This window comes from Oscillospiraceae bacterium, assembly GCA_022483045.1.
Classification (GTDB): Bacteria; Bacillota; Clostridia; order Oscillospirales; family Acutalibacteraceae; genus Caproicibacterium.
Window position 1 is genome coordinate 1,513,186 of record JAKVOA010000001.1, and the last position, 230,686, is coordinate 1,743,871.

Sequence of the window (230,686 nt, forward strand, 5' to 3'; positions counted from 1 at the left end):
AGAGTCATGCCGCCGGCGTGAACAGCATTGGAAGGAGCCGCAATACGGAAGCGAAACTCGCTGTTTTTATTCAGCCCAAGGCTCTGCAGCGTAACGGGCGATATCATAATGCCATCGACAAAAGAACCCATGCGGTTTACCGTCAGCAGAATCAGCAGCCCGTACTGGTTGAGGTTTGGCGCCCACCAGTCCGGTGTATAAAGTCCGCGGATATCGCCAAAATCGCCAGGACTGGTCCAGCTGCCAAGCAGGGTATCATTTAAGTAAAAACTGATATCACTAGGCCAATTGTTGCAGTAGCCGGGCGCCTCTGAACTGATTTCCATCGACATCTGAATCTCTGTAGGGTATTGCCCGTCCTGCAGATAATTGGGCAGACGATACTCAACATACCCCGAATTGAGCCAAAGAATACTTGCCTTTACTCTTTCTGGGTCGTCGAAGTAACGCGGGTCGTCCAGTACGCCAATCATCTTTGAGGCAGTTGCAATTCCGCAGGTCGGCTGTACTTTATAAGAAGTAAACTGGCCGATCGGCATTTCTGCAAAATAAATATTGTCAGAGTCAAAGTGTTCCCCAAGCGAAATGGAAAAATTATTTTCTTTCAGGTAGCAGACTTTGCGGGCCTCTTTCTGCCCATGGACCTGCTTTACTTCTACCAAATCCGCTTTAGAGAGGATCTTCATATTCTGTGTAATCGCCGCGCGGGTTACTCCCATTGCCACGGCTAAATCATTCAGGCTGATCCCCTTGTTTTTGTAAATACACTGCAGCATATCGACCCGCAGCTCTGAACTAAGCGCTTTACAAAAGGAAACCGTGTCCTCTTTATTTAGATACTCACGCATTTTTGTCTTTCACCTTTCCTGTCAAACTAAAGAAATTGTAACATAAGCGTCTACAGGCTTCTACATGAATATCCAACAAATTTTGCTCTATAAATTTAGAGTTTTATTAATTAACCTGGAAGCAAAAAACATGGTAAGACTGCGCCGGCAGCACAGCAGAAAAGCTCTCTGCCTTTTCGCCGGAAACCGGCACGGACACCGGCTTTACCGCCTCTGGGTTTTCAAAGGTATTGACCGCGCCCAGGCTTCCCTGCATGCAGTAGTGCTGCTTCATTTCTACTTTTCCAAAGGAACGCAGATTTATATCTAGCTTAAGTTCATCAGAAGCAATATTCAGCGCAAAAACTGTGACACGCTTCTCTGCTTCCTGGTACACAACACTCTGCTGCAAAAGCGGCGTATCGCCGTACTTGCTTTCTTCACACGGAACCGACACAACCGGCTTCAGCACTGTCCCGCGGCCATATCTGGACATAAACATAAAGGGATAGAAAATGCTTTGCCGAATTGCCGCACCGCCCTTTTTCGTAAAGATTGGCGCAATGACATTGACCAACTGCGCAAGACACGCAATCTTTACACGGTCCGCATGGTTGAGCAGAGTCATGCTCAAGCCAGAAAAGACAAGTGCATCCAGCAGAGAATAGTGATCCTCCAAAATATGCGGTGCTTCCTGCCACGGATGCGGCTCCTGCTTTTTCTGGTACCAAACATTCCACTCATCAAACGAGAAACAGATGTCTTTACTGCCCCGCTTCAGTGCCCGCACATAATCGGCTGTGCCCTCCAGGGTATGAATAAATTTATCCATATCTACAAAAGACGCCAGAAAATCAAAGTCACTGCCTTCGTTTTCATAGTAGCGGTGCAGAGAAAGATAATCGACATAGTCATAGGTGTACTCCATGACTTTTCTGTCCCACTCGGGGTAGGTTTTCTGCAAAGTCGATGCACTGCCGCAGGCAACCAGCTGTAATTCCGGATCAATCCACTTCATGATTTTGGCTGCTTCTACAGCTTTTTTGCCATAGTCGTCTGCATCCAAGTGGCAAATCTGCCACTCTCCGTCCATTTCATTGCCAATGCACCACAGTTTAATATCCAGCGGATCTTTGTGTCCGTTCTGTGCGCGCAGGTCACTCCAGTAGGTTCCGCCCGGATAGTTGCAGTACTCCACCAGCTGGCCGGCGTCTTTGGGGGTACCCGTGCCCATATTGACGGCGCCCATAATCTGTGTACCGGCTTTTTTAGACCAATCGTAAAACTCATCGATTCCGAACTGGTTGCTCTCAACTGTGTGCCAGGCAAGGTCCAGTCTTCTGGGGCGGTCGCCGCGGGGGCCAATTCCGTCTTTCCAGTCATACCCCGAAAGGAAGTTGCCGCCGGGATAGCGAATATTAGAAACACCAAGCTCGCGGACCAGCTGCAGAACGTCTTTCCTAAAGCCCTGTTCGTCGGCCTCAGGGTGACCCGGCTCATAAATGCCGCCGTAAATAGCTCTGCCCAAATGCTCTAAAAAGGAACTAAACAGGCGGTCGTCTACATCTGCTATACGAAAATCTTTTTCGATGTGCAATTTTGCATTTTTCATTAAATGATACCTCCTCATTGGCAAGGAAAATTTTAATCATGCGAATTTTGGCGCCTGTCTTTTTAGCCTTTTACAGCGCCTGCTGTCATTCCCTGGATGAGGAACTTCTGGAAGATAAGGAAGATGATGAACAGCGGGATAATGGAGAAGATAGAGCCGGCGATTAGCATATCATAGTTGTTTCCGTACGGCGTAAGCAGTGTATTCAAGCCGATAGGAAGCGTGAATTTGTCGGCGCTGCGGAAAACCAGCATTGGCCACAGCACGTTGTTCCAGGAACCCATGGTGCACAGGATTGCCATAGAGGCAAATGCAGGCTTTGTAATCGGCATCATAATTTTTACGCTGATGCCGTACTCGGTGCAGCCATCAATACGGGCTGCGTCCAGCAGGTCTCGCGGCAGGCCAATCATGTACTGCCGGAAAAAGAAGATTGTCGATGCACCGCAGACACCGGGCAGGATCACACCCATTGCGTTGTCGATTAAATTCATGCCGATAATCTCTTTGTACAGTGGAAGCATCAGAATTTCAAACGGGACCATCATGGTTGCAATGACCAAAAAGAACAGCAGGTTTCTACCCTTGAAGTCATACATAGACAGACCGTAGGCAACAAAGTAGCAGATGAAAAGCGTAAGGACAACAGTGATTGCTGTCAGCATCAAGCTGTTCGTAAACCATGTGAAATAAGCACTGCCGCCGGTAAACAATTCGATGTAGTTGTTAAAAGACATGTTGGTAAAATCCGCACTGAAATTCAGGCCATAGCGCATCAGCAGCTGGCCAGGGCGGAAAGACGAAATCAGAGCGGCAATCAGCGGCCCAAGGGTAAAAACTGCCTGAATGAGGAAAACGAGGAAGATACAAACGCCGCAGACCACTCTATGTACAGGGTGCTTCTGTTTTTTAGGTGCTTCGGTTACGGGAGTCACTTTTTCTGTTTTTGCCATTGTCCTATCAGTCACTCTCCTTCTTGAAAGTACCGCTGAGCACCAGCTGTATGGTATTGATAATCAGTGCAATAACCAGCAACACCAAACCAACAGCAGAAGCATACCCGAACTGGTTCTTTTCAATACCTCTTCTGTACAAGTACCCGACGATTGTCAGGCCAATATCCTGCGGAGAACTATTGCCAGACCACAACATCATGCTTTCCATAAACATGGAGAGGCCGGCGTAAATGCTGATGGTAATAACATAAACAGTGGTCGGCTTTAAAAGCGGGAAGGTAATATAGATGAACTTCTGCCATGCGTTTGCACCGTCAATGCTTGCCGCCTCGTAAAGGGACTCATCAATGGCATTGAGGCCGGCGATAAAGTACAGCATGTTTACGCCCATCCAGCGCCAACACGCCAGCAGCAGCAGTGCAAACAGGCCCGTCGAATCATTCTTTAGCCAAGCGGTCGCCTGCCCGCCAAAGAAAGTAAGGATCTGGTTCATGCCGGCTTCTTCGTTTTCAGAAAACAGCAGGCGGAAAATGATGCCAGCAACCACGACACTGGTCAGTGCCGGCAGATACATGATGGACTTAAACACAGTTTTGCATTTTGCAAATTTGCTGTTGAGCATGACAGCGAAAATCATGGGCAGCGGAATCAGCAAGATGAGGGTCCACAGCATGTAGCGAAAGCTGTGGAAAATAGCCAGCTGGAAAGTTTTATCTGACAGCAGCTTCTGGTAGTTGTGCAGGCCAACAAAGGTTGTGCTGCCCGGCTGAATGTTTTGGAAACTCATAACGATCGTACTGCAGAAAGGATAAATCCAAAAGATACAGAAACTCAGGATAAATGGCAGTACAAAAATATACGGCGCCGTTTTTTGGCTGTATAAAAACTTTTTAACCTTCACGGTAATGCCTCCAGTCGCAACAAGGGATTTGTCATAGTTATAAAAAGGGCAGGCTGTCTAATATATGGCATCCTGACAGCCTGCTCTTTAAAAGATCATGTATGCAGGAATCAAGAAGTTACGATTCTTCCTGCTCAATCGCACTTTGGGCATCTTTCAGTGCAGAATCAATGTCCTTGTTATTGTCAAATACGCCCGGCAGAACATTGGTGTTCAGCTGCTCATTGACAGTAGGTGTAATGGAAACGGACTTGATTGCGCCGATTTCATCTTTGATTTCATTCAAAACATCAAAGGGGTTGGTCTTGAAGTATTTGATGTATTTGTTGGTCTTATCTTGTGTAATGGTCTTGTCGGTCCACAGGCTCATGTTGGTTGGGTCAAAGCCGAGGATCTTCCAGATCTGTGTGGTGCCTTCTTTGCTCAGTTTCGCCCAAGCAAGCCACTGTGCAGCAAGGTCTGCATTCTTAGAAGTTTTCATAACAACTGTGCCGGTGCCGCCGATACCTACGGAGCGGGGCTGACCCTCTTTGTAGACAGGGCACGGTGCGATAGCCCATTTACCGGACTGATCAGGCAGGTAGTTCAGGAAACGGGACATGTACCACAGTGCTTTCGGGAAAGACGCAACTTTGCCATCGCCGACAGCTGCGTAACCTTCTTCTGTATCCAGCTGGCCGCCGGGAGAGTCAGCAGCAAGTCCGTCTTTCTTCCACTGTTTCTGCATAGTCAGCATATCTTTGATTGCGGAAACATTGACGTTTGCTTTGCCGCTTGCATCTGTGTAGTCGGTCTTGTTTTCAGCAAGGCTCAAAGATAGCCAATCGGTTCCGCCGGTATCTACATCTGTCATGGTTACTTTGCCGTTAGAGCCGGCCTTTACTTTCTTAGCGGCTGCGGTGTAGTCATCCCATGTCTTAATCTTCGTGTAGTCAACACCGTACTTGCTAAGGATTTCGGTGTTGTAGTACATAACTGTTGCACCAACGTGGGTCGGAATACCGTAGTTCTTTCCATCCTTAGAATAGATGCTCAAGCGGGACTGCACAATGCTGGACTTATACTGGGCAATCACGTCGTTCATCTCGCGGAAAGGAACGGTGCCGCTCAGATAAACCGGGAACTGGCCAATTTCGATATCGCACATATCCGGTGCGCCTGTACCTGTCTGTACAGCCATCTTCAGTTTATTGTGCATATCTGCGTAAGGGTAGGTGGTAAAGGTGACATTGATCTGTTTGTCGGGATGCAGCTTGTTCCATTCGTTGACCATCTCTGCATAGAACTGACTGTGTACATCGACGAAGTCCCACATCTCAAAGTGGGTGCCGCTGGAGGGGCCAACGGTCTTGACAACCGGCGCTTTTGAAGAAGTCGCCGTCTTGGATGAAGCAGCTTTGCTGGCAGCAGAGGTGCCGCTTGCAGAGCTTGACGTACCGCAGCCGGCGCAGCTGCCGACTACCATGGCCGCTGCCAACAGCAGGCTGACCATGCGATTCCTTTTTCTCATTTTCAATACCTCCTGGTTTTAGAAAACCTGTAATTAAGATTATTCTTAATTATTTCGGTTTTCCTTTCTTATCGCTATAATAGCACAGTTATCAGCACATTGTCAACTGCATTTTAGATATTTTTATTGATTTTTTATAAAAATAGCTTATTTCCAATTTACAATTATTTCATATATTCAATGCAAAGCACTTCTCTATTCTGGGACTCATTATATAGTTAAGCATTTAGTTAATTATTTGCAATTTCCAATTTCTGCGAAATTCCTATGAAAACGGTTCCGATTCAGCAGGCCTTCAGCCCTTTTTAAATACCGTAAAAAGCAAAAAAATCCTGTACTGATGCGGCTTTGCGCCAAGTGGAGGCGGGTATATTTTGTGCATCTAGGGGGGGCTCTCTGTATGCGCACCCCCACAGTCGCTCATTAACTTATAAATGAGTTTCACTAAGAAATTCTACCTTTTTCAGTAGCAGCAACCGACTGTTTTTTACTCTTTGACATAAAAAAAGACCGAGCCATTTGCTGCAAAAAACAGCTCTTGACTCGGTTTGTTTCTATCTTTATGTTTTATGCAAAGTTTCAAATTTACTGCTGCAACGTGCAACGCACAGTTACGCGCTGCTTACCACCAATAGTACAGGTAAAAAGAGTGAGATCCCAATTTCCCGCGAGCATCTGTTGCACATTAGCCGTCGAAATTGTCTCTATTCCTGATACTTTGTAGTTGTACACATGATTACTGATATCCGCAAACGTAACGGTATCACCAATGGAAAGCTCATGAAGCCTGCCAAAATGCCGTTGATAGTTGTGTCCCGCTACAATCAGCGTACCAGCTTCTGCAGAACCAGTATAACGGCAGGGAGAAATTCGCAGAGACGGATAATTCCAACTGTTCTGCACAGGGAGAGATAAACCAAGTGATGGTATTTTTATAATGCCAATATAAGATTGGCCCTTTACTTCCATCGTCAGCAGACTACTCTCGGCAATCCCTTTCCCGGTATAATCAATCTCTCCTTGTGATGGTTCAGGAAACTGCTGGATAATAGAAGCAGCCACATCACTACTAGTCTTACCCGCCTGCTCATCCTGTATTCGATTATAGAGAAGCAAAGTTAACGAGGCAATAACCAGAACTGCTCCCAACACCATTAGGAAAGTTCCCACTTTATTTCTACGCATTACCTTTGTTCTTTCTATTGCAAACACTCCACCCAATAGCAAAGAGCACCAAACCTCCGCATGCAAGCAGTGGTACTGGCCACCAGAGCTGGCCAGTCTGCGGTAACTTGCCGCTTGGGTTTGTTGTAGCTGGTACGGTGGGAATACTGTTAGTTATGGTAAAAGCAGTGCCTGCCTGTGCAACGCTTACCTGATACGACGCCGCAATATTTGTTTCTGCAATCTGCCAGGTACTTCCGTCTTTTGGCGCAGTCCAGGAATAGGACCAATTATTTGCACTGGAAAGAGTCTGTGTCGTATATGTCTGGCCATTTTTTAAGATATCCACTGTAACGCTTTGCGGGCGATTGCTCTCTTTTCCTGTATCAGCCCAACGCTTAACCACTTTATATGCAGTACTTTCAGTAGATGGCGTAGTCGCCTCACCCTTTGGCTGTGCAGTAATCGCATCGCTACCTATAATCACCAAAAACGGAGAAAAACGATAAATCGTCTTGTCAACTGTAACCGCGTCAGAAACAATCAGATAAACACCCTGTTGCAAATCGGAAAAATTCAAATTCCCCTGTTCATCTGTTGTCTTATTGACGGTTGGCGACAGCTTTTTCGCCGCAATTTCCCCCGCCAAGGTATTGGCAGCGTTGCTCCACTCGGACTTTAGCGTCAATCCGGAAAGCTTCACTGCTGAAATATCTGAGTATTTCTGCATTTCAGGGGTATAAGTGTAGGTAGTGCCCGCAGCCGTAGCAACACGGTACGCACGCACCGGCACGCTGCCCACCGCTGCATTTTCGTACCGATAGGTAAGATTCAGCGATGTACCTGCTGCTGCAGCTGCCTGGACCGGCATCAGGCAGATGAGCAGCGCATACAGCACTCCGGTGGCTAAAATAAAGAGGCGATGTTTTCTTTTCATGAAGTTTAACGCCATCCTTTCCGTTATTTGTCTTGTTGCCGCTTGCTTTTCCGCTTAGAGCCGGTCAGCAGCAGAATGAGCAGCAGCACCAGTATGGGTGCAGCTAAAACCGGTGCTACCTGTACCGGATCTATCTGTATAGCATCTGCCGAAACGCTGAGGCTTCCTGCAGGATTTGCAATGCGCACTCCCCTCACCAGCAATCGGTGCGTGTTAATTCCATAAGGAGTACAAGTTACAAGTGTAACATAATCTTTTCCCGGAACGATCTGTAATTTGGAGGTATCATTGGGTAAAACGATCGCAATCTGATCTACTTGATAAGTAAGGGTTTCATTGAGGACCTTAATCGTAAAGGTATCTCCCTCTTCCAACTTGTCAAGGTTGGTAAACAATTTCGCAGAGGGCAGGCCCCTGTGCCCAGAAAGGACACAATGAGTGCCGGCTCCACCGACAGGCAACGATGTACCAGCGATATGCCCAATAGCAACTTGTAAAACAGTATCTGACGTACCGTGGTAAATCGGCAAGTCCACCCCGATCTTGGGAATTTCAATGCTGCCCATTACGCCGGTGCCACCAATATTGAGCAGGCTGTTATAAAGGGCCATACCTTTTGCATCCGGCGAAAAACTAGATCCTTTCTCTACAAGGGATGTATTGTAGTCTTGGGCGTTTTCCAAAAGCTTCTCATAGTCGGCTTTACTCAATTTTGCCACACTTCCTGTATAAGAAGCAATAGCGCGGGACTGATGAAATGAATTCCAGTAATTGCTGAGTGTTGGATACAGCAGCACGGAGAGGCCTACGAAAAATATAACAAGCAAAAGAATCGTAGATCTTTTTTTCTTCATAGGCCTCCCCCTGCCGCTGCCCGGCTGGGCCAAAGCCCCGCCAGAGACAGCGGTTTTTACATACTTTAGATTATTTTATTTGAAACGAAGGGGTTACAGCAACCAAAAGAAAAATCAGCCTTTGTTTGCCATACGCTTTTTGGTGATGAGCAGAATAGCTGCAACCGCCATCAGGCAGCCACCAAGTACATAGAAGATTGTGGTGCCCATGCCGCCGGTAGTCGGCAGAGTGGAACCAGAATTGTTCGCAATAGTGGCGCTGACAACACCTGTACCAACATTGCCATCAGTTGCCGCTGCTTCGTTTACAGAAATTTTCAGAGCAGTCAAAGCGCTGCTGGCGTTGCCGTCGGTCCAGTTCTGACCATTTGCAGTTGTAGCTGTAATAACCAGTTTTACATCGCTTGTCAGCTTGTTATAGCCCTCAGGAGCCTTGGTCTCGTTCAGATAATAGGTACCGTCATCCAAGCCTGCGACCTTGAACATGCCATCTGAACCAGAAGTTAAACTTGTTGCCTTTGCTGCTTCAGTCGTCCATCCAGTCACTTTACCGTCTGTAACTAGCGCGTAATTTTTAGATTCGCCAACTATTTTATATAACGTGAACGAAGCATCAGGCAGCTTTTTCTGAGTTGCGCCATCGACCTTGGTGGTATCGAGCTCATATGTAAAGACAATGACCTTATCTGTCGGAGTCTTACCCTTATTGCCATCTCCACCCTGGTTCGGGTTGTTGGAATAGGTCAGGTAAACTTCGTTAGGGTTGCCGTCAAGACCGATAACCGCATTTTTGTTCAGGGTTGCATTGTACTTGACTGTAATTTTGCTGGTAGATTTAACAGCAGTAATTTTTTTGAGGTCATCAAACGTAACTGTCAGGTCCTGGCCAGTTACTGACTTTGTGAAACCGGTGGTGATTTCTGTGTTATCCACATAAACCTTGACAGAATCAGAGTCGATTGTCAAACCTGCCGAAGCGGTATCATGGAATACATAGTTATAAGTTGTGTAAGAATCATAGTTAGTAGGCAGGGTACCAATCAGCTCAAAAGGAACGGCATCGCCAATGTTGTAGTCAGCAACATCGTTGTAACCAGCACCGTAACCGCCGTCTGTTGTATACTTAACGTTTTCTTTTACTTTCTTTTCTACACTGGGTACGCTGGACTTAGGCTGTACTTCCACATTCTTTACGACCTGCAGAATAAAGCTGGTATAGGCATCATCCTTGCCTGTCTGCGTTGTATCCTTATCCTTTACCAGGTAGTAACCTGCAGTAAGGCCAGAAATGGTGTACTTGCTATCTGCATAGGTGCTTGTGCCAGCAACTGTGCTGCTCAAATTTTTACCAACGACCTGCGCAAAAGCCTTTGCTTCTGCAGAATCATTTGTAATGCCGCTCATGGCTGCAGCGACATCTGCAGCAGATTTTGCATTGGTGAACTTTGAACCAACGGTTGTGTCGGATTTCAGAGCTGTAAGCAGTTCATCGCCTTTTACACCGGTACCCCACGTTACGTTGGAGAGGACACCGCTGGTAGACAGGTCACCTGCAAACACCTGATAGGCTTCGTAGGTATGGTCCGCAGTGGCATTGTCCACTGTTACCTTGTAAGTTGTTGTATCTGCTGCGAATGTTGGGAGGATAAACATCGCAACTGTCATCGCCGCTGCCAGTAACACACTAAGCAGTCTTTTTGCTTTTTTCATTGTTACGTTCTCCTTTTCAATTAATTATAGAATATAATGTTCAAAGCGAAAGTTAGATGAAATCAAGCCGTCCCCCTTCCCTTTTGTTTCCGCTTATGAATCAAATATGAGAAACCTGCTAAAAGGAGCAGCAGACTGCCGGCTAAGTAAACTTTACGCGTGCCGAAGCCGCCAGTCAGCGGCAAAATATAACTGGGAGTCACTGTATTAGTTGCCACAATTTCGCCGGTCTGTATTCCTTTATTATTGGAATAACTGACTGCGTAACTGTAGGGACCAACTTCTTCCACTGTATAATAATAATTACTCCCGTTGGGGTCTATATTGTCTAAGTTTGGCCATGCATACTGCCAACTATCTTTTGCATTCAGCGTAACAGGGTCACCTACTGCTGTTTTGTCGCCTGCGTCAACATAGGCAGTTGCTAAAGTGTAACCACTGCTGGTAACAGTAGGCGAGTCCCATTGGTTTGTCGTTACCGTAATTGTCGTGTCAGTTTTAATCTGGTTGAATGTGTAAGAAGCTGTACCGGATTGTGAAGAAGGACTCAGTGAGGCAACCGTGTTTCCATCTTGAAAAATTGTGAATTTTGCATTCCACTGACTTATATTTACTGTAAGGCTACTACCATCCGCAAGCACCAGTTTTGAAGTTGAAACTTCAATCTGCTGCCCATTTTGTGTTTTTTTCGTAACCAGCGTTACCGTGTTGCCATTCAGCTTTTTCGCCTGGCGGTAAAGCTGGAACTGCACATTTGTGCCATCCGTTGGCGTATAGGGTTTACCATCTGTTGTCTGCCAAACTTTACGCACTGATACTGAAGTGCAGGTATCCGAAATGTACATACCGCCACCGTTGTTGGAAAAGAAGTGAATTTGGCTGTCACTAATGCCGCCCATACCTGCTTGTGACATAGCATTCTTCGTATCGTCTGCAGTCTTTCCTTCTGCCATCCATACAAAGTAGCTGTCAACCTGGGCTATTCCATAGCCCTCAGGTGCCTTTGTCTCGTGTAGGCGGTAAAGGACATTGTTTTGCAGCTTTATCGTTTCATCTCTCAGGTCTAGTACAATTTTGCCTTCTGCATCGGTTGTAAGCCCCGTTTGAACATTTGACCAAGAGTATGTGCCATTGCTGTCCTTTGTATATTGCTGCAGTGTAAATTGTGCGCCTTGCAGCAACTTGGCATAGTCGTTACCGTCCACTTTATAAATAGTAATCTGTTTTTTCGTCGCTGTTGCGGAGGAGTCCGAATTCTTTAAATCAACTGTATTATCTGATTTTGTTGCTTTGCTGCCGGTAAGCTCTACGCTATTGCTAAGGCTGATATCGCCGGCGGCGCTGCCACGGTCAAAATTATAGTCGTAAACCAAGACACAGGGGGTACTGTCCGGCAAAGTAAAGGTCAGTATATGATTAATATCATCATACTGATAAGAATACTTAGAGCGATCTAGCTTCTCGCCACGATTATCCGGTTTTGTACTGTCATACTGGTAAAGGGCAACTTTATCTACCAGTAGTTCCGCACCGGCCGCGTTGCCAAGATTTAAGTTATCCTTCAGCCGAATGGTATCAGCACCTGTTGAAAGGTCTTTGCCCAGCGGATTCACTACTATGTTGTACTCCACAGTATTTGTGGGATTGCCGTTTGCATCCAAAAGCTGACTGCCTGTCTTTACAACATCTGAAGTTTCGCGCTTGACGGTAGTAGTCTGCGAGTCCGTATTTGTCCCCCAAGTGACTTTATTGGTATACTCCTTTTTCTCAGTTTTGTTGTCAGTCCAACTCGGGTCGTCTTTTATGGAGAGCTTGTAGGTTACAACCAGCTTCAAATCATCTGCACTATCCGAGTTATATCCCCCTGCAATATGAATCTTCAAGTTCGTGCCGCTCATAGTTGCCGTTACGTTATTAGCCGCTGTAAAATCATAGTTTCCACTTTTTGTTTTTGTATAATAATCATTCACATAAATGCCGGCTGATACAGAACCGTCTACTAAATTAGCTCCTGTAGGCAGAACATCTGTTAAATCAACGGCATCATTTGTCTTTCCTACATGCAGCAAAATACGATAATAGAGGGTATTGCCAATCTGTTTGTACTCCAGTGTTTTGTCACCACCCTGATAGGAAGTAGTCACACCATTATTTGTACTTATCTGTTTTTCCAGCGGTTTTTCCACCGTATGGCTATGGTCTGCCTTACTTGACTTTCCAGGTACCGCACCAGTGTTGCTGAACTTCCAAGTATCCCCTGCTTGCATGCCGGTATAAGTCGCGTGGGTCGCATAAGTAACAGTAAGGTCACTGGTCTGCGCAGTAAGGAGTTTTATTTGGAATCCCTGCAGATGTGCAGTATCCGTAAAGTCTGTAATTTCAGTTGTGCCGTCTGCTTTGTACAGTTTATAATCTGTACCCCTTTTCAGCGTTGTTGAGCCTGCTGTCACTTGCAGTTGCTGCAGCATAGCGGCCGTGGTAAAGTGTACACCGGTATGTCCCTCCGGGTCGGTAATCGTATCTGTATAGACGAAATTGTCTACCGGTTTCACACCGCCCTCCGGTAGGTTGATAACAGATTTCCAGTTGTAATCAGCACCACTCTCTGTGGCGTTGGTTTCTTTATCAAAAAATTTTTCAACACTAACAGCTTTGTGATTTACTGTAACATCCGTTGAAGCGTCGTAATCTTTGTTGTCTTTCGTAATCTTCGCGTCATTTGTTACTTTTGTTGTAGTTCCACCGGTTCCTGTTGGCACGTCTGTCGTATAGGTAACGGTATACGTATCTTTAGAACCCTTTGGAAAAGTATAGGGAAGCTTCACTTGCGTTTCAGTGCCGTTTGATGTTTTCATGGTCACTGTATCAGGCAGAGTAGCATGTGAACCATCGTTGGTTGTTATGGTGTCACTCAGCACAGCGCCCTCAATATCGACTTTGTCTGGATTCACCGTAATGGTCCAATGAATTTTACCGTCAGAAGAATCTTGATATCCACTCTTGCTTATTACTTTATTGGAAATGGTAACATTAAATCCTTGTTTGGAAGAGTCCTTCCCGCTTGTGGCTGTCGCACTATTGTTAACCGTTGCACCTGTACTGCTAAGCTGTGGCGTAACTGTAGCGTTATAGAAAACTACATATTTTTCGCTGGCGGCAAGCTCTGGCAAATCTTTGATTTCAAAAATCGGATTTCCACTTGAATTATTTGAAAAAGTGGGAGTTGCCGAAACAGAAACCGATTGTCCATTTGCATCGACCTTGGTAATGCTGAAGCTCTTCGCATCATACGCAAGACCGTCTGGTTTGCTTTGAAACGCATCGGAAATAGTAACGGTGCCATCTGTCCCATTCGTTGTAGAAGCAGTCAGTGTATAAGCAATTGTTTTCCCGTCAGGTTGAAGCTTGCCTGTCTTCGTCATGGAAAGGTCCGTTTTTTTATTGACGGTAATCGTGGTACCGCCTTTTCCGGCAACACCGATTGTGGCTGTTTCCGACTTTCCATCCGTTTCCATGGAAGCAGTTCCCTTATATTGAATATCTCCGGAAAATTCCTGTCCGTCTGCAACGAAATTTTCATCAAACGTAATACTGATAAAGCCGTCTGTAGTAATTTTATATGTACCAATTATTTTACCGGTTTTATCAGTAACATTTCCGTTTTGCTCTGTATCCGGCTTAATATTTGTCGGAAGCTGATAAGTAATGGTGCGATTGCCTTCCTTTATCTTTGTAGCAACATCTGCCGGCAGAGTATAGTCGATTGCTACTTTCACTTTATCGCCCTGTGTAATGGTTTGGGTGGGGGTTCCCCAGCTGCTTCCATTCTGCACCTTCACGGTAGCACTGGTAATATACTGCCCAAAGTCGGTTCCACCTGTTTCTGCTGCCACGGCTGACGTTATTGGATTGGAAGACGTTTTTTCCATACTGATGGCAGGGCGCAGTGTTGTGCCAAAAACACCCATAACAGTACAGGCCGAAAGAATCAACAACAACGCTACAAAGCGTTTCTTTTTCTTATGGTCTGCCAAGTAGCCTTGAATCTGCTGCTTTAAACCTTGTTTCACAACAATACGCTCTCCTTTTTGTTCCTGCTTACAACCCACCCGCCCGGTTGAGGGGCCAAACACGGAAAATAATCCTGCCTACGATCAATTCCTGCGGAATACAGCCGATCGACTTTGAGCGGCTATCTAAAGAGGTAGCCCGGTGGTCGCCCAATACAAAGATTTTGCCATCTGGCACTTGGTAAGGATAGGTTATTTCCGGCTGGCCATAGCTTTTCACTTTTAAGTACGGCTCTGAGAGAGCCTTTCCATTAACATAAACTGTACCGTCTTTCTTTATATCTATCTGGTCACCAGCGTTTCCAATCACGCGTTTCAGCAGCACTTTGTTATTATAGTAAAAGGCTACAATATCGCCTTGGCGAAACTTAGAACCCTTCAGTGCCACTACAATCTGCCCGGTTTCCATAGTTGGCTCCATGCTGGTTCCCGTGACTTGCAACACCGGAAAAAACAATGTTGCAAGCAATACTGTTGCTGCCGCAACCACCAGCAAAACATAAATGGTTGTACGCAGCGTTTTACCATAGTCGCCTTTATGTCGCTCACGTTTCAGTTCTTCTTGTATCTGAAGCGTAGTAGGTCTGTCCCTTTCATTCATAAACCTGCCTCAGTTCTATCTTTACCCGTGCCTGAAAGAGCAGCTCTTTTCTTTGTATCTTCTGCTTTTTTGAAAGCAAGCAGAGCTGTCTGCTGCGCGCACTGGCGTTTCGCCGTTTCATTGCTTTGGGGCAGTGGTGGTTCCGCCTGCAGCTCGATAGCACTATCTATCTGTTTTTTTGTTTCTTTTAATGTTTTCTGCACCTGTTCCTGTGTCTGTGCAGACTGCTGCTCTGCCTTCTCAAGCAGCTCTGCAGTCTGTTTCTCTCCCAAGCTGCGAATACTTTGCAGATAGCGATCAGCCGCGTCTTGGGCATCTTGAAAGATTCCACTTAACTGCATTGCCGCCTGTGCAATGGAACCAACATTCTGTAAGGAAATTGCGCGTTCATCGAGCTTGTTCTGCAACTCAGCGACCTGCTGCCGTAGCGCATCGTTTTCTTCGGAAAGGGATTCCAGCATTTCTAAAAGTTCAACCCGCTTTAACTTTTTTACTTCCTGATCGGTCATGCTGAATCCGTATCTCCTTTCCTAAATTTTCTAATTTTTCATTTTCTTTATTAATAATTAATCATTAATATTCATCTTTTGTAAATGATTTTATCTTGATTATATATTCAGTAGGTATGCTTTGTCAAGTAAGAACTTCCAAATCTGGACTTCAATAAAATCAAGGACATTGCTCTATAATCATGAACCAGTAATTTTTCATTTATCCTGAAATAAAGGCATTTCAGTATAAACATAATTTGTTTAAAATATCCGAATTTATCTATAAATACCCTAATTTTTAGAACAAAATGAAATCCATATATTCCATAAAGTTTCCGATTTTTCCTCTCTAATTTTTAGTTGCTTTTGTCTCTATATCACAGTCTCATATTTATCGGTAGTGTAAATCAAGAAACCCATTTTGCGGTTTCTATCCCACTGTATACTATAAAAAATTGTGCTTTTAATATAAAGTTTATTGCTATTTTCAGCACATTTTCTCATATTGAAAACGCAGTGACTTGCAAGCTATAGAAAAAGCATCTGCGCTTTTGGACAGGAAAGCGCAAAAAAGAGCCCGACACAAAAGCGCCGGGCTCTTTTATAACCTACTCTTTATTTTTCTGCTCTGTCGCTGTCTTTTGGCTCAGTCACCAACTCTTTAATAGAAGCGGCAAGGCCTGCAACTCCCTGCAGGTCGGACGGAATGATAATCTTGGTTGCCTTGCCGTCAGCTGCTTTCTGGAAAGCCTCCAGACTTTTCAGCGCGATAACACGGTCAGTCGGGTTCGCTTCATTCAGCATCTTCAAAGCATCTGCATAAGCATGCTGCACCTGGCGGACAGCCTCTGCCTGGCCCTGTGACTCACGAATCATTGCTTCTTTCTTTGCGTCTGCACGCAGAATTGTGCTCTCTTTTTCGCCCTCGGCGACAAGGATTGCACTCTGCTTTTGACCCTCAGCCTCCAAAATGCGGGCACGGCGCTCGCGCTCTGCCTTCATCTGCTTCTCCATGCTGTCCTGGATTTCTTTCGGTGGCAGAATGTTTTTCAGCTCTACGCGGTTGACCTTAATGCCCCAGGCATCGGTCGCCTCATCTAAAATGGTGCGAATCTTAGTGTTGATGAAGTCGCGGCTGGTAAGCGTATGGTCCAGTTCCAGGTCGCCGATAATGTTGCGCAAGGTCGTCGCGGAAAGATTTTCAATCGCAGAAAGCGGGCGCTCTACGCCATAAGCGTAAAGCTTTGGGTCGGTAATCTGAAAGTACACCACAGTATCGATCTGCATAGTAACATTGTCTTTGGTAATAACCGGCTGCGGTGGAAAATCTATAACCTGCTCTTTTAAAGAAACTTTTCTCGAAACTTTTTCGATAAATGGGATCTTAAAGTGCAGGCCGGTCCTCCAGTCGGCATGAAATGCACCCAGGCGTTCCACTACATAAGAGTGCGCCTGTGGTACGATTTTGATATTAGAAATTAAAATCCAAAGTAAAATAACAACAATTACAATTAAAGTGAGCGTTGCTGCGTTCATGATTATCGTCTCCTCTCAGGTTTTCAGCTTCGCCGAACGATTGCTTTTACGCCTTCAATACGCAGAACTGTAACATTAGCTCCTGCAGGAATATCACTGCCGTCTTCCGAGCGTGCAGTCCATACGCTACCCAGGACTTTGATGAGGCCGCGGTCAGCGCTGTTGCAGATTTCTTCCGTAACAACGCCTGTTTTGCCAATACAGCGGTCAGCATTGGTGTCTGTTTTCTGGAAGTGGGACATACGCTTGGCAAACGGCCGCGTGCACAGCAGCAGCACCGCAGAAACCACAATAAAAAGCGTAATCTGTACAGTGACATCTGCGCCGAAAAACGCCGCAACCGCTGCCACAATACCGCCAACCGCAAACCAGACACTGACCAACTGCACGGTAAGGCCCTCTACAACTGCCGCAACCACAACCACTGCCAGCCATACATACGGCATGGCCGTTGTCAGCTGCTCTCCCATACTTTCACCCCCCTGTTTGATTGCATAGTACCATACAATCTTATGCAATGCAACCAGAAAAGTCTGATGAATCGCAATGAAATTTGCATTTATGTTTTAAAAGTGGACCAAAAGCAGCAGCGTGCCGCCAGTGAGCAGAGCCAGCCCCACCGCCGCTTTGCGGCTGAGTTTTTCCTTTAAGAGAAGCCAAGAGAAAAAGACGGTTACCAAAATAGAAAGTTTATCAATCGGCGCAACCATGCTCGCTTTGCTTTCCTGCAGGGCACGGTAGTAGCACATCCATGACAAACCGGTTGCAAGGCCAGAAAGTGCCAAGAAAATCCAGCTTTTCTTATCAATCGAGGGAATGCCTTTCTGCAGCCCGCGGGCAAACACAATTCCCCAAGCCAGCGCCAGCACAACAACCGTGCGAATTGCTGTGCCAAGGTTGGACTCTACCCCCTGAATACCGACTTTGCCGAGAATCGCCGTCAGGCTTGCAAACACGGCCGAAAGCACTGCCCAGACAATCCAGCTTTTATTTTGGCCGGCAGCCGGGGCGACGCCCTCTTTTTTCTGTATCATCAGCATTGTTCCCGCAAGGATTAGAATCATACCCAGCAGCATATTTGCGGAAAATGGTTCCTGTAAAAACAAAAATGCAAGAATCATCGTCAGCACAGTGCTGGATTTATCTATCGGCGCAACTTTGTTGACATCGCCCAGCTGCAGTGCACGGAAATAGCAGATCCAGCTGGCGCCTGTCGCCAAACCGGAAAGGACAAGGAAAGTCCACGTATATGCCGACAAGCTGGATATCTGGCTGCCGGAACCTACGATTGCCACCATCAGCCACGCAAAAGCCAGCACCACAATGGTGCGCAGCGCCGTAGCCAAATGTGAGTTTACATTACGAATACCGATTTTTGCAAGCACCGCTGTGATGCCGGCGAAAAAAGCTGAACCAAAAGCATAAAGGATCCACATAACTTTCTCTTCTTTCTATAATCTTGCAAAAGAAATTTTCATAAAAAATGTCTCCGCTGCACAGAATGGCACGGGGACATTTAAATGTACATTATCTTTTGGTATGCGCTGCTCTGCCCGTATGCGTTGTTTTACCTGCATGGGCCGCAATTTCCTGAATACTCTGGCGCGCATTGCGCAGTTCAGAAAGATTCGCTGTCAGGGACTCATCTGCCCTGCCCATCAGCTCGTCCACATATTTTCCGCTTGCCCGGCGCATGTCACGGGTTTGTTTTTGTGCAACAGCGACCATCTCCGTCGCTATTTTCTGCGCCTGCCGCAACACTGTCTGCTGGCTGGTCATCACACGAGCACGTTCTTCCGCTTCCTGCACAGTCCTTTCAGCCTCTCTTTTGGCATCTCCAAGGATTTTAGAACGGTCGGCAACAATCGCGCAGGCCTGGCGCACTTCTCGCGGAATAGAGTCACGCAGTTCACCAAGCATCTGGTGCACTTCTGCTTCCTGCAAAACGACTTTTCCTCGGGCAAAGGGCAGGTGCCAGCCTTTTTCCAGCAGGCTTTCCAGTTCATCAATCAATTCCTCTGCGCTCACGGTATTTTCTTCACTCATCCTTGTTTCCTCCTGTATAGATGCGGTCCAAAATATCCGGCAGAATACACTGCGGCACACATTTTGATATATCGCCGCCAAACATGGCAATCTGTTTTACCACGCTGGAACTGAGGAACATGTTTTCCGCCTGTGTATTAAAAAAGATTGTTTCCAAGTTCGGGTTTAAGTTGCGGTTTGTCAAAGACATCTGGAACTCATACTCAAAGTCTGACAGGGCACGCAGACCGCGCACCACCGCCACTGCGTGCTTTTTACGGGCGTACTCGGCCAGCAGGCCGTGAAAGCTGTCTACCTCTACCTGTGGCAGGTCGGTGGTACAGCGGCGAATCATTTTTTCGCGCTCCTCTGCTGTAAAAGCGGTATGCTTCATCGGGTTGTCGAGCACTGCCACAATCACTTTATCAAACAGCTTGCAGGAGCGGTGAATAATATCCAAATGCCCCAGAGTCACCGGGTCAAAGCTGCCCGGGCAAATTGCAATGCGTTCATTTTTCATACTGACACGTCCTTATGCGTGAATGTAGTAACCATAATTTTGCCGTAGTGGTGCTGGCAGCACTGTACAAAGCCGCCGGCTTCCTGCGGCATTGTTTCATCTGACGGGTGCTCGCACAAAATCATGCCGCCCGGATTCATCAGCGCAGCACAAAGAGGCAGCGCCTGCTGCAGCAACCCAGTGCGGTACGGCGGGTCTAAAAAGCAAAGGTCATAGGGCAGCTCTCTGCGCTGCAGATACAGCAGGGTATCTGCCTGATGCACCTCTGCGCGGTCTGCCAAGCCCGTAGCGGCAAGGTTTTTTTGTATGACTTCTATGCTCTCACGGCTGCGGTCTACAAATACAGCGTGCGCTGCACCGCGGCTGAGTGCCTCTATACCCAGTTGACCAGAGCCCGCGAACGCATCCAATACGCGGCGGCCCTCCACCTGAAACTGAATAATACTGAAAATTGCCTCTTTTACACGCTCCGGAGTGGGGCGTGTTTCGGAGCCCTCCCGGGTAACAAGACGGCGGCCCCTGGCCGTGCCGGTAATTACGCGCATGGATTCCGAACTCCTTTCATCAAGATGGTTTTCGCCATGTTTTCTATTATCGCATTCCAAGGCGTTCCTGTCAACTTTAGAGGGGAAAAAGGTGAAAAATCAGACTTTTTGCCGCTCTATGATTCTTTTTTCTCATCTTGGAAAAATGCGTAAACTTTCTCAGCAGCGGGGCGGGTCATGTCTGGCGCACCTGCCAGCTCCTCAAGCGTCGCCTCGCGAATCGCAGTAATCGTACCGAAATGGTGCAGAAGTGCCTTTGCGCGTTTGTCGCCGATTCCCTCTATGCGGGTAAGCGAAGAGGCAAACGCATGCTTCTTCCTGCTTTGCCGGTGGTAGCCGATGGCCCAGCGGTGCACTTCATCTTGGATACTAGAAACCAGCGTAAAAGCTGCCCGATGAGAATTGATTGCAATTTCACCGCCGCCGCCAGTAATCGCGCGGGTGCGGTGGCTGTTGTCTTTGACCATGCCAAAAAGCGGAATTGTCAAACCGAAGTGCCGCAGCACCGGCTCTACCGCGCTGACCTGTCCTTTGCCGCCATCTAGCAGAATCAGGTCTGGCAGACGGCCAAAGCCCTCGTTTTCTTCTTTATGCACTTCGTATTCCTGAAAGCGGCGGGTCAGCACCTCATTCATAGAGGCGTAGTCGTCCTGCCCCTCTACCGTTTTAATTTTAAATTTCCGGTACGCCGACTTGAGCGGACGGCCATTTTCAAACACGACCATACCGGCCACGTTGTCCTGCCCGGCTAAGTTAGAAATATCATAGGACTCAATATAGGTGGGCGGCGCAGGAAGGCCCAGCAGGCGCCCTAATTCATCCAGTGCACTGGTCTCGCGGCCAGTGCGGCCGGTCGTCTGTGCTACCTGCTCAGCAGCGTTGCCGCGCACCATTTCCACCAGCTGTGCCTGCTCGCCCTTTTGCGGCACAGTAATATGCACAGCGCGGCCGGCCTTTTCTGTCAGCCAGCGTTCCAACAGGTCTGTACTTTCCGCAGGGCCGTCAAGCGTAACCCGCGGCGGAATGTGTTCACGTATCTGATAGTAGCGCTCGATAAACTCGTGCCGAGCATTCTCCGGGCTGCCAACTGAACCCATCGGGAAACTTTCGCGGTCGTAAAGGCGGGCTTCCTGAAAACGAAACACCTGAAAGCAGGCAGCTGCAGGGCCCTGCGCCAAGGCAATAACGTCCTGCTCTGGCACAGAGGCCGCAACCACTTTCTGCCTCGCCGCCATACGGCGAATCGCAAGCAGGCGGTCACGAATGCGCGCGGCGCGCTCAAACTGCAAGCTGTCGCTCGCCTCTTTCATTTTCTGTTCCAGCTGCTTTACTGAAGAAGCGCGGCCGCCTTGTACAAAATCGACTGCTTCCGCAACCAATTCGCGGTACTGCTGCTGTGTAATCTTGCCAAGGCAGGGTGCGCAGCACTGCTTGATATAGAAATTCAGACACGGGCGGCGCTTACCGATATCCTGCGGAAAGCGGCGGGTGCAGTCCGGCAGACGAAAGATTTTCAGTGCCTCGTCCACACTTTCTTTTGTGGCCCAGGAGCTGACATACGGACCAAGATAGGTGGCGCCATCGTCCAGTACCTGCTTTGCCTGCGACATGCGCGGCCATGCTTCATTGGTAATCTTTATATAATGATAGCCTTTGTCGTCCTTGAGCAGGATATTGTACTTTGGCTGGTGCTGCTTAATCAAGCTTGCCTCCAGCACCAGTGCCTCAAACTCGCTATCGGTCAAAATATACTCGAACCAATCGACATGGGCAACCATCTGGCGCACTTTTTCCTCGTGATTCTTTTCGCTGCCAAAATATTGGCTTACGCGGTTTTTCAGCGCCTTTGCCTTGCCGATATAGATAATCTGGCCGCTTTTGTCGTGCATCAGATAGACCCCGGGGTGCAGAGGCAGCTTCATCGCCCGGCTACGCAGTTCCCGGCGCTTTACTTCATCGATCATTTGGCCATCCCCTTTCCCGTATGATAGAAAAAAGCTGCCCCGCCACGGAAAACTCCATGCGCACGGGACAGCTACCTGTGACAGAATTATTCAGCAAAGCCGGATTTGACAAGATCAACCAGGCTGCTGACAGCCTCTTCTTCATCGGGACCGTCTGCAATAATGCGGATTGTGGTACCACCAACGATACCGAGGGACAAAACACCCAAAAGGCTCTTTGCGTTTACGCGGCGCTCTTCTTTCTCGACCCAGATAGAGGATTTGTACTCATTTGCTTTCTGAATGAAAAATGTAGCCGGGCGGGCATGCAATCCTACCTGATTCTGTACTAATACTTCTTTCACACACATGATTATTTAGCTCCTAACGATTAAAAATTTTCAGCCAAAATAAAATATACAAATTCTAAAAATACATGTACCATCCTGTCAAATGTATTATAGCACTTTTGAAAACGCGGTCAATCGCTGAGCCAAAAGTTTGGACTAATACCTAAGCATTACACCTTTGCACGCCAGATTCTTCGTGCATGTTGCCATGTTTGTTGAAAACTTTTAGGCTCTCTGCTACATAAAATGCTGTATCCGACAGTTTCTTTAAAAATTCTCTTTGGTTTTTCCAGTCTGCCATTCCTTCAGGAATTTTTTGTCTTCCTGCGTCAGGGGTGCCGTTTCCAGTAAATCCGGCCTTTTTTGTAAGGTGCGCAGCAGGCTTTGGTGATGACGCCAAAGGGCAATATTGGCATGGTGGCCGGTCATCAGCGGCGCGGGCACGCTTTTGCCGCGCCACACCTGCGGGCGGGTATACTGTGGGTACTCCAACAGGCCATTGTAATGGCTTTCTTCCTGAAAACATTCGTCGGAGGCAAGGACCCCGGGCTGCAGACGCGCCAAAGAATCGATCAGGCACAAAGCCGGCAGCTCACCGCCGGTCAGCACAAAGTCGCCAAGAGAGACTTCCTCGTCCACATAACTTTCCAGCACCCGCTCATCCACACCCTCGTAGTGCCCGCAAAGGATACAAATATTTTCGTAGTTGTTGAGTTCTTTCAGCAGTTTTTGGTTAAGCTGTCTGCCCTGGGGGCTCATAAACAGTATATGCGGTTTTTTCCCCAATGTCCGAATGAGGTCGTCAAAGCAGGCGGCAATCGGCTGCGCGAGCAGCAGCATTCCCTTGCCTCCGCCAAAGACCGTATCATCCACTGTGCTGTGTTTATCGTGGGCATAGCTGCGCAGCTGGTGCGGCACAATCTGCACTGCGCCGCGCTTGCGTCCACGCCCCACAATGCTCTCGGCCAACACTGCTTCACACATTTCGGGAAACAGGGTAATCAGGTCAATCCGCATCGAACATACCCTCCATCGGTACAATCTCCAGAACATTCTGTTCCAGGTCCACTTTTTTGACAACCTGCGCAATGGCAGGCATTAGTACCGTGCGGCCGGCGCTGTCCTTTACCTCGTAGACATCGTTTGCACCCGTTGTGTACACCTGTGTCAGCTTGCCGTAAACTTGTCCGTTTTGTGCGTCTCGCACTTCCATACCAATTAAATCTTCATGGAAGTAAGCGCCCGCCGGCAGCGCAGCATCTGCCCGGCGAAAACACAGCACGCGCCCACGCAGGGTATCGCCCTGTTCCACCGTTGTAATCCCCTGCAGCTTGACCAACAGCAGGCTTTTGTGCACGCGGGAAGCGAGAATTTTTACCGGAGTCTTGTCCGTTTGCCAATATAAAGTATCGAACTGCTGCAGAAACGCCGCCGAGTCACACCACGGCTCTAAGCGAAGCTCACCGCTCACACCGTGGGTGCCGACAATGCGGCCGGCCTCCAGATACTCTGTTTTCATCTGTATCCTCCATATTCTGTGATTCCGCTGCGCAAAGAAAAAGACTGCCGCAAGCAGCGCCTGCGGCAGATTTTTTGCAGCTAATCAGTCAATTTCGACAGAAACTTTTGTATCCTGCCGTGTAGCGGCTGCACGCATGACCACGCGAATTGCTTTTGCAATGCGCCCCTGCTTGCCAATAACGCGGCCCATATCCGCCTCTGCTACATGCAGATGATAGGTGACGGTACCGTCTGGTGCAGGTTCATCCACGGTCACCTGAACCGCCGTGGGGTCTTGTACAAGTCCCTGTGCAATCGCGGTCAGAAGCTCTTCCATGGAAAGGCCCTCCTTTTTTACAGTACGCCGTTCTGCTTCAGCAGACGCTTGACGGTATCTGTCGGCTGTGCGCCGTTCTTAATCCAAGTCTGCACCTTATCGGGGTCAACTTTCACCTCGGCCGGCTCTTTGAGCGGATCGTAGCTGCCGATTTCCTCAATGAAACGGCCATCGCGGGGATAGCGGGAATCTGCAACAACAATGCGGTAAAACGGTTTCTTCTTTGCGCCCATGCGGCGCAGACGAATCTTGACTGCCATAAATTTGTACCTCCAAAATTACATATCTTTCGTATTAAAATGCTATAATCAGGAAGACGCAGCTGCTGCGCCGCGGGCTTCCAAGAATTATCTGAATTAAAACGGCATTCCACCGGGCATGCCGGGCATTCCCGGCATATTCATGGGTGGCATCCGCCGGCGGCGGCCCTTCCCATTTTTGCCCTTCATCTGCTTCATCATTTTCTGCATCTGCTCCATAGAGCGCAGCAGCTTGTTGACATCTTCCACACGCATGCCGCTGCCGGCGGCTATGCGGCGCTTGCGGGAAGGATTGATCAGGGATGGTTTCTCGCGCTCCTGCGGTGTCATGGAAAGGATGATTGCTTTTTCCCGGTCAAGGATATGGTCATCCAGCTGAGAGTCGCTGAGTTTGCGGGTATCCATGCCGATTTTCTCCAGCACACCGCGGATAGGCCCCATTTTTTTAACCTGCTCTAGTTGAGACAGCAGGTCGTTGAAATCCAGCTTGCTCTCCAGCATGCGCTTTGCAGCCTTTTCGGCCTGCTTTTTGTCCAGGCTGCTCTCCGCGTCTTCAATCAGCGTCAGCACATCGCCCATGCCAAGGATACGGGAAGCCATGCGGTCTGGGTGGAAGACCTCAATGTCATCCAGTTTTTCGCCGGTGCCGGCGAACTTAATCGGTTTGCCGGTGACAGCTTTGACGGAAAGGGCCGCACCGCCGCGGGTATCGCCGTCGAGTTTGGTGAGAATCACGCCGGTGATATCCAGCTTTTCATCAAAAGATTTTGCAACATTGACAGCTTCCTGGCCGGTCATACTGTCAACAACCAGCAGAATTTCCTGCGGCTGTACGGCTTCTTTGATATTTTTCAGCTCATCCATCAGCTTGTCGTCAATCTGCAGACGGCCAGCGGTATCAATCAGCACGACATCATTGCCATAGTCTTTTGCGTGGTGCACCGCGTCCCTGCTGATTTTAATCGGGTCGCCCTGTCCTTCTTCAAAGACAGGGACACCGGCCTGTGCACCGACAATTTGCAGCTGCTTAACCGCTGCAGGGCGGTAAACATCACATGCCGCAAGCATGGGGCGGTGCCCCTGCTTTTTGAGCAGCCGGCCGAGTTTCGCCGCATGGGTGGTCTTGCCGGCGCCCTGCAGACCGCACAGCAGCACAATGCACGGACCAGAAGAGGGAAACTTCAGCCTTGCCTCGCCGCCGCCCATCAGCTGGGTAAGTTCTTCGTTTACAATTTTTACGACCATCTGGCCCGGGGTCAGGCTTTCCATGACCTCGCTGCCGACAGCACGCTCGCTCACCTTTTTGGTGAATTCTTTTGCAACTTTGTAATTGACATCGGCTTCAAGTAAAGCAAGGCGCACTTCGCGCATGGCGGTCTTTACATCATCTTCGGTAAGTTTTCCCTTGCTTTTCAGCCGCTTAAATGCGGCAGAAAGCTTATCGGAAAGGCTCTCAAATGCCATCTAGCGCTCCTCCTTTTATTCTGCCGACTCCAGTTTATCCAGTACTTTCAGCAGGTTTTCAATCTGCTCTGTAATGGAACGGTCGTAAACAAAGCGGCTGTTGTAGTCGCGGACATGCTCCGCATACTGGCGCACACGCGCGTAGGCGGCCATGCGCTCCCGTGACTTTTTCAGCAGGCCAAGGTCTTTTTCCATATCCCGCAGCTGCGCCTCGCCGCGCTTAATCGCATCGCGCACGCCCTGGCGGGTAATTCCCTCATTTTGGGCAATTTCTGACAAAGACAGGTCGTCGTTGTAGTAGCAGGCCACAACTTTGCGCTGCTTTTCTGTCAGCACAGAGCCGTAATAATCCAGTAAAAGAGAAATTTCCAAATCTTTTGCCAAATCCCGCGCCCCCGTTTCCTGTAAAGTATTTTGCTTTACAAGCAGGTTAGATTATACCGCATTTTCGGTGCTTTGTCAAGCGCCGCTTTTCACACAGCTGTCACTTGTATATCCTTTACAATTCACAGCAATTTTTTTATAATAATATAATTGTTTTATAGAATGTCCGAAGTTAAACACGCATTCGTCATTTGGAGGAATTCCTATTGAAAAAGGTTATTATTATTGGTGCTGGCCCGGCTGGTCTTACCGCGGCGCACGAGCTGCTTTCGCGCGCCGGAAATGATTTTTCGGTGACTGTTTTAGAGGAAAGCGATGCAGTGGGCGGCATCTCCCGCACCGTGCGCTGGCACGGCAACCGCATGGATATTGGCGGCCACCGCTTTTTTTCCAAAGAGGAAAAGGTCAACCGCTGGTGGGCAGAGCGTCTACCCGCACAGGGTGCGCCCGCCTACGACGACAAGATTTTGGGCCGGCCCTGCAGCCTGACTGAGGGCGGCCCGGACCCCGAAAAAGAGGACCGCGTGATGTTGACACGGCAGCGGGTGTCGCGCATCTATTACAACCGCCGCTTTTTCGATTACCCTATCTCGATGAAGCCACAGACTTTCCGCAACCTGGGTTTTGCCACCACAGCAAAAGCCGGCTGCAGCTACCTTGCTGCGCGTATGCACAAACTGCCGGAAGACAGCCTGGAAAATTTCTATATCAATCGTTTTGGTAAAACCCTTTACAGTATGTTCTTTGAGGGCTACACCGAGAAGGTCTGGGGGCGCCCGCCGTGCAAGATTTCTGCCGACTGGGGATCGCAGCGGGTGAAGGGACTTTCGGTTTCCGCTGTGCTGAAAGATATGCTGCAGCGCGCAACCGGAAAACAGAACGCCGAAACGGAAACCTCCTTGATTGAGCAGTTTCAGTACCCCAAATACGGCCCGGGTCAGCTGTGGGAAGAAACTGCTGCCGAAGTAGAAAAAATGGGCGGCAGGCTGTACAAAAACTGCCGCGTTGCCGGCATTCACAAGGAAGACCGCCGCATCACAGCGCTGACCGTGCAGACACCGGAGGGTACAAAGGAAATAGCCGGCGATGTTTTTCTCTCCTCTATGCCCATTAAGGATCTCATTGCCGGTATGGAGCAGGTGCCGCCGGAAATTGCAAAGCTTGCCGCCGGCCTACCCTACCGTGACTTTGTGACCGTGGGACTGCTGGTAAAAAAGCTGAACCTTAAAAATGAAACAAACATCAAGACGCTCGGCAGCCTGGTACCGGACTGCTGGATTTATATACAGGATACCGGCGTAAAACTGGGTCGGCTGCAGATTTTCAACAACTGGTCTCCCTATATGGTGGAAAAACCGGATGACACCGTGTGGATTGGTCTGGAATACTTCTGTACGGAAGGCGATGCTTTCTGGAACATGACCGAAGAACAGTGTGCCGTTTATGCGGCCGGCGAACTGCTGCGCATGGGCATTCTCTCCAGTGCAGATGATATTTTGGATTCCCACCGCGAGCGGGTAAAGAAAGCCTACCCCGCTTATTTTGATACCTACGTGCAGATAGACCAAATCATTGCGTACCTCAATCAATACCCAAATCTTTACTGCATTGGCCGCAATGGACAGCACCGCTACAACAACATGGATCACTCTATGATGACGGCATTTGAAGCCGCCGACAATATTATCGCCGGCAGAGAGGACAAGTCAAATGTCTGGAATGTCAATACCGACAACGATTACCAGGAAGAAAAGCAAAGCGGACCCAAAGCGTAAGGAGAGCTCTCATGTGTAGACAAAACAGAACTGCAGCAATTTTTTCGCACCCCTATCTGCTGCTGGCACTTGGCTGCCTGCTGGTTTTTCTGGCCTTTCCCTCTGGGAAAGCAGATGGCACTTTTTCTGCAGGCAGTGTTTTGCTGCTGGCCTGCTGCGCAGCAGCGGGCGGTGGACTGTTTTTCTTTTCGGCAGAGCCTGCAAACAGCGGCTTTTCGTGTACACAGCGCGTGGCCGGTGCAGCCCTGAGCGCCGGAATTCTCTGCTGTGTCAGTCTGCTTACATTACAGACCTCTTACCCACTGCCCACGCTTGCCCTGCTATGGCTGGTTGTTTTGACTTTATCTGGTATCCGTTTATACGTCTCACACAGACTGACCGCCCGAAATGTCTGTATTCTTTTGGGAATCGGAGCTTTTCTGCTGCGGGCACTTTACATTCTATATACTGCATACAATATACGGCAGCACGATGTTTTTGATATCAGCAGCAATGAGGGCCACCAGGCCTATATTCTGTATTTTGCAGAACACAATTTTCAGCTGCCGAATTTCAGCCCGACTTCTGTTTGGGAATTCTACCACCCGCCGCTGCACTATTTTCTCAGCGCCCTGTGGGTAAAGCTGCAAACGCTGCTTGGTTTTGGCACAGCCGCTGCCATAGAAAATGTACAGCTGCTAACGCTTTTTTATTCCTGTGCCACAGTAATCCTCGGCTATCGCATTTTGCGGGCGCTGCATTTTGACGGCCCGGCACTGGCGCTGCCCTTTGCAATTTTATGCTTCCACCCAACTTTGATTCTGCTTTCCGGCAGCATCAACAACGATATGCTGTGCATCACCCTGTCTTTCGCTGCTATTCTGTATGCCATTCGATGGTACCAAAACGCTTCGGTTAAAAACATTCTGCTTTTAGGGGCTTTCCTCGGCCTTGCCATGATGGCCAAAAGCTCGGGGGCGCTAGTCGCACCCGCTGTGGCAGTTCTGTTCTTAATAAAGCTCATCAAAAGCAAAGGAAAGCGCGGCAAACTATGGGGACAGTTTGGCCTGTTTTTGCTGGTGTGCGCGCCGCTTGGACTGTGGTGGACTGTATACAGCAAACTGCGCTTTGGCGTTTCGCCCGGCTCCATTTCCAGCTTAACGCCCGACAACCCGCAGTACCTCGGCGCTTACAGCACCCTGCAGCGCTTCTTCGGGATTGACTGGCAGCACCTCTCTATTTTTGAAAACTGGGGCTGGTCAAATAAAGCTTTTGAGTACAATCTCTTTACAACAATTTGGAAAAGCTCGGTCTTCGATGAATTCACATTCTTTACCAGTGGAAGCGGACTTGCCTTTGCAAATCTTCTTTTCTGGGGAAACATTCTGCTGTCGCTGGCCGCCCTTGTCTGCATGATTTATACCGCGGTTTCAGCGGCAAAGGGATCCTCACCGCTGCAAAGCGGCACCGTTTCTTACCGTTCTGCTGTCCTGTTTTTTGCCGTCTTGTACCTCACATATCTGATTTTTTACATTTGGTTCTGCTTCTCGCAGCCCTATGCCTGCACCCAAAGTTTCCGCTACATCTTTCCTACTGTGCTGGCAGGCGCTGTCGGCATGGGTACTGTGCTGCGCCCCGGCTGCAGACCAGCTGCTGAAGCCCGTTCACTCACTTTTGCCCTTTCCCTGCTTGTCACGCTTTTCTGTGTAGGCAGTGCCGGCACTTACCTGCTGCTGGGCACCGTACAATAGGATTACAAAAGGCCCGCCAGGGAAGATTTCTCCCCGGCAGGCCAGTCAAACTGAATTTTTTGTTTTCGGAAAGCGGCATGATGAAAATTGTGCCGCTTCTTTTTTAATACAGCAGCAGGATTTTGCTCTTTATATTATATTGCTCTGTGCTTTTTTAGATTTCCACGGCCGATTTTTGCCGTTCCATCCTTTTTCCTCCCAATACGAATAGTCCGGCTCCATTTTCAGAGAATGCCTGTGGGCAGACCTAACGGCAGTAAACCAAAACCGCGCTTTCAGATTTGGACTGGAGGGTTCACAATTTCTGCGAATCTTTGCTGCCAAAGAATCTGTTTTGCGGTGAATCTTCTGTAAAATCTTTTCCGGAATGTTGTCAGGGCTTGCCGCCTGCACTCCAAAGCCCAAACTGTAAATTTTCGGTACACCCCAAAACAGCAGACTGTCATACATATCTTTGCAGGTATCCTTCATACCGCCGCCCGCAGCAGTAGAGATGCAGACCCCCTGCTTGTGAAACATACATTCCTTTGGTCGGTGCACCATCCACTGCGTCCCGAAGTGGTCAAGAAAATTCATCATCTGCCCCGTAGCGTGAAACACATATACCGGGCTCGCTAAAATGATGAGGTCCGCTCGGTCCATTGCTTCTGACAGCGGGCGCAGTTTTTCGTAATGCGGACAGTGCGTCAGGTCCGTCTTGAAACAGGTCCAGCAGCCAATGCAGGGCTCATCAAAATCTTTCGGCAGAAAGAATTCTGTAATCTCCCCGCCCACTTTTTCTGCAAGTTCATGGGCAACCATACGCGTATTTCCCTTGTGGTTCTGCCCGTTGATAATCACAATATTCAAATTTTTCCTCCTGATGCACGCAGATATGCGGCGGTAGTTTTTATACCCGGCCGAAGCCGCCGAGTGCAGGCCGTTTTTGCGAGCTTTCTGGTTATATCATTTTTTTACCCGATGCAGGCGCTTTTGCCGGTTCTTTTCTTTCCGCGCCATTCGCTCCGGAAGGATTACTTGCCTTTGATAGGCCTTTGTCTCGTCTGCGGCGACCCCGCTGAGTGCCAGCAGACTGAGAAGATTTGGTAAAGCCATCAGCGCATTCATAATATCCGAAAGATTCCAAACAGTCTTCATGGCAACCGTTGCCCCAACCAAAGACATCAGCGCAAACAGCGACCGATACAGACAGGAAAAGGTCGGCTTTTTCACCAGAAACTCCAGTGCCTTTTCACCGATATATTCCCAGCCCAAAATCGTGGAAAATGCAAAGAGCGCCAGCCCAATCGTCACAATCCACGCACCGGCCTGACCAAGCGAACTTTCAAAAGCCACAATCGTCAGTTGGGCGCCGTCCAGTAAAGCACCGTCGGGGCCTTTCATTCCCAGCACCCCGGAACAGGCAATGACAAGCCCCGTAACAGAGCAGATAACAATCGTGTCGAAAAAAGTGCCAGTCATGCTGATATATCCCTGGCGGGAAGGGTGGTCTGCTGTCGCCGCACACGCGGTAATCGCTGCAGAGCCAAGCCCCGCTTCATTGGAAAAAACGCCGCGCGCACAGCCGGCCCGCATAGCGCTCATCATGGTGACAACCAAAGTGCCGCCGGCGCCGCCGGCCACGGCATGCGTGCTGAAAGCCATTTTGAAAATTTGGGCAAGGCCCGCCGGCAGATTCTGCAAGCGGCCAAAAATGCAGGCAAGAGAACCGCCTATGTAAAAGACAGCCATGGCTGGCACCAGCACAGTAGAAACTTTTGAGATGGACTGAATACCGCCGACCAAAATGATAAAAGCAAGCAGCATAATCACCATGCCAGTTATCCATGCAGGCACATGAAAAACACTTTGTACCGCAGATGAAATAGAATTAGCCTGTGTCAGGTCCCCAATGCCAAAAGAAGCAAGCACGGTAAACAGCGCAAACAGGGTTGCCAGCAGCATACCCGCCTTTTTGCTGCGAAAGCCGTTTTTCATAGTAAACATCGGCCCGCCACACATCTCGCCTTTTTGGTTACGCTCCCGAAAGCGTACTGCCAGCGTGCATTCTGTATATTTTGTTGCAAGACCAAACCACGCTGAAATCCACATCCAAACCAGTGCGCCCGGGCCGCCCATGACCATTGCTGTTGCGACACCGGCGATGTTTCCTGTACCAATCGTAGAGGCCAAGGTTGTCATCAGCGCCGAAAAAGGAGAAATGTCCCCGCTGCCGCGGCCTTTTTTATGGGAGTCCCGTCCAAAAACAGAACGAAGTGCATACCCCAAGTTGCACCACGGCAGAAAATGCAGGCGGAGCGTCAGGAAAACACCTGTGCCCACCAGCAGTGTAACCATGACCGACCCCCAGACTGCGCCATCGATTCTTTCCAACACTTCTGAAAAAGTACTCATTGATATGTTTTTCATCTGCTTTCTATCGATATGCCTGTACAATTCACCACAGGCATATCATTTAGTATATCAAAAAAATAAAAAGCTGTAAATGCAGCCTATTTTACTTCCGGCAAAACCTGCGGCGGCTCGGTACTGCCGGCAGTAAGGCAGGCCCTTTGTGCACCAATCGTCGCCAGCGTATCGCCCAGCTGACTAAAAAGGGTGGCTGCAGCCGCCAATTCTTCGTTGCTCAGCTGCTTTGACAAAGCCGCGGCTGCAGCCGATATAAAAACAGCAAATTCCTCTGCCTGCATACCGTTTTCACCCCCCGTTTTTCAGTATATGCACAGGGAGGTGCAAATTCTACCGAAAAGGCAGTCTGGAATTGTATCGCGGCAGGTGCTGTGTTATAATCATTTATGTTTACGAATTGCATTGTATTACACAAAGGAGTTTTTCCGAAATGAGAAAAAAGATTGCAGCCATTCTGTTTTCCCTGCTTCTCTGCATTGGCACAGTCGGCCTGCTTCCGGCAGCGGCAGCAGGCGGCTCCTCTGCAGGCACTGCCTCTTCCGGTAAAGTTGTAGAGCTGAAAGATTTAAACCTGAAACTGACAGTGCCGGCCGGCTTTTACAGCTTTACGCAGGACGTAACCCCCTCTGATGCAGATCTGAAAAAGGCGGGCATTACCAACTGGTACGAAACAAAAAGCAATATGCAGAAGCAAAGCACCTCCCTTTTAATCAGTGCCCCGGGCGGCGCGTATACAATTTTGATACACAAAAAAGATTCCAGTGATACACAAAAGTACTACAACATGAAAACCATGTCGAACACCGATATCCAAAAGTTGATGGACAGCTTCAGCAAGCCGCAGTCCTCTGTCACCGGAAATGATACAGCCAAGGGTACCTGCAAGCGCTATACCAGCCCCTCTGGCATGCCGTTTATTTATGTACAGCTGCAGGGTACACAGAACAGCACCAGCATACAGGACGCTGCTTACTTTACCATTGTCAACGGCAGCAGCTATACAGTTGAAACGTACCAGGAAACGGATCCGCTCACCAGCGCACAGACCGCTACCCTGAAAACCGTTGCCGACAGTATACAGATTACCAAAACACTGCCAAAATCCAGCCAGTCAACCAACACCACGGCTCTTTCGATTCTCATTCTGCTGTCCCCTGTTCTGCTGATTCTTCTGATTGTGCTTGTCGTATACCTTGTCAGCCGTATTCGCCGCAAACATGAGGCAAAGCGCAAGGCAGTACTGCTGCAGCGCATTACTGAGTACCGCGAAAAGCAGGACAAGCTGCAGGAGGAGGCCCGTATCCAGGGCATTCCGCCGGCAGAGCCGGAAGTACTGGTAGAAAATACGACTAAATGCGTAAAAAAAGCGCTGAAGCGTTTTAGCTGGGTTGACCTGCTGCTGAATCGAAAGAGCACTTGGGTTACCCTGTTTATCACCGCGGTGCTGTGCATTTTTATCGCTATTTTCGATTCTTCTGTGCCGGTGCGCGTGATTGCCATTGTTGCCGCGGTGCTGTGCGTTGTCTATGTACTGCGCATCCCGCACAAAGTATTTGTAACAGAAGATGGCTCTTACCGCAAAATGAAAACCCGCCAGGTACACTATCAGTTCCGGGAAGAGGATTTTCACGTGACGGGCGTCTCCTCCGGAATTTACCCTTATGTGCAGATTGCCCGCGTCTGCGAAACCGACCGCTATTTTTACCTTTACCTTGGTGCAAACCATGTGTATCTGGTAAATAAGCATGACTTTACAAAGGGAACTACAGAAGATCTGCAGGCAATTTTGGTAAAGCAGTGCCCGGGGTATAAGCCTCGCAAAAAATAATCCGCACAGATGAAAGGCCTTTCCCCAGCGGGAAAGGCCTTTTGTTTCTGCTCTGGCGCCAAAGACAGTGGTGGTAGGAAAAGAGGTGTTGTTTATTTGACCGAATCGGAACTCTATAAAGCGCTTGGAAAATCAACGAAAGACAAAACGAAGTGGGAGACTTCGATTGATTCTGTCGGCTCGCTGCTTTCTGCCCCTTCTGTAAAAATTAAAGCAAAGGTCCTTTGGCTGACCGGCGAAATGGGTCTGGCGTACCCACAGAATATTTCTGTATATTAAAGGTACATGCGGCCGCAGCAGTGAAAGCAGCTGAAAAGGCTCTTTCTCTTCTGTAAAACAAAAGGCGGGCAGGTTTTCCCTGCCCGCCTTTTCTGCGAAACATAAAGCTTCTGTCCGCAATATTCTTCTGAGAAGCTTTCTAAACAAAAAGCGGCAGCTGCCACAAATAACAGTTGCTGCTTTTATCATAAACTCTCTCTTAGGCAAAATCCATTAAAGGACTGCCAGTACAATAAAGTTCAGAATGAACAAGATTGCGGAAACCAGCAGAATCGGATGGATTTCTTTGAACTTTCCTTTTACAATCTTGACAATGCAGTAGAAGATAAAGCCTGCCGCAATGCCGTAGGAAATGCTGTAAGCCAGTGCCATAAAGATACCTGCGCCGAATGCAGGAATGGCTTCTTCCAGGTCAGGCCAGTTGACTTCTTTAAAGGAGCTCATCATCATAACGCCGACGATAATCAGAGCCGGTGCCGTTGCTGCGGCCGGAATGCAGCCTGCAACCGGAGCCAGGATCGTGCAGAGCAGGAACATAATCGCGGTGGTCAGGCTGGTCAAGCCGGTGCGGCCGCCTGCGCCGATACCGGAAGCGCTCTCTACAAACGTGGTGGTGTTGGAAGTACCGAAAATAGCACCAATCGAAGTTGCAATGGAGTCCGCAAACAGAGCACGGTCCATTTTGGAGTTAAAACCCTTTCCGTTTTCCAGCGCTGCTTCGTCTTCTTCGCTGAAGATGCCGGTACGGCGGCCGGTGCCGATGAAGGTGCCGATTGTATCAAACGTATCGGAAAGGCTGAATGCAAAGATCGTCATAATCACCAGCAAAAACTTGCTTGGGTCATTGAAAAGCGATCCCATTCCCTGCTGGCTGAAAGCTGCGCCAAAGGTTGTACCCAGCTTGGAAAATGATGTGCCCAAAGAGCTAATGGTGATGGAAGCGCCCGAAAAGTCGGTGACACCAAACGGAATGCCGATAACTGTTGTCGCAACAATGCCAATCAAGATAGCGCCCTTGACATTGAGCATCAGCAAAACAACAATCAAAATAATGCCAAACAGCGCAACCAAAACCGAGGGCTGGTTAAAGGTGGCAATGGACGGAACCACGCCGCCGTTGGAAGCGACTGAGGTAATGCCGCTGTAGGTTGCCGCGGCGCTGTAAGCTTTTCCGTTAATCGAAGTCATAGAAGAAGAATCTGTCGAAAACTGAATCAGATTCGCGTTTTTCAGGCCGATATAGGCGACAAAAATGCCAATGCCGCCGCTGATAGCATTCTGTATGCTTCTGGGTATGGATTTGATAATCATCTTGCGAAATTTTGTAACGGTAATGGTGATGTTGATTAAGCCGCAGATAAACACCATTGCCAGCGCCTGCTGCCAGGTGAAGTGCAGGGACATGCAGACCGTGTAGGTAAAAAAGGCATTTAAGCCCATGCCCGGTGCCTGCGCATACGGCACATTTGCAAACAGTGCCATAACCAGGGTGCCAATTGCCGCCGCAATAATTGTGGCAAGAAACACTGCCTGGCTGTCCATACCGGTTTTACTAAGCACCTGCGGGTTGACAAACAAAATGTACGACATGGTAAAGAATGTTGTCAAGCCAGCCATGATTTCCGTATGGACGTTTGTACCATTCCCTTTCAGGTCAAAGAAATCTCCCTTGGGATGGTACGGCTTTTTCTTGGTTTCCTCCATCTTTCTACCTCCATAACAAAAATTACCCGACAAACATGCTGCCGGGTGTGATTCTGTTCTAAGAAAACAGTATATCTGAAAAAAGGGCAGAAAGCAAGATGCTATTTACACAAAATTATAATTTTTGAAACAGATTATTCATATTATTTCCATTTTACTGTGCAATCTACCCTGATCTGTCTGGCAAAATGCGCATTTTCAGCAAATGCGCGGCAGACCCTCTCCGCGCAGCGGCGACAGCACCCGCCGCCCGCCGATGGCTGTCTGCAGCGTGACGCCGCTGCCGGCACAGACCGTGCCGATGACTGCGGCGTTTTCCCCATAAGGTACCGCTTTTACAGTTGCCAGTGCGTGTGCAGTATCTGCCTGCGGCACCGCAATCAGAAGTTTGCCCTCATTTCCCATCGTCAGTGGGTCAAGCCCCAAAATACCGCACAGGGCGTGCACACCCTCGGAAACAGGCAGTGCGCTTTCCTCTATTGCGAGTGCACAACCAGAGGCTTTCGCCAATTCACAGGCGACCGTTGCCAGCCCGCCGCGGGTAATGTCGCGCATTGTGTGCACAGAGACGCCTGCAGAAAAGAGTGCTTCTGTCATAGCATTCAGCGGCGCGCAGTCACTTTTTAAGCTTGTCTGCAGGCCCATGCGCGACGACAGAATCACCGCGTGGTGCTCGCCCAGTGTACCGGAAAGGATCAGCTGGTCACCGGGGCACAGGTTGGCCGCCGAAACACAGCGGCCCTGCGGGCGAATCCCTGCTCCGGCAGTATTGATGTACATACCGCCGTTTCCCTCTATTACTTTGGTATCGCCCGCAACAATAGAAACGCCGGCCTCTTTTGCGGTTGCCGCCATAGAGGCAACCATGCGCTCCAGTGTATCAGTCTCGAGGCCCTCCTCCAAAATAAAGCCGGCTGTCAAATATTTTGGCACAGCCCCCATGCAGGAAAGGTCATTTACCGTACCACAAACCGCCAGCCGCCCGATGTTCCCGCCTGAAAACTCCAGTGGCTGCACCACAAAGCTGTCTGTCGTCAACACCAATTCACCCGCCGGGCGGGGCAGCACCGCGCCGTCTTCCATTTTATCAAGCACCGCATTGTGAAAATGGCGTGCAAAAATGCTGTCAATCAAGCCTGCAGTATCTGCCCCGCCCGCTCCATGGCGCAGTTCAATTTTCATAAAGAATCTCCTCTTTCCAGGTAAGTAATGCGGCAGCTGCCCTCGGACGACACCATACAGGCGCCGACCGGGTGCTCTGGCAGACAAGCCTTGCCAAAAAGCGGACACTGCTGCGGGGTAAGCGCACCGGTCAGCACTTTTCCACAGCAGCAGCCCTCTGGTGCACGGTCATCATAAAGTGCCCCGCTGCCGGCATCCAGTGCAGCATACTTTCCGCGCAGATATAAACCAGATCCCGCCAGTACACCGAGCCCCCGCCAGCACGCAGGTCCAGTCTCAAACACCCGCGCAACGACGGCTTTTGCCTTTGAGTTGCCGTCCCGGCGTACATAGGCAGGGTATTCATTCCAGACACCGCTGTGCCGTTCTCCCGCTTCCCGCAGCAGCCGGCACAGCGCCCGCAAAAGCAGCTCTGGCGTAAAGCCGCCTACGACCATTGGCTTTTTCCACTTGTCTGCCAAAGGGCGAAAGGACTCGCTGCCTGACACCACCGCGACATGTCCGGGACACAAGAAGCCATCAATATCGCCTGTTTCACACAAAGCGTCCATAGCAAGGGGCATGGTTTTTAAAGCCGTCAGCAAGCGGACATTCTGTATGCCCTGCTGTAAAATAGTCTCTGCCAGCACCGCCCATACCGGCGCAGTGGTTTCAAAACCAACGGCAGCCAAAACAAAGCAAGTCTTTGGTTCTTTGGCCGCTATTTTCAGCGCCTGCTCCGGCGCATAAAAAAAGCCAACCCGCCCGCCGCGTGCCCGCGCGCCGGCCAGAGAAAGCTTGCTGCCCGGCACCGCCAGCATATCCCCAAAGGAAAGCACACAGACCCCCGGCGTCAGAGAAAGCTCTGTCAGACGGTCAATATAGGCTGTAGGCGTGACGCACACCGGGCACCCAGGACCGGAAAGCATAGCCACCTGTGCAGGCAGCATTCCCCTCAGCCCTGAGCGGTAAAGAACAGAGGTATGCGTTCCACAGACCTCCATCAGGCGCAGCGGCCTGCCCCGGTAATGGGTCAGATACGCTGCCATTTGCTCATTTTTCATCTGCTGCCTCGCGTACCTCTGCAAAAAGGTCCGTCAAAGACTCGGCTTCCTCTTTGCCCATGGTTTGCAGCGCCATGCCCGCATGCACCAGCACATATTCACCGACTTTAACATCGACCAAAGAGACATTGACATCTGTCAGCGAACCGGAAAAGTCTACCTTTGCGCGGCCGCCGTCTATTGAAAGCACCCTGCCCGGAAAAGCAACGCACATGTTCTGTCATCCTTTCAGTAATCCATAATAAGCCTGACCCAGACTGATGCCGCCGTCGCCCGGCGGCACCTGCCGATTTACATAGACGGCAAAGCCACGCTTTGCCAGGACTTCTTCACAGCCCTCCAGCAGAATGCGGTTGGCAAAGACGCCGCCTGTCAAAGCAATTTGTTTCACGCCGCACTGCTGCGCCATGCGCACGGTCATGCGGACAACCGCCTGATGAAATCCCAATGCGGCAGCCCCCGCATTTTCCTTTTCCGCCAAAAGCACCGGGAAGAGCGGCGCCGGATCAAAGATTCCGTTTTGCTCGGCAAAGTCCATGGGTACCGGCGTTTCCCCGCGCGCGGAGGCTGCCGCGGCGGCATTTTCACAGGTCATTGCGCAGCGCCCCTGATGCGTATTTTCCTGACACAGGCCAAGCACAGCCGCAGCTGCATCGAAAAGCCGCCCCATACTGGAATTGTGTATAACGTTGATGTTTGCACGCAGTGCAGCACAAACCACCGGGAAGCGGCTGTCACCGCTGGTAAGGCCCGCGTGTGCCAAGTGGCATATAGCCGATTTCCACCCCTGCCGCATAGAGCCATCGCCGCCAAGCATCGGGATTTCAGCCAAATGGCCGACCCGCGTGCATTCTAGGCCTTTGCACAGTAAAAATTCGCCACCCCAAACTGCGCCGTTTGTCCCATAGCCGGTGCCGTCAAAACAAACTGCCAGCACCTCGCCGGAAAGGTGGTTTTCTACCATGACCGACAGCGCATGCGCGTGGTGATGCTGCACCTGCAAAACCGGCAGCCCATATGTTTTGGCAAGTGCTGTTGTAAAATAGAGCGGGTGCAGGTCACACACAACTTTCTGCGGACGAATTTGCAGCAAACCGGAAAGGTCCTTGACTGTATCCCGAAAAAGCTGCTGCGAAGAAAGCTCTGATAAATCCCCCGGTACAGCAACTGGGCAGAGCCGCCCACTGCCAGCAAAGCACATGGCTGGCTCCATCTGTGCACCCAGCGCCAGCACGTCGCCCAAAGGAGCGTCTGTCACGACCGGTTCCGGCATGTACCCGCGGGTGCGGCGCAGCAGCTGCGGGCTTCCACCGATGATACGGGTAACCGCATCATCAGCAGGACGCAGAATCTGCCGCTGGTTGTAAAATACGCCTGCGATTTTCGTATGTTCCTGATAATACGCAGATAAATCGCTGTCGCGGTATAGAATGGGCTCCCCAGAACGATTGCAGCTGGTCACAATCAGCGGCAGTTTTTCCGCCAAGAGCGCATACAGTCCCACTGCAGGTAAAAAAATGCCGAGGCTTCCACTGGGGTCAGCTGTCTCTCTGCAGACAGCTTTTTCCCAGCCGGGCGCACGCCGCAGCAGCACAATCGGCCGTGCGGCAGACTCCAGCAGAGCGCGCTCTTGCGAGCTGATTCTGCAGATAGACGCGGCTTCGGAAAAGGACGCTGCCAGCACTGCAAAAGGCTTTGTCGGGCGGTTCTTTAATGTGCGCAACGCCGTTACAGCAGCCGTGCTGTCTGCACGACACACTAAATTATAGCCGCCCACGGCCTTGACCGCAATGATTTTTCCTTCCTGCAGCAGGGCGCGTGCCTGCTGCAGCGCCTCTTCTTTTTCAAAGCGCCGCTCGCTCCCCCGCACTGTACCCAGCAGCTGCGGGCCGCAGCTATGACAGGAAAGGGTCTCGCCATGACAGCGGCGGTCCTGCACATCGGCGTACTGCTTTTTACACAGGGAACACATAGGAAAAACATCCATAGCCGTGCGTTCCCGGTCATAGGGCAGCGACCGAATAATCGTGTAGCGCGGCCCGCACTGTGCGCAGGAAATAAACGGATACCGCCGGCGCGCGTTGCCGCGCTCCCACAGCTCTTTGAGGCATGCAGGACAAATACCGATATCGGCGGGCAAAAAGCTCACCTCAGATTTGTGGTAGCTCTCTGCCGCTGTAAAAGCGGAAAACCGCCGGGGAACGCTTTCACCGGCGGTAATATGGTCAATACGAATGGGCGGCGGGCACTGACGCAACGCTTCAAGGAACTGCCCTAGCTGAGAAGCGTCGGCATTGCACAGAATTTCTGCTTCTCCGCCGGCATTGCAAACCTCGCCCGAAAGCCCGAGCTGGTGCGCAATGCGGCAGACTGCCGGCCTGAAACCGACCCCCTGCACACGTCCTGTCACCCGCAGGCAGTAGGTCGTCATTTGCCGGACCTTTCTTTAAGCCACTTGGCCGCCTCGTCATACCCCTCGCCGGTCTTGCCACAGACTTTAAATACAGGAACATTGGGGTTTAAATGCCGCACGCCTTTCATAAAGAATTCTTCATCAAAGTCGAGATATGGCAGCAGGTCTGTTTTGCTCAGCAAAATGACATTGGCCTTTTCAAAAGCCAGCGGATATTTATACGGCTTGTCACTGCCGTCTGCTGTAGAAACCTGCAGCAGCTTAATATCCTCGCCGATTGAAAACTCAGCCGGGCACACTAAGTTGCCTACATTTTCGACAAACAGGATTCCCTGCTCGTCAAAGGTCATGGCATGCACAGCATTGTGCAGCAGCGGTGCATCCAGGTGGCAGGCGCCAAAAGTATTGATCTGGCTTGCGTTGATGCCCTCTTTGCGCAGACGCTCTGTGTCGATATCCGATTCAATATCGCCCTCTACAACATAGCACCTGACCCCCAAGCGCTTAATCAGCTGCTCCAGAGTTGTGGTCTTGCCGGCGCCGGGCGCGCCCATTACATTGACCGTATAGATACCTTTTTCAGAAAGGTATCCGTTTACATGGTCGGCGATATGATCATTTTCGGCATAAATATCTGTCATAACGTCTTTTTTAACCATATGCATTCCTAGTCTACCTCCAGTTCTACATCCTTAATATAGAATTCCTTTCCAATCTTAGTCGGGCGGCCGTCGCCGCCACAGAAAGGACAGGAAAAAGAAAACGGACGCCGCTCAAAGTACCTGCCGCAGGCCGTGCACTGCAGCTTTGGGCGCACCCGCTCAATCGAAAGGCTGGCTCCCTCGCAGGGAGTCCCTTCCGCAATCACATCAAAATACATTTGAATGGATTCCCCGATAAAGCCGGACTCGTCACCAACAACCAAATGAATGCCGGTGACCCGCCCGTTTGCTTCATTTGCCTGCTGGTTTGCTATTTCGACTATCCGCAGGGTGATCGGGTACTCGTGCATAAAATACCTCCTCCGATTTCTGCGGTGCAGGCTGTGTATACTGCTGCTGCATGGAAAGGCACTTTTTCGGGCAGGTCTCTACGCAGCAGCCACACTGTATGCAGGAAAAAGGATTGATTTCCCACTTTTTCTGTGCACGAGTCACCGTAATGGCATCTGCCGGGCACTTGCGCATACACATGCCGCAGAAAATGCAGTTTTCAATATTCATCACAATTTTTCCGCGCGTAATCTCCGGATATTTGCGCGGTACAGCTGGGTAGTTGCGGGTAGCCGGTTTTTTAAACAGACTGGATAAAATGGTTCGGGCAAAATGCAGGTAAGACATTTTTCTTCCTCCTTACCGCTCGGTGCAGCTGATGCACGGGTCAATGGTTAAAATCAGCATGGGCACATCGGCAAAGTCACAGCCCTGCAGCGTCTGCACCAGCGCCGGAATATTGATATTGGTTGGTGTACGCACACGCATGCGGTCCAGATACTTTGTACCGTTGCCTTTTACATAATACAGTGCCTCACCGCGCGGCTGCTCAATACGGGTGAAAAATTCACCGGCCGGGTTTCCTTTTACCGGAACAGAAAGGTCGCCTTCCGGTATTTTCTCTACTGCCTGCCGAATCAAATCAATAGAAGTAAACAGCTCATCTACACGCACGCGGCAGCGGGCATAGCAGTCACCGTCATTGGAAAGGCAGGGCTGAAAGTTCAAATCCTGATAAGCGCCGTCGGTATCCACCATGCGAATATCCAGCGGAATGCCGCTGGCGCGGGCCATCGGCCCTACACAGCACAGGTCCTGCGCTTTTTCGCGGCTCAAAACGCCTACGCCGCGCAGACGGCTGACCGCAGTGGGTTCTTCAAAAAACGTATCGGTGACGCGTTTGAGTTCTGCGCGCATATCCAGCAGTTTCTGCGAAATGCCCCGCAGGGTGCTGTTGTCAATATCCCGCCGCACACCACCAACTTTGCAGACGGAAAAAATGACACGCCCGCCGGTCGTTGCTTCAAAGATATCCAAAATCTGCTCGCGCAGCCGCCACGCATTCATAAATAAGCTTTCAAAACCCATGCCGTCTGCCAAAAGCCCCAGCCACAGCAGGTGGCTGTGCAGACGTGAAAGTTCATGCCAAATCGTGCGCAGATACCGCGCACGCGGCGGCACCTCAATATTCATGTTGCCCTCTACGGCCTTGCAGTAACCCCACCCGTGGCCAAAAGAACAAATGCCGCAGATGCGCTCGGCTACATAAACATATTCTGTAAACTGGCGCTTTTCCACCAGTTTTTCAAGTCCACGGTGCACATAGCCAATCGAGGGAATGGCACGAATCACCTTTTCATCTTCCAGCTCAAGGTCCAAATGCACCGGTTCGGGCAGAACCGGGTGCTGCGGCCCAAAGGGAATGACTGTATGGCTACCCATTGCTTTCTCCTCCTTTTGACTTTTCAGCGGCCGTACCCGCCTGTTTTGCCGCCGCAGGCTTGTCGGCCGGCGGTGCTTTCTGCACAATGGTGCAGCGCGGCGACAGTTCATGCCACGGTGTCTTTTCTGCCAGGCGATAAAACGTTCCACCATAATCAACATCATGGGCAATATGGCGAATCTGCACGCCAAACAGGTCGTGCATCTCATTTTCATAAACAAATGCCGGCCAATAAATGCTGGTAATGCTCATAACCGGCTCATTTTCGGCTGCTGTCAAGCGTAAGTTGTATAAAGTATAATCTTTATCAAAGGAATAAGTAAGCTCATAGCCCTCTGGCACTCTGGTACAGCAAATCTGCACCATGCGGCAGCCCTGCCTCTTCATACGCTCAACCTGGTCGAGCAGCTGCGGGACTTCAATATGAATCATCTGCTGCTTCACGGTGTTGCCTCCTTGCGCTTTGTTTTCTCCGGCATCGGCGGCAGGCTATCTTTGCTTTCGAGCTCTTCCACTTTTCCAGAGCGCAGTGCTTCGCGTTTCTTTTCCAAAATATCCAGTGCCTGCACAATGCCGTCGATAATGGCCTCTGGGCGCGCGGCACAGCCGGGCACATAGACATCTACCGGAATTGCTTTATCTACGCCGCCCATAATATTGTAGCATTCCCGAAAAACGCCGCCCGAACAGGCACAAATACCGATTGCAACCACTGCTTTCGGCTCTGGCATCTGGGAATAAATCTGCCGCACGACCGGCAAGTTTTGGGCATTGACCGCGCCCGTTACCAAAAAGATATCTGCATGCTTGGGGTTGCCGGTATTGATTACGCCAAAGCGCTCCGCGTCGTACAGCGGTGTCAGGCAGGCAAGCGTTTCAATATCGCAGCCGTTGCAGCTGGAACCATCATAGTGGATAATCCACGGAGATTTTTTCATATAAGACATTGCTGCAAAACCATCCTTTCCTCAGCGCAGTGACATAAGCACCAGCAGGTTGACAAAGCCCGCGACCAGCGAAACCAGCCACGAAGAAGTCAGCACACGCTGCCACTTTACGCGCGAACAGCAGTTGTCTATCAGAATTTCCAGTACAAAGACCACTGCGCAGGCCGCAATACCGATAAGCGGACTGTAGGGCGCCGACCAGACAAAATACAAGTACACAAAGCCGAGCAGGAAAATATTTTCGTACCAATGTGCAACCTCGACCATGGCAAGCGTTCTACCAGAAAATTCTGTTGCAATTCCTTTAATTAATTCCTGGTGCGCTTCGTGTGACATGGAAAGATCAAACGGAGATTTGCGGAATTTGATAATCAGAATGTAGCACAAGCCAAAGAACAACCCCGGCATATACAAAATTCCGATTTGCGGCCCGCTGACGATATCGGCCAGATTAAATGTACCGAATGTCAGGTAAAAACCGATGGACATCATCAGAAGCATGGGCTCGTAAGACATGGTCTGCAGCAGCTCTCGCTCTGCGCCTAATTGGCTGTAGGGCGAATTGGAAGAATACGCTGCAACGATTAAGCACACGCTGGCAAGGGTCAGTGTAAACACGACCAGCAGAATATCGCCGTGCGTAAAGAAGAAAATACCGCTGATGATAACAAACAGCAGAAATCCGCCGACGTAAAAGTCCTGCACACGGTTTACAGAAATACCCTGTTTGCTGCATAGCTTAAAGACATCATAGAAAGACTGCAGCAGCGGCGGTCCCTTGCGGCGCTGCATGTGCGCCGTGATTTTGCGGTCAATACCGGCAAGCAGCCCGCCGACAAGCGGCGCAAAAAGGATGTACGCAATTCCCGAAAGAATATTAGACATGCAACTCACCCCCAAACAGAGCTGCAAATTCAATAATGATTGCCGCAATACAGACCGCACTGCCAATCGCTGTCATTTTTTTCTCTCCAAACCAGTCGGTCATGTACCAGTTGCGCAAAGACACCGGAACCGGCACATCCATGGCACCGCGGAAAGTCAGGTCATCGCCCATATTTTCACCGCTGAGGTTGGTATTGACCAGCTTTTTATGGCTTTTACCAAAAGCAAGCAGCGGCAGCACAACCAACAGCACCACCATAAAGGACATAATCATCAGGTTGTCGTTGCTGATAACCTGCATTTCCGTATGAAATACCTCATGCAGGTAGGGCACAACCAGCTGTGCAGAAAGCACAGGGAACAGGATGCAGACAACAATCGTCAGGACTGCAAGGCCCTTAATAGCGAACCACTCTTCTTTATGTACAGAACCTTCTATATTGCGTTTGCCGGGTACAATCGCTGTAATCTTGCCCAGCCATTTTGTCCAGAAAAAGAACGTTGCAGAGGAGCCAAAAACCAGCACCAGCAGCAGCAGTGCATGGCCCGAATCGATAAAGGCTTTCATTGCGGCCCACTTGGAAATAAGCATACCAAAAGGCGCAAGGAACATGCCGCAAATGCCAACAGCCATGCAGATAGCCAGCTGCGGCATTTCACTGAACAAACCGTCAAAGCTCTCAATATTGCGGCTGCCGACGTGGTGCTCTGCCGTACCCACTGTCAGGAACATCAGGCTCTTTGCCACCGCGTGGAACATCACCAGCATAATGGCTGTCCACACAGCCTCAAAGGTACCAATGCCTGCACAGCAGACAATCAGACCCAGATTAGAAATGGTCGAGTACGCCAAAACTTTTTTGCCGTTCGACTGCGAAATAGCCGCAAAAGAGGCAAACAAAAACGTCATGCCGCCGACAAACATTGCCATAATGCCCGCCTGGTTTTCGCCCAGCACCGGGCTGATGCGAATGATGAGGAATACGCCCGCCTTGACCATTGTGGAAGAATGCAGCAGCGCGCTGGTTGGTGTAGGCGCGACCATAGCACCCAAAAGCCAGCTGGAAAACGGCATCTGCGCCGCTTTGGTCAGGCCCGCAAAAACCAGCAGACAGGCCGGCAGCACCACACTGGCGCCTGCCTTGCCTATGGAAATCATTTGGGTAATCTCTACTGTACCGTAATAGATACCCAAAATCACAATGGCCAGTGCAAACGCCGCCCCGCCCAGCAGGTTCATCCACAAAGCGCGGAAAGAGTTGTGCTGTGCCTCAGGCGTACGCGTATAGCCTATCAAAAGGAAAGACGACAGGCTGGTGATTTCCCAGCAGAAATACATATTGAGCAGGTTGTTGGAAAGCACCAAGCCAAACATGGCTGCCAAAAAAAGGTACATGACAAAGAAAAAGAACGGACGGCGATCCGGTACACTGCCCGCTTTCTTCTGAAAATCCTTCATATACCCCAGTGCATAGACCGTGATTGTGCTGCCAATAACACCGACAATGACAATCATAATAATGACAAAGCGGTCTATAACAATATCTTTTTGTACATGCAGCTTGTCCCCGGCTGTCAGCTCAAACCACACAATCAGCGCGGTCTGCACGATAGAAAGCAGACCAATGAGAATGCGCTTTGCCGAAAATGTCAGCCACAAAATGACCGCACACAAAACCACTTCTAGTACCAAAATGGTTTTAGTGAACACCTCGCTGCCAATACGAAAAGAAGTTGAGGCGCTGCCAAAAAAAGTGATTGCGGTCGCAATGGCAGTTGCTGCGGTGGCTGCCGCAGCAATTTTTACAAAAATCCCCCGCTTCCGGTCGTCACGCATCACCAGCAGGACCAGCGACGCCAAGGCCGGTATCCCAATTAAAAGACCCAGTAAAGCCACACATTTTTCCCCCTTATGGAAATGTATAATGATAAAAAGGCACATCCACAGTCAGCTGCTGCACCCATTGATTTCCGTTTCAGGACTTCATATCCAGTTCATAATTTCGTCATTTTTCACAATTTTACATCTGTTTTATCGAAAAGTCAATGTTACAGATATAAAATTTGTCATGATTCTGATACAGAATCATTTGCCGCAGCAAGCCTTCTCATTTTATGGAAAATTTAAGAAATGCGGCAGCAGCAAGGAAAAGCATTTCTTTTTATAAGACGATATGCTATAATAGATTTCGCTTCAGGTCGTCTTGCAAACGCCGAATTCACAGCAGAAAGGATACATACATGCAGCTACTGGAAATTATTAAAGCGATTATTCTGGGAATTATCCAGGGCATTACCGAATGGCTGCCCGTGAGCAGCACCGGCCACATGATCCTGTTTGATTCTTTCTGGCCGATGGACCCTACCGCTTACCGCGGCGGACAAAAATTCATTGATCTATTTTTAGTTGTCATTCAGTTTGGTTCTATTCTTGCGGTTATCGCGCTTTACCGCCACCGTCTGAATCCCTTCAGCAAGCGCAAAACACCGCAGCAGAAAAAGAGCACCTGGCAGCTGTGGCTGAAAGTCATTATCGGTACCGTGCCCGTCGGCATTTTTGGTTTGCTGCTCGATGACTTTCTGCACGAACATCTTTACAACGCGCAGGTCGTTTCGATTATGCTCATCCTTTATGGTGTTCTTTTCATCGTAATCGAAAACATGCACCACAGGCCGCGCTTTCGCACACCGGACGAAATTGACCGGAAAACTTCCTTTAAAATTGGTCTGTTTCAGTGCCTGTCGCTGATTCCTGGCACCTCTCGCTCTGGCTCCACGATTTTGGGTGCATCGCTGCTGGGCTGCGGACGCCCCGCTGCCGCTGAATTTTCTTTCTTCCTGGCAATCCCCACCATGCTGGGGGCCAGCGTGTGGGAAATCTTTAAATACTTTAAAAGCTATGGTTTTGGCTTCTCTGCCATGGAGCTGACCGTGCTGTTGGTGGGCATGGTTGTTGCATTCTTTGTCTCGCTCTTTGCCATACGCGCAATGATGCGGTTTGTAAAAAAGCACAGCTTCAAGCCCTTTGGCTGGTACCGCATTGCCTTGGGTGCATTGATGATCATCTTTTCACTGACACACGTCTTAAAAGTAACCGCATAAAACGAAAGAGACCTTCTCGGAAGGCTGAAAATGAAGGAGGTTTTATGAATTATGAAAGTACTGAAAAAAATATTTCTTCTCTTTTTATCTTTATATGGCCTGTGGAAACTGCTTACCGGTTTTGAGCACACAAAACTGATCGCAGATCTTTCGGAATTTCCGCCGATCAGGCGGGCTAAAGCAGCCTGAAAAACAAAAAAGCCCGGCCGCCGCAGACAGTCATCTGCTGGCAGGCCGGGCTTTTGCTATTTAATGGTTTTCCGCTGCACGCTTTAGCAGCAAAAGATCCGCTGTATTTAAGACCGGCGCGGCTGCGCTGTCGGCCTCCCCGCCCGGCTGCGTCATGTCCGCCGCCTGTGCTGTTAAACCGCTGAGCTGGCTGCCGCCTGCCACACTCTGCCGCAGCAGCGCGTAAGAAGCTGTATCCGGGTGGCCGCTGCCGCACAAATCCCCAGGAATAATCACGGTAAGCCGGCTGATTGTGCCATTGCGGTAATCCTGTATCTGGTCGCCTGTAGTCAGGTACCCTGTGTTGACGGGCTTGCCTTCCGCTGTAAAGACATTTATTTTTTCTTTTTCATTGCCACCGTGCAGGTTTAGCAGTTCCTGCTGCAACTGTGCTACAGTGGTTGGGCCGCCGCAGCGGTACAGGCGGCTGGCGGTCTGCCGAATGGCTGAGGGACGTTTTAAGGCACTGGAAGGAACCACGCTTTGCGTCTGTGCATCCGACGCCTGCTGTGAAACTGTTTCTACAGGGAGCTGCGCTTCTTCCGTTTTCTGCAGAGCAGAGTTGCTGCCTGGGGAAGCAGCGGCTTCTCCGCTCGATTCCGCTGCACCAGGCGCTTTTAATGCAGCGCCGCTTCCCTGCACCTTTGAAGCGGAAGAAGATGAACTTGGGCGGCTGCTCTTCTGCCCAGAAGATACGACCGGCGCCGAAGAAACGCTCTGCGCTGTTTTCACTGCCTTGACACTGTCCCAGGAACCGGCAGGCACCGAGGAAGCCGCTGTACAGACAGCTGTACTGCCTGCTTTCTGTACACTGTACTCTGCCTGCCCCGACGCCGAACTGTACCGCACAAAAAGGGCTCGTTTGCTGCAGCATGCCTGCAGCGCGGGCACCTCCGCCGCGGCAGCCAATGCGTGGCTTCCGGTATAAGCACTTCCTGCACAGTACAAATTGAGATAAGTCCCCGTACCGCTGTGCATCAGCAGCAAAACAGAATCCGTGTGCGGTTCCAGACAGGCAGCACACAGCGCACCACTGAAAGAAACCGTGTTTCCATCCATCTGCAGCGTCAGCGAAGCGGCATGCTGCAGCAATGTCACGCGGCCCCCAATTTTCCATGCCGACGCTTCCTCCCCAAAAGCCGGCTGTGATGGACAGAAAAAGGACAGAAGTCCTGTCAGGAAGGCCACACACAGAGAAAGACCAATTTTGTTTTTTCTGCGCTGCTTCATCTGTTTTCCCTCTTTTATGGAATTGACTCTCAAAATATGCGTTTATTATAAAAGAATACACAAATTTTCGACAGAATAAGTGAATTTTATTCACTAGAATCTTTTCAATAATGCAGATTTTTCAAGGCAAATCCCCGTTCTTATTCACAATGACCGCATACAAAAAAACGCGCTGGTGCACCAAACAGCAAGCACACCAGCGCGCAGAAAAAAGTAATTTCGCGTATTTTTTATCTAAAAAAATTTGTAGTGCGGCCGCTCTTCCCCAAACAACCGCCAAACCAACATGTCATAAAACAGCACTGCCAAGAGCCCGACTGCACACCAGCCCAAAGAGGCCAGCAGCGACACCTGCCCCAAAAGGTTATAAGGCTGTGCAGAGTAATCCCATACACCCATGTGTAGCCAAAGGTTGACAACGCACCCTGTCAAAAACTCCCCGGCGGTAATGGTTAGCCCCGCCAGCATTCCCCTGCCTGCCAGGGACCGTTCTCTGTCTTTCGGGCCATGCTCCAGACCAATCAGCAAAAACAGCGTGCCGCCGGCTAAAAACATGGTCCAGTGGGTCCATCCACGCCAGGCGGCTTCCAGCAGGCAGTAGCAGCCGCCGCCCAAAAGCCACATGCCAAGGTATTCGAGCATTTTATTTGGTGCGGCGGCTTTTTCCTGCGGCAAAGCCGCTTTTACGTTTTCCCCTTCCATTCTTCCAGCTCCTTTTCCAGTAAAGCGGCGTTTTTCCCCGGCGCCGTTTTTAATTTCCGCTATAGTATGGCACACAGGCGGGCGCTTATAACGGACAAACGGCAGGTTCATTCTGTCAAAAAAGCCAAAAAGTTTTGGAAGCTGACAAAGCAGATACTACCATTTTTGCTGCCGATATTATATAATATGGTTAGTCAATCATTTGTTTATGCGGAAAATGACCTGCCGCAAAAAGGAGAATACTATGGAACCAAAAAAGAAAGCCGAAAGCAAAACACAGAAAATGAAAGATTCTGTTTTTTCATGGACTGTTTTGGTCTGTGTTTCTGCGGCATATATTATCGGCGGCGCGCTGCTGCTGCTGTTTCCTCAGATTTCACTGCCAGCGCTCTGCCAAGCAATCGCCATTCTGCTGATGATTGCCGGTACAGTGCTGATTTTGATCTATTTTCTGCGCAAGCGCTACCTTGACCCGGGGCACTTTGAGTTTGCAGGTGGTGCCGCCTGCATTCTGCTAGGCGTTTTTTCATTGATGCGCACCGCGGAAATTGCTTTTGCTTTCAGTCAGCTGCTAGCCATTGCTGTTTTGGCAGACAGCTTAATTAAAATTCAGTATTCTACCGATTTACTGCGGCTGCAGATGAAAAAGTGGTGGATTGTTCTGCTGCTGGCCGGGGCAAGCATTGCGCTCGCCATGACAGCGCTGGCAAATCCGTTTGGCGACGACGCCAAGCGCTTGACGTTTACTTATGCAGTACTGATTACCGACGGCATACTGAATATTATTGTCGTATTGATTCTGCGCCATGCACACAAGACCTATCAGCAGCGGCGATCGGCCGAACTAGAGAATACCGAAGAACTGGACCCCAGCGAACTGCCGAAGCCAGAGTTGCCCAAGCCGGAAACAGAAGAAGTACCGGAAGAAAAATAAACAAAGCAATAAAGAAGCACGCCTTTCCCGGCCGCTCAAATGCAGCCGAAAAGACGTGCTTTTTTATTTTGCGGCACGCTCCATCAAGTCTAGAAGCTCATCGATTTTTTCGTCCGGGTTTCCGCTTTCCACCGCTTCTGTCACACAGCAGCGCATATGTGCATGCAGAATCTCGCGGTTTGCTTTTTTTAGAATTGCCGTAACTGCCTGCAGCTGGTTGCTGATATCGATACAGTAGCGGTCCTCTTCCACCATTTTCATGACGCCGTTCAGCTGGCCGGAGGCGGTCTTTAGCAGGCGCTCAATGGAAGTTTTGTCTGCTTTCATTTTGTTGCCACCACATTTCCCGGCTCATAGCCGGCCTCTTTGACCGCCTTCTGCAGGGCTTTGTCCGTTACTTCACCGCTGCAGGTGACTTTCGCCTGTTTTTGCTCAAGGCTTACCTCTGCTTTGGCAACGCCCGGCACACCCTGCAATGCGTTCTCGACATGCGCCTTGCAGTGTTCACACATCATACCTTCTACAGAAATTGTTTTTGTCATTGTTGGTTCCCCTTTCCGAATATCTGCTGTCTGGTGGTTTTCTGTCTGTTTGATCTTCTGTGCAGCGGTATCCTGCACAGGCTGTATGGATTTGGGCTTAAAGAAACGCAGCCGCAGGGCATTGGTAACGACAAACACACTGCTGAAACTCATCGCAGCCGCAGCAAACATAGGATTCAGCTGCCAACCCAAGAGCGGGTAAAAGACACCAGCCGCCAACGGAATGCCCAGCGTATTATAAAAGAAAGCCCAGAAAAGGTTTTCTTTGACGTTGCGGATAACCGCGCGCGAAAGTTCAATGGCAGCTGCGGCATCCTGCGGGTCGCTCTTCATCAGCACCACGTCCGCCGCCTCAATGGCAATATCCGTTCCGGCGCCAATGGCAATACCGACATCGGCGCGGGTCAGCGCGGGGGCGTCATTAATGCCGTCACCCACCATAGCCACTTTATGCCCGGCTTCCTGCAAAGAGCGCACCTGCTGCTCTTTGTCCTGCGGAAGAACCTCTGCCACAGCGTGGTCAATGCCGAGCTTTTTGCGGATTGCCTCTGCGGTCTGCTTATGGTCGCCTGTCAGCATAATAACAGAAACGCCGAGTTTTTGAAAGGCCTGTATTGCTGCACGGCTGGAGGGCTTGATAGGGTCGGCTGCCGCAGCCAGGCCCATCAGCGTACTGCCCTTTGCCAAAAAGAGCGGTGTTTTTCCCTCCTGTGCCAATTTTTCCGTCTGCTTCTGCAGCGGTGAAATATCTGCACCGCAGTCACGCATCATGCCGACATTGCCCGCTTCGTACTCGCTTTCGCCGATTTTTGCACGCACGCCGCGTCCCGGCACTGCCTGAAATTCCGTAACGGCCGCGGGCACAATACCTTTTGCTGCAGCTTCCCGCAGAACTGCCTGCGCCAGCGGATGCTCACTGGGCTGTTCCAGCGCGGCGGCAGTCTGCAGCAATTCCTTTTTGGTAAAAGGCGGCTGTGCCAGCAAGTCAGTGACCTCCGGCCGACCCGCCGTCAACGTACCGGTCTTATCCAGCACTACGGTGTCGACCGCGTGGGCGGTTTCCAGCGCTTCAGCGGATTTATACAGAATGCCAAACTGTGCGCCGCGCCCGGTGCCCACCATAATCGCCACCGGCGTGGCGAGGCCCAGTGCACAGGGGCAAGAAATTACCAGCACCGCAATACCGGCACGCAGGGCAAACTCACTGCCATACCCTAAGCAGAGCCAGACAATGGCTGTCACAGCCGCAATCGACATTACAATTGGCACAAACACGCCGGCAATCTTGTCCGCAAGTCTGGCAATAGGAGCTTTGCTGCTGCCGGCGTCCTCTACCAAGCGGATAATCTGCGCCAAAGCGGTGTCATCCCCAACCTTTGTCGCGCGAAAGACAAAGCGGCCGGTCCCATTGATGGTGGCGGCGGCGACTTCGTCGCCGGCCTGTTTTTCCACTGGCATACTCTCGCCGGTGATTGCGCTTTGGTCAACGGCAGAGTTCCCCTCGGTGACAACGCCGTCCACTGGGATTGCCTCTCCCGGGCGCACCACAACCAAATCTCCCTGCTGCACCTCTTCCGCGGGGATTTCCTGCTCGGCGCCGCCGCGCAAAACGACCGCTGTCTGCGGCTTTAAATCCAGCAGCTTTTCCACTGCCTCGGTAGTCTGACCGCGAGAGCGGCTCTCAAGGTACTTTCCTACGGTAATCAGTGTAAGAATTGTGCCGGCCGACTCAAAATACAGGTCATGATGATATTTTTCGGCGAGCGCCATATCGCCGGCGGCAAGCCCGCTGCCCATGCGGCAAATGGCAAAAATACCGTAGACGACCGCCGCTGTGGCACCGATTGCAATAAGGCTGTCCATATTGGGGGACCGCTGGAATAAAGAGCGGTAGCCATTCACAAAATAGCTGCGGTTAATGTAGATAATCGGCAGCACCAAAAGGAACTGCACCATTCCGTAAGTCACGGCGTTCTGCATACCAGAAAGGAACGGCGGCAGCGGCAGGCCTGCCATGTGCCCCATCGCAATATAGAAAAGCGGTATAAAGAAAACGATGGAAGCAATCAGCCGCTTTTTCATCGACTGCCGCTCCTTCTCAGCACGCTCGCGGGCAGAAATCTCTTCTTCCACTGCACTGTGCTGTCCCATAGGGCGTGCCCCGTACCCGCCTTTCTTTACTGCCGCACAAATTGCTTTTTCTGTGACTGATGCCGGGTCAAACTGTACGCTCATCATGCCGGAAAGCAGGCTGACATTGCACGCCTCTACTCCCGCAAGGGAATTGACCGCCTTTTCCACATGGGCCTGACAGGCCGCACAAGTCATGCCGGTCACCGTAAACTTTTCCTGTTTCATAAATTCCTCCATTCTTTTATATTCCGAAATACGACGCAACCCAAAGGCTCTGCCGGCAGTGTTTGCACCCACGGCAGAAATATGCAGGACACCCCCCATGTGGGGGGTATATTTTCAGGATAACACACCCCACCAAAAAAGTCAAGATTCCCCTTGACAAACACAGCAAGCAGCATATAATGAATATATGAACAATTATTCATATGTTCATATCTATTGTACCGAAAGGAGCTTTCTCATGCCGGACAAAAACGGAATTGAACGCTGTGACTTTTTTCATGTGCACGAGGATATTATCAAAAAGGTAGAACAGCAGATGCCAGACGAGGACGCACTATACGACTTAGCAGAGCTGTTTAAGGTCTTTGGAGACAGCACGCGCATCAAAATTCTTTATGTATTATTTGAAAGTGAAGTGTGTGTGTGCGACATTGCTCAGCTCTTAAAGATGAATCAGTCGGCTATTTCGCATCAGTTGCGCGTACTCAAGCAAAGTCAGCTGGTAAAGTGCCGACGTGATGGCAAAACTGTCTTTTATTCTTTGGCAGACGATCATGTACGCACGATTCTTGGCACCGGCATGGACCACCTGCTGGAACTAAACGGCGGCCAGTCCTTTTGAAAAACAATTCGTTACACGAATGTCTGCTTTCCAACTTTTCAAAGTTTACTGCGGAGAAATGAGGAATTTTTATGGAAAAAGAGCAAAAACAAACCCTGTGCCGTATTCTTGTCAGCGCTGCGCTGCTGATAGTGGCTCTGCTGCTGCCGGTGAAAGGCCCGTGGCGGCTGGCACTGTTCCTGGTACCCTATGTAGTCATCGGCTACGATGTTGTGTGGGAGGCCATAAAGAATATTGCCCATGGCAAAGTATTTGACGAGCACTTTTTAATGAGCGTTGCCACCATTGGCGCACTGTGCGCGGGCGAGTACGCCGAGGGCATTGCCGTTATGCTGTTTTATCAGGTTGGCGAACTGCTGGAAGACAGTGCTGTGGGGCATTCCCGCAAAAGCATCAGCGCGCTGATGGACATTCGCCCCGACAGCGCCAACCTGCAGCAAAGCGATGGCTCCCTGCAGGTGACCGCACCGGAAAAAGTACCGGTCGGAAGTACCATTGCCGTAAAGCCCGGTGAACGGATCCCGCTGGACGGTACTGTGCTGCAAGGTGAGAGCACCGTAGACACCTCTGCTCTGACAGGCGAAAGCGTTCCACGCCGCATAACGGCCGGCGACGAAGCCCTGAGTGGATGTATTAACGGCAGCGGCCTTTTGTACATTCGTGTAACAAAACCGTACGGGGAATCGACCGTTTCAAAAGTACTGGAATTGGTGGAAAATGCCAGCAGCCACAAAGCAAAGTCCGAAGCATTTATTACCAAATTTGCGCGCATTTATACGCCGATTGTCGTCTTTGCGGCCGTGATTCTAGCAGTGCTGCCGCCGCTGCTGTTTCATCTGCCGTTTCGGGACTGGGTCATGCGCGCACTAAACTTTCTGGTTGTTTCCTGCCCGTGCGCGCTGGTTATCTCCGTTCCGCTCAGCTTTTTCGGCGGCATCGGCGGCGCCTCGCGCTGCGGCATTTTGATTAAAGGCAGCAACTATATGGAAACCTTAGCGAAAACCGGCACCGTTGTCTGCGACAAGACGGGCACTCTGACAAAGGGAACTTTCCGCGTAACACAGACAGTGCCTGTGCCGCCGGCTACTAAAGAACAGCTGCTGGAAACCGCAGCCCTCGCCGAAAGCTACAGCAGCCACCCGATTGCCGCTTCTCTACGGGCAGCATGGGGACAGTCGGCTGCCGAAGGACGTGTGACAGATGTCAAAGAAATCGCCGGCCGCGGTGTGCAGGCACAGGTAGACGGCCACCGGGTACTGGCGGGCAGCAGCGCCCTGCTGCAGGAGGCAGGCCTTGCGCCCAAAATAGTCTCTGCCCCCGGCACCATTGTGTATGTTGCTTCTGATAAAACCTATTTGGGTTACCTGATTATTTCAGATGAAATCAAAGAAAACGCCGCAGAGGCGGTTGCACAGCTGAAGCAGGCGGGCGTACGCCATGTCGTCATGCTGACCGGCGACAGCAAGCAAGCTGCACAGGCCGTTGCAGAAAAGCTGGGAATTGCGGAAGTGCGTGCAGAGCTTCTGCCCGGCGGCAAGGTCGACGCTGTAGAGGAACTGCTGCAGCGAAAAGATGGCAGCTTGGTGTTTATGGGGGACGGCATCAACGATGCACCTGTGCTGGCCCGCGCGGATGTGGGTGTAGCCATGGGAGCACTGGGCAGCGACGCCGCGATTGAGGCGGCAGACGTTGTTTTAATGGACGACGACCCGGCAAAGCTGCCCGCCGCTATCCGCATTTCGCGCAAGACCCTGCGCATTGTACATGAAAACATTGTCTTTGCGCTTGTCATTAAATTGATTGTGCTGATTCTTTCCGCCCTGGGGCTTGCCACCATGTGGGCGGCGGTCTTCGCCGATGTCGGCGTAACCATTCTCGCTATTTTAAATGCCTCTCGCGCACTGCGTCTGCGCTGAAAATTCGAATTCTTTACCGCCCGTGCCGTGCTTTTGCGGCATGGGCTTTTTTGTCAGATACCGCGGCAAAAAGGGCACTTGCTTTCCCCTAAATGTTTTACTTTTAAAAGTGCGAACATATGTTTTAAATATATTGCTTTTTCCCTGCCTTTACGGTATACTAATACTACACATCTGCAGAATGCGCTTGAAAGGATTCTGCTGACAAGCGAAAACCCCGCCCGGAAATGCACCGGACTTTCAGGAGGAATACAGCCAATGGCAACTAGCAAACAGGCGGCAAACAAAGCCGCGCAGGACGCACAGAATAAAGAAGAAGCCCTGAAAACGGCCCTCTCTAAAATAGAAAAACAATTTGGCAAAGGCGCCGTAATGCGCCTTGGGCAAAACGAGGCCATGCACGTAGAAGCTATCTCAACCGGCAGCCTTGGGCTGGATATGGCCCTAGGCATTGGCGGCTTTCCGCGCGGACGCATTATTGAAATTTTTGGCCCTGAAAGTTCCGGCAAAACCACCCTTGCTCTACACTGCGTAGCAGAGGGACAAAAGAGCGGCGGCAATGCCGCCTTTATCGATGTGGAACATGCGCTCGACCCGGTCTATGCGGCTGCGCTTGGCGTAGATGTCGACAGCCTTTTGGTCAGTCAGCCAGACACCGGCGAACAGGCGCTGGAAATTACCGAAGCACTGGTGCGCTCTGGCGCAATCGATGTCATTGTTATCGACTCTGTCGCGGCGCTGGTTCCCCGCGCGGAAATTGAGGGCGAAATGGGCGACAGCCACGTGGGCCTGCAGGCACGCCTGATGAGCCAGGCCCTGCGCAAATTGGCCGGCGCCATCAGCAAAAGTAACTGTGTCGCTATCTTTATCAACCAGCTGCGCGAAAAAGTGGGCGTGATTTACGGCAACCCTGAAGTGACCCCCGGCGGGCGCGCCCTGAAGTTTTACGCTTCTGTACGTGTGGATATCCGTAAAATTGAAACTCTGAAAAACGGCACTGAGCAGGTTGGCTCACGCACCCGGGCAAAGGTTGTCAAAAATAAGATTGCGCCGCCGTTCCGTACGGCAGAATTTGATATCATGTATGGTGAGGGCATTTCCCATGTTGGCGAAATTGTGGACCTTGGCGCAAAACTGGATATCGTAGAAAAAAGCGGTGCCTGGTTCTCTTACAATGGACAGCGCCTGGGGCAGGGCCGCGAAAATGTAAAGAAGCTGCTGCTGGAAAATCAGGAACTGGCCAACGAAATTGAAGCAAAAATCCGTGCAAATTCGGATAAACTATATGCAAAGACTATTTCTCCGCGCGCTGCGGCAGCCCGGCCGCTGCAAGCAGCCGCACCCGCAAAAGCAGACAACGCGGAAAAGAAACCGGAAAATACGCCTGCTTCCCCGCATGCCCCTGCTGTAAACATCGACATCGAGGATGACGACGACTAAAGCAGACGATGACTAAAGCAAAGGAAGGACAAATCCGGTGGAACTGACAGCAATGGAGCCCCGGCGGCACAGCCGGACCGCTTTGTTTTTGGATGGTGAATATGCCGTGAGTGTAGATACAGAAACCCTGCTACAGGCGGGGTGGAAACTCGGCTGCGACGTGACCGATGAAGAGCTGCACGACCTGCTGCAGCACTCGGACGCACACCGTGCAAGCGAAAAAGCGCTGTATCTGCTGGAACACCGCAGCCACTCAAAAAAAGAGCTGACTGACAAGATTGCCCGTACTGTGCCGCGTGCCGCGGCACAGGCCGCCGCTGACAAGATGGAGAACCTTGGCCTTTTAGATGATAGCGATTTTGCACAACGCTATGCCCGCGAGCTGTACCGCAAGGGTTATGCAAAACGCCGCGTATGCTATGAACTTTCGCGCAAAGGCATTTCCCTGGCCCTGATTGAGGCCGCCGCTGCGGAAAACGAGCCGGAACCTGCACAGGCAATTGCGCAGGTCCTGCAGAAAAAGTACCGCGACTTAAGCGATGAAAAAGACAGGCGCCGCGCTACGGCGTGCCTGCAGCGGCTGGGATACGGTTTCGATGATATCCGCGCCGCATTAAAACGATATATAACAAATGAGGATGAATACTATGGCTGATTCGGTTGGAATCGTAAGCCTGGGCTGCGCCAAAAACCAGGTTGATGGAGAAATGATGCTGGCTGCGCTGGAAAATGCAGGCTGGAAAGTGATGGACGACGCGGCGCTGGCCGATGTTGCCATTGTCAACACCTGCGGCTTTATCCAAAGCGCCAAACAGGAAAGCATCAACGAAATACTGGAACTGGCACACCTAAAAAAAGAAGGGCACCCCAAAGCAATCGTTGTGACCGGCTGCCTTGCCGAGCGCTACCGCGAGCAGATTATGCAGCAGCTGCCGGAATGTGACGCTGTGTGTGGCATTGGCGCAGACGCCGATATTGATGCGGTCTGCCGCGCGGCGCTGGCGGGAAATCACCCACAGTCTTTCCCCGAAAAAGACAAGCTACCGCTGTGCGGCGAGCGCCGGCTTTTGACCCCAAGCTATTATGCCTACCTGAAAATTGCAGAGGGCTGCGACAACCGCTGCAGCTACTGTGCCATCCCCTTTATCCGTGGGCGTTACCGCAGCCGTCCTATAGAGGAAATTGTAGCAGAAGCCGAGACGTTAGTGAAAAACGGTGCCAAAGAATTAACGCTAATTGCGCAGGACACAACCAAATACGGTTGGGACCTCTATGACCACAAGCTGATGCTGCCCACCCTGCTGCGCCGCTTGTGCAAAATTGACGGCCTGCATTGGATTCGTTTTCTGTACTGCTACCCGGATTACCTGACAGATGACCTACTGGACGTTTTGGCACAAGAGCCAAAAGTGTTGCCCTATATTGACCTGCCGCTGCAGCACTGCAGCGGACCGATTTTAAAAGCTATGCACCGCTGGGGAAACCGCGAAATGCTGACAAAGCTGATTGCGCATATTCGAGAAAAAGTACCGGGCGTCACCCTGCGCACGACACTAATTACCGGTTTCCCCGGCGAAACTGAGCAGGACTTTACCGAATTATGCGAATTCGTAAAAGAAGTTTCGTTTGACCGGCTGGGCTGCTTCCCCTACTCACAGGAAGAGGGAACAGCCGCCGCCAAAATGCCGAATCAGATTCCGGAAGACGTAAAGCAGCACCGTGCTGAGCTGATTATGGAGGGCCAGATGGATCGCACACAAACCGCCGGCGAAAGGCTGGCCGGCACAATCCAAACAGTCTTGTGCGAAGGCTGGGACCGCTACGCGGAGTGCTGGTTTGGCCGTACCGCTGCACAGGCCCCGGACGACATCGACGGCAAAGTCTTTTTTACTGTACCAAAAGGAACATCAAAACCCGGTTATGGTATGTTTGTCCCGGTACTCGTAACAGACTGTATCGACGGCGACCTTGTGGGCGAGCTGCACCTGCAAGAAGGAGGTGCAGAGCATGAATCTGCCAAATAAACTGACGATTGCCCGCATGATTATGGTGCCGGTCATTGTCGCTTTTCTGTTGCTGCCGCAGGTCTGGGGGCATTATCTGTGGGCCATGCTTTTTTTCCTGCTCGCCTCTTATACAGATCATTTAGACGGGAAGATTGCCCGCACGCGGGGAATGATCACCGCTTTCGGCAAGTTTTTAGACCCACTGGCAGATAAAATATTGATTCTCTCTATTTTCATCTGTTTTGTTAAACTAGATCTGTGCAATGTTTGGCTGGTGCTGATTCTGCTTTTCCGCGAATTTGCCATTACCTTTCTACGGCTGGTCGGGGCAGAGTCTGGCAAAGTGATTGCCGCAAACAAATGGGGCAAAAGCAAAACCATTTCACAGATTATTGCCGTTTTTTTTGTACTGCTGTTTCAGATTTTAGGTGAATTCGGTATTGCTTCCGCAAGCACAATGACAACCCTCAACCTTGTCGGCAACCTGCTGATCGGCATTTCCTGCGTACTGGCAATTATCAGCGGCGTGATTTACATGCAACAAAACCGCCATGTTATCGGCGAAATGAAGTAAAGCCCCCGTCGCAGTTGACATTTTCGTCCTGTCAACATATAATAAGCATTGGTATAAAATGCTGAGAACGGAAGAAGTAACAGGGCAACCGCGACAGAGAGAAAGCAGCATTAGGCTGAAACTGCTTTTCGCAAAATCCCTGCGAAGAATGCGTCCGGGAGCAGGCAGGGGAAAATCCCTGCACGGTGGGAGCCGTTAAAAGCCGAGAGCGAGAAACCGGAGTGGAACCGCGGAAACTGACTTTTCGCCTCCGTTTGTGCAGGAACTTTGTGCACAGGCGGAGGCTTTTTTCGCGCTCTGTTTTTCGCGTGTCTATGCAAGGAGAAGTCATGTTTAAAAATCTAAAATCAGAAATCGACTCAATTATGGACCGCGACCCGGCTGCCCGCAGCCGGACTGAGGTTTATTTCCTCTACAGCGGCTTTAAGGCCGTGCGCAGCTACCGCCACGCACACTGGTGGCTTGAAAAAGGCCACCCCTTTATTGCCCGCTGGATCAGCCAGCGAGCTCGCCACAAAACCGGTATTGAGATTCACCCCGGCGCCAAAATTGGCAAAGGTCTGTTCATTGACCACGGCATGGGCGTCGTCATCGGCGAGACTACCGAAATCGGTGACAACTGTACCCTGTACCAGGGCGTCACCCTGGGTGGAACCGGCAAAGACAAAGGCAAGCGCCACCCGACTTTGGGCAACAATGTCCTGGTTGGTTCCGGCGCAAAAATTTTAGGACCTATGAAAATCGGCGACAATGCGCGCATTGCCGCCGGCGCAGTGGTGCTGGACGAAGTGCCGGCAAATGCCACTGCAGTTGGTGTACCGGCGCGGGTTGTGCGCATCAATGGGGTTCGGCCAAACAACTTGGACCAGGTACACGTAACCGACCCGGTTTCGCAGGAACTCTGCCGCATGAATGTGCTGCTGGAGCATATTGAAAAACGCATTGGTATGCAGCAGGCCGAGGACGACCGCCGTTACGAAGAAAACTATGATCTACAGACAGAAAATGCCGCAAAAAAGGCAGCCGCCAAATAATAATACTACTGCAGGGAGATTTTAATAAATGAAACTGTACAATACGCTGACGCGAAAAAAAGAAGAGTTCGTACCGATTACACCCAATGAAGCAAAAATTTATGCCTGCGGCCCCACGGTCTACAACTTCATCCATATCGGCAACGCCCGCCCAATCTGCGTGTTTGACGTTTTGCGCCGGTATCTGGAGTACCGCGGCTACAAAGTCACGTTTGTACAGAACTTTACAGATATTGACGACAAAATCATCAATAAAGCAAATGAAGAAAACAGCGACTACCTGACAGTAAGCCGCCACTATATTGAAGAATACAAAATAGACGCTGCCGGCCTGAATGTGCGCCCGGCAACCGTACACCCCAAAGCCACTGAAAATATTGACGGCATTCAGCAGATTATCTCTACGCTGATTGAAAAAGGCTATGCCTACCCCACTGCAAACGGCGATGTGTATTTCCGTACTCTGAAAGATAAAGAATACGGCAAGCTGAGTCATCAGCCGCTAGAGGACCTGCAGGCAGGCGCACGCATTGCCACCGGCGAAATTAAGGAAGACGCCATGGACTTTGCCCTGTGGAAAGGCGCAAAGCCGGGTGAGCCCTACTGGGAATCCCCCTGGGGAAAAGGCAGGCCCGGCTGGCACATTGAGTGCTCTGCCATGGTGCGTCGGTATCTGGGTAAAACCATCGATATTCACTGCGGCGGGCAGGACCTTATCTTTCCGCACCACGAAAACGAAATTGCGCAGAGCGAATGCTGCAACGGCGTGCCGTTTGCCCACTACTGGGTACACAACGGCTACATCAATGTAAACAATCAGAAAATGAGCAAGAGCCTACACAACTTCTTTACCGTGCGCGATGTAGCTGAGCAGTTTGGCTATGAGCCGATTCGGTATTTAATGGTTTCAGCACATTACCGAATGCCTATTAACTACAGCGTAGAAATGATTGGGCAGTGCAAATCTTCTCTGGACCGCCTGTATCACTGCCGCGACAATCTCGCCTTCGTGCTGCAGCATGCACCTGAAATCGCCAAAGACAGCGACAGCGCTGTGCGCGAAAAGCTAGACAACTGCCGCGCCGCCTTTGAAGCCGCCATGGACGATGACCTGAACACTGCCAATGCGATCGCCGCGCTGTTTGATATGGCAAAAGAAATCAACACTGACCTTTCCGCGGAAAAAGCGCCTGGCAAAGCCATCTGTCAATACGCTTACGACCTGTTTACAAAGCTTGCAGATGTACTTGGCCTGCTGTACAGCCGCCCGGTGCCGGGCACAGAACCCGCCGATGATGACGCCGCAGAAATTGAAAACCTGATTGCGCAACGTGCACAGGCCCGCAAAGACAAAAACTGGGCTGAGGCCGACCGCATCCGTGATGAACTGAAAGTACGCCAAGTCGTGCTGGAAGACACCCCGCAGGGCGTCAAGTGGCACAAAGCATAAAATAGAATGAACAAAGGGCAGATAGAAAAAGCAAAAAAGCTTTTCTGTCTGCCCTTTTTATTTACAGAAATTCAAGTTCATATGGACGGCTTCTCCGTTTCACCGCGCCAGCCATAGACCACGCGGTCAAACTGATTGAAGTCCTTTAATACACTGATTTTTTGCAGGCCGGCCGCCGCAAACAGAGACGAAACTGCTGCCGCCTGACTTTCGCCGATTTCCACCGCGCAGAAGCCGCCTGGCACAAGCTGCGGCAGCCAAAGCTGCGCGATTGCCCTGTAAAACTGCAGGCCGTCCGTGCCACCATCAAGTGCGGCGTGCGGCTCGTGCTGCAGCTCCCGCTGCAGGCCTGGGATTTCCCCTTCCCGCACATACGGCGGATTGCAGAGAAAACCGCCCAGTTTGCCACAAGCTGCGGCATCGGCAGCCGAAAAAGCATCCAGTCTTTTCGGCATCACCTGCAGCCGCCGGTATGTCCGGCAGTTTTCGCGCAAATACTTCAGTGCACGCTCATATTTTTCTCCGCAGAAAAGCGCAAGGTCCGCGCGCAGGCTTTTTAAGCCAAGCCCAACCGCGCCGCTGCCCGCGCAAAGATCCAACACGCGCACCCCTTTTGGCAGTAGACGCGCCGCTGTCTGTACCAGCAGCTCAGTCTCCTCCCGCGGGCAAAGGACTCCCTCGCCAACCGCAAGTTCCAAATTGAGAAACGGCCATCTGCCCAGTAGATACTGCAGTGGCTCTCCCTCTGCACGCTGCTGCGCTAAAGCCAGCAGGCGCTGCGATTTTTCGGCAGCTGCCTGCTCATGTCCATGCACAGCCAAACCGGGGCGATCCAGACCCAAAACGCTTTTGCACAGACAGATCGCATCAAAAGCGGGGCTTTCGTTGCCGGCCTCCTGCAAAATTTTTTTCGCCTGCAGGTAACTCTGCTCATTTGTCATGGAACAATCCTATCCTCTCCATTTTCCGGAATCACTTTCTGCATGGCAGCAATAGCAACCTCCATCATGCTGTCGTCCGGTTCCTTTACTGTCAGGCGCTGCATCCATAGCCCCGGCGCGGCAATGATGCGCGTCAGGCGGTTTTCGTGCCGTCCGCAGTAGCGAATCAGCTCATATCCTAAACCCATAACAATAGGAATGCACAGCAGCTTGACAAAGGTGCGCAGGAAGGGATTGGAAAATGGAATAAAAATACCGACTAATACGCCAATTAAAATCATCAGCACCATAAAGCTGGTGCCGCAGCGCGGGTGAAAGCGGCCCTGCTTCTTTACATTTTCAACGGTCAGGGGCAAGCCAGCTTCATAGCAGAAAATTGTTTTGTGCTCGGCACCATGGTAGCGGAACATCCGCTTAATATCCGGCTGAAAACCGACAAGGCCGATATATACAACAAAAATCAGCAGCCGCAGCACCCCCTCAAAGGGACTGCGCCACCCAGCAATAGAGGATCCGGTGACCCCCTCAAGCAGGTTAAACAGCACTGTCGGCACAATAAAGAAAAGCGCCACCGCCAGTAAAATTCCCAGTACACTGCCGATTACCATAACAATATTTGTCAGTTTATCGCCGAAATGTTTTTCAAGCCAGCGGTCAAATTTGCTCTCCTCTTCTTCCTCCTCAATCTCAGTCATACCGGATTTTTCACCGGAAAGATTGAGCGCCCGGCTACTCATAGAGAGGCTGTCAATAAAAGATGCCACGCCGCGCAAAATCGGCAGCTTTAAAACCGGGTAGCGATCCCACAAAGAGACATACGGCAGTTCTTCTGAGTCGATGCTACCGCTGGGGGTGCGCACCGACACCTCAATGCGGTGTGGACCACGCATCAAAATGCCCTCGATCAGTGCCTGACCGCCAATAGAAGTAATACATTTTTTAGGTTTCTGTACTGTCATCTGCATCCCTTTCTTCCTGGCTTTGTTTATTGTGCTCTTCCTGCAGGTGATCCCGCAGCTTTTGGATAGTCGGGATTGTAATGGTCACAACAGTGCCCACGCCCTCTTGACTTTCAATATCCAAGCTGCCAGAGTGAAGGCGCATAATTTCATCTGCCAGCGCCAGCCCAATGCCGGAGCCGCGCACGGTTTGATTCGCTTTATAAAATTTCTTTTTAACATTTGGCAGGTGCTTTGCTGGAATACCGCAGCCGTTGTCGCTAATAGCCACCTGAATGAACCCCTCGGCCTCGGTCGCAGCCACATTGATGGTTCCGCCGCGGTCCGTATACTTTAAAGCATTATCCAGAATATTGACAAACACCTGACGCAAACGGTTTACGTCGCCCAAAACCGGCGAAAGCATGGCCGGCTCTTCATATAAAAGGAATTTGCCCTCATTTTTGGCACGCTCGCTGAACATATAGACAGCCTCGCCCAGCTCGGCCAAAATGTCAATGCGGTCCATGGTAAGCGTCATGCGGCCGGACTGCATACGTGAAAAGTCCAACAGTTCCTCGACCATGCCGGAAAGGCGCTCGGTTTCTTTCAGGATAACGTCCATACCCTTATTAAAGCTCTCTTGATCCAGTCCGCCGGACTGCAGCGTTTCGCCCCAGCCCTTGATTGCCGTTAAGGGCGTACGCAGCTCGTGTGAAACAGAAGAGATAAAGTCGTTTTTCATACGCTCGGTGGTACCCAATTCTTTGGCCATGTCGTTGATTGTGCGGCACAAATCGCCGATTTCATCATCCTGGTAATTTTCGATGCGTGCCTGAAAGTCGCCCTGCGCAATACGCTTTGCTGTACTGCTGATTTGGCGAATCGGGCCTAAAATACTGCGGATAAAGTACCGCCCTGACAGCAGCACCAGTGCAATGACAATCAGCCCCACTAAAATCAGCAGCAACACAACAACCAAAATCTGCCGATCTGCATTGGAAAGGGAAACGACATACCGAATGGCGCCGACTGACTTGCCGCTGTCGCTACGCAGCACGCGCGTGACCGCCATAACCTTTTCTCCGCTGGAAAGATAGCCGGTCCAGGTGCCATAACCTTTTTTGTCCTGTATGGCCATAGTGTAGTCGGGCATATCTTCGCTGCCGTCCGGCGCAAAGCCCAGGCTGGTATTGATGATATCGCCGTGGGCATTGAAGACCATGAGCTCCATGCTTTCTTTATTGGGGAAATTCTCAACATACTGCCGTGCTGCCGTGCTGAAAGCACTGGAAGTACGCAGACCGTTATTGGCAAAGACATTGGTCAGCTCTTCGCTGCGAGAATCGATTGCAGTCTGGATGCTTCCGTAAGTATTGCTGCGCACCATAAGAGAAGTCGCCACAATAATGGCAACAAGGACCAAGACGGTCATACCAAGGGAATTGAGCAGCCAGCGCTGTGAAATTTTTTTCGTATTTTTGCGGCGTTCCTCTTCATTTGCTGCCACCTGTGCAGCCTCTGCTTTCAGGCTTCCCATTTATATCCCAAGCCCCAAACCGTCACAATATGCTTTGGATTGCTGGGCTCGTCCTCTACCTTCATGCGCAGTCTTCTGATATTAACATCCACTATTTTTTCCTCGCCCACATAAGACTCGCCCCATACATGCCGCAAAATTGCGCTGCGATCCAGTGCTGTACCGGGATTGCTGAAAAAATACTCCATAATCTGAAACTCCACCTGGGTCAGTTCGATATTTTTAGCACCCTTCATCAGCGTACGGCTGCGCAGATTGAGAGAAAACTCACCGGAACGAATTTCTTCCGTAAAATTGTTTTCGTCACGCATTTGTGCCAGGGCAACTCGGCGGTAAACCGCATCCACTCGGGCAACCAGCTCACTGGGAGAAAAAGGCTTTGTCACATAGTCATCGGCACCCATCATCAGGCCGCTGACCTTGTCCATTTCCTGTGTGCGTGCAGTCAGCAAAATAATGCCGATAAAGCCGCTTTGGTGGCGCAGCTCTTTGCAGACTGCAAGGCCGTCATGTTTGCCGGGCATCATAATATCCAGCACAGCAACATCGAAGTCGCCGTTTTGCTGAGCATAGATTTCCAGTGCCTGGTCGCCGTTTTCTGCCTCAGTCACGTCGTAGCCGGCACGTTTCAGGTTGATGACAATAAATTCGCGGATTGCCTGCTCATCTTCCGCTACCAGTATTCTTTTCATAACTACCTCCGTATATAAATCCGCGGCGGCCCGCAGCCGCCGGCGGCCCTTGAAAAGCAGTGCCTGTTGGCTTCAGCTTTCTGAAGTAATGAATTGAAAACACTTTTTTAGCTGTGCCGCCGGCACCGCGAGGGAATCGCCCGGTGTCGGGCAGGAAACGGCGATAATCAGGCTGCCGTCTGAAAGGACCTGCTCAAAGCCCTTGGTGTTTTTCTTTGCGCTCCATTCGCTTTGGGTAAACACCTGCGCCACCATGAGGGGTTTGCCGGCGGTCCCTTTTGAAATATCAAAGGAAGATACGGTAAGCGTGCGTGCGCTTGCATCCTGTTTTGTCGTAATGCTGTTGCTGCTCCATTTGTCTGGCAACGTTATTCGGTAGCCGTCCCGTGCATTGGAAATTGTCGCACAAACCGTGGTATAGTCGCCGCTGGCAGCGTCAAAACGAGTCCACTTGGTCTCGCTGCCGACATCGTCTGATGCAGAGCCGACATAGCCCGGCAGCCGCATAACAATGGGGAACTCTAAAATCTGGTCGCTGTTAATATCCGTACAGGGCAGCGACAAATCCCGCAGCGTCACATTCTGCTGGGGCGCCTGGGCATTGTACAGCGGTGTACTCAGCGTTTTTTTCGTTTTATTCCAATACAAAATCTCGCTGATTGTTTTGCCGTCGGTCTGGATACAGTCCAGCATGACACCGGGCTGGTTTTTGCTGACTTTTCCGCTTTTAATATCCGCAAGCTTGGAAATGCCCGCGTCTAGTTTAGCGCTGCCCATCACCTGCAGGGAGGCATCTTTCAGCTTAAAGAGCTGTGCGGTAAACTGCTGTTGACCGTCCGGTGGAATGCTGACTGTCAAAAGCTCCTTTATGCCGTCGCCGTCAAAATCCATGACTGTCATACCATTGTAGGTCTGGTCCAGTTTCATTTCATTCATTTTGCCTTTTTGGTAATAATAAATAGAGATGCTGCCGGCAGCGCCGGTGCTGCTGCCCCAACCGACAATGACTTCATCTTTGCCGTCGCCGTTGAGGTCGCCAAAACAGACGCGGTCTACCTGGGCACCCGCATTGGAAAACGAGCCGATATCTGTCCATCTGCCGTTTTTCTTTTCGGTAAACAGCAGGTTCACCGTGGTGTCGTCGTCCCCGCGCTGATAAAAGGCCATTGCTTCCTGTGTAGAGTCGCCGCACAGATTGTACTGGATAATGGCAGAGCGGTAGTCGCCCTCTGCCGGATATTTCAGGGTAAAGCTGCGCCCGGCCTTTGCCTCAAGCAATGTATAAATATTCGCTTTTTCACCGGTCGGCTTGGGCGGCCGCATTAGAGAGCGCGCGTCCAGCCCGCTAATAGAGCAGCCAGAAAGCAAAAAGCAAAGCACCATTGCCAGCGCTGCCGTCTGCCAGCCGCTGTGCCTTTTTCGCTGTTTCACACGCTCACCTCCTTTATCTGCATACTTTGCTTCTTAGTATAGCATTTTTTAAACAGAATGAACAGTATCAAATCTGTTATCAGCGCGCCCCCTGTTTTCCCGAAAAAGTGAAACAGGGCGCAAAAAGCCGCCCTGTACTGGACAATGCTGTCCGCAGGGCGGCTTTCTTAAAAATATAGAAAACAATTCGTACAAGAATTTATTCAACTGTAACAGATTTTGCTAAGTTACGTGGTTTGTCGACATCGCAGCCGCGCAGAACTGCAACATGATAGGCAAGCAGCTGCAGCGGGACAATGGTGACCATAGGTGAAAGGATGCCGCGCACCTTTGGCACCCGCAGCAGACTGGTGGTCAAGTCTTTGCTGACGTGGTCGCCCTCACAGCAGACCAAAATCACCTTGGCGCCGCGGGACTTGACTTCCTCTAGATTGCTGACCGTCTTGGGGTACAGCTCTGGCTGGGTTGCCACGCCGATTACCGGCGTTCCGTCTTCAATCAAGGAAATGGTGCCGTGCTTCAGCTCACCGGCAGCATAGGCTTCGCAGTGCATATAAGAAACCTCTTTCAGCTTCAGAGAGCTTTCTTTGCACAGCGTGTAGTCAGCACCGCGGCCGATAAAGAAGACATGCTCGTCATCCTTCAATTCTTTTGCACAAGTAAGCACCTGCGCGTCCAAATCTATCGCCTTTTGAATCTGGTCGGGCATTTCCAGCAGTTCTTTGCAGTACTGCTCTTCTTCTGCCTCGGTCAGCTGCCCCTGCAGGCGGCCCAGTTTGACCGCCAGCAGATACAGCACTGCCAGCTGAACCAAATAGGCCTTTGTACTGGCAACCGCGATTTCGGGTCCGGCCCATGTGTACAGCACGTCGTCTGCCTCGCGGGCAATGGAGGAACCCGGCACATTGACAATGGCCAGCGTACGGATTCCGCGCTTTTTTGCCAGACGCAGGGCTGCAAGGGTATCTGCCGTTTCGCCGGACTGCGAAATCAGGATAACCAAATCGTTTTTACGCAGAATCGGGTTGCGATAGCGGAACTCAGAAGCAATAGAAACCTCTACCGGAATACGGGCCAGCGCCTCTATGGCATAGCGGCCCACCAAGCCCGCGTGCATTGCTGTGCCGCAGGCGACGATATGAATCGTGCCGACTTTTGCAAGCTCCGCGTCCGGCAGATCGGGAATATTCAATTCAATTTTTCCGTTCCGAATACGGGGCGACAGGCAGCGGCGCACAGCGTCGGGCTCTTCGTGGATTTCCTTGAGCATAAAGTGCGGGTAGCCGCCCTTTTCGGCAGTGCCAACATCCCAGTCGGCAGTCAGCACAGTCTTGTGCACCGGCTTGCCGTCAAGATCAACAACCTTGACTCCGTCTTTGCGAATCACAGCAATTTCGCCCGCCTCTGGCAGGAAATAGCGCTTGGTGTGCTGCAGCAAAACGGTCATATCCGAAGCGATAAAGTTTTCGTTGGCGCTCAGGCCGACCACCAGAGGGCTATCCTGACGCACAGCATAAATGGTACCAGGCTGGTCATCAAACAGAATCCCCAGTGCATATGAACCCTCTACATCGCGCACGGTCTTTGCAATGGCCGCAATCGGGTCACCAGTGTAGTAATGGTTCAGGGTAGCGGCTACTGTTTCGGTATCGGTCTCACTTTGGAACTTGACGCCCTCTGCCAAACGGGCAGCCTTGAGATCCATAAAGTTCTCAATAATGCCGTTGTGCACCAGGGTAACACGGCCGCAGCGGTGCGGGTGAGCATTTGCATCGCTGGGCTCGCCATGGGTAGCCCAGCGGGTGTGCCCAATGCCACAGCAGCCAAACGGGCGCGCACCCGCATTGATTTTGTCCTGCAGCCGCTGCAGGCGTCCCTGTGTCTTTACAACCGACACGCCGTCTTTGCCGTACACCGCAATTCCCGCGGAGTCATAGCCGCGGTACTCCAGCTGACGCAGGCCGTCCAAAAGAATATCGACCGAGTCGTGCTCTCCTGCATAGCCAATAATTCCACACATATTTAATTTTCCTTTCCGTACATTCAACAGTAAAAAAGATAAAAGGGCAACAAAATGCCCCGCGGAAACGACAGTGTTTTTGCCGTGATTTTCTACGGGGTGCCGACACCCGCATCACACTTTGTACACTGCCTGACGACTGCCCGCTTTGTGCAGCCGGAAGTGCATCCGCCGAAATCTTCGATCACACTTCTCCTCGTCACGCCTGGGATGCTGTCACTGCCGAAAAAGGCCGCCGTGGTCTTTTTCGCATCCGTGCGTCTGGCGCTTCTTGAATATAAAAGTCCAGTTTTCTTTCACATGCCTCCTTTGCCGATAATTATTTTATTATATGCACCTGCCAAGGTTTTGTCAACTAAAGGAAAGGCTTGGTGAAAAAGGCACAGAATGCTTGCGACGCAAAGCCCGGCATGTTATAATATTTTATATGAGAAAAATAAAAATAAGAATTATTATTGGAGGCTGTACAGATGATTCCATGCATACAAAATGTGACCAAAGATATTATTTGGGTCGGTGGCAGCGACCGGCGGCTCTCTTTATTTGAAAACGTCTTTCCCCTGCCCGATGGCGTCAGCTATAACGCCTATGTAATCTTAGACGAAAAGACCGCGCTGATGGATACCGCGGACGCTTCCATTGCCGCACGCTTTTTAGCCAATGTAGAGGGCGCGCTCAGTGGGCGCAAGCTCGACTACTTAGTGGTAAACCACATGGAGCCGGACCACTGCGCCATGATTGGCGAAATTGTACGCCGCTGCCCAGAAGTAAAGCTGGTAGGCAATGCAAAGACCTTCCGCTTTATGGAGCAGTTCTTTGATTTTCCGCTGGAGGGCCGCACAATCACTGTCAAAGAGGGCGACGCCCTTTCTCTGGGCCGCCATACCCTTCACTTCATCATGGCGCCTATGGTGCATTGGCCGGAAGCCATGATGTCTTACGACAGCACTGACAAAGTTTTGTTTTCTGCGGATGCTTTCGGTACTTTTGGTGCTTTCCACGGCCCGATTTTCGCCGACCAGACCGATTTTCAGGTGCGCTATATTGACGAGGCCCGCCGCTATTATACGAATATTGTTGGTAAGTACGGCCCGCAGGTACAGGCAGTACTGAAAAAAGCTGCCGGGCTTGCCATTGCCATGATCTGCCCGCTGCACGGGCCGATTTGGCGCAAAGACCTCGGCTGGTTCCTCGGCAAATACGACAAGTGGAGCCGCTATGAGCCGGAAGACAAGGGTGTCGTGATCGCCTACGGCTCAATGTACGGCAACACTGAGTCTGCCGCAGAAGAGTTGGCAAACCTGCTCGCACAAAAAGGTGTACAGGCACTGCGCGTTTACGATGTTTCTAAAACAGATTCTTCCTACCTGATTTCAGACATGTTCCGCTTCAGCAACTTTGTACTTGCCGCCCCAACTTACAACAATGACGTTTACCTGCCAATGCACGCCCTGCTGCACGACGTTGCGGCACTCAGCCTGCAAAACCGCAGGTACTCCTTAATCAGCAACGGCAGCTGGGCACCGGTGAGCGGCAAAAAGATGCAGGAAACCCTGAGCAGCCTGAAGAACATGCAGCAGGTTGGTGAAACCCTGCAGTTCCGCTCCAGCCTGAAAGAAACACAGCTGGCACAGCTTGATGCGCTGGCACAGGCAATTTATGATTCCCTGCAGGCGTAACATACCTTTGGAGGGACCAACACCATGAAAAAAGCGCTTTTTGTCGGCGGAACCGGCACCATCAGTTCTGCCGCTGCCCATCGTGCTCTGCAGGAAGGGTGGGAGTTGACACTGCTGCACCGTAGCGCTTCCCCTGTACCAGAGGGTGCCGAAACGCTGCAGGCAGATATCAACGACATCGATACTGTCAAGCAGCTGCTACAGGGGCGTCGATTTGACGCTGTCGCGGACTTTGTCGCATTTCAGCCACAGGATATTCTGCGGGATTTTTCCCTGTTTTCTGGCTGCACCGACCAATACCTTTTTATCAGTAGCGCCTCCGCTTACCAAAAGCCAATGAACTGCTTTCGTATTACTGAAAGTACGCCGCTTGTGAATCCATACTGGAAATATGCGCGGGACAAAGCAGCTTGTGAAGCGCTGCTGATGGAGCTTTACCGTAAAAATGACTTTCCGGTCACGATTGTCCGGCCAAGCCATACTTACGGCCCCGGCAAAGTCCCGGTCGCCATTCACGGGGAAAAGGGCTGCTGGCAGGTGCTTAGCCGTATGCTTGCCGGCAGGCCTGTGCTGGTACACGGCGACGGGCTGTCCCTATGGACGGTTACCTGGAACGAAGATTTTGCGCGCGGTTTTTCTGGCCTGATGGGAAACCCGCTGGCTGTTGGTGAAGCCGTACACATCACCGCAGATGAATCGGTTACATGGAACCAAATCTACAGCTTCATCGGGAAAGTGCTGGGAAAGGAGCCGCATCTGGTACACATTTCCAGTGAAATGCTGTGTGCGCTGCGTCCCTCTTTAACTGGCACCCTTCTTGGCGACAAAGCCTACAGCGTGTCGTTTGACAACCACAAAATCAAGCGGCTGGTGCCCGGCTTTTCCGCAAAAGTACCCGCCTGGCAAGGAATTGCACGCGCTGTGCAGTCTTTGCTGGAAAACCCGCGGCTGCAGGTACCGGATGAGGCCTTTGACAGCTGGTGTGACCGCACCATACAGCGCTACTTTTCTATTCTGACAGCTTCCCCGTAAAGCAGCTGCTGTATTACTGCTTAATTAATTATACTATATTGATACTGCAAAAAACGCGCCTTGAACAGACTTTTTACAGCCCGCTCAAAGCGCGTTTTCTATTTTTTGTCTTCATTTACGGGAAGTCCCGTACTGCTCCATTATTCAATAGAAATCAGATTGGGGTTGCTCTCCGGCAGTTTCTTGGTGTCTTTGCGGGGCAGCGAAATTTTGAGAATACCGTCCTCAAACTTTGCGTTTACATCCTCTGGCTTCATGTCGTCGCCGACATAGAAGCTGCGGGCGCAGGAACCGGTATAGCGCTCTTGACGAATGTAATTGCCCTTTTGGTCTTTCTGGTCATTTTCATGGGATTTTGCTGCCTGAATCAGCAGATATCCGTCTTTCAGTTCTACCTTTACGTCGTCTTTCTTAAATCCGGGCAGATCCACGGCCAGCTCATAGCTGGAGTCGGTCTGCTTGACATCTGTTTTCATCACGTTGCGGGCGTGCTTTCCCATCGGATTTTGAGCTGCAAGTGCGCGGTTCATTTCACGGCCGAAATTGTCGACCCAATCCGGGGCAAAGAAATCATCGAAAAGACTTTCACCGAAAATACTAGGCATCATAAGTCATTCCTCCATTCCTTTGATGGCGGGCTTTTTTTGGGGCCCACTTTTGGGCCCCTGCTGCCCGTCTCATAAAGCTTAAGCTGCCTTATTTTGGGAACCCGGCGCGGGGCTTTTTGCGGTACCTGTGCTTTGTTCCTCTGTTCTTTTGAACAACTCTATTATATCTCTAATTTTAGCACTGTCAACATTTGAGTGCTAAAATTCATAAAATATTCATATTTACTATTTTTATCTCTTTATCCCAGTTAGGAGGATATTCTATGGACTACCGTGGCACCCTGATTGCTGTACAGGACATGGAGCGCTCAAAAGCCTTTTACTGCGGCCTTTTCGGCATGACCGTCACCGCTGACTTTGGGGCAAACGTCGCCCTTTCGGGCGGGCTGTATCTGCAGACAGCAGAAAGCTGGCAGGGCATTTTGCAGCTGCCGCCGGAAAAAATATACTTTGTCGGCAGCGCGAGCGAGCTCTACTTTGAGACAGACGATTTTGATAACTTTATGGATTTGCTGTATGAAATATCGGATATTTCTTTCGTACACCCGCCTAAAGAGCACCCGTGGGGGCAGCGGGCTGTACGTTTTTATGACCCAGACCGGCACATCATAGAGGTAGGCGAAAAAATGGAAACGGTGGTGCACCGCTTTTTGTCGGCAGGGCTTTCTGCAGAAGAAACCGCGCAGCGCATGGATGTACCCATATCGTACGTGGAAAAGATTGCAGAAGAAGACGATGCCGCGCTTTTGTTTTCTTTGCTTACTTAAAAAGTTTAACTTTTTTGCACTTTCCACTTGTGAATTGATAAACTACATGCTAATATAAATTAAATAAATAAACATATTGGGGTTTATTAAAGGAGAGTGCTTTTGTATGTCAATTCAGAGTCCTTATCTCAATGCAGTGTACGCCGGCCTTGCCAAGCGCAGCCCTGAGCAGAAAGAATTTTTACAGGCAGTCCGCGAAGTATTTGAATCCCTGGAGCCAGTCGTCAATGCTCACCCTGAGCTGGAAAAGAACGGCATTATGGAGCGCCTGACCGAGCCGGAGCGCACCGTGCTGTTTCGTGTACCGTGGGTGGACGACAGCGGAAAAGTACGCGTAAACCGTGGCTACCGTGTGCAGTTCAACTCTGCTATCGGCCCGTACAAGGGCGGCCTGCGCTTTCATCCCAGCGTAAACCTCTCGATTATCAAATTTCTCGGTTTTGAGCAGACCTTTAAAAACAGCCTGACCGGCCTGCCTATGGGCGGCGGCAAGGGCGGCAGCGACTTTGACCCCAAGGGCAAGTCTGACGCAGAAGTCATGCGTTTCTGCCAGAGTTTTATGACAGAGCTTTACCGCCATATCGGCCCTGACTGTGACGTACCGGCCGGCGATATCGGCGTTGGCGGCCGTGAAATTGGCTTCCTGTTTGGCCAGTACAAGCGCATTCGCAATGAATTTACCGGCGTACTGACCGGCAAGGGCATCCCCTATGGTGGTTCTTTGGCACGCACCGAGGCTACCGGCTATGGTCTGTGCTACTTTGCCAAAGAAATGCTGGCTGCTGCCGGCCTGAGCTTTGACGGCAGCAAGGTCGTTATTTCCGGTTCTGGCAACGTGGCAATTTATGCCAACCAGAAAGCAACCGAGCTCGGCGGCAAGGTCATCGCCATGAGCGACTCCAACGGCTACATTGTCGACGAAAACGGCATTGACTACAAAGTAATGAAAGAAATTAAGGAAGTCAAGCGTGCGCGCATTAAGACTTACCTCAACTACGTCCCAAGTGCAAAATATGTTGAGGGCAGCACCGGCATCTGGGGCGTCCCCTGTGACATTGCCCTGCCCTGCGCAACTCAGAATGAGCTGCCGCTTGACGGCGCAAAGGCACTGGCCGCAAACGGCTGCAAAGCTGTCGCTGAGGGTGCCAATATGCCCTCTACCCCAGACGCAATCGCTTATCTGCAGGCAAACAACATTCTGTTTGCACCGGCAAAAGCCTCTAATGCAGGCGGTGTAGCAACCAGCGGCCTTGAGATGAGCCAAAACTCTCTGCGTCTTTCCTGGACATTTGAGGAAGTTGACGAGCGCCTGCATAACATTATGAAGAACATTTATGCAAACGCTGCCGAAGCTGCTGAAACCTATGGCATGAAGGGCAACCTAGTCGCAGGCGCCAACATTGCCGGCTTCAACAAAGTTGCAACTGCAATGCTTTCCCAGGGCATTGTCTGATTTCCGTTTCCCTTATTTCAATTTAGACAAAAAGGCCGGCGCTCCTGTGAAAAGGGGCGCCGGCCTTTACTTATAAATTTGTTTTCTGCAGCTTTGCCGCTAATGCAACCCAGCCATGCTCTTCCTGCCGCTGTAAAATCTGAAACCGCGGTTTCAGCACCCGCAGCACGTCCTCCTCGCGCTCATCGATAATGCCGCTCATCAGGTAGACCGCGCCGGGCTTAAAGAAGTGCTCAACATCGGCGGTCAGCTGGATGATGACATCGGCAACAATATTAGCAACGACAACGTCATAGGTGCCGCTGACTTTTTCTGTCAGGCTGCCGCAGATGCCGGTAAAGCGGTCTCCCACATGGTTGCGGGCGGCATTTTCAGTCGCCGTTTTGACGGCCAGTTCATCAATATCCACTCCAACAGCATTTTTGGCACCCAGCAGCAGTGCCGCCACTGATAAAATGCCGCTGCCGCAGCCGACATCTAAAACAGCAGCACCCGGCTTCATGTATTCTTCCAGCATCTGCATACACAGGCGGGTGGTCTCGTGGGTACCGGTACCAAAAGCCAGGCCGGGCTCCAAATGCAGCACAATGCGGCCGCCGCTTTCCGCTGGTTCTTCCCAAGAGGGCTGAATCAACAGTTTTTTGCCCACAGGCATAGGATGAAAGTACTTTTTCCAGTTGTTAATCCAATCTTCCATACGACAGTTGGAGGTCTGTATATTGTTTTCAATTCCCGCAGCGCGAAGCCTTTCCGAAAGAAAGGCGATTGCCTCGGTGGGGCTGTCCTGCGGCTGCAGGTAAACATGAATCAGCGTATGCGTGCGGTCTTTTTTCAGCAGATCAGCATCGATAAGGTCAATATGCGCAATCTCGCGTGCGCCCTCCTCCAAATCAGAGTAGTCCTCAATATAAATACCATAAGGTACGACCATCTGTGCGATAGCCTCAGCCTGTTCACTGTCTTTTTGCGGTACGGTCACGGTCACGTCTGTCCAATCCATTGTATATCTCCCATATCATAGATTTCTGCATATCGGGCAAAAGCCTTGCTATCATCTTAGCATGAAGCCTTTTTGATTGCAATATAGATGGTAAGAAGAGATGTACAAGGAGGCAGACAGATGAACAGACGCACTTTCTTCCGCAACACCTGCTGGCTGACCCTAGAAGCCGCCGCGCTGCGCCTTTCGGGCATCTGGTTTCGCGGCTGGGTGTGCGGGGCGCTCGGTTCCGTGCAAATGGGACTGTACCAGCTCATTTTTTCGGTGTTTTCGCTGGGCGTTGTGTTGTCGGCCTCCGGGGCAAACTTTGCCGCCACCCGCCTGACCGCCGAAAGGGGCCCTAATCGGCAGACGCTGCGCCGCTGCTTGGTGCTGGGCCTTTTGGTCAGCTTTATGGCTGGCGCAGGGCTTTACTTTGGCGCACCGCTGCTTTCACCGTATCTTGGCAGCACCGCGCCGCTGCGAGTGCTGATTCCCGGCCTGCCGTGCATCGCTGTTTCTGCTGTATTAAAAGGCTGTTTTGTAGCGGAAGGACGTACCGGCCCACCCATGGCCGCTGAGCTGCTGGAGCAGGCTGCCGGCATTACACTGAGCATCTTTTTTGTAAAGAATACTGCAGCCCCCTTAGCGGCACTAATGCTTGCCTCTACTCTTTCTGAGGGCGTTTCCTGTATTTTCATGCTGCTCTCCTATGCGAAATGCTTTCTGCGGAAAAAGCAGCTGCAAAAAGAAACTGCACCTGCTCCATGGAAAGAAGCTGTGCGTATCGGTGGGCCAGTCATGGGCGGGGCGGGACTGCGCAGCCTTTTATTTTCCATTGAAAACCTGCTGATTCCGCGCGGACTTGCACTGCACGCCGGTGCTGCGGGTGCGCTGTCACAATACGGTCTGGTACAGGGCATGGTCCTGCCGATTTTGCAGTTTCCCAGTGCGCTGCTTTCGGTAGCTGTCATTTTACTGGTGCCAGAGCTTGCCCGCTGCTGTGCCGGCCGCTGTCGGCAGCGGATTCGGCTGGTGGCAGGCAGTGCATTCCGTCTGACCATGTGTTTTTCTTTTGCTGCCGCCGCATGTACGGCAATATTTGCCTTCCCGCTGTGCCGCCTGTTTTACCACAATACACAGGGTGCGCTGCTTCTGCGCGTGATGGCGCCGCTTTTGCCACTGATGTATGTCGACAGCGTGGTTGACGGCATGCTCAAAGGTCTGGACCAGCAGTCGTGGTCTCTGCTTTATAACCTGACAGATGCCAGTATGCGCGTCCTTTGGTGTGCGTTTATTTTGCCCTTCACCGGACTGCCCGGGTACATTCTGCTTCTGTTCCTAAGTGAAATTTACAACGCAGTACTCAGCATATCTCGTCTGCTGAAAGTGGCCGAGCTGGAAATTTCGCCGCTGTGGGTACTGCTGCCGGCAGGCGGCGCGGCACTGCTTTATCTTTTGTTTCACAGCTTTTTCCCATAAAAAGAGCCGCCCCGAGGGGCGGCTCTTCAAAGAATTCAATCACAAATATGGTAGCCCGCGGCGGTAAGGGCGCTGCGGATTTGGCGAATATGCTCCCAGTTGCGTGTTTCCATACGCAGCCGCAGAAAGCACCCCGAAACATCTGAGCCTGCATCCGCACGGTCGTGGAAAACGCTGACCACGTTGCCGCCCAAATCCGCAATAATTGCAGAAATCTCTTTCAGCTCGCCGGGACGGTCCATCAGGCTGATAGTAAGGTCTGTATTGCGCCCGGCTTTCAGCAGGCCGCGATTGATGACTTTGCTGAGAATCGTCACATCAATATTGCCGCCGGAAAGGATACAGGCGACCTTTTTGCCTTTCAGAGGCAGTTTGCCAGACATCACCGCCGCGACCGACACAGCGCCTGCACCCTCGGTAATCAGCTTATGCTGCTCAATCAGTGCCAGCACAGCCGCTGCAGTCTCGTCCTCAGAAACCGTTACGACATCGTCTACGTATTTTTTGCAGATCTCAAACGTCAGGTCGCCCGGGCATTTTACAGCAATGCCATCAGCAAACGTATGCACCTGTTCCAGTTCTTCCGGTTTGCCGTCCTTTAAGGAACGCACCATACTGGGCGCGCCAGCCGCCTGCACACCGTACACCTTGCAGTTTGGATTTAAGGATTTAATCGTAAAGGCAATTCCTGAAAGCAGGCCGCCGCCGCCCACCGGCACAACGACCGCGTCCATATCCGGCAGCTGCTCTAAAAGTTCCAAACCAATCGTGCCCTGACCCGCAATGACATCTGGGTCGTCAAACGGATGAATCAGCGTACGCCCGCTTTCTTTCTGCAGCTCGACTGCCTTGTTGTGGGCATCGTCGTACACGCCGGGCACCAGGCAGACCTTTGCACCATAGCGCTTGGTAGCCTCTACCTTGCTGATAGGTGCCGTAGCGGGAATGCAGATGAGCGCGTCAATGCCGTTGTGCGCAGCGGCAAGCGCCACACCCTGTGCGTGATTGCCCGCAGAGCAGGCAATTACACCTTTTTTCTTTTCTTCCTCGCTGAGCTGGCTAATCTTATAATAAGCACCGCGTACCTTAAAAGAGCCGGTCACCTGCAGGTTTTCGGTTTTTAGGTAAACTTTGCAGTCTTCTGAAAGCTTTGGCGCCGGCAGCAGATCTGTTTTGCGGGCAACCTCCTTTAAAACAAACGCTGCATGGTATACTTTGTCGAGTGTCAGCATGTTTCTGCCTTCCTTCCTATTTTTAAAGCATATTCCGTTTGACGAATGTACGAATCGGCTGAATTTCCCCTCAAGTAAAGAATTTATATTCTAAAGAATGAACCGCAGTATAAAAAGCGGGTTATTTACCCATTGCCATAGCACCCGTGCGCAAAATCTGCAGCACACCGTAGGGGTTGGCAAGCTCAATAAAGGAATTGATAGTCCCCGCGTCGCCGGTCAGCTCTAAAATCATAGAGTCCGGCTCGACATCCAAAATATTCGCGTGGAATACATTGGCAAGCTCCACCAGTTTTTCGCTGGTCTGTGCCGTACGGCTTACTTTCAGCAGCAGGTGTTCGCGAATCACTGCTTTGTCCCGCTGCAGTACGGTCACATTTTCTACATCAATGAGCTTGCTGACCTGCTTGTCGACCTGGCGGATAATGCGGTCATCGCCCGAAACGACAATGAGGATACGGGAATAATCAGTATCTTCCGTCTGGCAGGCGACAATCGAAAGGATATTGTAGCAGCGGCGGCTAAACAGCCCTGAAATGCGCAGCAGCACACCGGGATTGTTGCGTGCCAAAATAGACAGCACATACTGTTTTGTATTTTCATCTTCATGCATAGGTGTGTTTCACTCCTTTCCCGAGACGCATCACATTTCCAGCATAGGGTCCTCTGCACTGGCACCAGCCGGCACCATAGGCAGTACATTCACATCGCGGTCTACCCAGCAGTCCACCAGCACCGGGCCGTGCTCTGCAAGGGCTTTGCGCAGCACTGGCTCAATCTCTTCTTTTGTGCGGATGCGGTAGGCCTTTACCCCAAAAGCTTCGGCCAATTTGCAGAAATCTGTGTTGGTATCCAGTGTGGTCTGGGAAAAACGGCCGCCATAAAAAAGCTTCTGCCACTGACGCACCATGCCAAGAACAGAATTGTTGAGCAGCAGCTCGACAACCGGCAGCTGATAGTTAGCCACTGTGGAAAGTTCGACACAATTCATGTGCAGGCTTCCATCGCCGGCGATATTAACCACCGTGCTGCCGGGATTTGCCGCCTGTGCCCCCAGTGCCGCGCCCAGGCCGTAGCCCATGGTGCCCAAACCGCCGGAAGAAAGGAACTGGCGTGGACGGCGGAATTTATAGAACTGTGCAGCCCACATCTGATGCTGGCCAACCTCGGTTGTAATAATCGCATTGGAGTCTGTCAGAGCATCCAGCGTTTCAATTACATCTTTGGGCAGCACGCCTGCTTTGGCGCTTTGGGTAAGAGGATACTGCTTCTGCCACGCAGCCACCTGCTGCATCCAGCTGGTGTGCTCCTGCTGTGGCAGCAAAGCCAAAAGGCTTTGCAGTACCTGGCGGGCATCGCCCTCCAGCCGCAGGTCGACATCGATATTTTTATTGAACTCCGCAGCGTCAATATCAATCTGCAAAATTGGGCAGTTGCGGGCAAACAAGCCCGCGTTGCACAGCACACGGTCGGAAAAGCGGGTGCCGACCGCTACAAACAAGTCGCAGTTGCGCAGCGCCTCAGCGCTGGTTTTGGTGCCGTGCATTCCGAGCATTCCCATATAGCGTGGGCTGTGTGCATCAAAAGCGCCCTGCGCCATTAAAGACGCGCTGACCGGTGCATCCAGTTTTTCGGCAAAGACTTTTGCTTCGGCAGAGGCACCGGAAGCGACAACACCGCCGCCCAGATACAAAAACGGACGTGCACTGCCGCGCAGCATCTCTGCTGCCTGCTGCAGGTGCTTTTCATCGGGATGTGGCAGCGGCATAAGCGGCAGCGGCTCACTCTTTTGGTAGTCATACTTTTGGCCGGTTACATCTTTCGGAATATCCACCAGCACAGGCCCTGGCCGGCCGGACTGCGCGATTTGGAACGCCTGGCGCAGCGTGTCGGCCAAGTCTTCAATATGCTTAACAAGAAAATTGTGCTTTGTAACGGGCATGGTAATGCCGGTGATATCGACTTCCTGAAAAGAATCCAGCCCCAGCAGGTCAACATTGACATTGCCGGTAATGGCGACAACCGGCACGCTGTCCATATAGGCAGTGGCAATACCGGTAACTAGGTTGGTGGCCCCAGGGCCGGAAGTGGCAATGCAGACCCCGGCTTTTCCGGTTGAGCGTGCGTAGCCGTCGGCAGCATGGGCAGCGCCCTGTTCGTGTGCTGTACGGATATGGCAGATACGGTCGCGGTACTCATACAGTGCATCATAAATATTCAGCACTGCCCCGCCCGGATAGCCAAACACCGTATCCACTTTTTGTTCCAGCAGGCACTCCATAATAATCTGTGCACCAGTCAGTAACATCTTGCAGTCCTCCAATTCTTACAATTTGCCAAATACCACGATTCTATATCCAGTATATAGAAAACAAAAACTCCCGTCTCAGCCAAAAGGCCAGAGACGGGAGAAATTCTTCCGTGGTACCACTCTGTTTCGCCGCTGCAGAAAGCGGCCTCGCGCACATCAGACAATGTGCTTTCCTGTAACGGGGAAAAACCGGGCGCGCCTACTGACAAAGAAAGCTTTCAGCCGCCTGCTCCGGGGTGATTGACCGCACATATCCCCACTGCCTCGCACCAACCGGCAGTTCTCTGAGGGGGAACCTGTACGGGCTGTCCCTTTCACTGCATTTGCAGAAATTTTAATTTGTGTTTATTTTACGCGCTCAAATCGGAAATGTCAAACTTTTTTTACAGAATCGTACAGAAAAATTCGGTACCCGCCATACAGCAGATACCGAATCCCTTTATAGATAAAAATACAACGATAAATCTGCTTAATCCAGTGCTTTGTCCGCCACCTGCTTCTGCAGGCGGGCAATAAAGTCTGCCAAAGACATTGCACCCAGGTCGCCCTCTTTGCGGTGGCGCACAGAGATGTTGCCTGCTTCGAGTTCTTTGTCGCCGATCACCAGCATGTACGGTGTTTTCTGCATCTGCGCTTCGCGGATCTTGTAGCCGATTTTTTCATTGCGGTCATCGCACTCTACGCGAATGTCCGCCGCGTCCAGTTCATCGCGCAGCTTGTGCGCGTACTCCTGATGGCGCTCGGCGATTGGCAGAATCTGTACCTGCACCGGGGAAAGCCACAGCGGGAAAGCGCCGGCAAAGTGCTCCGTCAAGATACCGATAAAGCGCTCGATAGAGCCAAACACCACGCGGTGCAGCATAATCGGGCGGTGCTTCTGTCCATCTGCGCCGGTGTACTCCAGTTCAAAGCGCTCTGGCAGCTGGAAGTCCAGCTGAATGGTGCCGCACTGCCAGGTACGACCCAGGCAGTCAGTCAGGTGGAAGTCAAGCTTCGGGCCATAAAAAGCGCCGTCGCCCTCATTGACATCGTAGTCATAGCCCATTTCACTGACAGCGTCGCGCAAAACCTGCGTAGCGTTGTCCCAAGTCTCCTTGTCGCCCATGTGATCTTCCGGCATAGTAGAAAGTTCAATATGATACGGGAAACCGAATGTTTTATAGACGCTGTCGATTAAACGCACAACACCCTGAATCTCGCTCTTCATCTGGTCAGGCGTCATGAAAATGTGGGCATCGTCCTGATGGAAGCAGCGCACACGCATCAAACCGTGCAGAGCACCGGAAAGTTCATGGCGGTGCACCAGGCCAACTTCACCCAAGCGCAGCGGCAGGTCTTTATAAGAACGCATTTTGGTTTTGTAAACCAGCATGCCGCCGGGGCAGTTCATCGGCTTAATGGCATAATCCTCGCCGTCAATGACCGTGGTGTACATATTCTCTTTATAGTGTGCCCAGTGGCCGCTGCGCTCCCACAGCTTGCGGCTGAGAATAACCGGTGTAGAAATTTCCTGGTAGCCAGCCTTTTTGTGTACCTCGCGCCAGTAATCCATCAGCAGATTTTGCAGCACCATACCCTTTGGCAGGAAAAACGGGAATCCCGGGCCTTCCTCCATAAAAGTAAACAGCTCCAAGTCGCGGCCCAGTTTGCGGTGGTCGCGCTTTTTAGCCTCTTCCAACATGGCAACGTAGTGGTCTAAGTCTGCCTTTTTCGGGAAAGAAATACCGTAAACACGCTGCAGCATTTTGTTGTTGGAATCTGCACGCCAGTAAGCGCCGGTGCAGTTGGTAAGCTTTACGGCCTTGACACAGCCAGTGCTCAAAAGATGCGGGCCGGCACACAGGTCAATGTAATCGCCCTGCTTGTAGAAAGAAATCTTTTCGCCCTTGCCGCTGTGTTCTTTTACCAGTTCCACTTTATAGTCCTGCTTTGCGTCCTGCATCATCTGCAGGGCTTTGTCTGCAGGGACCTCTACGCGCTCAAGCGGGATATTCTGTTTGATGATTTTTTTCATTTCCGCTTCAATTGCGGTCATATCCTCAGGAGTCAGGGTGCGGGGCAGGTCAAAGTCATAGTAAAAGCCATGGTCAATGGACGGCCCAATAGCGAACTTTGCGCCTGGGAACAAATGCTGCACCGCCTGCGCCATAATATGAGAAGTGGTGTGCCAGTAAGCGCGCTTGCCGTCTTCACTTTCAAACGTCAGGATTTCCAATTTGCAGTCCTCGGTCAGTGGGGTGCGCAGATCTACAACTTTGCCGTTTACGCGGCCCACACAGGCAGCCTTGTACAGGCCGGGGCCAATGCTTTTGGCAACCTCTGCCACCGTTGTACCGGGCTCAAAGGAACGGACATCATTTTTTAAAGTAACATTTATCACGGATTCTCTCTCCTTTATAAAATTCTTTTGCGCCGAACAGTGCCGGAAAAACAAAAAACGCCCTGCCCCCAAAGCTGGGGCAAGACGTAAAAATACTCTCGCGGTTCCACCCAGATTGCGCCGCTGTAAGCGGGCGCATCTCTTGCGGCGGGTAACGGTGCCGAGCCGGCGTGCTTCATCGGCACACACTCAAAGGCGGTAGCAACTGTGTTTTTTCCACCGCGGGCGTTTCCAGCCTGTCGGCGCCCGCTCTCTGCTGCGGAAAAAGCACTGCTTCCTTATCAACGATTTCCGGTATTCGGTTTGCCTGTATCATAGCACGTCCATCCCGCCTTGTCAATGAGAGAATTCCAGTTTTTTGGGCGGCAGAGCCAGCTTTTGCCCACAAATTGCAGGAATTCGGGCAAACGCGTCCTTCTTTCTTGACATTTGACCTGTAAATGTTATACACTAGTGAAGTAAATGTGTTATTTTGCATTTTCATCTATCAAAATTCCGTACTTTTATGAACTAACATGATTTTTTATGCAGCCCGCCGCCACAGTTATGCGGGCCGCAAGTCCACTGGAAGCACCTGTTTTGCTCCAGCAGATAGAGTGGCAGACAAACCGCCGGGTGCGGCCGGCGTAAAAGGCCCGCCTGTCTTGGCCGGGCCGTTTGGTATGTGTATTTTTTTATAGATTGTCTTTTACCGAAAATAAATTTACACGAAAAATTCCATATCTGTATGCAAAGCGGAATGGGCGCTCTCCGGGACAGAGGAGGTGCTCAAAATGAATTCGATCTTAGCAGTTGTTCTTTGCATAGTCTGTCTAGCTGCAGGGATTACAGCGGGCTTTTTTGCGGGTGAACGCCACCGCAAACAAACCGCCGAGCTTGCCATCGGCTCTGCCGAAGAAGAGGCCAAGCGCATTGTAAACGACGCAATCAAAACTGCAGAAGGCAAAAAGAAAGAAGCTGTTCTGGAAGGAAAAGACGAGCTGCACCGCATGCGCACCGAGGCTGACCACGAAATCAGCGACCGGCGCAGGGAAATGCAGCGGCAGGAACGCCGCGTGCAGCAAAAAGAGGAGAATCTGGACAGAAAGCTTGAGTCCCTTGAAAACAAAGAGGATAAGCTCGCTAAAAAGAACAAACAGGCGGAAGACCGCCTGACAGAAGCCGAAGACATGAAAAAGCAGCAAATGGAAACTTTGGAGCGTATTTCCGGCTTTACTGCAGAGCAGGCAAAAGATTACCTGCTCAAGCAGTTTGAGTCTGAGTTGCAGCATGAAAAGGCTATTAAGCTGCACGACATTGAGCAGCAGACCAAAGACAGCGCCGACAGCACTGCCCGTGAAATTATCTCTATGGCTATTCAGCGCTGTGCCGCCGACCATGTCTCTGAAGCAACCATTTCGGTTGTGCCGCTGCCAAATGACGAAATGAAAGGCCGCATTATCGGCCGTGAGGGCCGCAATATCCGCACCATTGAAACCCTGACCGGCGTTGATTTGATTATCGACGATACACCGGAAGCCATCACCATTTCCAGCTTTGAGCCGATTCGCCGTGAAGTCGCGCGCATTGCGCTTGAAAAGCTGATCGCCGACGGGCGCATTCACCCGGCCCGCATTGAGGAAACGGTCGAAAAGGCACGCCGTGAGGTTGACGCAAGCATCAAGCAGGCCGGCGAAAACGCTGTACTGCAGGCCGGCATTACCGGCATTCACCCTGAGCTGGTCAAGCTTTTGGGACGCCTGCGCTACCGCACCAGTTATGGTCAGAACGTACTGGAGCATTCGCTGGAAGTCGCCTCTCTATGCGGCATTATGGCCTCGGAACTGGGTCTTGACCCCACCATGGCACGCCGTGCCGGTCTGCTGCACGATATCGGCAAAGCGCTTGACCATGAAATGGAAGGCTCGCATGTCGATATCGGCGTAGATGTTGCCCGCAAGTACAAAGAAAGTGAAGCGGTTGTCCACGCGATTGCCGCCCACCACAACGACATTGAGCCAAAGACCGTCATTGCCTGCTTAGTGCAGGCGGCCGATGCAATCAGCGCAGCACGCCCCGGCGCCCGCCGCGAAAATGTAGAAAACTACATCAAGCGTCTGGAAAAGCTGGAGGAAGTCGCTTCTTCGTTTGACGGAGTAGAGCGCTGCTATGCGATTCAGGCAGGGCGTGAAATCCGCGTCATTGTAAAGCCAGAGGAAATCTCAGATGACCAAATGACCCTTTTGGCACATGATATCTGCAAAAAGATTGAGGCCGAATTGGAATATCCGGGCCAGATTAAAGTAAACATTATTCGTGAAAGCCGCGCAATCGACTACGCGAAATAAGGAAAGCTGCCGCGCCGCATATCTGCGTTGTGCGGCAGTTTTCATTTTTAAGGATTTTTGTAAATGAAAGCACAGCAGATTTGCTGAAGGAGGAAAAATACATGAATATTCTTGCCATTGGTGATATTGTCGGCAGCGTCGGCTGCCGTTTTCTGCGGTCAAAACTGCCGGGGCTAAAGAAGCTGAAGGGAGTAGACCTGGTGGTTGCCAACGGCGAAAACAGTGCAGATGGAAACGGCCTGACCCCCTCTTCTGTGCGCTATCTGCTCGACAGCGGCGTGGATGTTTTGACAAGCGGCAACCACAGCTTCCGCCGCAAAGAAAGCTATGACACCTATGACGAGTGCGAGCAGCTTTTGCGCCCGGCAAATTTTCCGGCGGGCGCGCCGGGTCGTGGATATTTGGTATATGACATGGGACGCACGCAGGTCGGTATTTTTAATTTGATGGGAACTGCCTATATGGAACCGCTCGACAATCCCTTCTTTACAGCGGACGCCTTTCTGAAAGATACGCCAAAAATCACTGTCGTTGATTTTCACGCAGAGGCTACCGGCGAAAAGCGCAGTATGGGCTACTACCTGGACGGCCGCGTGAGCGCCCTGTGGGGCACACACACACATGTACAAACTGCGGATGAGTGCATTCTGCCCAAAGGCACCGGCTATATCAGCGACCTTGGCATGACCGGCACGGTCGAGTCTGTGCTGGGGGTCAAGCCGGAACTCACAATCCGCAAAATGCGCAGTCAGCTGCCGGTGCGCTTTGACCTGGTACAGGAAGGGCCGTTTAAGATGGACTGCTGCCTATTTGAAATTGATGACACCACCGGGCACTGCCAGTCAGCAGAGCGGCTGGAAATCCAGTAAAGCTGCCAAAAGGTCGCTTTCTGTCTACCTTTTTTACTCGATTTTCCCATTGCATCCGGTCTGCCGGGCTGCAAGTTTTCAGTTGAATCCCTGTTTATTCTATGGTATACTGTTATTAAATAACAATCAAACAGACTTAGCCGGGCGCTGCGTTTTTGCGGGCGCCCGCATCACAAAGTTTCTAAAGGAGCTTTTTCATGATAAACGGAGCAGAATTGCGAGATGCAATGATTTCCGGCGCAAACAGTATTGCGAAAAGCCGGAGCAGCATTGACAAATTGAATATTTTCCCTGTGCCCGATGGCGACACCGGCACCAATATGTCTATGACAATGGCAAATGCTTCTGCGGAACTGCAGAAATCAGCGTGCACCGCTGTGGGTGAAATTGCCCGCACGGCGGCCTCCGGCCTTTTGCGGGGCGCCCGCGGCAATTCCGGCGTTATCCTCTCCCTGCTGTTCCGCGGCTTTGCGGACGGCGTAAAAGGCAAAGATACCGTAAACGGAACCGACATGGCAGATGCACTGGAAATCGGCGTAAGCGATGCCTATAAGGCAGTCATGAAACCAACCGAGGGCACTATTTTGACCGTTGCACGTGTTGCCACGGAAAAAGGCAAAACTGCAGCCGAAATTGACAACGACCCGGTCTATGTATGGGATGCCATCTGCCAAGGCGCCGAAGAAGCCCTGGCAGAGACCCCCCAGCTGCTGCCCGTGCTGAAAAAAGCCGGCGTGGTAGATGCTGGCGGCAAAGGCCTGTGCTGCATTTTGGAAGGCATGATGAGTGTTTTCCGCGACGGTGTCATTGTACAGAATGAAGTAGAAAGCAGCGTTGCTGCCGACTTAAACCAAGATGATGCTTTCCGCAGCGCAGCAGCCGAATTTGACGCAGATGTTCGGTACACCTACTGCACTGAGTTTATTGTCAGCCGTGAAAAGGACCCTGAAAAAGATCCAGAGGTACTGCGCAGCTATCTGCAGACCATTGGCGACTGTGTTGTTGTAGTTGCCGATGATGACATCATCAAAACCCATGTGCATACCGAGCAGCCCAACCGTGCACTGGAAGCTGCCCTTACCTATGGCCAGCTGCTGACCGTAAAGGTTGAAAACATGAAGGAGCAGCACCGCAAAGCACAGGAAGCCAATGCTGCCACAAAGGAACAGAAAGAACAGGAAGACTTAAAGCAGGCAGAGCCCACCGAAGAAATCGGCTTTGTAGCTGTTGCCGCCGGCGAAGGCCTGAAAGCTTTGTTTGCCGACTTGGGCTGCAACCATGTTGTCAGCGGCGGCCAAACCATGAACCCCAGCACAGAGGATATTTTAGAGGCTGTCATGGCAACCCCGTCCAAAAACGTGATGATTTTGCCAAACAACAAAAACATTACCATGGCGGCCGAGCAGGTTATTCCGCTGGTCAAGGACCGCAAGGTTATGGTGCTGCCTACCCGCACTGTCCCGCAGGGCCTTTCTGCTATGCTGGCTTACGACCCGGATACTTCCTGTGAAGTAAATGCTGTAAAGATGATGGAAGCCGCCGGCAATGTAGATACCGGCACTGTTACCTTTGCCGCACGCGACAGCGAATTCGGCGGTCATCGCATTAAGCAGGGCGATATTTTAGGCCTGGTAAATGGCAAGCTGACACTGATTGAAAAAGATATTGTGCACACCTGCTCAAAGCTGACACGCTCTATGGTCACCCGCTCTACCGCATTCATCACCATTATTTATGGCGACGGAATTACTGAAGAACAGGCAAACGATGCCTACAACCGCATTAAAACGAAGATTAGTTCCGATATCGAGGTCACGCTGGTCAATGGCGGGCAGCCTATCCACTACTTCTTGATTTCTGTCGAATAATGTCATCTTTATTTGCAAAACCGATTACTGAGTTAAAAGGCGTCGGCAGCAAACGCGCAGAGCTTTTTCGCAAGCTCGGTGTGCCCACTGCCGGCGCTTTGCTGCGCTTATATCCGCGCACTTACGAAGATTGGAGCCACCCCTGCAGCATTGCGCAGGCCCCGCTTGAGCAGGCGTGCGTGGTGCTGGCCGAAGTCGAAAGCGTAAAGGCGCCAGTCTTTACGCGTACGGGACTGATGCTTGTGCATGTACGCGTGTGCGACCAGGAAGGCAGCACCCTGGAAATTGTTTTCTTTAATAATCCCTATATCCAGAATCTTATCACCGCCGGCACAGAGTATTTGTTTTCCGGCAAAGTTACCGCAAAACTGGGCAAACGTCAAATGGCCTCTCCCGTTTTTGTCCGGGCAGACAGCTGCCCCGGTCTGCGGCCGATTTACCCGCAGACGCGCGGCCTTTCCAGCAGGCAAATTGAAAATGCAGTGTGTGAGGCACTCAAGCTTTTACCGGACGTACTGCGAGACCCGATTCCGCAGGATATCCGGCAGGAATTTTCTCTATGTGAGCTGGGCTATGCGCTGCAAAATATCCATCAGCCGAAAAATCAGGAGAGCATGGAAGTTTCCCGCAGGCGGCTGGCTTTTGAGGAGCTTCTGGTGCTGCAGCTTGGTCTGCTCTCTATGCGGGGGCGCGCCCGCCGCGAAAGCACGCTTCCTGTCACAAATAACTGTCTGCAATCGTTTTGGCAGCTGCTCTCTTTTACCCCAACCCACGCGCAGCAGCGCGCAGCAGAGGAAGCAGTAAAAGATATGCAGAGCGGCATGCCTATGAACCGGCTGATTCAGGGGGACGTTGGCTCCGGCAAAACAGCTGTTGCCGCGGCATGCTGCTATGTTGTCATACAAAATGGTATGCAGGCCGCCCTGATGGCGCCGACAGATATTTTGGCGCGGCAGCACTATGAGTCGCTTTCAAAGCTGCTGGCACCCGCAGGCATTCGGGTAGGGCTTTTGACCGGTTCCTTAAAAGCAAAAGAAAAGAAAGAAGTAAAAGCTGCAGCGGCAGACGGCACTGTGCAGCTCTTGGTCGGCACCCATGCACTATTAACAGCAGACGTGCAGTTCCAAAAACTGGCGCTAGTCGTCACAGACGAACAGCATCGTTTTGGTGTCGGGCAGCGAGCTGCACTGGCCGAAAAAGGCCAAAATCCACATGTGCTGGTCATGAGCGCTACGCCGATTCCGCGTACACTAGCGCTCATTATTTACGGTGACCTAGACATTTCCGTCATTGACGAGCTGCCACCCGGGCGGCATGAAATCGAAACATACTGTATCGACAGCGGCAAGCGGCTGCGCGCACTGCACTTTTTACAAAAGCATGTACACCAGGGCCACCAAGCTTATATTATCTGTCCGGCGATCAATGCTGACAGCGACAAGGCCAGTGTAGAAACCTATGCCCGCCGCCTGCAGGCAATCCTGCCGGACTGCCGTATCGACACGCTGCACGGGCACATGAAAGGCAGCGAAAAAGAAGAGATTATGCAGGACTTTTCCGCGGGAAGCCTCGATATTTTGGTTTCAACTACCGTTGTAGAAGTCGGTGTTGACGTGCCCAACGCAGTGGATATGCTGATTGAAAACGCCGAGCAGTACGGCCTTTCACAGCTGCATCAGCTGCGCGGCCGAGTTGGGCGCGGAAAGTACCAGAGCTACTGCATCCTAGTTACCGATGCCCAAAACGAAGATGCCCGTGCGCGTATGCAGGTTATGTGCGAAACAAGCAACGGCTTTGTGATAGCGGAACATGACTTAAAGCAGCGCGGCCCCGGCGACTTTTTTGGTCAGCGGCAGCACGGCCTGCCACAGCTGAAAATTGCCGATCTAAATAACGACTGGGAAGTATTGAAAAACACGCAGACGGTCGCCCGCAAGCTGCTGCAGCAGGACCCTAAGCTGGAAGAAACGGATCACCGCGGCCTGCGCGCAGAAGTGCGCCAGCTTTTCCGCGGGCTCAGCGAAACGTAAAAACTCCACCCAAAAGGCAGCTGTCTCTGGGTGGAGTTTCTTTCTTCTGTATGCTACAATACAATAATAGAAAGCCGGCGGCAGCAGACGCCGCCAAGAACGGAGGAACGCCATGGCTAATTTAGATTATCAGTCTTTTAATACGTATTTAAAGTCAGAAAAGAATGACAGTGAAATCCGCTTCTATTTTATAAATGACCCCTCAGAAACCATGCGCTGCATAGGGCACCTGTCACACAGCGAAAAGCCGTACTGGGCCGGCTGCTGTGACGCAGCCGGCGGTGCAAAATTTCACCTTGCGGCAGAGCTGACCCATGCCAAAATCTTTGGCGGCAAATCTCTGCTGGAAGAGTGGGACAATGTATGTATCGTCAGCGTTAACAGAGTACCTTTTACCGAATGGCTCAGCCGCTAAGGCAAAGTTTCTTTACGACTCGCCTTCTATTTGGATGCAGCTGCTACCGTCTGGCAGGCGGCTGACGACAATTTGTTTTTGCATGACAGTCTGCAGCTCTGTCACATGAGAAATAATGCCAATGGTGCGCCCGGTTTTCTGCAAACGCAGCAGTGCCCCCATAGCAGTATCCAGCGTCTCTTGGTCGAGGGAGCCAAAGCCCTCATCGATAAACAGGGCATCCAGGCGCACCGCGCCGGAATAACTCTGCACCACATCAGAAAGGCCGAAAGCAAGCGATAAAGATGCCAGGAACAGCTCGCCACCCGAAAGCGTGCCGACATCTCGCTCGCCGCCGCTCGCAGCATCTAAAACAGCTAAGTCCAGCCCGCCCAGCGCGTTGCCGCCGGCGGGTGTTTTTTTGCGCAGAAGCCGGTAGCGCCCACCGGAAAGATCTGAAAATAGATTGTTTGCGCTGGAAAGAATATCGTCCAGCATAATTCCCAGTACAAACTGCTGAATCGGCACCCGCTGGCTAGTCTTGCCAGAGAGCAGACTAGCGAGGCGGCCGGTTGCCTCATAGCGCATTTTTAATTTTTTACCTGTCTTTTCTATATCTTCCATCTGTTTACATGAATGCTGCGCATTTTCCAAGCTCTCGGCAGCGTGTCCTGCTCTGCCCGCCAGCTCGGCTGCAGCCTGCTGTGCAGTTTCTCTCTCCCGTCGAGCAGCAGTATCGTCTGGCCGCAGGGTCTGCTGCGGCACGCCCGGCTGTGCACGAAAAGCTGCCATGGCCTCTTGATACTGCGTACGACTTTCAATGTCATCTGCCTGCGCTTTTTCAAGTGCCGCTTTTGCGGCCGCCTGCGCATTTTGTGCATCTGCTGCACTCTGCCGCAGCTGCGTTTCGCGTTTTTCAAGTTCACCGGCCTGCTGCCGCAGGCTGCGCACCGCTTTTTCCAAGTCAGCAAGGCTTTCGCTGCCCTGCATCTGCGCCGCAATTTCTTTTTGTGACGCCTCTTTCGCGGCAAGACTGCTGCTGAGTTCTGTTAACACGGCCCGCGCCTTTTCGGCGCGCAGGCGCGCGTTTTCGCGCTGCTGTTCCAATGCTTTTAGACGTTTCTGCGCGCTTTGCAGGGTTCTGACCGCCTGGTTTGCCTCTGCCTGATGCTGCTGCAGCTGGGCAAGTTTTTCCGAGCGCGCTGTGGGGTGCGGGTGCTGCAGCGAACCGCACACCGGGCAGGGACACCCCGGTTTTAAATCGGCCGCGACTGCGGCAGCCGCGTTGGTGTGCAGTTCCTGTTCCACCGCAGCGGAAAGCGCCGGTATCTGCTCGATTTTCTGGTTTAAGGCATCGATAAAGGCACTGCCTTTCTGCCAGTGCTGCTGTGCTTCTTTTTGCAGCTGTTCGGCTTGCTGCAACTGCTGCTTGTTTTGCGCCGCAGCGGCTTCTAAGCGCGCAATTTCTTTTTGCAGTGAATCCAGCCGACGGGCGGCCTCCAATGCGCCCTGACGGGAAACTGCGATTTCACGCAGCTTTGCCGCCTGCTCCCGCAGTGCCTGCGCCTGCGGCAGGGCAGCCTGCTGCTGTTGTGCACGCTGTGCGGCAAACGCTGCGCGCTTTTGGGCATTCTGCTGCTCCTGCTCCCGTTTTTGCAGAAAATCATAGGCTGATGCTGCCCGCGCAGATAAATCATAGGCACGGTTACAGGCCGCCTGCCGGTTTTGTGCCGCAGCAAGCGCCTTTTCTGCCTGCGCACAGTCTGCCTGCAGCGCTTTGCATTTTTCCTGCAGGGCCGCCAAATCTTTGACCTCTTCACGGGAAAGAATCGCCGCCTGCGCTGAATCATTGAGTCCGGTCTGTTTATGCAGTGCACTTGCTTTGTCGCGCATACAGCGGGTCAGGTGGTCCCACTTTTCGGTAGCAAACAGTGTCTGCAGCAGTCGTGCTTTTTCCAATGAACTGGAAAGCAGCAGCTTTAAAAAATCGCCCTGCGGCAGCACGACCACCTGCGAAAACTGCTCACAGGTAAGGCCGAGCAGTTTCTCTGCCTCTGCACGCACGCGCGTTTCTGAGCCGGAACACAGCAGCTGCCACGCGCCCTGTGAATTCTTTCGGTAACATTCGTGTACTTCTTTAATTTTCTTTGCATCTGCCCGTTTGGAGTAGTAAGTCTTGCGGCTGCGAAACCACCGGTATACAGCGCCGCGGTACGCAAATGAAAACTCCACCAGCGTTTCCTCTTCCTCTGGTGCGCCAAGACTGCGCATATCCGCCCAGCTGCGCCGCCCGCCGGTAGAGCGGCAGTACAGCGCAAAACACATGGCGTCTAAAATAGTGGTTTTTCCGCCGCCAGTGGCACCGGTGATGAGGAACAGCGGATGCTCGCCAAGCTTTGTAAAATCCACTTCTGTTTCATGCAGATACGAACCAAATGCTTTCATACGCAAACGGATAGGATTCATGCTTCTTCCTCCTCTTTCATTGCTTCCCGAAACAGAGCAAGGTCCTGCTGTGTCGGTTCCGTGCCGCAGACCTGCTGCAGAAACGCAGTAAAAATTTGTTCATCATCTACCCGGTGGCGACGCATCGCCCGCCGAAATTCGGTATCCTCACCTTCCCCTGCAGAAAGCAGCCATTCGCTCGAAAGGCCCAACAGGTTGGGATAATACGGTCGCAGTTGGTCAACTGGCTGAAAAACCGGGTGAGCATCCGTCAGCTGCACAAACAGATAATCTTCGCTCGGGGTCTCTTTGGCTGCCGACAAAAGCGCTTCAAAGCTGCCGCGCAGTACCCGCACATCACGCGGCGGCATTACGGGTACAACTGCGGTCTGTACTGCTCCGTTCTCCACTGTGACAAAGGTAACGCCTTTCTGCTGGTTTGCCTCATCAAAGCTGTACTTGAGCGGTGAGCCGGCATAGCGCCCGCTGCCTGCTTTCTGCGGTGCATGCAGGTGTCCCAGTGCCGTGTAGGCAAATGGCGCAAAGCAGTCTAGTCCCACTTGGCTGCTGCCGCCGACAAAGGCCGGGCTTTCACTGGCGCTGATCTTTCCGCCGGCCGCAAAGCAGTGCGTCACCAAAATGTTGACTGCATCAGGGTCGGGCTGCACGCGGGCCAAAAGGGCACGGAATGCTTCATCCATGGTACGGGGGCCGTCTTGCTGTTGCTGCAGCGCCTGCCGGGCTACGGTGGGGTCACAGTACGGCAGAGTATAGCAGCAAAGCGTGCCATCTTTGGTTTGAATGGTGTAGGGGTTCCAAAGGTCCTCGGGCCGGGTCGCCAAAACGACCCCCTCCCTGCGCAGAAAAGACGTGCCCAAAGAAAGCCTGCGGGCGCTGTCGTGATTGCCCGAGACCGCAACCAGCGGAATCTGCAAAGCGGAAAGGCCGCGCAGAAACTGGTCAAAAAGCTCAACCGCCTCGACCGGCGGCACCTGACGGTCAAAAATATCGCCGGCCAAAAGCACGGCGTCCGGCCTCTCTTTTTTGATGAACGGCAACAGCCACTCCAGCAAAAACCAGCGCTGATCCTCTAGCAGGCTGCGCCCGTACAGGGCCTTGCCCAAGTGCCAGTCGGCCGTATGCAGCAATTTCATAAGAAGGAACTTCCTTTCTTTTCCCTGCCCGCAAAAGTTGCGGATTCTGCCTTTTCTTTTTTTATAAATACTGGTATACTGAAGTATACATAATTAAATACTGCGAAATAAAGAATGGATGCAGACAGTCTGTATTTATTTTATCACACTGGAGGAAAGACTTCCATGAAAAAACGTCTGCTTGCGCTGCTGCTTTTGCTGACAGTTGCCACGGCGGGTTGCCTGCCTGCCAGCGCTGCCGGCAGCAGTGCAGCCTCTTCATCTGCCGCCTCAAAAAGCAGCTCCGGCAGCACATCCTCTGCTAGCGCGTCAAGCCAAAGCGGGAACAGTGTCTTTAAACCGAATTTTCAGCTGAATTCCAAAGCTGTCGAGCTGGTAAACCTGGACACCGACACCTCTGTCTTCGAACAAAACGCCAGCCAAAAAATGTACCCAGCCTCTACTACAAAAATCATGACATTCATTATCGTCATCGAGCATGTAAAGAATGTGGACACGGCCACCATGACATACACCGATAAAGAAAAAAAGATGATCGATGGCACCGGCAGTTCTACCGCAGGACTGAAGGTCGGTGAAAAATTCAGTATACATCAGCTGTTGTACGCCATGATGGTCCCCTCTGGCAACGATGCGGCCCTGCTTTTGGCGGACTATGTCAGCGGCGGCGATGTGGACAAGTTTGTGGAAATGATGAATCAAAAAGCCAAGGCACTGGGCTGTACAGGCACACACTTTGCCAACCCGGATGGCTTGCCGGACGACAACCACTATACCACGGCGCGCGACATGGCCACCATGGCAAAATACGCCATGACGCTCAACTACTTTATGGAGGTCTGCAATACAACTGTCTATAACTTAACGCCGCTGAATCAGCCCACGATCAAGCGGCAGCTAACAACAACCAACGCCATGATTGACCGCGGCTCGCAGGGCGGCCTGTACTACAATCCCTATGTAAAAGGCATAAAAACCGGCCATACCAGCAAATCCGGCCGCTGTCTGGTCAGTACTGCCGTTTACGGCGGGCGCACTTATCTGTGTGTAGTGATGGGTGCGCCGCTGAGCGACACCAAATATGGAGAAATGACCGATACCACAAACCTGTACAAATGGGTTTACAGCAACTTTAACCTGGTGCAGATTGCCTCGGCAAAACAGCCTATTTGGGAAGTATCTTTAAAGTACGCGTGGAACCGCGACTCAATCACGTTGTATCCGGAAAAAAACGTTTCGGCAGTTTTGCCAGAGGGCGTCAGCGCCAGCAGCGTAGAGGTCACGACCAACGTGCCCAGTGCAGTAGAGGCTCCGCTGAAAAAGGGCCAGGTTGTCGGCACCGCCACCCTGACCTACGCAAAACAGAAATTGGCAACTGTACGCTTGGTAAGCAATGAAGACGTCAACCGCAGCGAATTGGTGCACTCGGCCACGACCGCCAAAGCGATTTTCTCTTCCCCTTGGTTTATCGCAATTTTTGCGGTCATCGTCTTGCTACTCGTGATTTATATCGTTTTGGCGGTTGTTTACAGTCGCCGCAAACGTAACCTGCGCAAGGTACATAAGTACAAGCATTTTTAAAGAATACTGCAAATGTAGTAGAAAACGAGACTTCTGTTCGGCCGCTGAGCCGTGGAAGTTTCGCTTTTTTAACACGCAAACCTGTTTTTACACAAAGCACCGCCTAGTTCACTTCCCCGCAAAGTGGCTGCATTAGAAGGAGCTCCCGTACTTTTTTCTACACTGTTAAAAAAGGCACCCCAAAAAGGTGTCTCTCTAAGGGATTTGGTTCCCTGGGAAAATATCGGCATAGTTTGGAGAAATCCGGCTATGCCGATTTTTTCTGCGTATCGGGCAGGTCGACTGCACCGATAAAGTTCCAATGAATGAGAATGGTCTGCTTTTTTGTCCGTGTTCCGGGTACTTTTTCCGGCTTGAATACATCGATACGTTCCACCAATGTATGGATGATTGCGGCATCCAGTTTCTTGACTTCGGTGTACTTTTTCACCTGTGCACGGAAGGAGTCAATGTTGAGCCGTTGTACTTTGGCTTTGGAAATAGCCTCACGCAGTTCCACTACTTTGACTTCAAGCGTTTTCTGCTCCTGCTCATAGGTGGCAGTCATTCTGGCAAAACGCTCGTCACTGACCTTACCGTCGATGTTGTCCTCATAGAGCCGTTGGATGATTTCATCCAGTTTGTGGATGCGCTGCATTGCCTGCTCCAGTTCTCTGTTGCTGTCACGGAGTTGTCGATTGAGGTCTTTTTCATTTTTCTTGGTCAGCATCTCCACAAATTCGTTTTCGTGATCGCGGACGAAGGCGAGCATCCTGTTTATCTCCGTCAGCAGAATCTGTTCCACCTGCACATTGTGTATCTGATGGGAGGAGCATTTTCCTTTCTGCTTACGATAGGTAGCACATACGAAATGTTCCTGCTCATGATTCCATCCTCTCGCTCTGACCTGGTACAGTTTCGCACCGCAGTAGGCACAGAACAACATACCGGACAGGACAGGCATTTCGCCCATCGGTGTCAGCCTGCGTCTGCCGTCTCGGATATGCTGCACAATTTCAAAGGTTTCCTGGTCAATAATGGCTTCGTGGGTGTTTTCAAAAATCACCCATTCGGACGGGTCGTTATTGACTTTTTCTTTGATTTGTAGGATTTTTTCTGAGTCTTGAAGTTGACTGTATGACCCAGATACTCCATTTTCAGCAACATACCTTGCCAAAAAGGATGAGTATGGGCAGACAATCGTTTTTGCAGTCAATGTCCTTTATGCAATTACGTTAAGTGCATTGTTTAATAAAGCAGGCATAAAAGCTGATTTTGTTGTCTCTGATGTAAAAGACTCTATAACCGGAGTCACCATTTCCAGAGAAGAAAATCAGAGGAAGCTCCAGGATTATCGAGACAGTAAACTGCAGGTTCTTGTGAATGTAAATATTCTTACAAAGGGTGTTGATTTGCCGCAGACAAGAACTGTTTTCTTGGCAAGACCTACGGTTTCAACCATTCTTATGACGCAGATGGTAGGCAGAGCGTTAAGAGGTACCGCCACTGGTGGAACCGCTGATGCATATTGTTTCCTTTATCGACCAGTGGAATGAACATATTGCATGGGTTAATCCGGAAACAATGAATTTGTTGGGTCTGATGCTGAATATATCAAAAAAAACAATCAGAACGATTGCAATTTCTAAGGTGGAAGAATTTGCTTCTATTTTGGATGATTCCGTGGATACAAGTTTCTTGGAGTCCGTTCCTTTTATTCAGCGTGTTCCGGTTGGAATGTATGTGTTTACCTACTTGCAGGAGAATGGTATGGATTTGTCCTATCAGGTTATGGTGTATGACAGTACAGTAAAGGCTTATGAACAACTGATGAAAGCACTGCCTGAGTTGTTTGCTACTTATAAAATTGAGGACGAATATCTGACAGATAATGTGTTAGAGGCACTGGAAGAACATTGCAGAGATACATTCTTCTGCGGAGAAATGATTCCTCCTTATGAAAGCCGGGATGTTGTCAATATTTTGAAATACTACGCTCAGTATGAAGAGATGCCGAAATTCTATACATTTGCTGAGGTTGACAGAAGCAAACTCGATATTTCTAAAATTGCTCAGTATATCTGGGACGAGGATATGGGACAGCGTAAAAAAAATGAATATCTGGATGAAATCTGGAATAGCAGCGACGATAATATGCTTCGCCTTTATTTCGGAAAGAAAGTTTATTTTATGAAGCAGCTTGATATTGAACTTATGAAAATTTCTAACCCGGATATTTACAAAGACACAGAAAATAACGTTGTATTCGGAAAGAAATATCTGGAAAACCTGCCTTTGTATGAGATTGGAAAGATAAATCCGAACCTGGAGAGGGAACTTCGTGATTCTGCTTTTGAAAAATCCAGAAACGAAAAAGGTGAATACTGTTGTACCGAATGTGGACTGACTGCAACAAGCAGAATCCCATTCCAGGTTGACCACATCATTCCTATGAATAAAGGCGGGAAAAGTGTGCCTGAGAACCTTCAAATCCTTTGCAGAACTTGTAACGGAACCAAAGGAGATGCATAATGGAGGAACTATTGTATTCTCCATCAGATATTGCAAAAATCATTCGGAAGCGTGATATGGGTACAAGAGCTAGACAAGAATTTGTTTCAGCAGTATGGGAAGTTGAAAGAGATTTTATTCCGTCAGTATACCGGAGGAATCAAAGGAAATTTGTATTAGATGTAATGGATCAGCTTAACTTCTTAGAAGATACCGATACATATCAGCGTGAGATTCCATATGTAAATCGAGATTTATCTGATTTGGGGAGTAAGACTGTTATTACGGAAGATAAATATTTTATGGAGTTTGATACATTTTTCAAAGAGCTTCGTTTGCGAATTGTCATATTAGACCAACAGGATTTTGTCCGTATGAAACTTCATACAATGCTGCGAGAACATGGCTATAAACGTCGCAGTCCTCAACTGATACGTCATTTACACAAGTGTCTTTACTTTTACCATGTAGGAACTTACACACGAGGCGAAGTGAAATGCGATATTGAAGGAATCAGCTTGGACGATATGATTTCATTTCGTGTAGTAGGATGTGCGGGAAAATAATTGATCATAAATTATGAAAATAAGCACGGTGACTTTCCTGACATGAACAGATGACGAATATCTAAACGGGTGTGGAACACAGCACCAGACTATCCTTGGAATGACAGGAACGCAGTGCTTAGCCATATTAAAAATCATCCGAACATGGAGCTGACCATTTTTCTGTATAAACCGACTACCCACCAGAGGGGACGAAGAGGTGTTTAAAAGGGTAATGGAACAGACTGAGAACTTTAGACTCTACGCTGATTAAAGGCAAAAAAAGACCACATGGTAGGTTAATCACCCGCCATGTGGTCTTTTTTTGTTTGACACCGTTTGAAGACGTCACTCAAAAATTACTGTTTTCGTATAATCCCTAAGTGAACGCTCCAAACAGGGTACCTCTATCAGCAAAAAGCGAAACTTACTTCAGTTCAACTTCTGCGCCGGCATCAGTCAGCTTCTTCTTCAGGTCTTCAGCATCTTCCTTAGAAGCGCCTTCCTTGATAGCCTTAGGAGCTGCATCAACCATAGCCTTTGCATCTTTCAGGCCCAGGCCGGTAACGTCGCGGACAATCTTGATAACCGGGATCTTGTTCGGGCCGGCAGACTTCAGCACAACGTCAAACTCGGTCTTCTCTTCAGCAGCCGGAGCAGCAGCAGCCGGAGCAGCAGCAACAGCGACAGGAGCAGACGCAGAAACGCCGAATTCATCTTCCAGAGCCTTTACCAGATCGGACAGCTCCAAAACGGTAAGACCTTTTACTTCTTCAACAAGCTTATCAACTTTCTCAGACATGTTTGTTACCTCCACATCAAAACGAATAAAATTCTGTGATTAAAAATTTTTAGGACTGTACAGTTACGCCTCTGCGGCGGGCTGCTTTTCAGCAATCGCATTGAGTGCAACGACCAAGCCCTTGATAGTACCATTGAGTACTGTAACCAGGCCGGTGATCGGTGCGTTCATGCTGCAGAGAACCTGAGACAGCAAAACATCTTTGCTGGGCAGGCTGGCCAGTTGGTCGATTTGCTCGACACCAACTGCTGCGCCGTCAACAAAGCCGCCCTTAATCTGGAAGTCTTTGTTGTCTTTTGCGCAGTCTTTCAAAGCCTTTGCAGCGCTTACATAGTCCTCACCAACGGCGAGAGCTGTAGCACCTTTCAGCTGATCATCCAGGCCGGTAAGGCCAGCGTCAGCCAAAGCACGCTTGAGCAGGGTATTCTTAATAACTTTATAAGAGTTCCCACCGTCACGCAGGTCTTTGCGCAGCTTTGTGTCATTCGCAACAGAAATACCCTCGTAATCGACAAGGATACCGACGTTTGCTTTCTTGATCTCTTCCGCAAGGGCAGCAACCTGCCGCTTCTTTGCGTCTAAAATCTTATCACTTGGCAAATGGTTTCACCTCCATTGAACCGATTGTGCTTTGCGGCAAACAAAAAGCCTTTCCCACAAAACCTGCGGGAAAGGCAAAAGTTACACACTGATACAGTGGAATCTTTTGCTTCCTCGGCAGGTGGGCAAAGCCCTTTGCGCAAATGCACCTGCTGTCTTAGGACAGCATAAAAAGTATAGCACACAGCAAAGCTGTATGTCAATAGCTGCCTGACAAAAAATCAGGCGCCAAATTTGTTGGGGTTAATGCGTACGCCAGGGCCCATGGTAGAGGCAACGACGCAGGAGCGAATATACTGGCCCTTGGTTGTAGCCGGCTTTGCCTTGACGATTGCATCCATCAGTGCATCAAAGTTTGCGGTCAACTTTTCAGCGCCAAAAGATACACGGCCGATTACACAGTGGATAATGTTGGACTTGTCCAGGCGGTACTCAATCTTACCGGCCTTGGCTTCTTTGACAGCCTTGCCGATTTCACGAGTAACGGTACCGGCCTTGGGGTTTGGCATTAAGCCGCGCGGGCCGAGGATTTTACCTAAGCGGCCGACAACGCCCATCATGTCCGGAGTGGTGACGACAACGTCGAAATCCATCCAGCCGGACTGAATCTTCTGTGCCATTTCTTCTGCGCCGATAAAATCGGCACCGGCTGCCTCTGCGTCTTTTGCAGCATCGCCCTTACAGATAGCCAGTACGCGCACCTTTTTGCCGGTGCCGTTTGGCAGGACCAGCGCACCGCGCACCTGCTGGTCGGCATGGCGGCTGTCAACGCCCAGCTTGATATGGATTTCGACTGTTTCGTCAAATTTAGCTGTGCCAGTCTTTACGGCAAGCTCAAGCGCTTCTTTTGGATCATAAAATTTTGAACGATCGATCAGCTTTGCGCCGTCGACGTATTTTTTTCCGTGTTTCATGGATTATCCTCCCTGTAAAGTGGTAAATACGGATGATGAGTTCCTCCCACCCGGGTAATCTGTCAATCAGCGACTTCGATTCCCATGCTGCGGGCAGTACCGGCGATCATGCTCATGGCAGATTCAATGGTAGCCGCATTCAGGTCGGGCATTTTTGTTTCTGCAATCTGCTTAATCTGCTCTTTGGTGATCTTTGCAACTTTCTTTTTGTTTGGCTCACCAGAAGCAGTGTCGATTCCGCAGGCCTTTTTAATTAAAACAGCGGCGGGCGGGGTCTTTGTAACGAAAGTGAAAGAGCGGTCTGCATAGACGGTGATAATAACCGGAATGATAAGGCCCGCATCTTTCTTTGTGCGCTCGTTAAATTCCTTTGTGAACGCCATAATGTTGACGCCGTGCTGACCGAGAGCCGGTCCTACAGGCGGCGCCGGGGTTGCCTTGCCGGCAGGTATCTGGAGCTTAATATAACCAGTAACCTTTTGAGCCATTGTAATTGCACCTCCAAAATTTGTGGTAAAAACGGAACACACTGAAAAAAGCAGGATTGGTGTATTCCTCCCACGGGGGCCAAGCAGGCCCCTGCTTCAGCGGTTTCCCGCAGAATTGCTTTTTACTGCCCGAAAAACTTTCGGGGCTTGCTTCATTCCATTGCTTCGGCCTGGTCGAGCTCAAGCTCAACAGGCGTCTCGCGGCCGAACATGTTGACAGTAACGCGCACACGGTTCTTTTCGGTATCGATATCTTCCACTACACCGACAAAGCCATCAAATGGCCCATCGATAATATTGACAGAATCGCCCACCTGATAGGAAACCTCGACGTCTTTTTTCTCAACTCCGAGCTTCTGCACTTCTTCCTCGGTCAGCGGCACCGGCTTGGTGTTGTCAGGGCCGACGAAACCGGTGCAGCCGCGGATATTGCGCACCACGTACCAAGACTCGTTGGTCAAGACCATCTTAATCAGTACATAACCGGGAAAGAGCTTGCGCTCTACTTCGCGGGTCTTGTTGTCTTTAACCTCGGTCACTTTTTCGGTTGGGACCATAATCTGCTGGATCAGGTCCTCCATTTTACGGTTTTCCACCGTTTTGGCCAATGTGGAAGCGACCTTGTTTTCATAGCCGGAGTAGGTATGCACAACATACCAGCGTGCTTCTTCAGCCATTGTCATACCTCACTTCTTTCATCATACTGCAACATTCATAAACTGATGCAGCAGATTCGTGAATGCTTCATCCAGACCGAAGACAAACAAACCGACTACAGCGACCATGACCACAACGACGCCTACGTTTTTCCACACAGCGTGCGGGGTCGGCCAAATCACTTTTTTGATTTCCGGCTTTAATTCACGGAAAAACCGCGAAATACCGTCAAATCTTTTTTTCTTCTTTTTCTCTTTTTCGGTTTTGCTTGTCTGAGCCTGCGCAGTCGCTTTGTCGGACACTTTGTCAGCTTTTTTCACGGCTTTTTTTGCGTCCTGCGCAGCGGGGGCTTTGCCCTTGCTGGCGGACTTTTTTGTCTTGTCAGCCATTGCTGTCTCCTCCGTCCGAATCACTTGGTTTCCTTGTGCAGCGTGTGCTTTTTGCAGAAGGGACAATACTTGCGCATCTGCAGTCTGTCTGGGTCGTTCTTCTTGTTTTTCTTTGTGTTGTAGTTACGCTGTTTGCACTCAGTGCAAGCTAATACTACCTTTACTCTCATGACGGCACCTCCCGTATTCCGGAAAAATATTGGGGCAGGACCTGCCCCGGCCTCCCTCTAAGAAAAGGGTGCAAAAAAAATACCCCTTATTGAGGTATTTTTATCTTAGCATATTCTTCTGCGGCTGTCAAGCCATTCTTTGTAATTGACCGGTGTTATGCAGGCGCAGAACTCAGTACCGGTCCTCCATGGTTGCGACAACGCGCTTTTGTTTTTTCACCTTTTCGGGCTTCAGCTTTTTGCCGCGCATTTTGCGCGAGAACTGGCAGCCTGTTTTCATTTCAGAGGTAAAGAATGGGTCAAGCTTGGCGATTTCATCATCGGAAAGCTGATTCATTAAAACAAAGGTAATGGAAGAGGCAATGTCTCTTTCGCCATTTTCATATACTTCACTTAAAACTTTACCCAGCTTTTTCAGCGTAGCCTCGGGGGGATTTCCCTGCAGCAGGCTGCGCAGCTTTGGCAGAATATTGTTTTCCAAAAAAGTTGCCGTGCGAATCTGCCCATAGGTAATGCGTTCCTGTGCGGTTTCTTCGCGCAGCTCCGGGAAAATAGTCATCATGCGGTTGCAGAAAAAGAGAGTGTTGTTTTTGTTTTCGCTGGTCTTTTTCTGGTGGTAGCGCACGACCTGCTGCAAAACCGCCTTTTGGTTGCCTTTCTCGGTAACTTCGTCTGAAAAATCAGCAATGATGCTTTCTGTTTCATTTTTTGCGTCTTCTTCAGTCTCCGGGTCAAAAAGCATCACAGAGCGCTGGTGCCACTTGCCCTCTGGCTGGCCGTTGTCCAGGCTGCAGTAAGCTAAGTTGAAGCGCTTCTGCTCTTTTTCATAAAAGATGCCATAGGCCATCTGCTCGCCGATAAAGTAGGCATGTATGCCCTTGTCATCTCTGCATACGCTGTCTTCTTTCAGCGTATAGCCCAGTGGTGCAAGCTCTTCTTTCAGGCGTGCCACGATTTTATCAAACGCCTTCTGCTCCAAAACCATCACTCCTGTATTCTTGTATATCTGCCCGTACAGGGCCGGTTTTATACGGCTTTTGTGCGGCAGATGCTGCATTTTCTGTTTCAATTAAATTGTTTCTAAAAGATTATACTACATAAAAAGCTTTTTGTCACCATACATTTGTAAGGTTGTCAGCATTGCTTCCGGTAAATGGTTGTGGTATGATAAATTGTATATCAGAATACAGTAAAAGCGCCCCTGCCAAAGGAGGCAGCGGCGCTTTATGTGGAGGAAACTGAAGATGAAAAAAACCGTAGCAGTTCTGTTTGGGGGCAGCTCTTCTGAGCATGAAGTCTCCTGTGTTTCTGCAGCAACCATTGCAGAAAGCTTGGATAAAAATAAATACGATGTCTTAACGCTCGGTATTACCAAAGACGGCCGCTGGATGCTTTACAGCGGCTCCGCTGAGTCCATCCGCTCTGGCGCATGGGAAACAGACGCGGCTGCCTGCCGCCGCGCTTTTCTTTCGCCAGACACCTCTGTGCACGGCATTATTGCCGAAAGCCCCGACGGCTTCCAGACTATTCGGCTGGACTGCGTCATTCCCGCACTGCACGGCAAAAACGGGGAAGACGGCACTGTGCAGGGGCTGCTGCACCTGAGTGGCGTTCCCTATGTTGGCTGCCCAACCTTAGCGAGTGCCTGCTGCATGGACAAAGCAGTAACGCACACCCTCTTGGCAAGCTGGAATATTAAGCAGGCGCATTTCCTGTGGTTTTTTGCCGAAAACTACAGCGGCGAGGGCCGTCTGAAAATTCAGCGCAAAATTGAGGCCCGCTTAGGCTGGCCAATTTTCTTAAAGCCCGCGAACGCGGGCTCCAGTGTGGGCATTACCAAAGTAAAAAGCGCCGATGAAATGGATGCTGCAGTTGCCCTGGCGGCCCTGCAGGACAGCAAGATTGTCGTAGAGGAAAACATCATCGGCCAGGAAGTAGAGTGCGCTGTCTTGGGCAATGAGTGCCCGCAGGCAAGCATTGTCGGCGAAATTGGCGCTGGCGCAGAGTTTTATGACTATGACGACAAATACAAAAACGGAAAAAGCAAGCTTTACATCCCGGCACATTTGGAAGACTCTGTTGCCAACGAACTGCGGCACACTGCCTGCCGTGCCTACCGCCTTCTGGGCTGCACCGGCCTTGCACGCGTAGACTTCTTTGTGCGAAACGGCAAAGAGGTCCTGCTGAATGAGCTGAACACCCTGCCGGGCTTTACTTCCATCAGCATGTACCCCAAACTGTGGGAAGCCTGCGGCAAACCAATCCCGCAGCTGCTGGACGACCTGATTTCTCTGGCGGAAGAGCGCAAGCGCTATATCTGACAGCGGCTTTCCGTTTTACGAATTTTGACAGTAAAGGACAGGAAATATGGATAATCGGCCTATCGGCGTTTTTGACTCCGGCCTTGGCGGGCTGACCGCTGTGCGCGAAATGCTGCGCATTCTGCCGGAAGAACAGATCATTTACTTTGGCGACACCGGCCGCGTCCCCTATGGCGGCCGCAGCCCAAAAATCATCACCCAATACTCCCGGCAGGACGCTGCCTTTCTGATGAGCAGGCATGTAAAAATGGTTGTTGCCGCCTGCGGCACAGCCAGCAGCGTGGCCGGCTCTCTTTTGGCCAAGGAACTGCCGGTTCCGTTTACCGGTGTACTGGAGCCGACCGCCCGCGCGGCGGCGGCAGCCACGCAAAACGGCCGCATTGGCGTAATTGCAACCGATGCAACAATCCGCAGCGGTTCCTTTCAGCAGGCACTCAAAGCACTGAACCCGCAGCTGCAGGTCTTTGCCAAAAGCTGCCCGCTTTTTGTGCCTATTGTCGAGTCTGGCTTTTCTTTGGAACACCCGGATATCACAAAAGAAGTAGCAGAAACCTACCTTGCCTCCCTACGTGCGGCAGATGTGGATACTGTGATTCTCGGCTGCACACACTATCCGATTATTAAGCGCATTATCGGTGAAGTGGTCGGTGAAAAGGTCCGCTTGATCGACAGCGGCCGCGAAACCGCAATCTACTGCCACAGCCTGCTGCAGCAGCAAGACATGCTTGCACAGGGCACAAAGGGCGACTGTTCTTTCTTTGTGAGTGACCGCATTGAGGACTTTTCAAAAGTCGCCGGCATTTTCCTGCGCGAAGATGTGCACAGTGCAGTGCAGCTGGTTGACATTGATAAATACGAAGGAGCTACTCCATGGAAGAAAACTACCTGATTTCCATACGCGGCCGGCAGCTGGTAGATGACGAAACCGGTGAGATTGAAATAACCGCCTTTGGTTCCTACATTAAAAAAGATGACAAACGCTTTATTACCTATAAAGAATACGATGAAGACACCAACCGTTCGCGTACTTCTGTTTTAAAAATAGAGGGAGACCGCTGTGTTACTCTGATGCGCGGCGGCATGGACGGCACACGCCTGATTTTAGAAAACGGCAAGCGGCACATGTGCCAGTACGCAACAGAATACGGCCAAATGATGCTGGGGGTATTTACTTCCAGTGTGGACAACCAGCTGACCGATGAGGGCGGCCGGCTGACTGTCACCTATACGCTGGACTTAAACGCAAACCTTTCCAGCGTCAATGAGATTGCTATTACCGTCAAGGAGGTAGACCCTAAAAATGTCAAAATACGTACAGCAAGCAAAGGACCAGCTGCGCCGGGAAATCCTGTCTGCGGCCAAAAAAGCACAGAGCCTGCAGGCCCTGCCTGCAGGTGAGTTGCCCGCTTTTACCCTAGAAGTTCCCTCCGACCGCGCCCACGGCGACTGGGCAGCCAACGCTGCTATGGTCAGTGCTCGCGCATTTCACATGGCACCGCGCAAAATTGCCGAGGCGCTGGCTGCAAATTTATCGCTGGACGACACTTTTTTCGGCCGCTGCGAAATTGCAGGGCCGGGCTTTTTGAACTTCTTTTATAAACCCGAATTCTATACAGCAGTGCTGCGCGACGTAAAGGAAAGCGGCGAAGCCTATGGCCGCAGCAACTTTGGCGGCGGCAAGCGCGTTTTGGTGGAATTTGTTTCGGCAAACCCGACAGGCCCCATGCACATCGGCAATGCACGCGGCGGCGCCATCGGCGACTGCCTTGCCTCAGTGCTAGATGAAGCCGGCTACCAGGTACAGCGTGAGTTTTACATCAACGACGCTGGCAACCAAGTCAATAAATTTGGTATGTCGCTGGAAGCCCGCTATCTACAGCTTTATAAGGGCGAAGATGCCGTCCCATTTCCCGAGGACGGCTACCACGGTGTTGACATTACCGAACACGCCAAAAATTTTGCCAAAAAATACGGTGACCGCTATGTGGAAGTCCCCGAAGAAGAGCGCCGCAAGGCTCTCATTGATTATGCCCTGCCGCTCAACATTCAGGGTCTGCAGAACGACCTGCTTAAGTACCGCATTCGTTACGACAACTGGTTCAAAGAATCCAGCCTGCACCAAAGCGGCGCGGTAAAACGCGTGATCGAGCTGCTCAAAGAGCGCGGCGCAACCTATGAAAAAGATGGCGCGCTTTGGTTTAAGGGTGGAGCATACGGTTCTGAAGATTTTGTGCTTGTGCGCGCAAATGGCGTTCCAACTTATGTAGTTCCGGATATCGCCTATCATTATAATAAATTGATGATACGCAAATTTGACAAGGCAATCGACGTGTTCGGGGCCGACCACCACGGCTATGTGCCCCGCCTAAAGGGCGCCCTGCAGGCACTGGGAGCCGACACCAGCCGGCTAGATGTTTTGCTGATGCAGATGGTGCGTCTGGTGCGCGGCGGCGAAACCATTAAAGCAAGCAAGCGCAGCGGCAAAGCCATTACGCTGGTCACTCTGCTGGACGAAGTGCCTGTAGATGCGGCACGCTTTCTGTTTAATATGCGGGAACCGAACTCCGAGATGGACTTTGACCTGGACCTTGCCGTACAGCAGGACAGCAAAAACCCGGTTTACTATGTGCAGTACGCCTATGCGCGCCTGTGCAGCCTTTTCCGCACCATGAAAGGCGAGGGTGTCACCCTGCGCGACTGCAGCGACGAGGAACTTGCCCTGTTGAAAACGCCCGAGGAAATTGAGCTGATCCGCCACCTTTCCGCCTACACCGGCGAAATTGTTGAAGCCGCAAAGGACTACGACCCCGCCCGCATAACACGCTATGCGCTGACACTGGCAACGCTGTTCCACAAATGCTACACCGCGTGCCGCATTAAAGGCGAAGAGGCTTCTCTGGCGGCTGCGCGGCTGTATCTGTGCGACTGCGTGCGCACAGTACTGCGCAATGTGCTGTCGCTGCTGAAGATTACCGCACCGGAGTCTATGTAAAAATCTGCATACAGATTGATTAAATGATAATTTTAAAGAATCAGGTGATTTTCGCGCGTGGATGATTTCCCCTACCCTCTGCCCATGCTGCTGGACGGCGGCGCTGTAACCAACTTAACCGCGGCGGGCATGCCCGCCGGTGTCTGCATGGAGCAGTGGGCTGCTGACCACCCACAGGTGCTGCGGCAGGTACAGCAAAGTTTTCTCGCCGCCGGCAGCGACGCGGTTTTGGCACCGACCTTTCGTGCAAACCGTGCCGGCCTTGCACCACATGGTCTGGCCGGAAAGACCGAATCCCTGAACTGCCGGCTGGTTGCACTCAGCCGCGAAAACGCCGCAGGCCACCCTGTGGGTGCGCTGGTTGGACCAACGGGGCTGTATGTTCCGCCTTTTGGCTGTGCGGACTTTGACGACATATATGAAATTTACCGTGAGCAGGTGCGCGCACTGGAAAAAGCAGGCGCCGATTTTCTGCTGGCCGGCTCACAGACAGCGCTCTCGGACATGCGGGCACTGGTACTCGCCTCACGCACAAATGACTTGCCGGTCTTTGTCACGATTTCCGTAGATGAAAACGGGCATACCAAAACCGGTGCCCGTCTGCTGCCGGTACTGCTGACACTGCAGGCAATGGGTGCCGATGCTGTCGGGCTGAATTTCACCTGTACGCCAAATAAAATGCTGCGCCGTATGGAGGATGCTGCCTCTCATGCGGTGGTTCCGCTGATTGCCCGCCCAGGTAACACACAGCTGAAACCGCAGGAGTGGGCTGCTGCCATGCGCCGCCTGATGGACGCCGGCGCTTCGATTGCAGGCGGCTGCCTGTACACGAAGCCAGAGCATATCCGGGCTTTGAAAGCCCTGCTGCGCGACTATGTGCCTCCGAAAGTGCCCAAAGAGCCAGATTGCAACGCTGCAGCGATTGAAAGCGAAGCTTTCTTTCTTGGGGATAGTCTTACCTTCAGCGAACCGCTTTCATGCTCGGCACACTTGGGAGATGACCTGATTGCCATGGACGACGACCCCGCCGGCGCAGCATTGGTGTATATCAATGATTTAGCAGATGCAAAGCTTTTGTCAGATGCGGCACACATGACACGCAAGCCGATTGCCGTGCTTGCCGACCGCAAGCCTGTGCTGGAGGCTGCCCTGCGCTATTTTCAGGGCCGGCTGATTATCGACAGCCGCTGCGCGCTGGCGCCGGAGGTTTTGGGGCCGCTCGCGGCAAAATATGGCGCCATTCTGTACTAATTGCTGAGGAGTAAAAATGGATTTATCGAACAGTCAAACCATTCATGCACTGCTGTCACGGCACGGATTTACCTTTCAAAAACAGCTGGGCCAAAATTTTCTGATTAACCCGACTGTCTGCCCCCGTATGGCAGAAGCCTGCGGCGCAGCGAAAGATTCCGGCGTGCTGGAGATTGGGCCCGGCATTGGCATACTGACCGTAGAACTGGCTCAGCGCGCAAAAAAGGTCTGCTCCATTGAGCTGGACCGCCGCCTGCTGCCCGTGCTAGCGGAAACCCTGCAGCCCTACCGCAATGTAGACGTGGTGCAGGGTGATGCGATGAAGCTTCCCCTGCACACTCTGCTGCAGCAGGAATTTCCAGATATGCGTATCGCGGTGTGCGCCAACCTGCCCTACTATATCACTTCGCCACTGATTATGAAGCTGCTGGAAGACCGGCTGCCGATTTCCTCTCTGACCGTGATGGTACAAAAAGAGGCAGGAGAGCGCCTTTGTGCAAAACCGGGTACGCGCGCCTGCGGCGCTGTCAGTGCTGCGGTGTGGTATTATGCAGAACCAAAGCTGCTTTTCCCTGTCGGACGCAGCAGTTTTTTGCCTAGCCCCAAAGTGGACTCGGCTGTCATTCAGCTGCAGGTGCGCAGCACCCCGCCCGTAACGCCCCGCTCAGAAGCTTTCTTTTTCCGGACAGTACGCGCTGCTTTCGGGCAGCGGCGCAAAGCAGCAGCAAACGCGGTTTCAGCCGGACTTTCTGTACCAAAAAAAACTGTACAGGAAGCTTTGCAGGAAATCAGCGCACCACCCACTGTACGTGCCGAACAGCTGACTTTAGAGCAGCTGGCCGATTTGAGCAATCTTTTATATGAAAAGCAATCATTCTGTTCTTTATAGATGGAGGTGCCTTTTATGCTGAATTGGACGGACGGAAAAATGTCAGAATTCTTTTTCTTCATTGCCTTTGGGTGCACGATTCTGGCGATGATTTTCAGCCCCCTAGAGTTGGAGAGCTGGTCGGTCGCCTCGGCATCAGTCGCCATTGTCACCGCGCTGGGCGGCATTTATCTGGCGTTCCGCGCCTGGAAAGAGCCGCTGCCGGAAGACGCCCCCGCCGATGCACAACAGAGCGCGGAAGCTGCCCCTTCGGCCGAAAAGCGCAAACCATAAAGCAACTATAAAAGGCCGCCGGCTGTGAAAATTCACGCACCCGGCGGCCTTTTTGTATTTCAATTTTGTTTACAGCAGACTGCAGACCAAGTCGCCCATTTCAGTGCAAGAAAGCACCGGCAAGTCTTTTGCGGCAATGTCGCAGGTGCGGCCTTTTTCCAATGCAGCAGACACCGCGGCCTCAATGGCAGCGGCAGCTGCAGGCTGATCCAACGAATAGCGCAGCATCATTGCGCCGGAAAGAATCGTTGCCAGCGGATTGGCTTTGCCGGTACCGGCAATATCCGGTGCTGAGCCATGAATCGGCTCATACAGGCCGCGCTTGGTTTCGTTCAGACTTGCAGAGGCAAGCATGCCAATAGAGCCGGAAATCATACTTGCTTCGTCTGAGAGAATATCACCAAACATATTGGAAGTTACAATAACGTCAAACTGACGCGGATTGCGCACCAGCTGCATTGCGCAGTTGTCGACATACATGTAGGAAACCTCTACTTCCGGGTACTCTTTGCTCAGGCGCTGCACCGTTTCGCGCCACAGGCGGGAGGATTCCAGTACATTGGCTTTGTCAACACTGCACATCTTTTTGCGGCGTTTCATTGCCATTTGAAAGCCGACGCGCACAATGCGCTCGATTTCCGGCACGCTGTATTTTTCGGTATCAAAAGCAGCCGGCTGGCCATTTTCGGTGCAACGGCCGCGCTCGCCGAAATAGATACCGCCGATAAGCTCGCGCACAATCAAAACGTCCAGATTGTCGCCGATGATTTCATCTTTCAGTGGCGAAGCGCTGCGCAGCTGCGGAAAAATGACCGCAGGGCGCAGGTTGGCAAACAAACCCAAAGACGAGCGGATACCCAAAAGGCCTTTTTCCGGGCGGTTGTTGCCGGGCTGAGCGTCCCATTTAGGGCCGCCAACGGCACCCAGAAGCGTGCTGTCAGCCGCTTGGCAGGTTTTTACGGTTGCTTCCGGCAGCGGCACACCTGTCGCGTCAATGGCAGCGCCGCCCAGCAGGGCTTCTTTAAAATCAACGCCAAAGCCGAATTTTTTCCCGGCCTTTTCCAGCACTTTCATTGCCTGCTCTACAATTTCGGGGCCGATGCCGTCCCCTTTTAGAACAGCAATCTGATACGTCTGCATGTTCATATCCTCCTGTAAAACAAATTTAGATACTGAATTTTATAAATTCAGGCGGCCGCCTCAGCTGTTTTTGCGGCTGCGGTTGATCGCACAGATAATACCCTTGATTGAGGCCAGGCTGATGTTGCTGTCAATGCCTACACCAAAGACGTCATGGCCCTGGGGGTCTTTCAAGTGGATATAGGAAACGGCCTTGCTGTCAGAGCCGCGGGAAATGGCGTGCTCCTGGTACGCCACAAAGCTGTAGTCCTCAATACCCACCTGTGCCAGCGCACGGAAAAAAGCATCGATTGGGCCGTTGCCCACTGCATCGACCGGGTGGTCAATGTGGTGGAAGCGCAAATTACCCTGAAAATGGACTGCTCCGCTGCCCTCGGCATTTTCTTCGTCTTCGTTTTCTTCAGAAAGCTTATAGGCTTTCAGGTTATAGGGCGCCTTGACTTCCAGATATTCTTTACTGAAAAGGTTGTAAACTTCTTTGGGCATCAGCTCGCGGCCGGCCTCATCGCAGGCGGCCTTGACCACGCTGCCAAATTCCGGCTGCATTGCTTTTGGCATATTGAAACCAAAAGACTGCTGCATAACAAAAGCCGCGCCGCCTTTGCCAGACTGGCTGTTGATGCGGATAACCGGCTCATAGGCGCGGCCGATATCGGCGGGGTCTATGGGCAGATACGGTACTTCCCAGTATGAAAGGTCATTAGCGTGCATGCGGTCAACGCCCTTTTTGATTGCATCCTGGTGAGAGCCGGAAAATGCGGTAAAAACCAAGTCGCCCGCGTATGGCTGGCGGGGCGGCACCTTCATATTGGTGCAGTGCTCGTAAACTTCACGCACATGGTGAATATCGCTGAAGTCCAGTTTGGGGTCGACCCCCTGAGAGTACATGTTAAGCGCTAAGGTCACAATATCGACATTGCCGGTGCGCTCACCGTTGCCAAAGAGTGTGCCCTCTACCCGCTCGGCGCCAGCCAATAGGGCAAGCTCGGTCGCCGCGACACCGGTGCCGCGGTCGTTGTGGGGATGCAGGCTGATAATGGCACTGCCGCGATGTTTCATGTGGCGGATACAGTACTCAATTTGGTCTGCATAGGTGTTCGGCGTGCACATTTCCACGGTATCTGGCAGGTTGATGATGACTTTCTTTTTGGGGGTTGCGCCCAATGTTTCCAGCACTTCATCGCAGATGCGCACGGAATTCTGCACCTCGGTACCGCTGAAACTTTCAGGAGAATACTCATAGCGGATATTCATGCCGGTTTCGGCGACTTCCTTTTCGGTGAGCGCGCGAATCAATTTTGCGGCCTCTACAGCAATGTCAATGACGCCGTCCATATCCTTGCGGAAAACGACCTTGCGCTGTAAAGTGGAAGTAGAATTGTAAAAATGGACAATCACATTTTTTGCGCCGTGAATCGCGTCGAATGTCTTGCGGATGAGATGCTCACGGGCCTGCACCAGTACCTGGATGGTGACATCGTCGGGAATCAGATTGCGCTCGATCAGCGCGCGGCAGATCTCGTACTCGGTCTCGGACGCGGAAGGAAACCCGATTTCAATTTCTTTAAAGCCAACATCGACCAGCAGCTGAAAGAACGCCAGCTTTTCTTCCAGATTCATCGGGTCAATCAGTGCCTGGTTGCCGTCGCGCAGGTCTACGCTGCACCAGGTGGGCGCTTTGGTGATGGTGTTCTGCGGCCAGGTCCGGTCCGGCAAATCAATCTGCTGAAAGGGAATATACTTTTTGTAGGCGTCGTTCATGTTCTATCAGCTCTCCTTTTCTCACTGTATCGTCGGCTTTGGGAAAGACAGCCCGCTGTGGAAAGATTCTTTGGAATAACAAAAAAGTCCCAGGCACGGAATACACCGTGTCTGGGACGAAAGTTACGCCGTGGTACCACCCAGCTTCAGCTTTAAAAAAGCCCTTTGCGGCCTCTTCCAAACGAAAAGGCCCCGGCAAGTAACGCTGCCGAAACGTCCGCTCCTACTAAACTTCGGGGACGGCGGCTCGGGGATGAGCTATACGCATGTGCTGCTGCACCGGCTTGCACCGCCCGCCGGCTCTCTGAAGCAACCCACACATGCCTTATTCCCGTCTTTGCCTTGTCAACGATTTGATTTTCAATCATTATAACGCAGACAAAAGCGCCCTGTCAAGGCTGTTTTTTGTCTTTCTGTGTTTTTGCTTCCGGTTTGCCGCCGCCGTAAACACGCTCGGCCGCCTCTCTCGCCACATCCAGTACCATATGCGCGGTCTGTTCTTCCTGTGTATCATGCCCTTTTGCCGGAATAGTTTCGTATGCCTCGGCCACCATTGAGCGCATCCACAGCCCCGGGGTAATGCGCAGTGAATAGCCGCAGCCCGGCTCGGTCATCCAGTCGTAAAACTTTGCGCGTGGCAGACCGTAGGCCGCCAAAATGGACATGATAGAGCCACCGTGCAGAATCACCACCGCGCTGTGCAAGTCAGAGCGCATCATTCCGTCGACCAGGTGCTCAAAAGCGGCACAGGTGCGCTGCATAAACCAGCCGCCGTTTTCACCGCCGGGCGGTGTCACTGCCTTGCCGCCCTCCATCCACTCCAGAAAAGCGGGGTCTTCCGCCGCGATTTCCTTAGCTGTTTTATTTTCCCACGCACCGAAATCTGTTTCCCGAAAGTCCGTGACCACCTGCGGGGTAAGGCCGGGGTACAGAATTTTTGCGGTCTGCAGGCAGCGCTTCATCGGACTGGAGTAGCAGATTTCGGCGGCCGGGTACGGGTGGTTGTCCTTCAGCTCCCGCAGCTGTTTTTCGCCTTCCTCACACAGGGGCAAGTCGGTACTGCCGATATAGCGTCCTTGCAAATTGCCGGCGGTCAAGCCGTGACGAATCAAATGAATCAGGTAAGACTGCATGATATAGCTCCTTACTTTTAAAAAAACACGATATATAGCGGTTTACATTCTGTTAATTTTAGTATATACTTTACATTACGTTAATCTGCAAAAATTTGCTTTTTTCGACCGGGAGGGACAGTTTTGAACAGCTATTTTCCGCGCATTATCACGCTGCTGCGCAAAGAGCGCGGACTCAGCCAGAAATCTGTCGCGGCCAACCTTGGTGTTTCACAGGCGCTGCTCTCTCATTACGAAAAGGGCATTCGCGAATGCGGGCTGGACTTTGTCGTAAAAATAGCGGATTTTTACCATGTTTCGTGCGACTACCTTTTGGGGCGCACGCCGCACCCGGCGGGCTTTGCCGCCGCGCAGCAGCAACAGCATGGTACACAGGAAATGCGGCAGCCGGCACAGCAGGAACCACTGGAACAGGCCCTGCTGCTCAATTCCATCTCAGTTTTGTACGAAATTTTACAAAACTGCCGCAGCAAAGACCTTTCCGCAGAAGTGTCGGCCTACCTCTTTGCGGCCGTCTACCGCGTGTTCCGCATTCTGTACTCCTCTAACAGCAAAAACCCGCAGGGCATGTTTGCCGTAAAAGAAAAATTGGCGGACGGCCGCGCGGCTGCCTGCAGTGAAGTGGCACTTTCGAATATCCGCTGTCTGCTTGCGGGCGAAGACGTAGAGGAACTCAAAGGCATTTTGCGCATGGACCTGCCTTCATTAAGCCCGGAAAAGCTCTCTGTACTGTGCCCGGCACTGTGCTCTTCTCTGTTCACCCTGATTCAGCGGGTTGAAACCCGCATGGGGGTGCCTATGGCCGGGGAAGGCTCTGTAAAAAGACCGGTGTGAAAGAGGCATAGCCTTTGCGCATATACGGCAGGTCATAAATTGCCGCAGGGTCCTTGGAACTTTCCATGACCGCATGGCATAGGTCCGCATAGATCTGGCTGCGGTAATAGACATCATAATCGCCCTGTACCCACGTGTGCGTGGTGTAGTCGATAAACACCACCCCCTGCTCCATTAAAGCCTGCAGCGCCTCGCTGCGGGCCTTTATCAACTCGTCAGAATCATTTGGATACTCCAAATAAATATAATTGCGCTCTATTCTGCAAAGTTCCGGTTCCCCCTCGCGGTGCAGTTCAAAGCGCACAATGGGAAATCGCCGGTGTTCCAGCATACTGCAGAGAATTTCTTTCTGCATGGATGAAAAAATCATTTTGTTTAAAGTCTCCTTTTCAAAAATCACCGCTTTTCAGTATAGCCGAAATTCACAAAAGATGCAACGCATATTAAAAAGGCAGGACAGCCGTCGGCGCTTTCGCGCTTTGCAGCTGCCCTGCCTTTTATTTTCAGCCGATTATTCTTTGAGCATGTCGCGGTACATGCGGATATACTCATTTGCGGACTTGCCCCAGCTCATGTCGCAGTTCATTGCGCGCTGAACCAGAATCTGCCAGCCCTCTTTGTCATTATAACCGCCCAGAGCACGGCGTACAGCGTTATCCATATCGCCGCTGTCGTAAGAGCGGAATGTAAAGCCATTGCCCTGGCCATCGCCGCTGTCCTGAATGGAATCTTTCAGGCCACCGGTCTCACGCACAATGGGAATCGTTCCATAGCGCAGTGCAATCATCTGCGAAAGGCCGCAGGGCTCGCTCTTGCTGGGCATCAGGAACATATCCGCGCCGGCGTAAATCTTTCTGGAAAGCTCCGGCACAAAGCCGTGGCAGGCGCACAGGCGGCCCGGGTAGCGTTCTTGCATCTGCTGGAAGAACTGCTCGTACTCCCACTCGCCGCTGCCCAAAACGACAAACTGCATGTTGGTGTCATCCATCAGGCGGCCGAGGTCCTCTTTGACAAGGTCCAGCCCCTTGTGTGCAACCAGGCGGGTCACCATGCCAACCAGCGGGGTGTCCGGCTCCTGCGCAAGACCAAGGCGCTCCTGCAGGGAACGCTTATCTTCTGCCTTGCCGGAAACATCCTCTGCCGAGTAGTGGCTGCTGATATCCGGGTCGGTTGCCGGGTCGTAAGAAACCGTATCAATGCCATTTAAAATACCGGAAAGTTTCCATTCGCGCTGCTTAAGGATACCATCCAGTCCAAAAGCATACCATGGGTCTAAAATCTCCTTGGCATAAGTAGGGCTTACGGTTGTCACACGGTTCGCCGTCTCAATCGCACCTTTGAGCATATTGACACAGTCATCGTACTCCAAAATCGGCATATCGCTTTCCGGTACGCCCAAAACATCCTGTACCAGTTCTTTGCCGTACTTGCCCTGATACTGAATGTTATGAATTGTGATAACAGTTTTAATGCCGCGATACCAATCATTATTTGCATAGAAAATGCTATAGTAAATGGGCACCATGGCGGTCTGCCAGTCGTTGCAGTGGATAATGTCCGGTTTAAAGTCGAGATACGGCAGCATTTCCAGAGCAGCACGCGAAAGGAATGCAAAGCGCTCAGCGTCGTCGTAGTGGCCATAAAGGCCCTTGCGCTTGAAGTAATACTGGTTGTCGATCAGGTAATAGATGACGCCGCCGGAGCGAGCCTCAAATACGCCGCAGTACTGCCGGCGCCACGCCACAGGCACAGACAAGCTGGTGACGAATTTCATATCATTACGCAGTTCCTGCGGGATATCCTCATACAGCGGCATTACCACGCGGCAGCCAATGAGCCGCTGACGCAGTGCCTGCGGCAGCGAGCCCGCTACATCCGCCAAACCACCCGTTGCCGCAAAGGGCCGGGCCTCACTGGTACAATATAAGATTTTCATAGAAAAATCACCTTTCCTTGGGTTTTGTCTGCCGGCGCACGGTCTGCTGCAGGCTTAAACAATGCTGCCCTTATTGATGAACACCGGATAAGACTGGAAGCCCATTAAAGACCGCTCGTCTTTAATCGTCACATCCTTATCCATGATGACATAGTCCAGTTTGCAGTCCTCACCAATGTGGCTATCCTGCATAACAACACAGTTGCTGACTTTTGAGTTTTTGCCGATATGTACGCCGCGGAAAAGCACGCAGTTTTCAATTTCGCCGTCAATAATACAGCCATCTGCAACCAGGCTGTTGGAAACCTTGCTGCCGAGGCCATAGCGTGCCGGCAGATCGTCACGCACTTTGGTGTAAATGGGGCGCTCCGGTGTAAAGAGCTCGCTGCGTACCTTTGGCTGCATAAGAGCCATGTTGCTCTCAAAGTAGTCATTCATCGAGCAGATTGAGCGGAAGAAGCCGGTAAACTCATACCCGTGAAAACGGTAATTCTGAATATTACGCTGTACAAAGTCGCGCTCAAAGTCGTAAAGATTGCGGCTGACACAGTCAGAAATCAGCTTAATCAGCAGTTCTCTACCAATGACAATCATCGGCAGGCTGTAGTTGCAGGCACCGTCCAAATTCGGCTGAATCAGCGCATCGCGCACCATGCCGTCGGGGTCGATTTCATAGCTGATGGGGTCGGGGTATTTATCAGGAATGCGGCCAAAGCGGTAGGCAACCGTAACATCCGCGTCGCTTTCCACATGAGAAGCCAGCATTTTTTTGCAGTCGATATTGCAGACATAGTCACTGTCAGAAAGGAACACGTATTTTTCATTGGAATGCGACAGGAAACGCATGACAGAGGCAAGCGACTCGATGCGGGTGTTGCACTCTGAATTTCCATTGGAAAACGGCGGCAGGATAAACAAGCCCTCGCGCTTACGGGAAAGGTCCCATGCTTTACCAGAGCCTAAGTGGTCCATTAAAGACTGATAGTTGCTCTTTGTAATGACGCCGACTTTGTTGATACCGGAATTGACCATGTTGGAAAGGACAAAGTCAATCAGGCGGTAGCGGCCGCCAAACGGTACACTTGCCATGGTGCGTGTTTCGGTTAATTCGCGCACCTTATCGTCATACATATTCGAAAAAATAATGCCAAGCACATTGTTTGCAATCATTTCTTCTGCGCCTCCTCTGCTAATGTTTCTGCGTCAACCATAGCTTTCGGCGGCACAACCGCACCCGGCTGAATCACGCAGTCGCTGCCAACAACAGCAACGCCCCATTCTTCGCCCTTTTTGTCCATATCTTCCGGCCGCTGGCCAACAACAGCACCCTTGCCGATAACAGAGTTCTCGGCAACAATAGCGTACTGCACCACAGCGCCTTCTTCAATTCTCGTGCCGGGCATGATAATCGAATCACGCACCACCGCGCCCGGCGCAATGTAAACGCCGGAGAACAGCACAGCAAAGTCAATCTCGCCGTAAACATTGGCGCCCTCTGCTACCAGAGAATTCTGTACTTTTGCGTCTTTTGAAATGTAATGCGGCGGCATGACCGGGTTGCGGGAATAGATTTTCCAGGAATCATCCGAAAGGTCAAGCGGTGTCTTGGGGTCAAGCAGGTCCATGTTCGACTCCCACAGGCTCTCGATTGTGCCCACGTCTTTCCAGTAGCCCTCAAAGTGATAAGCAAACATGCGCTCGCCCGCATTGAGCATTGCCGGCAGCACATCATGGCCAAAGTCGTTGCTACTCTTGCTGTTTGCTTCGTCCTCTTCCAGGTACTTTTTCAGTTTGCTCCAAGTAAAGACATAAATGCCCATGCTGGCTTTATTGCTCTTTGGCTTTTTGGGTTTCTCATCGAACTCATAAATGGAGTTGTCTTCGCGGGTATTAAGAATGCCAAAACGGGAGGCCTCCTCCATAGAAACCTCAATCTCTGCAATGGTGCAGTCAGCGTTTTTCTCTTTGTGATAAGCAACCATTTTTGAGTAATCCATTTTGTAAATATGGTCACCGGAAAGAATCACCACATACTCAGGGTTGTATCGCTGAATGTACGGAATGTTCTGATAAATAGCGTTTGCAGTGCCTTTGTACCAGTCTGACTTGCGGCTGCGCTGATACGGCGGCAGCACACGCACACCGGCATTCATGCTGTCCAAATCCCACGGCTGGCCAGAACCGATATATTCGTTCAGTTCCAGCGGCTGGTACTGTGTCAGGACACCGACTGTTTCAATGCCGGAATTGACACAGTTGGAAAGCGGAAAATCAATAATGCGGTATTTTCCTCCGTAGGGGACCGCCGGTTTTGCAATCTTTTTGGTCAGCACCCCAAGTCGGCTGCCCTGGCCACCCGCCAGGATCATAGCCACAACTTCTTGTTTTGGCAACATGGTTATTCCTCCTTAAAATATACGCTGATTCTTTCAGCAAACCGCAGCAGCCCACAGGCAATGCCTGTTCTGAATTTTAAGAGCCGCCGCAGCCGCGCATTTATTTTTACAGCACCGTGTTTCAGGTTTTCGGTGCGTCTGCCGATTTGTTAAAGAAGCGTTTTTTCGCCTGCGGCGCTGGTTTTTCGTCTGCCGGCTGGGCTTTGTCAGGCACCTGTGCAGTTCCTTTTCTGCGCTTCAGTTTAAGATAAATAGTGGAAAGTGGCGGCAGGTGAAGGTCAATCGACTGCTCCATGCCGTGCATGGGGAATTCTTTGTCGCTGACAATATGGCTGCCGTTTTCAATGCCGCTGCCGCCAAAGCGGGCCCAGTCCGTGGAAAAGACCTCTTCATAGACCCCATCAAACGGTGCACCGATACGGTAAGAGGGACGCTCTACCGGAACAAAATTGCACACGATAATGAGTTCTTCTTTCGCTTTGTTGAAGCGGCGGAACGCAATCACGCTTTGGTCGCAGTCATCATTGCTAATCCAGGAAAAACCGCTCCAGTCAAAATCGACCTGCCACAAGGGCGAATTTTTTAAGTAAAAATGGTTTAATTCCTGGAAGAAATGGTGCTGTGCATCGTGCTGCGGATACTGTAGCAGCAGCCAGTCCAGTTCCTGCTTATAGTTCCACTCAATAAACTGTCCCAGTTCCGTGCCCATAAACAAAAGCTTTTTGCCGGGGTGCGCCATCATGTAGCCCATGAATGCACGCACACCTGCGAACTTTTGATCGGCAGTGCCAGGCATTTTGTTCATCAGGGAACACTTTCCATGTACAACTTCATCATGTGAAATAGGCAAAATAAAATTTTCGGCAAACGAATAAAAGAAAGAAAATGTAATATCCTTCTGATTATATTTTCTGCCGAGCGGATCCAGCGACATATAGTGCATCATATCGTTCATCCAGCCCATATTCCACTTGTAGTTAAAACCCAAACCACCCATGTAGGTAGGCTTGCTGACCATAGGCCAGCTGGTAGACTCCTCTGCAATCATCATCGCCGTGGGGAAGCGGGCAAAGACCGCTTCATTCAGCTTTTGCAGGAAGGCGATTGCCTCCAGATTTTCACGGCCGCCGTCTTTATTGGGCACCCACTGTCCCGGCTGACGGCTGTAATCCAGATACAGCATTGAGGCGACTGCGTCTACACGAATGCCGTCAATATGGTATTTTTCCAGCCAGAAAAGCGCACTGGAGATCAAAAACGAAATGACTTCGGGTTTGCCGTAATCAAACACCAGCGTACCCCAATCCATGTGCTCCCCTTTGCGCGGGTCTGCATACTCATAACACGGGGTCCCGTCAAATTTGGCAAGTCCGCTTTCGTCCTTTGGAAAATGCGCAGGCACCCAGTCCATAATGACGCCGATGCCCGCCTCATGGCAAGCCTCAATAAAATGCATAAACTGCTTTGGCGTACCATAGCGGGAGGTCGGCGCAAAGTAGCCCGTTACCTGATAGCCCCATGAGCCATCGAAGGGATACTCTGTAACCGGCATAATTTCAATATGCGTATATCCCATCTTTTTGACATACGGCACAAGTTCCTCTGCCAGTTTGTCATAGCTGAAAACGTTGCCGTCGGGGTAGCGCCGCCAAGAGCCGAGATGCACTTCATAAATATTTACAGGGTGGTCGTAGTGCTCCTCTTTTTCTTTATGCTTCTGCCATGCGCTGTCTTTCCACTGGTAGCCCTCTATGTCGTAATAGCGGCTGGAAGTGCCAGGGCGCGTGTCAAAGAAGAAAGCATAAGGATCGCTTTTGCGCACCTGCCGGCCGTCCGGGTCAGTTACACAGTACTGATAACGCCCGTACTCCTGCAGGGCAAAAGGCACGCAGGCCTCCCACACACCGGCGCTGACTTTTTCCATAGGGGTTTCATCTGCATCCCAATGATTAAAGTCACCGACAACAGACACTGTTTGTGCATTTGGCGCCCATACGCGAAACGCCGTCTGCACGCTGCTGCCGTCTTTTTGGCAGTGTATGCCAAGGTATTTAAAGGCTTCTACGTTTGTACCCTGATGAAACAGATAGAGCGGCAGGTTGTCGTTTTGCGTTTCGCTTTTTTGCATATCAAACAGCTCCTCTGCAGGTGGGAAATTAGCCAACTTTTATAATGTAATCATATCACAAAACTTCAAAATTTCAAGGCTTTTATGAAAATATCGCAGAAAACATTCGAATTGCACAGAATGATTTTGTTCATTTTGTTACAAAATGAACCTGTTTTTTTTCACAAGCAGCTTTCGGTGCTTTCCAGTATAACAATTTAGCAGCAAAAAGCATGTCGTTTTGGCCAGCCCAAGGCAGAAAGCAAAGAAAAAGCGCTTTCCATGGTCGCAGGACCAAAGAAAGCGCCTTTAATTGTTTAAAATTACTTGTGGTCGACTTCGCTCATATGCTGAATCAGCATAAGGACCTTGTTGCTATAGCCCCATTCGTTGTCGTACCAAGCAATCAGCTTAACGAAATGGTCGTTCAGCATAATGCCGGCCTTTGCATCGAAGATGGAGGTGTGCGGGTCGCCCAGGATATCGGAAGAAACGATTGGATCCTCTGTATAAGCCAGGATGCCCTTCATAGCGCCCTCAGAAGCTTCCTTGACAGCCTTGCAGATATCTTCATAGGTTGTCGGGGTCTTCAGGCTGCAGGTCAAGTCAACAACGGAACCATCCAGAGTAGGAACACGCATGGACATGCCAGTCAGTTTACCCTTAACGTCCGGGATAACCAAAGCACAAGCCTTTGCAGCACCGGTGGAGGAAGGAATGATGTTGCCGGAAGCAGCACGGCCGCCGCGCCAATCTTTCTTAGAAGGACCGTCAACGGTCTTCTGGGTAGCGGTAGTGGAGTGAACGGTAGTCATCAAGCCCTCAACGATGCCGAACTTATCGTTGATAACCTTGGTCAGCGGAGCCAGGCAGTTGGTGGTGCAGGAAGCGTTGGAAACGACCTTCATGTCAGAAGTGTAAGTGTCAAGGTTTACACCACAGACAAAAGTCGGGGTCTCTTTATCCTTTGCAGGAGCGGAGATAACAACCTTCTTTGCGCCAGCCTTCAGATGAGCAGACGCCTTTTCTGTAGTAGCGAAAACGCCGGTGGACTCAACGACATACTCGACGCCAATCTTGCCCCACGGAATGTTTGCCGGGTCTTTTTCAGCAAAGACAGCGACTTTCTTGCCGTTGACAATCAGTGCGTCATCTGTAGAAGAAATCTCACCATCAAAGCGGCCGTGCATGGTGTCATACTTTACGTTGTACACCATGTAGTCAGGCGCCATGAAAGGATCGTTAATACCTACTACTTCGAATACATCCGGCTGTGCAACTGCGGCACGAAATACCAGACGGCCAATACGGCCAAAACCATTGATACCGATTTTTATCATTGGATTGTACCTCCTGATTTTTAATCTGCTTATATTTTATAGCATTTTGGCCAACTTTACAAGTGTCTGAATCTGTGAAAGACAATTTATTTGCAAAATCATTCCAATATACTATATATGCTTGAAAAGGCGTCGAATTTTCAGTCATTTTTATGGCTTGGGTAAAAGTAGCACTGCGGCTGGTAATGCTCCTCAAGGTAAATCACCAGAGAGTGCTCTAAACGGGCGTCAAGCTCCTGCTGCGGCAGGGGATGCGGGTCTTCGCGCGAAGCCACGACTGGGGGCCTGACATGCCTGTGGGCGCGTGTCTGACGGGTTTTTCGGCGAACAACTGGTCGGACCTGCGGCTTCTCCTCGCCGGCGTCTTCTTCCTCTTTCGAGAGTTCTTCCAGCGACATCGGCCGCAAAGTCAAAAGAGAAATCAGCACAAACAGCGCCAAAACAAGCAATGCCCAGCTGAGTCCTGCCAAAAAAGACGCAGATTTCCACGCCGCCGGTGCCGCCACCGCCGCTGTAAGCACTGCAGGCAGTCCTACCGATGTCACACTGCCGCGCGCAACACGTTTGACCCCAGAGGCCATCTTTGCCAAAGACTGCAGCGTCAGCAGCAGGAAAATAATGGCCGCAGTGCGCAAGATATTTTCAAGTCCAACTGGCGACGCAACATTGACCCGAAACTGCAGAAACAGCTCTGCAAAGCACCACAGCGACGGCGCCAAAGCCAGAATTGGGTGACTTGCAAAGAAATTCTGCCCCGACAAAAACAGGCAGCCCTGCAAAAACAGCATCAGCCCGGCAAAAACCGCAAGCAAGGTGCCGGCCCCCATCAGGTAAGCGTAGTCACCCGCACGGTTCCATGCCTGAAAAACCACCGAAATGCCCGCCAATAGCAGGCCGGCGCCCAGGTAAGCAGCACCCAGAAAAGCGCTGTGCTGCGGCAAGCGGACCACCGTTTTATCCGTACGGGCCGTAAACAGGCAGACCGCACTGCCCCCAAACAGCACCGCACACATTACCAAACTGACAGGCCCCCAGCCGGTTTCTATAGGCAGCTGGCACAGACGCAGTCCCAGCGAAACGCCCAGTGTGAGCAGGAAGACCAACCACGGCAGTTTTTGTTTCATTAGGCAAGAACACTCCTATCGTTCTTCAAGGGGGATATACGGCCTGCGCTTTGACAGAGAAAAGTAAGCCGGGCGCATAATCCGCTTGGCAGTTTCAATTTCTTCTATACGGTGCGCGCACCAGCCCGGCATACGCGAAACCGCAAACATCGGCGTGTAAAGCTCCGGCGGAATATTGAGCATCTCGTAAACCAGACCGGAATAGAAATCGACATTGGCGCTGATGGTTTTTGTATCGCCGTGCACTGATTCAAAGACTTTCGGTGCCAGCTTTTCCACTAACTCAAACAGCTCGAACTTGGCCTGCATTCCCTCGTGCTGCGGCGCCAGTTTTTCGGCTTCATGCTTTAAGATCACCGCGCGCGGGTCAGACAGGGTGTATACTGCATGGCCCATACCGTAAATTAAACCGGAATGGTCCCCTACTTCTTTATTCGCAATCTTTACTAAATAGTCATAGACTTTCCGCTCGCTGCCCCAGTCATCCACATTCTCCATCAGGTCGTTCATCATCATCATCACGCGGTGGTTTGCGCCGCCGTGTTTTGGCCCTTTCAAGGAGCCAATGCCGGCCGCAATCGCGGAATAGATATCGGTACCAGTAGATGAAAGCACCCGCACTGAAAAAGTGGAGTTGTTGCCGCCGCTGTGCTCTGCATGCAGAATCATGCACAAATCGAGCAGGTGTGCTTCATCATGCGTAAACTGGCGGTCCGGACGGATGGCATCGAGAATCGACTCAGCCGTAGACTGGCTGGGATTGACCGGGTGAAAGAACATGCTCTGTTTGTCAAAGCGGCGGCGCTTTACCTGGTAGGCATAGGTCATAATGGCAGGCATCTGCGCAATCAGCTGAAAAGACTGGCGAATGCTGTTTTCTAAAGAAATATCATCGGGGTTGTCATCATAAGAATACAGTGCAAGCACAGAGCGCGCAAGCTTGTTCATAATATTGCGCGATGGTGCCTTTAAAATCATATCTTCTGCAAAGTTTTCCGGCAGCTCACGGTAATAGCTGAGCACCCGATGCAGTTTATCCAGCTGGTTGGCAGTTGGCAGCTGACCAAAGAGCAGCAGCCACACCACTTCTTCATAGCCAAAGCGGTCCGCTTTGCGGCAGCCCTCTACAATATCGGCGACATCAATGCCGCGGTAGGTCAGCCGGCCTTTATCCGGTACGCGCTCGTTATCGTCAATCAAATAGCCGTGCACCTTGCTGATTTGGGTCAGGCCCGCCAGCACACCGGTGCCATCGGGATTGCGCAGGCCGCGCTTTACACCGTACGCATCAAATTTTTCCAGCGGGATATTGTTGTGCTCCCGGAATTCATCACACAGGGTTTTCAGTTCCTTGTCAACAAACACTTGGCCGTTTTCCTGTTTTTCTTCCTGTTTATCCAAAATAATCCCCCTCTCGGCCGATGAAAATACACTGCAGCTTCTCTAGGTCTTTACAGTATCTTAAAGCTTGATTTTACAACAGCAATGTCCTAAAGTCAAGCTTTCGGCAGGGAATTCGTGCATTTTCATGCATTATATCCTGCATTTTTGTAGGATTGTCTGCATAAACAGCGCATTCTGTCGAGGGGCAGATGAATAATTCAGTGCGTTGTTCTGTAAAATGGAAGGGTGGCTTTTCTGCAGTGCCCACTGAAAAAAGCCCGGACAAACATAAGAAAAAGGAGTGTGTGACTTGAAAGGGAATGTGTCACTTCTGGTCATTTTTTTGATTCTGCTTCTGCTGCTGCCGTGCGTCAGCCTATTTACAAAGTCGGCTGCACCGCAGCGCTCAGGCAGTTCCCATGCAGCGGTCTCTCAGACAACCGTAAACTCACCAGCAGCCAGCAGCAAAAAGCCAAAGGCTGCTGTTTCCGCTGCGCCTGTGCCCGGCAAAAAAAGCGGAAAAAGCTTCCGTATTTATGACCAAACGCAAAAAAGCATTTTGACCGTAGATGAACTGGATTTTCTACGCGGAACCGTTGCGACGGAAATGAGTCCGGACAGCCCCAAAGAGGCGCTGAAAGCCCAGACTGTAGCCGCCTACACCTATTATGCACGGCAGCGGAATCTGCACCGCCAAAAGCCAGACGCCGCCCTGCAGGGAGCAGACTTTTCTTGTGAAACCGGCAGCTGGCGTATTTACGTGACGCAGCAGCAGATGCAGCAGCGCTGGAAAGAAGACTACTCTACATTTTACACAAACCTAGCCTCTGCAGTCGAGAGCGTGTACGGGCAGGTGTTGCGCAGCGGAAAAGAATTGGTAAACGCGACTTACTGCTCTATCAGCAGCGGACAGACAGAAGACGCCGCCGCAGTGTGGGGAAAAGCCTACCCCTGCCTGCTGCCAGTGGCAAGCCCCGGCGACATCTATGCCGCCGGGTACCTTTCATCGGTGAGCATGACTCCCGCAGAGTTTCAAAAGGCGGCAGAGAACCTTGGCTGCCGCCTAAGCGGCAGCCCCGCCGGCTGGGCCGGCTCCTGCCAGCGCACGGCCTCCGGCATGGTAAGCATCCTTTCCCTAGGCGGCAAAAGCGTAAAAGGGACCGATGTCCGCACAGCTTTTGGCCTGCGCTCGGCAAACTTCAGTCTTGCATACACCGGCGGGCGCTTTGTCTTTTCTGTAAAAGGGTACGGACACGGCGTGGGCATGAGTCAGGCAGGGGCCACTGCCATGGCAAAGGAAGGAGAAACGTATCAGCATATCCTTGCATGGTACTACCCCGGCTCTACCTTAGCGGCACTTTGATATTCAGTCAACAAGTTTCCTGGCGTACACGAAGTAGTTTACACCGGTTTTCGCTGTAAATACGCCGGTCAGCTTCGGGTCACGCAGACTTAATGACGGCATATAGAACAGAGCCGCCGCAGGGGTTGTCTCAGCAAGGCGCTTTTCAGCCGCGTGCAGTGCCGTATAGCGCTGGGTGCTGGTGGTCGCACTCTGGTGCACCTTGTCCATCTGTGCTAAGAATTCGGTATCAGACCAGCCCGTAATATTGTGGGTGCCGGCAGACACAAACGGTTCCAAATAAGCAGAGGGGTCCGCATAGTCTGCCGCCAAACTGCTGAAAGTGACCTGCACATTCCCTTTTTGGCAGTTTTCCTGGTAAGTCTTGCGCGGCTGTGTTTCAATTTTGCAAGAAATACCCAGCTGCGTTTTCCACATCTGCGCCACCGAAGTGGCAATCGTGCTGTTAAGGGAAGAAATCGGCACCGTAATGGTCAGCTGCGGAAAGTTTTTGCCATTGGCATAGCCCGCCTGTTCCAGCAGTGTTTTTGCACTGGTCACGCTGGCTTTGTAATCGGACGCACTGGTCGGGTAATAAGTACCCCCGACTGTACGGAAATCATTTTTCCCTGCTGCGTCCGCAAAACCCGACGGCACAAAGGCCGAGGCTGCAGTAAAGCGCATGCCGGAAGCCGTCACCGCCAAAGCGTCGCGGTCAATCGCCAGCGACAGCGCCTTGCGCACCTGCGGATCGGACAGGGCATCTGTTTTTGTATTGAATTGTATACAGAAGGTGGAACTTCCGGTTGCATTCATATCGCCGCGCTCACGGATACGCGTGTAATACTTGACCGGAAGCGGGGAAATAAAGGAAGTTTCATTGTTATCATAAGCAGTCAGGCGCGTTTCATCGTCCTCTGCCAACATACAGGTCATGGCAGAAACCGCGATCTGCGACTGGTCGTAATAGGTGCTGCTGCGCGCATAGATTAAGTTTGTCTTTACATTCCACTGGGTCAGTTTCATCGGGCCGTTGCACAAAAATGCAGAGGGGTCGTGGTCCCAATTTTTATGGCCCTCTACAGCATCTTTACGCAGCGGCATAAAGACCGGGCGCTGCAGCAGCTGCGGCAGCAGGTCACACGGTGCCGCCAAGGTCACAACCAGCGTTTCGTCGTCTTTTGCCTGTACACCCAAAGCTGAAACATTCTTTTCTTTTCCGCTTAAAATATCTGAACCATTTTTCAGATAAGCAAAAAGATTTTTCTGCTGTGCATCGTCGAGAACAATATTCCTCTGCCAAGCATAGACAAAGTCCTGCGCTTTCACGGCAGTTCCGTCAGACCAACGGGCATCGCTGCGCAGCGTAAAAGTCCACACTGCTTTATCCGCCGAAGCGACGGCGCTCTGTGCCTGCCCCAAAACGGTCTTTCCGGCCGCATCCGTCTTGTACAGGCCCTCAAATGCAGCTGCACAGTAAGAATCGGTATCTGCTGTGCTGCTGAGTGCGGGGTCAAGAGAAAGCGGCTCGGGGCCAATATTGACTCGCACCGCCAGTTTGCCCGCGGCAGACGCTGAAGAAGTGCCGGACGATACAGCCGAAGACGCAGCCGACGAAGCGCTTTTCTGCGAAACGGCAGAAGACACCGTGCCGCCTTTTGCGCCGCAGCCTGAAAAAGTGCCGGTCAACAGTGCAGCCGCCAGTAAAATAGCGGGTATTCTTATTTTCATCAATTCAGTTCCTCCAGATACAGGGAGCCTTTCAGGTTTCCTGTTCGTGCTTTTGTCTGCTGCCCTCTGCGCGCAGGTTTTCTTCCTGCAGCAGGCGCGCATAGCGGTCGCGGGTTTTTGTATCAGGGTCTAAAACAACCTGGCCGCTGTAGCCGTCTACAATAACCTGTCTGCAGCCGCGCAGCTCCCAAAAATCCTCGCCCAGGCCCAAAACCGCCGGCTTGTGCAGGCTGCGCACCAAAATGGCGCTGTGGGCAGTTGTGCTGCCGTGCTGGGCAATAAAGCCAAGAATTTTACTGTGGTAAGTCCGTGCGATTTCACTGGGCAGCGCCTGCGCCATACAGAGAATAACCGGCGTGTGCAGGTACTCAGGCGGCGGGTCGCCGCGCTGATCCAGGCAGCGCAGCAGGCGGCGGCTGATGTCCATCATATCCTCGCCGCGGGCGCGCATATACTCATTTTCCATTTTTGAAAACATATCATACATACGGTGTCCAGCACGCCACACGGCATACTCAGCACTGGTATGGTCCTGTACAATACTGTCGATCATTTCCTGTCGAAAGTTCTCGTCCTGCAGCATCATAATATGCACACGAAAAATAAGGGATTCTTCCTCGCCGATTCCTTTGCAGGCATTTTCATAGATTTTCTCAATCTCTTCCTGCGCAGCAGCAAAAGCGCCTTTGAGGCGCTCAAGTTCCTGTGCGGGCTTGCGTACCGGCTGGCGGACCAGATGTGGCATTTCCGCAGTGACAACAAAGGCCGGGCCAATGGCAACTCCGCCGGACGCAGCCGTTCCCTGCAAAATACGCATGGCGCTCACCTGCCTTTCGCTGTATCCTTTTATTTTAACTGTTTCCTGTACATTTTACAAGCTTTTATAGAAAAAGCGCGAATGCGCGTTTTTTTACCAAAAACGGCATTCACTCTCGGCAAGGTCGCAGATGCAGCCCTGTCCCCGGCGCCCCAGCACGCGAATGCCGCAGGGCGGCTCTTTGCCGCGATTTCCGGGACAACGTAGCACCAAACCGCCGCTCTCCCAGCACATGGCAGTGCGCTCGCAGCAGCTGTTGCTTTGCTCCAAATATGCGCACTGCGGAAAGGTACAGTGCTTCATGCCGGGCGCAGCCGTCCACTCCTCTGCGGGGCGCGCAGTACTGCCTGGCAGCTCCCCACCCGAAATGACCAAATGCGCTGCGGAAATGCCCAGCAGCACCGGCGACACAGCCCCGGCAAGGCCATGATGCGGCACTTTTAGCAAATAGTAGTCATGGTAAAGCTGCGGTTCTATGGCCGCAATCGTCTCGGGGGTCGCGTCGCCGGTAAACAAAACATCCCTGGTGGCGTCGCCGCTGCCGCGCTGATTTTGGAAAACCAGCGACGCGGCATTTTCCTGCTCGCTGTAAGCTTCGCGCACAGCCCGGCTTTCCAGCAGGACACGCACATCCTCACCCGCGGGCAGGCGGTTGAGCGCGGGCAGCATGTCATCAATTCGGTCCAGCACTGCCAAAGCCCGCGCGGCGCTCGCATTCTGTACCGGCGCCTGTGTACAGAATTCTGTATAGACTTGCCCGAATTCGTACATGTTTTTTAAGAATGCCTGCAGCAGTTCCCCTCCCGGCTGATAAGGAGACTCCACACACAGGTGCAGCTGCTCAACCGCACGGACAAAATCCGTATCAAATGGAAACGTCTGCCGCGGCGGCCACAGGCACTGATAAACGGTGTCGCCGGAAGCAAAAGTATCCCCCTGCCCCAGTGCATATACTGTGCCGTCCTGCGCGCCGCGCAGCGCCCGCGAAAAAGCCCGCAGAGCACTTAAGCTAACCTGTCCGCAATAGCCCTGCCGCGGCAGGAAAACATAGGCAAACAGGGCAAACTCCAGTAAAAGCGGCAGGCCGCGCTCATCACACGGCGAACAGGGAAGGTAAATTTCTGAAAAATAATTCGGACAGCAGTCTAGAATATTCCACAAGCCGCAGACATGATCCCGATGAAAATGAGAGAGCAAAAAAGCCCGGCGGGGCACACCGCTGTAGCGCGCCGTCAGACTTTTTTTCGCATAATTTTTAAAGTTTTCGCCTCCGGGCAGCAGGGTATTTAAACTGCCGCAGTCAACCATCAGCAAATGGCTGCCCCCGCCCAGGACGATACATTCACCGTACCCAACATTATGTACGTCTACCCACTGCATCTTTATGCACCGTCCCCTTTCACCACAATGTCGGCCGGCTTGCCGTCACGGTAACAGACGCCGCTGACAAAACGACCATGCTGCCAGACACCGGTGCGCACGGTCTCGCCCGAAGCAGAGCACTCCTCACAAGTTCCTTCTGCAAAGCCTCCATGGAAAGTGCCGGTGAGCGTGCCGCCGCCGGAAAGGTACAGGCAGCCCTGCCCATTGTAGCAGTCGCGCCGCCACTGCCCCTCGTACAAGACCTTGCCGCCAAAGTACTCGGTACCGCTGCCGTCACGCAGACCGTCCAGCCACATACCGTAATAAGAAAGGGTGCCGTCGCTGTTGAAAGCTGCGCCGCGGCCCGTGGGCGTATTGTCTTCCCAGTTGCCGACAAACAAGGAACCATCGCGTGCACTGAAGCTGACCCCCAGCCCGCTGCGCTGATTTTGCTGCCAGTTGCCTGCATAGCAAAGCCTGCCTGATTTATAATAGTAAGTGCCAAAGCCCTCGCGCTTGTCGCCGGAAAAGCCGCCTTCATAGGCGGTATGGCCGCTCTGCATCTGTGTACGGCCCTCCCCCTGTCTCCGGCCGTCTTTGAGCTGGCCAAAGTACAGGTAGCTTTCCGCCCCGCTGACAACAATGCGCTTTGCGGGCTGCATCACGTCCGGCAAAGCCGCCGGCTGCGGATCCAGTTCCGTCTGCTCAGGGGCCTTCTGCGGCTGAAATACCACTGGCACCGGCGCCACGTCTTCTTCAATGACAGCCGGCTCGGCAGGCACCTGTGTATCGATAATACAGTCCTCTAGCCCAGCCGGCGGGGTATAAGCCTCCATCTCCGGCAGAAGCGGGCCATCCTCACTTTCCAGTTCAAGACTCGGCTGCGGCGCGGTGGCCTCATCCAACACATGCTCGTTGCGGATAAACTGAAACTGAATCGGCGCGCCTTGCGTGCTGTTCCAGCCCGGTTCATCCTCTGCTTCGGCAGAATCGCGCCGCTTGGCCGCCGCACGGCGGGCCTGCAGTTCCGCTTCTGTACAATAATAGAACATGCCGTCGCTGGTGTCCGCCTCGATGTCCGGCGTACCGGTTTCGTTGTCCATCCAGATACGTTCGCTGTCTGTTCCTTCCATTGGATAGGCAAAAAGTTTGCTGCGCTGGTAGCGGCCGGCATGGCTATCATACCGCAGGCCGGTTAAAGTTTCATCGGTACCGGGCTGCAGCTGAAGTTCCGGCCGCTTGGGGTTGCCGCGGTAAAAAGAAGATCGCAGCCAGCGGTGCTCACGGCTGAAGTCCGCCTTTTCCCGCAGGTCGCCGGCCTCGTCCCAGGTCAGGACCGCATAGCCGCCCCCAGCCGCAGACACCGCGCGCTGCAGCACGTGGCCGCTGCCGGTCATTTCCCACTTCAGGTCATGGCGGGTCATGCGGTACTTTGCGCTGTCGTCTGCACCAAACGTTTCTGTATGAACCCGGCCGCTCTGCCGGGGCTTTTTTTCAAAATAGGCTCGGCGCACCTGTGCCAGAAGCATGCAGTCATCTTCGCGCAGGCTCCGGCTGGTGACGGAATAAAACACCCTGTCGCCCAATGTGCCACCCTTCTTTCTAAAATGTCAATTCTTCTTATCATTATAAAAAATTTGCGGCGGGTATGCAACCCTTTTTACATGTAAAGCACAGATAGAAAAACCGCCGCGGCGCATATTTGGCTATGCGGCGCGGCGGAAAGCGGGCCTTGGGTCACATTTTTGCGCTGACAGCGTGCCCCATGTCGTCCATCAGGCCGGTTACGGCGTGGGCAGCGCGGCGGGCGCTGCGGCGCAGCTGGCGGTTATTGTCCATTGCTTTTTCGGTCAGCAGAGTCGCCGCCGCGCCCACCACGACCCCAAGCGTGATGCCGCGCAGCAGTTTTCCAGTACTTTGAAACATACGAATCAACCTCCCCGTCAGGATTGCGGTGACTATCAGGATCAGCCCCATATTGAAGTATCCCCTTTCTGCTCCTTTTTATCGCGTGAAAATATTGTGAGGAATGTATATCCCTGGCAGCAGCCCGCTTGCACACAGGCGCCGCCTGTTGTATTATGGGCATTGCGGCACACACTATACCCAATAAAGAAGTGGAGGCAGTTTCCTTGCATCAGCTGAACCTTGTCCTTGTAGAACCGGAAATTCCCCAAAACACCGGCAACATTGCCCGCACCTGCGCCCTGACCGGCGCGCGGCTGCACCTAGTAGGCCCGCTCGGCTTTAAGCTGGACGACCGCTACTTAAAGCGTGCCGGGCTCGACTACTGGCACCTGCTGGATATTTCCTGCTACCAAAATATTACAGAATTTTTTGCAAAAAATGACGGCCCGTTTTTTTATTTTTCCACAAAAGCGCGCCATGTGCACTCGGCAGTCACTTATCCCGAAAGCTGCTACCTGGTCTTTGGCAAAGAGAGCGCTGGTCTGCCGGAAGAGCTGCTCAAGGCCTGCCCCGGCAGCTGTGTACGCATCCCGATGATTGACAATCCCGACGCCCGCAGCCTGAATCTTTCCAACAGCGCAGCGATTGCCGCCTATGAGGTTCTGCGCCAGTGGGACTACCCTGACATGCTTTTAAAAGGCGAGCTGCACCGTCTACACTGGTAATTGCATTTTTTGAGTGGGAAACCGTGCCCGGAAAAGTTCCTGCACGCATTTCCCGGCAAATCCTTGAAAAAAAAATGCTTGTGTTGTATAATCATCATGCGTTATAAGGCTTTTATAGTGCTTTTTTTAATACCATAAAAGGAAAATCATATGAAGGAGTGTTACCCATGAATTACCTGAACAAAAAGACCGTCGAAGATATTGATGTCGCCGGCAAAAAAGTTTTAGTCCGCTGCGATTTCAACGTTCCTTTCGACGATGCGGGAAACATCAGCGATACCAAGCGCATTGACGGCGCTTTGCCTACTATCAAATACCTGATCGAGCATCACGCTAAGGTGATTCTGTGCTCGCATTTGGGCCGGCCAAAGGGCGAATTCAATATGAAGTATTCCCTTGCCCCGGTTGCAAAATGCCTTTCCCAGAAACTGGGTCAGCCGGTTCAGATGGCAAAAGATGTTGTGGGTGAAGACGCCAAGCGCATTGCCGCCTCTCTGAAAGACGGCGAAGTAGAGCTGCTCGAAAACGTCCGCTTCCACAAAGAAGAGGAAAAGAATGACCCGGCTTTTGCAAAACAGCTGGCAAGCCTTGCCGATATTTATGTCAATGATGCTTTCGGCACTGCACACCGCGCACATGCTTCTACTGCCGGCGTAGCCAATTATCTGCCCGCTGTCTGCGGCTTTCTGATTCAGAAAGAAATTTCTGTCATGGGCAAGGCTCTGGAAGACCCGAAGCGCCCGTTTGTCGCTATTTTGGGCGGCGCAAAAGTTTCTGATAAAATCGGCGTCATCACCAACCTGCTTGACAAGGTCGACACCCTGATCATCGGCGGTGCCATGGCCTATACCTTTATGAATGCACTGGGCTACAGCATTGGCACCTCAAAATGCGAGCCTGACAAGATTGACGTTGCCAAAGATATTATGACAAAGGCAAAAGAGAAAAACGTGAAATTCCTGATTCCGGTCGACAACGTAGTTGCTACAAAGTACGCTGCTGACGCAGAAAACAAGGTCGTTGATTCCGATAAGATTCCCGAGGGCTGGATGGGCCTAGATATCGGCCCCAAGACCTGCGAGCTGTTTGCGGGTGCCATTAAAGATGCCGGTACCGTTGTTTGGAACGGCCCGATGGGCGTTTCCGAATGGAAAGCTTTCGCAAACGGCACCATTGCCGTTGCAAAAGCAGTTGCTGACAGCAACGCGATTTCCATTATCGGCGGCGGCGACTCTGCTGCTGCAGTTGAAAACCTGGGCTTTGCCGATAAGATGACCCATATCTCCACCGGCGGCGGCGCTTCCCTTGAGTTCCTCGAGGGCAAGGTTCTGCCCGGCATTGCCTGCCTGAACGATAAAGACTAATCTGCCATAAAACTGGGCGGGGCTTTTCGCCCCGCCCTTTTTGCCGCCAAGCAAACAAGCTGTTTGCCACGGCTAAGACTTTCCAAATGAAGCTTGAATAAAGCAAAGGAGACTTCAAAAATGAACAAAGCAATCCGCAAGGCCGTTATCGCCGGCAACTGGAAAATGAATAAAACACCCGCAGAAGCAAAAGTACTTGTCGAGGGCATTAAGCCGCTCGTAAAAGACGCAGGGTGCGGCGTGGTGTGCTGTGTACCGTACGTAGACCTGCCTGTCGTGCTGGAAGCTGCAAAGGGCACCAACATCGGCGTTGGCGCAGAAAACTGCCACTGGGAAAAGAGCGGCGCTTTCACCGGCGAAGTTTCCGCTGAAATGCTTGCTTCCATGGGCGTGCAGTATGTCATTATCGGCCACAGTGAGCGCCGCCAGTATTTTGGCGAAACCAACGAGACCGTCAACAAACGCATTCGCGCCGCACTGGATGCCGGCCTGAATGTAATCCTCTGCGTCGGTGAAAGCCTGCAGCAGCGTGAGCAGGGCGTTACCAGTGAACTGGTCGCCATGCAGACAAAGATTGCACTGGGCGGCGTCTCTAAAGAAGAGCTTGCCCGCATTATCATTGCCTATGAGCCTATCTGGGCAATCGGCACCGGCAAGACCGCAACCAGCGAGCAGGCAAATGATGTCTGCAGCACAATCCGCAAGACCGTTGCTTCCCTATACGACCAAAAGGCAGCCGATGCCCTCACCGTACAGTACGGCGGCTCTATGAAGCCCGGCAATGCTGCAGAACTTTTGGCACAGCCGGATGTCGACGGTGGTCTGATCGGCGGCGCTTCCTTGAAGCCGCAGGACTTTGCTGCAATTATCAAGGCTGCCACCGAAGGCTGATGGTCCGCTTTTCGCGGCCTGAGCAAAAATGCAATGTATTAATGTATTAAAGAATTTCAGTAAAGGGGTATATACAGAATGGCAAAAAAGCCCGTTATTCTTATCATTATGGATGGTTTCGGCATTGCTCCGCCCAAGGGCAACGCAATCGCCGCTGCCAAGAAACCAAACCTCGAGCGCCTTTTCGCCGCCAACCCGCACACACAGATCGGTGCTTCCGGCCTGAATGTCGGCCTGCCGGACGGCCAGATGGGCAACAGCGAAGTCGGCCACACCAATATCGGCGCCGGCCGCATTGTTTATCAGGAATTGACCCGCATTACCAAATCAATTGAAGATGGAAGCTTCTTCCAGAATGCTGCTTTCCAAAAGGCAGTGGACAACTGCAAAAAGAACGGCAGCGCCCTGCATATTTTCGGCCTGTTGTCTACCGGCGGCGTGCACAGCCACCTGACGCATATTCTTGCTCTGGCAGAGCTTGCCAAACGTGCCGGGCTGACCAAGGTCTACCTGCATGCATTCCTTGACGGCCGTGATGAGCCGCCGAAGTCCGGCAAAGGCTTTGTGCAGCAGTGCGAAGCAAAGCTGAAAGAAATCGGTGTAGGACAAATTGCAACGGTCTCCGGCCGCTACTATGCCATGGACCGTGACCAGAACTGGGATCGTCTTGAAAAGGCCTACAATGCTATTGTTTACGGCGAGGGACAAGCCGCAGCTACCGCAGAAGAAGCCGTACAGAATTCCTACGACAAAGACACAACCGATGAATTTGTGCTCCCAACTGTCGTGCGCAAAGAGGGCCTGGTAAAAGCGAATGATTCCGTTATCTTCGCAAACTTCCGCCCAGACCGTGCCCGCCAACTGACCCGCGCGTTTGTTGACCCGGATTTTAGCGGTTTCGAGCGTCGCAACGGCTGCTTCCCAGTAACATTCGTTACCATGGCACAGTATGATGCTGAAATGCCAAATGTCACCGTTGCGTTCCCGCCGGAAAAACTGACCAACACCATGGGCGAGTACATCGCCAATCTGGGGCTTAAACAGCTGCGCATTGCCGAAACCGAGAAATACGCGCACGTCACTTTCTTCTTCAACGGCGGCGTAGAGCAGCCTTACCCGGGAGAAGACCGCATCTTGGTGAAATCGCCAAAGGTGCCCACCTATGACATGCAGCCCGAAATGAGCGCACCGGAAGTCACCGCAAAACTGGTCGACGCCATTCATTCCGGTAAGTATGATATGATTATTCTGAACTTTGCAAACTGCGACATGGTCGGTCACACCGGCGTGTTTGACGCGGCAGTCAAGGCAGTAGAAACCGTGGACACCTGTGTCGGCAAAGTGACCGACGCCATTGCCGATATGGGTGGCGTTGCACTGATTACCGCTGACCACGGCAATGCTGACAAGATGGTCGATACCGACGGTAAGCCCTTTACTGCGCATACGACCAACCCGGTTCCGTTCTGCGTAGTCGGTTATCCCTGCAAGTTGCGCGAGGGCGGCCGTCTGGCCGACATTGCCCCCACCATGCTGCAGATTATGAGCCTGAAGCAGCCGGAAGAAATGACCGGCAAGAGTTTGATTCTGTAATTTCTACAATTTATATTGTAATCTGCCAAAGATGCCTGCAAAATACCAATGTGTTTTGCGGGCATTTTTGCCCCACAATGATACAAAATGAATTAAATTTGCAACCAAAAGCTTCCTGTGCCATAATAGATAAAGAATAAAGACTTTCTGAAAGGAAGGGACTTGTCTGCATGGAAATCGAGCGAAAATGGCTGATGACGCAAAAGCCGCAGGGCCTGCCGGTTTTACAGACCGCTGTACTGCGGCAGGGGTATCTTTGCACACACCCGACCGTGCGGATTCGCAGCAAACGCTGCGGCGGAAAAGACACTTTTCGGCTGTGCATAAAGGGCAAAGGCACCCTGGTGCGGGAGGAAATCGAGCTGGACCTGCCGCGCGAGAAATTTGAGGCGCTCAGCTGCCTGCTGGAAAAGCCGCTGATTCGCAAAGACTACACGGTCTTTGCTCTGCCAGGCGGGCTGCGGCTGGAGTACAGTGATGTGGATGCAGGCCTGCCTGGCGCTTTCTCTTATGCCGAAGTGGAATTTACCAGTGTCGAGGCGGCCCGCGCCTTTGTGCCGCCGGATTTTCTCGACCGGGAAGTGACAGAAGAACCCGGCTGGACCATGGCCGCATACTGGGAAAAACGAGACCCTGTTCAAAAATAAAGCAATCTGCCGTTTTGAAGAAGGAATTTTTATGCGCTTTATTGATTTACATTGTGATACGCTGGGCGTCTGTGCAATGCACCCCGGCGAAAAAATGCAGCTGGCAGAAAACAACTGTCAGCTCGACCTGAAGCGCCTGAAACAAGCCGGCAGCATGGCACAGGTATTTGCCGCATTTCTGCCAACAAATGAGCAGGCCAAAAAAGACGGCATTGCGCTGTCTCCACAGGAAATCTTTGACCAAATTTACGCCTGCTACCAAAAGGAACTGCGTGCCAACCGCGACACCCTAGCGCCTGTATTCTGCGGCGAAGATCTGGCAAAGAATGACCGTGCCGGTCTGCTTTCTGCCATTCTCGGCATAGAGGACTGTGTTCTGCTAAACGGCGACTTGCGCAAAATCACCACGCTCTATAAAAAGGGGGTGCGCGTCATGACCCTGACTTGGTGGTACGAAAACAGCTTAGGCTTCCCCTGCAGCCCGATTCCAGCGGATATGGACCGCGGGCTGAAACCTTTCGGTAAAAAAGCTGTACGCAAAATGCAGAATCTAGGCATTCTGGTGGATGTTTCACATTTGTCCGACGGCGGCTTTTACGACGTAGCTGCACTTTCGCGTGAATCACACATTCCCTTTGCCGCAACGCACTCCTGTGCACGTGCCCTCTGCCAGCACCCGCGTAACCTGACAGATGATATGCTGCGTGAAATTGGTGAGACCGGCTCGGTGTGCGGCATCAACTTCTGTGCAAAATTTTTAAATAGCCGTGGCAGCAATTACACCCGTATCGATGACATTGTGCAGTGCGCGCGCTATATCCGCGACAAGGCCGGCATTGATGCGCTGGCAATCGGCTCGGATTTTGACGGCATTGACTCCACACTGGAGTTTGCCGACTGCGCCGGTCTGCCAAAGCTTGCCGATGCGCTCGCCATGTACTTTCCCTCTGATGAAGTTGAAAAAATCTGCTGGAAAAACGCACTGCGCGTACTGACTGCAGCGCTGAAATAGTCTTTTGCACAAAACAGCAAAACAAACCGCCGGCCCTGCCTCAAAAAAGCAGAGCCGGCGGTTTTTATGAGTTCTGATTTGTCATTCTGTTATGTACAGAATGTACGAAAGTTTCAGTGTGCGGCAAACAAATGCTGCGCCGCCTTTGAGCGGTCTAGCGCATGGAACAGAATCAGCCCGCCGCCGGTGCACATAATCAATTCACCCAAACCAACCGTGCCTACCGCTAAGAAAAACGCCTGCGGGACAAAATTGGCTATCGAGAACTGATTGGTACTGCCAAGGCAGGTCAATTCAAACGCAACGATCAGCGCATTGCACACCACCGGCATCAGCGAAGAAGCTACTGGCAAACCTTTCAGGCGGACATTGCGCAGGGCATAGGTCAACACCGCTCCAAGAAAAGTGGCAGCCGTGCCAAAGACCCAGTCTACCGGGCCAACCGGGCTGGAAAGCAGATTGCCCAAAAAGCACCCAACTGTCAGCCCCGGAATCGCCGCGGGCATAAAGACCGGCAAAATGGTCAGCAGCTCGCTGAAGCGGCACTGTATGGTCATAGAACCAATGCCCAAAGCGTTTGCCAGAAGCGTGAGCACCACATAAAGGGCCGCAATCAGCCCCGCCTGTGCTAGATAAAACACAGACTTTTTCGAACTTTGCATATTCAGATTCCTCCAGTAGGCGGTAACCAGCAAAGGCCCCACCCTAGTAAATATTTAAGGTCCGGAACTCACGACGGACCTGCCAGCGCAGTGCACCGGCAACGCTTCTATTTTACACGCTTTTTGAAAAAAAGCAAATCTCTGTTATGTTTTTTCCTGCTTTTCCTTTTTAGGCTCTTCGTCGGGGACCGCCGGCAAAGGCACTTTCTTTTTCACCAGAATGCGCTCAATGCGCCGATCATGAATGCGCAGGGCAGTCAGGGTCAACGCGCCGCAGGTAACCGTAGGCGTTTCATTTTCCTGCGGAATACGGCCCAGCTGCTCAACCATGAGGCCTGCCAGCGTATCGTAATCGCCTTTTGGCAGGGAAACACCGGTCAGGTCCTCTGCATCCTCTACCAAAAGTGCGCCGTCCACCGACCAGCGGTTGGGTCCGTCAGCCAGGATTTCTTCTTCCTCTTGGTCATACTCATCCTGAATATTGCCTACAATCGACTCCAGCAAATCCTCCAGGGTAATCAAGCCCTCGGTCCCGCCGAATTCATCGACAACAACGGCAATCTGCCGGTGCTGCTCGGTCATTTCCTGAAACAGCCGGCTGCAGGACTGCGTTTCCGGCACAAAGGTTGCCGGACGCATTAGCGCCGTCAGCTTAACTGGCTGCGGCGGTTTGCCGATAAATTTCAGCAGATCTTTTACATATAAGAAGCCAAGGATATTATCCAAATCTTCATGGTATACCGGAATACGGGAAAATCCTTTTTCCATAGAAAGCTGTACAGCATCCTGCAGCGTCTCAGTATCCTCTACCGCGGAAATCTCGGTGCGGTGGGTCATGACCTCAGAAACCGGGTTATCGTCAAAATCCAGCACATTGGAAATCATGTCCTTTTCAGATTCCTCGATTGCGCCGGTTTCCTCGCCCTCATCCACCATCAAGCGGATTTCTTCCTCAGTGACCGCCTCGCGGTCTTCTTTTTCCGGGTGAACGCCAAACAGACGCAGCACCAGCGTTGTGCTGCCGGTCAAAAGCTTTACCAGCGGCGTAAAGAAAACAGCCACTCCATTTAAAAAGCCGGCAAAACGAAACGCAATGCTTTCTGTGCGGCGGATTGCCAGCTGCTTTGGCACCAGCTCACCGAGTACCAGCGTAAAATAGGAAAGAATCAGCGTAATGATTACCGACGCCAAAACCTGCAGGACATGGTGCGGCAGGCCGGTCCCCTGCATGGCATTTGCCAGCATTTCGCCAAAGCTCTGTGACGCAGCGGCACTGGCAAGAAAGCCTGCCAGCGTAACGCCGACCTGCACCGTAGCCAAAAAGCGGTTGGAGTCCTGCGTCAATTTCAGAAGGGTACACGCTCTGCGGTCGCCGTCTTCAGCCATTTTTTTGACTTTGTTGTCACTGAGTCTGACTACCGCAATTTCGGCAGCAGAAAAAAGGCCGTTTACCAGGATAAGGACAGCCAGCAGAAGCAGGCTGCCCCATGGAAAGCCAGAGGCACTTTCTGGGTCAGGAGGCATAAAAAAAAGATCCCCTTTCATTATAAAAAACGAGTTGTTTAATTTTTGCGCTGCAGAAAATCTGCACAGTTTCGCAACACCACAGCGCTGTTTTTTATTTTACAGCACATTGTGCGCCGCTGTCAACTGCCCTAAAACGCCGAAAAGCATGCCAAAGGTAGCACCTATTTAACCCCGTAGGGCCCTGTCGAGGCCTCAGACATGCAAAGTTGCTAAAAATTTTCGTTTGTTTGGTCATTTTACTTTACACAGCGCAAAATTAGTGTTAAAATTCTTTTTGGACGTACATTGTATTTCTCTTGCGTACTCCAGTTGGCAATCAATAATTTCCAAAAGGAGGAATTATTTATCATGGATTCCAGAAAGAAACAAACCATGGATGGCAACACTGCTGCTGCTCATGTAGCATACGCCTATACAGACGTAGCTGCCATCTACCCAATTACCCCATCCTCTCCCATGGCAGATACGATCGACCAGTGGTCTGCTGCCGGCCGGGAAAACATCTTTGGCAACCAGGTTAAGGTTGTCGAGATGGAGTCTGAGGCGGGCGCTTCAGGTGCCGTGCACGGTTCTCTTGGTACCGGTGCTATTACAAACACCTTCACCGCTTCTCAGGGCCTGCTGTTGATGATCCCGAACCTGTACAAAATCGCTGCCGAGCAGCTGCCCTGCGTTATTGACGTAGCAGCACGTACAGTTGCTACCCAGTCCCTGAACATCTTCGGTGACCACAGCGATGTTATGGCATGCCGCCAGACCGGTTGTGCTATGCTGGCTGAGGGTTCCGTACAGGAAGTTATGGACCTGTCCCCTGTTGCACATCTGGCTGCTATTGAGGGCCATGTGCCGTTCATCAACTTCTTCGACGGCTTCCGTACTTCCCATGAACAGCAGAAGATTAAGAAATGGGATTACGAAGACCTGAAAGACATGTGCGACATGGATGCAATCGATGCTTTCCGCAAGGCTGCTCTGAATCCTGAGCACCCGAAGATGCGCGGTTCCCATGAAAACGGCGATGTTTTCTTCCAGCATCGTGAAGCCTGCAACTCTACGTACAACGCTCTGCCGGCTGTCGTTAAAAAGTACATGGGCAAGATCAATGAAAAACTGGGCACCGACTACGACCTGTTTAACTACTATGGCGCACCGGATGCCGACCGTGTCATGATTGCAATGGGCTCCATCTGCGATGTAGCCGACGAAGTCATTGACTACCTGACCGCTAAGGGTGAAAAAGTCGGTATCATCAAAGTTCGCCTGTATCGTCCTTGGGTTTCCTCCGCTCTGCTGAAGGTTCTGCCTAAGACAGCTAAGAAGATCGCCGTACTCGACCGCACCAAAGAGCCTGGTTCTTTGGGCGAGCCGCTGTACCTGGATGTTATTGCCACTCTGCGTGAAGCTGGCCTCAACGACATCGTCGTTAGCGGCGGCCGCTACGGCCTGGGCAGCAAAGACACCCCGCCGTCCTCTATCTTTGCCGTATACACTGAGCTTGCAAAAGCCGCACCGCGTCCGCGCTTCACTCTGGGCATTGTCGACGATGTGACCAATCTCTCTCTGCCGGAAGCAAAGCCCGCCCCGATTACTTCTGCTCCTGGTACCAAAGAGTGCAAGTTCTGGGGTCTTGGCGGCGACGGTACTGTTGGCGCAAACAAGAACTCTGTTAAGATTATCGGTGACCATACTGATAAGTATGTTCAGGCTTACTTCCAGTATGACTCCAAAAAGACCGGCGGCGTAACTATCAGCCACCTGCGCTTTGGTGACAACCCGATTCACAGCCCCTATTACATCAGCCAGGCCGACTTTGTTGCGTGCCACAACCCGTCTTATGTCAATCAGGGCATGAAGATGGTGCAGGACGTCAAGCCGGGCGGTGTCTTTATGATTAACTGCCAGTGGTCTGACGACGATCTGGCTAAGCACCTCAATGCCGAAGCAAAGAAGTATATCGCTGACAACAAGATTCAGCTGTACACCATCAATGCTATCGACAAGGCAATTGAAATTGGCATGGGCAAGCGCACCAACACCATTCTGCAGTCCGCATTCTTTAAGCTCGCCAACGTCATGCCTATTGACGACGCTGTCAAGTTTATGAAGCAGGCCGCTCAGAAGTCCTATGGCAAGAAGGGCCAGAACGTTGTTGAGATGAACTGGAAGGCCATTGATGCCGGTGTTGACGCTGTGCATAAGGTCGACGTTCCTGCTTCTTGGTCTAATCCGGAAGCTGACCCGGCACCGAAGCAGCTGAAAGGCCGCCCGGAGCTGATCAAGCAGGTACGCAACATCATGGAGCCTATCGCCCGCATGGACGGCGACTCTCTGCCTGTTTCCGCTTTTGTTGCAAATGCAAACGGTGAATGGGAGCAGGGCGCTTCTGCTTACGAGAAGCGCGGTACTGCTGTCAATGTGCCTGAGTGGGATGCTGCCAAGTGTGTCGGTTGCAACCAGTGTTCTTTCGTCTGCTCTCATGCGACAATTCGTCCGTTTGAGCTGACCGCTGATGAACTGGCCGCTGCACCGAAGCAGACCAGCAGCCGCGACAACAAGCCCGCAAACGAGTACAAGTTTGTCATGGCAGTTTCTCCTCTGGACTGCATGGGCTGCGGCGAATGTGTTACTGTCTGCCCGACCGGCGCTATCACCATGAAGCCGCAGGCTAGCCAGGCTGCACAGCAGGAAGTCTTTGACTACTGCGTCGCAAACGTTTCCAAGAAGCCGAGCAAATTTGGCGACGACACCGTTATCGGTTCTCAGTTCAACCAGCCGCTGCTGGAGTTCTCTGGCTCCTGCGCAGGCTGCGCCGAGACCTCTTACGCACGCCTTGTTACTCAGCTGTTTGGCGAGAAGATGTACATTTCCAACGCCACCGGCTGCTCCTCTATCTGGGGCGGCACCGCTTCCATTTCTCCTTACACCGTCAACAAAGACTCCGGTCACGGCCCCGCATGGGTTAACTCCTTGTTTGAGGACAACGCCGAGCACGGTCTGGGCATGGAAATCGGCGTAAAGACGGTTCGTGAGAACCTGATTAAGCGCATTACAGAAGTTGCTACTTCTGACAAGGCCTCTGCTGAAATGAAGGCTGCTTATAAAGACTTCATGGATACAAAGGACAACACAAAGGCAAACGACGCACCTGCAAAGGCTTTGATTGCAGAGCTGGAGAAGACCGCCGCTGCTGGCTGCGAAACCTCTAAGGAAATTCTGAAGAATAAGCAGTACATCGCAAAGAAGTCCTTCTGGATCTTCGGCGGCGATGGCTGGGCTTACGATATTGGTTACGGCGGACTGGATCATGTTTTGGCTTCTGGCGAAAACGTCAATGTCTTGGTCTTTGATACTGAGATGTACTCCAACACCGGCGGACAGGCATCTAAGGCTTCCAACATCGGCGAAGTTTGCCAGTTTGCTGCTTCCGGCAAGGAAATGAAGAAGAAGAGCCTTTCCGAAATGTGCATGACATACGGCTACATCTATGTTGCACAGATCGCTTTGGGTGCTAACCCGGCACAGGCTGTCAAGGCTATTGCCGAGGCAGAGGCTTATCCGGGCCCGTCCCTCATCATCGGCTATGCTCCTTGCGAACTGCACGGTGTTAAGGGCGGCTTGACCAACTGCCAGAACGAGATGAAGAAGGCTGTTCAGGCTGGTTACTGGAACCTGTACACTTTCAATCCGTCTCTGAAGGCACAGGGCAAGAACCCATTCACCCTGACCTCAAAGGCTGGCGACAGCTCCAAGTATCAGGCCTTCCTGTCCAACGAGACCCGCTACAGCCGCTTGAGCCGTGCATTCCCGGAGCGTGCAAAGGATCTGTTTGCGCGCAACCAGCAGGCTGCAGAGGACCGCTACGATCACCTGACCAAGCTGGTCGATCTGTACAAGTAATTTTTCTTTACGAAAGATTACTGTTCTTTTCTGTATTCTCTTCCCGCCTGTTGGGCTGACAAGAGTTTGCAGAAGCGCTGTGCAAAATCTGATTTTCAGGTACTGCACCACGTATAAAACCCATTAAAAAGTTTTTCCGCCCCGTTTGTCTACTGACAAGCGGGGCGGTTTTTTGTCAAATTTTGAGGAATTTATAATTTTTTGATTCTATCATCAATTTTTATAATATTCGTCACGCAGTATTCACATACTTTGAACATAATATGAGTCAGAAGGCAGGGATACATAGGCGTCCCTTTGGGAAAGGAATGAGCAGCAATGAATGATGATCAAAACAACAGCAATGATTATATGAATAACAACAATGATTCTGCCAATGCTAATACGGAAGGCGGAACCACCTGGGACGGAACCAGCTACCACTCCGGCCATGTACCCACAGACAATGACTACTCGGACAGTGAGGGATACTCTTCCCCTTATGGTCAAAGCAGCGACGCCGGCTCTTCTTATGGGCAGAGTAATAATTCCTCCCCTTATGGCACAAATCAGCAGCAGGGGGGCTACAATGATCCCTCCGGCGGCAACTATCAGCAGCAAGGGGAGCCAGTATGGCACCAGACCACTTGGGAGCCGCCGCAGTACCGCGACCCGGGGCAAAAACCGCCCCGCCGCAGCCGAAATAAACAGAAGAAGGACAGAAAAACACCGACATGGCTGCGGGTCGTTTCTGTAATTGTTATCTGCTTCGTTGTTTCGGCCTGCTCCATCGGCGTTTTCGTAACGCTGGTAAACAATGGCACCATCACTTTTGGCACAGCCAGCACCAGCGGCTCAGCGTTTACGATTACCAAACTAATCGACAGTTCCAGTACTTCTTCCACTTCCAGCAGCACCAGCACTAAACTGCTGACAAAACAGCAAGTGTGCAGCAAGGTCATTCCCAGTGTTGTATTGGTGCAGAATTACCAGAACACCTCAAACGGATTGAACTATTCTGGCACCAACGATGGCACTTCCAGCGGCACCTCAAGCACCTCCAGTGGCAGTACCTATGACGACACCTCTTTCTTCGGCGGCAGCAACGGAAATGAGAATGGAAACGGAAACGACGGCGGCACTACAAGCTCCAGTTCCAGCTCCAGCTCAGAAAGCGACAGCATCTCCCCCGCCAGCGAAGGTTCCGGCGTCATCATCAGCAGCGACGGTTATATTATGACCAACGCTCATGTGGTAGAGAGTGCCACCGCACTGAAAGTAGTGCTCAGCAACAACAAGAGCTATGAAGCTAAGCTGATCGGCAGCGATTCTGTAACAGACCTGGCACTGATTAAAATCAGTGCCACCGGCCTGACCGCTGCAGAGTTTGGTGACAGCAGCAGCCTGAAAATTGGCGATGAAGTGGTCGCAATCGGCAACCCCGGCGGCAGTGAACTGGTCTCCAGTGCAACCTTTGGCAACGTATCCGCTCTAAACCGCACCATTACCGACAGTGACACCGGCTACAGCCGCGAATGTATCCAGACCGACGCGGCCATTAACCCCGGCAACTCCGGCGGCGCGCTGGTGAATATGTATGGCCAGGTCATAGGCATCAACTCCAGCAAACTGACCCAGGTGGGCGGCACCTCAGCAGAGGGACTTGGGTTTGCCATTCCGATCAATGACGCGCAGCCCATTATCACCAGCTTGAAGCAGTACGGCTATGTAAAAGACCGCGCTGTACTGGGTATCAGCGGCCGCATGATTGATTCTGTAACTGCTCGCATCTACGGCATTTCCAGCACCGGATTTGTGATTCAAAAGATCACGAACTCTGAGCTGACAAAAGCAGGGGTCGCAGTGGGCGACATCATCACTAAGATTGACGACACCACGGTAACCTCCAGTGGAACTATCACAACGGTTATTTCTAAGAAGAAGGCCGGTCAAACCGTAAAGCTTACCTTGGTCAGTCTGCAGACCGGCAAGAGCAGCACCGTAACGGTAAAGCTGATTGCACAGACCGGCAAGAGCTCTTAATCCAAATTTGCTTACAAGTTATTTTTCATAAATTTCTCCTCTCTCTGGAAAGGCCGCCCGGTTTTCGGGCGGCCTTTCCGCTTTAGGAATCACCGGCTCCAAAAAGGCCGGTGATTCCTAAAGCATATACAAAAACGGCCCGCCAAAGCTTTACCGCTTGGCAGGCCGTTTGCTTTTCGATTCTGTAAAAAGTGCTTACATCTGACCGGGCATTTCTTCCGTCCCGGTTTTTTGAGCGGGCATCTCTGCGGTAGGTTCTTCCTTTGCATGCAGGCGGATTCCGTGCATCTTGGGCAGAGAAAGCTCTTTTAAGCGCGGACGCATCTTTTCCTGTGCGGCCACCTCCATGCGCTTCTGCTGCTCACTGCCGCTGCCACCATTCATCAGACCCAGCAGCATTTCATTCGATTCCTTGATACTCGGCTGCTCATCAAAGCGCACCAGCAGATTTTGCAGGTCATCACAAAAAACGAATTTCATGATCCGTGTAAACGGTGTCGATAAAAACGCGATAAACAGTTTCAGTACAGGGCGGTCATCTTCATCTGCCGTGAGGCGGGCAGAACAGCCGACCGGGTATGTTTCACCATTAAAAGTCAGCTCACTGCGAAACGGCTCATTTTCCAGCCCGGCAGTTAAAGTCACCTTCTCTTTCCCACAGAGCATGCCAATATGGCACATACCCGGCGTAAAGTTAAAGGAAACAGCACGGATTGTCGGCGGGAAATTATTGACACAGACTTTCAGCGTCTGCGGCATAATAGTACCATAACCGCTGTGCAGCTGATAGCGGGTGCCATCCAGCGGCAAAGCTTTTTGCGGTACGGTCTGCGGCGGCTGAGCGGGCGGCTGAAAACGCGCGAAAGGCTTTTTAGCGGGCTGCGGCGGCATGGTTTCTTTTTGCGCATATAAATGCGTCAACATATCTTTCAGCTTGCGCAGCGCATGCAGGTTATTGGGCAGTGGCTCATCGTGAAAGCCCTCAGCGCCCTCAGCAAAATATTTTTCCGTAATGGTAGTTGCCTCATCAGCAACAAAAGTCTGGCTGCCGCCGGTCATGGCGACAACCGCATCCAAGTGCGGCAGAATAAACACATGCTGACCAAACAGACCGCTGTACTGGTATGCGTCTTTCATCGGCAGGCTCCACAGCTGATAACCGTAGCCCTCATCGCGTGAAGTTCCGTTGGTGCTAACCATGTTATGGGTGCTGTCCTCTACCCACTGCTGCGGCACCAACTGGCGGTCACCCTTTTCGGTATGCCACAAACCTTTCTGCAGATAGAGCTGACCCAGCTTTGCCATATCAATGGAGCGCAGGTAAAGCCCCCAGCCGCCCTTTTCAATGCCCATTGGGCAGGTTTCCCACCGCGGGCGCGGAATACGCATAGGCGCAAACAGGCGCGGCATCAGGTAATCAACCAAAGAAATGCCCGTCAGGCGGTGCAGCACCGCTGAAAGCATGTAGGTATTCATACTGTTATAATAAAAATCCGTGCCCGGCTCAAATGCACAGTCAGAGGAAAGGTAGCCGCGCACCCAGTCGCGGTCGGTCACACTGAACAGTTCATTGTACTTGACCCCGGCTGTCATCTGCAGCAGGTTGCGAATGGTCACGTCGGCAAGGCGCTGACCCGAAAACAAGCTGCGATCGTCTGGAAAAAAGCGCATCAGTTTGTCATCTACAGATAAAAGGCCCTCATTGACCGCCATACCCACTGCCATACCGACAACACTCTTTGCTGCAGAAAACTGCATGTGCGGAAAGGCCGCCGTATAGGGCTTAAAGCTGCCCTCAGCAATCAAATGTCCATGGCGCAGCACCGCAATACTGTGCAGATGAAGGCTTGTGCATTCGCGCAGAGCGGTAAAGTATCCGTTAAGCCAGGCGCTCTCTACCCCCTGCACTTCCGGTGTGCTGGTTGGCAGGCCGTACAAAGAACGGTCTGCCAAAGGCTTTTCCGTATATGGAACAAAAGGATAAGGCATGCAGCGCTCTGGATTGCCCTGCAAAATACTCATCATCAGGTTCATGGTCTTCATCTGGGCAACAAAATCTACAATCATAGCTGCTCCTTTCCAGTGAACGCGCTGTCTACCAGTTTGGTGTAGTTGGGGGCAGGTTTCCCTGCCTTTGGCTGCTGAAGGTCAAATTTGCGGCGAAGGCGCAGCCAAAGCTGCGGCAGCAGCTGGGCAAGATACACCGGGTGGTCCGGCAAAAGCGCCACAGCCTGCTCTCGGCTTTCCACCAGCCAGCCGGTGCAGTCCTCTGCCTGCAGGGTCAAGACACCCTGGGGGCTTCCTTCCAGCATCGGCACATGCAGCGCCTTAAAAATCGGCTGACAGAATGCCGGCTGTCCGCTGCGCGCAGGACCAAGAATCAGCACAAGCTTATTCTTTTGCAGCAGTCTGCCTAAGCAGGGCAGTTCCTGGTCTTTTTCTGCCACGCAGATTTCCGCCAGCTGAAAGCCGCTGCCCTCCAGCAGTTCCTGACAATACGCTGTGCGGCGTGCACCGCAGTACAGCACGGCTGCTTCCATTGCATCTGACCTCCATCCTTTTATAGCTTTTATCCAATCGGACTGCCCATCGGCAGCCCGAAAAGACGGCGCCGCAGCAAATCCAGCGCGTTGCTGGCCGCGCGGTGGCGCAGGTAATTGCGCTCTTTGCGGCCGCCCTCGCCGGTCATGGTGCGCAGGTAAGTGTGCTCACCGTCGTCCAGGGCAATCAGGATATATCCAACCGGTTTGCCCTCACTGGTCTTTGGCCCGGCAACACCGGTAATGCCAATGCCGAAATCGGCGTGTGCTTTTTTGCGCACGCCCTGCGCCATAGCGGCCGCTGTTTCGGGGCAGACTGCACCTTTTTCTGCAAGCAGCTGCGCCGGTACGCCCAGCAGCAAAGATTTCACTTCATTCGAGTAGGTCACAAGGCCCATGTGGAACACCTGTGAAGCACCCGAAATATCTGTAATACGCTCGGCCAGCATACCGCCTGTACAGCTTTCCGCTGTTGCCAGCAGCTTTCCCTGCTTCTGCAATTCGCGCACCACCACGACCTCTAGGCTGTCGACATCGGTGCCATACACATAGTCGCCCAGGCGGGCGCGCACTTCATCAGCCAGAGGGCGGCACAGCGCCTGCGCCTCTGCTTCAGTTTTTGCTTTTGCAGTAACCCGTACATACATTTCATCTTCCAGCGCATACGTGGCCGCTGTGGGGTTGGCTCCCTGTACCAAATCGTCTATTTTTTCCGCCGCTGCACCCTCACCAATGCCGAATGCACGGATTTTTGTACTGGCAATCACGCCGTCTGCCCACTGTGAAAGATACGGTATCGCGTAATTCTGCAGCATAGGTACCAGCTCACGCGGGGGGCCGGGCAGCATAATCAGCACTTTGCCGTTATCGGTTGTAAAGCCGCAGCCCGGTGCGGTGCCATGGTCATTTGGAAAAATGGTGCAGCCCTCTGGCAGCATGGCCTGATTCATCTGGCTTTTGCTGCAAGTGCGCCCGTGAAAATACACTGCAAGACGGCGGCAGGTATCTTCGTCGCGCACCAGCTTTTTCCCGGACGCTGCAGCGCAGGTCTGTTTTGTCAGGTCGTCCTCTGTCGGGCCAAGGCCGCCGGTTGCCACGACAATATCGCTATGCGCAAGGGCGTTTTTCAGTGTTTCTGCCAAGCGGCCGGAGTTATCCCCGACTACACAGGTATAGCGCACCCCAAAGCCCATTTTGGCAAGCTCGCTAGCGACATAGGCGGTATCAGAATTGACCACCTGGCCCAAAAGCAGCTCGGTGCCTACGCTGATGATTTCAGCTTCCATGCTTTTCCCTCTTTTCAAAAATATATAGAATGCAAAAAGGCTTACGCCCGCGGCTGAATAATGCGCAGGGAAGCGTTCTGTACGCAGTCCGCTACCAAAGTATCCACATCCAGCAGCTGCTCGGCACGCACCAGCGCCTCAACATGCGGGCGGGTGCAGGGATGTTTCGGCGTAAAGACCGTGCAGCAGTCCTCGTAAGGTTCTATAGAAATATCAAAAGTACCGATTCTGCGTGCAGTGTCAACAATTTCAGCTTTATCAGAGCCAATCAGCGGCCGAAATACCGGCATGGAAACACATGCGTCCGTACAACAGATTGCCTGCAAAGTCTGGCTTGCGACCTGCCCCAGGCTCTCGCCGGTAATCAGCGCAAGGCAGCCCTCTTTTTCTGCGATTTTCTGCGAAACACGCATCATAAAACGGCGCATTAGCAGAGTAAACAAATCTTCCGGGCACTTGTCGCGGATTTCCTCCTGCACATGGGCAAATGGCACCGTAAACATGGAAATGCGCCCGGCATAGCTGCTGACCTGTGTTAAAAGGTCCACCACTTTCTGCTCGGCGCGCTCGCTGGTATATGGTGGACTGGCAAAATGGACAGCGGTCAGCTCTACACCGCGGCGGGCCATCTGCCACGCAGCGACAGGGCTGTCAATGCCGCCGCTGATAAGCAGCGCCGCCTTGCCGCCAGTGCCCACCGGAATGCCGCCGGCTCCGCGCTTGGGATTGCTGTGCACATAGGCACCGAAATCGCGCACTTCTACATAAACGGTGACGTCCGGATGATGCACATCTACTTTTAAGTGTGGAAACTGCTCCAGCAGGTAACCGCCCATCTCAGCGCAGATCTGCGGCGAACGGATTGGAAACTTTTTATCAGCGCGTTTCGCCTCAACCTTAAAAGTTTTTGCCGCTGTCAGGTCACGGCGCAGGTACTCTGCACCGGCTGCCTCAATTTTCTGCAGATCTTTGGGCGCAACACAGGCACGCACATAGGTGGCTATGCCAAAGACGTGGCCCACGCGGTCCATCGCTTCATCAAGGTCAGCTGCCTCGTCCTGCGGCACAACCGACAGAGCCGACTGGCGGGAACGGACCTCGAAATTGCCCACGGGCGCAAGGCGGCGGCGCAGGTTTTTCAGCAGTGTATCCTCAAAGACACGGCGGTTAAGGCCCTTTAGGACCAGCTCGCCGAGCTTTATCAAGATTATTTCTTTCATAATATAGGTATTCCATTCTTCTTAAATTTTAATTGCTTCATACTTTCTGCAGGGTTTTCAGTCCCTGCCGCAGAGCAGCAAGAAATGCGTCACAGTCCTCTTTCGTGTTGTAGCGGCTGAAACTTACCCGCAGGGCCGCATCAATGCGTTCTTTCGCCAGGCCCATGGCTGTAAGGACATGGCTTTCGGCCCCCCGTGAACACGCCGAACCGGAAGAAACATAGACCCCCTGCTCGGAAAGGTAATTGAGCATGGTCTGCGCTTTGACCCGGCCAGCAGAAAGGTTGAGTACATAGGGCAGTGCGTCCTCAGCGCTGTTAATCGTCACTTCCGGCATTTTTGCAAGCTCTGCACGCAGATAGGCGTTGAGTGCCGCAATTTTTTCCCGCTCGGCATGTACTTCCGGCAGTGCCGCACACGCGGCACCAAAGCCGCAGATAGCCGGCATCGGCTCAGTACCGGGGCGCAGGTCTTTTTCCTGTCCGCCGCCAAAGGTATGCGGCAAGATATGCACGCCGCGGCGCACATACAAAGCGCCCACGCCCTTGGGGCCGTGAATCTTGTGTGAACTGACTGTCATCAGGTCAACCCCGCGGCGTCCGGGGCGCAACGGCAGTTTGCCGAAAGCCTGTACGGCGTCAATATGCAGCAGGGCAGGTGCTTTGGCGCGGTCGATAGCTGCACGCGCATCATCAATGGGCAAGATACTGCCCACTTCATTATTTACAGCCATCATACTAACTAAAATGGTGTCGGGCGTAACCGCGCGGTAAAGCTGCTGTGGGTCAATATGGCCGGTACTGTCCGGCTCAAGATACGTGACAGAAAAGCCCCGCTGTTCAAGCTGCTGCATCGGTACCAGTACACTGGGGTGCTCAATTTTTGTGGTGACAATATGCTTTCCACGCCGGCAGCGGGCCTCTGCCGCACCGAAAACGGCAAGGTTGTTGCTCTCTGTTCCGCCGGAAGTAAAGGTGATTTCCTCCGGTTTTACAGAAAGCGCTGCCGCCACCTGTTCCCTTGCTTTTTCGCGGGCGCGCTCGGCGGCAAAGCCCAACGCGTGCAGGGAAGACGGATTCCCGAAAGTCTCTGTCATGGCGGAAAGTGCAGCGTCTGCAGCTTCTTTGCAAACGCGCGTTGTAGAAGAATTATCCAGATAAACTTGCTGCAAAAAGAAAACCTCACTTTTTCACGCCCGCCATCGGCGGGCCTTTGCAGAAATGACGCCCCACAAAAAAATGCGGAAGCGCCAAATAGGACACAGCCGTTATTCTGCCGGCTGTGTATGATACCGGTCATACAAATGCTGCATCAGCATAAAAATATTTTGGGCGGCTTTGCTTTTATCAAATGTTTCGCAGGCGTGCCGCATATCCGTAAGTTTCTGTGGGTCTTCGAGCAGTTTGGCAATCACCTGGGCAGCGTCTTCGTGCTTATCCAGCTTTACTGCCATGTGGTGGTTCTGCAGGAAAGCGGCGTTGTCCTCTTCCTGGCCGGGAATGGCGTCAAAAACAGCAAGTGGCAGGTCGCTTGCCAGTGCCTCGCTGACGGTCAGGCCGCCGGGCTTGGTAATCAGCAGGTCGCTTGCGTGCATATAGTCTGCCACTTTATCCGTAAAGTAAATCAGGCGGGTTGTTTTGCTGCTTTCGGGTACAATTTTTTCAAATTCATTGTACAGGCGCATGTTTCTGCCCGTAATCACAATGACCTGAAAATCCATATCCAGCTGGCACAGGTCCTCATAAATGCCGATAATACCCGTTACCCCGAAAGAACCCGCCATAAACAAAATGGTCGTTTTTTCCGGTGCAAGGTCAAAGCCTTTTCGCAGAGCGGCCTTGTCGCTTTTTTGGAAGAAGACACCGGTTACTGGAATCCCGTAAGGGAACACGATTTCGGGTGGTACACCCATCTCCTCCATCTGCGGCACCATGTCTTCATTGCTGACAACATAGGCATCAACATGGGGGGCAATCCATGCCTGGTGGGGGCCATAGTCAGTCATCAGGCAAATCAGCGGTACCCGGTAGCCCTTGGCTTTCATACGAGAGACCATCTCGGTTGCAAACGGGTGCGTACTTAAAATCACATCCGGCTGCACGTCGTAAATTGCATGTGCCAGCCGGCCGCTGTGCTGGTAATTGATGCGGAACATCATTCCCTGCATTGTGGATTCTTTATTGGTTTTGCGGTACAACCGGCCAAAGGCCTTTGGCGCATGTTTGCATAAAAGGCGGTAACCATCACAACAGGTATGGTTGAGCATAGGGCCGACTTTCTGCAGAGCATCCAGCACCACCACTTGATTTCCAGCCGAAAGCTCTGTAATATATGACTCAATCGCATGTGCAGCGCGCTTGTGGCCGCCGCCTGTTGCTGCTGTTAAAATCAGGATCTTCACTTTTGCTCCTTCTTTCTGGTAATGTAGGGGCTTATTCTGTCAGCTACTTTTCAGTATAGCATATTGCTGCTCATTTTTCTATGGATAATCTGTGCCGATTGTATTTTGCCTGCCGCATTTTCGTTTTGCCTTTGGCTCAGGTCGTCCTTTACAAGGTATAGAAAAACCGATATAATAGAAGGATAAATATGGTCGCGGCCGTTCTTTCCGCCCGCAACAGACAACTATGGAGGAACTTTATGTACAGATACAGCGAAAAGAAACCTGGAAAAGGAAAAAAGCAGGCGGTGATTGCGGTAATCGCAGTGGCTGCTGTGGCTGCTGCGGTAGCTGGCGGCGTCTTGATTGCAAAGAATGTGCCAAAGACCGCTGTTTCTTCCAGCAGCGTCGCGCAGGAACCCGTCTTTGGCGATGTGACCGTCTCCGGTGTTTCGCTGAAAGGCATGACCATGACCAAAGCGCGCAACGCAGTTATTACGCATTTAGAGAAAAAAGACCAAGCGCGCAGCTACACCTTAACCTACAGCAGCAAGACCTACACCCTGAGCGGAAAAGACCTTTCTATTACATATAACGTCAATGAGGTCCTGCAGAAAGCAATGAAGAGCACTGTCTCCAGCAGTTCCGCCTCTTCTGCACAAAGTGCGCAAAAGACCTATACGCTCACCCCGACGATTGACCAAACTTCTTTAAATACAAAACTAAAGGAATTGACTTCTTCCATCAACTGCAGTGCAAAAGAGCCGACCATCAGTTCCTTTGACGGCAGCAGCTTTTCCTTTAAAGAGGGCACCCCTGGCGTAAAGGTGGAAAATGATGCTCTGCTGCAGTCGGTCGTGAAAGCAATGACAGAAAGTGACACTGCCACTCTGAAGATTCAGACAACAGAAGTCGACTGCGAACACACGGTTTCCGACTTGCGCAAAAACATCGTAAAGCTTGGCAGTTTTACGACAGAATCGGTCAATACGGAAAACGGCACCTACAATATGGCAAAGGCCCTGCGCACCGTGAACGGCACGGTTGTTGCAGCACACGGCACTTTCTCTTATCTGGGCACGATTGGCGGCGCTGGAGAAGAGGATGGCTACAAGCTGGCAACTGCCCTGGAAAACGGCAAAGCAGTGCAGTCTTACGGTGGCGGCATCTGCCAGGGCAGCACCACAATTTACGGCGCGGCCATGCGCTCGAACTGCACCATCGTGGAGCGCAGCCCGCACTCCAGCCCCTCTTCCTATGTGCCGATTGGACAGGACGCAACGGTCTCTCACCCGGACCTCGACTTTCAATTTGGCAACCCCACTGATTACCCCATGTATATCAGCAGCGGCGCTGAGGGACGCACCATGTACTGCACTATTTACGGCTATAAAGACAGCAGCTGGGATACTATTGAGGTCTCTTCGCAGCTGACCAGTGGCACCATAGAAACCGGCCGCTATGCTTCTTGCAGCCGGACTTTTTACAAAAACGGCAGTGTTGTGCGCACGGAAAAAATGCCCAGCTCCTATTATCCGCCGAAAACTTCTACAACGACAAGCCCGTCTTCCAGCAAAAAGTCATCTTCTTCCAGCAGTAAGGCAACTTCCAGCCAAAGCACGACATCAAGCAAAAAATCATCCTCTGCCAGCAGTTCCGCCTCCAGCAAAACCTCTGGCTAAAGCAGCTGCCGTTTCTATTCCCAAAAAACAGGAAAACCGCTTGACTTTCAAAAGAAAATCAGTACAATAAGTGTATCTCTGTAAAATTCCATGTGAACAAAGAGAAATACAGAAAGGGAGGCGGCGAATGCGTGTCTGACTTAATGGAAAACCCAAAAATTAGTGTAATTGTGCCCGTATATAATGTCGGCAAATACATTGGGCAGTGCTTAAACACGCTGACCCATCAGACCATTTCTGTACCCTATGAAGTAATTACAATCAATGACGGCTCCACCGACAACTCCCTGCGCGTGCTGCAGCAGTATGCGGCGGCAGACAGCCGCATACATATCATTGACCAGCCAAATACAGGTGTTTCTGCGGCACGTACAGCCGGCCTAAAAGCTGCACGCGGCGAGTACATCTGCTTTGTCGACGGCGACGACTATGTTGCCAGCAATTATCTGGAGCTGCTCTACCGCGCCTGTGTACTGAACCACGCGGATATTTCCTGCTGCTACTATTATTGGCATATTATCTGCAACGACGTGCTCTACGAGTATCCTTTCCGCTGCCGCGGCGTCTATAACACCGAGGATTCGCTGAATATGTTGCTGCGCGATGTGCTGATTCAGTCTTTTTTATGGTGCAAAATGTACCGGCGTGAGCTGTTTATAAAGTCTGACGTGCATTTCCCCAATATGTGTTTTGAGGATTTGGCGGTGCTGCACTTGATTTTTGCCGCTGCCCACCGGGTCGCTATTATTGATGACCCGCTTTACTTTTACAATCTGCATAAAGACAGCACTTTGGGCTCTATCAGCCCCAAAAAAGTGACTGATTATATCCGGGCGATCGCTATGATTCGCGATGCCCTGCAAAAAGGCGGCCAGTACGAAAAATACCGTGAAAGCTACCACCGCCTCGCACGCAAGACCCGCAACAACTGCTATTATTATGTCGCGAAAATGCATTTGCGGCAAAAGGATATGCACAGCTACTTGGCTGACATGCAGTTTGTGCGGCGGGCCATTGCGCTGTGCTGCAAAGAAGATTTTCGCTTCTCAGATGTTTTAAAACGTCTGCCGGCCTTTTCGCGTAAAAAAGGCCTGGCACATTAAATTTCATTTTTATATACAGATTTAAAAATGAAATACCAGGAATCGGTTAAACTACTGCTGCGACAAAACAGGCAGCTGCCGCTGTGCGGTTTTTCCGCAGGCTGTAGCTGCTTTTCTTTTTGTTATAAAGGAGGCTTCCCCTATATGGAGAATGAGCAAAGTACAGACAGCGCACAGAAGATGCCGGCAGATGGCTTTTTCCGCACCGCGGCAGTCACCCCGGTCATTCGGGTAGCTGACTGCAAAACAAACGCGGCCGCCGTGCTTGAGCAGGCAAAAGCCTGTGCAGCACGCAATGTGGGCGCAGCTGTATTTCCAGAGCTGTGCCTAACCGGCTACACCTGCGGCGATTTATTTCATGACCGCACCCTGCAGAAAGCCGCAGAAGATGCACTGGCCTGGCTGCTGCAGGAAACCGCCGAGCTGCCCCTTCTGTTTGCTGTGGGGGTGCCAGTCCCGTGCGGTGCCTCCCTTTACAACTGCGCCGCCGTTTGCTGCGGCGGGCGCCTGCTGGGGTTAACGGCAAAGCGTTATCTGCCGAATTACAGTGAATTTTATGAGCAGCGATGGTTTTCTTCTGCACCAGACGCCCCCCTGCACATGACCTTTGCCGGCCAGGAAACGCTTCTTGGGTACGGTATTCTGTACGCCTGCAAAGAGCTGCCAGAGCTTGTTGCCGGGGTGGAAATATGCGAAGACCTGTGGGTCCCCGCACCGCCGAGCATTGCCATGGCACAGGCAGGTGCCACGCTGCTGCTCAATGCCTCAGCAAGTGACGAGGTAATCGGCAAAGCCGCCTACCGCCGTGACCTGGTGCGTGGGCAGAGTGCCCGCCTGTACTGCACATACGTTTACGCGGACGCCGGTGAGGGAGAATCCACTACTGACCTGGTCTTTGCCGCACACAACCTGATTGCCGAGGGTGGCACTGTACTGGCTGACACCCCCCTGTTCCAGAGCGGCATTACTGCAGCCGACACTGACCTTGAACGCCTTTTGCAGGAACGCCGCCGCACAACCACCTGGCAAAACGGCCCGGCGCCCGGCGCAGTGGTTTCCTTTTCATTTGCCTATGCTTTTGACCGGCAGCAAATACAGCGGCGCTTTCCGCGTATGCCCTTTGTACCGGAAGATTCTGCCGACCTGGCAAAGCGCTGCGAGTGCATTCTTTCCCTGCAGGCAAACGGCCTGAAAACCCGCTTAAAGCACACAGGCATTCATTCTGCCGTCATCGGTATTTCCGGCGGGCTTGACTCTACCTTGGCACTGCTGGTCACCGCACGTGCTTTTGACCTGCTGGGGCTGCCACGCAGCGGCATTACGGCGGTCTCAATGCCGGGTTTTGGCACTACCGGGCGTACCAAAGGCAATGCAGAAGGTCTTTCGCGCGCACTGGGTGCTGCTTTCCGTGAAGTACCAATCGGCGCGGCGGTGCATCAGCACTTTGCTGACATCGGCCACGACGAGGCTGTGCAGGACGTCACCTATGAAAACAGTCAAGCGCGCGAGCGCACGCAGATTTTAATGGATATCGCAAACCAGACAAATGGCCTTGTCATTGGCACCGGCGACCTTTCTGAGCTGGCACTGGGCTGGGCCACCTATAATGGCGACCATATGAGCATGTACGGCGTAAATTCCTCTATCCCCAAAACACTGGTACGGCACCTGGTGCGCTACGCGGCGGGAGCTTTTGGCGGGGAAATCGGCAGTATTTTGCTGGACGTACTAGACACTCCGGTCAGCCCAGAGCTGCTGCCGCCCAAAGACGGCGAGATTGCCCAAAAGACTGAAGAAGTGGTCGGCCCGTACGAACTGCACGACTACTTTCTTTTCTATATGCTGCGCTTTGGGTTTTCACCGGCAAAGATTTACCGAATGGCCTGTGACACCTTTGCGGGCAGCTACCCGCCGGCCGAAATTTTCCGCTGGCTCAAGACTTTTTACAGGCGCTTTTTCCATCAGCAATTTAAGCGCAGCTGCCTGCCGGACGGCCCCAAGGTCGGCACCATTACGCTTTCACCGCGCGGTGACTGGCGTATGCCAAGCGATGCCAGCGCCCGCCTTTGGCTGGACGAGCTGAATTCGCTGGCGACCGCTGTTTCAGAGTAATCTTCCTTTTTGTATAAGCACGGCCCCCTTTGGAAAAGATACTGCCAAAGGGGGCCTTTTGTATGCAGATTTCCCAAAAGCAGTATCAATCCATGTACGAAAAAGCTTCGCCCGGCAGCAACCTTTTTGTCGACTGCCTGTGGGCTTTCGGCGTGGGCGGTGCCATCTGCGCACTGGGACAGTGGCTGTGCGACCTGTACCGAGCAGCAGGGCTGAGTTTGACAGCGGCCTCTGCCTGGGTTTCCATTACACTGATTGGTCTTTCGGCACTGCTGACTGCACTGCGCATTTACGACAAACTCGCAAAACACGCCGGCGCGGGCACGATTGTACCGATTACCGGCTTTGCTAACAGCATTGTTTCGCCCGCCATGGAGTACAAAAGTGAGGGACTGGTGCTGGGCATCGGCGCAAAGATGTTTACGGTAGCCGGTCCGGTACTGGTTTACGGCACCACCGCCAGTGTGCTCTACGGACTGATTCTGTACCTGTTCCGTTAGGAAAGAAAGGAGCGGAAAGTATGATACAGCGAATTGGAAACCACACTCTGCGCCTTGACCCACCCGCCTATGTGCGCGGCAGGGGTTCATTTGCCGGAAAAAAAGAAGCCGAGGGGCCGCTCGCCGCATATTTCGACGGCGTGCATGATGACACCACCCTGGGGCAGGACACGTGGGAAAAAGCCGAAGAAAAGCTGCAGACAGAAGCGCTGAAAACGGCGCTGCACCGGGCGGGCCTTGACCCCGCCCAAGTACAGATTATGTTTGCCGGCGACCTGCTCAATCAGTGTATTTCCTCTACCTACGGTTTAAAAGACCTGGATATTCCTTTTCTGGGACAGTACGGCGCGTGCTCAAACATGGCACAAAGCATGGGACTTGCCTCTGTATTTGTCGGCTGCGGCGCGGCAGAAAACGCCGCAGCCGTGACAAGCAGCCACTTCTGTACTGCAGAGCGGCAGTACCGCTTTCCGCTGGAGTACGGCGGCCAGCGCACACCGACCGCCCAATGGACAGTGACAGGCGCAGGCGCTGTCATTATGGGCAGCCAGCCGGCGGCGGTTTCTATCAAGGAAGTCACCTTTGGCCGCATGACCGACCTGGGGGTAAACGATGCAAACAACATGGGGGCTGCTATGGCACCGGCAGCCGCACGAACCCTGACCGACTACCTGACCGACACTGAGCGTACCCCCGCTGCATTTGACCTGATTTTGACGGGTGACTTGGGCTATGTCGGCAGTCAGCTGCTGCGGCAGCTGCTGCGCAAAGCCGGATGGGATGCGGAGACGACTCACAATGACTGTGGTCTGATGATTTACGACCGCAAAAAGCAGGATGTCCATGCTGGCGGCTCCGGCTGCGGGTGCAGCGCCTCGGTTGTGTGCGGGTATATCCTGCAGCAGATGGAGCAGGGTATTCTGCACGATGTGCTGTTTTTGGCCACGGGCGCGCTGATGTCCCCCACTGCGCTGCAGCAGGGAGAGGATATTATCGGCATTGCGCACCTGGTGCATCTGCACAGCGATGTGCCGCCAAAAGAATAGTCATGCCATACAAAAAAGCTTCGGAACCAGCAAAAGGCTCCGAAGTTTTTTATGGTGCGATTATACAATTTTGTACAGAAGGACTGCATCAGCCGCCAAGCTCCAAAATTTCCGCGCAGATTAGGCGGCCTGCGGCTACCGCAAGCTGATCCATGCGGCGAATGCGCACCATATCTCTGCCAAAAATTGTTTTTGCCGCCGGCGCGCTGCTGTTTTCGCCCATGAAAATTGCAGCCGTGCGAATTCCTTTTCCGCGCAGGGCACTGACCTCTGCAGCTGCATCCGCGACCCCCAGCTCCCCGCCATAGTCGCGGCTGAGCGGGAACTTTTCCCCGGGCGGCACCCTGTGGCTGTCGTTTGGGTTTGCGTCCGTCAAAAGCAAAAGCAGGTGCTTTTGCTCAGGCCCACTTTTCATCAATTCCCCCGCCGCACGCAAAGCAAGACCGTCGCGGTTCCAGCCGGCTGCAAAGTAGCGAAAAATGTTCCGATCTGCGCTTTTGTCCTGGTATGGTTTTAGTACCCGAAGGACCGTATAGCCACGCAGGCTGCAAAAGCTACTTACCTGCACGGAAATGCCGCAGAGACGAAGACTTTCGGCCAAAATATACCCCTGCGCCGCAATCAATTCTTGACAGTGCAGCCGTGAAGCGGAAGCATCAAGCATCAGGTCTACCGAAAAGCCGGGGTATTCTTCCGCTTCACGGCGCAAAAACACCCGCTCGTCCCGCAGCAGCGGTTCACGCCAGACGCGGCTGCTGTTTAGGCGCCCGCAGCGCGCCGCCACTTCTTCCGGCTGCTGCTGCAGCAGCATGTAGTTGCGAATTTGACCGGCCAGGCGAACGATTGCCCCGCGGTTGACATCGACAGCTTTCTCATAGGCTTTTCTGTTGCGCTGTTCCTGTAAGGCCGCCTGCTCTGCCAAACGCTCTGACTCCCCGCTGCGGCAGACACCCTTTGCAGGGACACCGTCCGTAAACCACAGGTGACAGCCGAGGTGATTGCCTGTGCAGAGCTGCTGCTCGACCGCTGCCAGCTCCTTTGGCGGGTAAAGCGAACGCCCAAAGCAGTCTTCAATATACTTTTTATCTGTCTGTGCATTTTCCTGCAGATTGAGCTTTGCGCGCAGGGCACTGGCCGTATGCGCCGCGCCGCCCTCTTCTGCTGCTGCAGAACGGTTAACAGTCAGTTTATCGGTACGCACCATTTCTGTAGGCAGAAGCTTTGTCAGCAGGGACACCCATTTTTCGCTGAAATGCAGCTTAAAGGGCGCACGCACGCGGGGCGTGCCGCTGAAGCCAAGATTTTCACGGAAAATTTTTAGGATTTCTGCCGACAAAGCCGGCCCGCTCAGTGCACCGCTGCAGGCAAGGGCCGCGTCCAGTTTTTTGTTTCGCACAGACAGCACCGGCAGGTGTTGTCCCAGCACACGCCGCCATCGCGCTGCCTGCAGCGCATAGACCAACTGATTTTTTGCCATCCACTGTTGACGAGAAAGCTGATATTCCTGCGCAAAAAAGTCCTTTGCATGTGCAGCGCGCAGTTCTTTCAGGACCGGGCGAAAAGGCAGCTCGCGCTCGTAGGCGGCATTTTCCAGGGCAAGCCACGCCAAATCATCAAACTGTGCCTGCCGCACATCGCCTGCCCATGCGGCAAACAGCGCTTTGGGCATTATTTCCCCATACCATTTGTGTACCAGCCCTACAATACAATTCATATAAAAATTTGGTTTTCCGCCAGAATCCAAGGCCAGAAACTGCGGCTCAAAATGATAATCGCCTGCAGCGGTCCAAATCTGATTGAGCGCACGCCGCTGCTGTGTGCTGTAAGTTTGTATATTCATATCTGTTAATCCGAAAACAGGCGGCTGCGCGTCAAATGGGCAGGCACACGGGCTGCAATCACATCACGGACCAGCCCCCGCTCGTAACCGTCAAAGACTTTGTTGGTAATGCCCATGTCAAGTGCTTGGTTGGCCTCAAGCCCCTGCTGCATCAGGCGCACCGCAGAAAGCAGGCCGCGCAGGTCCAGTGCTTTTGAGGAAATCTCGGCACTCGCGCACTTTTTCTGCAGATCTAAAAACAACGCAGAAAACTGCTCAGCTGCTTTTTGCCGAAGTGCCGGAAATTCTCGGTGCAGCAGCTTTTGCAGGTGCTCGCCGGAAATTGGCGGCATCTGCAGCACTACAAAACGTGACGCCAGCGCCTCGTTTAGCTCGCGCGTACCGGCATAGCCGTAGTTCATGGTTGCAATAAAGCGTGTCGCGGCGTCCATTTCAATTTGGTCGTAGCCTGGCACATCGATTGCACGGCGAAAATCCAGCGCAGAGTGCAACACTGCCAGTGCCTCGTTCTTTGCCATATTGATTTCATCCAACACCCCAAAACCACCGCTGCGGGCGCACTGGTAAATGGGCCCCGGGCGAAAGCGGACTTCACCACCCTCAAAGGTATCCATTCCAATCAGGGCAGAAGCATCCATATTGATATGAAAAGAAACGTTCCACGCGGGTCTGGAAAACACCATAGCAAGATTTTCTGCCAAGACATTTTTACCAGTCGCCTTGCTGCCAACAAGCAGCAGGTTTTCCCCGCAGAGCAATGCTGACGCGGCGGCTTCCCAGATTTCTTTACCGTAATAGGGATACCGCGGGTGCGGAACACGGCTCTGCAGCTGCGGCGGCACCGGGTGTGCCGCACAAAATGCCTTGATTCCCCCGATAATGCCGCTGTCGATGTGTTCTTCTTCCAGAAATTCGTACAATGTGCTCTCCCCTTTTGCTTTTGCCGGTCCTGTTGTTTGCACAGCGCCTGCCAAACAGCTTTTAGCGATAATCCTCCACCAAAAACATGGGTTTTATTGCGACAACTTCGTCGTATTCCTGCTGGCTTACCTGCACGCTGGAGTTGAGCGCTTTCAGTCCCTTTTTCAGGTCTTCATACGCCTGTGCAATGTTCTCTGCGCGGCCCTCTTCGATACTGCGGATCATTCTGGTGAGAGCGGCCGGGTGCGCATAGCGGGCAGGCAGCGGAAAGTCTTGAAAATCGTGCAGGTAGGCCTCCATATCACTGCGCGCCTTTTGCAGGTCGGCATCTACTTCACGCTGATTGCGGTGTGCGGTCGGCTTGATACAGATACCCGCAAACATAAATACAAATGCAAGCCCGATCAGCGTAAAGTAAATGCCCAAAGAGCCCTTTTTTGTAATCATTTCGTATACTCCATAGGCGGCCGCAACAATACCGGCAAACGTGACGGCGATCGCCACCCATTTGTAAGAGGGTCTCGCATTGCTGTTTACGCGCTTTGCCTTGCTCGCAGTAGAAAGCTTTTTGGAAAGTTCGGGGCGCTTTTCCAGGTATTTGCGTGCCCGCTTAATCTGCTCGATCGACTGCACTGCCTCGGGGGACAAGTCTGTTTTCAACCGCGCTTTTTCCTCTGCTTTGGCCCTTTTCAGATTTTTCTCTGCCTGAGCAGACATTGTCTTTATCTCTGGGTGATCGCGCTGCACCGCGGCAAGCATCAAGTCCACATTCTTTTCAAACTTAAAAGTGCACTCTATCTTGTTTCCGTTGTCATATTCCACTACAATATAGGGAATGGTGCCAAAAGCACCCTGACCGGAAAAGCCGCCTTTGCTCATAGCAATCTTTTTATAGACACGCTTTACTGCAGAAATCGGGACGTAAAAGCGGCGGCTGAGAAACATGCTGCTCAAGTACAGCGCCTTTTGCCCAACACCACAAGGACCATACTTTTTACAGCTCTTTTTATCTGCCCGCAAAGCAGCATCGTCCAGCCTCATTCTGCTCAGCGCGGAAGGTTTAAAAAACATTTGACATTCCTCCTTAAAATACCCCGGAACCAGCAACAGGGACCGCTGCACCGCAGTGGTCCCTGTTGTACAGACACAGAAAGTTTCTGCTTCTGCAGCTATTTCTTCAGCGTTTCGTAATCCGGATGTACGTCACGCTTTTTAATCGTGAACAGGAAAATACCGAGGAACAGAGCCGCAACGATAATGCCCACTGGGTAAGCCACCGCTGTGCCCAAATTGAGGCATTCCTTTGCATACACAAAATATGTAGAAGAAACCGCGCTCATAAAGGTTGCAGGTACTGCAGCGATCCAGTAATTCTTCTTTTCGTAGAAGAGGTACATGGCAGCTGCCCACAAAACGATCATAGCCAGGGTCTGGTTGGTCCAGCTGAAATAACGCCATACAACAGTGTAATCCAACTGGCTGATCAGGGCGCCGGCCACCAGCAGCGGAACACAAAGGGCAAGGCGTTTTACATAGCTCTTCTGGTCAATATGGAACCAGTCTGCAATGGTCAGACGAGCGGAGCGGAACGCTGTATCGCCGGAAGTGATGGGGCAGGCAATAACGCCCAGCATAGCAAGGATAACACCGACAGTGCCCATTGTCTTAATGCACACGTCGTAAATTGCAGCGGACTGTCCATTTGCCAAAGCAGCCTCAAGGCCTGTATTGAGTCCACCGGTAACTTTGTAAATTGCACAGCCGGCAGCGGCCCAAATCAGGGCGATAATGCCCTCACTGACCATTGCGCCATAAAATACGAAGCGGCCCTGTTTTTCACTCTTCATGCAGCGCGCCATCAGCGGGGACTGCGTGGAGTGGAAGCCAGAAATTGCACCGCAGGCCACGGTAATGAACATAACGCTCCAGATTGGGGTCTGCTTCGGGTGCATGTTGTAGAAATGGCTCCAGATTTCGGGGATGTTATACTCGGAATGGGTGAAAATACCGAGGCACACGCCAACTGCCATGACGATCAGGCAGATACCAAAAAGCGGATAGATTTTGCCGATAATCTTATCAATGGAAAGGAATGTTGCAATAAAGTAATAGAACAGGATAATTGCAAGCCAAAAAGTTTTGTTTGCCCAAATGCCGCCGATATTGCCGCTCTTAAACAGCGTGACAATCAGGCCTGCCGGGCCAACTGCAAACACGGTGCCAACCATGACCAGCAGCACAACAGAGAAAACACGCATGACGTTTTTCATAGCACCGCCAAGGTAAATGCCGGTTACCTCGGAAATAGAGGCGCCATCGTTGCGCTCGCTGAGCATGCCAGAAAAATAGTCGTGTACGCCGCCGGCGAACACTGTGCCAAATGTAATCCACAGGAAAACCACCGGGCCCCAAAGGGCGCCCTGCAGTGCACCAAAGATAGGCCCAAGTCCTGCGATATTCAGCAGCTGAACCAAGAACAGTTTCCACTGCGGCATAACCACATAATCAATGCCATCGTTGATTTTTACCGCAGGTGTCTCACGGTCATCCGGACCAAACGTCTTTTCCACTACTTTGCCATAAGTGAAATAGCCGCCGATCAGAATAGCCAAGCATATTAGGAAGCTAATCATTTCCAATCGACCTTTCTCTTATCTCTTACATCTCTCATGTATATTTGATAGATTTCCCACGCGCGCCATGGTTCCTCTACCACTTCCTATATTATTATTTTAGCAGAATAAATTTATCTATTCTAGCTAAATAACTGCCAGATTCGCCCCGCATATTTTAGTGTATTTTGCATAAAACTTGTTGGAAACCCTGCCAGCCTCTCGATTTATTCCTGTATTTTGGAAACAGGCCGCTGTTTTTTTCGCAGCCGCAGACACAGCTGCTTCTGTATGTTTTGAAAACGATACCGCATGTTGTACTTCTCGGCGCAAAACATACAAAAAAAGGCCGGTACACTTAGGGCAGCAGAGCTTCCCGCAGCGCACCGGTCTTTCCTCTTGTTCTAAACTGTTTTGCAGAATTGTTTACTCACCGGCAATGAAAGCTTCCAGTGAAGAGGTATCAATGCCGCGTTGTGTACGCAGATTGACATACATCTGGCCTGCAATCAGCTTTGCCCCGCCGGTCATGTTGCTTTCTATATTCAGGGGCATTACCGGGTCGTGCACACTCATGCGCAGCAGCGCCCAGCCATCGCCGGCCGTCTTGTCAAAAGAAAGGCGAACGCCTTCACAGGAATCCGGGTCCATTTTCCAGTGCGGCTGATGGCCCGCGCAGCGGCACAGCCCCTGCAGCACCTTTTCGCCTGCTGTGCGGAAATCTTCCGCCAAAATCGGCAGGCGCAGTTCCACTGCCTCTTCCGCCTCTGGCAGTGGGGCAATCAGGTCTTCCAAATCTCTGCCCTGTTTGCGCAGCGCCGCTGTTTTGATAATGATTTTTGTAACCAGATAGGCGCCGTCGTCCAGAAAATAGTTTTCCCGCATGGCCGCGTGTCCACTGGTCTCAATGGCAAGCGGGCAGTCTACGCCCTCTTTGTTCAGTCGCAGCGCTTCGTCAATGACATTCTTGTAGCCGCGCTTAAAGCGGCGCTGTTTGCCGCCCAAAGTTTTTTCGATATATGTCTTTAAGCCGTCACTGGTGACAGAATCGGTGACAACTGTGCCGCCGGGGGCGTTTTCCAGTGCGATTGCGCTGGCTACGGCAATCAGACGGTTTTTGTTCAGCTCGTTGCCACGGCGGTCCACTGCGCCGCCGCGGTCTACATCGGTATCGAAAATGACGCCAAGGTCAGCATGATTTTCCAGCACGGCACTGCGAACAGAAGCCATTGCCTTTTCATTTTCGGGATTTGGAATGTGATTTGGAAACAGGCCGTCGGGAATGAGGAACTGGCTGCCGGTAATATCGGCACCCAAAGGCTCCAGAACGTCCTCGGCATAAAAGCCACCCGCGCCGTTGCCAGCATCTACAACAATATGAAACCCGGCAAGCGGATGGTCGTAATCTTCTGCATTGACGCCCTTTTTAATAGTATCACGCAGGCGGGCACTGTACTGTGTCATATAGTCGCAGTCTTCTGTGCTGCCCTGCTTCGCGGGCGGAGTGTCGCCGTTTTGTGCATGCAGCAGGATCTGCTCGATATCGCTGCCCTCAAGTCCTCCGGAACGAACGAAAAATTTAAGGCCGTTGCGGTAAAACGGATGGTGGCTTGCCGTAATCTGCACGGCACCCGTGCAGTGCAGGTCAACAGTGGTCATAAACATGCTTGGCGTAGAGGCCAGCCCGCAGCACAGCACCCGGCAGCCAGCGCCGCTCAGGGTCTTTACCACATTCTGCTGAATGCGCTGGGCAGAAATGCGGGAATCGTGCCCCACAGAGATGACCATGTTTTCCGGCAGCGTACCGGTCTTTTCTGCCAGCCAAAGTACAAAGCCGGCAGTCATGCGGCAGATAACCTCATCTGTCAGATCAATGGGCTGATGATCCGGTGCACCGGGGCTTGCCACCCCGCGGATGTCAGTTCCGCTCTTAAAATGATTCCAATGTTTATCAAGCATATAGTGCTTCCTCCCTGTCATAATCCGCAAAAATGCGGGGAAAATTTCTGGTTTCAGGTATTTTCCTTATTATATCGCAAGAAATCAAATTTGTAAAATGTATGTATTGTATTTTTATATAAAAATTGCACGAAAACGGCGAAAACTTTTAAGCAACATCTGGAAATTTATAAGAGAATTTTTATCTTTTGGTAATTGACAAACCTAAAAGCATAGCTATAATAAAAGAAGGCCATATTATTATACTTGTAACTTGCCGGGCCTGCTCGACTACGAGTCCACTGAAGACAAAGGAGGATATGAATATGGCAGGGTCTTTACTGGAACTACATGATATCGATGTTCCAAAGTTCTTAGAGCTTTTGGAAAAATGCAAAGGTAATGTTTACCTCGTTTCTGATGAAGGGGATAAGCTGAACCTAAAAAGCAAACTGTGCCAGCTGGTCGGCCTTACACAGCTGATTGAGGGCGGCAAAATTGCTTCCTGCTACATTTCCTGTGATAATCCGGAAGACGAATCCATGCTCTTCCGCTTTAATCTTTACGGCAGTGCAGCAGCAAAGGACGAAAAATAAGCATGCACCAAGCGACCGCCCCTTGGGGCGGTCTTTTTTTGCAAAGGAGCATTTTATGAAAAAGGCAATTCGGTTTTTAGCCGCTGCACTGGCCCCGCTGTTTCTGCTGTGTGGCTGTGAAGAGGCGATTTCCAGTTCTTCGGCAGCATCCGCTGACTCCGCGGCGGCTTCTTCTGCGGCGGCGGAAAGTTCTGCAGAATCGTTGCCTGTATCAAAAAGTACAGGTACAGGAAAAACCGCCGTGTGGTTTTTTGACGTAGGCCAAGGCGACAGTGAACTTGTACAGCTGCCAAATGGCAAGAATCTCTTAATCGACGCCGGCACCGCCGAGTGCGGCACCGGGCTTGTCAAGCTCATCAAAGGCTTGGGTGTGCAAGAACTGGACTATGTGGTCGCCACCCATCCCCATGCCGACCATATCGGCAGTATGCGGAAAATCATTGAAACGTTTGCCATCGGCAGCTATTACATGCCGCGTGTTGCAGACGATGAAGTCCCCACCACCTCTACCTATACCAATCTGCTGAAAGCCATGCAGAAAAAGGGCATCAAAGCAATACAGGCAAAAGCCGGCGTCACCCTTTTCAGTGAAAACGGCTGTAAGGCACAGCTGCTAGCGCCTGTTTCAACTTCTTATAAAAACCTGAATAATTATTCAGCTGTCACTCTGCTGACGATTGGTAAAAAGAAATTTTTATTTACCGGCGATGCAGAGAAAGAGAGTGAACAGCAGATGCTGAAAAGCGGCGCTTCGCTGCAGGCAGATGTACTGAAATGCGGCCATCATGGCAGCAAAACCAGCACCACGGCATCTTTTCTGAAGGCCGTTTCACCTACGGACGCGGTTATTTCCTGCGGGCGCAACAACGACTACGGTTTCCCGCCGCAGCAGACGCTCTCGAAACTAAATAAGGACCATGTGAAAATTTACCGTACCGATGAGCAGCACACCATCTGCGCACGCACGGACGGCAACACTATCACTTTTCAGACCGGCCTTGCCTCTGCCACCGCAGCATAGTAAATCACCGAAAAATTCGAAATCCCCTTTGTGCAGTTCCTTTCCATGCACAGAGGGGATTTTTTGATACACACACGGCAAAAAGCCGTACGGCCTTTTTAGAAACGAGCCAGTTTTAAACCAAGAGCAGGCCGTTTGGCCGAAAAAGGGCGCGCAAAGGCTGCGCTCCCCATACTATAAAAGCCTGCCAGTCGGCAATCCTTCCCAGGGGGCTTTTGTGCACAGCAAAAAGCGGCCGCAGAAAGACAAATCTTTCTGCGGCCGCTTAGCTGTTTTTTATTGATTAGTGCCGATTTTCATTTAAGAAGCCGTCCCAGTCAAAGTCGCTGTTGCTGCTCTTTTTTGGGGGGAGCTGCTGCCGAATGGAAGCAGCGGTTTGACTGCCCGCTGCTGTGGTGCTCGGCTTCTTGGGGGCAGCGCTGCCCGTCGATGATGATCCAGAAGAAGAAGCCGGGGCACGATACGTCGATTTGGGCTGACTGGAAACGGAAGGCGACGGCATACGGCCGGTCGCCGTCGGGCGGCCGCGCAGATTGCGCGGGACCGCGTTGGAAGTCAGCGGCGGCTGGTGCTTGCGGGAAGCCACTCTCGCCACCTGTGCCTGACGTGCACGCTGTTTTGCCTCTGTATTGGAAAGGTCCGGCAGGACCATTGTGTCTTTGTCGTGCACTTCCGGTTCTTTTTTCAGTGCAGGTGTCAGCACAATCGGCGGACGCGTACGTTCAACAAATTCTTCGTACTCTTCCCGGTGCTGAATCCCGTCGCTGCTGGAATTGATATCTGTAAAGTCGTGAATCGTGTCCTGTGTTGCTCTGGGCCGGCTGGGCGGAACCACAATGGTATCTGCAGGGGCTGTATTTCTGCGCGGCGTATAGCCAGAAGCACGCGAAACAGGGGAATCTATCTCTGCAGTATTAAAATCATCGCCATACTCATTATCTGCGCCGCCGCTGTTTTTCGGGCCGCGGCCCTTGGGGGCGGCGGGTTTAGTTCTGCGGTGCTTTTTGGAGAAGAACTGCAGATAGATAAATGCAAAAACGCCGCAGGCCGCCGCAACAAGCAGACCCACACCGATCATAAACATCGTTGACACGCTATTGCTTTTGCCGCTGGTTAAAGTGCCGGCACCGCCGACCGAACCACTGGAGGCAGAAGAAGAGGTGCTGCTGTACAGGTTATCCCAATCCTGCGAGCTGGCGTTCTGCAAAGCAGAGTCCAGCTGCGCAGCGCGCTGGTTAATGGTGCTTTCATAAGTATTCGGTTTGGAAGCGCGAGAAGTTGACTTGCGACTGCTGGAAGTATTCGGGGCCACGTAACGAGAAGTGGAAGATGCTTTTGATTCCGTTTGATTGGTATTGTTATTACTACTATCACCAGTACCGTGAGTACCAGTACCATCACCAGTATTGTGAGTACCAGTGCCAGCACCAGTACCGTCAGTACCAGTACCACCACCAGTACCGTCAGTATCAGTGCCACCACCAGTACCGTCAGTGCCACCAGTACCACCGGTGGGAGCAGGTGGTTGGGATGATGAGGCAATAGTGCTTTGAGTATTCTCACTCACGCTGCTACCACCTCCGTCGCTGCTGTCAGCGGTTGCGAAAGCGGTCAACCCAAAAGTGGAAACCATAAAGACTAAAGTGAATAACAAGAGCAGCACGCGGCCTGTCTTTTTCTTCACGTTTATGTACCTCCTGTAAAAAAGCGGAGTGAAAAGGCGCTCCGCTGTACGTATTCTGTTTAATTATAATTTCATTGCATTCTGTGCTTCTTATTCTAGCACAAACAAGCGGACGAATACAAGTAGTATCGTGTGACAGGATTCGGGTACCGAGACCGTTTTTTTTAACATATTTTTTAACAAAAAAGTGGAAAACGGACTTCAAAAGTTCATTCTTTGTTTTCTGCAAGAATATCGCGTGCAAGCAGCTCTAAATCATGGAAAGTTTCCAGTTCGCCCGCGCGCCGGCGAAACTGCGCCGCACCGCGCAGCCCGTGCAGGTAACAGGCGACATGTTTGCGCGCCTCATGCATCGCGCGGTGCTCCCCTTTGTACTCCACCATTTTGGAAATGTGCTGCAGCATAACGGTTATGCGCTGATAAATGCCCGGCGCCGGAATAATTTCCACCTGATTTTGCAGGGCAGCGTTAATCTGCTGGAAAATCCACGGATTACCCATGGCGCTGCGGCCTACCATCACCGCGTCGCAGCCGGTTTGCTCAAGCATGTGTGCTGCGGCAACCGGCCCGGTCACGTCACCATTGCCAATAACCGGAATATCCACCGCCTGCTTTACCGCGCGAATCACGCGCCAATCGACCCCCGGGCGGTACATCTGGGTTTTGGTGCGCGCATGTACAGCCACGGCATCGGCACCGGCGGCCGCGCAGGCTTTGGCCACCTCGACCGCGTTAATACTGCCGCTGTCCCAGCCTGTGCGCATCTTTACAGTGACCGGAATACTGACCGCGTCCTTTACAGCAGCGACAATTTCGCCGCACAGAGCAGGCGTTTTCATCAGCACCGCGCCGCTGCCCGAGGCATTAATTTTGGGCACCGGGCAGCCCATGTTAATGTCGATGATATCAGGTGAAAAAGCCAGCGCAGCCCTAGCGGCAAGCGCCATGCTGCGTGGTTCGCTGCCAAAAATCTGCAGGCCGCAGGGGTGCTCCTGCGGGCCGATGACCATCAGCGATGCTGTTTTTTTGTCGTGATACTCCAGCGCTTTCGCGCTGACCATCTCTGTGACGCAATACCCCGCGCCAAAGCGCACGCACATCTCCCGAAAGGCACGGTCTGTAATGCCCGCCATAGGGGCCAGCAGCGCCCGCCCGGTCAATTCTACATTTCCGATTTTCAGCATAATTTTCTCCTCAATTCCGGCAGTCTTGTTTCTATTATACACAATTTTGCCTGTAAACAAAAGCGCTTCTCTTTTCCGCACCTAAAAAACGTGGTATACTGCTAACAGATATACAGAAATAAGCAGATCTGCAAAAGGGGTACAAAAAGATATGGAAAACGCCGATTCGGCCCGCTTTTTACAGGCGGTACAACCTTTGCTGGAGGAAGAAACGCCGCTTGCCGGCGGCATTTGGCACGGCGTTTTGCTGCCAAATGCTACACTGGAGCAGCTGGAAGTACGCCAATGCACCTTTGATGCCTGTACTTTTTCAGGTGGCAGCTTTGCCGGGGCCGATTTTCGGGAAGTACAGTTTCAGAACTGCGATTTTTCCAACACGCAGTTTACCGATGCGTTTTTCGCGCGCTGTCACTTTACAAACTGCCGCTGTATCGGTGCAAATTTTAACGGCGCGGTTTTTCGCGAACTTCATGTACGCGGAACCAATTTTCAGTACGCTGACTTTGACCGTACCCGCCTGACAGACGTTTCTATGGCAGAAACCGACCTGACGGAAGCGACTTTTTCTGAGGCTGCAATCAAGCGGCTGACCATTCGCCGCTGCCGTTTTGTAAAAAACTCCTTTTTCAAGACACCGCTTGCCGGCGTGGACTTTTCGGACTGCACCTTTTCAGCACCCGTTGTTTCATGGCCGCCGGCCGAGCTGAAAGGCGCCACGGTCAGCCTGACACAGGCCGCCGGGCTCGCGGGTCTGCTGGGACTGCACATAAAACTGTGACGTGGATTTCTACCTTTTATATATCAGCCAGGCAATATCGGGAAAGCGGCAGCTTCCCGCTGGAAAAACAAATAAAACTGCCGCCTATAAATCATTGACCGCGGAGGTACTTTATGAAACTACTCGTCCTGGACGGGAACAGCATTTTAAACCGCGCTTTTTACGGCATTAAGCTTTTGACAACCAAAGAGGGTTTATATACAAACGGCATATACGGCTTTATGACCATGCTGCAAAGGCTGGAAAAAGAGACACAGCCAGACGCCGTAGCTATTGCTTTTGACCTGAAAGCGCCCACGTTTCGCCACAAGCGCTATGCCGGCTACAAAGCCAACCGCCACGGTATGCCAGAAGAACTGGCACAGCAGCTGCCAAATCTGAAAAATCTGCTGACGCTGCTGGGGTACCGCCAAGTGACCTGCGGGGGCTATGAAGCCGACGATATTCTGGGCACGCTGGGGACCGCCTGCACCGCACGCCGCGACACCTGCATCATCGCCACCGGCGACCGCGATAGCCTGCAGCTGGTGGGGCCGTATGTTTCGGTGCGCCTTGCCAGCACCAAGTACGGCCAGCCGCAGGTGACTCTTTACGACGAGCAACGCGTAATGGACGATTACGGCGTTACCCCGCCGGAAATGATTGAAATCAAGGCACTGCAGGGCGACTCTTCCGACTGTATCCCGGGGGTAAAAGGCATTGGGCCAAAGGGCGCGGGACAGCTGATTCAGCAGTACCACTCCATTGATTATATCTATGAACATTTAGCAGAGCTGGATATCCGCGAAAATATGCGCCAAAAGCTGCAGAGCGGCAAAGAAAGCGCCTATCTTTCGCGTGAACTGGGCACGATCTGTACCACCGCACCCATTGACACAGACCCGCAGCATTATGTGAAAGGGCCTGTACAGAAAGCGGAAGCTGCCTCTCTGCTGCGCCGGCTTGAATTCTTTAAATTTCTGGAATCCATGGACCTTGACAGCACAGAGGCAGCGGCTTCTGACGAAGAAGAGGCCGCCGCCACAGTGCTGGTGCTGCACCCGGACTTAAAAGCACTGTGCAGCGCTCTGCAGCAGGACAAAAAAATGTATCTGCTGGGCGAATTTGATGGGCGTGAACTGACCGCCCTGTGTGTTGCGCGCAAAAACAAAGCCTACCTGCTGGAAACGCCGGAGGAATGGAACCAGATTTTTGCGCTCTCGCTGCCCTGCTGCACGTTTGACAGCAAGCTGCTCTACCTTGCCGCGGAAAAAGCGGGTGCTGTCCTCCATGTGGAAACTGACGCCCTGCTGGCCGCCTACCTGCTCAATGCCACCGCAAACGGCTACAGCTTTGACCATGTCTGTCAGGAATACGGCGCGCTTTTACCCGGCTCGGTAGAGCCGGAAAACATGCAGCCACAAGACCTAATGCGCATAGATACCCTGAGCGGCAGCGCCAAAGTCTGTGCGCTGCCCGCCCTGTGCAGCACACTGGAACAGAAAATTGCAGAGACAGATGAAACCTCCCTGCTGAAAAATATTGAGCAGCCCCTGGCGCGCGTACTGGCACACATGGAGCAGGTTGGCTTTGCAGTGGACCGCGAAAGCATTGCGGCCTACGGAAAAGTGCTGGAAGAAAAAGTGCAGACTTATCAGCGGCAGATTTGGGACGAAACCGGCTATGAATTTAACCTGAACAGCCCCAAACAGCTTGGTGAGGCCCTTTTTGACAAACTGGGCCTTCCGCACGGCAAAAAGACAAAGAGTGGCTGGTCCACCAGCGCCGCTGTGCTGGAAAACCTGCGGTACGATCACCCGGTCGTTGAGCTGGTTTTGCAGTACCGCACTGTCAGCAAGCTGAAAAGCACCTACTGTGACGGCCTGTTGAAAGTCATCGCGCCGGACGGCCGCATTCATTCAAGCTTTAACCAGACTGAAACCCGCACCGGCCGCATCAGCTCGACTGAGCCAAACCTGCAGAATATCCCGGTGCGAACCGACATCGGCCGCGAACTGCGCCGCTTCTTTGTTGCAAAGCCCGGCTGCGTGCTGATTGACGCCGACTATTCGCAGATTGAGCTGCGCGTACTGGCCCATGCTGCCAATGACAAAAACATGATTGACGCTTTCCGAAACGGCGAAGATATTCACCGCGCGACTGCAGCGCAGGTGTTCCACATGCCGGAAGAAATGGTGACACCCTTAATGCGCAGCCGTGCCAAGGCGGTTAATTTCGGTATTGTGTACGGAATCGGCGCCTTTTCCCTTTCCAAGCAGCTGCATATCTCCCGCAAAGAGGCTGACACCTACATTAAAGAATACCTGCAGCACTACAATGGCATCAATGACTATATGCAGCGCATGGTGAAGGAAGCCAAAGAAAAAGGCTATGCCGAAACCATCTTTGGCCGGCGGCGCTACCTGCCGGAACTTTCCAGCAGCAACTTTAACCTGCGCTCTTTCGGTGAGCGGGTCGCGCGCAATATGCCTATACAGGGCGCTGCCGCGGATATCATCAAAATTGCCATGGTGCACGTGGAAGACCGCCTGCGCAAAGAGGGCCTTGCCGCCCGCTTGATTTTGCAAGTACACGATGAGCTGATTGTCGAGGCGCCTCAAGCCGAGGCCGAAACCGCCAGGGTGCTTTTGCAGCAGGAAATGGAAAACGCAGCGCAGCTCTCTGTGCCGCTGACTGCTGACGCAAAAATCGGCAAAACATGGTACGAAGCAAAGGCATAAGGAAAAATCGGCCATAAAAGATTTTGCTTTTGCTCAAAACACCAAAGATGGATTTCAACGATAACTTTTAAGAAAGGAATTCTTTATGTTTTTTAGCTGTCCTGTTTGTAAAAAAGAATTTTATTATACAAATAGTAATCATACAGTGACCTGCGAAAACGGCCACAGCTTTGATTTTGCCAAAGAGGGATACTTGTACCTGCTGCCGCCCAACAAAAAACACAGCAAATCCCCCGGAGACGACAAAGAGATGGTCGAAGCACGGCGGCGCTTTCTTTCCGGCGGAAATTACGAACTTTTTGCCGAGGAGCTCTGCCAGCTTGCCCGCCGCTACACACCTGCCGGCGCGCCAGTTGTACTGGATGCCGGCTGCGGCGAGGGCTACTACACGGCCCAGCTTGCCGACACCCTGCAGGAGGGCGGCCGTACCGCACAGATTTTTGGCTGCGATATCTCAAAGGCGGCGATTCGTCTGGCCGCAAAGGCCGTGCCCGGCGTTTCTTTTGCGGTAGCAAGCAGTTTTTCGCTGCCAATGCCAGACGCCTCTGTTGACCTTTTGACGGATATCTTTGCACCGGTTGTTCCAGAGGAATTTCAGCGGGTGACAAAACCGGGCGGGCGCTTTCTGCTGGCAGTGCCCAGTGCGCGGCATTTGTACGGCTTGAAACAAATTCTGTATGATCAGCCTTACGAAAATGAAGAAAAAGACACCGACTACCCCGGTTTCTGCTTTCTGGAGCGGGTCCCCGTGCGTGGCAGCCTAACGCTTTTGGGGCAGGACGTACAGGACCTTTTCGCAATGACGCCTTATTACTGGAAAACCCCGAAAGAGGGCTGCGAAAAGCTGAAAAACGTAACAGAGCTTACAACAGAAATCGGCTTTGATTTTCTGGTATATGAAAGGAATCCACAGTGAGCAATACCGCACAAGTTGTACCTATGGCAGAAGCGCACATCGCCGCTTTGGCGCAGCTTGAGCGCCTGTGCTTTTCTGCGCCATGGAGTGAAGCCGGCCTGCGCGCGGAGCTTTTCTGTGACACAGCTGTTTTTCGGGTGGTTGTATCCGGCGGCAAAGTGCTCGGCTACGGCGGTATGCACTTTGTCTGCGGTGAGGGCTATATCGACAATATCGCAGTGCTGCCCGCCGCCCGCCGGCAGGGCATCGGCCGCAGGTTAGTCCAGGCACTGCTGGACTACGCAAACGATCGCGGCGGCGCTTTCGTCACGCTTGAAGTCCGGGAAAGCAACACCGCAGCCACTGCACTTTACCGTTCCCTGGGCTTTTTACCGGTGGGGCGGCGGCGCAGCTACTACACAAAGCCCGCGGAGGACGCCCTGCTCTTTACCCGCCGCTTTGAGAATCCCCCTCTCTCATAAGAAAGAAATTTCAATTTGTATGCGACTTGAAGAATTCTGTATGTTCCCTGTTTTTATCTTTGTTTTTGCCTTTTATGGTGAGATGTTCCATGTATCGTTCTATTTTTTTTAATTCTATCGCTGTTTGTCCCTATAAAAGCAAAGAGCAACCGGCAAGCGGGCAATGGATTGAAACATCCCCCCTTTACTTGTGCATTATGGCTCTTTTGGTATGCAGGAAGCTGTCCGCAACCGCCGGTTGCGGCACTGAAAAGCAGAAATGCTGGTCTGCAACCGCCTTTGTCTGCTATGCTTTCATCAACAAAACAGAAGAGGAGATTTCTTTATGAATATTGAAATTGCAAATCGGCTGGTACAGCTGCGAAAAAAGAATGGCTTCTCGCAGGAGGAACTCGCCGCAAGGCTCGGCATCAGCCGGCAGGCGGTTTCAAAGTGGGAACGCGCCGAATCTTCACCCGACACCGACAACCTGATTTTACTGGCGCAGCTTTACCATGTTTCGCTGGATGACCTGCTGAGGACAGACGATCCTGTCACACCTAAGCCACCGTCATGGGACAGCACCTCCGCACAAAGCGGTCCGCAGGCACCCGGCCCCGGCGCTTTCAATCCGCAGCCGCAAGGACATCCGGCCTGCTCCGAAGCCGCGCAGCAGCCGCCTTATTTACAGACGTTTTTATCTGCCGCTCCGGTTCTTTCCGCTCTGCTGCTGCAGCTGCTCTTTACACTGATTCCGCCGCTGCACAGCCTTGCCGCGCCGATTTTTACCCTGGGCACGACCTGCATCTATCTGATCTTAGGCTGTTGCTTTCGCTGCTGGCACCCAGGCTGGCTGGTTTTTTTGATGATCCCGGTTTACACGGCGGGCATCGTCGGTGCCTATCCGATTTTTATCACGATTATCTTTCTGCTGATGGGTTTTCTTTTTAACAAATGGCACCCAGCGTGGATTTTGTACATCACCATTCCTATTTTTAATGCACTTTCAAATTTTCTGCATTTTTGACTTCAAAACTTTATTTAATAAATAATAACCTGATTGAGGAGCTTCTATATCTTATGAAAATACTCGCATTGGAAAGTTCCTGTGACGAAACCGCTGCCGCCATTGTAGAAGATGGACGCACCATTCTCTCCAGCGTAGTCGCGTCGCAGGTAGAGGAGCACAAACTTTACGGCGGGGTAGTACCGGAAATCGCCAGCCGCCGCCACTGTGAGGCTGTGGTTCCCGTTACCCAAAAAGCGCTGGAAGACGCCGGCCTTTCTCTTGCCGATATTGACGCGATTGGCGTTACCTATGCGCCGGGGCTGATTGGCGCGCTGCTGGTGGGGGTCAACTTTGCCAAAGGGCTCGCGATGGCCTCTGGCAAACCGCTGGTACCGGTACATCACCTGCGCGGACACGTTGCCGCAAATTACCTGACCAGCCCCGACCTGAAACCTCCCTTTCTGTGCCTGGTGGTTTCGGGTGGGCACACGCATATTGTACAGGTAAAGGACTACACTGACATTGCTGTACTGGGCCAGACGCGCGACGACGCCGCCGGAGAAGCCTTTGACAAAGCTGCTCGCGCCATGGGTATGCCTTACCCCGGCGGCATTGAGCTGGACGAAACCGCCGAAAGCGGCGACGACCACGCCTTTACGCTGCCGCGCCCGCGGGTAGACGGATCTCGCTATGACTTCAGCTTTTCGGGGCTGAAAACTTCTGTTATCAATCTGATTCACAACGCCGAGCAGCGCGGCGAAACTCTTTCTGTGCCGGATCTTGCTGCCTCTTACCGGCGCGCAGTGGTCGACTGTCTTGAGCGCAACTTTGTGCGCGCAGCCGATGACACCGGCGCAAAGACGCTGGTGCTTGCAGGCGGAGTCAGCGCAAACCGCCTGCTGCGCCGCCGGCTTGCGGCTGTCTGCAAAGAGCGCAGATGGGCTTTTTACTGCCCGGCGCTCCCTCTTTGCGGTGACAACGCCGCCATGATTGCCTCGCAGGCTTATTATGAATTTTTAGCCGGTCATACCGCCGGAAATGACCTGAATGCGCGCCCTGAAATGCCTATGGAAGAAAATAATTGAAAGTAAAATTTGCAGAAAATTCATAATGGTGCCTTGCTTCCTGACGAAATGTGTACTATAATCATTGTTAAACGGCTGCTAAAACAACATGAGTGTATGGCCATTGGGCCGGAAGGAGAGCATTGTATGACAACCAATCAATCTGTACTGAGCTGGATCGAAAAAGTGAAGGCTTTGGTTACGCCGGCTGATGTGATGTGGATAGACGGCTCGGAAGAACAGCTGGAGTCTCTGCGTAAAGAGGCTGTTCAAACGGGCGAAATGATTAAGCTTAACCAGGAAAAACTGCCTGGCTGCTACCTGCACCGCACAGCAGAAAACGATGTTGCCCGTGTAGAGGGACGCACCTTTATCTGCTCGCGTAAAGAAGAGGATGCCGGACCCACCAACCACTGGATGGACCCACAGAAATGCTACAAAATGCTTTTCGATATTGCGCGCGGCAGCTATACGGGCCGCACCATGTACATCATCCCGTACTCCATGGGCCCGGTCGGTTCTCCTTTTGCGAAAATCGGCGTTGAAGTGACAGATTCGATTTATGTCGTTTTAAATATGTCCATTATGACCCGCGTGGGCGAAAAAGTATGGAAAACCCTGGGCAGCAGCAACGACTGGGTGCGCGGTCTGCACTGCAAGTGCAATGTCGACCCCGAAAAGCGCTACATCTGTCAGTTCCCTGAGGACAACACCATTATTTCGGTCAACTCCGCCTACGGCGGCAACGTTCTTTTGGGCAAAAAATGCTTTGCTCTGCGTATTGCCTCTTATCAGGGCAAAACAGAGGGCTGGATGGCCGAGCACATGCTGATTTTGGGCATTCAGAACCCCAAGGGTGAAATTAAATATGTATCGGCTGCTTTCCCCTCCGGCTGCGGCAAGACCAACCTTGCCATGCTGATTCCGCCGGAAAGCTACCGCAAAAAGGGATATAAAATCTTTACAGTAGGCGATGATATCGCTTGGATGCGCATTGGTCCGGACGGCCGCCTGTGGGCGATTAACCCGGAAAACGGTTTCTTTGGCATTGCCCCTGGCACAAACGCCAAATCAAACCCCAACGCCCTGGCAACTACCCGCAAGGGCACTATCTTTACCAATGTTGCGTACAATAAAGACGACAACACCGTTTGGTGGGAAGGTCTTGACAAAAACCCGCCGGAAAACGGCATAGACTGGAAAGGCCGCCCTTGGAACGGCAAGACCAGCAAAGAAAAGGGTGCACACCCCAACAGCCGCTTTACTGCACCAGCAAAGAACTGCCCCTGCATCAGCCCTGAGTTTGACAAAGGCGCCGGCGTGCCGATTTCCGCCATTATCTTTGGCGGCCGCCGCGCACAGACCACACCTTTGGTGTACCAGTCCCGCTGCTGGAACAATGGCGTATTCGTCGGCTCGATTATGGCCTCTGAGACCACTGCAGCGGCAACCGGCGCGGTCGGTGTCGTGCGCCGTGACCCAATGGCTATGCTGCCTTTCTGCGGCTACAACATGGGTGATTATCTGGGCCATTGGATTGAAATGGGCCAGAAACTGGGCGACAAAGCTCCCAAGATTTTCAACGTCAACTGGTTCCGTCTGGACAAAGACGGCAACTTCCAGTGGCCGGGTTTTGGCGAAAATCTGCGTGCGCTTGAGTGGATTCTTGGCCGCTGCGACGGTACTGCCGACGCAACCGAAACACCGATCGGCTACGTGCCAAAGCCAGAGGATATCAATATGGAGGGTCTGGAGGACGAAGTCAGTGCCGACACCCTGAAAGAAATCCTGACCGTTGACAAGAGCCAATGGCAGAAAGAAGCCGATGAAATTACCGAATTCTACAAGAAGTTCGGCAGCAAGCTGCCAAAAGAACTTTCCAGTGAACTGGATGGTCTAAAAGCCCGTTTAAAGTAAACTCTGCATTTCATAAAAAGCCGCGGCGAAAGCTGCGGCTTTTTGCATCTTTTCCCGCTGCATGGTATACTAATCGCAAAGGCATAAGCAAACCGCCGAAAGGAGCTGCGGCTCCCCTGCCTGCCCGCCGAACCGCGCCTGCGTTTGGTACCAAAAGTCCATTCGTATGGGCCTTTCTGCTACTAATGATCCATAAGAGAGGATGCATCCATATGCCCCGATTTTTTATCAGTGAGCCACCCGGTGAAGAAATCGTTTTGGGCGGCGAAGACGCCCACCATATTGCAAAAAGCCTGCGTATGCGCCCGGGCGAGGCTGTTACCCTGTGCGACGGAAACGGGCTTGACTACCACGGCGAAATTGCCGAAGTTGGCACGGAAACCGTTCGTATTCAAATTCTTTCCTCAGAAAAGAATCAGACAGAACCAAGCGTGAACGTCACGCTGTGCCAAGGCGTGCCAAAGAGCGCAAAAATGGACTGGATTGTGCAGAAAGCCGTGGAACTCGGCGTTTCACGCATTGTGCCAACCCTGACCGCCCGCTGTGTCTCCCGCCCAGAGGAAAAATCCGCCGCCAAGAAAGTACAGCGCTGGCAGAAAATTGCCTGTGAAGCCGCCAAGCAGAGCGGCCGCGGCGTTCTTCCCCGCGTACTGCCATTTGCGCTACTGCCAAAGGCTGTGGCAGCAGCACCTGGAAAGTGCCTGCTGTTTTACGAGGGCGGCGGCGAAAAGCTGACCAATGCAGTACAGGAGACAGACACCAATGTGACTATTTTTGTCGGTCCAGAGGGTGGCTTCGCACCGGAAGAAGTACAGCTGCTGCAGGACGCGGGCGGCATGGTGGCGTCGCTCGGGCCGCGCATTCTGCGCACAGAGACAGCCCCGCTTGCCGCCCTGACCGCTGTCATGCTTTTGACCGGAAATTTGTAAAAGGGACAAATGCCCATGCACATATTTTGCCCACAAAGCGAATAGGATAAAGGAGGTCCTGTCCCCATGGAAACCGCTCTGGTTACCGGCGGCAGCCGTGGCATTGGCGCGGCTGTGTGCCGCCGGCTTGCCAAAGAGGGCTATCAGGTCATTATCAATTACTGCACCCATCAAGAAGCCGCACTGGCGCTGGCTGACGAAACCGGCGGCACCGCTCTGCAGGCAGATGTTGCAGACCGCGCCGCCTGTGAAGCCATGTTTGAGCAGGCTGGTAACGTAGATGTGCTGGTCAACAATGCCGGCATTGCCCAGCAGAAGCTGTTTACCGACATTACCGAGAATGAGTGGAACCGCCTGTTTGCGGTTGACGTAGGCGGCGTTTACCGCTGCTGTCAGTTGGCGCTTCCCTATATGATTCATGTAAAACGCGGCAGTATCATCAATATTTCCTCTATGTGGGGACAGACCGGCGGCTCCTGCGAAGTGCACTACTCCGCTGCAAAAGCTGCTGTCATCGGCCTGACAAAGGCGCTGGCAAAAGAACTCGGCCCCAGCCATATCCGCGTCAACTGTATCGCACCCGGCGTCATCAATACCCAAATGAACGCCATGCACGGACCAGACGTTTTGCGGGAACTGGCAGAGGATACCCCACTTGAGCGCTTGGGCACCCCCGAAGATATCGCTGCAGCAGCCGCTTTCTTTGCCGGAAGCGACGCTGCTTTTATTACCGGGCAAGTACTGGGGGTAAACGGCGGTTTTGTCATTTAGGTGACAGGCTTCGGCGCATTTGTTAACAGAGCTGCAAATTTTTCTGCAGTAAAAGATACAATTTTGATGAAAGTGTAAAAATTATGTTAACCTCATTGAAGCCCTCTGGAAAGCATGCTAAAATAGAAGCACTTTGACGATACAAAAGAAGGGGGAAAAAGCTTGAAACGTTTATTGGCACTTTTTTGCAGTGTAATGCTGCTGATGGTGTCTTTAACAGGATGCGGCACCCCGAAAAACGCAAATAAGACGATTCGCGTATGGATTTCTTCCGAGCCTGCGACGCTGGACCCACAGGTTGCCCAGGGCAACGATGCCGCTACGGTGATTTCAGCGCTGTACGAGGGCCTTTGCCGGCTGGATGCAAATGGGAACGCCACCCCCGGTGCGGCGTCTTCCTGGCAGGCAAACAGCGACAGCACCGAGTTTACATTCCACCTGCGCAGCGATGCCGTATGGAACGGCAGCGTGGGCAGCCTGACCGGCGAAAACAGCAAAGATACCACGGCAACGCCGCTGACCGCCGCTGACTTTGTCTTTGCCTGGCAGCGTGCGCTGGAGCCCGCCACGGCCTCCCCTTCGTGTACTTCTATGATGTGCATACAAAATGCTGCGCAGGTACACACAGGTACGGTCGCCGCAAGCGAACTCGGCGCAACTGCAAAAGACAGCAAAACGCTGGTTGTGCGCCTGCGCTACTCTTGCCCAGAGTTTCCGCAGCTGACCGCACAGAGCGTCTTTATGCCGTGCAACGAAAAATTCTTTACTTACGCTTCCGGCCGCTATGGCATGGAGCGCGCAACGATTTTGGGCAATGGGCCGTTTACCATCCCCAACTACGGCTGGAACCATGACCAGGACCTGACACTGAAGCGCAGCAGCACTTATGTGGGGCAGACCTCTGCGCTGCCTGCCTCGATTGCCTTTACCATCGGCGATATTTCCGCCTCTGACAGCAGCAGTTCCACCGCCGCGTCAGTCGCCGCTGAAAGCACAGACAGCGCCGACGCCAGTACGCTGACTGCCGTACAGGCAATCGTCAACAAAAAGCTGGATGTCTCCCCGCTGGACCTGTCTTTAGAGTCTGCCGCCAAAGCGGCAAGCTTGAGCATCACGTCTTTTCAAGACACAACCTGCGGGCTGTGTTTCAACACAAGCAGTACCTTTCAGTCTGCGGCTCTGCGGCAGGCTTTTGTACAGACCCTGAACCGCTCGAATCTGATGAGTCTGATTCCCTCTGGCACACAGCAGGCAGAGGGGATCTTGCCGCCAGATACGAAATTTGGCGGCAAAGCCTACCGCGCACAGGCAAGCGGCAGCATGTACCTGAAGCACTCTACAGCAGCCGCAGCAACAGGGCACAAGCTGCTGCCCTCCGGCAAAAAAATCACGCTGCTGTGTACTGACCAGACCAAAGCTCTCGCCAGTGAAATGCTGGCAAGCTGGAACCAGTCTTTTCAGACGTATTTCAGTCTAAATGCTGTGAGCGCCAGTGAATTACTCGCAGATGTCAGCAGCGGCAGCTACGATATTGCTATCTATCCGTATACTCCCACTTCCTTTGATGCCTGCACAGCGCTGACTGCTTTTCAAAGCGGCCAAAGCGGCAATTTTACAAAGCTGAAAGATACCTCTTTTGATGCTTTGTTGCAGGGCAGCGGCCTGACCGCCTCGGTATTGGCACAGGCAGAGCAGCGTTTGTGTGATACCGCTGTGTTCTATCCGCTGTACTACACCCGCCACGCCTATGCGGCACAGACCTCGCTGAGCGGGGTGATTTACCGCCCCTTTGGCGGCGGCATGGACCTGCGAAATGCAGGAAAAGACGACTGAATTTACAAAAAGGCTGCGGCTGTGTAAAAACAGTTGCAGCTTTCTTTTTTAATATGCTATCAACATTTAAAAGCGCAGGTCACGCTCGCCAGCTTTAATGCGCTCTAAATTATGCAGGATCTCGCTGTACACCGGCTTGTCCTCAAACTGGGCAATGTGTGCGGTCAGCGTCTTTTCGCCGATTTCTTTCGTGCGCGCAGAAGCGTAGTCCAGTAGATATTCCTGAAAAGTGAAGATGGCGTTTGGAATACAGTAATTGTGCACGAAGCGGCTTTTGGCGACTTTCATAAACTGCTCACCCGTACGTCCCGCGCGGTAGCATGCTGTACAGAAAGAGGGAATAGCACCCATTTTACAAATTTCGTACACCACATCGTCCAGCGTGCGTGAATCCTCAATGGTAAACTGTTCGGCGTCTGGCATAGCATTCGCCTGTTTAGAGCGAACATAGGCCCCTACCCCGATGCGAGTGCCGGCGTCAATCTGTGACACGCCGAATTTCAGCACCTCTTCGCGTACCGCGTCCGGCTCACGTGCAGTGCAGATAAGGCCCGTATACGGAATAGACAGGCGCAAAATGGCAACCAGTTTTTTAAAGTCCTCGTCCGACACGGCGTACGCCGGATTCAAAGAATAGGGCGTATCAGTAGCGGGAGTAATGCGCGGAAATGAAATCGTATGCGGACCAACGCCGTTAAAAGTCTCTTCCAGGTGTATGGTATGGTACAGCAGACCCATCAGCTCAAAGCGCCAGTCATACAGCCCAAACAGCACCCCGATGCCGTTGTCATCCACACCGGCCTGCTGTGCACGGTCCATTGCGTACAACCGCCAGCGATAGTTGCCCTTTATGGTATCTCTCGGGTGCACCTTTGCGTAGGTCTCGTGGTGGTAGGTCTCCTGAAACACCTGAAACGTGCCAATGCCGACTTCTTTCAGCTTTTTCAGTTCATCCACACGCAGCGGCGCACAGTTGATATTGGCGCGGCGGATTTCCCCATGGCCGGTCTTTACGCCATAAACCGCCTTTACGGTATCTACCATATAATCCACTTGGGTATTCGGCGACTCGCCGTAGACCAGCACTGTGCGTTTTTGGCCCTCGCCGATCATCACCTTGACTTCTTCCTGAATCTCCTCCATCGTCAGCGAGCGGCGTTTCATCGCTGTATTGCTGCTGCGAAAGCCGCAGTATTTACAGTTGTTGGCACACTCATCGCTGATGTAAAGCGGGGCAAAAAAGACAATGCGGTCGCCGTAGACCTCTTCTTTCAGCCTGCGCGCCAGGCGATACATTTCCTCAGTCAGTTCCGGGTCGCGGTTCTGAATGAGCACGGCCATCTCCTCCGGCTCAAGCCGGGTGCAAGTTTCGCATTTTTGCAGCACCCGCAGCACTTCCTGCCGGGAAGGATTCTCGTGACGGTGAAGCTGCTCCCAAATCTTATCGTCATCGATAAAGTCATGGTCCATTTGGTCGTACTGCCGGAAGTCCTCTTTGTACTTGTCTAGAAAATTCAAAATACCGTCTCCCTTTTTCCTCTGCTCCGCTGGGCAAAGGCAAAAAAAGGCAGACGGCACCAAAGGCTCCGTAACAGTCAGTCTTGTCTTCCCGTTTGGAAACGCCCTTGCGGTCAGAAGCAATCGTATGTTTTTTATAGAATTTTTGTGGATTATATTACAAAATTTCAAAAATATACTAACATGCTTCTTTCTATTTGTCAATGAGAAGCGAGAAAGAAGGGCTGTTTCTTTTAGCTATTTCTCTAAAATTTTATATTTATTTTCGTATCTTTATGGACAATCTCTCTATTGTGCTGTAGAATAAAGAAAAATGTTGACTGAACGGGAGGAATTGGTATGACATACACTGAATTGCTAAAAAAAGCGCGTACGGCCTTTGGCGGCAGCTGCCTAGCCTGCCCGGTATGCAATGGACTCGGCTGCAAAAACCGGATGCCCGGCCCGGGCGCAAAGGGCACCGGCGACACCTCTGCCCGCAACTATGCCAAATGGCAGGAGATCCGCGTAAATATGGATACCCTGTGCGGCAATGAGCCCATTGACCTTTCCTGCAAACTTTTCGGCAGACAGTTTTGCTATCCATTTTTTGCGGGGCCGGTCGGCGCGGTCAACCTGCACTACTCAGACGTATGCAATGATGTGCGCTACAATGATACGCTGGTGGCGGCCTGCGCCGAAAACGGTATTGCCGCCTTTACCGGTGACGGCACCGACCCCAATGTGATGCAAGCGGCTACTGCAGCCATCCGATCAGCGGGCGGCGTAGGCGTGCCGACTGTAAAGCCGTGGAATCTCGACACGATCCGCGAAAAAATGAAACTGGCTGCGGCTTCCAGCTCTTTTGCCATTGCTATGGACGTAGATGCAGCCGGTCTGCCGTTTTTAAAGAACATGACACCGCCCGCTGGCAGCAAAAGCGTTGACGAACTGCGGGAAATAATTGCAGCAGCCGGCGAAAAGCCGTTTATTGTTAAGGGTATTATGACTGTCAAGGGCGCCGAAAAAGCAGCCAAAGCGGGGGCCGCAGCCATCGTAGTATCCAACCATGGCGGGCGCGTGCTGGACCAGTGTCCAGCGACAGCAGAGGTCCTGCCAGAAATCGCAGATGCCATGAAAGGCAGCGGCATGAAAATTCTGGTGGATGGCGGCCTGCGCAGCGGCACCGATATTTTCAAAGCGCTCGCGCTTGGCGCCGATGCGGTGCTGATTGCCCGCCCGTTTGTAACTGCTGTGTACGGCGGCGGCAAAGAGGGCGTAAAAGTCACGATTGACAAATACGCGGCTGAGCTTTCTGACACCATGCAGATGTGTGGTGCACACAGCCTTGCGGAAATCACTCCCGATATGGTGCGTTTGCCCCGATAAACCAACAGGCCCGCGGCTTTAAAAAAAGCTGCGGGCTTTTTTTGCTCTGCGCTTTTTACCATGCAGAGGTATACACAGCCTTGCGGAAATTCCTCCCGATATGGTGCGTTTACCCCGATAAACCAACAGGCCCGCGGCTTTATAAAAGCTGCGGGCTTTTTACGCAGAATTTTAATTTCAATATATACTTGACAATTCTTATTAAAGAAGTTATAATTCAAAACAACGAATTCATACTAAATAGATATGAATTGTAACAAATATGAAGAATTGGCAAAAAGGAGTGCAGCCAGTATGCAGCAAATCAGTGAATCTGAGTTTTTAACCGCATTCGCGCCGTCAAAGGCACCGTCCGTCGTGGAATTTTACAGCCCCCAGTGCGGGCACTGTCGGCTGCTTGCTGATACCTTAACGCAGCTGGAAACAGAATTTCCGGCCGTTCGCTTTGCACAGGTAAACATCGCGGCAGAAATGCCGCTGGCAGAGCGCTTTGATGTGCAGTCGGTACCGACGCTGCTTTTTTGGAAAAACGGCGAGATATACGACCGGGTTGTCGGCAATCTGCACGCACAGATTTTACGCGATAAACTAAAACAAATTGAAGAATAAGAGAAAAGAGATAAAATCATGGGATACCCAACAGTTTTTCCGACCGGCGTAACCATATACGATCGCAAGAAAGCATACAACGGCTATACCGTCTATCCATCGGCAAAAGGCGCACTGCTCATCGACATGAATGGCAACGAAGTACAGCTTTGGTCCGGATTAAGCGGCTTTCCAAATAAAATCCTGCCAGGCGGCTATGTAATGGGTTCGACCGGCGCACGAGCGGGAAAATACGCTTTTCAAGACCAGCTCGATTTGGTGCAGGTGGACTGGAACGGCAATATCGTCTGGAAATTTGACCACCTGGAATTTATCGATGACCCAGGCAGCGAGCCCCGATATGTAGCCCGGCAGCACCATGACTTTGAGCGTGAGGGTTCTTCGACAGGCTACTACGCACCAGGGGCCGAACCTCTGACCGACCACGGCAATACGCTGATTCTGACACACATCAACTGCTACAACCACGCCATCAGCGACAAGCGCCTGCTGGATGACCAAATTATAGAAGTGGACTGGGACGGCAATATTCTATGGAAATGGCGCGCCAGTGACCACTTTGAGGAATTTGGCTTTGATGAAGCTGCACGCAATGTGCTGTTTCGCAACCCCTCCCTGCGGGAAGCAGGCGGCGGTGTCGGCGACTGGCTGCATATCAACTGCATCTCAACCCTTGGCCCCAACCGCTGGTACGACGCGGGCGACAAACGCTTTCACCCGGACAACATTCTGTTTGATGCACGCAACGCAAACATCCTGGCAATTATCAGCAAAAAAACCGGAAAGTTCGTGTGGCGTCTTGGGCCGGACTTTGCCCATGACGAAAAAGCCCGCAAACTCGGCTGGATCATTGGGCAGCACCATTTTCACATGATTCCGCGTGGGCTGCCCGGCGAAGGTGACCTGCTGGTTTATGACAACGGCGGCGCAGCCGGGTATGGTGTACCAAACCCGGCCTCTCCTGCAGGACTAAACAATGCTGTGCGCAGCTACTCACGGGTGCTGCAGTTTAACCCAATTACGCTTGACATTACCTGGCAGTATACACCGGAAGATGCGGGCAGCCTTCTTTTTGCAGACAGCTACAAATTCTTCAGCCCTTATATCAGCTCTGCCCAGCGTCTGCCAAACGGCAATACACTGATTACCGAAGGTTCAGACGGCCGCGTCTTTGAGGTAACACCAGAACATGAAATTGTATGGGAGTACATCAACCCCTACTACAACACCGTGGCAGGAAAATACCGAAACAATTTAGTATACCGCGCTTACCGTGTTCCCTACGAGTGGATCCCGCAGCTGGAAAAGCCGCAGGAAACCTCTGTTGCGCCAATCGACATCTCCTCTTTTCGGGTGCCGGGTGCAGCATCCGGCACAGAAAGCGGCCGCGTGACCACGGTCGAGGGAGTTGCAGCAAGCAGTACGCTGTCTACCGGCAGCGGTGCAAAAGGACCGGATGATGACTCTGAGGTCATCAATTTCTGTGTTGGCAGCGTAAAAAATGATAAAAAGCATTAAACAACACAGAGAGGGATGATTTCTATGAGTGGACCTGTGATCATTGACGTACAGCATTTGACAAAACGCTATGACGCACAGCCGGGCGCCAAAGGTGAGAAAGAGGCCGCCAGCAGCACCGTGCTGCGGGATGTCAATCTGCAGATACATAAAGGAGAGTTCCATATCTTTTTGGGAAAAAGCGGCTGCGGTAAATCAACTTTGCTGAACATTTTAGCGGGCTTTCTGCCCAAAAGCGAAGGCAGCGTGCAGATAAACGGCAAAGAAGTCAGCGGCCCCGGGCCGGACCGCGGCATGGTCTTTCAAAACGCGGACACCGCTATTTTTCCGTGGCTGAATGTCTGGAAAAATGTAGAGTACGGGCTGCGCATGCAAAAAACAGACCGTGCAGAACGCGCGGAAACCGTTCGCCGCTGCCTGCGGCTGGTGGGTCTAACCGGCCACGAAGAAAAATATCCTGATGAGCTTTCCGGCGGTATGAAGCAGCGCGTGCAAATTGCGCGCAGCATTGCAAACAACTCTGAAATACTCATTATGGACGAACCTTTTGGCGCGCTGGATGCTCAAACACGCGTAATGCTGCAGCAGGAGCTGATTCATATCTGGCAGGTCACGCAGAAAACCATTTTGTTTGTAACGCATGATATACAGGAAGCCCTGAATCTGGGACAACGCATCAGCATTTTTTCTACGCCGCCAGATGCTTCCATTTATAAAACGATTCCGATCAATCTGCCATATCTGCGGGACCCTACAGACGCAAAATGGCAGGCACTGAGTAAAGAAATCTTGGGCTATTTCAGTGTCAGCGCAGACTACGCGATTTGAGGCGAAAAACATGAAAAATTTTGCAGGAAAAATCAAAGGCGGCTTTATTGCCTTGCGTAAAAGCGGCATTTTAACCTGGGTGCTGCTACTGGCACTTTGGCAAATCGCGTCTCTTTTTAACTCTCCCGACTTTTTGCCTGGACCGATTACAACCATTCTGGGTGCGCGGGAAATTGTGGTAAACGGGCTGCTGCTGCAGTATTTTCTGATCAGCTTTCAGCGCATTCTCATCGGCTGGGCGCTGGGCATTGTGATTGCCGTACCGCTGGGCCTGCTGATAGGCAGTATCAAAAGTGTGCGTCAGCTGCTGGAGCCATTCATCAATTTCTTTCGTTTTGTACCGGCCATCGGTTTTTTGACTCTCTTTCTAATGTGGTTTGGAGTAGGCGAAAAATCCAAAATTATTTTAATCATCTATGCCACTATTTTCCCGGTTATCATCAACACCATTGCCGGCGTGGCAAGTATACACCCTGACCGCCTGCATGCAGCAGCCTCCCTTGGTGCTTCTCGGTTTCAGATCTTTTACAGTGTTATCATTCCAGCATCGGTGCCGCATATTTTCACGGGCGTGCGTCTAGGGCTGAGCGGCGCAATCGTTTCTATTATTTCGGCAGAAATGCTCGCAGCACAGGAGGGCATTGGCTATCTTATCTACACCTCTCGGTTGTATTTCCGTACGGACTGGATTTTCACTGGTATCTTCGTTCTGGGCGTCATGGGCTATGTTTCGGACAGGCTGCTGCGGCTGGCCGGCAAAAAGTTTTTGCGGCACTACGGCTTGGCGGAAAACAAAGCCTAAGTATCAGACAGGTGCAGCGCCTGCCGCAGAAAAAGGAGGAGAAAATGTATCATCTTACACAGAAGAAATGGAAACGCGGCCTGGCGGCGCTTCTCGCCGCAGCGATTGGGGCAGTTTCACTGGGCGGCTGCGGTTTGTCTGCATCAGTGCCTACTTTGGCACAAACTGCCGGCAAATCAGGTGGCACGGCCGGCACTGCAGGACTGACAAAGCTGCGGCTGGGCATTATGGCAAACTCCAGCGGCGCCTACGCGGCCTCGATTGCCCTGGCAAATGGTTACTTTAAAAAATACGGGCTGGACGTAACCACTGCGACTTGCGCGGCAGGCATTAACACAGTGGACAGTGTCACTATGGGACAGCTTGACATCGGCTACGTGGCGGATTTTGCAGCTATCAACCGCTTTGGCAGCAGTAAACGAAATGAACTGCGTATTTTTGCCAAATTAAACTCCACTAAAGCAAGCGGCACCACGCTTTATGTTGCGCCGGGCATCCGCTCTCTGGCAGACTTAAAGGGAAAAGGAATTGTAACACAGCTTGGCACCGCCACCGAGTATTACGTTGCAAAGACACTGGAAAAGGGCGGTCTGAAAAGCACTGATGTGAAGCTGCTGCCAGTGCAAAGCGGACCGGAAATGCTGGCAGTTATGCAGTCCGGGCAGGCATCGGCATGCTGGGCTTTTGGCCAAACCGAGCAGAAGCTGCGGAAAACCAAAAAATTCACGAAGCTGACAACGCTAGACAAGATCTGCCAGCCGACACTGGCATTTGCCATTGCAAGTGACAGCTTTCTGCGTGAAAACCCCAAAACAGCAGCCGCCTACTTGAAAGGCATGCAGGATGCCAGTACATTTATCAGCAAAAATCCGAAAGAAGCGGCTGCTCTAGTCGAAAAGCAGAGCGGTGTTCCGCAGGAAACCGTTTTGGCTACTTTCAGCAGTACAGATTTTACGATTGATTTTAAAAAGCCCACTTGGAATACGTTGAATTCTATTTACAGCTGGATGGAGCAAAATCAAAAGGTAAAAAACAGCTACACCGTGAAAGACTATGTATCCTTGGATATTTTAGAGAAAACCTTTCCAAATACAACAGAAAGCGTTGCCTGAGCCACTCTCAAAAAAGTGGCAGCATAGCATGATGATAAAAAATCCAGCAGCTTTTACAAAGAAAAGGGCTGCTGGATTTTCATTTTCTATAGCCATTCGGTATACACAGCCTTGCGGGAATTACTTAAACAGCAGCAGGATTCCCATAGCCACCGTGATAATGACCAGTGCAGGCTGAATAACCTTTTCTACTTTTTGCTTATCAAACCGTTTGAGCACCGCCGGCGCAACAAATGCCCCGGTCATAGTGCCGCAGGCAAGCAGGCCTACCAAACGCCAGTCGACACTGCCGATTCCAAGGTGCATAAAGAATCCCGTTACTGAAATGCCGACAAGCACCATAACCGACGTGCCCACTGTCTGCAGCGCACTGCAGCCGAGCAGTGTCAATCCCGCAACAATCGGCGTGCTGCCGCTGATTCCGACAAGGCCGGACATGGTCCCACCCAAAACGCCAAACAGCACCGCAATTGCCGTACTGTGTTTGTACGCAACAGGCGCCTTTTTTTCGGCGGCGTTTTTCCCTTTGCGTAAAAAAGAAAAGATCATCTGGATTCCGAGGACAAGAATAACCAGCCCGGTAAATTTATTATACAGATTTTTAGGAAATACACTGGAAAACAGCGAGCCAATCACCGCGCCGGCAGCGCCCCCTGCCAGCATAATCAGCCCGTAGCGCAGCCGGATATTCCCCGCTTTCCAATGGCTGACCGTACCGATTGCCGTGGTCGGAATGATGGTTGCCAAAGATGTAGACGCCGCAATCGCCGGCGAAACATTGAAAAGTCCGGTTAAAATGCCAACGTAAATACCGCCGCCCCCGCCACCGACGGAAATGATTAAAAAACCAATTAGGAACCCAACAATAGGAAGCGCTAAATATGTCATACTGACTCCTTTGAAGCAGTGACTCTCATCTGCTGGTGAATCATTTTGTATTACTATTTTGACATATTTAATCTAGTTTGTCAAGCAATCAATGGGTATCTGCTCCTCGGCGGACAAAACTTATCGCTTCGCACAAAACGGATTTGCTGTGCAGTATCTGTGCAAACTTGACAATAAATAGCAAACAGCTTAAGATGGAACTATGAAAAACAAAAGCATGGAAAAAATCGATTATATTCTCACAGCGGCCCTAGAGGTTTTTCTGCAGTACGGTTTTAAAAAAACTTCTATGGATGACATTGCAAAAGCCGCAGGCATTACGCGCCAAGGCCTTTATTTCCATTTCAAAAATAAAGATGAAATATTTGCGGCCTCTATTCAAAAGGCTCTGCACGACGGCCTGCAAGCCGCATCCGCGGCCTTGAAAGAAAACGGTGCACCGCTGGAAAGAAAGCTTTTCCGTGCACTGGACGCATGGTACGGCAGCTATGCCGGCCTGTTTGGCTCTGAACGTTCCGACTGGGACTTTCACTGCAGGCGCGTCTGCGGCAGCGACATTGCAGACAGCGAAACTCTGTTCCGCCAAAAGCTGACAGAGACCATTTTCGCCTGCACCGACAAACCGCCCGTACAAGCGCATGCACAGACAATCGCTGAGGTGCTTTGCACCTGCGGGCAGTCTTGGAAGCGTACCGCCGATTCCCACGAAAAATTCACTGAAAAGATGTACGGCGCCATTCGCTTATGCTGCCAAAACAGCTAGCACATTTTTACAGGGCTTAGCCGTACTGTGAAAAGTGCTTTATAAAGTCTGCTTCTTCTCTTTTTGTGTGCAGGACAACCGTCTTTTGGCTGTGATTTTTTAATGTAGCATAGATCTTTGGCAGATCTTCTTTTTGATACTGGTCTGTCCACTTTAATAAACCGGCAAGGGACTTTATGGTTTCTTTTTTGCCGTGTTCGATTCCCATCTTTCTTTTTAGGAAGCGGATAAGGACACGGAATTTGCAAATGCCTACAGGAAAATCCAAAACGATAATGGTATCTGCTTTTTCAAAGCTTTCGTGTACCCACGCATGATAGACGCCCTCGATAATCCAGTCCTTGCGCTTTAGGATTTCTTTAAGAAATTGGTCCCTTTTCTCCCGCGGCATTTTTACGCCGTATTGATTTGCTGTATTCTTCCAAAACAAATCATCCAGGTCATCATGCGGGACACCATACTTTTGAGACAACCTATTTGCTAAATAGGTCTTTCCGCTGCCGCTGCCGCCAATGATGTGGATTTTCATTCTGCATTTTCCTCCGTGGAGTATTTTCGATTACCGCCATTATAACATACTTTTCGGCGCGGCCGCATAAGGAAGTCCGAAGCAAAACCTTGCACAGTGGGCAGGCACCTTTTCTGCTGCAGATTTTAGCTCAAGTTAGGTCGAAGCGGTTGACAAAATGGAAAAAAGTTGCTATTCTAATAAAATAAAAGGCAAAGGGGCCAGTGTGCTCCTTTGCCCTTTTTTTGTAAAAGTACGCCGGAAGCACCCTGCCCTCCCCTTGCAGAGAAAAGGGAGGTAACATGTATGCCTAATCCACTGATTTGTCATACGGACCAAATCAATCAGCAGTTAGCCCGCTACGGTGTGAAATTCGGTATCTATAAAAATGGTGAATTTCACGAACGGCTGTTTCCATTTGACCCGATTCCCCGCATCATTCAGCACGCAGATTTTCAAAAGCTGGACTGCGGCCTTTCTCAGCGCGTACGCGCCCTGAATTGCTACCTAAAAGATTTGTACAGCGACGCAAAGATTGTAAAAGACGGCATTATACCAAAAGATTTTGCCTATTCCTCCTCTGGGTTTCTTTCTGCATGTATCGGTATTACGCCGCCCGGCGGAGTATACAGCCACATTTCCGGCATTGACCTGGTGCAGGGCAAAGACAGCGAATGGTATATTTTAGAGGACAACCTGCGCATTCCCTCGGGTGCCTCTTATCCGCTGATTGCACGCATGCTCTGCCGCCGGTGCAGCCCAGCCACTTTTCGTGATACGCCGATTGTCGACAACCGCGACTACCATACTCTGCTGCGCGGCGTGATGGATAGTGTCAACACCGGTGGGCTAAACGTTGTTTTTACCCCCGGGCGCTACAACGCCGCCTATTTTGAACACAGCTACCTCGCTGAAAAAACAGGCGCTGTGCTGGCAGAGCCGGGCGACCTTTTTGTAGAAGGGGACAAGGTTTATTACCAAACCTACGGCGCAAAAGAACGTGTCGGGGCCATTTACCGCCGCGTCAGCGATGAATATATGGACCCGGTCGCCTTTGATGCAAAGTCTTTAATCGGTATTCCAAACCTGATGGCCGCCTACCGTGCGGGCAACGTGGCACTGATCAATGCGCTGGGCAACGGCGCAGCCGACGACAAGGGCATTTATTACTTTGTACCAAAGATGATTCACTATTATCTAAAAGAAGAGCCAATTCTGCAAAATGCACCGACTTACCTGCCCTTTTACCCGAAAGACAGGCAGTATGTACTGGAACACCTCAGCCATCTGGTTATAAAAGACGTGGCCGAGGCCGGCGGCTACGGCGTAGTCTTTGGCAACCGAATGACCGCCGCACAGCTGGAAAATATGCGAAACCTTATCTGCAAAGAGCCGCGGCGCTTTATTGCACAGGAGGTTATTGATTTTCAAGACCTGCCAGTCCTGTGCGACGGCAAAGAAGAGCCGCGCAAAGCAGACCTGCGCGCTTTTGTATTGACCAGCAAAGACAAAATCAGCGTTTGGCCAAGCGGGCTGACGCGCTTTTCCAGCGACCCGACCAGCTTTATCGTCAATTCTTCACAAGGAGGAGGTTTTAAAGACACATGGGTGCTCTCTCATTGACAAAATCAAACCGCCTGTTTTGGCTTGGGCGGTACACAGAACGCGTTTTTACAACCCTGCAGTATCTGCTTGACAGATATGACAAAGTGGTGGATGGGCTGCCGATTGACCATGCGGCTTTCTGCTGCAGTATGGGCATAGGCGACTGCTACAGAGATGACGAGGATTTTGTGCGGCGCTACCTGTTTGATACAGAAGATCCCTCTTCTGTACTTAACAGTATGTACAGCGCCTATGACAACGCGGTAGTGCTGCGCGACACGCTTTCCTCTATAACGCTCTCTTACATTGAAATGGCGCTTTCTGCGCTGAAAAAAGCCGCCAAAAGTGACGGTCCCGCCCTGCAGGCACAGTGGGTCATTGATGACATCATGGCTTTTCGCGGTGCATCCGATGACTTTATCTATGACGAAAACAGCCGCAATATTCTGAAATGTGGCACGAGTGTCGAGCGCATTGACCTGTACCTGCGTATCGAATACCGTGTTGACCGTATCCCCGCCGAAATGAGTCGGCTGCTCAACCGCCTTTATAAAACCAAACTCGCTACGAATCCGGAAGACCTGGACACACTGGTACAGGCCGTACTGGAAAAACCAGACCGGCTGTCAAATGTAAAACTGATTTCCTGTATAGAAGACCTGTTTCAAGTGTAGCAAAGCATTCCTTTTTATTACAGACAGCCGCCGCAAAAAAGCAGATTTCTCCCGTAGGTTGAAAAAGCCATGACTTGCCTTTATAATAAAAACAAAGCTCGGCACACAGGGCCGGGCTTTGTTTTGCGCTGAGACCGCCGAACCGAACCGGCCGGTCTGCCCGAAAAGCATTGCCAAACCGGAGGCGGGAGCATTTCATGCGAAATTTATCAATTTACTTCCATACGGCTGTTTCTTTTTCTGCGCCTGTCACAGAGCACTATTTTACTTTGCGCTGCATTCCCGCGGACGGGCCGACTCAGCGCATGACCAGCTGGTCCCTGCAGCTGCAGCCTGCAGCGGACTTTCTTCTGCAGCGCGACGGTTTTGGCAACCGCCTGACCGTTGGGCAGCTGCACGCACCGCATACTTCGCTTGCTTACACCGTGCGGGGCAGCGTACAGACAGACCTTTCTGTACGCGACTGCACACCGCCTAGGCCGGTTGACTGCTGCCCATCTCCCTGTACAGCGCCAACCAATGCCCTGCGCACTTTTTTGGCAGCGCTTCCCCTGCCAAAAGACCCGCTGGCGCGAGCTTGTCTACTTTCCCGTGCAGTCAGCGACCATTTTCTTTATACGCCGGGTGCAACCGATATTCACACCACTGCTGGGGAAGCTTTCGCCTTGGGAAAGGGTGTTTGTCAAGACTATGCGCAGGTGCTGGTTGCCCTGTGCCGCCTTGCGGGGCTGCCGGCGCGCTATGTCAGCGGACTGCCCGAAGGTAATGGAGAAACACATGCCTGGGCAGAGATTTTTTGCAGCGGTGCCTGGTATGGGCTAGACCCAACCCGCCGCTGTGAGGCAGACGAGGGATATGTGCGTCTGAATGTCGGCCGTGAATACGCGGACTGCCCCATTGAGCGCGGTGTCTTTCTTGGCGCTGCCCAGCAGCAGCAATCTGTTTATATGAAAGTTTCTGCAGCATCTGTTAATGCAGATTCACCTGAATCATTCCTTTAGAAAGGCTGGCATTTTTCTATGGAAGAAACCATTGTCTCGGCGCAGCTAGCTGTAGACGAGACGCTCGAAATCCGCAAGAACCGGGTCACCTCGGGCAGCGGCACCAACCCGAAAGAAAAGCGCCTGTGCATTGTCACCGGTACGCACGGCGATGAGCTGGAGGGGCAGTACGTCTGCTGGCAGCTCAACCGCATTCTGCACCAATACCCTGAGCGCCTGCACGGCACCGTGGATATTTACCCGGCCCTCAACCCGCTGGGCATCAACACCATGACCCGCGGTATCCCGATGTTTGACCTGGACATGAACCGGATCTTTCCTGGCAGCGAAAGCGGCGCCGCCGCAGAATATATTGCGGCCGGCATCATTCGCGATATAAAAGGTGCAGACGTATGTATTGACATTCATGCCAGCAATATCTACCTGCGCGAACTGCCCCAAGTGCGCGTTAGCGAAGACACGGCAGACACGCTGCTACCCCTGGCAAAGCTTTTAAATGTAGACTTTGTGTGGGTGCACGCTGCAGCCACCGTACTGGAAAGTACACTTGCGCACAGCCTAAACACCCTTGGCACACCAACGCTTGTGGTTGAAATGGGCGTAGGCATGCGCATTACCGAAGCTTACGGTCAGCAGTTGATTGTGGGTATTTTAAATCTAATGCATTCCCTTGGAATGTGGGATGGCCCGGTAGAAGCAGTCCGGCAGCCGGTCATCAGCCGCGACGGCAAAGTTAGCTTTATCAATGCCGGTGCTTCCGGCGTATTTCTTCCCACTGCCCGACACCATAACCGAGTCGTGCCCGGCCAGCAGCTAGGCGTGATTGCAGACCCGCTTTCCGGCGAAATACGAGAAGTACTGCATTCCCCGGCAAAGGGCACGCTGTTTACACTGCGGGAATATCCGATTGTCTACGAAGGTTCTTTAATTGCACGTATTCTTGGGGAGGCAGAGTCATGATTCGCGAAACACTGTTCCAGATGACAACCCCCTACCGCCAGGATGTCAAAGTAGACGGCTTTCGCTTTGGCAGCGGCACAAAAGCAGCCTGCATTGTCGGCGCAATGCGCGGCAATGAGATTCAGCAGCTGTACGTCTGCTCCCAACTGGTCAAGACTTTACAGGAACTAGAGCAACACGGCAACATCGCTAAGGGACAGGAGATTTTGGTGATTCCCTCGGTCAACCATTTCTCTATGAATGTCGGCAAGCGCTTTTGGGCCAGCGACGGCACCGATATTAACCGCATGTTTCCGGGGTACTCCCTGGGGGAAACAACGCAGCGTGTAGCAGAGGGCGTCTTTTCTGCTGTGCGCGGCTATCAATATGGCATTCAGTTTGCTAGTTTTTATATGCCGGGTGACTTTGTTCCACACGTGCGTATGATGGAAACCGGCTATCAGACGACAAGCCTCGCAAATCTCTTTGGTATGCCTTATATTGTTCTGCGCCAGCCCGATCCCTTTGATACAACTACACTGAACTACAACTGGCAGCTGTGGGAAACAAACGCATTTTCCGTTTATACAAAAGAAACCGACTGCATTGATGAAGCTTCTGCCCGCCAGGCTGTTGGAGCTGTGTTGCGATTTTTAAGCCGGTGCGGCATACTGCACTACGAATGCCACGGCGGATACGTTTCGGCCGTGGTCAAGGAAGAAGAGATGGCGTCGGTTCTAAGTGGAGCAGGCGGTATTTTCCGCCGCTACAAAGGACCGGGCGACGAAGTGGTATGGGGCGAACCGATCGCTGAAATTCTCGATCCGCTCACCGGCGCCCAGATCTCTGAAATGACAGCCTCGACAAGCGGTATTCTGTTTTTTGCGCATAAAAAGCCGTTAATCAATCAGCATGAAGTGGCTTTTCGCATCGTACGCCGCCTGCACGCTTAAAAATTCTGCACGGCGGCTGGCCTATATTCCTTTTTATTTTTGCAAAAACGCCGCATGATCTTTTCAAACCGCCTATAAATGAAATCACCCCCGATTACAGAAGAAAATCTGCAACCGGGGGTGATGTATTGTAAAAGGCAAAATCGAATCAAAAACTTTTTAGGAAGCGGGTAAATACCCGCGCTGCCTCCTTATGGCTTTCTCAAATCACTGAATTTTACGCTTCTTTTTGGTTATTGGTAACCAGCAGAATGACTGCAGCGGCAGCAATAGCTACGCCGAGTCCTATAAAGAGGTGCATTCTGTTATCACCAGAAGACAGGAAAAGCAGTTTCGTGTAATTTGGCAGGTAATTAATACTGCCTTTTGTAAAGAAGGCGATTGGCTTTCCTGAAAGACACCGTCTCAGCCGCAGCTTTTTCAGGTCATCTGATACAGCTCTCTCACACGCTCAATGTAACTGTCAATCTGCCTTTTTGCAGCTTTCATGGATTCCTCATTTGCAGCATCTTTGCTCATAGAGAGCTGCTGCAAAAAGCAGAAAAAGCTGTTGCAGCAATACTGTGCCTCTTCCTTTGGTGGTAAAAACTTTCTCATAGAACCATCTGTATAACCATTTTTATAAGCATGAACCAATATCCCAACGGGGTCAAAATATTTCCGCATTCTTTTGTAGCCCTCGTCGCGCTCCAGTCCATGGCGGTAAATATAAATATCGAATTCTCCTTTTAGGGAAAAAAACTGTGGCTTGCTTAGATACACCTGCTCCAAACTGAAGAGAAATTCTATCACAATTTCAATGCCCTTATCCGTGCTTCGTTTCAGAGACTCAATCCGCTCGCCGTCAAGCTGGTAAATATGCCGGCCAATCCAGCCAAATGTCTGCAAAACCAAATCTACTTTGCTGTCAAAATACCGATTGACCGACCGCAGCGTAATGTTGCAGCACTGCGAAATCTTTTCAAGCGACGTCTGTTCAATTCCGCTTTCTAAGAAGCATTTATTTGCGGCGGCAAGCACCTTTTCAATATTTTTTTCCCTGATTTCTTCATTTGGCATGGCTCTAATCCCCTTCAGTATCTTCATCCCACAGCTCTTGTTTTTTCTGCAAGTATCTGTCCATAAAAGGAATTGGTACTGTCCGGAGAACGCGAATCCGTATTTCAAAATCCGTTTAGGCCATAACCTGCATAAATTTCCGCTCATTTGTTTTTGGTTTCCGTTAAAGTGGAAAGCAAAATTCAATTTCATTTATCTGGAGATAAAGATTTCCTATGTTTGGATTTTACCACAATTTTTTACCATATTCAATCTTTTACCGAATTATGTGAAATGTTTTATGCACATTTTTGATAAATGGAAGAAAAGGGTAGAAGGCCCCTAACTTATTTCCCGCGTTTTCAAAAAAGCACGGTCGTTAGTCGGGAAAATTCTGATGCAACTTTACACACAAAAATGAATACTGCTTCCGACACGTGCAAATGCTAAAAAAGGAAGCAGGACCTAGCCAACTTTGCTTTTCAAAAACTCACCGCTTTTGCAAATACAGTATACAAAATATTTTATCAAAAGAGTGTGATATGTTATGAATAACGGCTGAGTGTACTGAATGACTGTAAAACCCCCTTGTTTTTGTGTAAGATCTATTTTTCACAATCCAATACCACCAATCACGGAGATTTTTGAAGGAAATTTTTGGGCCCGTCATCTCATGCACATCTGTTTTCATCGGAGGACTGTACCACAGGTACCTTTCTGCGAAAGAGCAAAGGCATAATATTTATTCATACAACATGTTATATGATATATTCGCTTATAAAATCCTCACTCCTATGTATTGAACTCTCCGCCTGTTTACAGGCAACAGGCCACGTTATGAATAATATTTGTCATGTTAAATGACATAACTGTCCAAAAAAAATCGCGCTGTAAAGCGCGTGTTTCGGCCTTCTTTGTTCATTTATATTCAGCCACATAATTTGACAAAATGCACACGAAAAAGTTGTAAGCTTGAGCTGCTCCCTCATTCAACCTTTGCTAAGGATATGTTCGATATACAAAGGACGGCTTACAGTACGCTCTGCAGCACTCTTGCCTCTCTTAAAACAACACTTTTACAGAAAAAGGTTGCTTTTTTCGCTTCCTGCCGCTATGCTATAAAAAGTCGAATTGCAAAAACACTACAGACAGAAACCGGCACCATTGGCCGCTGTGTCCTGCTAGGAGCAGAAAAGCATGAATAGAAAAACATATTTTTTGAGTTTTATGATACTGCTGGTTATTGAAATTATGATTGCGCTGTTTGTTCACGATTCATTTATCCGCCCCTATCTTGGAGATATGTTGGTTACAGTACTGCTGTGCTGTTTGCTGCGCTGCCTCTTTCCACGCCGCCCAAAGCTCTTGGCTCTGTGGGTCTTTCTATTCAGCGCGGCTGTGGAGTTTTCTCAATTATTGGGGCTTGCCGACCGTCTCGGAATCCGCAGTGGAGCCCTGCAAACGATATTGGGGGCAACTTTCGACTGGAAAGATATTTTCTGCTACCTCTGCGGCTGTATTTTGTTTTTCCTTGCAGAAAAAGCATTGCTAAAAAGAAAAATCAAAAATAAGGGAGCAGCTTTATGAGAAGAAAAGTGCCCGCTTCACACGCTGCAGCCTTTAAAGGATATCATGTGGCAGTCTTTCTGCTGCCGCTTGGGTGCACTTTGCTGCTCGTCTTTTTTCTCGCCTTTTGTACACCCTTTTTTCGCTGGCTGGCAGGCGCCTCTATACTCGGATCTCTTTTACTGTTCGTACTGCTGCTTGCTTCCTTTGGTCTGCTGTACCTTGTCATCTCCGGATGGATTAACCGCCCTTTTACCAAAGAAAACAATCAAATCACGCGGACCTATGAAAAGGGCAAAGACGCTGAGCAGCTCCTTCGTTCACTGTCTAACATGAAGCATAAACCGCGTTCCCCTTTAGCATCTTTTACCCTGCATATGAGTCTGTCGTCCGCTCTTTGTGAGTTAGGAAGATACGATGAAAGCTTGACCTACTTAGAAAAAGCCGATGCGGCAGCTGCGGCAGAAAAAGATAAAAAGCTGGCGGAAGCAGTTCAGCAGCAGCGCAAAACGGTTTTGGAAAAGCAGCAGGCATTACAGGTGAAAAAATAATGCTGTACAGCAAGCAGAGTTCCTTTTGGGAAACAAGCTGCCGTTTCTTTTTCCGCCGATAGGCTCGCTGCCCGGCACTGCTGCAGGTATTTCCCTACTGGCTTAAACACAGAGCCTTGTCAGCGGCAGCGCCGCCGCCTTTGCAAAAATCCGCGAAGTATTTGCTTCCTTAACGTTTAATATGTGCAGCTTTGTCTGCTAACCGGTACATAAAAAAGCAATGCTGCTTTTCAAGGAAGCCTTTCAGCTATTCTTATATATGATTGCTTATATGCGAGTACGAAATGGAACGCAACAAAGCTTTCGGCCATTTCCCGCTTATTCTATGCCTGTCTACAGCTGCACATGCGGTGATAGGTGCCGTTTTGGGCGTACAGCTGCTGCGGTGTCCCACTTTCCTGGACAGTGCCATCTCTTTCAGCACCACAATTGTATCCGCTCCAGAAACCGTGCGCATTCGGTGGGCAATCAACAGCACCGTCTTGCCCTGGATTAGCTTTGTCAAAGCGTGCTAAATCATCGTTTCGTTTTCACCGATCATGGTATGCCAGCCGTTTGGCAGGCGGTCTGCAATTTCCCCGCAATTTGCAAGCTTTGCCGCGCGCAGTACTTCTTCATTGGAAGCGTCTTTGCGCGTAGATTAGTATATGCTAACTTTCGTGCCCTTTTCAGGGTGCCTTTTCGGCATCCTGCAGGATTATTATAAAGGACCCGCCGTCCCAGCTTCTACTCCATTTCAACTTCGTTTAGCTCCAAATAGACACAAAATGCAAAGCAGAAAGGCCCAGACAAAAACCGACCGATCGAAAAAGCGGGCTTTTTTTGCACAGTTTTAGACATTGTTTAGCCCAGTGCCACATCTAAAGCCATCATCACGGTAAAACCGACCGCAAACAGCAGTGTGCCAAGATTAGAATGTTCTCCCTCCGACATTTCTGGAATCAGCTCTTCTATGACGACATACAGCATAGCGCCGGCCGCAAAGCTGAGCAGGTAGGGCATTGCCGGAACAATTAGGCCGGCGGCAAGAATGGTAAGCAGAGCGCCCACCGGCTCTACAGCGCCGGATAAAACGCCGCCTAAAAAAGCTTTTGGCTTCTTCATACCCTCAGCGCGCAGCGGCATAGAGATAATGGCGCCCTCCGGAAAATTCTGAATGGCAATGCCAATGGAAAGGACAAGCGCACTCATAACAGAGATATGGCTGCTGTCTGCCAACCACCCGGCATAAACCACACCAACCGCCATGCCCTCGGGGATATTGTGCAGAGTGACAGCCAAGACCAGCATAGTTGTCCGCTGCAGACTCGTTTTGGGACCCTCCGGCGCAGTGGTATTCTGGTGCAGATGCGGAATAACATGGTCCAGCAAAAGTAAAAACAGAATGCCTGCCCAAAAGCCGGCCGCCGCAGGCAAAAATGACCACTTCCCAAGAGATTCCGACTGCTCAATCGCCGGAATCAAGAGGCTCCACACCGAGGCTGCCACCATAACGCCGGCCGCAAATCCTGTGAGCGCCCGCTGCAGCTGGCGACCCATTGCGTTCTTCATAAAAAAGACACAGGCCGCACCAAGCGACGTTCCTGCAAAAGGAATGAGGATGCCTTTCCACACTTCTATATTCAATATTTTTCCTCCCCGTTTGTACATTTCCTTTAGTCTATCACATTTTCACTTCTTTTTTCTATAGAATTTTGATATGAAAAAGAGACCGGCAGAAACCCCATTTCACAGGCACGGAACGGGTATTTCCGGCGTTTTTCGCTGCCCGCGCTTTGCTGTGTTTTTTTCTGTACAAAATCTGAAATGCCCTGATACCACAAAAAACGGGGCCGAAAACCGGCTCCGTTTTTGCTGTCTTGTGTGTTATTCTATCAGGTTTGTCATACTGTGCAGGCTGATAACCAAGGTGGAAAGATTGTGCAGCAGCGCCGAAGTTGCCGGCGGCAGCACCCCCGCCACGCCCAGAGCAATCAGCGCGGAATTAAAGCCGATAATGATACGGTAATTCTGCCGGATACGCGCCATCAGCGCGTCGCTCAGAAACTTGAGCGTCACCAGTGAAAACAGGTCATCCGACGAAATCGTAATATCCGCTACTTCCCGCGCAATGGCTGCGCCGTCAGAAATGGCAATGCCGGCGTCTGCCTCGGAAAGGGCCGGCGAGTCATTGACGCCGTCCCCGACCATGATAACCCTGCGCCCTGCTGCGTGCTCTGCGCGGACAAAGGCTGCCTTGTCTTCCGGCAGGACTTCCGCATGCAGTTCATCTACGCCTGCTGCCTTGGCAACCACCTTAGCGGTACGCTCATTGTCCCCGGTCATCATGACGACCTTATGTATACCCAGCTTATGCAGGCTGTTGACAACTGCGGCAGCTTCTTCACGAAGCGGGTCTTCAATGCAGATAACCGCGGCAAGCTGCCCCGCAATAGCAAGGTATAGGTGGGAGTATTCATCGGGCAGTGTGTCAAAACGCGCCTGCTCACCCTGCGGCACTGTGCAGCCCTCATCTTGAAAGATAAAGTGATAGCTACCTATCAGCACTTTTTTATCATCCACTTTACTAGAAATGCCGTGTGCGACAACATACTCTACCCTTGAGTGGCGCTCCTCATGGTGCAGGTCACGGCGCTTTGCTTCCTGCACCACAGCCTTTGCCATAGAATGGGGATAATGCTCCTCTAGGCAGGCGGCAAGCCGCAGCATTTCATTTTCGTCCTGCCCACCAAAAGGAATCACCTTTGCCACCCTAGGCGTAGCATGGGTCAGGGTACCCGTTTTATCAAATACCACAGTCGAGGCTTCAGAGACAGCCTCCATAAAGCGGCCGCCTTTAACCGAAATGTTGTGAAAGCTTGCTTCCCGCATGGCAGAAAGCACTGCCAGCGGCATGGAAAGCTTGAGCGCACAGGAAAAATCCACCATTAAAATGGAAAGCGCCTTTGCTGTATTGCGGGTAATCAGCCAGGTCAGCACTGTGCCGCCCAGACTGTACGGCACCAGCCGGTCTGCCAGATGAGAGGCGTTGTCCTCGGTAGCAGATTTCAATTTTTCGGATTCTTCAATCATGTGAACAATGCGGTCATAGCGCCCGCTGCCGCAGTTTTTATCTACAGTGACAACGCATGTGCCCTCTTCGACCACCGTACCCGCGTAAACATAGCTGCCAGAAGCGCAGCGCACCGGCATGGACTCACCGGTAATGGAGGCCTGGTTGACAAGCGCCTCACCCGAAACCACCTTGCCGTCCAGTGGAATCATGTTGCCCATGCGCACGACAATTTTGTCACCCACCTGCACATCGCCCACAGGCACCAGTACCTCCTGACCATTCGTCAGGGCCCACACTTTTTCCACATTGAGCGACATGGTGCGCGCCAGGTCCGCTACAGATTTCTTGTGCGTCCACTCTTCCAAAATTTCGCCGATACTCAGCAGGAACATAATAGAAGTGGCAGTTGCCATATCTCCGCGTATCATAGAGACCGTAATGGCGGTCGCATCAAGTACAGAAACTTCCAGCTTCCCTTTCAGCAGTGACTGAATTCCTTTTTTAATATAGCCAATCGTCTGAAACGCCGCGATTGCCAGGCGAATCGGCATGGGCAGGAAGAGAATGCTGACCGCGCGCCGCACTGCAGTGAATACCAGCCGGTCTTCATACTGCCGATTGAGTGCCCGCCCGGTTTCCTCGGGGACAAGCGACGCGCTTTCTTCATAAGAAAAAGCTGACAGCGCATCAATAACCGCGCCGCGCACGCAGAAAAAGCGAATAACCGCATCACCTGTGCGGTCGTATACATGAACGTCTGTGACACCGTCCACTGCTTTCATATAGTATTCCAGAATATCCGCTTGAGAAAGCGTCATGTGCGGCTGCATCACACGCACGCGAAGCCTTCCGCCGGATTCGTGCAGTATCTTGCATTTCATAGGGTTTTCCTGCTCCTATCGATGATTTGAGTAAAAGAAAGAAGCCGCCCGCAGGCGGACTTCTTATGTAATCTTTATTCCGCGGCGGGCTCTTTTTCGTGCTTGGCGGCGCGGTCTTGAATAATTTTATCCTTTTCGTCAGCATACAGCTCATTGCGGGCTTTCGCGTCAGCAAAAATATCCCCGCAGTCTTCTTTAATATCCGTCAGTTCGGTCATAATGGCTTCTTTTTCGCGCAAAACAGCGGCAGTAACAAAAGAATAGACTTTTTTTGCATCTCGGCTGCGCAAAATCTGATAACCCAATGTTGAGAGCAGTGCACCCCCGACTACAAGTTTAATTTTTCCCAGTTCCATACCATTTTCTTCCTTTCGTGTTGGTTTCTAATGATTATATTAGAAAACGCAACTTGGTTTCCACTCCATTCGGGCATTTGTCCGCGCATACCTAAGATGACTGCTCCCGGTATTTTTTCGGAGAAACCCCCATCACATCCCGAAAGGCCCGCGCAAACTTGCTGCCGTTGTCGTAGCCTACCTTTCCGGCAATCTCCATTACATTCTGATCGGTCTTGCTCAAAAAAGACGCGGCCGCCTGCATTTTCTGCGTACGCGTGTAGGCATAGACCGAGTCGCCGTAGACCCCCTTAAAGCTGGTTTTCAGCTGGGTTGCAGAAACATGAAAGATGGCAGCCAGCTGCTCTATGGTGATGTGTGCATCCAGGTGTGCGGTAATGAATCTACAGACCTGTTTTGCCAGCTGTACCTGTGCCCCAGTGTAATATTTCTGTGGAGCAGGGTCTATATCCATGCCGCTTAAAAACAAAAGAAGTTCCAGAACTTTCACTTTATAGTACCCTTTGCGAATAGAACTCGGAACCGCGTACAGCTCGGAAAAGATGTGCTCTAGACAGGGCTTTGACCGCATGACACAGCACTCGCTTCCGCTGCAGAATTTTCTGCTCAGCGCGGAAAGCTCGACATTAACATCCTCTAAAAAGCAGGAAAGGCTATTTGGCGCATATGCCGTATCAATAACAATGGTAATGCCGGAATAACGCCCGCCGGGAAAATAAGAGTCATGTGCCGCGTCATCTTTTCGGTTGATGGCAACGTCGCCTTTGGACAGATACAAATATTCGTCCTTAAAGGCACACTCAATGCGGCCTTCCCTGCAGTGATTGATTTCCATAATATTGCCGGTTTCCGCATGCTCAATGGAGCATTCCTGCGTATCTACATCATTGTAAGTCAGCTGAATCCCGGGAAACACCTGGTAGGTAGTCATCACCGCATCACCGAAGAGGTTGCGAATCCGGTAGACGGTGCTGTCTGCACTGCGGGTGACAATCTCGACATTGCCGCCGTAAAATTTTTTTTCCTCTTCCGTGGCCGCGATCATGGCCGTTTTTCCCAGCGGCCGCACAGCCGCCCAAACACCCAAGCCCCGGCGCCGCCCAATACACAAAGCAGAAACATTGCCGCAAGTCCATAAAGAACGGATTCCATTGCTTCCATACTGAATTTCTCCTTTGGCGCTGTATTTGCCGCCCGCATTGCCTTTTCAAATTGCCGATCACCTGCAAAGGTTTTTACGGCAGCGGCTTTCTGCACACGCAGTGCAGACGAAAGCCCTCGCGCTGCTCAAAGCGCTCCAAAATCATACCGCTATTTCTGCAAAGACCCGCGATTTCTTTTTCATTGTAAACGTGCACGTCGCCCGTGTGCAGAAAAAGGTTGAAAAGCGGCAGCTCAACATGATTCCATACCCATTGCATCGGCACAAAACCGGTTGTCATATCCCGCAGAATCAGCCGTCCGCCCGGGCATAGCACACGGAAAACGCTGTCAAAAAACGCCTGCGGGTGTGGGTAATGGTGAAAGCTCATAGAACAGAGAACCGTATCAAATGAATTCCTTGCAAACGGCAGCATTTCGCAGTCCCCGGCAAAGATGTGTTTAAGTCCCTTTCGTTTGGCCACCTCAACCATTTTGGGGGAAAGATCAATTCCTGCGTATTGTTTATCGGGGTATTTTTGTTTTAAAAAGAAAAGCATCGAACCCGTGCCGCACCCCGCATCTAAGACACGCCGGAAAGGTTCCTCTGCCAATTCTGCTGCAAGGTTAGGGTAATCTTTGCGGCACATGTTATAGACACTGGGGCTGCTGTCATCGAATTTCTCTGCCGCCTGGTCAAACTCGTGTATTGTCAGTGTTTTATACTGCCGGTCTGTCATGCTGCAAAACCACCTCTTCTTTCGTTATTGCACAGCACAGCGGCGCGGGGCCGCCACCCAGCAGAGGAGCTTCCACCGCAGAAAATCCATGTGCATGCAGGTATTCTAAAAATTCTTCCGCATTCCATTTTGCATGTATCCAGTTGTTTTGCTTCATCAACCGTGTCCGCAGACAAAAGGCAGCGCCCTCTCTGCGGACAAACGTAGGCGCAATCAGTAGCCCGCCCGGCTTTAGCACTCGCTTGATTTCCTGCAGCGCTTTTTCCGCACGCGGCATGGTTTGCAGGGCGTTGGCTAGCAGCACCGCGTCAAAACTGTACGGCGCATAAGGCAGGTTTGCCGCATCCTGTACAGAAAAGTGCAGTCGGCAGGACCCGTGGCGCTGCTTTGCTTGGGCTATCATAGCCGGTGAAAGGTCTGTTGCCTCCCAAAGGTGCGTGTAACCCGCTAACGAAAAGGAAAGCTCCCCTTTCCCGCAGGCAAGTTCCAGTATATTCATGTACCTGCTGAGATACGGACGAATTTTCAAAACAGCTTCTTCACAAAGGAATCGGCTTCTTTGCATGGCCGGGCTGCACAGGCGGGCATCTTGAAGCACCCGGTGATTTCCGATATGCACTGCAACTCTGCCTCACTTTCTGCCATAGAGCAGGCCCATCTGTCCTAGGACCAGCGGCGTGTTGAGAAAAGCCGGGGCATATGCCGGGCGACGCATATCCACAAAATGCAGTTCCTCTGTGTCGGGCTTCAGTTCCTTTACAAATTTATGGATATCTCCGTAGTGGCTCCGCGCAAAGAAAACATCCTCAAAAACGAAGTATCCGCCGGGCTTTACAACACGCAGGGCTTCACGCACCAGAGCCAATTTATCCGGCTGTGTTTTTACCTCGTGAAAAACGAAATTGCTGACCACAGCGTCGAACGCACCATCGGGAAAGGGCAGATCTGCCGCGTCGCCCTGTACAAATTCTGTACGGCGGGACACCCCTTCTGCACGTGCATTGTTTTCGCACAGTTTTTTGCTGTAATCCCACGCCGCACCCCAGTAATCAATACCGGTAACTTTCACGTCCGGAAAGTGCTTGGCCGCCTTAATGCTCATGGCTCCGCTACCGCAGCCGATTTCCAGCAGACTGCCCTCGCCGCTCCACCCTAGGACATCAAGGTAAGAGAGCACCCCGTCCAGCACCTTTCCCTGTACACCGCCGCCCTCGTACGAAAGGGTGCTGCGGGCTGCAGCCATATAAGCGGCAAAGGCACAGGCGGCAACAGCCAAGGCCAGAAAAAGGACACCGTACCATGCAGCATAGCCGGCAAACCAAAAAGCGGCAGCCGCGTCCACAGCAAACAGAGCGGCTGCAATGCCGCCCGACAGCGGTATCCATTTAGATACCCAATTTGCGTAATCTGCTTTCATACAGACCAGCCCCCTTCCCACAAAGATACTTTAAGCAAAAGCGTGCCCTGCAGAATTTCCATCTGCCCCGCTCACGGCTTTGCCGCTGTTTCGTGCTCTTTTTCGCTGGCACAATACGGGCAGCTGCCGCAGTGCCCGCTGCAACCGGACCCGCCCTTACTTTCTGTTTTTCCGCTGCACTCGGCGCAGGAACCGTGCTTCATCACATGACGCACCGCCAGCACAACCAAAGCAGCGATGCTAGCCGTAATCAAAATTGTTGCAGCCATAAAAGGCCTCCTTTTTCTATTGCGCGGTATTTCCGAATGGTCCGCAGCAGCCTTGACGATTTTTACTGCCGCATGGATTAGCCTTATCTAACTATTAAGTAGTTTAATACCTCTAACTGCTTTTGTCAATCGGTTTTGCCCGGCTTTGCAAAATTTAGTTAGATTTTTCTAACTCGCACCGTGATTCCTTGTAAAGTTGGTGCAGTTTGCCTGCAAAGCACAGGCACAAATGAAATTCTGTATTGATTTTGCAGGAAAGACAAATACTGAAATCAGCCACGCCGCAAGCTGTAAACGCATGGAAAAATACACCCAAATCCCTGCCTTGTCCGGTGTAATTGCCACAGTTTTGGTCGTCATTGCGGTTATACAAGTGATATGTTACAATGGGAAAAACGAGTATCCGCCGGTCGCCGGCGTAACAAAAGGAGTTACCAATATGATAGAATCAATTCCTGCAAAAACCTGGAAAGCCGACTTGCCGGCGTTTCGGGAACAGACCGCTGCATTTTATAAAGGGAAAGTAAGCATCGCCGCATACAAAGGGTTTTCCGGCTATTATGGCAGCTATGCGCAAAAGGGCGGCAAGGCCAGTATGCTGCGCCTGCGCATGCCTGCAGGCCGCGTGACAAAAGACAAGCTTGCCTTTATAGCGCAAGCGATACGCGACTATCAAGTGCCGCGCGTACACTTTACAACTTGTGAAACCATACAGCTGCATGACCTAAGCCAAGATACTGTGTGTGCTTTAATGGAAAAAGCTCTTGATGCGGGCATTGTTCCCATTGGCGGGGGCGGCGATTTTCCGCGTAATGTGATGTGCTCGCCGCTTTCCGGTACAGAGCAGGGCGAATACTTTGACGTAATGCCCTGGGCACTGGCCGCGGCCCAATACCTCATGCACTTCATCAAAGCAGAAAAAATGCCGCGTAAACTGAAAGTCTGCTTTTCCAACTCACCGGCAAATGTGGACCACGCCACTTACCGCGACCTGGGCTTTGTCGCACGCAAAGACGGCAAATTTGACGTCTACAGCGCGGGCGGGCTCGGCAACAATCCGCGCTTTGGCGTGCTGGTGGCAGAGGGCGTACCGCCCGAAAAAATTCTGTATTACATTAAAGCCATGTGGCTGAATTTTCGCGCACACGGCAACTACCAAAACCGCGGCAAGGCCCGCACCCGCTATATGCAGGAATCCCTGGGTTCCCTGGAAGCGTACCGGAAAGCGTTTTTAGAAAAGCTCGAAGAAGTCAAGGTTTCCGGGGAGGATTTGGGCCTTGCTGTACAGCCGGAGTCCCTGACAAAACAGGGCGATGGCACCACAGCCGCCGGCCCGCGTGTAACCAAACAGAAACAGCTGGGCCTGTATACAGTGGCATGGCACCCGCTGGGCGGCAAGCCCGCACCGGAAACATTCTGTGCGCTTTCTGACCTGCTGCAGGGCATAGACGCCGCAGAAATGCGCCTTGCGCCGGACGAAACTGCCTATCTCATTAACCTGACCGGCAAAGAGGCACAGCAGGTGCTAAAGCTGACCGCTGGCGATACCGCACAGAGCCTGTTTGAAACCTCTGTAAGCTGTATTGGCGCAAGCATCTGCCAGGTCGGTCTGCGCGACTCGCAGGCACTGCTGGCGGCCTGCGTAGAAGCCGTGCGCGCAGCACACCTGCCCGACGGCGCACTGCCGCAGATTCATATTTCCGGCTGTCCGTCCTCCTGTGGCTCACACCAAACCAATGTCATTGGCTTTCGCGGTGCTGTCAAGAGAGTAGATGGCAAGCCACAGCCCGCTTTCCTGCTCTGCGTAGGCGGCTGTGCGCTGCAGGGACACGAAACCATGGGCCGCGAACTCGGCACAATTATCGAAACAAAGATTCCGCAGTTTTTGGTAGAAGTGGGCAAAGCCGCGGCCGCCGCTGGAAAAGGCTTTGCCACATGGTACGCGGAAAACCCCGCCGCTCTGGAACAGATTGCGGCACCATATCTGGCATAACAAAGAAAAAATTCATGTAAAGTTTGCAGACGCTTTTCCCGCCGCTTTCTTTACAGCAGTTTTCCATACAAAAAGGTCTCCTGACGCAGCTTTCTTTGCGACAGGAGGCTTTTTGGGCCTAAAAGAATTTTATGTTGGCAAATACAGGTGCCGCTCAGCCAACCTGCGCGACAACTTGCTGATGTTCGCTGCAGCCGAGCAGACTTTCCCTGCCCAACGCCCTTTTCGAAAACAGATTGTATTTCTTTTTCAGTGCAAGAATACGCTCGACAGATTGATTGAGCCGCTCCTGTGAAATGCTGCCGCTCTTCACAGCTTTCAATACAGCCGTATAGGCTGCCTGCGGGTCCTCCGGCATTAAAATCATGTCGACCCCTGCGTGAATCGCGCGGACAGCCGCCTCGCCGGAAGAATAGTGCTGTGCCACCGCACCCATGTCCATCGCATCGGTAATCACAACGCCGCTGTAACCAAGCTCTCCGCGCAGCAGCCCCTGCACTACCTTAGACGACATGGTTGCCGGGGTACTGTCGCCGTTTATTTTCGGCAGACTGATATGTGCCACCATGATCATCTCTGCACCGGCTGCCGCCTGTGCTTTAAAAGGCACCAACTCCGTCTGCCGCAGCTGCGCCAATGTTTTATTAACCGCTGCATAGCCGGCGTGGGTGTCCGCAGAGGTATCCCCATGACCCGGAAAATGCTTGCATACCGGAATGACGCCCTGGCTACGGATGCCGGCACTGACCGCAGTGGAAAATGCCGCTACTTTCTGCGGGTCACTGGAAAAGGCACGCGTACCAATCACCTTATTTTGGGGGTTGGAAAAGACATCGCAGTCGGGCGCAAAGTCCAGGTTAAAGCCAAACACAGTCAATTCGCTGCCCAGCACTGCGCCTACCTGCTGTGCAAGGGACGTGCTGCCGGTCTGCCCCACTTTCCACATGGTGGGCACCGCTGTGGCGTGAATGCTGCCATTTGCAGAAACGCGCTGCACCTTGCCACCCTCCTGGTCCACCCCGATAAAGGGAGCTGTGGTACAATCTGCCTGGATATTTTGAATCAGCCTGCGCAGCTGTGCGGTCGTATGTACATTTTCTTGAAAGAGCACTACGCCGCCCGGCTGAATGTTTTTAATTGTTTTGCGCGTTACATTGTTGTAGGTATACAAATTCGTTCCGTCCGTGTCGTGCCGAAAACAAAGGAAAAACAGCTGACCTACTTTCTGCTCTAAGGTCATGTTCTGTACGGTCTGCGGCGCGGCAACCGCCCAGGAAGCTGCCTGTAAGGCATCTGCCACAGAAGCAGCTGAAGATACCTGTGCAGATGATGCTGCGCTGCCTGCGGGCACCGCCGCAGAAGACACATCTTGTGAAGATACCGGCGCTGAAGAAGCCGCTGCCCTGCTGCTTGAGGAAACCTGCCCCGCTGTGCTGCAGCCTGCTGCCACACACATGGCCAATGCTGTATATAAAATGGACCGAAACTGCTTTTTCATTATTACTCTCTCCTGTTCCAAATTCATCTGTCTGCTTCCAGTATAGCCGGATTTTACAGGAACAGCAAGTGCAGAGGGGCAGGCTGCAACCATGGAACTGCACCCAAAATGGGAAGTGCAGATAATTCCAGTGAAAAAGATTTCTATGCGAACGAAACAAAAGAACCATTTTATCTGATTCTTTCAGGCCAGCTTTCATGAGCGTTCAACACGAAAAGGCCGGCCTGCCGCAGAGAAAGCATTGCGGCAGACCGGCCTTTTACAATATACCAATGCACAGGCAAAGCCACTCGGTATGTCTTTCCTGTGACAATTTTTGCTGCTGTGTTTTAGGATGCTTTGTCGAACTGGCTGTTGTACAATTCTGCGTAAAAGCCGCCTTTTGCAAGCAGTGCGGCATGGGTGCCGCTCTCTAAAATGTCGCCGTCTTTCAAAACCAAAATCAAATCTGCATTTTTGATTGTCGAAAGCCGGTGCGCAATCACAAAGCTGGTGCGGCCCCGCATCAGGTTATCCATTGCCCGCTGCACCTGCAGCTCTGTGCGTGTATCTACGCTGCTGGTTGCTTCATCTAAAATCAGCAGCGGGGCATCTTTTACCATAGCGCGGGCAATCGTCAGCAGCTGCCGCTGGCCTGCGGAAAGACTGGCATTGTCATTGAGCACCGTGTCGTAGCCGCTGGGCAACTGCTGAATCAAATCCGACAGTCCCACCGCACGGCAGACCTTGTCGAGTTGTTCATCTGTGACATTTTTCTGGTTATAGACAAGGTTTTCACGAATTGTGCCCTCAAACAGCCATGTATCCTGCAGCACCATACCGAACTGTTCATGCACATTTGCCCGTGTGACCGCCTGTATGGATGTACCATCAATCGAAATACTTCCGCTGTTGACCTCGTAAAAGCGCATTAACAGGTTGACCAGCGTTGTTTTTCCGGCGCCGGTGGGGCCGACAATCGCGATTTTCTGTCCCGCGTGCGATGCAGCAGAAAAGTCATGGATGATTTCTTTTTCCGGTGTATAACCGAAAGAAACATGGTCAAAAGCAACGTCCCCATGCACCGCCTGCAGGTTTTCCTTTTTTTCCGTTTCGGGCTTCATTTCCGTTTCGTCCAAGAAATCGAACACCCTCTCGCAGGCAGCCGCCATGCTCTGCACACTGGTCGCGGCCTGTGAAATATTCTGTAAAGGCTGGGTGAACAAACGAATATACAACATAAAAGCAACAATGGTGCCGAAAGAGATTTTCCCCTGCACGGCCAATACCGCGCCCGTAATGCAAACGACCACGTAAGCAAGGTTCCCGATAAAAATCATCAGTGGCTGCATGAGACCGGAAAGGAACTGGCTTTTCCATGCGCAGGTGTAAAGTGTATTGTTCATTGTGTGGAACTCTTTGCGTGCAGCTGTTTCTCCATTGTAGGCTTTTACAACGTTGTGTCCGCCGTAAATTTCCTCAACATGCCCGTCGATTCTGCCGAGTTCTGTCTGCTGCCGGGCAAAGTAGCCCTGTGATTTCTGGATAATCATCATCATAAAAGCGAAGCCGAGCAGCGCGGCCAAAATGCCGGTCACTGCCATAATCCAGTTGGTGGCAAACATCATGATAACGCTGCCCAAAAGCAGGCAGATAGACGAAACCAGTGTGGAAAAGCTTTGGTTCATTGACTGGCTCACCGTGTCAACGTCATTGGTAACCCGGCTGAGCACATCCCCGGTGGTATGGGTATCAAAATATTGCAGCGGAAGCCGGTCGATTTTCCGTGCGATATCCCGCCGCATATTCTGCGTAACCCGCTGCGATACCGTTGCCATCAGCCACCCCTGCGCATAATTAAAGATAAAGCCCAGCAGGTACAAAACCGCAAGCAGAGCCGCAATATGCACGATAGCCGCGATATTTATGTGTGACGAGAGCCCGTCTGTAATCAAATTTGTAATTTTGCTCAACTGCCCCGGACCGATCAGATTCAGCACCGCACCGGCCAAAGACAGCACCGCTGCCGTCAAAATCATTCCGCGGTATTTGCCGATATAATGCAGCAGATTCGCATATGCCTGCTTTAAATCTCTGCTTTTTTCCACCGGTGCCATTCCGCCGCCGGGCATGCTGTTGCCCGGGTTAGAGCCGGGGCGCATTCTTTTCTCAGACATTTTTGAGTTCCTCCTTTGAGAGCTGCGAAGCCGCAATTTCCTGATAGGCAGCACAACTCGACAGCAGTTCCTCGTGCGTTCCTTTGCCCACCACACGGCCGTGGTCCAGTACAAGGATCTGGTCCGCGTGGCGAATGGTGCCGATGCGCTGTGCTACGATTAGTTTTGTTATATCTTTTGTTTTTTTAGACAAAGCATGGCGCAGTGCACGGTCTGTCTTGTAGTCAAGTGCAGAAAAAGAATCGTCGAAAATTAAAATTTCCGGCTTTCTGGCAATGGCACGGGCAATGGCAAGGCGCTGCTTCTGTCCGCCGGAAACATTCGTACCGCCCTGCGCAATTGCAGCATCATAAGTGCCCTCCATCTGCTCCACAAAGTCCGTGCTCTGTGCAATGGAGACCGCTTCTTTTACCCCTTCTGCAGAAATATCTGCGCCCGCTTTTTCTCCATAAGAGACATTGGAGCAGACAGTACCGGAAAACAAAACTGCCTTTTGCGGGATATAGCCCAATTTGTCGCGCAGCGCAGCCTGCTGATACTGCTTTACATTGATACCGTCTACAAGCACTTCGCCTTTTGTCGCGTCATAAAAGCGGGGAATCAAGTTAATCAGCGTGGATTTTCCGCTGCCTGTCGCGCCGATAAAAGCGACCGTTTCCCCCTTTTTTGCCTCAAAGCTGATGTCGGTCAACACATCTCCGCCCGCGCCCGGATAGCGAAACGACACATGCCGAAAGGCAACCGTACCGGTGCAGCCCTGTTTGCCCTGTGTATCCGCTCCATCTGTAATATGCACTTTTGTATTGAGGACTTCTGAAATGCGCTTTGCCGAAACCTGTGCGCGGGGCAAAAGAATGAAAATCATATTTAAAAGCATGAAGGCCATAATGACCTGCATCGCGTAGTTGGAAAATACAACCATCTGCGAAAAGATTGTGAGCCGGCTTGCTGCGCCCGCCGCCTCGATCAGGTAGGCGCCAATCCAGTAGACCGCCAGTGTAAGGCCGGAATTGATGAGCGTCATGCCAGGCGACATGATTGCCATTACGCGGTTGGCAATCAAATTTGTCTGCGTGAGTTCGTCATTTGCGTTTCCAAATTTGTTCTGCTGGTAAGCTTCTGCATTATAGGCCCGTACGACGCGGATGCCGGTTAAATGCTCGCGCGTAATCCGGTTTAAGTTGTCTGTCAGCCCCTGAATCCGGCGGAAACGCGGCACAGCGAAAATAAGAGTCGCCGCAAGCATTAAAATCAAAACAAAAACTGCGACCGCTGTGGCGGTTGTCCACTGCCAGCTTTTCCCCGCAATTTTAACGATGGCCCATACCGCCAAAATCGGGGCTTTGACAATGGCCTGCAGCCCCATGGCGACCAGAGTCTGTATCTGCGTAATGTCGTTGGTCGTGCGGTTAATCAGGCTTGCTGTCGAAAAGCGGTTGATTTCTTCCATGGAAAAATCCAGCGTTTTGTCATAAACTTTTCCGCGCAGGGTCTTTGCAAGCCCAGCTGCAACTTTTGCAGCCAAATACCCCACGACCATAGAGGCCGCCATGCTGCCCAAAGCGCAAAGCAGCATATAGCCGCCCTGTGTCAGGATAGCTGACATAGAGCTGCCCTTTGTCTCGACCAATGTTGTAATATCGGACATATAGTCGGGCAGTTTTAGGTCCAGCCAAACCTGTACCACGATAAAGCACATGCTCAGCGCAATCATGCCCTTTTCCTTTCGGGTAAAGTACTTCATAACCTTTCCCATTGCTTTGCTCCTTTATATTTAATACTATTATATTCTATTAGTGTTAGCTTTTTGGCAAAAGAGTACCGGCCTTTACCGGTATTTTTTACTGATGATTCTTTGCTAAAACAGAAATTTTTTTCATGAGGCGCAAATACTCTGCGGCGTCCTGTTCCCCTAAGTCATGCAGAAGATCTGCCATATCTTTTTCGATTTCTTCTTTTCTCTGCTTTGCCACCTGCCCGCCGCTCTGCGTGACTGATACAAAGACTTTTCGCCGGTCAACGGAATCATGCGAACGAATTAGGTACTTTTTCTTTTCCAGGCTATTTAAAATATTGGCAATACGTGCACTGGATAAATCGAATTGAGCAGAAAGCTCAGAAGGGGTTGTGCCCGGGACAGCGGAAACATAGCCCAACACGGCCATTTCTCCCTGCGTGACTTCCTGTACGCGCCTGCTGGGTCCGTGCTGTAAAATCCGCATGTATTCCATCAGCTCTGCAGCTGCTTTTTGATAATCCATCTGTGTTCCCCCTTTCTATATATCTATTACTGATAGCTACTAGTATAAGCATTTTTAAGGAAATGTCAAGAGGAATTCAAATCTTTTTCTGTTTCTGCGTAAAAAATCCTGCGCAAAAATGACATGCTACATGGAAACAGCAAAAAGGAAGACACTGAAAAGGCGTTCCGCTTGTTGTTTCCTTTCTGTTTGATTGCTTGCAGAATGTATTTGCAAAGCAGTATACGATGGCTTAGTGCAGAGCATTTTTCCACCGGAGTGTATTGCAAGAAAGGCCGGCAGTAAAACTGCCGGCCTTTCTATTTAGAATATTAGAATGGAAAATTCTTGCTGAAATGTGCTTATTCGATGGTCTGCAGGCCGGTCAGCTGATACAAAGCCGCCCCGTGCGGCGGCAAAGCCGCCGAAACCGTATCCTTTATAGTACCCAAATCCCGGTGTGCCCACAAATCCCGCACATCTGCCTGCGCCAAAGAAATTTCGGACAAAGGAGACGAAACCTCCGCCGCTGTGTCACTCAGATTAAAGAGCGCCAGATAGCGGCTGGTGCCGGTGTCTTCTGTACTGGTCCACACCACGTGTTCTTCGTCCCGCGCCAGCTGACACACGTTCTCTGTATGCCCCAGCAGGTGCATTACTTCAGCATTTGTCAGCAAAGACAGCGTCCATTCGTCACAGTCCGGCAAATTGCCGCCCATCATCAGCGGCGAGCGGAAAATGCACCACAGCGTCATCATGGTTACCTGCTCTGCCCGGGTAAAGCGGGTCCTGCGGTCCTGATGAAAGCCGATGCCGATGCGCCCCAGCGGCAGCATGTCACAGTCCGGCCAGCAGCCGGCAGACACGTGTTTCTGCCACACTTCACAGCGCTCAAACATTGCTTTCAGCAGGTCCCAGTCGTCCCAAAAGTCATCAGTAATACGCCACATGTTGGCGTTCTTTTCCAAGTGCCACGCTTTTTCAATCACCGCCGGCCCCGGCGAAAGGCTGAGCACCATCTGCCGCCCGCTGTTGTCTATGGCACGGCGGATCATTTCAATTTCTTTTTCTGCAGAGTACGGCTGAGTTGGATACATATTGGTGTTACAGATATCATCTACCTTGACATAGTCGACACCCCAGTCAGCATACAGCTGAAAAATAGAATTGTAATACGCCTGCGCGCCCGGGCGGTCCGCGTAAAGGCCATACATATCTCCATTCCAGCGGCTGATGGAAAACGGATTGGCAACCTCATCGGCTGTACAGTTCCCGCCCAATACCGGCAGATGCGCATGAACTGCCTGCCGCGGAATGCCGCGCATAATATGGATACCGAATTTCAGCCCCATAGCGTGTATTTTCCCCGCCAGCGGGGCAAAGCCCCTGCCGCCTGCAGAGGACGGAAAACGGTTGACCGCAGGAATCTGCCGGCCGTATTCATCCAGCGTTAAGTGGGCAAAGTTTCGGTATTCCCGGGGGCCTGTGCCGGCCTGTGGCTCTGACCACTGGATATCGCAGACAATATATTCCCACCCAAAGGGTTTTAAGTGTTGTGCCATATAGGCGGCGTTTTGCACAAGCAGGTCTTCTGTAGCAGTGGCAGCCCAGCAGTCCCAGCTGTTCCAGCCCATGGGTGGTGTCATGGCCGCTTTATCTTTGTTTCTCAACATTGTTTGTTCCTCCCGTTGTCTGCAGTCTTTTGTGTTTCGGGCCGTCAGTCCGTTGAAAAAGGCTGTATTTTCAGAATCAATTTTCTTGAAAATTTATTTATAAATCTATCTCAAATTTCACGATAAAGCAAGCAATTTGATGATTCTTTTCAATAAGTTCAAAAAGGCCCTGCAAACTCAAAAGAATCTGCAGGGCAAAAAAGTGTTTATGATTTTGCAGAAAAATTGCCATATCGGTGTAAATACATAACATACACCTGGCGGGGATGCCACACACCTGTAGACAGGAATATCCTATTTTCTTGGCACACGGCTTCGGATTTATTCGTGAAAATACTGAATCATTTCCTGACTCCAGCCTGCAGCTGAAGTAGCAAAGGCCAAATTGCACCCATGCTCTCCAGCAGGGTACAGCTCAAATTGGTGCAAGACGCCGGCTGTCTCCAGCGCTTTGGCAAACCGGACTGAATTAGAGGGCGGAACGCAGCTGTCATCCGCGCATGTCCAGAGGAATGTTTTCGGATAGTCCGGCGTAACAAGCCGCTCCACGCTCAGCTTATATTTTAATGTTTCGTCCCCATTGGTAAGGTTTTGAACGCTGTCTTCGTGGCATTCTTTGATGCAGCTGATAACCGGATACCCCAGACATATTTTATTGGGCCGCAGGGATACGGAAGTATCTTCAAATTGATGATACAGTGCACCCATGGAAGCACACAAATGCCCGCCTGCCGAAAATCCCATCAGCATTAAATTCTCCGGGTCTATTTCGTATTCTTCGGCATGGTTTCTGACATACCGAATTGCGAGGGCCAGGTCTTCCTGCGGTGCAGGGTAGGCATTCGGGGCAACGCGGTAGTTGAGCACAAAAGCGCCGTACCCCTTGGCTTCCATAAACTGAAGCACCGGGTTGCCTTCTCCGCTGAAGCACACTCTTTCGTATGCACCACCGGGGCATATAATAACCGCCGGCCTTTTACTTTTCTTGTACAAAAACCTTTCCTGCCTAGGGGTTGGCGACAACAGAAAGACAGACTCTTTCTTTCCACCCGCACTCTTTGCGGGCGTCCAGTCACATCTTTCATTCCAAAGGGAAATGCAGCGTCTGGATTTATGGTCTAGGATATCAAGAATAACATCGACCGCCGCTAAGAGCTGATCGATGACCGCCGAAAACGGCACACCCCAGCTGCACACAGCGTGCTGTTCAACATAAGCCAGCGGCAGATGGTACATTGCCTTTGGAATCATCTCTAAATTGTCTTCCTGAAAAAGGGTTTTCAGATAGTCCAGCATTTCCGGATATGCAAGGATATCGTTCATACAGTTGTATTTCGTAAATCTCATGGCTTGATTGCTCCTCTTGCCGCAGTTTAAATTTCGTTTGTATTCCATTGTACAGTACAAAACGTCAGGTGGCAAGTTGGAAAACATACAAAAAGCGCTCAAATTGCAGCACTGGCTCAGCATGCCGTTTCTTTGGGAGGGCACTTCCGTTAGAAATTTTTATAACACACGACAATTTGCTTGTTGCATAATAGTTGCATAATATAAGAATTAAAACAGGCACTGAAACCGCATTTCCAAGCAGTTTGAGAGCCTGTTTTGTATAAAAAATGACTAAAGCGGCATACACACTGACAACTAAACTTTTAAAATGCGAATTCTACTTGTTTCTTTTTCTGTACATTTTAAAATTTCAGATTTTTCTCTGCCGGTTTTGATTCCAACAATTTTTTCCCCTGCTTATAGGAATATAATACCACTGCATGGTTATTAAGCGCCTCATAAAAATTGGGCGCATCTAAAATAATAAAGTTTGCCGGATTTCCCACTTTAATACCGTAAGACTCCCCCAAATGCAGCGTTTTAGCTGCATTGTAGGAAATGAATCGATAAGAATCTAAAATATCCTGATACCCAAGCATGTGGCAGATGTACAAGCCCATAAATACAGCGTCCCGCATACCACCGTCACCCAGCGGATTCCATGGATCGCAAATGCTGTCACACCCAAAAGAAACATTGATTTTTTCCTGTGTCAGCTCTTTTACCCGGGTTACACTGCGCCGCTTCGGATAATTATCTGCTCGGCCGCCCAAGTGAACATTCACGCATGGATTTGCTACGATGTTGATATGTGACATTTTTAAAAGCCGCATCATGTATCCATTGTTATACGAATGCATGGCTGTAGTATGACTGGCAGTAACACGGTCCCCTAATCCCGATTCATAAGCGCGCTGTATGGATACGCTGGTAATTTTCATTTCCAGCTTTGTGCAGTATGCGGCGCTTGGCCGTCAAAGTGCAATTCGGTACATCTGTATGTTTTGCGGAGAATCCGGATTGCATTGATAAGCATGGAATGAAAAACTTGCAGATGCACTGGCTGCAAAAGAAAATTACGAACAAGACATACAGGAAATCCGCGTCACCAGAATAAATACATATAATTGGTAAAAAATAAATTACCAGCACTTATTGATTTAATATTAACATTTTATCAAAAAAATAATATAATTGTTTATACATATTAGGGAATAAAATTAATTATTTACAATTACTATCATATAAAAATTTCCAATAATTTTCAATTTCTATAAATGTTTTATGAAAGGGGTGAGTCCTGTGCAGTAGCGAAAATGAGCTTGTTATCTCAAAGCGCAAATTGCATGTACAAAATTATACGTGTAAATCAAATTTACACATCTCAAATAATGGAGGATTTATCATGAAAAAAAGTGCAAATAAAATAATCGCATTATTAGGTGCTGGCGTATTTGCTGTTTCATGCGCTGCTGTTCCTACATTTGCGTATACAAAATGGACTGCATCCCTGCCGAGTTGGCAAAGACAAGTTGATTGTCAAACAGGAACAAAATCAACTACATATGCTGCAAATAAACAAGTCGATGTCAGTGTGTGGAAAACCGCAGGATATTCAGATCGTTGTACATTTTTGGTAAGAGCATATTATGGTGGTCAGTATCGCAATGTAAGTGCCGAAAGAACGGTATATGCTTCAAACGGAACGGTTCCCCTGATGTTAACTGATTCGAATGCAACAAAGGGCGTTCAGCTTGTACTTGTGGGAAAGAATCCGAAGCTCAATACGTCCAACATATCTTGTGCAGGTACTGTTGATTTCCATTAAGGCTGTGCACGGACAAAATCCGGCCACGAGTTTCTGTGGGCCGGATTTTATTTTATAATAAGGATTTTGAACCATTCATCTAATTTCATTATGGGTATTGGCGCGTAATTTTCAAAAGTATGGAGATGTGAAATGCTAAAAAAATTACAGAAGACTAATCTCAAAGTTTTATTTAGAAACCGACGGTTTTACATTGTGCTGTGCGCGGTACTGGTCTATACTATGATTCCTGTGCTGGCGATGCTGGCAAAACTATACAAGACAGATGTGGGAACGCTCTCTGCTGCTTTTGTATATTTTGGTCAGGCACAGGTCAATGATTTGTACAGCTTCGACAGCTTCGGACTATTTTATTTGATTCTTTTTCCTTTCGCAGTTTCACTGGCTTATTCCGACTGTAATTTTGCAGAGAAACAATATGGAAGTGACTGTATTACAATTACAAGAGTAGGACGATTCAACTATTATACGGCACAATGGATAACGGTTTTTATCGCGGGTGCGTTAGTCATATGGATTCCCCTTGTAATTGAAAAATTAGTATTAATGACTGCGATTCCATTGGATTCTCTGAAAATCACACCCTTCTATCCATTGAATCCGTATACTGCTTTTTCTTATTTGTTGTATTGGAAACCATTATTCTACAACCATCCGTATGTTTACTTCTTTGTTTATGATTTGATAACGGCATTTTTTGGGGGGATTTTTGCGCTGCTCTCTTATGCACTTTCTATTCACACAAAAATGAACCGCTTTTTGATTTTAACCGTACCCGGTATTTGCTACATAGTTACTGGTATTCTTCTTGGCAATTCATATCAAGTATATATGCCTTTCTGCTGGATTATACCGCCTTTTAGGGCAGCAGACACAAAGTTGAACTATCTCATATGCGGTGCAGTTGTACTTTTTCTCTTTGACTTAGCAGCGTTGCTTGGAAAAATTCATGTCAGGCGGGATGAATTATGATACTTCGTACGCTTGTAAAAATCTATTATCGCAACCGGTCTGTTTGGGCTGTGTTGCTTGTACTGCTAGCATTTACGGCGCTGGGGATTTTTCGACCCAATATACTGGTTCAGTTTGGTTGGGAACAGAACCCGAAGTTTTATATTGCCAACTATGCATCGTTTTTCTTTTGGTTCACTACCGCAGCACTTTGCTTCCCTCTGTTTTTAGTTTTGCTGCAGCCGCAGATTCATTTTTTTGAGCAGGAAACTGTTTTTTTTAGATTGTCCTCGAAAAGAAGATGGTGGTTACTGCGGCTTGGTTGCGCGGCGGTAAGCGCCATACTATATGTTGTTCTGCTATATGTCTTGATGTTTGTCCGGGCAGCCGCCTTTGGGCAAATGGCTCATTATGCGCGAAATGCGTTGTTTTTTCTGCAGGCTTTTGTGTCGCAGTGTATAACTTACACCTTTCTGGCATTTGTGTATCTACTTTTTGCGCAGATATTTTCCAGCCGTATTCTGGGCTGTGTAATTAGCTACGGTCTAATCCTATATGATTATGTAATATTGATGGGCGGTCTTGACGGATTTGCCTCATCGGGAGTTTTACAGGCAATTTCTGTGAGGATGGAAACCAGCAGCTCCTATGGGATAAACTTAGTAAGAATCCTCATTTACATTGTTGCAGTCATCGTAATTGGTATGCTGCGCTGCCCCAAATACGACTGTCTTCCCAAAGAAAAGGGGGAGCAAAAATGAGTTGGAAAAGGCTGATGTCACAAAGCTATCGTTACCTGATAACCGTTGTGGCCTTTCTTCTGCTACTTGTTCCTAATGTGGGACTTATCCGCCAGATGAACGGCAGCTTGGAGCTTTATTTTTTGGCGTGCTATGGCGGCATTTGTGATGTAACAGATATGCTGGGTTTTTTAAATATGCGGTGGATAATACTCAATGTGGTGTCAGTTTATATGCTTTCCAACCTTTTTATGGAGGACTGCCGCATTAGCTATGTGTATGTTTTTACGCGTTCACAGAAAAAGTCGAGGTGGCTTTTTCGGCAGATGCTCCATTTGCTGGGAAGAACCTGCAGCACTTTTGGGCTGCTTTTCATTGTTACCTTGCTACTGGGTGTTTTTAATGGACTGAAACCGCAAAACAGTATGCATATGGCAATTTTACTGTTGGTGCTGTATGTGCTCAATACAGGCACGGTATTCTTTTTCGCTTTCCTGCAAAATGCTTTTTCTCTCAAATCAGGAAGTGCGGCTGCATTTATCATCACTTTACTCTTTTATTTCGTTCCCGTTTTTATCGGCTGCGCACTTTACAAGGATGCTTCATCGCTGGTGCCCCTGTACATATTGCTGCCGGGTGCCAACCAAATGCTCCTGTGGCACACACTTCCGTTTACAATTTCCGGTCAGGAGACGTTTGGAATTGTGCCGGTTCCTAATGCAAGTGCGGGAGGCTGTATTTGCGCAATTATCCTGTGGTGTATTATTTGTTATTGGCTGTATCGCCAGTGGTTTTACAAGCAGGACATGATTTCATTGATGAAGGAGGAACAAGGATGAGCGTTACAGTAGAAGTAAAAAATTATACTAAAACAATTAAAGGACAAACCGTTCTTTCAAATGTGACTTTGCAGTTGGAAAGCGGTGTTTGCTATGGATTATATGGTCATAATGGGTGCGGAAAATCTATGCTTATGCGCGCGATTGCAGGACTAATCTGCCCTACAGAGGGCTGTGTGACTGCGTTTGGAAAGGATTTAAATAATTCCAATTCTTTCCCGGACAGTTTGGGACTGATTATTGAAAACGTTGGTTTCTGGCCTTATTTTACGGGACTGGAAAATCTTAAATTACTGGCTTCCATCAAAGGGGAAATTGGTGAGCCGGAGATTCGGGATGCCATTACACGCGTGGGACTTGATCCGGATGACCGGCGGGTCTATCACAAGTACTCTCTGGGTATGAAACAACGGCTGGCTATCGCGCAGGCGATTATGGAAAAGCCAAAATTAATTTTGTTGGACGAACCTACCAATGCATTGGATGAAGACGGCGTTGCATTGATTCGAAAAGTTGTGCAGGAAGAAACCGAACGTGGTGCAACCGTTTTAATTGCCAGTCATAATCGTGAAGATTTAACCACTTTATGCAGCCAGTTCTTTAAGATGAATGCCGGGAAGGTGCAACCGGCAGAAGGTGTGGCATAATATGAAAAATAAATGGTATCTACTTCCCCTTTCCTTTGTGCTCGCCTGTTTTATCTTTGCGGCAGTTGTTCGGGTGTCCTGCCCAAGTAACCTGTTGAACCACGCACAAACGTATACCTACAATGCGAACGCAGAGGATACAACGTCATTTTTAGAGGGAAAGGGTTTTCACACCGGTGCAGACCTTGTGTCAGGTTCTGATATTATTGTGCAGGGGAAATGGTCAGGCGAGCGAAAAGCAACCAATGACGCACTTTATACCCCTGTAAACGTGGAAAAAGTGAATAAAGGGAGTGCTTCGTTAGTAGGAAAAACAATTTTGGTTGTGCAGCAGATAAATATAATTGAAAATAATGAGCAAGCATTTTATTATGACGCAGCGCAAAATGCAATGATTCCATTGCAAAAAGATATCAAATATTTATTGCTGCTCAAGCATGTACCGTCAGATGCATCAAAAACTGTGGACTCTATGCAGTATTATCCTGTCAGTGAATCTGCATTTGGTATCTATCGATTATCTAACAAAAAGCAACCACGTGTTTTAAAATCTACAGAAGAAATAATTCACTTTAACGAATTACAAGATTTTGACCTGTATACCTCAAAGCAAGCACAGCTAGACAAGTATTATAGATATAAGGCGGACGTTTTTGCAGCAATACATCAATAACGTTTAACAAATTAGTTATGATGTATAGTGTAACCTGAATTACTGGAGAATAGTATGTTTTGTTGTGTGGAAATTATTATCGGGACAAAACACTGAACCGATAAGTGCACCAGAAACCACGGACTTAAACACAACCGTTAAAAGACAATTATAGAATTTATCAATACACTAAATATTTACAGCACGTTAGAATTGCCTGTACTTTCACACCCCAAAGTACAGGTTATTTTTATATGCAAACGGCTGTTCCTGTTCCAATTCCGCACGTTGGATAGCTGTTTGCAGCTGCTTGTACGCCTGCTGCGCTTGTTCTGTTTCACGGGTAAAACTGACTGCTTTTCGCAACGAGGAAAGCGCGCGGATCGTACCAAATTCACAATTCAAATGGTAGAGCCTGAATTCTTCGTATACACGCCCTTGCTTTGGGATACGAGAAATTTTCATCGTCAAATAGTGACGGAAGAACGCATCCATAACGTACCCTGTGTTTCGTATATAAACAACTGCTCCATCGGTCTCCACAAATGTTCGTATACAAAAGTTTGCTCTGCTGGCGCCAATCCCATAAGAACATAATTTCGAATTAGATCCGACTCCGATAGCTCCTTGTCGGTGGAATTTAAACTTTCAAAAATTGCCTGTGCATCATCCAATGCACGATCCATTCTTCCAGCTTTCCATTTTGTCTTGGGATTTTACGGATACCTTGAAAATTGAGCTGTTTAGCAATCCCACCATAACCGATTTCGGATGAAGTGAACATATCAAAAATTTTGCGTATAGCAACGGCTTCATCTTCTTCAATAATAAGCTTGCTATCTTTCAGCGAATATCCATAAGGGGCAAGACCGCCATTCTACCCACCTTATCTTGCTTTTTCTCTGCGCCCGTTCATGGTCTGCTCTATAACATTTTCTCTTTCAATCTCTGCTACAGCAGATAAAACTGAAATAAGCAGCTTACTACTTGTCTGCGAAGAATCAATACCTTCTTCGATACAGAGCAAATTTACGCCATAAGATTGAATTAGCTCAAGAGGATTTAGGATGTCAGCTGCATTTCTACCAAAGCGCAACAGCTTATAGACAAGCACATATTCAATTTCCAGCCCGTTTTCTATATCC

206 protein-coding genes, 2 pseudogenes and 2 other annotated features (2 of these 210 running past the window's edge) are annotated in these 230,686 nt (G+C 51.3%); of the genes and pseudogenes, 86 read left to right on the forward strand and 122 right to left on the reverse strand.

Features of this window, described 5'->3' with window-relative positions; translation table 11 throughout:
* From LKE53_07270 to LKE53_07395, 26 genes are all read right to left on the reverse strand, one after another.
* Window positions 1-848, reverse strand: the 5' portion of a protein-coding gene (locus tag LKE53_07270; protein ID MCH3972541.1) for a helix-turn-helix domain-containing protein. The gene continues 112 nt to the left of window position 1, outside the view; 848 of the gene's 960 nt are visible here — the first part of the coding sequence; it begins with the start codon at window positions 846-848; the stop codon falls past the left edge of the window.
* A gap of 106 nt (window positions 849-954) precedes the next feature.
* Window positions 955-2,439, reverse strand: coding sequence for an alpha-N-arabinofuranosidase (locus LKE53_07275; protein MCH3972542.1), 1,485 nt, complete (start codon window positions 2,437-2,439; stop codon window positions 955-957).
* 62 nt (window positions 2,440-2,501) lie between these two features.
* Entirely contained in the window at window positions 2,502-3,392 is an 891-nt protein-coding gene (locus LKE53_07280; GenBank protein ID MCH3972543.1) for a carbohydrate ABC transporter permease, read from the reverse strand.
* A gap of 7 nt (window positions 3,393-3,399) precedes the next feature.
* Complete coding sequence (locus LKE53_07285) at window positions 3,400-4,182, reverse strand: sugar ABC transporter permease (GenBank protein MCH3972544.1); 783 nt, start codon at window positions 4,180-4,182, stop codon at window positions 3,400-3,402.
* Between the two features lie 232 nt (window positions 4,183-4,414).
* Complete coding sequence (locus LKE53_07290; protein ID MCH3972545.1) at window positions 4,415-5,806, reverse strand: extracellular solute-binding protein; 1,392 nt, start codon at window positions 5,804-5,806, stop codon at window positions 4,415-4,417.
* Window positions 5,807-6,391: 585 nt separating this feature from the next.
* Entirely contained in the window at window positions 6,392-6,961 is a 570-nt protein-coding gene (locus tag LKE53_07295) for a sortase (protein MCH3972546.1), read from the reverse strand.
* Window positions 6,962-6,983: 22 nt separating this feature from the next.
* Window positions 6,984-7,907, reverse strand: a complete 924-nt coding sequence (locus tag LKE53_07300) for a Cna B-type domain-containing protein (GenBank protein MCH3972547.1) — start codon at window positions 7,905-7,907, stop codon at window positions 6,984-6,986.
* A gap of 23 nt (window positions 7,908-7,930) precedes the next feature.
* A complete protein-coding gene (locus tag LKE53_07305) occupies window positions 7,931-8,761 on the reverse strand; it encodes a class C sortase (protein MCH3972548.1) in 831 nt (276 codons plus the stop codon).
* Between the two features lie 114 nt (window positions 8,762-8,875).
* Complete coding sequence (locus LKE53_07310) at window positions 8,876-10,414, reverse strand: isopeptide-forming domain-containing fimbrial protein (protein MCH3972549.1); 1,539 nt, start codon at window positions 10,412-10,414, stop codon at window positions 8,876-8,878.
* A gap of 119 nt (window positions 10,415-10,533) precedes the next feature.
* On the reverse strand, window positions 10,534-14,604 hold the full coding sequence (locus tag LKE53_07315) for a Cna B-type domain-containing protein (protein MCH3972550.1): 4,071 nt from the start codon (window positions 14,602-14,604) through the stop codon (window positions 10,534-10,536).
* Entirely contained in the window at window positions 14,570-15,142 is a 573-nt protein-coding gene (gene lepB, locus LKE53_07320; GenBank protein ID MCH3972551.1) for a signal peptidase I, read from the reverse strand. Before lepB ends, LKE53_07315 begins: the two co-directional genes overlap by 35 nt.
* Complete coding sequence (locus LKE53_07325; GenBank protein ID MCH3972552.1) at window positions 15,139-15,651, reverse strand: hypothetical protein; 513 nt, start codon at window positions 15,649-15,651, stop codon at window positions 15,139-15,141. Before LKE53_07325 ends, lepB begins: the two co-directional genes overlap by 4 nt.
* Window positions 15,652-16,248: 597 nt before the next feature.
* Window positions 16,249-17,169: an SPFH/Band 7/PHB domain protein gene (locus LKE53_07330; GenBank protein MCH3972553.1), complete on the reverse strand. Its 921-nt coding sequence runs from the start codon at window positions 17,167-17,169 to the stop codon at window positions 16,249-16,251.
* 23 nt (window positions 17,170-17,192) lie between these two features.
* Window positions 17,193-17,639, reverse strand: a complete 447-nt coding sequence (locus tag LKE53_07335; protein MCH3972554.1) for an NfeD family protein — start codon at window positions 17,637-17,639, stop codon at window positions 17,193-17,195.
* 96 nt (window positions 17,640-17,735) lie between these two features.
* Window positions 17,736-18,605, reverse strand: coding sequence for an EamA family transporter (locus LKE53_07340; protein ID MCH3972555.1), 870 nt, complete (start codon window positions 18,603-18,605; stop codon window positions 17,736-17,738).
* Between the two features lie 91 nt (window positions 18,606-18,696).
* Complete coding sequence (locus LKE53_07345; GenBank protein MCH3972556.1) at window positions 18,697-19,215, reverse strand: ATPase; 519 nt, start codon at window positions 19,213-19,215, stop codon at window positions 18,697-18,699.
* Window positions 19,208-19,714 carry a pantetheine-phosphate adenylyltransferase gene (gene coaD / locus LKE53_07350; GenBank protein MCH3972557.1) on the reverse strand — a complete coding sequence of 169 codons (507 nt, stop codon included), beginning with the start codon at window positions 19,712-19,714 and terminating at the stop codon, window positions 19,208-19,210. The genes LKE53_07345 and coaD overlap by 8 nt, the downstream gene beginning before the upstream one ends.
* Window positions 19,711-20,259 (reverse strand): 16S rRNA (guanine(966)-N(2))-methyltransferase RsmD, encoded by a 549-nt coding sequence (gene rsmD, locus LKE53_07355; GenBank protein ID MCH3972558.1) that lies wholly within the window; start codon window positions 20,257-20,259, stop codon window positions 19,711-19,713. The genes coaD and rsmD overlap by 4 nt, the downstream gene beginning before the upstream one ends.
* 116 nt (window positions 20,260-20,375) lie before the next feature.
* Window positions 20,376-22,223, reverse strand: a complete 1,848-nt coding sequence (gene uvrC, locus LKE53_07360; GenBank protein MCH3972559.1) for an excinuclease ABC subunit UvrC — start codon at window positions 22,221-22,223, stop codon at window positions 20,376-20,378.
* An 86-nt stretch (window positions 22,224-22,309) separates the two neighbouring features.
* A complete protein-coding gene (locus LKE53_07365) occupies window positions 22,310-22,573 on the reverse strand; it encodes an HPr family phosphocarrier protein (protein ID MCH3972560.1) in 264 nt (87 codons plus the stop codon).
* 246 nt (window positions 22,574-22,819) lie between these two features.
* Complete coding sequence (gene trmD, locus LKE53_07370) at window positions 22,820-23,569, reverse strand: tRNA (guanosine(37)-N1)-methyltransferase TrmD (protein ID MCH3972561.1); 750 nt, start codon at window positions 23,567-23,569, stop codon at window positions 22,820-22,822.
* Entirely contained in the window at window positions 23,559-24,071 is a 513-nt protein-coding gene (rimM, locus tag LKE53_07375; GenBank protein MCH3972562.1) for a ribosome maturation factor RimM, read from the reverse strand. Before rimM ends, trmD begins: the two co-directional genes overlap by 11 nt.
* 84 nt (window positions 24,072-24,155) lie before the next feature.
* A complete protein-coding gene (locus LKE53_07380; protein MCH3972563.1) occupies window positions 24,156-24,389 on the reverse strand; it encodes a KH domain-containing protein in 234 nt (77 codons plus the stop codon).
* 17 nt (window positions 24,390-24,406) lie between these two features.
* Window positions 24,407-24,649 (reverse strand): 30S ribosomal protein S16, encoded by a 243-nt coding sequence (gene rpsP / locus LKE53_07385; protein ID MCH3972564.1) that lies wholly within the window; start codon window positions 24,647-24,649, stop codon window positions 24,407-24,409.
* Window positions 24,650-24,745: 96 nt separating this feature from the next.
* Window positions 24,746-26,113 (reverse strand): signal recognition particle protein, encoded by a 1,368-nt coding sequence (gene ffh / locus LKE53_07390; protein ID MCH3972565.1) that lies wholly within the window; start codon window positions 26,111-26,113, stop codon window positions 24,746-24,748.
* Window positions 26,114-26,128: 15 nt separating this feature from the next.
* Window positions 26,129-26,497, reverse strand: coding sequence for a DNA-binding protein (locus LKE53_07395; GenBank protein MCH3972566.1), 369 nt, complete (start codon window positions 26,495-26,497; stop codon window positions 26,129-26,131).
* A 206-nt stretch (window positions 26,498-26,703) separates the two neighbouring features.
* On the opposite strand from LKE53_07395, the gene LKE53_07400 reads away from it, so the two are divergent.
* Window positions 26,704-28,272 (forward strand): NAD(P)/FAD-dependent oxidoreductase, encoded by a 1,569-nt coding sequence (locus tag LKE53_07400; protein MCH3972567.1) that lies wholly within the window; start codon window positions 26,704-26,706, stop codon window positions 28,270-28,272.
* An 11-nt stretch (window positions 28,273-28,283) separates the two neighbouring features.
* Window positions 28,284-30,002 (forward strand): glycosyltransferase family 39 protein, encoded by a 1,719-nt coding sequence (locus tag LKE53_07405; GenBank protein MCH3972568.1) that lies wholly within the window; start codon window positions 28,284-28,286, stop codon window positions 30,000-30,002.
* Window positions 30,003-30,131: 129 nt separating this feature from the next.
* On the opposite strand, the gene LKE53_07410 is transcribed toward LKE53_07405, so the two are convergent.
* From LKE53_07410 to LKE53_07420, 3 genes are all read right to left on the reverse strand, one after another.
* Entirely contained in the window at window positions 30,132-30,851 is a 720-nt protein-coding gene (locus LKE53_07410) for an NAD(P)H-dependent oxidoreductase (protein MCH3972569.1), read from the reverse strand.
* A 96-nt stretch (window positions 30,852-30,947) separates the two neighbouring features.
* Window positions 30,948-32,396, reverse strand: coding sequence for a sodium:alanine symporter family protein (locus tag LKE53_07415; GenBank protein ID MCH3972570.1), 1,449 nt, complete (start codon window positions 32,394-32,396; stop codon window positions 30,948-30,950).
* A 98-nt stretch (window positions 32,397-32,494) separates the two neighbouring features.
* Window positions 32,495-32,692: a hypothetical protein gene (locus tag LKE53_07420; protein MCH3972571.1), complete on the reverse strand. Its 198-nt coding sequence runs from the start codon at window positions 32,690-32,692 to the stop codon at window positions 32,495-32,497.
* Between the two features lie 149 nt (window positions 32,693-32,841).
* On the opposite strand from LKE53_07420, the gene LKE53_07425 reads away from it, so the two are divergent.
* Together LKE53_07425 and LKE53_07430 are read left to right on the forward strand one after the other, a co-directional pair.
* Window positions 32,842-34,239 (forward strand): YcxB family protein, encoded by a 1,398-nt coding sequence (locus tag LKE53_07425; GenBank protein ID MCH3972572.1) that lies wholly within the window; start codon window positions 32,842-32,844, stop codon window positions 34,237-34,239.
* 96 nt (window positions 34,240-34,335) lie between these two features.
* Window positions 34,336-34,518 carry a hypothetical protein gene (locus LKE53_07430; GenBank protein MCH3972573.1) on the forward strand — a complete coding sequence of 61 codons (183 nt, stop codon included), beginning with the start codon at window positions 34,336-34,338 and terminating at the stop codon, window positions 34,516-34,518.
* 213 nt (window positions 34,519-34,731) lie between these two features.
* Here the strand turns inward: LKE53_07430 and LKE53_07435 are convergent, their stop codons facing one another.
* The 13 genes from LKE53_07435 to LKE53_07495 form a co-directional block, all read right to left on the reverse strand.
* The gene (locus tag LKE53_07435) at window positions 34,732-36,222 is read right to left on the reverse strand and encodes an NCS2 family permease (GenBank protein ID MCH3972574.1); all 1,491 of its coding nucleotides are present in this window, start codon (window positions 36,220-36,222) and stop codon (window positions 34,732-34,734) included.
* A 198-nt stretch (window positions 36,223-36,420) separates the two neighbouring features.
* A complete protein-coding gene (gene hypE / locus LKE53_07440) occupies window positions 36,421-37,404 on the reverse strand; it encodes a hydrogenase expression/formation protein HypE (GenBank protein ID MCH3972575.1) in 984 nt (327 codons plus the stop codon).
* Window positions 37,401-38,447: a hydrogenase formation protein HypD gene (gene hypD / locus LKE53_07445; GenBank protein MCH3972576.1), complete on the reverse strand. Its 1,047-nt coding sequence runs from the start codon at window positions 38,445-38,447 to the stop codon at window positions 37,401-37,403. The genes hypE and hypD overlap by 4 nt, the downstream gene beginning before the upstream one ends.
* On the reverse strand, window positions 38,437-38,661 hold the full coding sequence (locus tag LKE53_07450; protein MCH3972577.1) for a HypC/HybG/HupF family hydrogenase formation chaperone: 225 nt from the start codon (window positions 38,659-38,661) through the stop codon (window positions 38,437-38,439). Before LKE53_07450 ends, hypD begins: the two co-directional genes overlap by 11 nt.
* A gap of 6 nt (window positions 38,662-38,667) precedes the next feature.
* Window positions 38,668-40,878, reverse strand: a complete 2,211-nt coding sequence (gene hypF, locus LKE53_07455) for a carbamoyltransferase HypF (protein MCH3972578.1) — start codon at window positions 40,876-40,878, stop codon at window positions 38,668-38,670.
* Complete coding sequence (gene hypB / locus LKE53_07460; GenBank protein MCH3972579.1) at window positions 40,875-41,525, reverse strand: hydrogenase nickel incorporation protein HypB; 651 nt, start codon at window positions 41,523-41,525, stop codon at window positions 40,875-40,877. Before hypB ends, hypF begins: the two co-directional genes overlap by 4 nt.
* A 2-nt stretch (window positions 41,526-41,527) precedes the next feature.
* Window positions 41,528-41,872 (reverse strand): hydrogenase maturation nickel metallochaperone HypA, encoded by a 345-nt coding sequence (locus tag LKE53_07465; GenBank protein ID MCH3972580.1) that lies wholly within the window; start codon window positions 41,870-41,872, stop codon window positions 41,528-41,530.
* Window positions 41,814-42,200 (reverse strand): 4Fe-4S dicluster domain-containing protein, encoded by a 387-nt coding sequence (locus LKE53_07470; protein ID MCH3972581.1) that lies wholly within the window; start codon window positions 42,198-42,200, stop codon window positions 41,814-41,816. The genes LKE53_07465 and LKE53_07470 overlap by 59 nt, the downstream gene beginning before the upstream one ends.
* 12 nt (window positions 42,201-42,212) lie before the next feature.
* Window positions 42,213-43,295: a nickel-dependent hydrogenase large subunit gene (locus tag LKE53_07475; GenBank protein ID MCH3972582.1), complete on the reverse strand. Its 1,083-nt coding sequence runs from the start codon at window positions 43,293-43,295 to the stop codon at window positions 42,213-42,215.
* The gene (locus tag LKE53_07480) at window positions 43,288-43,740 is read right to left on the reverse strand and encodes an NADH-quinone oxidoreductase subunit C (protein ID MCH3972583.1); all 453 of its coding nucleotides are present in this window, start codon (window positions 43,738-43,740) and stop codon (window positions 43,288-43,290) included. Before LKE53_07480 ends, LKE53_07475 begins: the two co-directional genes overlap by 8 nt.
* Entirely contained in the window at window positions 43,737-44,243 is a 507-nt protein-coding gene (locus LKE53_07485; protein MCH3972584.1) for an NADH-quinone oxidoreductase subunit B family protein, read from the reverse strand. The genes LKE53_07480 and LKE53_07485 overlap by 4 nt, the downstream gene beginning before the upstream one ends.
* A 21-nt stretch (window positions 44,244-44,264) precedes the next feature.
* Window positions 44,265-45,128 (reverse strand): NADH-quinone oxidoreductase subunit H, encoded by an 864-nt coding sequence (locus LKE53_07490; protein ID MCH3972585.1) that lies wholly within the window; start codon window positions 45,126-45,128, stop codon window positions 44,265-44,267.
* The gene (locus LKE53_07495) at window positions 45,121-47,025 is read right to left on the reverse strand and encodes an NADH-quinone oxidoreductase subunit L (protein MCH3972586.1); all 1,905 of its coding nucleotides are present in this window, start codon (window positions 47,023-47,025) and stop codon (window positions 45,121-45,123) included. Before LKE53_07495 ends, LKE53_07490 begins: the two co-directional genes overlap by 8 nt.
* Window positions 47,026-47,369: 344 nt before the next feature.
* Between LKE53_07495 and LKE53_07500 the strand changes: the two genes are divergently transcribed.
* Together LKE53_07500 and LKE53_07505 are read left to right on the forward strand one after the other, a co-directional pair.
* Window positions 47,370-48,230 carry an undecaprenyl-diphosphate phosphatase gene (locus LKE53_07500; GenBank protein MCH3972587.1) on the forward strand — a complete coding sequence of 287 codons (861 nt, stop codon included), beginning with the start codon at window positions 47,370-47,372 and terminating at the stop codon, window positions 48,228-48,230.
* A 51-nt stretch (window positions 48,231-48,281) separates the two neighbouring features.
* Window positions 48,282-48,419 (forward strand): hypothetical protein, encoded by a 138-nt coding sequence (locus LKE53_07505; GenBank protein MCH3972588.1) that lies wholly within the window; start codon window positions 48,282-48,284, stop codon window positions 48,417-48,419.
* 60 nt (window positions 48,420-48,479) lie between these two features.
* Here LKE53_07505 and LKE53_07510 read toward each other — a convergent pair whose 3' ends face one another.
* Window positions 48,480-49,688 carry a hypothetical protein gene (locus tag LKE53_07510; GenBank protein ID MCH3972589.1) on the reverse strand — a complete coding sequence of 403 codons (1,209 nt, stop codon included), beginning with the start codon at window positions 49,686-49,688 and terminating at the stop codon, window positions 48,480-48,482.
* 234 nt (window positions 49,689-49,922) lie between these two features.
* Complete coding sequence (locus tag LKE53_07515; protein MCH3972590.1) at window positions 49,923-50,390, reverse strand: putative ABC transporter permease; 468 nt, start codon at window positions 50,388-50,390, stop codon at window positions 49,923-49,925.
* Window positions 50,391-50,634: 244 nt separating this feature from the next.
* On the opposite strand from LKE53_07515, the gene LKE53_07520 reads away from it, so the two are divergent.
* Window positions 50,635-51,324, forward strand: a complete 690-nt coding sequence (locus LKE53_07520) for a DUF308 domain-containing protein (GenBank protein MCH3972591.1) — start codon at window positions 50,635-50,637, stop codon at window positions 51,322-51,324.
* 63 nt (window positions 51,325-51,387) lie between these two features.
* Here LKE53_07520 and LKE53_07525 read toward each other — a convergent pair whose 3' ends face one another.
* Both LKE53_07525 and LKE53_07530 read right to left on the reverse strand, forming a co-directional pair.
* Window positions 51,388-51,651: a metal-sensing transcriptional repressor gene (locus LKE53_07525; GenBank protein ID MCH3972592.1), complete on the reverse strand. Its 264-nt coding sequence runs from the start codon at window positions 51,649-51,651 to the stop codon at window positions 51,388-51,390.
* Window positions 51,648-54,224, reverse strand: a complete 2,577-nt coding sequence (locus LKE53_07530; protein MCH3972593.1) for a heavy metal translocating P-type ATPase — start codon at window positions 54,222-54,224, stop codon at window positions 51,648-51,650. Before LKE53_07530 ends, LKE53_07525 begins: the two co-directional genes overlap by 4 nt.
* 238 nt (window positions 54,225-54,462) lie before the next feature.
* Here LKE53_07530 and LKE53_07535 point away from each other — a divergent pair, with 238 nt between their 5' ends.
* The 8 genes from LKE53_07535 (at window position 54,463) to cysS (ending at window position 63,266) form a co-directional block, all read left to right on the forward strand.
* A complete protein-coding gene (locus tag LKE53_07535) occupies window positions 54,463-54,846 on the forward strand; it encodes a metalloregulator ArsR/SmtB family transcription factor (GenBank protein MCH3972594.1) in 384 nt (127 codons plus the stop codon).
* Between the two features lie 71 nt (window positions 54,847-54,917).
* Window positions 54,918-56,762, forward strand: coding sequence for a cadmium-translocating P-type ATPase (gene cadA / locus LKE53_07540; GenBank protein MCH3972595.1), 1,845 nt, complete (start codon window positions 54,918-54,920; stop codon window positions 56,760-56,762).
* A 258-nt stretch (window positions 56,763-57,020) separates the two neighbouring features.
* Window positions 57,021-58,202, forward strand: coding sequence for a recombinase RecA (gene recA, locus LKE53_07545; protein MCH3972596.1), 1,182 nt, complete (start codon window positions 57,021-57,023; stop codon window positions 58,200-58,202).
* A gap of 37 nt (window positions 58,203-58,239) precedes the next feature.
* Window positions 58,240-58,857: a recombination regulator RecX gene (locus LKE53_07550; protein MCH3972597.1), complete on the forward strand. Its 618-nt coding sequence runs from the start codon at window positions 58,240-58,242 to the stop codon at window positions 58,855-58,857.
* Window positions 58,850-60,226, forward strand: coding sequence for a 30S ribosomal protein S12 methylthiotransferase RimO (gene rimO, locus LKE53_07555; protein ID MCH3972598.1), 1,377 nt, complete (start codon window positions 58,850-58,852; stop codon window positions 60,224-60,226). Before LKE53_07550 ends, rimO begins: the two co-directional genes overlap by 8 nt.
* Window positions 60,210-60,782: a CDP-diacylglycerol--glycerol-3-phosphate 3-phosphatidyltransferase gene (gene pgsA, locus LKE53_07560; protein ID MCH3972599.1), complete on the forward strand. Its 573-nt coding sequence runs from the start codon at window positions 60,210-60,212 to the stop codon at window positions 60,780-60,782. The genes rimO and pgsA overlap by 17 nt, the downstream gene beginning before the upstream one ends.
* A 329-nt stretch (window positions 60,783-61,111) precedes the next feature.
* A complete protein-coding gene (gene cysE / locus LKE53_07565) occupies window positions 61,112-61,816 on the forward strand; it encodes a serine O-acetyltransferase (protein ID MCH3972600.1) in 705 nt (234 codons plus the stop codon).
* A gap of 28 nt (window positions 61,817-61,844) precedes the next feature.
* Window positions 61,845-63,266, forward strand: a complete 1,422-nt coding sequence (cysS, locus tag LKE53_07570; GenBank protein ID MCH3972601.1) for a cysteine--tRNA ligase — start codon at window positions 61,845-61,847, stop codon at window positions 63,264-63,266.
* 77 nt (window positions 63,267-63,343) lie between these two features.
* Here the strand turns inward: cysS and prmC are convergent, their stop codons facing one another.
* The 6 genes from prmC to glmS form a co-directional block, all read right to left on the reverse strand.
* On the reverse strand, window positions 63,344-64,207 hold the full coding sequence (gene prmC, locus LKE53_07575) for a peptide chain release factor N(5)-glutamine methyltransferase (GenBank protein MCH3972602.1): 864 nt from the start codon (window positions 64,205-64,207) through the stop codon (window positions 63,344-63,346).
* On the reverse strand, window positions 64,204-65,172 hold the full coding sequence (locus tag LKE53_07580) for a DUF1385 domain-containing protein (protein ID MCH3972603.1): 969 nt from the start codon (window positions 65,170-65,172) through the stop codon (window positions 64,204-64,206). The genes prmC and LKE53_07580 overlap by 4 nt, the downstream gene beginning before the upstream one ends.
* Window positions 65,147-66,685, reverse strand: coding sequence for a HAMP domain-containing histidine kinase (locus tag LKE53_07585; protein ID MCH3972604.1), 1,539 nt, complete (start codon window positions 66,683-66,685; stop codon window positions 65,147-65,149). Before LKE53_07585 ends, LKE53_07580 begins: the two co-directional genes overlap by 26 nt.
* The gene (locus LKE53_07590) at window positions 66,673-67,377 is read right to left on the reverse strand and encodes a response regulator transcription factor (GenBank protein MCH3972605.1); all 705 of its coding nucleotides are present in this window, start codon (window positions 67,375-67,377) and stop codon (window positions 66,673-66,675) included. Before LKE53_07590 ends, LKE53_07585 begins: the two co-directional genes overlap by 13 nt.
* A gap of 72 nt (window positions 67,378-67,449) precedes the next feature.
* Window positions 67,450-68,808 carry an FG-GAP-like repeat-containing protein gene (locus LKE53_07595; protein MCH3972606.1) on the reverse strand — a complete coding sequence of 453 codons (1,359 nt, stop codon included), beginning with the start codon at window positions 68,806-68,808 and terminating at the stop codon, window positions 67,450-67,452.
* Between the two features lie 199 nt (window positions 68,809-69,007).
* The gene (gene glmS, locus LKE53_07600) at window positions 69,008-70,828 is read right to left on the reverse strand and encodes a glutamine--fructose-6-phosphate transaminase (isomerizing) (protein ID MCH3972607.1); all 1,821 of its coding nucleotides are present in this window, start codon (window positions 70,826-70,828) and stop codon (window positions 69,008-69,010) included.
* Between the two features lie 54 nt (window positions 70,829-70,882).
* Between glmS and LKE53_07605 the strand changes: the two genes are divergently transcribed.
* The 3 genes from LKE53_07605 to LKE53_07615 all read left to right on the forward strand — a co-directional run bounded on the left by LKE53_07605 (window position 70,883) and on the right by LKE53_07615 (window position 73,539).
* Window positions 70,883-71,203: a hypothetical protein gene (locus tag LKE53_07605; protein MCH3972608.1), complete on the forward strand. Its 321-nt coding sequence runs from the start codon at window positions 70,883-70,885 to the stop codon at window positions 71,201-71,203.
* A gap of 98 nt (window positions 71,204-71,301) precedes the next feature.
* The gene (locus LKE53_07610) at window positions 71,302-72,507 is read left to right on the forward strand and encodes an FprA family A-type flavoprotein (GenBank protein ID MCH3972609.1); all 1,206 of its coding nucleotides are present in this window, start codon (window positions 71,302-71,304) and stop codon (window positions 72,505-72,507) included.
* Window positions 72,508-72,531: 24 nt separating this feature from the next.
* Complete coding sequence (locus LKE53_07615; protein MCH3972610.1) at window positions 72,532-73,539, forward strand: SDR family oxidoreductase; 1,008 nt, start codon at window positions 72,532-72,534, stop codon at window positions 73,537-73,539.
* Window positions 73,540-73,679: 140 nt separating this feature from the next.
* Here the strand turns inward: LKE53_07615 and LKE53_07620 are convergent, their stop codons facing one another.
* On the reverse strand, window positions 73,680-74,147 hold the full coding sequence (locus tag LKE53_07620; protein ID MCH3972611.1) for an Hsp20/alpha crystallin family protein: 468 nt from the start codon (window positions 74,145-74,147) through the stop codon (window positions 73,680-73,682).
* 263 nt (window positions 74,148-74,410) lie between these two features.
* On the opposite strand from LKE53_07620, the gene LKE53_07625 reads away from it, so the two are divergent.
* Window positions 74,411-74,914, forward strand: a complete 504-nt coding sequence (locus LKE53_07625; GenBank protein MCH3972612.1) for a VOC family protein — start codon at window positions 74,411-74,413, stop codon at window positions 74,912-74,914.
* A gap of 106 nt (window positions 74,915-75,020) precedes the next feature.
* Complete coding sequence (gdhA, locus tag LKE53_07630) at window positions 75,021-76,367, forward strand: NADP-specific glutamate dehydrogenase (protein ID MCH3972613.1); 1,347 nt, start codon at window positions 75,021-75,023, stop codon at window positions 76,365-76,367.
* A gap of 70 nt (window positions 76,368-76,437) precedes the next feature.
* On the opposite strand, the gene prmA is transcribed toward gdhA, so the two are convergent.
* Window positions 76,438-77,367: a 50S ribosomal protein L11 methyltransferase gene (gene prmA, locus LKE53_07635; protein MCH3972614.1), complete on the reverse strand. Its 930-nt coding sequence runs from the start codon at window positions 77,365-77,367 to the stop codon at window positions 76,438-76,440.
* Between the two features lie 120 nt (window positions 77,368-77,487).
* Between prmA and LKE53_07640 the strand changes: the two genes are divergently transcribed.
* On the forward strand, window positions 77,488-78,828 hold the full coding sequence (locus LKE53_07640; GenBank protein ID MCH3972615.1) for an oligosaccharide flippase family protein: 1,341 nt from the start codon (window positions 77,488-77,490) through the stop codon (window positions 78,826-78,828).
* Window positions 78,829-78,863: 35 nt separating this feature from the next.
* Here LKE53_07640 and ilvA read toward each other — a convergent pair whose 3' ends face one another.
* The 4 genes from ilvA to thrS form a co-directional block, all read right to left on the reverse strand.
* Window positions 78,864-80,060, reverse strand: coding sequence for a threonine ammonia-lyase (gene ilvA, locus LKE53_07645; protein ID MCH3972616.1), 1,197 nt, complete (start codon window positions 80,058-80,060; stop codon window positions 78,864-78,866).
* A gap of 121 nt (window positions 80,061-80,181) precedes the next feature.
* The gene (gene ilvN, locus LKE53_07650; GenBank protein MCH3972617.1) at window positions 80,182-80,673 is read right to left on the reverse strand and encodes an acetolactate synthase small subunit; all 492 of its coding nucleotides are present in this window, start codon (window positions 80,671-80,673) and stop codon (window positions 80,182-80,184) included.
* 30 nt (window positions 80,674-80,703) lie between these two features.
* The gene (gene ilvB / locus LKE53_07655; GenBank protein ID MCH3972618.1) at window positions 80,704-82,368 is read right to left on the reverse strand and encodes a biosynthetic-type acetolactate synthase large subunit; all 1,665 of its coding nucleotides are present in this window, start codon (window positions 82,366-82,368) and stop codon (window positions 80,704-80,706) included.
* 89 nt (window positions 82,369-82,457) lie between these two features.
* Window positions 82,458-82,698 (reverse strand) — a binding site (T-box leader).
* A gap of 142 nt (window positions 82,699-82,840) precedes the next feature.
* Window positions 82,841-84,751, reverse strand: a complete 1,911-nt coding sequence (gene thrS / locus LKE53_07660; GenBank protein MCH3972619.1) for a threonine--tRNA ligase — start codon at window positions 84,749-84,751, stop codon at window positions 82,841-82,843.
* A 773-nt stretch (window positions 84,752-85,524) separates the two neighbouring features.
* On the opposite strand from thrS, the gene rny reads away from it, so the two are divergent.
* The 5 genes from rny to LKE53_07685 all read left to right on the forward strand — a co-directional run bounded on the left by rny (window position 85,525) and on the right by LKE53_07685 (window position 92,260).
* Window positions 85,525-87,078 (forward strand): ribonuclease Y, encoded by a 1,554-nt coding sequence (gene rny, locus LKE53_07665; protein MCH3972620.1) that lies wholly within the window; start codon window positions 85,525-85,527, stop codon window positions 87,076-87,078.
* Window positions 87,079-87,179: 101 nt separating this feature from the next.
* Entirely contained in the window at window positions 87,180-87,947 is a 768-nt protein-coding gene (locus LKE53_07670; GenBank protein ID MCH3972621.1) for a YmdB family metallophosphoesterase, read from the forward strand.
* A gap of 197 nt (window positions 87,948-88,144) precedes the next feature.
* Window positions 88,145-89,815 carry a DAK2 domain-containing protein gene (locus tag LKE53_07675; GenBank protein MCH3972622.1) on the forward strand — a complete coding sequence of 557 codons (1,671 nt, stop codon included), beginning with the start codon at window positions 88,145-88,147 and terminating at the stop codon, window positions 89,813-89,815.
* Window positions 89,815-91,845: an ATP-dependent DNA helicase RecG gene (gene recG / locus LKE53_07680; GenBank protein ID MCH3972623.1), complete on the forward strand. Its 2,031-nt coding sequence runs from the start codon at window positions 89,815-89,817 to the stop codon at window positions 91,843-91,845. Before LKE53_07675 ends, recG begins: the two co-directional genes overlap by 1 nt.
* A 112-nt stretch (window positions 91,846-91,957) precedes the next feature.
* Window positions 91,958-92,260, forward strand: coding sequence for a hypothetical protein (locus LKE53_07685; GenBank protein ID MCH3972624.1), 303 nt, complete (start codon window positions 91,958-91,960; stop codon window positions 92,258-92,260).
* Window positions 92,261-92,272: 12 nt separating this feature from the next.
* Here LKE53_07685 and LKE53_07690 read toward each other — a convergent pair whose 3' ends face one another.
* Together LKE53_07690 and LKE53_07695 are read right to left on the reverse strand one after the other, a co-directional pair.
* Window positions 92,273-94,705: an SMC family ATPase gene (locus LKE53_07690; protein MCH3972625.1), complete on the reverse strand. Its 2,433-nt coding sequence runs from the start codon at window positions 94,703-94,705 to the stop codon at window positions 92,273-92,275.
* Window positions 94,702-95,838 carry an exonuclease SbcCD subunit D gene (locus tag LKE53_07695; protein MCH3972626.1) on the reverse strand — a complete coding sequence of 379 codons (1,137 nt, stop codon included), beginning with the start codon at window positions 95,836-95,838 and terminating at the stop codon, window positions 94,702-94,704. The genes LKE53_07690 and LKE53_07695 overlap by 4 nt, the downstream gene beginning before the upstream one ends.
* 165 nt (window positions 95,839-96,003) lie before the next feature.
* Between LKE53_07695 and LKE53_07700 the strand changes: the two genes are divergently transcribed.
* A complete protein-coding gene (locus LKE53_07700) occupies window positions 96,004-97,419 on the forward strand; it encodes a serine hydrolase (protein MCH3972627.1) in 1,416 nt (471 codons plus the stop codon).
* A gap of 247 nt (window positions 97,420-97,666) precedes the next feature.
* On the opposite strand, the gene LKE53_07705 is transcribed toward LKE53_07700, so the two are convergent.
* A complete protein-coding gene (locus LKE53_07705) occupies window positions 97,667-98,464 on the reverse strand; it encodes a DUF4368 domain-containing protein (protein MCH3972628.1) in 798 nt (265 codons plus the stop codon).
* A 163-nt stretch (window positions 98,465-98,627) separates the two neighbouring features.
* On the opposite strand from LKE53_07705, the gene LKE53_07710 reads away from it, so the two are divergent.
* Genes LKE53_07710 through LKE53_07720 form a run of 3 tightly spaced genes read left to right on the forward strand, consistent with a single transcriptional unit; the run spans window position 98,628 to window position 100,475 of the window.
* Window positions 98,628-98,954, forward strand: coding sequence for a hypothetical protein (locus LKE53_07710; protein ID MCH3972629.1), 327 nt, complete (start codon window positions 98,628-98,630; stop codon window positions 98,952-98,954).
* A complete protein-coding gene (locus LKE53_07715; GenBank protein ID MCH3972630.1) occupies window positions 98,908-99,930 on the forward strand; it encodes an HNH endonuclease in 1,023 nt (340 codons plus the stop codon). Before LKE53_07710 ends, LKE53_07715 begins: the two co-directional genes overlap by 47 nt.
* On the forward strand, window positions 99,930-100,475 hold the full coding sequence (locus tag LKE53_07720; GenBank protein ID MCH3972631.1) for a hypothetical protein: 546 nt from the start codon (window positions 99,930-99,932) through the stop codon (window positions 100,473-100,475). The genes LKE53_07715 and LKE53_07720 overlap by 1 nt, the downstream gene beginning before the upstream one ends.
* 406 nt (window positions 100,476-100,881) lie before the next feature.
* Here LKE53_07720 and rplL read toward each other — a convergent pair whose 3' ends face one another.
* From rplL to LKE53_07760, 8 genes are all read right to left on the reverse strand, one after another.
* Window positions 100,882-101,256 carry a 50S ribosomal protein L7/L12 gene (rplL, locus tag LKE53_07725; protein MCH3972632.1) on the reverse strand — a complete coding sequence of 125 codons (375 nt, stop codon included), beginning with the start codon at window positions 101,254-101,256 and terminating at the stop codon, window positions 100,882-100,884.
* Between the two features lie 63 nt (window positions 101,257-101,319).
* A complete protein-coding gene (gene rplJ, locus LKE53_07730) occupies window positions 101,320-101,856 on the reverse strand; it encodes a 50S ribosomal protein L10 (GenBank protein MCH3972633.1) in 537 nt (178 codons plus the stop codon).
* 33 nt (window positions 101,857-101,889) lie between these two features.
* Window positions 101,890-102,036 (reverse strand) — a sequence feature (ribosomal protein L10 leader region).
* Between the two features lie 41 nt (window positions 102,037-102,077).
* Window positions 102,078-102,770, reverse strand: a complete 693-nt coding sequence (rplA, locus tag LKE53_07735) for a 50S ribosomal protein L1 (protein ID MCH3972634.1) — start codon at window positions 102,768-102,770, stop codon at window positions 102,078-102,080.
* Between the two features lie 62 nt (window positions 102,771-102,832).
* Window positions 102,833-103,258, reverse strand: coding sequence for a 50S ribosomal protein L11 (gene rplK / locus LKE53_07740; protein ID MCH3972635.1), 426 nt, complete (start codon window positions 103,256-103,258; stop codon window positions 102,833-102,835).
* Window positions 103,259-103,410: 152 nt separating this feature from the next.
* Window positions 103,411-103,935, reverse strand: a complete 525-nt coding sequence (gene nusG / locus LKE53_07745) for a transcription termination/antitermination protein NusG (GenBank protein MCH3972636.1) — start codon at window positions 103,933-103,935, stop codon at window positions 103,411-103,413.
* A gap of 21 nt (window positions 103,936-103,956) precedes the next feature.
* Complete coding sequence (secE, locus tag LKE53_07750; GenBank protein MCH3972637.1) at window positions 103,957-104,304, reverse strand: preprotein translocase subunit SecE; 348 nt, start codon at window positions 104,302-104,304, stop codon at window positions 103,957-103,959.
* 20 nt (window positions 104,305-104,324) lie between these two features.
* Window positions 104,325-104,474, reverse strand: coding sequence for a 50S ribosomal protein L33 (rpmG, locus tag LKE53_07755; GenBank protein MCH3972638.1), 150 nt, complete (start codon window positions 104,472-104,474; stop codon window positions 104,325-104,327).
* 172 nt (window positions 104,475-104,646) lie between these two features.
* Window positions 104,647-105,453, reverse strand: coding sequence for a hypothetical protein (locus LKE53_07760; GenBank protein MCH3972639.1), 807 nt, complete (start codon window positions 105,451-105,453; stop codon window positions 104,647-104,649).
* A gap of 265 nt (window positions 105,454-105,718) precedes the next feature.
* On the opposite strand from LKE53_07760, the gene LKE53_07765 reads away from it, so the two are divergent.
* The 7 genes from LKE53_07765 to LKE53_07795 are packed head-to-tail and all read left to right on the forward strand — an operon-like array spanning window position 105,719 to window position 112,200.
* Window positions 105,719-106,795, forward strand: coding sequence for a D-alanine--D-alanine ligase (locus LKE53_07765; GenBank protein MCH3972640.1), 1,077 nt, complete (start codon window positions 105,719-105,721; stop codon window positions 106,793-106,795).
* A gap of 46 nt (window positions 106,796-106,841) precedes the next feature.
* Window positions 106,842-107,684 (forward strand): glutamate racemase, encoded by an 843-nt coding sequence (murI, locus tag LKE53_07770; protein ID MCH3972641.1) that lies wholly within the window; start codon window positions 106,842-106,844, stop codon window positions 107,682-107,684.
* Window positions 107,666-108,193: a DUF1934 domain-containing protein gene (locus tag LKE53_07775; GenBank protein MCH3972642.1), complete on the forward strand. Its 528-nt coding sequence runs from the start codon at window positions 107,666-107,668 to the stop codon at window positions 108,191-108,193. The genes murI and LKE53_07775 overlap by 19 nt, the downstream gene beginning before the upstream one ends.
* Entirely contained in the window at window positions 108,096-109,787 is a 1,692-nt protein-coding gene (gene argS / locus LKE53_07780) for an arginine--tRNA ligase (protein ID MCH3972643.1), read from the forward strand. The genes LKE53_07775 and argS overlap by 98 nt, the downstream gene beginning before the upstream one ends.
* 57 nt (window positions 109,788-109,844) lie before the next feature.
* A complete protein-coding gene (locus LKE53_07785; protein MCH3972644.1) occupies window positions 109,845-111,038 on the forward strand; it encodes a homocysteine S-methyltransferase family protein in 1,194 nt (397 codons plus the stop codon).
* A 16-nt stretch (window positions 111,039-111,054) separates the two neighbouring features.
* Entirely contained in the window at window positions 111,055-111,927 is an 873-nt protein-coding gene (rsmA, locus tag LKE53_07790) for a 16S rRNA (adenine(1518)-N(6)/adenine(1519)-N(6))-dimethyltransferase RsmA (protein MCH3972645.1), read from the forward strand.
* A gap of 15 nt (window positions 111,928-111,942) precedes the next feature.
* On the forward strand, window positions 111,943-112,200 hold the full coding sequence (locus tag LKE53_07795; GenBank protein ID MCH3972646.1) for a hypothetical protein: 258 nt from the start codon (window positions 111,943-111,945) through the stop codon (window positions 112,198-112,200).
* Between the two features lie 69 nt (window positions 112,201-112,269).
* Here LKE53_07795 and leuB read toward each other — a convergent pair whose 3' ends face one another.
* From leuB to LKE53_07810, 3 genes are all read right to left on the reverse strand, one after another.
* Window positions 112,270-113,340 (reverse strand): 3-isopropylmalate dehydrogenase, encoded by a 1,071-nt coding sequence (leuB, locus tag LKE53_07800; protein MCH3972647.1) that lies wholly within the window; start codon window positions 113,338-113,340, stop codon window positions 112,270-112,272.
* Between the two features lie 60 nt (window positions 113,341-113,400).
* Window positions 113,401-115,101, reverse strand: coding sequence for a 2-isopropylmalate synthase (gene leuA, locus LKE53_07805; GenBank protein ID MCH3972648.1), 1,701 nt, complete (start codon window positions 115,099-115,101; stop codon window positions 113,401-113,403).
* Window positions 115,102-115,493: 392 nt separating this feature from the next.
* A complete protein-coding gene (locus LKE53_07810) occupies window positions 115,494-116,234 on the reverse strand; it encodes a histidine phosphatase family protein (protein MCH3972649.1) in 741 nt (246 codons plus the stop codon).
* 123 nt (window positions 116,235-116,357) lie between these two features.
* Here LKE53_07810 and LKE53_07815 point away from each other — a divergent pair, with 123 nt between their 5' ends.
* Window positions 116,358-117,068, forward strand: a complete 711-nt coding sequence (locus LKE53_07815; protein ID MCH3972650.1) for a helix-turn-helix transcriptional regulator — start codon at window positions 116,358-116,360, stop codon at window positions 117,066-117,068.
* Here LKE53_07815 and LKE53_07820 read toward each other — a convergent pair.
* The 8 genes from LKE53_07820 to LKE53_07855 all read right to left on the reverse strand — a co-directional run bounded on the left by LKE53_07820 (window position 117,031) and on the right by LKE53_07855 (window position 127,372).
* Window positions 117,031-117,438 carry a hypothetical protein gene (locus tag LKE53_07820; protein ID MCH3972651.1) on the reverse strand — a complete coding sequence of 136 codons (408 nt, stop codon included), beginning with the start codon at window positions 117,436-117,438 and terminating at the stop codon, window positions 117,031-117,033. The genes LKE53_07815 and LKE53_07820 overlap by 38 nt on opposite strands.
* A 141-nt stretch (window positions 117,439-117,579) precedes the next feature.
* A complete protein-coding gene (gene glgA, locus LKE53_07825) occupies window positions 117,580-119,004 on the reverse strand; it encodes a glycogen synthase GlgA (GenBank protein ID MCH3972652.1) in 1,425 nt (474 codons plus the stop codon).
* A gap of 54 nt (window positions 119,005-119,058) precedes the next feature.
* A complete protein-coding gene (glgD, locus tag LKE53_07830; GenBank protein ID MCH3972653.1) occupies window positions 119,059-120,174 on the reverse strand; it encodes a glucose-1-phosphate adenylyltransferase subunit GlgD in 1,116 nt (371 codons plus the stop codon).
* Window positions 120,171-121,400 (reverse strand): glucose-1-phosphate adenylyltransferase, encoded by a 1,230-nt coding sequence (locus LKE53_07835; protein ID MCH3972654.1) that lies wholly within the window; start codon window positions 121,398-121,400, stop codon window positions 120,171-120,173. The genes glgD and LKE53_07835 overlap by 4 nt, the downstream gene beginning before the upstream one ends.
* 121 nt (window positions 121,401-121,521) lie before the next feature.
* Window positions 121,522-123,528: a 1,4-alpha-glucan branching protein GlgB gene (gene glgB / locus LKE53_07840; protein MCH3972655.1), complete on the reverse strand. Its 2,007-nt coding sequence runs from the start codon at window positions 123,526-123,528 to the stop codon at window positions 121,522-121,524.
* Window positions 123,529-123,830: 302 nt separating this feature from the next.
* Window positions 123,831-124,847, reverse strand: coding sequence for a type I glyceraldehyde-3-phosphate dehydrogenase (gap, locus tag LKE53_07845; GenBank protein ID MCH3972656.1), 1,017 nt, complete (start codon window positions 124,845-124,847; stop codon window positions 123,831-123,833).
* Window positions 124,848-124,987: 140 nt separating this feature from the next.
* Window positions 124,988-125,971: a hypothetical protein gene (locus LKE53_07850; protein ID MCH3972657.1), complete on the reverse strand. Its 984-nt coding sequence runs from the start codon at window positions 125,969-125,971 to the stop codon at window positions 124,988-124,990.
* 15 nt (window positions 125,972-125,986) lie between these two features.
* Entirely contained in the window at window positions 125,987-127,372 is a 1,386-nt protein-coding gene (locus tag LKE53_07855; GenBank protein MCH3972658.1) for a citrate/2-methylcitrate synthase, read from the reverse strand.
* Between the two features lie 292 nt (window positions 127,373-127,664).
* Here LKE53_07855 and spoIID point away from each other — a divergent pair, with 292 nt between their 5' ends.
* Window positions 127,665-128,717, forward strand: a complete 1,053-nt coding sequence (gene spoIID / locus LKE53_07860; GenBank protein MCH3972659.1) for a stage II sporulation protein D — start codon at window positions 127,665-127,667, stop codon at window positions 128,715-128,717.
* Window positions 128,718-128,720: 3 nt separating this feature from the next.
* On the opposite strand, the gene LKE53_07865 is transcribed toward spoIID, so the two are convergent.
* The 5 genes from LKE53_07865 to LKE53_07885 all read right to left on the reverse strand — a co-directional run bounded on the left by LKE53_07865 (window position 128,721) and on the right by LKE53_07885 (window position 134,532).
* The gene (locus LKE53_07865) at window positions 128,721-130,427 is read right to left on the reverse strand and encodes a peptide ABC transporter substrate-binding protein (GenBank protein MCH3972660.1); all 1,707 of its coding nucleotides are present in this window, start codon (window positions 130,425-130,427) and stop codon (window positions 128,721-128,723) included.
* Between the two features lie 31 nt (window positions 130,428-130,458).
* The gene (locus LKE53_07870; GenBank protein ID MCH3972661.1) at window positions 130,459-131,244 is read right to left on the reverse strand and encodes a PEP-utilizing enzyme; all 786 of its coding nucleotides are present in this window, start codon (window positions 131,242-131,244) and stop codon (window positions 130,459-130,461) included.
* Between the two features lie 93 nt (window positions 131,245-131,337).
* A complete protein-coding gene (locus tag LKE53_07875; protein MCH3972662.1) occupies window positions 131,338-132,624 on the reverse strand; it encodes a hypothetical protein in 1,287 nt (428 codons plus the stop codon).
* A 2-nt stretch (window positions 132,625-132,626) separates the two neighbouring features.
* Window positions 132,627-134,192 carry a hypothetical protein gene (locus LKE53_07880; protein MCH3972663.1) on the reverse strand — a complete coding sequence of 522 codons (1,566 nt, stop codon included), beginning with the start codon at window positions 134,190-134,192 and terminating at the stop codon, window positions 132,627-132,629.
* A 151-nt stretch (window positions 134,193-134,343) separates the two neighbouring features.
* Entirely contained in the window at window positions 134,344-134,532 is a 189-nt protein-coding gene (locus LKE53_07885) for a hypothetical protein (GenBank protein ID MCH3972664.1), read from the reverse strand.
* A 206-nt stretch (window positions 134,533-134,738) separates the two neighbouring features.
* Here LKE53_07885 and LKE53_07890 point away from each other — a divergent pair, with 206 nt between their 5' ends.
* The 6 genes from LKE53_07890 (at window position 134,739) to LKE53_07915 (ending at window position 140,746) form a co-directional block, all read left to right on the forward strand.
* The gene (locus LKE53_07890; GenBank protein ID MCH3972665.1) at window positions 134,739-135,239 is read left to right on the forward strand and encodes a tRNA (cytidine(34)-2'-O)-methyltransferase; all 501 of its coding nucleotides are present in this window, start codon (window positions 134,739-134,741) and stop codon (window positions 135,237-135,239) included.
* 176 nt (window positions 135,240-135,415) lie between these two features.
* Window positions 135,416-136,603 carry a phosphoglycerate kinase gene (gene pgk, locus LKE53_07895; GenBank protein ID MCH3972666.1) on the forward strand — a complete coding sequence of 396 codons (1,188 nt, stop codon included), beginning with the start codon at window positions 135,416-135,418 and terminating at the stop codon, window positions 136,601-136,603.
* A 120-nt stretch (window positions 136,604-136,723) separates the two neighbouring features.
* Complete coding sequence (gene tpiA / locus LKE53_07900) at window positions 136,724-137,494, forward strand: triose-phosphate isomerase (protein MCH3972667.1); 771 nt, start codon at window positions 136,724-136,726, stop codon at window positions 137,492-137,494.
* 78 nt (window positions 137,495-137,572) lie between these two features.
* On the forward strand, window positions 137,573-139,087 hold the full coding sequence (gpmI, locus tag LKE53_07905) for a 2,3-bisphosphoglycerate-independent phosphoglycerate mutase (GenBank protein MCH3972668.1): 1,515 nt from the start codon (window positions 137,573-137,575) through the stop codon (window positions 139,085-139,087).
* Between the two features lie 170 nt (window positions 139,088-139,257).
* The gene (locus LKE53_07910; protein MCH3972669.1) at window positions 139,258-139,734 is read left to right on the forward strand and encodes a CYTH domain-containing protein; all 477 of its coding nucleotides are present in this window, start codon (window positions 139,258-139,260) and stop codon (window positions 139,732-139,734) included.
* A 31-nt stretch (window positions 139,735-139,765) separates the two neighbouring features.
* Window positions 139,766-140,746 (forward strand): dipeptidase, encoded by a 981-nt coding sequence (locus LKE53_07915; protein MCH3972670.1) that lies wholly within the window; start codon window positions 139,766-139,768, stop codon window positions 140,744-140,746.
* A gap of 113 nt (window positions 140,747-140,859) precedes the next feature.
* Here the strand turns inward: LKE53_07915 and LKE53_07920 are convergent, their stop codons facing one another.
* Entirely contained in the window at window positions 140,860-141,408 is a 549-nt protein-coding gene (locus tag LKE53_07920) for a QueT transporter family protein (GenBank protein ID MCH3972671.1), read from the reverse strand.
* Window positions 141,409-141,552: 144 nt separating this feature from the next.
* Window positions 141,553-142,932, reverse strand: coding sequence for a hemolysin family protein (locus LKE53_07925; GenBank protein ID MCH3972672.1), 1,380 nt, complete (start codon window positions 142,930-142,932; stop codon window positions 141,553-141,555).
* Between the two features lie 351 nt (window positions 142,933-143,283).
* Here LKE53_07925 and nifJ point away from each other — a divergent pair, with 351 nt between their 5' ends.
* The gene (nifJ, locus tag LKE53_07930; GenBank protein MCH3972673.1) at window positions 143,284-146,832 is read left to right on the forward strand and encodes a pyruvate:ferredoxin (flavodoxin) oxidoreductase; all 3,549 of its coding nucleotides are present in this window, start codon (window positions 143,284-143,286) and stop codon (window positions 146,830-146,832) included.
* A 318-nt stretch (window positions 146,833-147,150) separates the two neighbouring features.
* Complete coding sequence (locus LKE53_07935; GenBank protein MCH3972674.1) at window positions 147,151-148,854, forward strand: trypsin-like peptidase domain-containing protein; 1,704 nt, start codon at window positions 147,151-147,153, stop codon at window positions 148,852-148,854.
* Window positions 148,855-149,049: 195 nt separating this feature from the next.
* Here LKE53_07935 and LKE53_07940 read toward each other — a convergent pair whose 3' ends face one another.
* The 6 genes from LKE53_07940 to LKE53_07965 all read right to left on the reverse strand — a co-directional run bounded on the left by LKE53_07940 (window position 149,050) and on the right by LKE53_07965 (window position 156,301).
* A complete protein-coding gene (locus LKE53_07940; GenBank protein MCH3972675.1) occupies window positions 149,050-150,921 on the reverse strand; it encodes a beta-lactamase family protein in 1,872 nt (623 codons plus the stop codon).
* Complete coding sequence (locus tag LKE53_07945; GenBank protein MCH3972676.1) at window positions 150,918-151,394, reverse strand: hypothetical protein; 477 nt, start codon at window positions 151,392-151,394, stop codon at window positions 150,918-150,920. Before LKE53_07945 ends, LKE53_07940 begins: the two co-directional genes overlap by 4 nt.
* A gap of 29 nt (window positions 151,395-151,423) precedes the next feature.
* A complete protein-coding gene (locus tag LKE53_07950) occupies window positions 151,424-152,680 on the reverse strand; it encodes a competence/damage-inducible protein A (GenBank protein ID MCH3972677.1) in 1,257 nt (418 codons plus the stop codon).
* A gap of 41 nt (window positions 152,681-152,721) precedes the next feature.
* Window positions 152,722-153,900 carry a tRNA 4-thiouridine(8) synthase ThiI gene (thiI, locus tag LKE53_07955; protein MCH3972678.1) on the reverse strand — a complete coding sequence of 393 codons (1,179 nt, stop codon included), beginning with the start codon at window positions 153,898-153,900 and terminating at the stop codon, window positions 152,722-152,724.
* A 37-nt stretch (window positions 153,901-153,937) separates the two neighbouring features.
* Complete coding sequence (locus LKE53_07960; protein ID MCH3972679.1) at window positions 153,938-155,071, reverse strand: cysteine desulfurase; 1,134 nt, start codon at window positions 155,069-155,071, stop codon at window positions 153,938-153,940.
* 96 nt (window positions 155,072-155,167) lie between these two features.
* Window positions 155,168-156,301: a galactosyldiacylglycerol synthase gene (locus LKE53_07965; GenBank protein MCH3972680.1), complete on the reverse strand. Its 1,134-nt coding sequence runs from the start codon at window positions 156,299-156,301 to the stop codon at window positions 155,168-155,170.
* A 239-nt stretch (window positions 156,302-156,540) separates the two neighbouring features.
* Here LKE53_07965 and LKE53_07970 point away from each other — a divergent pair, with 239 nt between their 5' ends.
* The 5 genes from LKE53_07970 to spoVAD all read left to right on the forward strand — a co-directional run bounded on the left by LKE53_07970 (window position 156,541) and on the right by spoVAD (window position 162,723).
* The gene (locus LKE53_07970) at window positions 156,541-157,962 is read left to right on the forward strand and encodes a VanW family protein (protein MCH3972681.1); all 1,422 of its coding nucleotides are present in this window, start codon (window positions 156,541-156,543) and stop codon (window positions 157,960-157,962) included.
* A gap of 131 nt (window positions 157,963-158,093) precedes the next feature.
* Window positions 158,094-159,065 carry a glycosyltransferase gene (locus LKE53_07975; protein ID MCH3972682.1) on the forward strand — a complete coding sequence of 324 codons (972 nt, stop codon included), beginning with the start codon at window positions 158,094-158,096 and terminating at the stop codon, window positions 159,063-159,065.
* A 144-nt stretch (window positions 159,066-159,209) separates the two neighbouring features.
* Complete coding sequence (locus LKE53_07980; protein ID MCH3972683.1) at window positions 159,210-161,177, forward strand: NAD(+) synthase; 1,968 nt, start codon at window positions 159,210-159,212, stop codon at window positions 161,175-161,177.
* 62 nt (window positions 161,178-161,239) lie between these two features.
* Window positions 161,240-161,677, forward strand: coding sequence for a stage V sporulation protein AC (spoVAC, locus tag LKE53_07985; protein ID MCH3972684.1), 438 nt, complete (start codon window positions 161,240-161,242; stop codon window positions 161,675-161,677).
* A 20-nt stretch (window positions 161,678-161,697) separates the two neighbouring features.
* The gene (gene spoVAD, locus LKE53_07990) at window positions 161,698-162,723 is read left to right on the forward strand and encodes a stage V sporulation protein AD (GenBank protein MCH3972685.1); all 1,026 of its coding nucleotides are present in this window, start codon (window positions 161,698-161,700) and stop codon (window positions 162,721-162,723) included.
* Window positions 162,724-162,811: 88 nt separating this feature from the next.
* Here spoVAD and LKE53_07995 read toward each other — a convergent pair whose 3' ends face one another.
* The 5 genes from LKE53_07995 to LKE53_08015 all read right to left on the reverse strand — a co-directional run bounded on the left by LKE53_07995 (window position 162,812) and on the right by LKE53_08015 (window position 170,055).
* Window positions 162,812-164,563 carry a hypothetical protein gene (locus LKE53_07995; protein ID MCH3972686.1) on the reverse strand — a complete coding sequence of 584 codons (1,752 nt, stop codon included), beginning with the start codon at window positions 164,561-164,563 and terminating at the stop codon, window positions 162,812-162,814.
* A gap of 5 nt (window positions 164,564-164,568) precedes the next feature.
* A complete protein-coding gene (locus LKE53_08000) occupies window positions 164,569-165,483 on the reverse strand; it encodes a MoxR family ATPase (protein MCH3972687.1) in 915 nt (304 codons plus the stop codon).
* Window positions 165,484-165,544: 61 nt separating this feature from the next.
* Entirely contained in the window at window positions 165,545-166,555 is a 1,011-nt protein-coding gene (locus tag LKE53_08005) for an ATPase P (GenBank protein ID MCH3972688.1), read from the reverse strand.
* A gap of 98 nt (window positions 166,556-166,653) precedes the next feature.
* Entirely contained in the window at window positions 166,654-168,117 is a 1,464-nt protein-coding gene (locus LKE53_08010; protein ID MCH3972689.1) for a carbon starvation protein A, read from the reverse strand.
* A gap of 405 nt (window positions 168,118-168,522) precedes the next feature.
* Window positions 168,523-170,055, reverse strand: a complete 1,533-nt coding sequence (locus LKE53_08015) for a phosphomannomutase/phosphoglucomutase (protein ID MCH3972690.1) — start codon at window positions 170,053-170,055, stop codon at window positions 168,523-168,525.
* A gap of 305 nt (window positions 170,056-170,360) precedes the next feature.
* On the opposite strand from LKE53_08015, the gene LKE53_08020 reads away from it, so the two are divergent.
* Window positions 170,361-170,630, forward strand: coding sequence for a hypothetical protein (locus LKE53_08020; GenBank protein MCH3972691.1), 270 nt, complete (start codon window positions 170,361-170,363; stop codon window positions 170,628-170,630).
* A gap of 55 nt (window positions 170,631-170,685) precedes the next feature.
* A complete protein-coding gene (locus tag LKE53_08025) occupies window positions 170,686-171,651 on the forward strand; it encodes an MBL fold metallo-hydrolase (protein ID MCH3972692.1) in 966 nt (321 codons plus the stop codon).
* 283 nt (window positions 171,652-171,934) lie between these two features.
* Here LKE53_08025 and LKE53_08030 read toward each other — a convergent pair whose 3' ends face one another.
* Window positions 171,935-172,858, reverse strand: a complete 924-nt coding sequence (locus LKE53_08030) for a hypothetical protein (protein ID MCH3972693.1) — start codon at window positions 172,856-172,858, stop codon at window positions 171,935-171,937.
* Between the two features lie 128 nt (window positions 172,859-172,986).
* On the opposite strand from LKE53_08030, the gene LKE53_08035 reads away from it, so the two are divergent.
* The gene (locus LKE53_08035) at window positions 172,987-173,196 is read left to right on the forward strand and encodes a hypothetical protein (GenBank protein ID MCH3972694.1); all 210 of its coding nucleotides are present in this window, start codon (window positions 172,987-172,989) and stop codon (window positions 173,194-173,196) included.
* A 348-nt stretch (window positions 173,197-173,544) separates the two neighbouring features.
* Here the strand turns inward: LKE53_08035 and dusB are convergent, their stop codons facing one another.
* Window positions 173,545-174,519, reverse strand: coding sequence for a tRNA dihydrouridine synthase DusB (dusB, locus tag LKE53_08040; GenBank protein MCH3972695.1), 975 nt, complete (start codon window positions 174,517-174,519; stop codon window positions 173,545-173,547).
* Window positions 174,520-174,670: 151 nt separating this feature from the next.
* Between dusB and LKE53_08045 the strand changes: the two genes are divergently transcribed.
* The 10 genes from LKE53_08045 (at window position 174,671) to LKE53_08090 (ending at window position 186,896) form a co-directional block, all read left to right on the forward strand.
* Window positions 174,671-175,297 (forward strand): pentapeptide repeat-containing protein, encoded by a 627-nt coding sequence (locus LKE53_08045; protein ID MCH3972696.1) that lies wholly within the window; start codon window positions 174,671-174,673, stop codon window positions 175,295-175,297.
* A 113-nt stretch (window positions 175,298-175,410) separates the two neighbouring features.
* Window positions 175,411-178,017, forward strand: coding sequence for a DNA polymerase I (gene polA / locus LKE53_08050; GenBank protein MCH3972697.1), 2,607 nt, complete (start codon window positions 175,411-175,413; stop codon window positions 178,015-178,017).
* Window positions 178,018-178,102: 85 nt separating this feature from the next.
* Window positions 178,103-178,933, forward strand: coding sequence for a methyltransferase domain-containing protein (locus LKE53_08055; GenBank protein MCH3972698.1), 831 nt, complete (start codon window positions 178,103-178,105; stop codon window positions 178,931-178,933).
* Complete coding sequence (rimI, locus tag LKE53_08060) at window positions 178,930-179,394, forward strand: ribosomal protein S18-alanine N-acetyltransferase (GenBank protein ID MCH3972699.1); 465 nt, start codon at window positions 178,930-178,932, stop codon at window positions 179,392-179,394. Before LKE53_08055 ends, rimI begins: the two co-directional genes overlap by 4 nt.
* A 325-nt stretch (window positions 179,395-179,719) precedes the next feature.
* Entirely contained in the window at window positions 179,720-180,400 is a 681-nt protein-coding gene (locus tag LKE53_08065; protein MCH3972700.1) for a helix-turn-helix domain-containing protein, read from the forward strand.
* A gap of 53 nt (window positions 180,401-180,453) precedes the next feature.
* Window positions 180,454-181,467 (forward strand): tRNA (adenosine(37)-N6)-threonylcarbamoyltransferase complex transferase subunit TsaD, encoded by a 1,014-nt coding sequence (tsaD, locus tag LKE53_08070; protein ID MCH3972701.1) that lies wholly within the window; start codon window positions 180,454-180,456, stop codon window positions 181,465-181,467.
* Between the two features lie 126 nt (window positions 181,468-181,593).
* Window positions 181,594-183,363 carry a phosphoenolpyruvate carboxykinase (GTP) gene (locus LKE53_08075; GenBank protein MCH3972702.1) on the forward strand — a complete coding sequence of 590 codons (1,770 nt, stop codon included), beginning with the start codon at window positions 181,594-181,596 and terminating at the stop codon, window positions 183,361-183,363.
* A 212-nt stretch (window positions 183,364-183,575) separates the two neighbouring features.
* The gene (locus tag LKE53_08080; GenBank protein ID MCH3972703.1) at window positions 183,576-184,292 is read left to right on the forward strand and encodes a 16S rRNA (uracil(1498)-N(3))-methyltransferase; all 717 of its coding nucleotides are present in this window, start codon (window positions 183,576-183,578) and stop codon (window positions 184,290-184,292) included.
* A 66-nt stretch (window positions 184,293-184,358) separates the two neighbouring features.
* Window positions 184,359-185,063, forward strand: a complete 705-nt coding sequence (fabG, locus tag LKE53_08085) for a 3-oxoacyl-ACP reductase FabG (protein MCH3972704.1) — start codon at window positions 184,359-184,361, stop codon at window positions 185,061-185,063.
* A 162-nt stretch (window positions 185,064-185,225) separates the two neighbouring features.
* Window positions 185,226-186,896, forward strand: a complete 1,671-nt coding sequence (locus LKE53_08090; GenBank protein MCH3972705.1) for a peptide ABC transporter substrate-binding protein — start codon at window positions 185,226-185,228, stop codon at window positions 186,894-186,896.
* A gap of 66 nt (window positions 186,897-186,962) precedes the next feature.
* On the opposite strand, the gene hydG is transcribed toward LKE53_08090, so the two are convergent.
* Complete coding sequence (hydG, locus tag LKE53_08095; protein MCH3972706.1) at window positions 186,963-188,414, reverse strand: [FeFe] hydrogenase H-cluster radical SAM maturase HydG; 1,452 nt, start codon at window positions 188,412-188,414, stop codon at window positions 186,963-186,965.
* Between the two features lie 339 nt (window positions 188,415-188,753).
* Here hydG and LKE53_08100 point away from each other — a divergent pair, with 339 nt between their 5' ends.
* The 6 genes from LKE53_08100 to LKE53_08125 all read left to right on the forward strand — a co-directional run bounded on the left by LKE53_08100 (window position 188,754) and on the right by LKE53_08125 (window position 194,651).
* A complete protein-coding gene (locus LKE53_08100; protein ID MCH3972707.1) occupies window positions 188,754-189,782 on the forward strand; it encodes an alpha-hydroxy-acid oxidizing protein in 1,029 nt (342 codons plus the stop codon).
* A 294-nt stretch (window positions 189,783-190,076) separates the two neighbouring features.
* Window positions 190,077-190,391, forward strand: coding sequence for a thioredoxin family protein (locus LKE53_08105; protein MCH3972708.1), 315 nt, complete (start codon window positions 190,077-190,079; stop codon window positions 190,389-190,391).
* A gap of 18 nt (window positions 190,392-190,409) precedes the next feature.
* Window positions 190,410-191,909: an aryl-sulfate sulfotransferase gene (locus tag LKE53_08110; GenBank protein ID MCH3972709.1), complete on the forward strand. Its 1,500-nt coding sequence runs from the start codon at window positions 190,410-190,412 to the stop codon at window positions 191,907-191,909.
* Between the two features lie 24 nt (window positions 191,910-191,933).
* Window positions 191,934-192,737 carry an ABC transporter ATP-binding protein gene (locus LKE53_08115; GenBank protein ID MCH3972710.1) on the forward strand — a complete coding sequence of 268 codons (804 nt, stop codon included), beginning with the start codon at window positions 191,934-191,936 and terminating at the stop codon, window positions 192,735-192,737.
* Between the two features lie 10 nt (window positions 192,738-192,747).
* A complete protein-coding gene (locus LKE53_08120) occupies window positions 192,748-193,539 on the forward strand; it encodes an ABC transporter permease (GenBank protein MCH3972711.1) in 792 nt (263 codons plus the stop codon).
* A 44-nt stretch (window positions 193,540-193,583) separates the two neighbouring features.
* Complete coding sequence (locus LKE53_08125) at window positions 193,584-194,651, forward strand: ABC transporter substrate-binding protein (GenBank protein MCH3972712.1); 1,068 nt, start codon at window positions 193,584-193,586, stop codon at window positions 194,649-194,651.
* Window positions 194,652-194,771: 120 nt separating this feature from the next.
* On the opposite strand, the gene LKE53_08130 is transcribed toward LKE53_08125, so the two are convergent.
* Window positions 194,772-195,539, reverse strand: a complete 768-nt coding sequence (locus LKE53_08130; GenBank protein MCH3972713.1) for a sulfite exporter TauE/SafE family protein — start codon at window positions 195,537-195,539, stop codon at window positions 194,772-194,774.
* A 202-nt stretch (window positions 195,540-195,741) separates the two neighbouring features.
* On the opposite strand from LKE53_08130, the gene LKE53_08135 reads away from it, so the two are divergent.
* The gene (locus LKE53_08135) at window positions 195,742-196,302 is read left to right on the forward strand and encodes a TetR/AcrR family transcriptional regulator (GenBank protein MCH3972714.1); all 561 of its coding nucleotides are present in this window, start codon (window positions 195,742-195,744) and stop codon (window positions 196,300-196,302) included.
* Window positions 196,303-196,318: 16 nt separating this feature from the next.
* On the opposite strand, the gene LKE53_08140 is transcribed toward LKE53_08135, so the two are convergent.
* Window positions 196,319-196,831: a DNA topology modulation protein FlaR gene (locus tag LKE53_08140; protein ID MCH3972715.1), complete on the reverse strand. Its 513-nt coding sequence runs from the start codon at window positions 196,829-196,831 to the stop codon at window positions 196,319-196,321.
* Between the two features lie 285 nt (window positions 196,832-197,116).
* Here LKE53_08140 and LKE53_08145 point away from each other — a divergent pair, with 285 nt between their 5' ends.
* The 5 genes from LKE53_08145 (at window position 197,117) to LKE53_08165 (ending at window position 201,982) form a co-directional block, all read left to right on the forward strand.
* Window positions 197,117-198,433: a circularly permuted type 2 ATP-grasp protein gene (locus LKE53_08145; protein MCH3972716.1), complete on the forward strand. Its 1,317-nt coding sequence runs from the start codon at window positions 197,117-197,119 to the stop codon at window positions 198,431-198,433.
* Window positions 198,415-199,089, forward strand: coding sequence for an alpha-E domain-containing protein (locus tag LKE53_08150; GenBank protein MCH3972717.1), 675 nt, complete (start codon window positions 198,415-198,417; stop codon window positions 199,087-199,089). Before LKE53_08145 ends, LKE53_08150 begins: the two co-directional genes overlap by 19 nt.
* A 197-nt stretch (window positions 199,090-199,286) precedes the next feature.
* Window positions 199,287-200,090, forward strand: a complete 804-nt coding sequence (locus LKE53_08155) for a transglutaminase family protein (protein ID MCH3972718.1) — start codon at window positions 199,287-199,289, stop codon at window positions 200,088-200,090.
* A gap of 18 nt (window positions 200,091-200,108) precedes the next feature.
* On the forward strand, window positions 200,109-201,050 hold the full coding sequence (locus tag LKE53_08160; protein MCH3972719.1) for a M14 family metallopeptidase: 942 nt from the start codon (window positions 200,109-200,111) through the stop codon (window positions 201,048-201,050).
* Window positions 201,047-201,982 carry a M14 family metallopeptidase gene (locus LKE53_08165; GenBank protein MCH3972720.1) on the forward strand — a complete coding sequence of 312 codons (936 nt, stop codon included), beginning with the start codon at window positions 201,047-201,049 and terminating at the stop codon, window positions 201,980-201,982. Before LKE53_08160 ends, LKE53_08165 begins: the two co-directional genes overlap by 4 nt.
* Before the next feature lie 420 nt (window positions 201,983-202,402).
* Here the strand turns inward: LKE53_08165 and LKE53_08170 are convergent, their stop codons facing one another.
* Window positions 202,403-203,041, reverse strand: a complete 639-nt coding sequence (locus LKE53_08170) for a TetR/AcrR family transcriptional regulator (GenBank protein MCH3972721.1) — start codon at window positions 203,039-203,041, stop codon at window positions 202,403-202,405.
* A 1,176-nt stretch (window positions 203,042-204,217) separates the two neighbouring features.
* Here LKE53_08170 and LKE53_08175 point away from each other — a divergent pair.
* Together LKE53_08175 and LKE53_08180 are read left to right on the forward strand one after the other, a co-directional pair.
* Window positions 204,218-204,607, forward strand: a complete 390-nt coding sequence (locus LKE53_08175; GenBank protein MCH3972722.1) for a DUF2809 domain-containing protein — start codon at window positions 204,218-204,220, stop codon at window positions 204,605-204,607.
* Between the two features lie 80 nt (window positions 204,608-204,687).
* Window positions 204,688-205,137 (forward strand): hypothetical protein, encoded by a 450-nt coding sequence (locus LKE53_08180; GenBank protein MCH3972723.1) that lies wholly within the window; start codon window positions 204,688-204,690, stop codon window positions 205,135-205,137.
* A gap of 323 nt (window positions 205,138-205,460) precedes the next feature.
* On the opposite strand, the pseudogene LKE53_08185 reads toward LKE53_08180, so the two are convergent.
* The 9 genes and pseudogenes from LKE53_08185 to LKE53_08225 all read right to left on the reverse strand — a co-directional run bounded on the left by LKE53_08185 (window position 205,461) and on the right by LKE53_08225 (window position 212,995).
* Window positions 205,461-205,771: pseudogene (locus LKE53_08185) on the reverse strand (ABC transporter ATP-binding protein).
* Window positions 205,772-205,980: 209 nt separating this feature from the next.
* Window positions 205,981-206,763 (reverse strand): ZIP family metal transporter, encoded by a 783-nt coding sequence (locus LKE53_08190; GenBank protein MCH3972724.1) that lies wholly within the window; start codon window positions 206,761-206,763, stop codon window positions 205,981-205,983.
* Between the two features lie 240 nt (window positions 206,764-207,003).
* A complete protein-coding gene (locus tag LKE53_08195) occupies window positions 207,004-209,073 on the reverse strand; it encodes a heavy metal translocating P-type ATPase (protein ID MCH3972725.1) in 2,070 nt (689 codons plus the stop codon).
* A gap of 74 nt (window positions 209,074-209,147) precedes the next feature.
* A complete protein-coding gene (locus LKE53_08200; protein MCH3972726.1) occupies window positions 209,148-209,429 on the reverse strand; it encodes a DUF6110 family protein in 282 nt (93 codons plus the stop codon).
* Between the two features lie 91 nt (window positions 209,430-209,520).
* A complete protein-coding gene (locus tag LKE53_08205; GenBank protein MCH3972727.1) occupies window positions 209,521-210,474 on the reverse strand; it encodes an AraC family transcriptional regulator in 954 nt (317 codons plus the stop codon).
* Between the two features lie 190 nt (window positions 210,475-210,664).
* A complete protein-coding gene (locus LKE53_08210; protein ID MCH3972728.1) occupies window positions 210,665-211,309 on the reverse strand; it encodes a methyltransferase domain-containing protein in 645 nt (214 codons plus the stop codon).
* The gene (locus LKE53_08215) at window positions 211,290-211,874 is read right to left on the reverse strand and encodes a class I SAM-dependent methyltransferase (protein ID MCH3972729.1); all 585 of its coding nucleotides are present in this window, start codon (window positions 211,872-211,874) and stop codon (window positions 211,290-211,292) included. Before LKE53_08215 ends, LKE53_08210 begins: the two co-directional genes overlap by 20 nt.
* Window positions 211,875-211,940: 66 nt before the next feature.
* A complete protein-coding gene (locus LKE53_08220; GenBank protein MCH3972730.1) occupies window positions 211,941-212,726 on the reverse strand; it encodes a class I SAM-dependent methyltransferase in 786 nt (261 codons plus the stop codon).
* 71 nt (window positions 212,727-212,797) lie between these two features.
* Window positions 212,798-212,995 carry a hypothetical protein gene (locus LKE53_08225; GenBank protein ID MCH3972731.1) on the reverse strand — a complete coding sequence of 66 codons (198 nt, stop codon included), beginning with the start codon at window positions 212,993-212,995 and terminating at the stop codon, window positions 212,798-212,800.
* A gap of 229 nt (window positions 212,996-213,224) precedes the next feature.
* On the opposite strand from LKE53_08225, the gene LKE53_08230 reads away from it, so the two are divergent.
* Window positions 213,225-214,988 carry a nitrite/sulfite reductase gene (locus LKE53_08230; GenBank protein ID MCH3972732.1) on the forward strand — a complete coding sequence of 588 codons (1,764 nt, stop codon included), beginning with the start codon at window positions 213,225-213,227 and terminating at the stop codon, window positions 214,986-214,988.
* A 154-nt stretch (window positions 214,989-215,142) separates the two neighbouring features.
* Here the strand turns inward: LKE53_08230 and nagZ are convergent, their stop codons facing one another.
* The 7 genes from nagZ to LKE53_08265 form a co-directional block, all read right to left on the reverse strand.
* The gene (gene nagZ / locus LKE53_08235) at window positions 215,143-216,486 is read right to left on the reverse strand and encodes a beta-N-acetylhexosaminidase (protein ID MCH3972733.1); all 1,344 of its coding nucleotides are present in this window, start codon (window positions 216,484-216,486) and stop codon (window positions 215,143-215,145) included.
* A gap of 329 nt (window positions 216,487-216,815) precedes the next feature.
* The gene (locus LKE53_08240) at window positions 216,816-218,642 is read right to left on the reverse strand and encodes an ABC transporter ATP-binding protein/permease (GenBank protein MCH3972734.1); all 1,827 of its coding nucleotides are present in this window, start codon (window positions 218,640-218,642) and stop codon (window positions 216,816-216,818) included.
* Window positions 218,635-220,398, reverse strand: a complete 1,764-nt coding sequence (locus LKE53_08245) for an ABC transporter ATP-binding protein/permease (protein MCH3972735.1) — start codon at window positions 220,396-220,398, stop codon at window positions 218,635-218,637. The genes LKE53_08240 and LKE53_08245 overlap by 8 nt, the downstream gene beginning before the upstream one ends.
* 85 nt (window positions 220,399-220,483) lie before the next feature.
* On the reverse strand, window positions 220,484-220,903 hold the full coding sequence (locus LKE53_08250; GenBank protein ID MCH3972736.1) for a MarR family transcriptional regulator: 420 nt from the start codon (window positions 220,901-220,903) through the stop codon (window positions 220,484-220,486).
* A gap of 341 nt (window positions 220,904-221,244) precedes the next feature.
* Window positions 221,245-222,555, reverse strand: a complete 1,311-nt coding sequence (locus LKE53_08255; GenBank protein MCH3972737.1) for a glycoside hydrolase family 27 protein — start codon at window positions 222,553-222,555, stop codon at window positions 221,245-221,247.
* A 321-nt stretch (window positions 222,556-222,876) separates the two neighbouring features.
* Entirely contained in the window at window positions 222,877-223,902 is a 1,026-nt protein-coding gene (locus LKE53_08260; GenBank protein ID MCH3972738.1) for an alpha/beta hydrolase, read from the reverse strand.
* Window positions 223,903-224,246: 344 nt separating this feature from the next.
* Entirely contained in the window at window positions 224,247-224,825 is a 579-nt protein-coding gene (locus tag LKE53_08265; protein MCH3972739.1) for an amidohydrolase family protein, read from the reverse strand.
* 464 nt (window positions 224,826-225,289) lie between these two features.
* On the opposite strand from LKE53_08265, the gene LKE53_08270 reads away from it, so the two are divergent.
* The 6 genes from LKE53_08270 to LKE53_08295 all read left to right on the forward strand — a co-directional run bounded on the left by LKE53_08270 (window position 225,290) and on the right by LKE53_08295 (window position 229,562).
* Complete coding sequence (locus LKE53_08270; GenBank protein MCH3972740.1) at window positions 225,290-225,712, forward strand: hypothetical protein; 423 nt, start codon at window positions 225,290-225,292, stop codon at window positions 225,710-225,712.
* A 132-nt stretch (window positions 225,713-225,844) separates the two neighbouring features.
* Complete coding sequence (locus tag LKE53_08275) at window positions 225,845-226,684, forward strand: hypothetical protein (protein MCH3972741.1); 840 nt, start codon at window positions 225,845-225,847, stop codon at window positions 226,682-226,684.
* Window positions 226,681-227,424, forward strand: a complete 744-nt coding sequence (locus LKE53_08280; GenBank protein ID MCH3972742.1) for a hypothetical protein — start codon at window positions 226,681-226,683, stop codon at window positions 227,422-227,424. The genes LKE53_08275 and LKE53_08280 overlap by 4 nt, the downstream gene beginning before the upstream one ends.
* The gene (locus LKE53_08285; GenBank protein ID MCH3972743.1) at window positions 227,421-228,242 is read left to right on the forward strand and encodes a hypothetical protein; all 822 of its coding nucleotides are present in this window, start codon (window positions 227,421-227,423) and stop codon (window positions 228,240-228,242) included. The genes LKE53_08280 and LKE53_08285 overlap by 4 nt, the downstream gene beginning before the upstream one ends.
* Window positions 228,239-228,889 (forward strand): ABC transporter ATP-binding protein, encoded by a 651-nt coding sequence (locus tag LKE53_08290; GenBank protein MCH3972744.1) that lies wholly within the window; start codon window positions 228,239-228,241, stop codon window positions 228,887-228,889. Before LKE53_08285 ends, LKE53_08290 begins: the two co-directional genes overlap by 4 nt.
* A gap of 1 nt (window position 228,890) precedes the next feature.
* Window positions 228,891-229,562, forward strand: a complete 672-nt coding sequence (locus tag LKE53_08295; GenBank protein ID MCH3972745.1) for a hypothetical protein — start codon at window positions 228,891-228,893, stop codon at window positions 229,560-229,562.
* A gap of 204 nt (window positions 229,563-229,766) precedes the next feature.
* On the opposite strand, the gene LKE53_08300 is transcribed toward LKE53_08295, so the two are convergent.
* Together LKE53_08300 and LKE53_08305 are read right to left on the reverse strand one after the other, a co-directional pair.
* Window positions 229,767-230,036: a hypothetical protein gene (locus LKE53_08300; GenBank protein ID MCH3972746.1), complete on the reverse strand. Its 270-nt coding sequence runs from the start codon at window positions 230,034-230,036 to the stop codon at window positions 229,767-229,769.
* Between the two features lie 187 nt (window positions 230,037-230,223).
* Window positions 230,224-230,686: pseudogene (locus tag LKE53_08305) on the reverse strand (recombinase family protein); it runs 203 nt beyond the window's last position.

What these genes read in the sequence shown, in the direction of transcription:
- LKE53_07275 (MCH3972542.1), bottom strand. Translation starts at nt 2,439, where the DNA reads ATGAAAAATGCAAAATTGCACATCGAAAAAGATTTTCGTATAGCAGAT.
- LKE53_07280 (MCH3972543.1), bottom strand. Translation starts at nt 3,392, where the DNA reads ATGGCAAAAACAGAAAAAGTGACTCCCGTAACCGAAGCACCTAAAAAA.
- LKE53_07285 (MCH3972544.1), bottom strand. Translation starts at nt 4,182, where the DNA reads ATGAGTTTCCAAAACATTCAGCCGGGCAGCACAACCTTTGTTGGCCTG.
- LKE53_07290 (MCH3972545.1), bottom strand. Translation starts at nt 5,806, where the DNA reads ATGAGAAAAAGGAATCGCATGGTCAGCCTGCTGTTGGCAGCGGCCATG.
- LKE53_07295 (MCH3972546.1), bottom strand. Translation starts at nt 6,961, where the DNA reads ATGGTGTTGGGAGCAGTTCTGGTTATTGCCTCGTTAACTTTGCTTCTC.
- LKE53_07300 (MCH3972547.1), bottom strand. Translation starts at nt 7,907, where the DNA reads ATGAAAAGAAAACATCGCCTCTTTATTTTAGCCACCGGAGTGCTGTAT.
- LKE53_07305 (MCH3972548.1), bottom strand. Translation starts at nt 8,761, where the DNA reads ATGAAGAAAAAAAGATCTACGATTCTTTTGCTTGTTATATTTTTCGTA.
- LKE53_07310 (MCH3972549.1), bottom strand. Translation starts at nt 10,414, where the DNA reads ATGTTTATCCTCCCAACATTCGCAGCAGATACAACAACTTACAAGGTA.
- lepB (MCH3972551.1), bottom strand. Translation starts at nt 15,142, where the DNA reads ATGAATGAAAGGGACAGACCTACTACGCTTCAGATACAAGAAGAACTG.
- LKE53_07325 (MCH3972552.1), bottom strand. Translation starts at nt 15,651, where the DNA reads ATGACCGATCAGGAAGTAAAAAAGTTAAAGCGGGTTGAACTTTTAGAA.
- LKE53_07330 (MCH3972553.1), bottom strand. Translation starts at nt 17,169, where the DNA reads ATGAACGCAGCAACGCTCACTTTAATTGTAATTGTTGTTATTTTACTT.
- LKE53_07335 (MCH3972554.1), bottom strand. Translation starts at nt 17,639, where the DNA reads ATGGGAGAGCAGCTGACAACGGCCATGCCGTATGTATGGCTGGCAGTG.
- LKE53_07340 (MCH3972555.1), bottom strand. Translation starts at nt 18,605, where the DNA reads ATGTGGATCCTTTATGCTTTTGGTTCAGCTTTTTTCGCCGGCATCACA.
- LKE53_07345 (MCH3972556.1), bottom strand. Translation starts at nt 19,215, where the DNA reads ATGAGTGAAGAAAATACCGTGAGCGCAGAGGAATTGATTGATGAACTG.
- coaD (MCH3972557.1), bottom strand. Translation starts at nt 19,714, where the DNA reads ATGAAAAATGAACGCATTGCAATTTGCCCGGGCAGCTTTGACCCGGTG.
- rsmD (MCH3972558.1), bottom strand. Translation starts at nt 20,259, where the DNA reads ATGCGCGTAATTACCGGCACGGCCAGGGGCCGCCGTCTTGTTACCCGG.
- uvrC (MCH3972559.1), bottom strand. Translation starts at nt 22,223, where the DNA reads ATGATCGATGAAGTAAAGCGCCGGGAACTGCGTAGCCGGGCGATGAAG.
- LKE53_07365 (MCH3972560.1), bottom strand. Translation starts at nt 22,573, where the DNA reads ATGTGTGTGAAAGAAGTATTAGTACAGAATCAGGTAGGATTGCATGCC.
- trmD (MCH3972561.1), bottom strand. Translation starts at nt 23,569, where the DNA reads ATGCGGATTGACCTGATTACCCTGTTTCCCGAAATGTGTGAAGCAGTG.
- rimM (MCH3972562.1), bottom strand. Translation starts at nt 24,071, where the DNA reads ATGAAAACAGAGTATCTGGAGGCCGGCCGCATTGTCGGCACCCACGGT.
- LKE53_07380 (MCH3972563.1), bottom strand. Translation starts at nt 24,389, where the DNA reads ATGGAAGAGCTTCTGACCGCGATTGCACAGGGACTTGTACAAGACCCC.
- rpsP (MCH3972564.1), bottom strand. Translation starts at nt 24,649, where the DNA reads ATGGCAGTCAAGATTCGTCTGCGCCGCATGGGCGCAAAGAAGAAACCG.
- ffh (MCH3972565.1), bottom strand. Translation starts at nt 26,113, where the DNA reads ATGGCATTTGAGAGCCTTTCCGATAAGCTTTCTGCCGCATTTAAGCGG.
- LKE53_07405 (MCH3972568.1), top strand. Translation starts at nt 28,284, where the DNA reads ATGTGTAGACAAAACAGAACTGCAGCAATTTTTTCGCACCCCTATCTG.
- LKE53_07415 (MCH3972570.1), bottom strand. Translation starts at nt 32,396, where the DNA reads ATGAGTACTTTTTCAGAAGTGTTGGAAAGAATCGATGGCGCAGTCTGG.
- LKE53_07420 (MCH3972571.1), bottom strand. Translation starts at nt 32,692, where the DNA reads ATGCAGGCAGAGGAATTTGCTGTTTTTATATCGGCTGCAGCCGCGGCT.
- LKE53_07425 (MCH3972572.1), top strand. Translation starts at nt 32,842, where the DNA reads ATGAGAAAAAAGATTGCAGCCATTCTGTTTTCCCTGCTTCTCTGCATT.
- LKE53_07435 (MCH3972574.1), bottom strand. Translation starts at nt 36,222, where the DNA reads ATGGAGGAAACCAAGAAAAAGCCGTACCATCCCAAGGGAGATTTCTTT.
- hypE (MCH3972575.1), bottom strand. Translation starts at nt 37,404, where the DNA reads ATGAAAATTGAACTGCGCCATGGAGCGGGCGGGGCAGATACTGCAGGC.
- hypD (MCH3972576.1), bottom strand. Translation starts at nt 38,447, where the DNA reads ATGAAAAATGAGCAAATGGCAGCGTATCTGACCCATTACCGGGGCAGG.
- LKE53_07450 (MCH3972577.1), bottom strand. Translation starts at nt 38,661, where the DNA reads ATGTGCGTTGCTTTTCCGGGCAGGGTGCTTTCAATAGACGGCGGCCGC.
- hypF (MCH3972578.1), bottom strand. Translation starts at nt 40,878, where the DNA reads ATGACGACCTACTGCCTGCGGGTGACAGGACGTGTGCAGGGGGTCGGT.
- hypB (MCH3972579.1), bottom strand. Translation starts at nt 41,525, where the DNA reads ATGCATATGGTTAAAAAAGACGTTATGACAGATATTTATGCCGAAAAT.
- LKE53_07465 (MCH3972580.1), bottom strand. Translation starts at nt 41,872, where the DNA reads ATGCACGAGTACCCGATCACCCTGCGGATAGTCGAAATAGCAAACCAG.
- LKE53_07470 (MCH3972581.1), bottom strand. Translation starts at nt 42,200, where the DNA reads ATGTCTTACCTGCATTTTGCCCGAACCATTTTATCCAGTCTGTTTAAA.
- LKE53_07475 (MCH3972582.1), bottom strand. Translation starts at nt 43,295, where the DNA reads ATGGGTAGCCATACAGTCATTCCCTTTGGGCCGCAGCACCCGGTTCTG.
- LKE53_07485 (MCH3972584.1), bottom strand. Translation starts at nt 44,243, where the DNA reads ATGTCTTATATGAAAAAATCTCCGTGGATTATCCACTATGATGGTTCC.
- LKE53_07490 (MCH3972585.1), bottom strand. Translation starts at nt 45,128, where the DNA reads ATGTCTAATATTCTTTCGGGAATTGCGTACATCCTTTTTGCGCCGCTT.
- LKE53_07500 (MCH3972587.1), top strand. Translation starts at nt 47,370, where the DNA reads ATGCAGCTACTGGAAATTATTAAAGCGATTATTCTGGGAATTATCCAG.
- LKE53_07505 (MCH3972588.1), top strand. Translation starts at nt 48,282, where the DNA reads ATGAAAGTACTGAAAAAAATATTTCTTCTCTTTTTATCTTTATATGGC.
- LKE53_07510 (MCH3972589.1), bottom strand. Translation starts at nt 49,688, where the DNA reads ATGAAGCAGCGCAGAAAAAACAAAATTGGTCTTTCTCTGTGTGTGGCC.
- LKE53_07515 (MCH3972590.1), bottom strand. Translation starts at nt 50,390, where the DNA reads ATGGAAGGGGAAAACGTAAAAGCGGCTTTGCCGCAGGAAAAAGCCGCC.
- LKE53_07520 (MCH3972591.1), top strand. Translation starts at nt 50,635, where the DNA reads ATGGAACCAAAAAAGAAAGCCGAAAGCAAAACACAGAAAATGAAAGAT.
- LKE53_07525 (MCH3972592.1), bottom strand. Translation starts at nt 51,651, where the DNA reads ATGAAAGCAGACAAAACTTCCATTGAGCGCCTGCTAAAGACCGCCTCC.
- LKE53_07530 (MCH3972593.1), bottom strand. Translation starts at nt 54,224, where the DNA reads ATGAAACAGGAAAAGTTTACGGTGACCGGCATGACTTGTGCGGCCTGT.
- LKE53_07535 (MCH3972594.1), top strand. Translation starts at nt 54,463, where the DNA reads ATGCCGGACAAAAACGGAATTGAACGCTGTGACTTTTTTCATGTGCAC.
- cadA (MCH3972595.1), top strand. Translation starts at nt 54,918, where the DNA reads ATGGAAAAAGAGCAAAAACAAACCCTGTGCCGTATTCTTGTCAGCGCT.
- recA (MCH3972596.1), top strand. Translation starts at nt 57,021, where the DNA reads ATGGCAACTAGCAAACAGGCGGCAAACAAAGCCGCGCAGGACGCACAG.
- rimO (MCH3972598.1), top strand. Translation starts at nt 58,850, where the DNA reads ATGGCTGATTCGGTTGGAATCGTAAGCCTGGGCTGCGCCAAAAACCAG.
- pgsA (MCH3972599.1), top strand. Translation starts at nt 60,210, where the DNA reads ATGAATCTGCCAAATAAACTGACGATTGCCCGCATGATTATGGTGCCG.
- cysE (MCH3972600.1), top strand. Translation starts at nt 61,112, where the DNA reads ATGTTTAAAAATCTAAAATCAGAAATCGACTCAATTATGGACCGCGAC.
- cysS (MCH3972601.1), top strand. Translation starts at nt 61,845, where the DNA reads ATGAAACTGTACAATACGCTGACGCGAAAAAAAGAAGAGTTCGTACCG.
- prmC (MCH3972602.1), bottom strand. Translation starts at nt 64,207, where the DNA reads ATGACAAATGAGCAGAGTTACCTGCAGGCGAAAAAAATTTTGCAGGAG.
- LKE53_07580 (MCH3972603.1), bottom strand. Translation starts at nt 65,172, where the DNA reads ATGCAGATGACAGTACAGAAACCTAAAAAATGTATTACTTCTATTGGC.
- LKE53_07585 (MCH3972604.1), bottom strand. Translation starts at nt 66,685, where the DNA reads ATGGGAAGCCTGAAAGCAGAGGCTGCACAGGTGGCAGCAAATGAAGAG.
- LKE53_07590 (MCH3972605.1), bottom strand. Translation starts at nt 67,377, where the DNA reads ATGAAAAGAATACTGGTAGCGGAAGATGAGCAGGCAATCCGCGAATTT.
- glmS (MCH3972607.1), bottom strand. Translation starts at nt 70,828, where the DNA reads ATGTGTGGAATTATTGGCTATGCAGGAGAGCACGACTCGGTCGATATT.
- LKE53_07605 (MCH3972608.1), top strand. Translation starts at nt 70,883, where the DNA reads ATGCCCCGCGGAAACGACAGTGTTTTTGCCGTGATTTTCTACGGGGTG.
- LKE53_07615 (MCH3972610.1), top strand. Translation starts at nt 72,532, where the DNA reads ATGAAAAAAGCGCTTTTTGTCGGCGGAACCGGCACCATCAGTTCTGCC.
- LKE53_07620 (MCH3972611.1), bottom strand. Translation starts at nt 74,147, where the DNA reads ATGATGCCTAGTATTTTCGGTGAAAGTCTTTTCGATGATTTCTTTGCC.
- LKE53_07625 (MCH3972612.1), top strand. Translation starts at nt 74,411, where the DNA reads ATGGACTACCGTGGCACCCTGATTGCTGTACAGGACATGGAGCGCTCA.
- gdhA (MCH3972613.1), top strand. Translation starts at nt 75,021, where the DNA reads ATGTCAATTCAGAGTCCTTATCTCAATGCAGTGTACGCCGGCCTTGCC.
- prmA (MCH3972614.1), bottom strand. Translation starts at nt 77,367, where the DNA reads ATGGATTGGACAGACGTGACCGTGACCGTACCGCAAAAAGACAGTGAA.
- LKE53_07640 (MCH3972615.1), top strand. Translation starts at nt 77,488, where the DNA reads ATGAACAGACGCACTTTCTTCCGCAACACCTGCTGGCTGACCCTAGAA.
- ilvA (MCH3972616.1), bottom strand. Translation starts at nt 80,060, where the DNA reads ATGCTGACACTCGACAAAGTATACCATGCAGCGTTTGTTTTAAAGGAG.
- ilvN (MCH3972617.1), bottom strand. Translation starts at nt 80,673, where the DNA reads ATGCATGAAGATGAAAATACAAAACAGTATGTGCTGTCTATTTTGGCA.
- ilvB (MCH3972618.1), bottom strand. Translation starts at nt 82,368, where the DNA reads ATGTTACTGACTGGTGCACAGATTATTATGGAGTGCCTGCTGGAACAA.
- rny (MCH3972620.1), top strand. Translation starts at nt 85,525, where the DNA reads ATGAATTCGATCTTAGCAGTTGTTCTTTGCATAGTCTGTCTAGCTGCA.
- LKE53_07670 (MCH3972621.1), top strand. Translation starts at nt 87,180, where the DNA reads ATGAATATTCTTGCCATTGGTGATATTGTCGGCAGCGTCGGCTGCCGT.
- LKE53_07675 (MCH3972622.1), top strand. Translation starts at nt 88,145, where the DNA reads ATGATAAACGGAGCAGAATTGCGAGATGCAATGATTTCCGGCGCAAAC.
- recG (MCH3972623.1), top strand. Translation starts at nt 89,815, where the DNA reads ATGTCATCTTTATTTGCAAAACCGATTACTGAGTTAAAAGGCGTCGGC.
- LKE53_07685 (MCH3972624.1), top strand. Translation starts at nt 91,958, where the DNA reads ATGGCTAATTTAGATTATCAGTCTTTTAATACGTATTTAAAGTCAGAA.
- LKE53_07690 (MCH3972625.1), bottom strand. Translation starts at nt 94,705, where the DNA reads ATGAATCCTATCCGTTTGCGTATGAAAGCATTTGGTTCGTATCTGCAT.
- LKE53_07695 (MCH3972626.1), bottom strand. Translation starts at nt 95,838, where the DNA reads ATGAAATTGCTGCATACGGCCGACTGGCACTTGGGCAAGGCCCTGTAC.
- LKE53_07700 (MCH3972627.1), top strand. Translation starts at nt 96,004, where the DNA reads ATGAAAAAACGTCTGCTTGCGCTGCTGCTTTTGCTGACAGTTGCCACG.
- LKE53_07720 (MCH3972631.1), top strand. Translation starts at nt 99,930, where the DNA reads ATGGAGGAACTATTGTATTCTCCATCAGATATTGCAAAAATCATTCGG.
- rplL (MCH3972632.1), bottom strand. Translation starts at nt 101,256, where the DNA reads ATGTCTGAGAAAGTTGATAAGCTTGTTGAAGAAGTAAAAGGTCTTACC.
- rplA (MCH3972634.1), bottom strand. Translation starts at nt 102,770, where the DNA reads ATGAAACACGGAAAAAAATACGTCGACGGCGCAAAGCTGATCGATCGT.
- rplK (MCH3972635.1), bottom strand. Translation starts at nt 103,258, where the DNA reads ATGGCTCAAAAGGTTACTGGTTATATTAAGCTCCAGATACCTGCCGGC.
- nusG (MCH3972636.1), bottom strand. Translation starts at nt 103,935, where the DNA reads ATGGCTGAAGAAGCACGCTGGTATGTTGTGCATACCTACTCCGGCTAT.
- secE (MCH3972637.1), bottom strand. Translation starts at nt 104,304, where the DNA reads ATGGCTGACAAGACAAAAAAGTCCGCCAGCAAGGGCAAAGCCCCCGCT.
- rpmG (MCH3972638.1), bottom strand. Translation starts at nt 104,474, where the DNA reads ATGAGAGTAAAGGTAGTATTAGCTTGCACTGAGTGCAAACAGCGTAAC.
- LKE53_07765 (MCH3972640.1), top strand. Translation starts at nt 105,719, where the DNA reads ATGAAAAAAACCGTAGCAGTTCTGTTTGGGGGCAGCTCTTCTGAGCAT.
- murI (MCH3972641.1), top strand. Translation starts at nt 106,842, where the DNA reads ATGGATAATCGGCCTATCGGCGTTTTTGACTCCGGCCTTGGCGGGCTG.
- LKE53_07775 (MCH3972642.1), top strand. Translation starts at nt 107,666, where the DNA reads ATGGAAGAAAACTACCTGATTTCCATACGCGGCCGGCAGCTGGTAGAT.
- argS (MCH3972643.1), top strand. Translation starts at nt 108,096, where the DNA reads ATGTCAAAATACGTACAGCAAGCAAAGGACCAGCTGCGCCGGGAAATC.
- rsmA (MCH3972645.1), top strand. Translation starts at nt 111,055, where the DNA reads ATGGATTTATCGAACAGTCAAACCATTCATGCACTGCTGTCACGGCAC.
- LKE53_07795 (MCH3972646.1), top strand. Translation starts at nt 111,943, where the DNA reads ATGCTGAATTGGACGGACGGAAAAATGTCAGAATTCTTTTTCTTCATT.
- leuB (MCH3972647.1), bottom strand. Translation starts at nt 113,340, where the DNA reads ATGCAGACGTATCAGATTGCTGTTCTAAAAGGGGACGGCATCGGCCCC.
- leuA (MCH3972648.1), bottom strand. Translation starts at nt 115,101, where the DNA reads ATGAACGACGCCTACAAAAAGTATATTCCCTTTCAGCAGATTGATTTG.
- LKE53_07810 (MCH3972649.1), bottom strand. Translation starts at nt 116,234, where the DNA reads ATGCAGTCTTACCTGATTCATTTGATTCGTCACGGCTTGACCGCCGGC.
- LKE53_07820 (MCH3972651.1), bottom strand. Translation starts at nt 117,438, where the DNA reads ATGATTTTTTCATCCATGCAGAAAGAAATTCTCTGCAGTATGCTGGAA.
- glgA (MCH3972652.1), bottom strand. Translation starts at nt 119,004, where the DNA reads ATGAAAATCTTATATTGTACCAGTGAGGCCCGGCCCTTTGCGGCAACG.
- glgD (MCH3972653.1), bottom strand. Translation starts at nt 120,174, where the DNA reads ATGATTGCAAACAATGTGCTTGGCATTATTTTTTCGAATATGTATGAC.
- LKE53_07835 (MCH3972654.1), bottom strand. Translation starts at nt 121,400, where the DNA reads ATGTTGCCAAAACAAGAAGTTGTGGCTATGATCCTGGCGGGTGGCCAG.
- glgB (MCH3972655.1), bottom strand. Translation starts at nt 123,528, where the DNA reads ATGCAAAAAAGCGAAACGCAAAACGACAACCTGCCGCTCTATCTGTTT.
- gap (MCH3972656.1), bottom strand. Translation starts at nt 124,847, where the DNA reads ATGATAAAAATCGGTATCAATGGTTTTGGCCGTATTGGCCGTCTGGTA.
- LKE53_07850 (MCH3972657.1), bottom strand. Translation starts at nt 125,971, where the DNA reads ATGAAACAAAAACTGCCGTGGTTGGTCTTCCTGCTCACACTGGGCGTT.
- LKE53_07865 (MCH3972660.1), bottom strand. Translation starts at nt 130,427, where the DNA reads ATGAAAATAAGAATACCCGCTATTTTACTGGCGGCTGCACTGTTGACC.
- LKE53_07870 (MCH3972661.1), bottom strand. Translation starts at nt 131,244, where the DNA reads ATGCGTATTTTGCAGGGAACGGCTGCGTCCGGCGGAGTTGCCATTGGC.
- LKE53_07875 (MCH3972662.1), bottom strand. Translation starts at nt 132,624, where the DNA reads ATGCAGTGGGTAGACGTACATAATGTTGGGTACGGTGAATGTATCGTC.
- LKE53_07885 (MCH3972664.1), bottom strand. Translation starts at nt 134,532, where the DNA reads ATGTTTCAAAGTACTGGAAAACTGCTGCGCGGCATCACGCTTGGGGTC.
- tpiA (MCH3972667.1), top strand. Translation starts at nt 136,724, where the DNA reads ATGAACAAAGCAATCCGCAAGGCCGTTATCGCCGGCAACTGGAAAATG.
- gpmI (MCH3972668.1), top strand. Translation starts at nt 137,573, where the DNA reads ATGGCAAAAAAGCCCGTTATTCTTATCATTATGGATGGTTTCGGCATT.
- LKE53_07910 (MCH3972669.1), top strand. Translation starts at nt 139,258, where the DNA reads ATGGAAATCGAGCGAAAATGGCTGATGACGCAAAAGCCGCAGGGCCTG.
- LKE53_07915 (MCH3972670.1), top strand. Translation starts at nt 139,766, where the DNA reads ATGCGCTTTATTGATTTACATTGTGATACGCTGGGCGTCTGTGCAATG.
- LKE53_07920 (MCH3972671.1), bottom strand. Translation starts at nt 141,408, where the DNA reads ATGCAAAGTTCGAAAAAGTCTGTGTTTTATCTAGCACAGGCGGGGCTG.
- LKE53_07925 (MCH3972672.1), bottom strand. Translation starts at nt 142,932, where the DNA reads ATGCCTCCTGACCCAGAAAGTGCCTCTGGCTTTCCATGGGGCAGCCTG.
- nifJ (MCH3972673.1), top strand. Translation starts at nt 143,284, where the DNA reads ATGGATTCCAGAAAGAAACAAACCATGGATGGCAACACTGCTGCTGCT.
- LKE53_07935 (MCH3972674.1), top strand. Translation starts at nt 147,151, where the DNA reads ATGAATGATGATCAAAACAACAGCAATGATTATATGAATAACAACAAT.
- LKE53_07940 (MCH3972675.1), bottom strand. Translation starts at nt 150,921, where the DNA reads ATGATTGTAGATTTTGTTGCCCAGATGAAGACCATGAACCTGATGATG.
- LKE53_07945 (MCH3972676.1), bottom strand. Translation starts at nt 151,394, where the DNA reads ATGGAAGCAGCCGTGCTGTACTGCGGTGCACGCCGCACAGCGTATTGT.
- LKE53_07950 (MCH3972677.1), bottom strand. Translation starts at nt 152,680, where the DNA reads ATGGAAGCTGAAATCATCAGCGTAGGCACCGAGCTGCTTTTGGGCCAG.
- thiI (MCH3972678.1), bottom strand. Translation starts at nt 153,900, where the DNA reads ATGAAAGAAATAATCTTGATAAAGCTCGGCGAGCTGGTCCTAAAGGGC.
- LKE53_07970 (MCH3972681.1), top strand. Translation starts at nt 156,541, where the DNA reads ATGTACAGATACAGCGAAAAGAAACCTGGAAAAGGAAAAAAGCAGGCG.
- LKE53_07980 (MCH3972683.1), top strand. Translation starts at nt 159,210, where the DNA reads ATGGAGAATGAGCAAAGTACAGACAGCGCACAGAAGATGCCGGCAGAT.
- spoVAC (MCH3972684.1), top strand. Translation starts at nt 161,240, where the DNA reads ATGCAGATTTCCCAAAAGCAGTATCAATCCATGTACGAAAAAGCTTCG.
- spoVAD (MCH3972685.1), top strand. Translation starts at nt 161,698, where the DNA reads ATGATACAGCGAATTGGAAACCACACTCTGCGCCTTGACCCACCCGCC.
- LKE53_07995 (MCH3972686.1), bottom strand. Translation starts at nt 164,563, where the DNA reads ATGAATATACAAACTTACAGCACACAGCAGCGGCGTGCGCTCAATCAG.
- LKE53_08005 (MCH3972688.1), bottom strand. Translation starts at nt 166,555, where the DNA reads ATGTTTTTTAAACCTTCCGCGCTGAGCAGAATGAGGCTGGACGATGCT.
- LKE53_08010 (MCH3972689.1), bottom strand. Translation starts at nt 168,117, where the DNA reads ATGATTAGCTTCCTAATATGCTTGGCTATTCTGATCGGCGGCTATTTC.
- LKE53_08015 (MCH3972690.1), bottom strand. Translation starts at nt 170,055, where the DNA reads ATGCTTGATAAACATTGGAATCATTTTAAGAGCGGAACTGACATCCGC.
- LKE53_08020 (MCH3972691.1), top strand. Translation starts at nt 170,361, where the DNA reads ATGGCAGGGTCTTTACTGGAACTACATGATATCGATGTTCCAAAGTTC.
- LKE53_08025 (MCH3972692.1), top strand. Translation starts at nt 170,686, where the DNA reads ATGAAAAAGGCAATTCGGTTTTTAGCCGCTGCACTGGCCCCGCTGTTT.
- dusB (MCH3972695.1), bottom strand. Translation starts at nt 174,519, where the DNA reads ATGCTGAAAATCGGAAATGTAGAATTGACCGGGCGGGCGCTGCTGGCC.
- LKE53_08045 (MCH3972696.1), top strand. Translation starts at nt 174,671, where the DNA reads ATGGAAAACGCCGATTCGGCCCGCTTTTTACAGGCGGTACAACCTTTG.
- polA (MCH3972697.1), top strand. Translation starts at nt 175,411, where the DNA reads ATGAAACTACTCGTCCTGGACGGGAACAGCATTTTAAACCGCGCTTTT.
- LKE53_08055 (MCH3972698.1), top strand. Translation starts at nt 178,103, where the DNA reads ATGTTTTTTAGCTGTCCTGTTTGTAAAAAAGAATTTTATTATACAAAT.
- LKE53_08065 (MCH3972700.1), top strand. Translation starts at nt 179,720, where the DNA reads ATGAATATTGAAATTGCAAATCGGCTGGTACAGCTGCGAAAAAAGAAT.
- tsaD (MCH3972701.1), top strand. Translation starts at nt 180,454, where the DNA reads ATGAAAATACTCGCATTGGAAAGTTCCTGTGACGAAACCGCTGCCGCC.
- LKE53_08075 (MCH3972702.1), top strand. Translation starts at nt 181,594, where the DNA reads ATGACAACCAATCAATCTGTACTGAGCTGGATCGAAAAAGTGAAGGCT.
- LKE53_08080 (MCH3972703.1), top strand. Translation starts at nt 183,576, where the DNA reads ATGCCCCGATTTTTTATCAGTGAGCCACCCGGTGAAGAAATCGTTTTG.
- fabG (MCH3972704.1), top strand. Translation starts at nt 184,359, where the DNA reads ATGGAAACCGCTCTGGTTACCGGCGGCAGCCGTGGCATTGGCGCGGCT.
- LKE53_08100 (MCH3972707.1), top strand. Translation starts at nt 188,754, where the DNA reads ATGACATACACTGAATTGCTAAAAAAAGCGCGTACGGCCTTTGGCGGC.
- LKE53_08105 (MCH3972708.1), top strand. Translation starts at nt 190,077, where the DNA reads ATGCAGCAAATCAGTGAATCTGAGTTTTTAACCGCATTCGCGCCGTCA.
- LKE53_08110 (MCH3972709.1), top strand. Translation starts at nt 190,410, where the DNA reads ATGGGATACCCAACAGTTTTTCCGACCGGCGTAACCATATACGATCGC.
- LKE53_08115 (MCH3972710.1), top strand. Translation starts at nt 191,934, where the DNA reads ATGAGTGGACCTGTGATCATTGACGTACAGCATTTGACAAAACGCTAT.
- LKE53_08120 (MCH3972711.1), top strand. Translation starts at nt 192,748, where the DNA reads ATGAAAAATTTTGCAGGAAAAATCAAAGGCGGCTTTATTGCCTTGCGT.
- LKE53_08125 (MCH3972712.1), top strand. Translation starts at nt 193,584, where the DNA reads ATGTATCATCTTACACAGAAGAAATGGAAACGCGGCCTGGCGGCGCTT.
- LKE53_08130 (MCH3972713.1), bottom strand. Translation starts at nt 195,539, where the DNA reads ATGACATATTTAGCGCTTCCTATTGTTGGGTTCCTAATTGGTTTTTTA.
- LKE53_08135 (MCH3972714.1), top strand. Translation starts at nt 195,742, where the DNA reads ATGAAAAACAAAAGCATGGAAAAAATCGATTATATTCTCACAGCGGCC.
- LKE53_08140 (MCH3972715.1), bottom strand. Translation starts at nt 196,831, where the DNA reads ATGAAAATCCACATCATTGGCGGCAGCGGCAGCGGAAAGACCTATTTA.
- LKE53_08145 (MCH3972716.1), top strand. Translation starts at nt 197,117, where the DNA reads ATGCCTAATCCACTGATTTGTCATACGGACCAAATCAATCAGCAGTTA.
- LKE53_08150 (MCH3972717.1), top strand. Translation starts at nt 198,415, where the DNA reads ATGGGTGCTCTCTCATTGACAAAATCAAACCGCCTGTTTTGGCTTGGG.
- LKE53_08155 (MCH3972718.1), top strand. Translation starts at nt 199,287, where the DNA reads ATGCGAAATTTATCAATTTACTTCCATACGGCTGTTTCTTTTTCTGCG.
- LKE53_08160 (MCH3972719.1), top strand. Translation starts at nt 200,109, where the DNA reads ATGGAAGAAACCATTGTCTCGGCGCAGCTAGCTGTAGACGAGACGCTC.
- LKE53_08165 (MCH3972720.1), top strand. Translation starts at nt 201,047, where the DNA reads ATGATTCGCGAAACACTGTTCCAGATGACAACCCCCTACCGCCAGGAT.
- LKE53_08170 (MCH3972721.1), bottom strand. Translation starts at nt 203,041, where the DNA reads ATGCCAAATGAAGAAATCAGGGAAAAAAATATTGAAAAGGTGCTTGCC.
- LKE53_08175 (MCH3972722.1), top strand. Translation starts at nt 204,218, where the DNA reads ATGAATAGAAAAACATATTTTTTGAGTTTTATGATACTGCTGGTTATT.
- LKE53_08195 (MCH3972725.1), bottom strand. Translation starts at nt 209,073, where the DNA reads ATGAAATGCAAGATACTGCACGAATCCGGCGGAAGGCTTCGCGTGCGT.
- LKE53_08200 (MCH3972726.1), bottom strand. Translation starts at nt 209,429, where the DNA reads ATGGAACTGGGAAAAATTAAACTTGTAGTCGGGGGTGCACTGCTCTCA.
- LKE53_08205 (MCH3972727.1), bottom strand. Translation starts at nt 210,474, where the DNA reads ATGATCGCGGCCACGGAAGAGGAAAAAAAATTTTACGGCGGCAATGTC.
- LKE53_08210 (MCH3972728.1), bottom strand. Translation starts at nt 211,309, where the DNA reads ATGACAGACCGGCAGTATAAAACACTGACAATACACGAGTTTGACCAG.
- LKE53_08215 (MCH3972729.1), bottom strand. Translation starts at nt 211,874, where the DNA reads ATGCAAAGAAGCCGATTCCTTTGTGAAGAAGCTGTTTTGAAAATTCGT.
- LKE53_08220 (MCH3972730.1), bottom strand. Translation starts at nt 212,726, where the DNA reads ATGAAAGCAGATTACGCAAATTGGGTATCTAAATGGATACCGCTGTCG.
- LKE53_08225 (MCH3972731.1), bottom strand. Translation starts at nt 212,995, where the DNA reads ATGGCTGCAACAATTTTGATTACGGCTAGCATCGCTGCTTTGGTTGTG.
- LKE53_08230 (MCH3972732.1), top strand. Translation starts at nt 213,225, where the DNA reads ATGAAATTCTGTATTGATTTTGCAGGAAAGACAAATACTGAAATCAGC.
- nagZ (MCH3972733.1), bottom strand. Translation starts at nt 216,486, where the DNA reads ATGAAAAAGCAGTTTCGGTCCATTTTATATACAGCATTGGCCATGTGT.
- LKE53_08240 (MCH3972734.1), bottom strand. Translation starts at nt 218,642, where the DNA reads ATGTCTGAGAAAAGAATGCGCCCCGGCTCTAACCCGGGCAACAGCATG.
- LKE53_08245 (MCH3972735.1), bottom strand. Translation starts at nt 220,398, where the DNA reads ATGGGAAAGGTTATGAAGTACTTTACCCGAAAGGAAAAGGGCATGATT.
- LKE53_08250 (MCH3972736.1), bottom strand. Translation starts at nt 220,903, where the DNA reads ATGGATTATCAAAAAGCAGCTGCAGAGCTGATGGAATACATGCGGATT.
- LKE53_08255 (MCH3972737.1), bottom strand. Translation starts at nt 222,555, where the DNA reads ATGTTGAGAAACAAAGATAAAGCGGCCATGACACCACCCATGGGCTGG.
- LKE53_08260 (MCH3972738.1), bottom strand. Translation starts at nt 223,902, where the DNA reads ATGAGATTTACGAAATACAACTGTATGAACGATATCCTTGCATATCCG.
- LKE53_08265 (MCH3972739.1), bottom strand. Translation starts at nt 224,825, where the DNA reads ATGAAAATTACCAGCGTATCCATACAGCGCGCTTATGAATCGGGATTA.
- LKE53_08270 (MCH3972740.1), top strand. Translation starts at nt 225,290, where the DNA reads ATGAAAAAAAGTGCAAATAAAATAATCGCATTATTAGGTGCTGGCGTA.
- LKE53_08275 (MCH3972741.1), top strand. Translation starts at nt 225,845, where the DNA reads ATGCTAAAAAAATTACAGAAGACTAATCTCAAAGTTTTATTTAGAAAC.
- LKE53_08280 (MCH3972742.1), top strand. Translation starts at nt 226,681, where the DNA reads ATGATACTTCGTACGCTTGTAAAAATCTATTATCGCAACCGGTCTGTT.
- LKE53_08285 (MCH3972743.1), top strand. Translation starts at nt 227,421, where the DNA reads ATGAGTTGGAAAAGGCTGATGTCACAAAGCTATCGTTACCTGATAACC.
- LKE53_08290 (MCH3972744.1), top strand. Translation starts at nt 228,239, where the DNA reads ATGAGCGTTACAGTAGAAGTAAAAAATTATACTAAAACAATTAAAGGA.
- LKE53_08295 (MCH3972745.1), top strand. Translation starts at nt 228,891, where the DNA reads ATGAAAAATAAATGGTATCTACTTCCCCTTTCCTTTGTGCTCGCCTGT.
- LKE53_08300 (MCH3972746.1), bottom strand. Translation starts at nt 230,036, where the DNA reads ATGGATGCGTTCTTCCGTCACTATTTGACGATGAAAATTTCTCGTATC.